The following is a 226,541-nucleotide window of genomic DNA, read 5'->3' as shown; positions in this document are numbered from 1 at the left end:
GCGCGGCCGTTGGCGGTCTCCGACTGCCTCAACTTCGGCTCGCCCGAGGACCCCGACGTGATGTGGCAGTTCGCCGAGGCGTGCCGCGGCCTGAAGGACGCCTGCCTCGAGCTCGGCATCCCGGTCACCGGCGGCAACGTCAGCCTCTACAACCAGACCGGCGAGACGGCGATCCTGCCGACCCCGGTGGTCGCGGTCCTCGGCGTGATCGACGACGTCACGCGCCGTACGCCGACCGGTTTCGGTGCCGCCGACGAGCGGGTCTTCCTGCTCGGCGAGACCCGCGAGGAGCTCTCCGGCTCCGAGTGGGCCCACGTCGTGCACGGCCACCTCGGTGGCCTGCCGCCGCGGCTCGACCTCGCGGCCGAGCAGGCGCTCGCCGCGATGCTGCACGACGCCGCCCGCGACGGCGTCGTCACCAGCGCCCACGACCTCTCCGACGGCGGCCTGGCCCAGGCGCTCGCCGAGTCGACCTTCGGCTCCGGTGTCGGGGCGTCCGTCTCGCTGGTCTCCGTCGCCGACGACGCGTTCGTGGCGCTCTTCTCGGAGTCCACCGCCCGCGCGCTGGTGACGGTGACCGACGAGCAGGCCGACGCCCTGGTCGCACTCGCCCAGCGCCACGGCGTACCGGTCACGCCCCTCGGGCGCACCGGGGGCGACACCCTCTCCGTCGAGGGCGTCTTCGACCTCCCCGTCGCCGAGGCCAAGGCCGCCTGGCAGGCGACCCTCCCCGCCGCCCTCGGCTCCTGAGCAACGAGATTTCTGCGAAAGCCGACATCTTCAGGAATCCCCGGCTGACCGGCGATTCCCGTACATGTCAGGCCGTGCACGGGCCGACAACCTCAGCGATCCGCGGCTGACCGGGGATCGCTGAAGATGTCAGGCGGTCCCTGAAGATGTCGGGGGACCGGGTCAGCGCGAGCGCTCGGCCCACCCGGGTAGTCCCGCGGGAGGTGGCTGGCCCGGAGGGGCTCCTTGGCAGCCATTCCTCACTGGACCACCCGTCGCAGGGTCAGGCTGCGAGTGCGGGTTCTGCGCTCTCGGCACTGACCCACTCCGAGGGGCGCGGCACGGACCGGATCGACCGGCTCGAGGTGAGCAGGGTGGCGACCAGGGCGCTCGCGATGACCAGTGCGGTGATCGCGGCGGTGCCGCCCTGGTGCTCGAGCAGGTAGCCGCCGAGCAGCGGCGCCAGCGGCATGACCGACATCGACACGAACTGGCTCGTCGACCCCACCCGGCCCTGGAGGTGGGAAGGAGTGACGGCCATCCGGTACGAGCTGATGCCGGCGTTGCCCACCGGGTTGAGCAGCAGCAGGAAGAACGTGCTCGCGCACGCGGTCCACACGCTCGACGAGACCGTCAGTGGCACGAGCGGCAGGCAGCACATCCAGCCGATGAGGACGGTCAGGCGCCCGGTCGGCATCCGGTGAATCAGGCTCGGTGCCACGGCTGCGCCGAGGATCCCGCCGAGGCCGGCCGCCATCGAGACGAGGCCGATCTGCGCGGCCGGCACCCCGTCGGCGACCATGCGCAGGAGGACGACGAAGAAGATCGCGTTGGTGACGAGGTTGGCCAGCGCGGCCCAACCAGCAGCGTGCGGAAGAACGGGCGCTGCCACATGAACCTGAAGCCCTCTGCCAGCTGCCGGCGCAGCGGCTCGCGCCGACGGTGCGGTGCTGACAGGTCGGTGCGCACCCGGCTGACCGTCACGCACGCGACCGCGAAGGTGATCGCGTCGACGGCGAACGGCAGCCACCGCGTGACGGCGTACAACGCGCCGCCGAGCGGGCCGCCCAGGAGCGAGGCGACGTGCTGGCGGGCCTGGTTCTGGCTGAGCGCGGTCGGCAGGTCGTCGGTGGTGACGACCGAGCGGATCGCCGACAGCTGCGCGGGGTTGAACGCCCCGGCGGCAACGCCCGCGACCAGCGCGACCCCGACGAGGTGGGGGAGCGTGAGGCTGCCGACGGCTCCCGAGACCGCGAGGGAGGCGTACGCCGCACAGCCGGTGGCGCTGGAGACCAGCATGATCCGCTTGCGGTCCACCCGGTCGGCGAGCACCCCGGCCGGGAGCAGCGTCGCGCACAGGCCGCCGAGGTAGGCGGCCTCCACGAGGGCGGCGGTGAGCGCCGAGCCGCTGAGGGCGTAGGCGATGAGGGGGAACGCGAACATCGACAGCGAGCTGCCGAGCTCGCTGACGGTGTCGCCGATCCAGAGCACCGTGAAGTCGCGGTTGCGGGAGAGCTGTCGGTATCCGGGCATATGCGCAACATATGTTGCGCAAGTAATGTTGCGCAATAGTTCGTGCGCAACTGGTCTAGGCTGGGGTGATGGCCGAGCCACAGCAGCTGAACGACCCGCGCGTGCTCCGCGCGCTGGCCCACCCCGTCCGGGGGCGGATCCTCGACGAGATCGAGGCCTCGGGACCCGTCCGGGCGGCCGACATCGCCCGCGAGCTCGGGATCCCGGCCAACCAGGCCAGCTTCCACCTGCGCCAGCTCGCGAAGTACGGGCTGGTCGAGGAGGCACCGGAGGAGGCTCACGACAAGCGTGACCGGGTGTGGCGCAGCGCGGCGCCCGCCGGCTACACGGTGCGCCTGGGCCAGCTCGAGAAGGCGCCCGGTGGACGGGCGGCCGTCGAGGTCTTCCGCCAGAACAAGAAGGCCTGGGGCCACCACGTCATCGAGCGCTCCTTCGACACCGCTCACCCGGAGGGGAGCGGTGTCTTCTCCTTCGCCGACCACGCCCTCAAGCTCACGGACGAGGAGGCGATCGAGCTCTTCCGCGAGGTCGAGGCGCTGGTCGAGTCGTGGGGTGAGCGCACGCGCGGCCGCGACCCCGAGCGCCGGACCTACCTCCTGATGAGCCTGGTCCAGCCCTACCCCGCCGCCACCGAGTGAGGCCGAGCCGCCGTGCGGTGCTGGCAGCCGCCGGGGTGGCCGGCGTGTCGGCCGCCCTCGCCGGGTGCGCCGAGGAGCCGTCCGGCAGGGTGGGCGGCGTGCCCAGCGAACCCGAGCGGATCACCTACGGCGACGACCCCAGCCAGTGGGTCGACCTCCACGTGCCCGACGGCGCCAGCCGGGGGCTGGTGGTCGTCATCCACGGCGGCTTCTGGCGGGCCCAGTACGGCGCGGAGTACGGCGCCCCGCTCGCCGAGGACCTGGTCGGACGCGGCTGGACGGCGGCCAACGTGGAGTACCGCCGGGTGGGCAACGGCGGCGGGTTCCCCGCCACGCTCGACGACGTCCACGCGGCGATCGGCGCCGTCGCGGCCGACGTCGAAGGGCCGGTCGTGACGCTCGGCCACTCCGCCGGTGGCCACCTCGCCGCCTGGGCCGGCGGCCGCACGCGTCTCGAGCGATGGGCCGACGGACCCCGCGTGACCCACGTCGTCAGCCAGGCCGGGGTGCTCGACCTCCGGGCGGCGGTGGCTGAGCGCCTCGGCGACGGGGCCGCGCTCGCGTTCCTGGGCGACGCCGGCGAGACGGCGTACGACCAGGCCGACCCGCTCGGTCAGGTGCCCCTCGACGTGCCGGTGTGGGCGGTGCATGCTCGCGACGACGACACCGTCCCGTTCCGGCAGGCCGAGGCCTACGTCGACGCCGCGTCCGCCGCCGGCGCGGAGGCCACGCTGGTCGAGGTCACCGGCGGCCACTTCGAGGTGGTCGAGCCCGGCAGCGACGCCTGGGCTGCCTGCGTCGAGGTCCTCGACTCGATCGGGTGAGGCACCAGGAAGGCAGTTCGCGCACCGGCGCCGATCCGTCACGCTCAGCGAGCGCCGACCTGGCACGAACTGCCTTCATGGTGTCGGTCTAGCCTCGGTCCGTGCCCGCCCGACTCAAGCTCCTCAGCCCCGACCAGCTCGCGACGGCCGAGGCCGAGGGCGACACCCGGGCCCTGGTCAAGCACTACCTCGCCGCCCTCGAGGTGCGCGCCCCCGGCCGCTCGGTCGAGGTGCGCGTGCCGCCCTTCGCCGCCGTCCAGGTCGTGCCCGGCGTGCGCCACACGCGGGGCACCCCGCCGGCGGTCGTCGAGACCGACGCCGAGACGTGGCTCGCCCTCGCCACGGGGCGTACGACGTGGGGTGAGGCGCTCCACTCCGGCAGCGTCCGCGCCAGCGGCGAGCGCACCGACCTCTCGCCCTACCTCCCGCTCGGGGGCTGAGCCGGCGGTCGGCTCACCCGACAGATCACCCGACAGTTCACCCGAACTGTCGGTGACAGGGGGTGTGCGCACCGCCCGGTTTCCGGTACGAAGGAGCATGGCGACCCTCACCGACGACCAGGTCCACGACCTCGACCTCTGGTTCCGTGCAGCCAACTACCTCTCCGTCGGGCAGATCTACCTGCTCGACAACCCGCTCCTCGAGCGACCGCTCGAGCGCGAGGACATCAAGCCGCGGCTGCTCGGTCACTGGGGCACCACCCCCGGCCTCAACCTCGTCTGGACCCACCTCAACCGCCTGATCCGCGAGCGCGACGTCGACGCGATCATCCTCTGCGGCCCCGGCCACGGTGGGCCGGCCGCGGTGGCCAACGCGTGGCTGGAGGGGACCTACTCCGAGGTGTTCCCCGCGATCGGCGACGACCGTGACGGGATGGCGCGGCTGTTCCGGCAGTTCTCCTTCCCCGGCGGCATCCCGAGCCACGTCGCCCCCGAGACGCCGGGCTCCATCCACGAGGGAGGCGAGCTCGGCTACGTCCTCTCCCACGCCTACGGCGCCGCGATGGACAACCCCGACCTCGTGGTGACCGCGGTCGTCGGCGACGGCGAGTTCGAGACCGGTCCGCTGGCGGCGAGCTGGCACGGCAACAAGTTCGTCGACCCGGTCCACGACGGCGCGGTGCTGCCGATCCTGAGCCTCAACGGCTGGAAGATCGCCAACCCGACCATCCCCGCCCGGATGCCGCGCGAGGAGCTGGAGAGCCTGCTGCGCGGCTACGGCCACCACGTGCTCACCGTCGAGGGCGACGACCCCACCGACGTCCACCGGCAGATGGCCGCGGCGCTCGACGAGGCCCACGACATGATCCGCGAGATCTGGCGCGCCGCCCGCGAGGACGGCGACGTCGAGCGCCGGCCGTGGCCGATGATCCTGCTCGTCACGCCGAAGGGCTGGACCGGCCCCGCGGAGGTCGACGGCAAGCCGGTCGAGGGGACGTGGCGCGCCCACCAGGTGCCGCTGGCCGGGACCCGGGAGAACGACGAGCACCGCGCGCAGCTCGAGGAGTGGCTGCGCTCCTACGCCCCCGACGAGCTCTTCGACGACGACGGCCGGCCCGTCGAGGCCGTACGCGCCAACGCACCGTCCGGCACCCGGCGGATGGGCGCCAACCCGCACGCCAACGGCGGCCTGCTCAAGCGCCCGCTGCGGCTGCCGGACTGGCGGGACAGCGCCGTGGAGGTGGAGCGTCCCGGTGCGTCCATCCACGAGCCGACCCGCGTGCTCGGGCAGTGGCTCGTCGGCGTGGTGCGCGACAACGACACCACCTTCCGCATCTTCGGGCCCGACGAGACCGCGTCCAACCGGCTCGACGCGGTCTACGAGGTGACCGACAAGGTCTGGGCGGGCGAGCTCGCCGACGTCGACGAGCACCTCGCGCGGTCTGGGCGGGTGGTCGAGATCCTCTCCGAGCACACCTGCCAGGGCTGGCTCGAGGGCTACCTGCTCACCGGCCGGCACGGGCTCTTCAGCTGCTACGAGGCGTTCATCCACCTCGTCGACTCGATGCTCAACCAACACGCCAAGTGGCTCAAGACGACCCGCGAGATCGAGTGGCGTCCGCGCATCGCGAGCCTGAACTACCTGCTCAGCTCGCACGTGTGGCGCCAGGACCACAACGGCTTCTCCCACCAGGACCCCGGCTTCATCGACCACGTGGTCAACAAGAAGGCCGAGGTCGTACGCGTCTACCTGCCGCCGGACGCCAACACCTTGCTGTCCACGATGTCCCACTGCCTGCAGAGCGAGCACTACGTGAACGTCGTGGTGTCGGGCAAGCAGCCGAGCTTCGACTGGCTCGACGCCGAGCAGGCCGACCTGCACTGCGCCCGTGGGCTCGGCATCTGGGAGTGGGCCTCGAACGACGACGGCGACCCCGACGTGGTCGTGGCGGCAGCGGGCGACGTACCCACGCTCGAGGCGCTGGCCGCGGTGTCCCTGCTGCGCGAGCACCTCCCCGAGCTGCGGGTGCGCTTCGTCAACGTGGTCAACCTGATGCGCCTGCAGGACCAGGGCGAGCACCCCCACGGGATGGGCGACCGGGCGTTCGACGCCGTCTTCACCACCGACAAGCCGGTGGTCTTCGCCTTCCACGGCTATCCGTGGCTGATCCACCGGCTGACCTACCGGCGCACCAACCACGACAACATCCACGTCCGCGGCTACAAGGAGGAGGGCACCACGACCACGCCGTTCGACATGGTGATGATGAACGACACCGACCGCTACCACCTCGTGATGGACGTCATCGACCGCGTGCCGGGGCTTGGCACGCGCGCCGCCGCCGTCCGTCAGCTGATGGTCGACACCCGCCGCCGGGCCCGCCAGTGGACGCGCGAGCACGGGGACGACCTGCCCGAGGTGCGCGACTGGCAGTGGGACGCGGGCGCCGATCCCGAGCGCGGAGAATCGCCGTCGACGACGGCCGATCCCGACACGGGGGCGGACAACCTCTAGCCTGCGCCCCATGGACGTGACCTCGCTCGGCTTCCGCACCGACCTGGCCCTGCTGACCGCCTCGGGCAGCACCGTGGAGGACCGCGGCACCCACCTCGTGGTCCGTACGCCGGCCAACCCGACGTACTACTGGGGCAACTTCCTCCTGCTCGCCGAGCCGCCCGTCCCCGGCGGTGAGCGGGAGGTGGTGGGCGCCTTCCGCACCGAGTTCCCCGAGGCCGGGCACGTGAGCATCGGCATCGACACCCCCGAGCTGGCCCCGGAGTCGCGGGCCGCCTTCGAGGCGGCCGGGCTGGTGGTCGACGTGGCCTCCGTGCTCACCGCGTCCGAGCTCCGGCCGCCCCGCGAGGTGGAGGGCGAGGTGCGCGCGCTGGGGTCCGAGGCCGACTGGGAGAGCCGCGCGCAGCTGAGCGTCGCGATCGAGGAGCACGACGACTCGGAGTCGCACCTGCGGTTCGCCCGCGGACGCAACGTCCAGGAGCAGTCCCTCGTCGCCGCCGGCCGCGGCGCCCGCTTCGGCGTCCTCATCGACGGCGAGGTCGTGAGCACCGCCGCCGTCTTCACCACCGAGGACGGCGTCGCGCGATTCCAGAGCGTCGAGACGCACCCCGACCACCGACGCAAGGGCCTCGCCGCCGCAGCCGTGCACGCGGCCGGTCGCCACGCCCTCGAGCACCTCGGCGCCCGCACCCTCGTCATCGTCGCCGACGACGACGGCGAGGCCATCGGTGTCTACCGCCGGCTCGGCTTCGCCGACACCGAGCGCCAGCTGATGCTGGAGATGCGCGGCTGACAGGCGCCCCGCGACCTACGCACGCCGACCGGGCACTTCCTGCCGGTTCACGGCGGTGACCGGGCACTTCCTGCCCGTCCGGGCCGCCGACCGGGCACTTCTCGGCAGGCGAGGAGGGCCGCGGCCACCGCCAGCGACGCGGTCGTCCCCGGCTAGGGTCGGGACATGACTGTCGACATCTCCGCTCGTCTCGCCGAGGTCATGCCCGGCATCCGCCGTGACCTCGAGGACCTCGTCCGCATCCAGTCCGTCAGCGCCGACCCGGCCCGCGCCGGCGAGGTCGAGCGCAGCGCCGAGGCCACCCGCGACCTGTTCGCCGCCGAGGGCTTCGAGACCGAGATCGTCCGCGCCCACGACGGCGCCCCGCCGGCCGTGATCGCGAAGAAGGCCGGCCCCGAAGGTGCGCCGACCGTGCTGCTCTACGCCCACCACGACGTGCAGCCCGAGAACGACCACGCCGACTGGGACTCCCCGCCGTGGGAGCCCACCGAGCGTGGCGACCGGCTCTACGGCCGCGGTGCGGCCGACGACAAGGCCGGCATCGCCGCCCACCTCGGCGCGGTCCGGATCTTCGGCGACGACCTGCCGGTCAACCTGGTGATGTTCATCGAGGGGGAGGAGGAGGTCGGCTCCGACACCCTCGTCGAGCTGCTCGAGACCTACAAGGACCGCCTCGAGGCCGACGTCATCGTCATCGCCGACTCCGGCAACTGGGACATCGGCGAGCCCGCCCTCACCACGTCGCTGCGCGGCCTGGTCCGGATGGACGTCGAGGTCCGCACCCTCACGCACGCCGTCCACAGCGGCATGTGGGGCGGCCTGGTGCCCGACTCGATCATGACGCTCAGCCGCGTCATCGCCTCGCTCAACGACGACGCCGGCGACGTCGCGGTCGAGGGCCTGCACTCCGGTCCGGCCGCCGACGTCGACTACCCCGAGGCCCGCCTCCGCACCGAGTCCGGCGCCGCCGAGGGCATAGAGTGGATCGGCTCCGGCTCGGTCGTCGAGCGCCTCTGGACCAAGCCGTCCATCAGCATCACCGGGCTCGACGCCCCCAAGGTCGAGGGCGCCTCCAACACCCTCGTCCCCGCGGCGCGCTGCCGCATCAGCATGCGCATCGCCCCGGGCGACACCACGGCCAACGCCGTCCAGTGCCTCCAGGCCCACCTCGAGAAGCACACGCCGTGGGGCGCGACACTCACCACGACCGTCGTCGACACCGGCGAGGCGACGCAGATCGACGCCAGCGGTCCGGCGTACGACGCTGCGCGCGCCGCGTTCGCCGAGGCCTGGGACGGCACCGCGCCGGTCGACATGGGCGTCGGCGGCTCGATCCCCTTCATCGCCGAGTTCCTCGAGGCGTTCCCGCAGGCCAGCGTGCTCGTCACCGGCGTCGAGGACCCCGACACCCGCGCCCACGGCGCCAACGAGGGCCTCCACCTCGCCGAGTTCGAGAAGGTCGTCAAGGCCGAGGCGCTCCTGCTCCGCAATCTCGGCGAGCTGCCGCGCTCCTGACCTGCGCCCCGCCGAGCGGTGGCCCACCCACCTTCCGCAGCGCGAGAACGTGGCTGGACCACCGCTCGGCCGCGCGACCCCGGCGTGTCGTCGTACGAGCGGTGCGCCACGCACGTCTCCGAGCCCCGAGACCTGCGTCACCCACCGCTGACCGGGTGAGCCGCGCGTGTGGAACTCGTCGGTAACGTGGCGCGCATGGCGACCTTCCGTGCTCGCGACCGCTCCTCGGCCGTGCTCCGCTCATCGCGCAGCGAGGTGTGGGCCGCCCTCACCGACGCCGACCTGATCGCGCAGATCACCCCCTACGTCACCAGCATCGCCGTCGACGGCGACCGCTGGACCTGGCGGATGGGCACCATCCCCGTGCTGGGCATCTCGGTGGCGCCGACGTTCACCGAGGTCATGGACCTGACCCCCGAGGACCGGATCGTGTTCACCCACGACCCCGAGCGCCCCGACGAGATGACCGCGGTCGACGGCACCTACGACCTGGCCGACCACGCCGACGGCGGCACCGAGGTCAGCATCGACCTGCAGATCTCGACCCACCTGCCGCTGCCGGGCCTGGCCCGGCCCGCGGTCGAGCGCGTCATGGCCGGCGTCGTGAAGCACATGGGCACCGTCTTCTCCCGCAACCTCCTCAAGCACCTCGGCGAGGCCTGAGGCATGCGGATCCTCGTCCTCGGCGCCACCGGCTACATCGGGTCGCGCCTGGTGCCCCACCTGCTCGAGCTCGGTCACGACGTCGTGGCCGCCTCCTCCTCGCCGCCCCGGCCCGACCGCTTCGGCTGGGACGACCGGGTCCGCGCGATCCGGTGCGACGTCACCGACCCCGCGGCCGTCGCCGAGGCGGTCGCGGACGTCGACGCCGTCGTCTACCTCGTGCACTCCCTCGACCGCAGCGACTTCAGCAACCGCGACCGGCTCGCCGCCGAGACCGTGGCCGCCGCGGTGGCCGAGAGCGACGTACGACGCCTCGTCTACCTCTCCGGCCTGGTGCCGCAGGTGCCGGAGGCCGAGCTGTCCGCCCACATCGCCTCGCGGCTGGAGGTCGAGCGCATCCTGCTCGGCGCCACCGACGGGGCGGTCGCGCTGCGCGCCGGCGTCGTGATCGGCGCCGGGTCGACGTCGTTCGAGATCATCCGGCAGATCGCGACGCTGTTCCTCGTCCAGCCGGTCCCGACGTGGATGCGCAGCTCCGTGCAGCCGGTCGCTGCCTCCGACGTGCTGCGCGCGGTCACCGACGCCCTCGGCGACGACGGTCCGCGCGGCGCGGTCGACCTCGGCAGCCCCGACGTCGTCGCCTACCCCGACCTCCTGCGCGTCGTCGGCGGCGGAGCCGGGCTGTCCCGAGCCCGCGTGCCGGTGCCGGTCGCCCCGACCAGCCTCGTCGGACTGGGGGCAGCGCTGGTCACCACCGCCCCGTTCCACACCGTCACCGCGCTCGTCGAGTCGCTGCGCCACGACATGGTCTGCCGTCCCGGCCACACCTGGACGCCGCGCACCGGCGGCCCGCCCCTCGACCTCGAGGAGGCCGTCCAGCGGGCGCTGACCCCGATGTACGCCGGCCCCGAGGGCGCGCTGCCCTCCGACCCGGCCTGGACCCGGCCGCTGCCGTTCCTGGACGTCGTACCCCTCCCGGCGGTCGGCCGGGCAGCTGCCCGGCTCGCCCTGCACCGGGTCCGGACCCTCCTGCCCGACGCCTGAGACCGATACCTGAGGACGTGACGGTCGTCGATCGGCCCGCCAGCCGTCCACGACGTCCTCAGACATCGGCCGGGGTATGGGCGGGCGGGCGTGGGTGCGACGATCGGGCCGGCCGCCCGTAGACTCGGGTCGTGCCCTACCAGAGCAGCAGGCGGACGGGCGGCGACGGCCGCCTCACCACGGCACTCGACCCCCAGGACCAGGGCCCGCAGGACGCCTGCGGCGTCTTCGGCGTCTGGGCCCCCGGCGAGGACGTCGCCAAGCTGACCTACTTCGGGCTCTACGCGCTGCAGCACCGCGGCCAGGAGTCCGCCGGCATCGCGGTCAGCAACGGGCGCCAGATCCTCGTCTACAAGGACATGGGCCTGGTCTCGCAGGTCTTCGACGAGTCGACGCTCGACTCGCTGAAGGGCCACCTCGCCATCGGCCACTCGCGCTACTCCACCACCGGCGCGTCGACCTGGCACAACGCCCAGCCGACCTTCCGGCCCACCGCCGACGGGTCGATCGCGCTCGGCCACAACGGCAACCTGATCAACACCCACGAGCTGCGCGAGATGGTCGGCGAGCTGCCCGGCCCCGCCGGCGAGCTCGAGATCAAGGGCGTCGAGGGCGCCACCAACGACACCAGCCTCGTCACCGCACTGCTCGCCCACCACCCCGACACGACGCTCGAGCAGCGGGCCCTCGAGGTGCTGCCGCAGCTGCGCGGGGCGTTCTGCTTCGTCTGGATGAACGAGCACACCCTCTACGCCGCCCGCGACCCGCAGGGCATCCGCCCGCTGGTCCTCGGCCGCCTCGACCGCGGCTGGGTCGTGGCCAGCGAGGACGCCGCGCTCGCCACCATCGGTGCGAGCGTCGTACGCGAGGTCGAGCCCGGCGAGATGATCGTCATCGACGAGAACGGCCTCCGGTCGCACATCTTCGCCGAGCCCGCGCGCAAGGGCTGCGTCTTCGAGTACGTCTACCTCGCCCGCCCCGACGCCACCATCAGCGGCCGCAACGTCCACGAGGCGCGCGTCGAGATGGGTCGCCGCCTGGCGCGCGAGTTCCCGGTCGACGCCGACCTGGTGATGCCCGTCCCGGAGTCCGGCACGCCTGCCGCATCGGGGTACGCCGCCGAGTCGGGCATCCCGTTCGGCCAGGGCTTCGTGAAGAACGCCTACGTCGGCCGCACGTTCATCCAGCCCAGCCAGACGCTGCGCCAGCTCGGCATCCGGCTCAAGCTCAACGCCCTCGAGCACATGATCCGCGGCAAGCGCGTCGTCGTGGTCGACGACTCGATCGTGCGCGGCAACACCCAGCGCGCCCAGGTGCGGATGCTCCGCGAGGCGGGTGCCCTCGAGGTGCACGTACGGATCTCCAGCCCGCCGGTGAAGTGGCCGTGCTTCTACGGCATCGACTTCGCCACCCGCGCCGAGCTGATCGCCAACGGCCTGACGCCCGAGGAGATCGCCGCGAGCGTGGGCGCCGACAGCCTCGGATACATCTCGCTCGAGGGCATGGTGGAGTCGACCGGGCAGCCGGCCGACCGGCTCTGCCAGGCCTGCTTCACGGGGGAGTACCCGATCGAGCTGCCCGACGAGAGCCTGCTCGGCAAGCACCTGCTCGAGGCGACGCTGCAGTCGCCCACCATGGGTCGGGCCCTGCCGGTCCTGAACAACCCCTGACCCCACCCCGTCCCGCACGCCGCCACCCGAGGAGCTCCGTGTGACCGACCAGCCCACTGCATCCACGTCCGGGGCGTATGCCGCCGCCGGGGTCTCGATCGAGGCGGCCGACCGGGCGATCGACCTGATGAAGGGCTGGGTCGAGAAGGCCCGCCGTCCGGAGATGATCGGGGGGCTCGGTGGCTTCGCGGGCCTCTTCGACGCCTCCGCGCTCACCCGCTACGAGCGGCCGCTGCTCGCGACCTCGACCGACGGCGTCGGCACCAAGGTCGCCATCGCGCAGATGATGGACGTCCACGACACCATCGGCTTCGACCTCGTCGGCATGGTGGTCGACGACCTCGTCGTGTGCGGCGCCGAGCCGCTCTTCATGACCGACTACATCGCCTGCGGCCGGGTCGTCCCCGAGCGCATCGCCGCCATCGTCAAGGGCATCGCGGAGGCGTGCGTCGTCGCCGGGTGTGCGCTCATCGGGGGCGAGACCGCCGAGCACCCCGGGCTGCTCGACCCCGACGACTACGACGTCGCCGGCGCCACCACCGGGGTGGTCGAGGCCAGCAAGCTCCTCGGCCCGGGCCGCGTCCGTCCCGGCGACGTCGTGATCGCCATGGAGGCCAGCGGCCTGCACTCCAACGGCTACTCGCTCGTGCGCCACGTCCTGCTCCAGCAGGCGGGCTGGACCGTCGACCGGCAGGTCGACGACTTCGGTCGCACGTTGGGCGAGGAGCTCCTCGAGCCCACCCGCATCTACGCCAAGGCCTGCCTCGACCTCGCCGCGCGCACCGAGACCCACGCCATGTCCCACGTGACCGGTGGCGGGCTCGCCGCCAACCTCGAGCGGGTGCTCCCCGAGGAGCTGTCGGTGCGCATCGACCGCTCGACGTGGACGCCGCAACCAGTCTTCGACGTCGTACGACGTGTCGGTGACGTGGCCCAGGCCGACCTCGAGGCCACCCTCAACTGCGGCGTCGGCATGGTGTCGCTCACGGCCCCCGAGTCGGTCGACACCGCCATCGCCGTGCTGGCCGGGCACGGCATCCGCGCCTGGGTCGCCGGCGAGGCGCACGCGGACGACGTCGACGGTGGCCGCGTCCTGCTGGAGGGCCAGCACCCCGGCTGGTGATGAGATTCGGCACTTCGAGCACGAAATGCGGGCTCTTGGTGTGCGGGAACAGCCACCGCTCAGGTAGCGTTGACCCCACGATATGTAACCGATCAGACCGGGCGCGTCGGGCAGCTCTCCGACAGCCCCGGCCAAGTGTGCGAGGGGGTCGACCCTATGGGGCGCGGCCGAGCGAAGGCGAAGCAGACGAAGGTTGCCCGCGACCTGAAGTACCGGACTCACGAGACGGACTTCGGCGCGCTGGCGAAGGAGCTTCACGGAGAAGACACTCACTCCACGAGTGAGGTCGATCCAGTTGACGACGAGTGGTCGGACTATGCCGACCCGCGTCGTCGCGCAGACTGACTGATCGCTCTGATCACCTCGCCCGGGCGACCGGGCGGTGCGGTCTACAAGCACGCCCGCAGGTGACCGGGCGCTTCCTGCCCGTCACACGCAACGACCGGGCGGTTCCTGCCCGTGATGGGGCAGGAACCGCCCGGTCGGCGGTCAGGACGGGCAGGAAGTGCCCGGTCAGCCGAGGTGGATGCCGCGCAGGCGGCCGACCTCGCGCATGCGACGCTCGGCGAGCCGGTCGGCGGCCTCGGCCGTGGTCACCCCGTCGGCCTTGGCGAGCTCGAACACGCGGCGCGTGGTCTCGAAGATGCCGGTCGCGCGCTGCTGGGCGCGCTCGAAGGAGAACCCCTCGAGCTCGTCGGCGACCTGGATCACGCCGCCTGAGTTCACGCAGTAGTCGGGGGCGTAGAGGATCCCGCGCTCCTCGACCTGCTTCTCGATGCCCGAGTGTGCGAGCTGGTTGTTGGCGGCGCCGCAGATGATCTTGGCGCGCAGCACGTCGAGCACCTCGTCGCTGATCGCGCCGCCCATGGCGCACGGGGCGTAGACGTCGATGTCGCTCGCGACGAGCTCCTCGGTGGTGGCGACTGCGGTGACCTGCGGGAACTGCTCGCGGATGGCCTCGACCGACGGCGCGTGCACGTCGGTGACGACCACGGTGGCGCCGTCCTCGATCAGGTGGCGCACGAGGTGGCGACCGACCTTGCCGACGCCCGCGACGCCGACGGTGCGGCCGGCCAGGGTGGGCTCGCCCCAGACCTGCTCGGCGGCCGCGCGCATGCCCTGGAACGTGCCGTACGCCGTCAGCACGGAGCTGTCGCCCGCGCCGCCGTGGGCGACCGTGCGGCCGGTGACGAAGTCGCACTCGCGGGCGATGTGGTCCATGTCCTCGCTGAACGTGCCGACGTCGCACGCGGTGAAGTAGCGGCCGTTGAGCGACTGGACGAAGCGGCCGTAGGCCCGCAGCAGCGCCTCGGTCTTCAGCTCGGCCGGGTCGCCGATGATCACGGCCTTGCCGCCACCGAGGTCGAGGCCGGCGAGCGCGTTCTTGTAGGACATGCCGCGGGAGAGGTTGAGGACGTCGACGATCGCGTCGTCGGTGCTGGCGTAGGGGTAGAACCGCGTCCCACCGAGGGCCGGGCCGAGCGCAGTGGAGTGGATGGCGACGATGGCCCGCAGGCCGGTCGCGCGGTCGTTGCAGAAGACGACCTGCTCGTGCTCGTTGCCGAGCTCGAAGACGTCGACGCCGGAGGCGGCCGATCCAGTCGGTGCGAGGGGTCCAGACATGCTCTTCGTCCTTTTCTGGTGGGTGCGGCCGCGGGGTGTGCGGACCTGGTCAGCGCGGTCGAGGGGTGGTGACCGCCGTCACCTCAAGGGTAGTCCGGCGAGCTCACCCGGACCGCATCACCACGAGGTCGCCGTGGGTCCCGTAGCCGAGCAGCTTCCCGCCCGCCGCGCGTCCGTCGAAGGTCACCATGAGCCACCTGCCGTCCACCTGCGCGAGCGTGGGCCAGGGCAGGTTGGTCGGGTAGGGCGCGTCCAGCGTCCCCATCTCGGTCATCGTCAGGTCGTACGCCGGGAAGCGGGCGCGCAGCCCTCGCCGGGAGTCGCGGCCGTCGCTGGCGAGGACCACCAGCCGACCGTCGACGTCGACCAGCGTCGTGCCCTCGGTCGACGTACGGTCCATCGCCGCGCCCAGCAGCCGCAGGTCGTCGAGGCTGCGTCCGGCCGCGAGCGCGGGGTGGAAGTCGAAGAACCGGCGGGCGCTGACGAAGCCGACCAGCCACTCGCCGTCGCGTCGCACGAGGTGCGGGTCCCAGGTGGCGATCGACGCCAGGCCGTCGACGGGCAGCGGGAGCTCGCGGGTGTCGAGCACGTGCGCGCCGTGCAGCAGGTCGCTGCCCGACTCGGCGAGGGTCACCCGCAACCCCGCCGGCGTACGACGCCCCGCGCGCGTCGTCGGCGCCTCGAAGTCGCCCCACGTGCTGGTCGCCACCAGCCAGCGGCCCTCCGAGCGGACCACGTGGGTGGCGTGGTCGCCGAAGACGCCCGGGCGGTCGGGCCTGCGGAAGAAGAGGTCGGCGGAGTGACTGACCTCGAGGGTGTCGGGGTCGAGCCGCCACACGCTGGTGTGCGCGGTGTCGAAGAACCCGGGGCCGGCCGACGTCGCGGTCAGCCACAGCGCGCCGTCGTCGCGCAGCGGGGAGCCGTCCTCGTCGGTGACGAACCGGGTGTCCCGGAGGCCGAGCTGGCCGAACGCCCCGGCGACCCCGCCGCCGTCCGGGAGCTCGACCCGGAGCCCGTGCAGCGCGGTCTCGTCGCGGGTGTCGACCTGCACGCCGGTGCCCTCCGCGGCGACCTCCCGCAGGTCGTGCCGGGCCCGGGCCACCCACCCGGCCGCCTCGCGGCTCCAGGCCGTCACGTGCGTCCCGGTCAGCGTCAGGCCCAGGCCGGTCGGTTCCTCGGCGCGGTGGAAGCGGCGGCTGCGGAGCGTCCCGGTGCCGGGGACCTCGAGCGACACCGAGCCGTCGTCGAGGGACGCGGCGAACCGGTGGTCGCCGAGGTGCATCGCCACCGGGCCGCCGGGACCGGACGTCGTCGCTGCGACGTACGGCGCGAGCGCCGGCACTGCGACCTCGCCGGCCGCGGCGGTGGTGACCTGCGCCGACCCGGGCGCGACCAGGTCCACCGGGCGCAGGCGACGGACGACCTCGAGGCGGGGGAGCACCCCACCATCCTCGCGGGCGCACCGGTCGGAGCGGCGGGAGGACATGCAGAAGGGCCCCGGTCGGGACGTGACCGGGGCCCTTCTGTGCTTGTGGGCAGGGGCGGGGTCGAACCGCCGACCTATCACTTTTCAGGCGATCGCTCGTACCAACTGAGCTACCTGCCCAAGCGGGACGAGGATACATGAGCCCGCTGGCGGGGCGGGAATCGGCTCAGTCCTGCCGGGGGCGGAACGCGGGGAGCTCGAGCCAGAACGACGACCCGGTGCCCGGAGTGGACTCGCCCCGGACCGCGCCGCCCTCGCGCTCCGCGATCGTGCGGGACAGCGACAGCCCGAGCCCGCTGCCCTGGGTGGTCGGCGCGGCGAAGCGCACGAACGGCTCGAAGACGTGCGCGAGCTGCTCGGGCGTGAGGCCCGGCCCGTCGTCGCGCACGATGATGCGCAGCATCGGCTTCGCGCTCTCGCCGACCAGCGCCTCGGCGGTGAGGTGCACGGTGCCGCCGGTGGGGCGGTGGTGGGCGATGGCGTTGCCCAGCAGGTTGGCGAGGACCTGCCGGATCGCGGACGGGTGTCCCCACGCGGCCAGGCGGGGGTCGACGTGGGCCTGCATGTCCACGCCGGCCGTCCGTGCGGGGGTGCGGTGCCAGTGCATGACGTCGGCGACCGCGTCGGCCACCGAGACCTCCTGGCGCTGGTCGTCGGCCGACATGGCGCGCCCTGCGCCCAGCAGGTTGTCGACGATGGAGAGCAGTCGCTCGCAGGAGCGGACGATGACCGGTCCGTCGCGCTTCATGCCGGTCGTGACGTCGTCGGCCGTTCCGTGCTCGGCGTCGTCGAGCAGGCCCTCGGTGTAGCCCAGGATCGCCGACAGGGGCGTACGCAGCTCGTGCCCCACCGCGCCGAACAGCTGCTGCGCGGCGAGCTGGGCCTCGGCGCCCGCCTCGAGCGCCTCGGCCAGGGAGCGACGGGACTGCTCGAGGGTGAGGCGGGCGGTGATCGCTGCGTTGAGGAGCTTGAAGTCCTGGAGGACCTGCTCGGGCCAGTGCCCGGAGTCGGCGCTGACCAGCGACAGGCTGCCGAACATCGCACCTGGTGAGGAGAGGGTCGAGGTGACCAGGCTTCGGACCTCGGTGCGGGCGAGCTCCTCGAGGTCCTGGGCGGCCTCGGGCGGCAGCAGGTCACGATCCGTGAGGGCAACGACCTGAGTCCTGGCGATCCCGGAGACCCAGGGCATGGTCAGCGCTGCCTCGGGACCCGCATCCGGTGCCGGCAGCAACGACCGGGTGGAGCCGTGTCGGGTCCACTCCCGCACCCAGGCCCGGCCGCCGAGCTGGGTCCAGCCAGCCTGGTCCGTAGGAACGAAGCTGGTGAAGACGACGGTCACGATCTCAACCCGAGGCTCCGCGAGGAAGTGCTCGGCCATGAGGGCGCTGGCAGCGTCGAGGGGCGTGTTGCCCGTGGCGATCGAGGCGGCCAGACGCGCCGCACCGGAGGACACTGGTCCGTCGACCATCGTGTCCTGCAGAGCGGGCTGGTCGATCACCGGACCGGCTCCGGTCCTTCGGAGATCATGAAACGGCACGGTAGCGGGGCGATGCCCCGGCTCTGGTCGATGGTCACACGTTGAGTCAGCGAAAGGGTGCGCGAGAGCCCCCACTCGGCCAGGTGGGTGAGGAGGGCCATGCCGAGGTGTCGGCCCGGGCAGGCGTGCGGGCCGGCTCCGAACGGAAGCCACGCGCCCGGGCGCTGCGTCCCGCTCCGCCACCGGTGCGGGTCGAACCCGGGCAGGCCGTCGGGGTCGCCCGGCACCAGCTCGGACAGGCGGCCGAGGAGGAGGGGGCTGACCAGCACGACAGCGCCCGACGGGACACGCTGACCCCCGAGGTCCACGTCGCGCGTGGTGATGCGTGCGGTGATCCAGGTGGGAGGGGTCAGGCGCAGCGTCTCCCAGACCGCCTCGACGGGGTCCACGTCCTGCAATGGATTGCTGGCGAGCCAGGCCAGCAGCCACGCTCCCGCGGCGATGGGGACCTGGATGCCGGCGGCGAGCATCGTGGCTGCCATCTGGGGTGGGCCGTTGAGGTCTGGGATGTCGGCCAGTGCGTCGTCGAGCGCCAAGCGCGCGTCGCGCTCGGTGCGACGTGTCCGGCTCCATCGACGGGGAGGACGTCGAGCCGCGATCACGGGCGCCAGTGCATCGATCCAGGCGAGCACGAGGTCGGCGACCAGGTCGCGGTGGGCGAGGTCGACGGAGGGCAGCACCGCCGACGTGGTGGCGCGCGCGACAGGACGACGCAACAGCAGCATGGCGTCGTACGGCTCATCCTGAGTCGCCCGATCGTGCGACGAGATCGCTGTTTCCCACTCCGAGGTGAAGACGGCCAGGCCGCGGGCGACGTGCTCGGGCTGAAGCGGGGGGAAGACGGCGTGCCCCGAGCGCGTGTCGCCCCGGCTGGCGGACAGGTCGCCGCTGCGGGTCACGTCGCCGGGGAAGTCGAAGTGGGACACCTCGGTCAGGACCTGGCGGGCCTGGTCGGGGGTGGTGGTCAGCCACGGGCCGTGGGGACCGAGGGCGACCACGCCCGAGCGCGGCGACGATAGAACAGCGCCGAGTCGGCCGCCAGCCGACTCGGCGCTGTCCATCTGCGTCACGACGCGTGGGTCATTGCGCGCGTCGACCCGAGGTCACTTGCGGCCGGGGCCCGGGCGCCAGGCGTAGTAGGACTGGGTCTGCTCGGCGGCGCGCTTGGCTTCGATGGCGGTGCGGATGCGGTTCATCATGGTGTTCTCCAGGGGTGGTGGGGTGGAACACGCCGGGTGGCGTGCAGGTGACGACGCGGAGTCCGTGCCCGAGGTGCAGACAGGGGGCCGGGGTCAGGACTCCAAGTCGCGCAGTGTCTCGGCTATCAGGTCGGTCAGCTGCTGGATGCGCAGCGGTTTCTGCATGACGGTCGTGATGCCGAGTTCTTGGAGGACCGCGCGGTTCTCACCGGCCCAGGCGGAGATGACCACGATGCGCAGGTCGGGCGCGACGTCGGGCCGGTCGCGCAGCCAGCGCACCACCTCGACACCGGTCATCCGGGGCATGGTCAGGTCGAGCAGCATGACGTCGAAGCGCTCGCGCTCCAGGACCTCCACCGCGTCCTGGCCGTCGTACGCCGTCGCGGCCTCGTGACCGGCCCGCTCGACCAGGCGGCAGAAGACGTCGCGGATGTCCTCGTTGTCGTCGACCACGAGGAATCGCAGCTGCCGGTCAGTGCTCACGAGTCAAGATTAGTCAAACCTGTGGCAAGTCGTGGCGTGTCTGCGAAAAGTCGTCCACGGGTCGGGCAGTGATCTGTCTCTCGGAGCACGCAGGTTGGGAGCGTCACGGCCGCTGCCCCTATGCTGGGCGCTGCTCGATCGGGTCCGTCCCGGACGAGCTGGCCCCCATCGTCTAGCGGCCCAGGACCCCGCCCTTTCACGGCGGTAGCGCCGGTTCGAATCCGGTTGGGGGTGCGATCCGGTCGGGGGTCGACGCCGATTGGGTGTCGCCGAAGAGCATGGGTTAGAGTTCCACCCGCTTCACCAGCACGACCGGAGGAGCACCAGCACCACACCTGGCCCCGTAGCGCAGTTGGTTAGCGCGCCGCCCTGTCACGGCGGAGGCCGCGGGTTCGAGTCCCGTCGGGGTCGCCAACGCATGACCGGAAGGGTGAGCCACCAGGCTCACCCTTCCGGTCATTTCAGGGCCCACGTGCAGGCGCCGCACCGTTTCGCCGCCGCTCTAGGCTGGCGCCATGCCGATCGACCTCGACCCTGCCGCGTTCGACGCCATGGTCGAGCGGGCCCTCGACGGCCTCCCCGACGACCTCGCCCGGCTCGTGGACAACGTCGTCGTCCTGGTGGAGCCGGAGGCGCCGGCGGACGACCCCGACCTGCTCGGGCTCTACGACGGGCTGGCGCTCACCGAGCGGCCGGCCAACCACGCCGGCATGCTGCCGGACCGGATCCTGCTCTTCCGCGGGCCGCTGCTCGACATGGCCGACACCGTCGAGGACCTCGAGGACGAGGTGCGCATCACGGTCGTCCACGAGGTCGCCCACCACTTCGGGCTCGACGACGGGCGCCTCCACGAGCTCGGCTGGGGCTGACGCCCTCGGCCCGCAGGGGGAGGTGGCTCAGCCGACCCGGCTCGTGGACGGCGACGCCGCGCCCGGACTGCCGCTCCACGGCTGGGCGGCCGCCCCGTCGAGCTGGTGGACCAGCTCGCTGAGCAACCAGTTGTGCAGGGCGCGCTGGCGTGGGGTGCGGGCCATCGACAGCAGCCGCTCGGCCCGGCAGAACGCGTCGGCGACGTCGAACATCTCGGTCATCGTCACGAAGATGGGGCCGGCCTCGCGGACCATCGGGAACGCGACGTCGACGTTGGGCAGCCCGCGCGTCTCCGCCTGCTGGATCTGCTGGCGGAAGGTCTCGGGGAACTGTCGCTCGAAGTTCGCGAACATCGACGTCAGGTCGCCGGCGAGGGGGTAGTCGGACTGGTGCGAGAGCGACAGCAGGCGCAGCTCGCGCCGCAGCTCGTGGTACTGCTGCTCGAGCGAGGTGTAGAGCGGGACGTCGAGGCGCAGGAGGCGTACGTAGACCGCGCCGTCGCTGGTGGGCTCGGGCTGGGAGCGGTCGTGGTGGTCGATGACCCACTCCGCGGACCCGGAGTCGGTCATCTCGTGCGCGGGCTCGAACCAGACGATCTTGCCGTCGGACTCGATCGTCGCGCCCCAGGCGACCGCGCACTGGGCGACCATCGCCAGACCGCGGCCGAAGGTGAGCAGCAGGTCAAGGTCATCGCCCTCGACCGGGGCGGGCGGCACCGGGGGGCGGGGCGAGCCGTCGACCACCTCGATGCGCGGGTGGGAGGCGGTGCCGCGCACGCGGACCTTGTAGGGGGCGGCGGCGTGCAGGATCGCGTTGGCCACCAGCTCCGACACCCCGAGCTCGGCGCACTCCACGAGGTCGGGCCGATCCAGGCGCTGGCACACCTCACCCACCCAGCGACGCGCGTCGGCCGCAGCGCGCGGCGAGGACGCCAGCGTCAACTCGGAGCTCAGCGGCACTGGGACTCTTTTCAAGGGGTGTGCGAGGGGGGCAGGCAGTCCAGTGGAGCGATGATTGCCCACCAGCGGGTGGTTCAAACCTCGACGGCCACCATAGTTTCTTTCCCGTCGGGGTAGTGGTGTGAGCAACCAGACGCGCCCGGCGTTTCGCCCGGTGCACGCCCGAGGAGGAGAATGGAGCTCCCAGTGGACGGCACGACGCACCTTCGACCCCAGGAGCATCCATGACCTCGACCACGACGCAGTCATCCCGTCACAAGGTCGTGGTGATCGGATCCGGCTTCGGCGGCCTCTTCGGCACGAAGGCGCTGCGGAGGTCCGACGTCGACGTCACCGTCATCGCCAAGACCACCCACCACCTCTTCCAGCCGCTGCTCTACCAGGTGGCGACCGGCATCCTGTCCGAGGGCGAGATCGCCCCGCCCACCCGCGAGGTGCTGAGCAGCCAGGACAACGCGACGGTCATCCTCGGCGAGGTCACCGGCATCGACCTCGCCGCCAAGACGGTCACCTCGCAGGTGCTGGGCCGCGACACCGTGACGTCGTACGACTCGCTGCTGGTCGCCGCGGGCGCCGGCCAGTCCTACTTCGGCAACGACCACTTCGCCGAGTTCGCCCCCGGCATGAAGAGCATCGACGACGCCCTCGAGCTGCGCGGCCGCATCTTCGGCGCCTTCGAGATGGCCGAGCTCGGCGCCACCCGCGGCGACGACGTCGACCACCTCCTCACCTTCGTCGTCGTCGGCGCCGGGCCCACCGGCGTGGAGATGGCCGGCCAGATCGCCGAGCTCGCGCACCGCACGCTCCGCAAGGACTTCCGCGCGATCAACACCCGCACCGCGCGCATCGTGCTCATCGACGCCGCCGGCCAGGTGCTGCCGCCCTTCGGCAGCAAGCTCGGCGAGAAGGCCAAGGGCGAGCTGGAGAAGCTCGGCGTCGAGGTCATGCTCGGCGCGATGGTCACCGACGTCGACGAGCGCGGCCTCGACGTGAAGTTCAAGGACGGCCACACCGAGCGGATCAACTCCGTCGCCAAGATCTGGGCCGCCGGCGTGCAGGCCAACCCGCTCGGCAAGACGCTGTCGGAGCAGACGGGCGCCCCGCTCGACCGCGCCGGCCGCATCGCGGTCAACCCCGACCTCACCCTCCCCGGGCACCCCGAGGTGTTCGTCGTCGGCGACATGATCGCCCTCGACAACCTCCCCGGCGTCGCGCAGGTCGCGATCCAGGGTGCGAAGTACGCCGCCAAGGAGATCGACAACCGGCTCGAGGGCAAGGCGCCGCAGCCGCCGTTCAAGTACTTCGACAAGGGCTCGATGGCGATCATCAGCCGCTTCCGCGCGGTCGCGATGGTCGGCAAGCTCCGGCTGACCGGCGTCGTGGCGTGGCTGATGTGGCTGGGCGTCCACCTCGTCTACCTCACCGGCTTCAAGAACCAGGTCTCCGCGCTGATGCGCTGGGCGATCACCTTCATCAGCAACAACCGCTCGGAGCGCACCACCACCGAGCAGCAGATCTTCGCCCGCGCGGCGCTCGCCCGGCTGCGCCGCGGCGCGGCCGACCTGGTCTCCGACCCGGGGATCTACGACGCCACCCGCGCGATGATGGAGGAGACCCGGCGCCAGGAGCTCGAGGCGGCCGCGGCCCACGAGGCCGAGCTCACCGACTCCGGCGTGCGCGGCGTGCCCGCCGACCGGGTCGGCGGCGCCTGAGCCCACGGGCGTACGCCGTCCGCGTGCGCCGTCCGGGTCAGCTCGGGACGGGCTCCTCTGGCGCCCTGCGTCGGAGGTCGTGCCCCGTCACGCGCGCCGCGACGCGGAAGGCGATGATCGCGATCGCGGCCCCGGCGAGGTCGTCGGCGAGGTAGTGCCACCCGAAGTAGAGGGTCGCCACGACCGTGAGGGCGAAGTTGACCCAGAAGACGGTGCGGATCGCCCGGCTGCGCACCGTGGCCTGGGCCATCAGTGCCCACAGCAGGGCGATGGCGGTGTGCAGGCTCGCGAAGCCGGCGACGCCCTGGTAGTCGCCCTCCCCCCACAGGAACCCGTGGCGTGAGTAGACCAGCGAGTCCATCAGGTCGGACGTGGCGTTGGGCGTCAGGTCGCTGGCCAGCCAGGGGTACATGATCCCCGGGCCGAGCGTCGGCAGCAGGTAGTAGGACACCGTGCCGAGCGTCCAGGCGATCCCCTGCGCGGTGACGAACCACCAGCCGTGACCGATGTTGCGTGACCACACCAGCCAGACCGTCACCAGGATCGCCACGAGCGGGATGTAGGCCAGGTAGACGGCGGAGAGCACGTGCGCCGACAGGCCGGTGCCGAGGACGTCCTGCGTCAGGGTCGCGGGGTCGTGGCCGAGCAGCAGGAGGCGGTCCAGCACCCGCAGCTCGCTGTCGTACTTCACCTCGCGCACCAGCGGCAGCAGCGACTTCAGGTTGCGGTAGGCGACGTAGACGACGTAGAAGCCCGAGATGCCGATGACCACCAGCTGCAGGCGGGCACGCGTCCAGTGCGTACGCAGCCGGTGTCGCGCCGCGGCGACGGTGCTGGCCGGGTCGAACCGTCCCTGCCACAGCGCGCGCGGGACCAGGTCCAGGACGATCGCCGTCGCGCACAGCACCGGGAGGCGCACCCACGACGGGCCGAGGAAGCTGCCCTCGGGGTCGGCGACCGGCCGGTCGAGCATCCAGCTGGCGACGAACGTGACCGCGCCGATGAGGGCGGCGTTGGCCACGAGGAACGTGTAGGGGCGCCGCTGCAGCTGCTCGCTCGGGGACGGTGCGTCGAGGACGGCGGCAGAGGGCGCGGACATGTGACTCCGGTCGTGCTGGGGCGGGCGTGAGCGACCATTGTCCCCGGGCCGGGCAAACCCGCCCAGCTCGCGCCGCTGTGATCTCGAACGACTGGTAGGCCTCCAGGGGCTCGAACCCTGAACCAACGGATTAAAAGTCCGCTGCTCTACCAATTGAGCTAGAGGCCCGCGCGGGACTGGCCGCGGCTCCGGCGATCATTCCAGACCCGTCAGCCGCCAGCCGCAGCAGAGTCAGCATCGAGCGCGAGCATGCTGGCGGCGAGGCTGTGATCGATGTGAGCTGACATCAGCGCAGCCGCGTTCGACGGTTGTTCAGCAGCACGTGGTGCACGACCAGTGACGCGGCGCGATTTGTTGGTAGTGTTTGTCATGCAACAGGTGCAAGTTCCAGCAGGTAGACGCCCGCGGAGTTTGTGATCCAACGGCGTTTGTTCTTCGGGCCCTGCCAGCTCGTGAGTCTCAAGCGGCGTGTCACCGCATCTGGTGCGGGTCGTCGAAGTGGCGACTCCCGCCCCTACAGAGGAGTAACGAGCATCATGGCTCAGGGCACCGTTAAGTGGTTCAACGCCGAGAAGGGTTTCGGCTTCATTGCGCAGGAGGACGGCGGCGACGACGTCTTCGTGCACTACTCGGCCATCCAGACCAACGGCTACAAGTCGCTGGACGAGAACCAGAAGGTCGAGTTCGACGTCACGCAGGGCCCCAAGGGCCCGCAGGCGGAGAACGTCCGTCCGGTCTGATCGGCTGACGCCGGATCTGTTCCAGATCTGATCAAGAGTCTGGCTCCTCCCCCTCAGTGGGGTGGGGCCAGACTCGATTTCGGGGCACACTTGACACGTTCGGGTCATGTCGCGGCGCACACGCATCCGTCAGACTTGGAGCGAAGACCTAGGGTCGAATGGCCCGCACGACCACCACAGACGTCAGGAGGGTGACGATGCACGACCAGTTCGACGTGACCCTCGAGGACGGCGACCTCCTCGGCGAGGTCGAGCTGACCACCACGCTGATCATCGCTGCGAGCGAGTCCGAGGAGCACCTCTCCCAGGAGGAGATCGACCGCATCCTCGGAGTCACGCCCCGCAAGCCGCAGGACTGACGGCCGCCGCTCAGCAGGTGGCGAACAGCACCGGGCCGCTCGTGAGGTCCGAGAGCACGTAGGTGCCCGGGCTCGGACGCAGGTCCAGCACCACCTCCCTGCCCTCCGAGCCGGCCCGCTCGACCGAGAACCGGTCGGCGAACTCCCCTCCCTGCCCGGGCGCGGGTCCCGCCGCGAGCCGGGCGCGGGCCTCCGCGTCGCCGGGCGCGTCGTCGGCGTCCTCGACCTGCATCACGGCGCGTACGGCGCCTCCCGGCAGCACGCCCATCGCGAAGCCGGTCAGCGGATGGACGTCGCCCGCCGCCTCCACGAGCTGGTCGGCCTCGGCCTGGGCGTCGTCGTCGGCCTGCGACATCGCGAGGTGCTCACAGGCGTACGCGCCGTCGTACACCGCCGCGGTCAGGGGCTCCTCCAGCGATCCCGCCAGCTCGGCCAGGTCCTCGGGTCCGTCGTCGCCCTCCAGCACCGCCTCGAGGTAGGGCGCCTGGTCGGAGGTCAGCACGAGGCCCTCGTCGGCGAGCAGCGCGACGTGCTGCAGCTCCGGGGTCAGCATCGCGCCCGTCCCGGCCAGCACGTCGGGGCCGCCGACCCACACGCCGTCGGCCTCCTCGGGCTCGGTCCAGCCCAGGTCGGCCAGGCGGTCGGCCACCGCGTCCAGGTCCACGCCGTCGTCGACACCCAGCACTTCGACCGCGCCCGAGCCGGACTGGGCGAACAGCTCCCACGAGACGGTGGCGGGGGAGAAGCCCAGCTGGTCCTGCATCGCCCCGGCCGACGTGCCGAGCGCCGACATCGAGGACAGGTCGGCGGCGAAGGCGTCGGACAGGAAGGCGTCGACCTGCCCGGCCGAGGAGCCGGCGTCGACGTCGGCGCCCAGCTCACGGCGTACGCCCTCCCAGTCCGTCCACGAGAAGCGCGTCGCGTCGTCGGGAGCCAGCTCCATCGCCCGCGCCAGGGGAGTCGCGGGCGCCAGCGCGCGCCAGGCGACGAGACCGGCGGCCGCCAGCGCGAGGACCACCACGACGGCCAGCGCCAGGCGCGGCACGACACGATGTGGCACAGGGCTCCTCGCGGGGTCGGGTGGGTGTGAGACTACTTCCATGGAGCCCCGCGACGTGCGCGCTGCCGGTGCCGTGGTGACCCGCAAGGGCGGCGAGGTGCTCCTGGTGCACCGCCCGAAGTACGACGACTGGTCCTTCCCCAAGGGCAAGCTCGACCCGGGGGAGCACGTCGTGACCGCGGCGGTGCGCGAGGTGGCCGAGGAGACCGGGCTCGACGTACGCCTCGGGCCGGCCCTGGCGCAGCAGCGCTACCGGATGTCCAACGGCCGCTGGAAGTCGGTCGACTACTGGACCGCCCGGGTCGTCGGCAGCGACGACGTCTCCCGCTACCGGCCCAACGCCGAGATCGACGCCGTCGAGTGGGTGCCGTGGAAGGACGCGGAGCAGCGCCTGACCTACCCCTACGACCGCGACACCCTGGCCGAGGCGCGCCCGCTGCGACGTCGTACCCGCACGCTCGTCGTGCTCCGCCACGCAAAGGCGCGCTCCCGCAGTGCGTGGCGCAAGGACGACCGGCTGCGCCCCCTCATCAGGCTCGGCGAGACGCAGGCGCAGCGGCTGGTGCCGCTCCTGGCCGCCTTCGACGTGATGGCCGTCCACACCTCCTCCAGCGCCCGCTGCGTGCAGACGGTGGTGCCGTACGCCGACGTGACCGGCTGGCCGCTGGAGCTCCACGACGAGCTGAGCGAGGAGGGCGCCACGCTGGAGGGCGTCGTGGACCTCGTCGACGACCTCCTCGGCGGCGGCCTCGGCAGCGGTGGCGCCGTCCTGTGCACCCACCGGCCCGTGCTGCCGACGGTGCTCGACGCCCTGCAGGTTCCGGACGTGGCGCTCGAGCCCGGGGCGATGCTGGTGGTGCACCACCGCAAGGGCAAGGTCGTGGCGACGGAGCTCCTCGCGCCCTGAGGTTCGCGTCCTGGCGCTTGTATTCCTGGCGGGGCCGCCCGTCAAGGCCGCCCGCACGAGTTCATGTGATCGTCGTCATACGCCCGAACGGGTGATGCCAACCGGTCCGGCCGAGTTCACCGCCCGTTCACCGACGGCGCCGTGGTCGTTCTCCTGAGGTGCCTACGTTCCTCATCGTCAGCACTCATCAGACTTCCATCAGGAGCACCCGAAGTGAATCGCACTTCCTTCCGCAAGCTGCTCGCCCCGAGCGTCACCGTGCTTGCCCTCTCCATCTCCCTCGCTGCGTGTGGCGGTGGCAACTCGGCGGACGACGCGTCCGCCGAGACCGGCGACTCCGAGGCCAGCGGTGACTTCGCGGACCTGTCCGGCGAGCTCGCCATCGGCGGTGCCTCCTCGCAGGAGTCCGCGCAGAACGCCTGGATGGTCGGCTTCGGCGAGGTCGCGCCCGGCGTGACCGTCTCCTACGACCCGGTGGGCTCCGGCGGCGGCCGCGAGAACTTCATCTCCGGTGGCTTCCCGACCGCGGGCACCGACTCCTACCTCGACGACGAGGAGGGCGAGCTCAGCGCCGCGACCGAGACCTGCGGCTCCGAGCCGATCACCATCCCCAACTACGTCTCGCCGATCGCGGTCATCTACAACCTCGAGGGCGTCGACGACCTCAACCTCTCCCCGGAGACCCTCGCGGGCATCTTCGCCGGCGACATCACCAGCTGGGACGACGAGGCGATCGCCGCGGACAACCCGAACGCCGACCTGCCGAGCGAGACCATCACCCCCGTCCACCGCTCCGACGAGTCCGGCACCACGGGCAACTTCACCAACTACCTCTCCACGGTCGCCGGCGACGCCTGGACCTTCGGCGAGATCGAGCAGTGGCCCAACGAGGCCGGCGGCGAGGGCGGCAAGGGCACCTCCGGTGTCGTGCAGGTCGTCACCGACGCCCCCAACACCATCGGCTACGCCGACGCCAGCCAGGCCGGCGGCCTGGGCCAGGCCAACATCGGTGTCGGCGAGGAGTTCGTCGCGCCGAGCGCCGAGGCGGCCGCCAAGATCTTCGAGGTCTCGCCCCGCGTCGACGAGGGCTCGTCGGTCAACATGGCCTACGACCTCGACTACACGACCGAGGAGGCCGGGGTCTACCCGATCGTCCTGACGTCCTACATGATCGCCTGCGAGACCTACGACGACGAGGCCACCGCGGCCAACGTCAAGGGCTACCTCTCCTACATCCTCAGCGAGGAGGGCCAGGAGATCGGCCAGAGCGAGGCCGGCTCGGCCCCGCTCACCGACACGGTGATCAGCGAGGCCCAGGCCATCGTCGAGACCATCTCGGCCGGCTGAGCATCCACAGCACCACGGCGGGGGTCGGGCCCACGAGGCCCGGCCCCTTCCGACACGTCGTCACCCAGGAGGAACGCCGATGACAACCGCGATCCGTGAGCCCGAGCAGCAGCAGGAGCAGCAGCCCCGGGCCAGGACCACCCGTGTGGGGGACGCGGTCTTCCGCCGCGCCACGCTCGGGGCGGCCCTGCTCGTCGTCGCCCTCCTGGCCGGCGTCGCGATCTTCCTGGTGATCCAGGGACTGCCCGCGCTCGAGGCCGCGGGCGACCAGGCCTACGGCAAGCCCAGCGTGTGGTCGTACGTCGGCCCGCTGCTGTTCGGCACGATCCTGTCGTCCGCCCTCGCGATGATCATCGTGACGCCGCTGGCCATCGGGCTCGCGCTGGTGATCTCGCACTACGCGCCCCGGAGGGTGGCGAAGCCCGTCGGCTACCTCGTCGACCTGCTGGCGGCCGTGCCGTCGGTGGTCTTCGGGCTGTGGGGCATCGCGGTGCTGGCCCCGCGCATGGTCCCGTTCTTCGACTGGCTCAACAGCTGGTTCGGTTGGATCCCGCTGTTCGGCGGACCCGTGTCCAGCTCCGGACGGACGCTGCTGACGGCCTCGGTGGTGCTCGCCCTGATGGCGCTGCCGATCGTGACCGCCATCCTGCGCGAGATCTTCGCCCAGACGCCGACGATGCAGCAGGAGGCCGCGCTCGCGCTGGGTGCGACCCGCTGGGAGATGATCCGCCTGGCCGTGCTGCCGTACGCCCGGTCGGGCATCGTGGCCGCGCTGCTGCTCGGCCTGGGCCGCGCGCTCGGCGAGACGATGGCCGTGGCGATGGTGCTCTCGGCCACCGGTGCGATCATCAGCTTCGACGTGATCTCGTCCTCCAACTCCAACACCATCGCGGCGAGCATCGCCAACAACTACGCCAACGCCGCGGGCCTCAAGATCAACGTGCTGATCTTCGCCGGCCTCGCGCTCTTCGTCCTGACGTTCGTCGTCAACTTCCTGGGCCGCTACGTCGCGACCCGCGGGCAGGTGAAGGCATGAACCCCCCGACCGACATCCAGACCCCCACGTCCGACCAGCTCGAGCCGCTGATGGGCGGCACGCTCCCGCGGATCGCTCCCGTGCTGGTGGGCGTGTGCTCCCTCGCGCTCGGCGTCCTCGCCTGGCTCCTCGGCGTCAGCCTCGCGGTCGGCGTCGTGATCGCGTGGCTCGCCTACGTCGTCGGCTACACGGTGTGGTCGCGCAGCGTCGAGGGCTCGCGCAAGGCCACCGACGCGCTGATGCGGACCCTCATGTGGACCGCCTTCGCGGCGGCGATGCTGCCGCTGGTCAGCCTCATCTGGACGGTGGTCGCCCGCGGCCTCCCGGTGCTGACGCCGCAGTTCCTCAACGACGACATGAGCGGGCGTGCCCTGCTCGGCGTCGGTGGTGGCATCTACCACGCCATCATGGGCACGGTCATGGTGACGGCGATCGCCGCGATCATCGCGATCCCGATCGGACTGTTCACCGCGATCTACCTCGTCGAGTACGGCAAGAACAACCGCCTCGCGAAGATCATCACCTTCCTCGTCGACGTGATGACCGGCATCCCGTCGATCGTCGCCGGGCTCTTCGCCATCGCCCTGTTCATCGTCGTGACCGGCGACCCGCTCCCGCGCCTGGGCATCGGCGGCGCGATCGCGCTCGCGCTCCTCATGCTGCCGACCGTCATCCGGTCGGTGGAGGAGATGCTGAAGCTCGTGCCCGACGACCTGCGCGAGGCGTCGTACGCCCTCGGGGTGCCGCGGTGGCGCACGATCGTCAAGGTCGTCCTGCCGACCGCCGTCGCCGGCATCGTCACTGGCATCACGCTGGCGATCGCGCGCGTCGCGGGTGAGACCGCTCCGCTCCTGCTGATCCTCGGCACGGCTCGGGTGGCCAACTGGAACCCGTTCAGCGGCCCGGTGCAGACCCTGCCGGTCTACATCTTCCAGTCGCTCGGCCAGACCACGCACTTCAAGTACGGCGAGATCTGGACCGACCGCGTCTGGGGCGCCGCCCTCTTCCTCATCATCATCGTCATGTCGCTCAACCTCATCGCGCGGGTCGTCGGCAAGGCGTTCGCCCCCAAGACCGGCCGCTGAGCCGCTCGCACACGTAGCAAACCAAGGAGTCACCCCCACCATGGCCAAGAGCATCGACGTCTCCGACCTCGACATCTACTACGGCGACTTCCTCGCCGTCGAGGGCGTCAACATGCACATCAAGGCGCGTTCGGTGACCGCCTTCATCGGCCCCTCGGGCTGCGGCAAGTCGACCATGCTGCGCTCGCTCAACCGGATGCACGAGGTGATCCCGGGCGCGCGCGTGGAGGGCAAGGTGACCGTCGACGGGCAGTCGCTCTACGACAGCGCCGTCGACCCGGTCGCCGTACGCCGCCAGATCGGCATGGTCTTCCAGCGGCCGAACCCGTTCCCGACGATGTCGATCTACGAGAACGTCCTGGCCGGCAACCGCCTCAACGCCAAGAAGATGAAGAAGGGCGAGGCCGACGAGATCGTCGAGCGCTCGCTCAAGGGCGCGAACCTCTGGAACGAGGTCAAGGACCGCCTCGACAAGCCCGGCATGGGTCTCTCCGGTGGCCAGCAGCAGCGTCTCTGCATCGCCCGCGCGATCGCCGTCGAGCCGCAGGTGCTGCTGATGGACGAGCCGTGCTCGGCGCTCGACCCGATCTCGACCTCCGCGATCGAGGACCTGATCCACGAGCTGAAGTCCGACTACACGATCGTCATCGTCACCCACAACATGCAGCAGGCCGCCCGCGTCTCCGACGAGACCGGCTTCTTCAACCTCAAGGCCGCCGGCGAGCCCGGCCACCTCGTGGAGTTCAACGCGACGCCCAAGATGTTCGCCAACCCCGACAACGAGTCCACCGAGGCCTACATCTCCGGCCGCTTCGGCTGAGCGCCCCTCCGGGCCGGGGTGGCCCGGCGCGTCCTGGTGGTCCGATCGGGGGTTCGTCCCACCAGGGCGTCCCGGGCCACCCCCGTCTCGCACGTCGGGCTCCGGGTCCGCCCGGTGGCCCGGGCTGCGTCATACGAATCCGGACCCATGGGTGCGGGTGGGTATGACGTCCCGACGCCGGCCAGCTCCCGTCATCCCGATCGGAACCCATGCGTGCGGCTTCGCATGACGCTCGGCGGCCCGGCTCGGGATGACTGGCCTCGATCCGTCCACAGGCCGCGCGGCGGGCGGGTGATCCACAGCCGAGGATGCAGTGCGTGGCGGGCGAACGTCGACATCGCGACCGTGGACGAGTGACCCCACGTACTGCACCCCGCACCGCATCGCTGAGAGCGGCCCGCCGCCTACGGGCGGAAAGGCTGGCCGGCGCGCAGGCTGGGGCAGTCGCGCGGCGCCAGCTGTACGCCGCCGGCATCACGCGGGCGGAGGTGCGGGCCAACATCAGGGCCCGGAGGTGGCAGGTGGTGGGGCGGCACGTCGTCGTGGTGCACACCGGTCCGCTCGCGCTCGACACCACGCTGTGGGCGGCCCAGCTGTCGGGTGGTCCACGCGCGCGTCTCGACGGTGCGTCGTCCCTGATCGCTGCTGGCCTCAAGGGGTTCGACATCGACCGCCATCGGGTGTCGGTCCCGCGCGGCGCCAGGGTGTTCCGCGACCGCGTCGTCGACGTCCGCCAGACGCGCCGGTGGAGGGCCGACGACCTCGTCACTGGTGGGGGACCGCCGCGCACGCGCGCCGAGGTCGCCGCTGTCCGCGGTGCCCTGTGGGCGCGCAGTGACCGGCAGGCTGCACTCCTGCTCACGATGGTGGTCCAACAGAGGATCGTGCCGGCAGACCGGATCGGACGCGCCCTCCTCCAGGTGAAGCGCGATCCTCGGCTGACGTTCGTGATGGACGTGGTGGCCGACCTGCTGGGCGGGGCGCAGAGCCTCGCCGAGCTCGACTTCGCCCGCGAGTGCCGCCGGCGTGGCTTCCCCGAGCCGACGCGCCAGGTCGTACGGCGAGGCAAGGACGGCCGCTACTACCTCGATGTGTTCTGGGAGGAGTGGGGGGTCGTCGTCGAGATCGATGGCATTCAGCACGTCCTCGCGCAGGAGGTCGTCGCAGACGCGCTGCGGCACAACGACGTGACCTTGGACAACCTCACGGTCCTCCGGCTTCCGGTCCTCGGTCTCCGCGTCGCAGCGGACGAGTTCTTCGACCAGATCGAGCGTGCGCTGGTCGGCGCCGGCTGGTCAGGTCTCGACCCCGCGGCCTGAGCGCTCGGCGTACGCCGGATCCGCGCTCCCCCCTTGGTTGGGCGGCGGCGTCGTCCAGATTCTCGAGCGTCATACGGATCGGCAGTCAAGGGTGCGGCTTCGTATGACGCTGGCGTTCAGGGGCCGGGAGCGTCATACGGAAAGGCACGTGTGGGTGCGGCTTCGTATGACGCTGGCGTTCGGGGGGCGAGGGCGGGTCGGAGGCGAGGGGAGGCGGAGGCGAGGAGGGAGCGAAGAAGCGCCCGTCAGGGGAGGAAGATGCGCGCGATCCAGTAGCAGATCGCGGCGACGGAGGCGGCGGCCGGGAAGGTCAGCACCCAGGCGGTGAGGATCGACTTGGCCACGCCCCAGCGGACGGCGGACAGGCGCTTGGTGGCGCCGACGCCCATGACCGCGGAGGTGATGGTGTGGGTGGTCGAGATCGGCGCCTCGAAGACGTACGCCGTCGAGTAGAGCACCGACGCCGCGACGGACTCGGCGGCGAAGCCGCGGGCCGGGTCGAGGTGGATGATGCGGCGGCCCAGGGTGCGCATGATGCGCCAGCCGCCGGACCAGGTGCCGAGGGAGATCGCGGTCGCCGCGGCGATGATCACCCAGAGCGGCAGGGGGTCGTCGGCGGCGACGTACCCGCCGGTGAGCAGGGCCAGGAAGATGACGCCCATCGTCTTCTGGGCGTCCTGGAGGCCGTGGCCGAGCGCCATGGCGGCGGCGGAGACGGTCTGGGCGAGCTTGAAGCCGCGGTTGGCGCGACCCGGATTGGCGCGACGGAAGGCCCACATGATGCCGATCATCAGCGCGAAGCCGAGGCTGAAGGCCACGAGGGGGGAGAGGAACATCGGGATGACGACCTTCTCCAGCACCACCAGCCAGTTGGCGGTCGCGCCGGCCGCGACCGCGGCGCCGACGAGGCCGCCGATGAGGGCGTGGGAGGAGGACGACGGCAGGCCGTAGTACCAGGTGATCATGTTCCAGGTGATCGCGCCGAGCAGGCCGCACATCACGATCACCAGCCCGTGGCTGCCGGTGCCCGGATCGATGACCTCTGACACGGTCTGGGCGACCTTCTGGCCCAGGAACGCGCCGACGAAGTTCATGACCGCCGCCATGGCCAGGGCCACGCGCGGCTTGAGGGCGCCCGTCGAGACGGACGTCGCGATCGCGTTGGCGGCGTCGTGGAAGCCGTTGGTGTAGTCGAAGACGAGGGCGACGACGACGACCGCGATGATGATCCCGATCTCCATCAGGCGGTGCTCCGGGCGCGCGAGGACGAAGTGGTGGAGGTGGCGTGCATCGGGGTCAGGACTCCTTGACCGCGATCTGCTCCACGATGTTGGCGACCTTCTCGAAGGCGTCGATCGCCCCCTCGAGGGACTCCACGATGTCCTTGAGCTTCATCACCTCGAGGGCCTTGAAGTCACCGCTGAACAGGTTGGCCAGGATCCGCCGGTAGGACTTGTCGCCGGTGTTCTCGAGGCGGTTGATCTCGATCCAGTACTCGTCGAGCGAGCCCATGGACTCGAGCTTCGGCATCGCGGCGGCGGTGAGCTCGGCGCAGCGCTGCAGCACCTCGACCTGCTGGGTGGTCTCCGGCGGCAGCGAGGTGACCTCGTAGAGGAGGACCAGGTCGACGGCCTCGTCCATCATGTCCATGACGTCGTCGAGCGCCGAGGCGAGGGAGTAGATGTCCTCGCGGTCGAACGGCGTGACGAACGTGCTGTTCACCCGCCGGATGATCGAGTGGGTGGTCTCGTCGGCGGCGTGCTCGGCCTCGCGCATGCGCTGGGCGATCTCTGCCTTCGAGTTGCCGGACGACAGCATCTCGCTGAGGAGCTGTGAGCCGACCACGAGGTGGTTGGCAGCCTCGCTGAAGAGGTCGTAGAAGGAGCTGTCGACGGGGCGGAACTTCAAACGCACGGTGAACTCCGAACGGGGGGCGGATGAACCGTGGTTCATGCTAGGGCCTGATCGGCCCATCGACGCAACCTCGGGGCCCCGTTCGAACGCCTGTGTGACGCGGCGCTCACGCGGGCGGTCGGCGGTCAGTCTGCGGTCAGCGGCGTCGTACGCGTTGGCGCACGATCAGCTCGTCCTGCAGGTGGCGCTCACCGCGCTCCAGCTGCCACTCGCCGTCGGAGCAGAGCTCCCACGCCGTCGTCCCCGGGTCGAACGCGAGGTCCAGCAGGGCCTCGATCTCCTGCACGACGTGCGGGTCGCGCAGGCGTACGAGCACCTCCACGCGGCGGTCGAGGTTGCGGTGCATCATGTCGGCCGAGCCGATCCACGCCGCGGGCTCGCCGCCGTTGTCGAACCAGAAGATCCGGCTGTGCTCGAGGAAGCGGCCCAGGATCGACCGCACGCGCACGGTCTCGGACAGGCCGGGTACGCCGGGTCGCAGGGCGCAGATGCCGCGGACGAGCAGCTCGACGCGGACGCCCTCCTGCGAGGCGAGGTAGAGCGCGTCGATCACCGCCTCGTCGACCACCGAGTTCGCCTTGATCCGGATCCCCGCGGGCCGGCCGGCCTGGTGGTGGGCGATCTCCTGGTGGATGTGGGCGACCAGGCCGTCGCGCACGCTGTGGGGCGCGACGAGCAGGTGGTCGTAGGTGCGGTTGCGGCTGATCCCGGAGAGGTTGTTGAACAGGAGCGCGACGTCCTCGCCGATCTCGGGGTTGGACGTCAGCAGCCCGAGGTCCTCGTAGACGCGGGCGGTCTTGGGGTTGTAGTTGCCGGTGCCGAGGTGGACGTAGCGCCGGATGCCCTCGGGCTCGTCGCGCACCACCATCGACAGCTTGCAGTGGGTCTTGAGCCCGACCAGGCCGTAGACGACGTGGCAGCCGGCCTGCTCGAGCTTGCGGGCCCAGCGGATGTTGTTCTGCTCGTCGAAGCGCGCCTTGATCTCCACGATCACCAGCACCTGCTTGCCGGCCTCGGCGGCGTCGATGAGCGCCTCGATGATCGGGCTGTCGCCGGAGGTGCGGTAGAGCGTCTGCTTGATCGCGAGCACGTGCGGGTCGGCCGCGGCCTGCTCGAGGAAGCGCTGCACGGACGTGGCGAAGGAGTCGTAGGGATGGTGCAGCAGCACGTCGTGGCGCGACACCGAGTCGAACACGTCGACCGGCGAGGCCGACTCGACCTCCGCCAGGCTGGGGTGCGTCGAGGGCAGGAAGGCGGCGTACTTGAGGTCGTCGCGCGGCAGGTCGGCGATCGAGTGGAGTCCGGTCAGGTCGAGGGGGCCGGGGAGGGAGACGACCTCGTCGCGTCCGACGCCGAGCTCGGAGACGAGCAGCTCGAGCACCTTGGGGTCCATCGACTCCTCGACCTCGAGGCGCACCGGCGGGCCGAAGCGCCGCCGCTGCAGCTCCTTCTCGAGCGCCTTGAGGAGGTTCTCCGCGTCGTCCTCCTCGACCTCGAGGTCCTCGTTGCGGGTCACCCGGAAGGTGTGCGACGCCACCACGTCCATGCCGGGGAACAGCTTCTTGAGGTGCTCGCCGATGACGTCCTCGATCGGCACGAAGCGCTGGTTGCCGACGCCGACGAAGCGCCCGAACGTCGGCGGCACCTTCACCCGCGCGAAGTGCTCGGTGCCCGTCGTCGGGTGGCGTACGACGACCGCGAGGTTGAGCGACAGCCCGGAGATGTAGGGGAAGGGGTGGGCGGGGTCGACGGCGAGGGGGGTGAGGACGGGGAAGATCCGGTCCTTGAAGAGCTTCTTGCAGACCTTCTGCTCCTCGCGGTCGAGCTCGGACCACCGGAGGATCTCGATGCCGTGGCCGCCCAGCTCGGGCAGGAGGTCGACGAGCGCGCGGGCGTGGCGCTCCATCAGCCCGCGGCTCTCGACCCAGAGCTTCTCGAGCTGCTCGCGCGGCATCATGCCGCTGGCGGCCCGTACGGCGACCCCGGCGGCGATGCGCCGCTTGAGGCCGGCGACGCGGACCATGAAGAACTCGTCGAGGTTGCTCGCGAAGATCGCGAGGAACCGCAGGCGCTCGAGCAGCGGCAGGTCGGGGTCCTCGGCCAGCTCGAGGACCCGCTGGTTGAAGCGGATCCAGGAGATCTCGCGGTCGATGAAGCGGTCGTCGAACTTCTCCACGCCCGCGATGGCCTCGGCGTCAGGCAGGTAGGGCGGCTCGACGTCGAAGGTGTCGGTGGGGTGACCGAGCGGGTCTGCGACCGGCCCCTCCTCCACCGACGGGCTGACAGCGCTGGTGAGGGTGGCCGGGTCGGACATGCCTCCCAGTGTGGCACCGGTTGGTGAACGCGGAGTGAAGCTCACGTCAGTAGACCAATGCTTGGACGCCCTCGCCGAGGACCTGCTCGGCGAACACGGCCGCGCCGGCGATGGTGACGCCCTCGCGGAGGTCGCCGGCGACGATGCCGCGACGCGCGGCGCACTGCGAGCAGACGGTGATCGTGCCGCTGATGAGGACCGCGGCCATCAGCTGGTCGAGCGGGGTGCCGAGCTCGAGCTCGAACTCCTCCGCGCGACCCGGCGTACCGAACCAGGCCGCGTCGCCGGTCAGCCACAGGGAGACGTCGGCGCCCGCAGCGGCCGCGGCGGCGGCGACGGTGAAGCCCTGGTTGAGGCGCTCGGCGTCGTCGGCGCCGCAGGTGACCTTGACGACCAGTGAGCGAGCCATGGCCCCACATTAGAGTGGCGCCCATGCCTTTCGAGCTGCCGGACAACCTGCACCCCAACTGCGGCCCCGTCGCGTGGCTGCTCGGCACGTGGCGCGGCAACGGCCACGGCGCCTACCCCACGATCGAGTCGTTCCAGTTCGGCCAGGAGCTGATCTTCACCCACGACGGTCGCCCGTTCTTCCACTACATGGCGCGCGCGTGGATCGTCGACGAGCAGGGCGAGTTCGTCCGTGACGCCGCGATGGAGTCCGGCTTCCTGCGCTGCCCCGAGCCCGGCAAGGTCGAGCTCCTCCTCGCCCACAACATCGGCTTCTCCGAGGTCTGGTACGGCGCGGCCGACGGCGGCAAGCTCGAGATGCACACCGCCGGCGTCTCCTTCACCGAGACCGCCAAGGAGGTCACCGGCGGCTCCCGGATCTACGGCAACGTCGACGGCGACCTGCTCTACGCCTACGACATGAAGGCCGTCGGCCAGGAGCTCCAGCCGCACCTCTGGGCGCGCCTCAAGCGCGCATGAGCTCGCGATGAGCGACGACCTGGCGGCGCGGCTGCGGGAGCAGGGCCTGCGGCTCACCCCGCAGCGCGAGCTGATCCTGCGCGCCGTCGAGGAGCTGCGCCACGCCACCCCCGACGAGGTGCTCGCGCACGTGCGCGGCCAGGCGAGCTCGGTCAACGCCTCCACCGTCTACCGCACGCTCGAGGTGCTCGAGGAGCTCGGGCTGGTGCGCCACACGCACCTCAGCGACCGCGCCCCGACCTACCACTCCACCCGCGAGCACGAGCACGTGCACGTCGTGTGCCGCGGCTGCCACTCCGTACGCTCCCACGACCCCGAGCTCGTGCGCTCGCTCGTCGCGGCCCTGGGGGAGGACGGCTTCTCCGTCGACGTGGGCCACCTCGCGATCTTCGGCACCTGCGCCGACTGCTCGGCCGCGGCCGGCTCACCCGAGCCGACCTAGACTCGGGGCATGGCCAGCCCCCTCCTCGCCCTGCCCGGGGCCGTCGCCGGCGACGGCATCGACGCCCCGGTGGCCGCCCACTACGGCTCCTTCAACACCGAGCAGCGCAGCCTGGCGCGCGGTGACGGGTTCGTCGACCTCTCGCACCGCGACGTCGTACGCATCTCCGGTCCCGAGCGGTTGTCGTGGCTGCACAACCTGACCACGCAGTACTTCGACGGCCTCGCTCCCGGCACCTGGACCCAGGCGCTGGTGCTGAGCCCGCAGGGCCACGTCGAGCACGCCTTCACCGGCGTCGACGACGGCGAGGCGTTCACCGCCCACACCGAGCCCGGCGCGGGCGCAGCGCTGGTCGAGTGGCTCGAGCGGATGAAGTTCATGACCCGCGTCGAGATCGCGCTCGTCGACGACGTCGCCGTGATGTGGCGCCCGGGCGACGACCCGTCGCGACAGCCCGGCCGCTACGACCTGGTGCCGCGCGACAAGCTGGAGGCGTACGCCGACGCGGCCGGGCCGGCCTGCGGGCTCTGGGCCTTCGAGGCCCTGCGCATCGAGCGCGGCGAGCCGCGGCTCGGCATCGACACCGACCACCGCACGATCCCCAACGAGGTCGGCTGGATCGGCGCCGCCGTCCACCTCGACAAGGGCTGCTACCGCGGCCAGGAGACCGTCGCCCGCGTGCACACGCTCGGCCGGCCGCCCCGCCGCCTGGCGCTGCTGCACCTCGACGGGTCGGAGAACCGGTTGCCGCCCGCCGGGTCCCCGGTGTCGTACGACGGTCGCGACGTCGGGTTCGTCGGCTCGAGCGCCCGCCACCACGAGCTCGGCCCGATCGCCCTCGCGCTGGTCAAGCGCAACGTTCCCGTCGACGCGACCCTCTCGGTCGACGAGATGCCCGCCGCCCAGGAGGTCGTCGTCGACCCCGAGGTCGGGCTGCACGTGCGCCCCCTCCGCTGACGCCGGATATCTGAGGACGCGACGTATGGCGGGATGGCCGTTTCACGTTCACGGCGTCCTCAGATATCTGTCAGGGGCGGCGGTACTGCACGTGGGTGTCGGCGTCCGCGTGCCCAAAGCCGAGGCGTGAGTAGACGGCGACCGCGGGGGCGTTGTCGGACTCGACGTAGAGCAGCACCTCGTCGACGCCGAGGCCCGCGAGGTGGTGGAGCCCGGCGAGGGTGAGCAGCTTGCCGAGCCCGCGGCCCTGGGCGGAGGGCGCGATGCCGACGACGTACACCTCGCCGAGGCGCGCGTCGTGCTGCTTGGTCCAGTGGAAGCCGAGCATCCCGGACCCGTCCTCCGCGACCAGCAGTCCGGTCGGGTCGAACCACGGCTCGGCCATCCGGCGGGCGAGGTTGTCGAGGTCCATCGCGCCCTGCTCGGGGTGGTCGGCGAAGGCGTCCGCGTTGATCGCGACCACGTCGGCGGCGTCGGAGTCGCGGTAGGACCGGACCGTCGTCCCCGCGGGCACCTCGAGGGCGGGCAGGGGCAGCGAGGTCGGCCGACGCATCACCCACAGGTCGCGCAGCCGGTCCCACCCGTGGCTGGCGGCGAGGCGCGCCGCGGCCGGGTGGTTGCCGTGCGACCACGCCGTCAGCCCGGTGCCGTACGACGACTCGGCGCGCGTGAGCAGCGCGGACCCGAGGCCGCGACCGCGGGCCGCCGGGCGTACGACGAGCGACAGGTCACCGTCGTGGAGGAGCGCGAAGGCGTCGTCCTCGACGATGACGGACGCCGTGCCGTCGGCGAGCGCGATGCGGGCCGCCTCGTCGAGCGGGTCGGCGCCGTCCGCGGCCGCGGCCTCGGCGGCGATCTGGTCCACGGCTGCCTGCATGCCGACGACCCTAGCGGCGCCCGTGACGACCTACCTGAGGACGGCGCGGTCGTGATTCCGCCCGATCGACGACCACTGCGTCCTCAGATATCGAGCGGGTGGGGGAGGAGCGGAGGTCAGGACGAGGACGAGGACGAGGACGACCGCGAGGGCGCGGGGGCGGAGGTCTCGGTGGCGGAGTCGCGCGTGGGTACGACGAAGCGGTAACCGACGTTGCGGACGGTGCCGATGTGGTGCTCGTGCTCGGTGCCGAGCTTGGCGCGGAGGCGGCGTACGTGGACGTCGACGGTGCGGGTGCCGCCGAAGTAGTCGTAGCCCCAGACCTCCTGGAGCAGCTGCTCGCGGCTGAAGACCCGGCCGGGGTGCTGGGCGAGGTACTTCAGGAGCTCGAACTCCTTGTAGGTGAGGTCGAGCGGACGGCCGCCGATGCGGGCGGTGTAGGTGGCGTCGTCGACGACGACCTCGCCGCGGTGGATCACGTGGGCGGTCGGGTCGTCGGGGGCTGCGGCGCTCGCGCGGCCGATCGCGAGGCGGATGCGGGCGTCGAGCTCGGCGGGGCCGCAGGTGTGGAGGACGACGTCGTCCATGCCCCAGTCGTGGGCGACGACGGCGAGCCCGCCCTCGGTGACGATGAGCAGGACCGGGGCGTCGGTGCCGGTGGTGCGGATCAGCCGGCAGAGGTCGCGCGCCGCGGCGAGGTCCTGGCGGCCGTCGACGAGGACGAGGTCGGACTCGGGGGCGTCGAGCAGCGCGCTGCCCTGGGCCGGGACGATCTTCACCGAGTGGGCCAGCAGGGCGAGCCCGGGGAGCACCTCGGCGGAGGGCTGCAGCGCGCCCGTGAGCAGCAGCAGTGCGCTCATCGCGGGGCCCTCCTCGTGGGCGGGGATCGGCCGGCGGTCAGCCGGGGATGAGGAAGGATATCCCGCATGAGCCACGCGTCGGACCCCGAACGGAGTCGTGAGACAGCGATCACCGTGCGCTACTGGGCGGGCGCCCGGGCCGCGGCCGGGACCCCCGAGGACGTCATCGAGGCGGACGCGACGACGGGCGAGCTGACCCTGGCCGACGTCGTTGCCCGCGTGCTGGAGCTCCACCCCGGGGACCAGATGGCCCGCACGGTCGGTGTCTGCTCGGTGCTCCTCGGCGACCGGCCGGTCGGTTCGCAGGACCCCGCCCAGGTCGTCGTACGAGCCGGTGAGGTCGTCGAGCTGCTGCCCCCATTTGCCGGAGGTTGAGCGCCCCGACGCGGTTATGCGATAGAACTGCGTTTCGACGGGCCTCCTACGGGGGATGGCCTGGGTGTCGGGCGCGAGCGCGCCGACACGAGTCCAAGGGGGACAACTAGATGAAGAGCACTCACGGGGGAGCTTTCGCGCGCCTCGTTGCAGGTGGCACCGCCGCCGCGACGGCGTTCGCAGGCCTCACGATCGGGCTGGCAGCGCCGGCCCACGCCGCACCGGTCGGCGTCACCACGACGCTGACCGACCCTGCCGGCAACGGCATCGACGGCTTCGTCACGGCCTACGCCCTGCAGGCCGACGGCTTCTACGACTACGTCAAGAGCACGCGCGTGGCCGACGGCCAGGTCCGCATCGACGTCGAGCCGGGCACCTACAAGTTCGAGTTCGGCGACGAGGACGGCCTGTTCCTCGACGAGTACTACAACGACAAGGCCACCTTCGAGGAGGCCGAGGCCGTCGCGATCGTCGGTCCCGGCGCGTTGGCGCCCGTCGCCCTCGCGGCGCGGCCCACCCTCGCCGGCCAGGTCGTGACCCCCTCGGGCAAGCCCGTCGAGGACGCGCAGATCCAGATCTTCGACGCTGCCGACGACACCACCGCGGGCTACGCCTACACGCGTGCCGACGGCACCTGGGCGGCCGGAGTCGACCAGGGCTCCTACAAGGTCCGCTTCTCGGCCCAGGGCTACGCGTTCGAGTTCTACAGCAACAAGCCCACCCTCGCGACGGCCGACGTCGTGGGCGCCGGCGCCAACCTCGGACAGGTGACCCTGTCGAAGGGCAGCATCGTCCAGGGCGGCATCGTGAACCCCGCCGGAGTGCCGCTCGAGCGGGCCGAGGCCACCATCTACAACCAGTCCGGCTCCGAGGTCGGCAGCGACCTCACCGACGCCACGGGCAACTACCGCATCGAGGGCGTCGCCCCGGGCACGTACACCGTCCAGTTCAGCGACCCGGTCGGCGAGTACCTCTCCGAGTGGAACGCCGACAAGGCCGACCGCGCGTCTGCCGACGCCGTCGAGGTCGGGGTCGACACGATCGTCTCGGTCAGCGCCTCCCTGGCCGCCGACCCGGCTGCCGCCATCGACCCGGCCGCCGTCGACATCTCCGGCGCCGTCACCGATTCCTCGGGCGCGCCCGTCGTCGGTGCCTTCGTGGAGGCGTACGACACCCCGGTGGACGCCGACAAGCCCGAGCTCAACGACGCGGTCCGCACCAACCGCGCGGGCCTGTACTACTTCACGGACCTGTCGGAGACCTCCGAGGACTCCTTCAAGATCAAGGCGAGCGACCCCCTCGAGCGTGAGGAGGGTCAGTACGACCGCCTCACCCGTTGGTTCGGCGGCGCCCAGGGCTACGACCACGCCTCGCCCGCCACCAAGCCGGCCGGCAACGTCAACATCGCGCTGCCCCTGACCGGTGGCATCGCCGGCACGGTGACGTCCGAGTCCGCCCTGCCCGTCGACGGCACCTACGTGCGCTTCTTCGACGAGAAGGGCAACCCGCTCGACGAGACCTCCGGCAACGTCGAGGACGACGGCAGCTACGTCACCACCAGCCTGGTGCCCGGCACCTACAAGGTGCAGTTCGTCGACACCGCTGCTGCCGACTACTACTACGGCAGCGGTGACACCCGCGCCCACGCGCCGGAGTGGTACGACAACACCTCGTTCGCCAAGGCGAAGACCGTCACCGTCAAGAGCGGCGAGACCGTCAGCGGCATCAACGCGGCCCTCTCCGAGGACCTGCGCGCCTTCCGCAAGCCGGAGATCAACGGCCAGCCCTACCTCGGCAAGAAGGTCCGCGCCTACATGGGCGTCTGGTCCATCGAGAGCGGCACCACCTACCGCTACGAGTGGCTGGTCGGCGACACCGTCGTCGGCGCCGGCGACACCTACCGCGTGACCAAGGCGGCGAAGAACAAGCGCCTCACGCTGCGCGTCACGGCCGAGAACGGCAAGCTCGACGGCACCGCCCTGGCCACCAGCCAGGTCATCAAGAAGAAGCCGAAGGCCAAGGTCACCGTCAAGGGCACCAAGGCGTCGGTCACGGTCAAGGCGAAGAAGGTCAAGGCCAAGAAGTTCAAGGGCAACGTCGTCGTCCGCAAGATCGTCCGCGAGGACGAGTACGGCGCGCCGGTCTACAAGAAGGTCGGCAAGGCCAAGCTGCGCAACGGCAAGGCCACCGTCACCCTCAAGAAGCTGACCAAGGGCAAGAACAAGCTGGTCTTCCAGATCAAGCTCAAGGGCGGCAAGTACGGCGACGCAGAGGTCACCAAGACCGTCAAGGTCAAGAAGAAGAAGCGCTGACCTCCTGCACCACAGCTCCACCACAGCTCGACCTGCGAGGCCCCGGGACCCGTCCCGGGGCCTCGCTCCGTCTCCCGTGGCTGCTGGAACAAATCGGGCGTACGGCGTCGTTGGGCGGGTGTGAGCACCGGAGCCTGGATCGTCGTCGCTGCTGCCGTGGTGGCGCTGGCCGTCGGGCTCTGGCGCGCCGCGACCGACGGCCGCTTCCGCGGCACCCACGTCGTACGCCGTCCCGCCGACCCGCTGGTCGAGGAGGGCGCCCCGGCGCCCGTCACGAGACCCCCCGGCGCCGACCTGGTCGCCGCGGTCGGTGAGGAGCTGGGGGAGCGGGCGACGCTGCTGCAGTTCTCCAGCGCGTTCTGCGCGCCGTGCCGCGCCACCCGGCGGGTGCTGGGCGAGGTGACCGGGCTCGTCGAGGGGGTCGCCCACGTCGAGATCGACGCCGAGCACCACCTCGAGGCGACCCGCACCCTCGGGATCCTCCGTACGCCCACGACGATCGTGCTCGACGCGTCCGGCGCCGAGGTGACCCGGGCGACCGGGGCGCCGACCCGCGAACAGGTCCTGACCACGCTCGCCCGCGTCTGATCTCAGGATGTGGATGGGTGGGTCACATGATGAGACAGGGCGAAGTGGTGGCGATGCGAGCGCCTAGGGTCGTCGTCATGTCCTCGACCATGCTCACCAAGCGCCGCGCAGTGGACCACTGCCGCGTGCGCTCGGCGCTGTGTCGAATGTCGTAGCGGTCCCGCCGCTCACCTGAGCCCTCCCGTCCGGCTCGTCGTTGCCGGACCTCGCTCGGTCGGTGGGACCCGTGCGCCGGGTCGTCCCGGCGCGCCCGGCCCCGCCGTGCCGACCGACCTCAGGAGAGACATGACCACCACCGCCACGCCCCGCGTCACCCCCGACGCGGACCGCCGCCCCGCCGGCGCGATCGACCCCCGCGGCCCGCAGCTCGCCGCCGCCCTGACCGCCGTCGTCCTGGTGGCCGTCCTGCTGCTCCCGACGCCGTACGCCGCCGCGCTGCTCGCCGTGCAGGCGGTGCTGTTCGCCGTGGGTGCGGTGCGCGGGGTGCAGGCCACGCCGCACGCCTGGCTGTTCCGCACGCTGGTACGGCCCCGCCTGGCGCCGACCACCGAGTGGGAGGCGCCCGAGCCGCCGCGCTTCGCCCAGGCCGTGGGCCTCGCCTTCGCGCTCGTCGGGCTGGTCGCCTTCGCGGCTGGCGCCACCGTCGTCGCCCAGGTCGCCGTCGGGTTCGCGCTCGTCGCAGCCCTGCTCAACGCCGTCTTCGCCTTCTGCCTGGGATGCGAGGTCTACCTGCTCGTCCGCCGCTTCATCGCCACCGTCTGACCCGGGTCTCGAGACAGGACTCCGTCCTTCCTCGACCAACGAGAAATTAGGAGTACACCAACCATGAGCCGCGAGAACTCGCTCGTCACCGCCCAGTGGGTCGAGGACAACCTCGACACCGACGGCGTCGTCCTCATCGAGGTCGACGAGGACACGACCGCCTACGACAAGGGCCACATCCGGGGAGCCATCAAGCTCGACTGGACCACCGACCTCCAGGACCAGGTCCGCCGCGACTTCGTCGACAAGGAGCAGTTCGAGGCGCTGCTGTCCGAGCGCGGGGTGTCCAACGACGACACCGTCGTGCTCTACGGCGGCAACAACAACTGGTTCGCCGCCTACGCCTACTGGTACTTCAAGCTCTACGGCCACTCCGACGTCAAGCTCCTCGACGGCGGCCGCAAGAAGTGGGAGCTCGACTCCCGCGAGCTGACCGACGAGCTGCCCACGCGCGCCGCGACGTCGTACACCGCGCAGGAGCAGGACTCCTCGATCCGCGCCTTCCGCGACGAGGTCGTCGCCGCGATCGGCACGCAGAACCTCGTCGACGTGCGCAGCCCCGACGAGTACGCCGGCCGGCTGCTCGCCCCGGCCCACCTCCCGCAGGAGCAGGCCCAGCGCGCCGGCCACATCCCGACCTCGGTCAACGTGCCGTGGAGCAAGAACGCCAACGACGACGGCACGTTCAAGTCCGACGAAGAGCTGACAAAGCTCTACGACGAGGTCGGCTTCGACACCGACAAGGACACCATCGCCCTGTGCCGCATCGGTGAGCGCTCGTCGCTGACGTGGTTCGTGCTGACCGAGCTCCTCGGCCGCAAGAACGTCAAGAACTACGACGGCTCGTGGACCGAGTACGGCTCGCTGGTCGGCGTCCCGGTCGCGCTCGGCGACGAGCCGGGCTCTGCCGACAAGGTGCGTGCCTGATGTGCGGCGCGACCGAGGGCGGCCTGTCGCTCGACGGCGTCAACGTCGCCAAGGAGGCGGTGATCCAGGGCCAGGTGCTGCGCAGCGGTGACGAGCCGGTCGCCAACGCGTACGTCCGGCTGCTCGACCGCAGCGGCGAGTTCACCGCGGAGGTGCCGACGTCCGCGACGGGACACTTCCGCTTCTTCGCCGGCGACGGCGAGTGGACCCTGCGGACCCTCGCGCCGAAGGCGCAGCCCGTCGACACCCGCGTCGTCGCCGCGACCGGCTCGGTCGCCGAGGTGCAGGTGCTCGTCAGCGCCTGACACCAGGAGCCACGAGCAGACACCCGAACGGCCCCGCCTGATCGTCAGGCGGGGCCGTTCGTGTCTCTCGCTAGCGCCGGACCCTGACCGGCTTGGTGGTGACGCGGATGGCCTTCAACCCGCGCTGCTTGATCTTCAGGACCACCTTGATCCTCTTGCCTCGGTCGGTGGTCGTGATCCGGTAGGTCTTGCCGGTCGCGCCCTTGACCCGCTTCCCGCCGACCTTCCAGATGACCTTCACCTTCGCCCTGCCGGGCGTGATGACCTCGGGGACCCGCACTCGGAGCCTCGCCCCGACCGTGGGCGTCCCGACCAGGCGCGGCGTCCCGTCGACCGCGACCGCGGACGGCTGGGCGGCGGGCGGCTGGACCACGGGCGGCTGCACCACCGGCGGCTGGGCCGGCGGCTGGACCACCGGCGGCGGCACGACCGGCGACTGGCCCGAGGCACCGAAGCTGACCGGCCCCATCAGCTCGGAGGCCGCGCCCGTCCCGGCCGTGTTCCGGGCGGCGACCCGGAACGTGTAGGCGATGGCCGGGTCGGTGTCGAGGTTGCCGACCTGGATGCGGGTCGCGTTCGCGCCGGCGCTCCGGGTGCCCCGGACGGCGCCGTCGGCGTACACGGTGACCGTGTATCCCGCGATCGCGGCGCCACCGTCGTCGACGGGCGGGGTCCACGTCACCTGGATCGATGCCGGGCCCGAGATCGTCGCGGCCCCGGCGAACGGTGCCGACGGCGCGGTCGGCCCCGGGTCGCTCGGCCCGGTGATTGGGTTCGTCGGCAGGGACGTGGCGTTCTCCTGCGTGCCGTGGTCGTCGGTGTAGCTGGCGACCACCCGGAGCCGCTTGCCCGAGTGAGCGGGAAGCGGGACGAAGCCCGTGATGTTGAACGGTGTCGTCGCGACATCGGTCCAGCTCGACGAGCCGGGGTCGGCGACCTGCCAGATCCACTGGAGGGTCTCACCCGCCTCGCTCAGACCGTCCTCGTCCTGCAGGCCCGAGGCGCGCACCGCCTGGCCGACGGCCGGGTCCTGCGTGCTCAGCACCGGCGGCACCGGCGGGTCCTGGACGTTGACCACCATCTCGGTCGTCGCCGGGGACTTGAGGCTCCGCAGCACACCTCCGTCGTCCATGAAGGTGACCTCGACCCGGAGCAGGTTGTCGACCTCGAGGTCACCGGGTGTGAAGGTCACGGTGCACTCGACGTCGCCGTCCGCGTTGCGCCCGCAGTCCTGCGGGTCCTGGACGGCGCCGGCCAGCCACTCCTCGCCGGTGTTGACGTCCTCCTCCTCGGCCATCAGCCAGCGGAACTGGATGTTGGTCGGGTCGTTCACCGTGATCTCCCCGTCGAACACCACCCGAGCGGTGATCGGCTGGTCCTCGGTCGTGGGCGCGTCGTACTCGAGCGAGGCGGTGCCGAAGTCGCCACACGACTCCATCGGCGCCGGCCCGAGGACGAAGCAGCCGTCGTCGAAGTGCAGGAGCTCGATGTTGCGGATGACGTCCGAGCCCTCGGACTCCTCGGCCTCGGCGTCGGCGCTGACGTACTGCACCTTCCAGTAGCCGTCACCGAGGTCCACGATGTCGTACGCCGAGCTCGGGGCGCCGTAGACGGCGACGTCGTTGTCGCCCACGTTCGATGTCTCGACGATCTCGCGCTGGAACTCGATGGCCTCGGGGTCGATCGTGCCGTTGAAGATGCCGGTCTGCAGCGCGAGCGCCGACGGGCTGTCGTAGCGCGTGCCGTCGACCGTGACGTAGACGTCGAGGTAGGCGTCGCCGTCCAGGAAGTCGTCACCCACTCGTCCCTGCATCATGTCGCTGCCGCCACCGCCGAGGAGCAGGTTGCTGACGCCGTCGGTGTCGAAGCCGACGGGCTGCTTCATGAAGCGCTCCAGGTAGTTCTCCGAGTGACCCGGGTCGAGCAGGTCGCGGAGACCGGCGATCTTGTCCACGGACGCGTTGGTCATCTTGTGGGCGTCCAGGTCGGGTACGTCGTCGACCTCGGTGCCCATGCCGCGCAGCACGTCGTTGCCGTCGCCGCCCGAGACGCCCTCGACCAGGTCGAAACGGTCGCGGATGGCCTGGATGTCGGGCCGCTGGAGGGTCGTGAACCGCAGGTCCACGTCCACGCCGGTGTTGTCGCCGCGGTAGGTGACCCAGTCGTAGCCGTGCATGCCCTCCATGCGGTCGGTGCCCTGCGGGCGACCGATCAGGATGTCGTGGCCACCTTCGCCTTCCACGTCGTCGTTGCCGGCTCCGCCGTCGACGATGTCGTCGCCGCCGTGCGGGTTGTCCTGGAACTGGTTGGCGTTGTCGCCCTGCATCAGGTCGGCGTGGGCGCCGCCCTCGATCCAGTCGTCCTGCTCGCCGGCGAAGACGGTGTCACGGCCGTTGCCGCCGATGACCACGTCACGTCCGGTCGAGCCGAACACCGTCTTGAAGTCGTTGCCCGCGACGACGTAGTCGTGACCGTGCCCGGCGAGCAGCAGGTCGTCGCCCGACCCGCCCTTGATGGCGTCGTTGCCCCATCCGCCCTTGATGTTGTCGTCACCGAAGGTGTCGGTCAGGATGTCGTTGCCCGGACCGCCGATGTGGCTGTCGTTGCCGGAGCCGCCCTCGATGCGGTCGTTGCCTCCATAGCCCCAGAGCGCGTCGTCCCCCTGGCCGGCCCGGATCTTGTCGTCCGCGTCGCGGAGGCCGTGGATCTCGACGTGCTCGTCGCCGTCCCAGCGGAACGTGCCGTCGGCCATCTGGACGAGTCCGACCGGCCACGGGTCGGGCAGGTTCTCCAGGTCGATGTAGGGGTCCTGGACGGCGAAGATGTCCGCCGGCAGCAGGGTGGCGTCGGTGTTGCGCTGGATGAGTCCGGCGAACGAGTTCCCCTCCAGGGCGGAGAAGAGCTGGTTGCCCTGGTTGCGGAACAGGTAGTAGAAGCGGTCGCCGAACTGCAGGTCCTCGATCTGCTTCTCGAAGACGTAGTTGAACGTCGAGCCGAGCATGCCGCCGAACGGCTCGAGGGCCTCGGCGAGGCCGCCGACCCAGAAGTCGACCTCCTCGAGACCGGTGATCGTGTCGCCCCCCTGATCAGCCCAGGCGCCGGTGCTGTTCATGAAGTCCAGCCGGTCGGCAGGGCCGCCGGTGCCGTCGACACCGCCGTTGACGATGAGGTCCGCCGCGGCGCGCTTCTCGACCACCGTCTGGGCGGCGGTGATCGTGTCGTGCGTGCCGTAGGCGGCGACGAAGTTCACCAGCGAGGCGTTCGGGAACTCCGACGCGCGCCCGAAGTTGTCGCCGTTCTTCATGCCGAGGCCGAAGTCGACCCAGCTGTCGTACGGCTCCAGCATCGGGTCGCCGCTCTCCTCGAAGAAGGTCTTGCGAGCCACCTGCAGCGGGGGGACGCCCGCGTCCCTGGCCCGGACCAGGTTGATGGCGGCCAGGTCGAGGGGCAGCCCGAGCAGGTCGTTGCGCAGCGTGTCGATCACGTGCTCGTCGATCTGGCCACCCACCTGGTTGGTGGTGCCGTTGATGACGGCGCCGGCCGCCTGGTCGGGCGTGAGCGCCCCGTCGTTGTCGTACGTGCGTGGGTTGAGGAAGCCGTCGAGCAGGCTCACGTCCTCCACGCCGGTCACGCCGGGCAGGTTGCGTTCGATGTCCTCGGTCAGCATGGAGTGGCCGAAGCGGTACACGACGTGGGCGTACTCCGCGGCGATCGCCGGGTTGATCGTGGCGTCGTAGCTGTTCTCGTTGAGCACGATCGCGTCGATGGCCGGCTGGATCTTGCGGGCGAACTCCTCGAAGACGAGGTGCTGGTACTGCATCTCGGTCGGGAAGCGGGCGGCCTGGAAGAGCCGTTGCTCGTAGGACCAGTCGTCGGCCTCCGGGCCGTCCGGGATCGTCTCCTCGCCCAGCAGCTCCTGGTAGGTGTTCGCCTTGCCCTCGAAGGCCAGCTTGAGCTGCGCGTTCTCCGGCTTGTCGAGGACGTCCTCGATGGCCTGGGCCATCCGGTTGTGCTCGGAGTGGAAGACGTGGTGGACCGAGGTCAGGCCGATGTTCTCGTTGCCACGGCCGTCACCGGTGACGAAGTGCTCACCCAGCGCGACGTTGTCGTAGCCGCTGAGGTCGTCGGGGTCCGGCGTGGCGCCGTGCGCGATGTCGTCGAGGAAGGCGTGGTTGGTGCCCGCCGCGTCCGCGGTGGGCGCGGGGGAGGCCGTGTCGCCCTCGACCTCCGTGCCGTCGGTCATCTGCAGCACCGGGAAGCCGTTGTCACCGGGGACGAAGTTGCCGTAGGGGTCGACGTCGACCTGCGGGACGTCGAGGACGTCGAGGTCCACCAGGTCGATGCCGAGGACCTCGCGGGCCTGGCGCTTGACGTCGGCCCACGTGGCGAGCCCGCCGGTGCCGCCGCCCGGCAGCGTGCCGTCGAGGAGTCGCCCGGTGTCGACGGGCGCGTCCGGGGTGGCCGGGTCGTCGTCGTGGTCACGGAGCTCGTACTCGCGCAGGAAGACCTGGTGCGAGGGGTGCGACGTGTAGGTCTGGTTCTGGTCGATGAACGGCGTCGTCTGGTTGTTGTGGACGTCGTCCTCGGTGCCGACCTCGCCGTCCGGTCCGGGATAGCGGGTGGCACGCGTGAGCATCAGGAAGTTGGTCTGGCTGCCCTCGACGTAGAGCGGGTCGTCCGGGCGAAGCGGTACGACCAGGGTGCCGTTGCCGCCCTTGTTGACCAGGTCGAGTCCGTGGTCGAAGAACTGGCCGAAGAAGGTGAACCACGCGTTGAAGGGGGCCGAGAGGCCCTCGTCCGGCGCGGTGTTGGGGATGAAGACGTTCCCGTCGGCGTCGACCGTCGAGCCGGGTGTGTTGGCGGCGGCGTTCGCAGCAGCCGGGTTGGCCAGGGTCTGGTCGACGATCAGGTTGCTGATGATGCGCGGCTCGGAGTCGTAGACGAACCCCTGGCTCTGGGCGTAGCAGGTCTCACCCGCCTCGCACATGGCGGTGTTGGCGGGGTTGTTGCCGGGCGCGCCGGGCGGCACTGCTTCAGCCCGGCGCCAGCGGACCGGCAACGTGCGGGGGAATGGCTGGTCCGCCGCGCCGTACTCGGGGTGCAGGAGGTTGTTGGAGGAGCCGTCGACGGTCCGGAGGCCCAGCGGCAGTGCCGGGTCCGGGACGCACTTCCCGGTGGTGTCCGTCCGCGACGCGCAGAGCAGCTGCCCGCCGGCGGCGTGCGCCTCGGCGATCTGGATCTGCTTGAGGATGTGCTCGAGGTCCTCCTCGATCAGCACGAAGTCCGGATTCGTGTCCTTTGCGCTCGCCCCGGGCGGAGCGACGATGCCGGTCGTGCCCGTGACCGCGAGCGCGGTCGCCAGCGCGCCTACCAGTGCGGCCCGGGCCCCGCTCAACCCGGTCGCCCTTCTCGTGTTCGTCGATCTCATGATCCCCACTCCCCTGTCCGTTCCGGCCCGTTCGCGGGCTGCACGAGGCCCCTCGGCCACGTCCGGGCAGTGTGGAAACCGTTGCGTGAACAGCGCGTGAAATCTGCGGGGCCGGTCTAGGCAACTACCCCCGGATGGGGTAAGAGCAGGCCGAAACGCCTCGCGGCCGGACGGAGCCCGGGCACCCTCGACACCGGGAAGTGAGTGCGACCGGGGGGAAGCATGGACCAACCGAATGACGGGCGGCCTGCCGTGAGGCTGCTGGGACGCACGTGTGTGCGTGATCGCGAAGGAGCAGGAGTCGAGGCGGAGGCCTGGCGGACGGCGAAGTCGTTCGACCTGCTCCGGGTGCTGGCGCTGTCGCGCGGCACCCCGGTGCCCAGCGAATTGCTGGTCGACCTCTTCTGGCCAGCCGCCGGACCCGTCCGAGGCGGCACCAGCCTCCGCACGGCCGTCTCCCACGTACGTCGGGTGCTGGGGACCGAGAGCATCGTCCGCGCCGACCACGGCCTGCTGCTGGACGCGTGGGTCGACGTCGACGCCTTCCGGGCGATGCGCGCCCGGGTCGACGCGGGCCGGGTGGACGGCGGCCCTGCGCGGATCGTCGAGGCGGTCCGGGAGGCCGAGGAGCTCTACGGGGGCGACCTCGACGTGACGGGCAGCGAGTGCGCCTGGCTCCACGAGGCGCGGGCCGAGCTGCGCGCGGAGCGGATGGACCTCCTCCTCGACGGCGCGGAGGCGGCCGGGCGGTGCGCGGACTGGCGCCAGTCCCTGGCCTTCGCGCAGCGGGCGGCGGAGATCGAGGTCACGGACCGCTCGACGCGGGCCCTCATGCGCGCCTGGTACGCGATGGGTGAGGCCGCGAAGCCGGTCGAGGAGTTCGAGCGGCTTCGGCTGCGACTCGCCGAGGACTACGGCGTCGACCCGGCGCCCCAGACGCGGGCGCTCTACCTCGAGGTCGTCGGCGGCTGCCACGAGTGGCCGCCGCGCGAGACGGTCATCGGCCGCGACACCCAGGTCGCGGAGGTCGTCTCGGGTGCGATGGCGTGGCTGATCGACCCCGAGGGCGAGGGCGGAGTGGTGTGGCTGGCGGGCGAGGCCGGCTCAGGCCGCGACACCGTCGCCCGCGAGGCGGGCCGGGCGCTCGGGATGACCGGCGCCGACCACGGCCTCGCGCTCGACGGTCGGACGACCATCGAGCTGCTGCCCGACCAGGGTCGCTGGAGCCGCGGGCTGGCCGAGCTGCTGCACGCCCGGGCCCGCGCATGCGATCAGCTGATGCTCGTGCCTGTCGCCGCTATCGACGAGTCCGAGGACACCCGGGGTGAGGCGATCGTCGCCATCCCGCCGCTCGAGCCCGACGACTTCGCCCGGCTCCTGGGCTTCGTGCTCCAGGGCCGCGCAGCGCCCGAGCTGCAGGAGGAGCTCTACGCCGAGACGCGGGGACTGCCGGGGCGGGCCTGTCGGGTCACCCGACAGCGCATCGAGTCAGGCAGCCTCACGTGGACCACAGCAGGGGTCGATGCGACAAAGCGGCAGCGGCTGCGTACGCGCATCCTGCCGTCGCTCGCCTCGATCCCCCTCGTCCTGCTGGGTTTCACCGGCGGCGAGGGAGCGGTCGAGGCAAGCGCCCGCACCACCGAGCTGGAGCGTGAGCGGAATCTCGTCGTGGTCGGCTGAGCACGACTGGTCCAGACCGCAGGAGGGACGTCCCGCACGCTCAGTGCGGGGCGTTCCTCTCATTTTCGCCACTGTTCCCCCACACCTCCGGCGGCGGGGCCGCGCGCGACCTACCGTGGCCGTTCGGGCTGTGCGCCGCGTTTCGGGCTGTGTCGTGGAGAGAGCAGGTGGGTGATGGTCGCTGAGATGGCGCCCGCGCCCGCGCTCGAGACCGACGAGCTCTGGCGCCTGACGATGGAGCACTCGCCGGTCGGGATGGCCATCGTGTCCCCGTCGGGCGGCTTCGTGACGGCCAACGTCGCGCTGTGCGAGATGCTCGGCCACGACGCCGACGTGCTCGCCACGTTGTCCTTCCAGGACATCACCCACCCCGACGACCTCGACACCGACCTGCGCCTGTTCGCGCAGACGCTCGCCGGGGAGATCAGCTCCTACCGGATCACCAAGCGCTACCTCCGCGCCGACGGGAGCATCCTGGTCGGCGACCTGTCCGTCGCACTGCTGCGCGACCCGATGGGCACCCCGATCCACTTCATCTCCCAGATCGTCGACCTCAGCGAGCGCCAGGCGTTCGTCGACCGGCTCGACGCCGCGGAGGCCGCGGCGGATGCGGATCGTCGTACGGCCCAGGCGGTCTTCGAGGGCGTCGCCGTCGGGCTGCTGCAGATCGACGCCCAGGGCCGCTACGTCGCCACCAACGGCCGGCACCGGGAGTTCCTCGACCTCGCCTTCCCCGACGGCCACCACGGCCGCGCGGGACAGGCCGGGTTCGCCTACGACGCCGACCAGCGGCTGCTGGCCCACGCCGACATGCCGTCGGTGCGGGCCACGCGCGGCGAGGAGTTCGACGACGTACGCCTGTGGGTGGGGGAGGACCCCCACTCGCGCCGGGCGCTGTCGGTCTCCGCGCGCCGGGTGCTCGACCGCTCGGGTGAGCTGACGGGCGCGGTGCTGGCCTACCACGACGTCACCGACCTGGTCCGTGCGATGGGCGTGAAGGACGAGTTCGTCTCCACGATCTCCCACGAGCTCCGTACGCCGCTCACGGCGGCGCTGGCCTACCTCGAGCTGCTCGACGAGTCGACCGACGTCACGCCCGAGGGCTCCCAGCAGGTGACCGCGGCCCGGCGCAACATGCTGCGGCTCTCGCACCTGGTCGCCGACCTGCTCTTCACCACGCGGGTCTCGGCGGGCTCGCCGCTGGTCGACCCCTACCGCGTCGACCTGGCCGTCCTGCTGTGCGAGGCGGTCGACGCGGCCTCCCTCGACGCCGACAGCCGGGGCGTGCGGATCTCGACCAGCGTGCCCAACGCGCTGCCGGCCGTCGCCGACGGGATGCGCCTGCGCCAGGTCTTCGACAACCTGTTGTGCAACGCGATCGCCTACAGCCACGAGGGCTGCGTCGTGACGGTCGACCTGGCCGTGCGCGCGGAGCACGTCGTGCTGACGGTCACCGACGAGGGCACGGGCATCGACGCGAGCGAGGTCGAGCAGGTCTTCGACCGGTTCTACCGCGGGGAGAACGCCCGCCGCCGCCAGGTCTCCGGCACCGGTCTCGGCCTCACGATCGTGCGCAGCATCGTCGAGGCCCACGGCGGGGTGGTGTCGCTCGAGAGCACCCTGGGCGAGGGCACCAGCGTCTGCGTGCTGCTGCCCCGCTGAGCCGTGCCCCTCAGGCCATGATGGTCCCCAGCCGCCAGAACCGCGCATCAGCGTCGCCCTCGACGGAGAAGTTGAACACCGCGTCGCTGTTGACCAGCGAGGGCGGCATGCCCTGCATGTCGGCCCAGAACTCGTAGTGACCTCCGCCGGAGACATCGGGGGCGGGGCCGCGGTCGGAGTTGCCGGCCTGCGGACCGGTCCTGGAGGTGTGGTGCGACTGCGTCGTCGTGAAGCGGTAGAGCCACCTGTCCGACCCCTCGACGACGTCGGTGCGCGTCCATGCGCTGTGGATGCCCGCGGTCTCGGGCTTGGTTGCGCCGGCGACCTTGGGGACCGAGATGACGAGGACGATCCTCCCGATGACCCCGGGGTATCCGTAGTCGGCAGCGATGCCGTAGGCGGAGAGGCGCCCGAGGGTGGCGGCCGCGGTCGCCTCGGTGCTGAGCGGAGCGGTGGGCATGTCGCAGGGCGGAACGGCCGCCGGCGTCGGGTCGGACTGCTGGGCGCCCGACAGGGCGATCGCGCTGAGGGTGAAGGCCGCACCGTGGAATCCTCGCCACGGCAGCTCGGTCTGCGACCCGAGGATGAGCTTCGCCCGGAAGTCGGACGTGGTGCCGGTGAAGAGCACGGTGTGGCTGGTGTCCAGGCCCGTGCTGGTCGGCCCGGAGGCCGTCGCCGAGCCGACGCTCTCGAAGAGCCCGGCGGGGATGGTGAGCGCCAGCTGATAGCTCGCGTCGAAGCCGGTGACGGTCGCCGACACGGTGAGCTCCTCCGGCTGGCCGGGCACGTAGGAGGCGACGAGCTCCGTGATCACGGGCCGTCCCGAGGTGTTGGCGAAGGCCGGTGCGGCCGTCGCGACGGTGACCGCGGGCAGGGCCCATACGGCTCCGCGGACGGCGGCCCGTCTGCTCAGCACGGTCGATCCCATGCGTGTCGGATCGGACACGGTGCACCCCCACATCGGCGAAAGCCGGCACCCCCACGGGCCGGTTCGGCGAGCGTAGGTCGACTTCCGGGCGTTGCAGCCGGGCTGTTGGGAACGTGCGGGAAACCTTGATCCGACCCGCGACCGGTCTGGTCCGCTGGACCAGACCTTCGCCCGGACTGGATGGGTCCTCGGGTCAGCCCTTGGTCTTGCGGCGGCTGCTGCTCTCGACGTAGTCGTCGGTGCCGTAGCCGTAGTGGCCGTAGTTGCCGGCGCCCACGGTGCGCTTCGACACCCGGTTGAGGATGATGCCGAGCGGGCGGGCGTTGACGGTGCGCAGGTGGCCCAGGGCGTTGTCGAGCTCGGTGTCGAGCGTGCGACCGGCCGAGACCACGACGAAGGCGCCGTCGGCCGCGTGGGCGACGACGGCGGCGTCGGTCACGGGGAGCAGCGGGGGAGCGTCGATGATGAGCATCCCCTTGGCCGTGAGGTCGGCGATGACGCCGCGCATGGCCTGCGAGCCGAGGATCTCGCTCGGGTTGGGCGGGCGCGAGCCGGAGGTGAGCACCTGGAGGCCCTCGATGGTCGGGTGCGACTGGAGGGCGTCGGCCAGCTCGAGGCGGCCGGTCAGCACGTCGGTGAGGCCGACGGTGTCGTCGACCCCGGCCGTGGCCGCGACGGTGGGCCGACGCAGGTCGGCGTCGACGAGGGTCACGACCTGCCCGGAGCCAGCGATGGCGGCGGCCAGGTTGGCCGCGACGGTCGACTTGCCGTCGCCCTGCTTGGGGCTCGTGACCACGATCGCGCGGGGCGGGTTGTCGACGTCCATGTAGGAGAGGTTGGTGCGGAGGCGGCGTACGCCCTCGGCTGCGAGCGCGGCGGTGCCGGTCGACGTACCGACGAAGATGCCGGGCGCCTTGCCGACGTCGGGCACCGAGCCCACGACGGGGACGCCGGTGTCGCGCTCGACGTCCTCGCTGGAGCGGATGCGGCGGTCGAGCAGCGAGCGGACGACGGCGTAGCCGAGGCCGAGGAGGGCGCCGAGCACGGCGCCGAGGAGCACGTTGCGCTCGACCTGCGGGGAGACCGGGCTCGTCGGGAGCTGGGCGGACTCGGAGACCTCGATGCGCATGCCCTGGCCCTGGCCGCCGTTGGACTTGCCGGCCTCGATGTCCTTGACCCGCTCCGCGAGGGCGCCGACCCAGGCGTCGGCGAGCTGCTGCGCCTCCTCGGGCGTGCCGGCGCGGGCGGTGATCGAGATGATGACCGTGTCAGGCGTCTGGGCGGCGTCGATGCTGCCGACGAGGCCCTCGGGGGAGGTGTCGAGGCCGAGGTCGTCGATGACGAGCGACGCGGTCTCGCGGTCCTTCGCCAGGACGACGTACGACGCCGCGCGCGACTTGGACAGCGAGTCGTTGAGGCTGTCGAGGCCGGGGTCGCCACCGCCGCCGGAGGTCACGAACCCCGACGAGCTGGCGGCGTAGACCTTGGGCTGGAGGCTGCTCCACCCGAAGGCGGCCAGCGCGGCCACCAGGACGAACGCCGTCACGGCGATCCAGTGGTTGCGCAGGATGCGCAGGTAGTCAGCGAGCTCCACGGCTCCCCCTCCGATAGCCGGGACGTCTCCAGAATCGTAGGTCCCCGTGCGAGGGGCGTCCCGCGATTGGGGGTGCCCGTGGAGAAGTACAACATTCAGCGACCAAACCCTCTTTCCAGTAAAACGCGGCGGGGTCGGAGGTTTCGATGTATAGCGTTCCGATCACCCGGACGGCAGATGCTGACCGGCAGTGGTCGGGGGCGACCACTCACAACTTCAGGTGGGGGCACCAGAATGAGCGATCAGCTCACCAGTCAGTCACGCCCGTCTTCGGGCATCAGCCGTCGGACCGCGCTGCGTGGGGCAGCGTGGTCCGCTTCGGCGGTCACCGTCGTCGTCGCGACGCCGAACATCGCTGCGGCCACGCCTGGTACGGCGATCCTGCCGACGGCCACGGTTTCGTCGATCACGCCTGTGAAGCACGGTGACGGCAGTACGAAGTACGTGTCCTGGGACCTGTCGGTGGTCTGCAACAACATGGCCCTCAAGGGCCTGCAGGTCCAGTTCACCTATGAGCAGACCGGTGGCGGCAAGACAGCTCAACTGTCAACTGTCGTGGTCTCGAGTTTCTCCCCCGCCGCATCGTGGTCGTCCTCGATCACGAAGGCATCCATGGTCGCCACCGCATCCGCCACGTATGCAGGCCCCGACATCGCCCAGGGAACGACGGCCAACATCCACGTCCAGTTCCAGGGAACGGACAACTCCCAGGGCAAGGTGGGCGCCACTCTGATGGCTCGCGACTCCAAGGGGAACCTTGTCGCGATCGGGACGATTGACCCTCGAGAGTGGACGAGCGGCAGCGCACACAGCCACTGATTCGTCAGGCGCGCGTCGCGTGCCGCCGTGCCAGCCCCTTGCGCAGGACTTCCCGAAGTCTGCGCTCGAGGACCTTTGGCACGGCCTCCCACGCTCGAGCCGACGGCTCCTGCGCGGTGAGCCACGGCGGAAGGGCGCTACGGCCGAACAATCGCGCGGCTTCTGTCGCCGTCCCGCTCGTGAGTCGAATTGTTTGCAGCCTCTGGAGGAACTCGACCCCCGGGGTGGCGGCCGACCGGTGCTCGGGCGCAGTTTGTTGCTGCTGCAAGAGGACGCGCTCCAAAGTCGTGTCGTCGACTCGTCCTGCTGCAAGGCTCACGATGAGAGGCACCTCGGCTGGCATTCCGAGCTGACGGGCTGCCAGCCCCACTGTTAGTAGCTGGTCGCTCCGCAGCGGTCGGTCCGCCTGAAGCCAGGTCTGGGGGTCGGCCATGAGGGTGTGAACGTCAACCAAGCTGCGCAACCATCGCCATCCGTCCTTCGCCGCGTGCCCGGCCGAGTGCGCCAGGGCGTCATAAGCGGCGAGTGTGGGTATGGGGTGGCCGGCCACCGATACGACCGCGTGCCGCGACCAAAGTGTCTCGAAGTCGGGAAAGGTGCCACGTGTCGGCGCGAGATCCCAGTGAAGGTCGATGTCGCTCCCCGGCCCCGACAAGGTGAGCTCGTTCCCCGTACGAACGAAGTGCCGCCACCCCCAGGAAACGTCCGGGACGGGGTAGCCCGCTGCCGGCCTCCAACCTGCCTGCCACAGCGCGAGGTGGGCGTCGGTCAGCTCCTCGGGCGACACCAGCAGGTCGAGGTCGCCCGCCCCTCGGATGAGGTAGTTGTCGTACGCCTGCGCAGCAAGGGACACACCCTTGAACGCGAGGGCCCGTACGCCGGCGCCCTCCAACGCTTCCATGGCCACGGCCAGGTCGGCCGCCAGGATGGTGGCCCCCGCGTGCTGGCGACTAGCCACCGCTTCCAGCTGCGACCTCGCTTGGTACGGGAGGTCGAGTCGATCGAGGTGGCCCGCGAGGTACGGGACGACGTGATGCAGTCGGGCCGCCCTCACCAGGGCGCTAGGGCTTATTGATGCCGGGGCGGGCCAGCGCCCCGGAGCATTGGAACGCAGATGGCGTAGTGCCTCACGTAGGGCATTGACGGCCAACGCTGAGTCCTCGGCGTCAACGGCGCCCGGCTGCCCGTCGGATAGGGGCTGGCTTGCCTCACGCAGCGAACCACCCTCGTCCACGACCTCCAGGACCCCGTGCGCCACCAGGTCCCAGACATGCTGGCGGGTGATGTCATCGGCAGACGGGCCCTCGTTGGGCGGGCCGAGAGTCGCCACCACGTGATCGGTGACGGCTCTCAGGGAGGCCGTCATACCTTCGGGAACCGCCTCCAGGATGGCGGTGGCCACGGGGGACAGGCCGAGGACACTTTCGGCCACCATGACCACGCTGCGGTCGTCCTCGACGTACAGGTCGGTCAGCACGCCGCGACGAATGATCACGACGACACCGCGAGGAGCCGGGCAAGTACGGGCTCCAGGTCGGCCGACTCGGAGTAGCGCACGTGGCGGGCGCCGCCGACGAGATGGATGAGCTCGGCCAGTCGGTGGAGGGGCTTCTCCATGCTGGGGAGGTAGGACGACTGCGGTGCGATCGCCGCAATGGCGTCGACCGTGTCGAGAAGCTCGACTACCGGTTCGCCTTCGTGGTCCGGGCTTCTCTCGATGACTAGCAGGGCTGCCAGTTGGCACTCTCGCTCGGTCAGCAGCAGACCCAGGTCGGACGGGGCGATCTGCTTTTTCAAGTGTCCGCCGTCGATGATCGACAGGGGCTTGCGATAGGGCAGCACGACGCCGGCTTGTGTGATAGCCGCCGTCTCGTCAGTCAGGTACGCGAACGTCTTGCCAAGGGTCATCGATGCCGTGGTCTTGCCGGTGCCCGAGGCAGCGACCAGCACCGCGGTCTGCCCACTGTTCGGATCGGCGAGGGCAGCCGCGTGCAGCATGACCAGCTCGCCGGCTCGCTGGTCGATTGCGGCAGTCGTCACGGCGGGGGACAGATGGTGCAGGGCGCTCTCGACGTCGGGCCCGATGGCGTCGACCGGGTCGGTCGTCGGGCCATCATCGGTCAGAGCGTCACGCCAAGCGTCCTTGATGGGCTGCCGTAATTCGTCGCTGGCCTGCACGGGCACCACGACGCCGAAGGCAGTGATGTGGGCGACCACGGCTGCCGCGCGGCGCGGAAGCTCGTCGGTGCTGGGCATGAGCGCCACCCTAATGGGGACGTACCCCGTGTCGTTCGGTCATGGTGGTGCTGAGTCCAGCCGGTGGGTGAGCACTTGGTCACCCAGATCCATTGAGATCCACGCCTAGATCGTGCCCCCACCGGTTTGACCGGGAAGGTAGGGACGGCTGGTGGGATGACGGGCCCCGCAGTGGCGGTGAGCACTGATCCATTAGGGCGCTGCAAACCTTCTCGTGGACGACGACAGGTCGAGGGGACAGGAGAAGAGCCGATGAGGTTGTACGTCGGGAACGACTGGGCCGAGGAGCATCACGACATCGCGCTCCTCGACGAGGAAGGACGGCTGTTGGCCACCGGCCGGCTGCCCGAGGGAGTCGCCGGAATCACGAGGCTGCATGAGCTGATCGGTAAGCACAGCAGCGGTGCTGAGCAGCCGCCACAGGTGGTGGTCGGGATCGAAACCGACCGCGGGCCGTGGGTCCAGGCGCTGCTGGCTGCCGGTTACCTGGTGTACGCGGTGAACCCGATGTCGGTGGCCCGCTACCGGGAACGGCACGTGACGTCGGGGGCGAAGAGCGACCCCGGTGATGCCCGGGTGTTGGCCGACCTGGTCCGCACCGACGCCCACCGGCACCGCCCCATCGCCGGCGACACCGAGCTGGCCGAAGCGATCAAGGTCCTGGCCCGCTCGCACCAGTCGCTGTGCTGGATGCGGGGCCAGCAGGCCAACCAGCTGCGCTCGACGTTGCGGGAGTTCTACCCCGCTGCGCTGGCGGCCTTCGACGACCTCACCCACCCCGATGCGCTCGCCGTGTTGGCGATCGCGCCCACCCCGGCTCGAGGCAGGCGGTTGACCCGGACCCAGATCACGGCCGCGCTGCGCCGTGGCGGACGACGCCGCTACCTGGTCCAGCGCACCGAGGACATCCATACATCGCTGCGCAGCGAGCAACTTGAACAGCCGCCCCTGGTCGCCGATGCATTCGGTGCCAGCGTCGCCGCACTCGTCGGGGTCCTCAGCGCCTCGATCCAGGCCACGACCACGCTGGAACAGGAGCTCGAGGCCTCTTTTGGCCGACACCCGGCCGCTGAGCTGATTCGATCCCAACCCGGGCTCGGAGCAGTGCTCGGCGCCCGGGTGCTCGCCGAGTTCGGGGACGACCCCACCCGCTACGCCGACGCCAAGGCCCGCAAGAACTACGCCGGCACGTCGCCGATCACCAAGGCCTCCGGCAAGAGCCACGTCGTGCTCGCCCGCTACAAGACCAACAAGAGACTGCGCGACGCCCTGAGACAACAAGCATTCTGTGCGCTCAGCACCTCACCCGGCGCCCGGGCGTTCTACGACGCACACCGCGCTGCCGGCGACGGCCACGACAAAGCCCTACGCGCCCTTGCCAACCGACTCGTCGGCGTCCTGCACGGCTGCCTCAAGCACCACACCCCCTACGACGAACACACCGCATGGGCCCACCGCACCACCACCGTGGACCCCGCCGCCGCTTGACGCGTTAGAGCCGTGGGATGTCTAGGCGTGGTCGTCCTGACAGACCGGGGTACGACAAAAATGGGCCCCCCGCGTGGGGTGCGGGGGGCTCCGGGCGCTCCGTGGGGTGAAGCGCATCTACTTGGCTCGGAGGTGGGGGCACTTCGCGAGCGAGACATCTCAGCGGGGGCGTTTGCCAATCTGTCTTGACTGAGTTTGCCAGACCCGACGCGGCTCCGCAGCATTTTTGACACAATCGCCGCGAGCGGACGGTTCGCTGCCACGCTCGGTCAGCCCAACCCCACCCCAAGGAGTCACCCCATGAAGAACATCGCTCGCATCGTCGTCGCCGCCGCCGCCCTCGCCAGCATCGCCGGCACGGCCTCTGCTCCCGCCGTCGCCGCGCCCCGCGAGGACGTCCAGATGCGCAACATCTGGTGCTGCTGAGCCCCGCTCCTACGACGTGAGCTCGTGCGCAACCGCCGGAGCGGTCGTGCGAGCACGCAGCCCGGTCGAGGCCGCGGCGCGACGGTAGGCGTCGCTAGCGGCCTCGACCAGGCCGACGCTCTCCAGGAGCGCGGCGAGGTCGAACCACAGTTGTGCGGCGCTCTTGTCCGCTCCGATGCTCGACAGCTTGAGAACCGCGGCCTGGTAGCAGCGCGCCGCCTCGCCGGTGTCGGCCCTCGCCGCACTGATCCGTCCCTCGAGGGCTAGTGCCTCGGCTTCTGCCAGCGGTGACTGCCCGTCTGAGGTGGCGTGCACGTCCGTCAGCAGGCGACGGCACTCGTCATGGTCACCGGTGAGGAACGCTGCTCGGGCCAGACCCAGCACGGTCCACGCACGGTCCATCGGAGTGGCGCTGCTCCACTCCATCTCCGCGACGGCCTGCTGCAGGTTGTTGCGGGCGTCGTCCACGGCCGGCGGCTCCAGCTCCAGTTGGAGTCGGCCCACCTCGGCTCGCAGGCGTGCCAGGTTGCGGGCGTCCTGACCCTCGCCGAGCAGGGCGAGCGCGCGCTCGGCCAGCGGCACCGCCGCCGTGATGTCGCCGCGGTTGGCCTGCATCACGCTGGCGTTCCAGTAGGCCGAGGCCCGGGCTCGCGGTGAATTGAGCGTCTCGGCCTGGGTGATGGCCTTGGCGCACAATCGGACGGCGTGGGCGGTGTCGCCCCGCTCGAAGTAGGCGGCCGCAACGGTGACGGAGAGCTGCACCGCCTCGTCGCTCGCCTTCAGCCCGGCGACGTCGAGCTGTGCCAGCACCTCCTCGCCGCACGTGATGGCGCGACCCAGGTCGCCGGTCTCGCGGTAGATGCGGCTGAGGGCGATGCCGGCCTTGATGAGGCCGAGTCCGCTGAGGGCATCGCTTTCGAGAAGTGTCTCGAGCTCGATGATGGCGTCGTCCTCGCGGCCGCTTGCTTCCAGCGAGCGGGCGTGCAGGAGCTTGGCGCGTTCCCGCAGACCCGCACCTGCGCTGTCGTTGAGACCGCTCAAGGCGGTGTCGATGTGGTGGGCTGCTTCGGCCGCCTCACCCGACTCGAGCGCCAGCTCGGCGTAGTCCAGTGCGAGCCGTACCTCGTCGGAGTCCTGCCCGGGCTCGGTGTCCGTCTCGAGCAATGAGTCGATGGTGACGTCGAGTCGCATGGCAAGGGCGGTGAGCGCCTTGACAGTCGGTCGGCGGGCACCTGTCTCCAGGCGCGAGAGGTAGGCGACGGACATGGTGTCGCCCACCACCTCGCCCTGGGTGAGCCCTAGAGCAACGCGGATCGAGCGCAGTCGGCGACCCAGATCGTGGGCATCGGCCTGCGCGAGCAGTTCGGCCTGACGAGCGTCCATCCGGCCATTGTGAGGGGTGGGCGAGCAGAGTTGTTGAATTCTGGCAAAAACAAAGTCCGACCGGTTGCCAGTAGTCCGTTCGGGTCACTCGCCCGCCGCATAAGGATGGCTCCGCCCACATCGATGGCTACGACCATCCATAGGGGTGAGGTCGAACGCAACGGGTGAGCAACGGCACACACCGCAGACGTTTCAACTTCGTCCAAGTTTCCACGAAACCCCTGACTGTCGCTTAGCGTATGGGTGTCAGTCAGGGGTTGGTTGACGTCGTTCCCGGGAACCCTCTCGGGGTCCAAGTCATCCGTGGGGGATGCAAATGTCCGTAGTGAGCCGTGTGCCTGAGGTCGTTCGGCCTCGGCCCGACGTAGCGCGCCGATCGATTCAGGTCGTCGACCGCCAGGCGAGTGACGCATCGGAGTGGCGCCGGCGGCATGCGCGAGCACTACTGGTGGGCGACCTCTTCGTCCTGGGCATCGCACTCGGGACCGCTCAGCTGGTGCGGTTCGGGTCGACTGCAGCCCCGCAGGTGGATGGCTTGGGCGTTTCGTACCCAGCGCTAGGACTCGTCCTGGCCGCGGTGTGGTGGATCTCCCTTCAGATCCACCAGTCGCGGAGCCCAATCGTTGTCGGGCATGGACCCGAGGAATATCGGCGAGTGATCGTCGCGACGTTCCGCGTCTTTGCCGTGCTCGCCATGATCTCGCTGGCCCTCCAGATCGATGCCTCACGGCTGTACCTCGCAACGGCCTTTCCGCTCGGGCTTGTCGGCCTCCTGGTGGAGCGCAAGCTCGCCAGGGTGGGGCTGCACCGAGCGCGTACCCACGGCGCGGCCACGACGAAGGTTCTTGTCGTCGGCGGCGCGCGGTCCGCCACCCAGTTGGCGCGTTGGTTCGACAAGCACCCCACGGCGGGATACGCCGTGGGAGGTGTGTGGATCCCGGACGCCCACGCACCCGTTGCCCGCCTCGACGGCTCAACTGGCGAAATTCCGGTCATGTCCGCCAGCCTGGACTTCGCCGAGGCCCTCACGGTGTCCGGGGCAGGCGCCGTGGTCGTGACCGACACTGAGCACCTCGGCCACGAATCCCTGCGCGATTTGACATGGCAGCTCGAAGGCACGGGCGTGGAGCTCATGATCTCCCCCAACGTCCTCGATGTCTCTGCCGCGCGGCTGCACCTCAATGACGTCTCGGGCATGCCCATGCTGCACCTGAGTGAACCGCAGCACGCCGGCGCCGACCGGATCTGGAAGCGAGCCTTTGACTTCGTTGGCGCGGCCGCTCTCCTGGTGCTGCTGTCGCCAGCTCTGTTGGTCACTGCGGTGGCGATCAAGCTCGACAGTGCCGGGCCTGTCTTCTACCGCCAGGAGCGAATCGGTCGGCATCGCGCGCCGTTCCGCATGACCAAGTTCCGGTCCATGACGGTCGACGCCGAGCAGCGACTGGATGGCCTCCGCACCCTCAACGAGTCCGATGCGGTCCTCTTCAAGATGCGGCACGACCCTCGTGTCACGCGGGTGGGGCGCTTCATCCGACGCTACTCCCTCGACGAGCTGCCCCAGTTGCTCGACGTGCTGCGCGGGGACATGAGCTTGGTCGGGCCTCGCCCCTCCCTCGCCGCCGAGGTTGAGCAATACTCCGTCCAGATGGGCCGCCGGATGTACGTGCGGCCCGGGATGACGGGGCTGTGGCAGGTGTCCGGACGCAGCGACCTGTCGTTCGACGAGGCCGAGCGTCTCGACCTCGCCTACGTGGACAACTGGTCCATCACGGGCGATCTCATGATCATGCTGCGCACCGTGCGCGCCGTCACTCGGGGACAAGGGGCCTACTAATGACCAAGATTGACATCGAGACCCTCGAGGCGCGTGCAGTGCCTGAGGCCAAGACGCTGCACGTTGCGATGATCGGCACTCGGGGGGTTCCCGCTGCTTATGGCGGCTTCGAGACGGCCGTCGAGGAGGTCGGGCGTCGCTTGGTCGAGCGTGGGCACCGCGTAACGGTCTACTGCCGCAACGCCGACACATCGATCAAGACCCACCTGGGCATGGAACTCGTCCACCTGCCGGCCGTGAAGAGGCGGTCGCTCGAGACCTTGAGCCACACCGGTCTCTCGGTCCTTCACGCGATGAAGCAGCGACCCGATGCAGCCATCCTTTTCAACGCGGGCAACGCCCCGTTCATCGGATGGCTCAAGGCCGCCGGCATCCCTTCCGCGGTCCACATGGACGGTCTGGAGTGGAAACGGGCGAAGTGGGCCGGCCTGGGTGCCAAGTACTACAAGCGGGCCGAGCGGGTTGCCGCACGATCGGGTCTCGCGCTCATCGCTGATGCGCAGGGGATCGCGGACTACCTCAAGGCCGAGTACGGCCGTGAGAGCCACCTCATCGCCTATGGCGCGCCGATCATTGACCCTGGGTCCGACCGCTTGGGCGAGCTCGACCTCACCCAGGGGCAATACCACCTGGTGGTTGCCCGGATGGAGCCCGAGAACCACGTCGACGTGATTGTCGAGGGCTACGCGGGGTCCGGTTCGGAGCTCCCCCTGGTGGTCGTAGGCACAGCTCCGTACGGCGACGAGTACATGGCACGGGTCCGCGAGGCGGCTGGAGACTCAGACACGCGCTTCTTGGGTGGGGTGTGGGACCAAGACCTGCTCAATCAGCTCTACGCCAATTGCCGCAGTTACTTGCATGGTCACTCGGTCGGTGGCACCAACCCGTCGCTGCTTCGGGCAATGGGATGTGCCGCGCCGGTCACCGCATTCGATGTCGACTTCAACACCGAAGTTACCGCCGGCCACGGCCGCTTCTTCAGTTCAGTAGAAGACGTCTCGATCGCAATTAAGTCCGATGACCTGGATGCCGACGCCTCGCGATCGCGGGGCCGGGACGCGCAATCGCACGCTGCGAATCGCTACCGGTGGGATGACGTTGCAGACGGTTACGAGAAGTTGCTCTACAGGACCGCAACCGAGCGCGCTTGGGGTGCCCCCGGATCCGCGTGACTGGGACTACGAAGGCTGACAACATCCGTCTGACGGGTGGCCAGAGCACTAGGTGCCCTGACCTCGGACCGGACTGCTGCACGAACGGGTGACAGTTTTTGGTTAGGCCGCTTGGGTGGCGGCTGGGGTCATGATCAGCTCGTATTCGATCGGGGTCAATCGTCCGAGAGTTGCCTGCCTCCGACGGCGGTGGTAGGTCTTCTCGATCCACCTGACGATCGCGATCCGCAGCTCCTCTCGCGTGGCCCAAGAGCCGCTGTTGAGGACGTTCTTGTGCAGCAGTGCGAAGAAGGACTCCATGGCTGCGTTGTCGCTGGCTGCGCCGACTCGGCCCATGGAGCCGGCCATCGAGTGACGGTTGATCGCGTGGACGAACTTCCTGCTCCGGAACTGGGACCCGCGGTCGGTGTGGACCACACAGCCGGCCACATCACCACCTTCGAAGCGGCGGCGGGCGACGGCGTTGTTCAGCGCAGCGACCGCCAGCGACGACTTCATCCGTGAGTCGATGGAGTAGCCGACGATCCGGTTGGACTAGACGTCCTTGATCGCGCAGACATAGAGCTTGCCTTCGCCGGTCCAGTGCTCGGTGATGTCGCTGAGCCAGAGCTCGTTCGAGCCCTCGGCCTTGAACTCGTGCCGGGTCACGCCCTACTTGTCAACGACGGCGCACAGGTCGTCGTGGACCGGCGGCCCTGGCTTCTTGCCGTGCGAGGACCACCAACCCAACTCGGAGCAGATCCTCCAAGCCGCCCGCTCGGCCATCGACTCGCGAGCCTCCTCAGCTTCGTCAACCAGGAATCGGTAGCCGAACTCGGGGGTCGTCGCGGTGGGCGTCGAACAACGCGTTGGACCGGTAGGCCGCGGTCAGTTCGGCGTCGGTGACCGGGCACTTCAGCCAGCGGTAGTAGGGCTGGCGGGCGATCCTGAGCACCCGGCACGTCACCGCCACGGGCACCCGCAGCGGGGTGTCCTTGGCGGACAGCTCGCGGACGAGCGGGTACATCATTTTCCCGGCATGTTGGCCTGCGAGAGGTAGGCGGCCGCGCGACGCAGGACCTCGTTCTCCTGCTCTAGGAGCTTGATCCGCTTGTTCGCCTCACGCAGCGCATCGGACTCACTCGCAGGGGCGGCACGATCTGGAGTCTCGTTCGTCGATCGACAGCCCCCGCTTCAGACACGACGGCGAGATGCCGAAGTCCTTCGCGACCTGGGCCATCGAGGCATCCGAGTCCTTGTAGACCCGGATCACGTCCTCGCGGAACTCCTTGGGGAACGCCTTTGGCATAGTGAACATCCTTCCAGCGCCGACACATCGACACAGATTCAGATCTCACCTACCGTGCAGCAGTCCCGCGTGCGGTCCTTTGGCGCGCCCATGAAACAACTATCGGCCTTCCTCAAGCGCGAGCCGCTCCCGGACCAAAGGCACGTTGAACGTGCCTCTTGGCTTCACTTGCGCTGTTGGCAAAGACCGATGCATCGGTCGCCATCGTCCGCCCGAAACAGTTCACGAAAAGTTCGCGCTCTGACCGGATGTCGATGCAGTGCTGCTCCAGGCCCCGATCGCGTGCCATCGCAAAGTGCTTATCCTCGTATGCGAGAAGCATTACGGGAAGTCCCGCGCACAACCCAGCAATTCCCGCGTGCATCCTAGCTGCGATGAGGGCCCGGCCGCCTGCTAGAACATCGATCAATTCGCCATAACTGTCAACGACGACCCGCGAAGAACCGATGTCGGCCGAGCGCAGTCTTGCTGCTAAGACATCGAGTGCCTCCCAATCTGCCCCGATTCCAGAGTTGCCGAGCGGTGCATGCATTGCAACGAGGCCCACGGAGGACGCCCCTGCGCGCTCAAGGGTCGCAACTACATTGTCTACCACGCGATCCAACTGGCGCGGGTCGAGGTAATCACGCCCGACTAGGGAGACGAAGTATCTATCGGGTTCGTGCCCTCCCGAGACGCTGCCGGCGCTCGGCCTCGCATTGAGAAAAGCAAGGTCGGGAATCAGGCGGGCTTCAAGACCGTGGGTGGCCATGCGTCGATGCGACGCGCTGTCACGCGCACTCATAGTGACGTTCTTCGCGAGCCGGGCGAAGACTCGGCCCAACCGGGGATTGTCGATCTCGTACGAGATCGGCATCGTCTCTACCTGGCCCACAACTCTGCACGACCACCACCAGGTCCAAGCAACCAACAGAGTCTCCGCCCGGTACTGATCGCCGATGTACCCGCCACCCACTGCAACGACTCGTCGGCTACGGGCGTAGGCGCGAACTGCCGCATTTGGGAAGAGCCCTGCGAGACGTCTTCTCGCCGACAGGCTCGGAACGATCGCGATGAACGAAAGAACGGCGAGCCTCAGGCCCCAGGACATGATCAGTGCGGCGCGGGCCGCGCCCGATCGTTTGCGGTACTCAAGCCGGTCGAAGATCCGCGGCAGTGCGAGGCGCTGTCCGAGGTCGGGGAACGAGTCCGGATGCACAGCAACCAAGTAGAAGTCGCTGTCGGTCGTAGCAGAGACGACGTTCACTGACTGGCGAACGAGCTCCAGATCCCCAAGGTTGCTCGCACTGTAGGCTTCGCTAACCACAATCTCGTTCATGTTAACCCTCTAGTGTTTTCTGCGTGGCAAAAGACCAAGCGGCCGCGGCTAGAATCGACGTGATCGTCGCGCCGAGGGCGGCTCCAATTACGCCTCCGACAAGCGCTCCGCCGACGCTGAGTACGAGTGATGTTCCCGCAACGCCAAGTCTTAGCCAAATTAGGTCGCGCTCGCGCCGCAGGATTTTCAGATGAGCGGACTGTACCTGAGTTACTAGGACGGCGCAGAAACCGGTCAGCACAATTGGGACGATAGGTCGGACGACGGGCCAAGCGGAGTCCAGTAGGAGCATTCCCAAACCTGGCAAGGTCATCAACACGACACCCCAAACGACGGTGACGGCCTGCAACGGCCCGACGATGGCGAAGTGCGCACGAAGTCCGGACGCCACGCGACCTGACCGAAGCACGCTCGCGTAGACAGCTGTTCCAAGTACCCGCAGGGGGCCGAGGAGCAAGTCTGCTCCACGAAGCGCTGCTACTCCGACCGGCCCGACGGTCGAAGCAATAGTCCAGAGCGGGATCTGTAAGGTCAGCGCGCCAATCGAGTAGTCGGCGCCAAGCTTTATGGATCGCGCATCAATGATCGGCCCCTTTGTAGCTGATGGCTTCATAGACGGTCTAAGTCCGTCGGCCAACGCAATGGTCACACCAGCGAATGCCGCGAGTGACCACAACGCTATCCAACCTGCCGGACTAGCAACGTGATCTTGAAGGGTTAGGCCACTTACGGTCAGGGCTGCCAAACACAGCACGTCGACGATGAGTGACAGGTGCGTTCGCCCCGTAGCGATATACGTGAACCGCGCAAAATCCTGCAAAAAGAGGGCAGGAATTCCTAGAAGTAGCCAGATATGCGTCCACTGAAACGCGACCACAGCTACTGCGGCGCAGGAGGCGGTCACGAATGCAGAGACGAGGAGGCATCGAAAAAGTGGGGCCAGCGCCAGTTCTTGAGGGCGGCGGTGCTCTAGGAGAACTATGTCACTCGAGACAGCACGGCTGAGGCCAACACCGAGCGACGCCATCGCTGCGACGAGCGCGTACTCACCAAAGTCCTCGACGCCGAGTGAGTGTGCTCCAAGAACCGTCGCTAGGAGCGTGGTGGCGGCGTAAATCGCTTGATCAGCTGGGAGGGCGGCGGCGCAGAGCCTTTTAGCGTTTAACACGCTCGGAGGTCTCGGGAGATAGAATAGCGAGAATCGCTACAGTTGCTAATGAGAGCCAAAGCACGTTGAAAAGAACGTTGCCGATTCCGCCTCGGATAGCCGAGACCATGAAATATAGCGTGAGGGCGGCGACAATGCGAGCCGCCATAGATGAAGATGACAACATACCGTGCACGCGTGAAGCCAAAATTCCGATAAGGAACATGCCGATTATTAAGCCCACTTGGCCAAAATTGAGCAATAGTTCGCCCATCATCGTTGGTGGCAGCCCGCCACCTTGAAATCCGAGACCAAGACGCTGCTTTAGGACGAGGTCGAATGGCTCGCGGTCCGACCCTGGCATGAGTGCAAGAATGTTCCAAACAAACGTTTCGCCCCATTCGGGAACTGACCTCTCCGCAAGTTGAACCACATCGACTAAGTTCCGACTAAATGTCGCCGTGTAATCTCGCAGGTACACCCAAATAGCGGCACCGTATTGCCCATTTAGGGCGAGTTTGGATGTTTCGTAGTGTGTAATCCCGGACGAGACGGCCCTATAGATACCGAAACCAACCGCTCCGACTACTGCCATGACTACGCCCAGAATCAGGGTGCGCAACGATACAACCCTGCGGTAGAAGAGCAGCAGGAGTGAAACTGCTAGGAGCGCGAACGGTACGTTGCGCCATCCCGTTGAAGCGAGCAATACCACTGCAACGAATGCCAGTGAAAGTTGAATCGGGCGAGGCAAGTCAGACCTTCCAGCCGCCATGATCCAAACTGAAACCATGAGCAGCATGGACAGGTAGAAGGGGATCCCGCTGCCGGTGAGCGCCGCAATCCGCGCGGTTTCTGAGTCGGGTCCGATAGCAGGGATCCCGCCCGCTCGCGCCCAGTACCAGGCCATAGCGCAGGCGCCGACGGCGAAAGGAATAAGGATCGCGCGTCGACTGACTGGGGGCACAGACGTCGGTCGCCTTCTTTGTCGAGCCCAATTGAGACTGGTGAAAACCCCCAAGAAATAGCTAAGAGCGCCAATCGACAGAGTGTCGACTAGCAACTCGGCCTCGGCTGGTTGGTTGGATGCAAGAAGAACGGTGGGTCCAGCGGCGAAGGTTAGCCACGTTGTGAGCGGCAGGAGAATCCATGGAGATAGGACGTCCACCTCGCGATGAGTCAATTGATGCGCAAACGCGACCAGCGGAGGTGCTAGGAGGAGGACGCCAAGGCGCAAGTTCGCATACCCAAGTTGGCTCTGTGTCGCAGGAAGTACCAGCCAAAGTAGAGCGAAGAGGATTGTCGCGGTTGTAGCTGCGATCCCAGCGCCGGTAATGTGAGTTCGCGCGATCGCTCGCCCGCCCGAAGTCCTAGATCTCGACATCGACTGCTTGGAACAGGGCGCGTAGAGACTCGACCCACTGTTCGGGCGACTGAGTCTCGCGCATATGGTTGCGGGCCCGTCCGCTAACTCGTTGCGCGGCAACTTGGTCACCGAAAACCTCGTTGAGCGCGGCTGCAATTGCGTCCGGGTCATTGGGAGGTACTAGGTACCCACGACCGTCCCGCAGTTGATCGACCATGCCACCCATTGCGGTAGCGATGACAGGGACATCGTTCGCGATGGCCTCGTACACAACCAACGGACTGACTTCGTGCCAGGTTGAGGGAACCACGAGGGCGACGGCTTGCGCATACTCGCGCGCCACACCCGCTGCATCGAGCGATCCAACAAACTCCACGTCAGCATGCATTTGCTCGGCAAGGTTGCTTAGCTCCTCGCCGGAACGTCCATCTCCAACGATACGGAGCGTATGCCCTGTCATAGCCACTGCGCGGATGAGGTCATCGATACCTTTTTCAGGAACGAGGCGACCTACGTATAAGAAGGTTTTACGATCTGTTTTCTCGCGGTCACCGAGTTGTGCAACGGGGTGCGGCAGGCGCATGATGGGCCGCTGAACCCCCGAAACTCGGACGCTGTGCTCTTGGAGATCATTCAGGACCGAGATGACGTCAGCTTTCCCATAGCTGCCCATCGCCTTAGTAAATAAGGCCTCGGCTGAGAGTGCGACGCCGGCGCCGACGCTGTTGTCCCAGCAACGCTCCTTGATTGGCGCGGTGAGGTAGGCGTACTTGGAGTCAAGGCAACGCGTGCATACTCGTTGCGTGCGCTCGGAGAATAGGCGGTAGTTGGGGCATGAGATCTTGTAGTCGTGCAGGCTCAAGATTGTTGGGATGCCTCGATCTGACAAGACGTTCAAGATCGGCATTCCCAATTGATGATACACGTGGAGCACGTAGGCAGCATCGGGCTCAACTTCATCCAGGAACGATTTGAAGTCCTTGCGGGCGCCGATACTTAGAGTCGCGCGTCCCAGTGCGGACAGTTTGTTCCCAAATCCTTCGTTTCGGAAGTCGACGCTAGAAGGGAACAGGTCGCCGTGTGGGGCAGGAAGCGTGTCCGGTTCGCTCATGGCGAATGGAAATACCTCGTGCCCCATAGACTCGAGTGCTTCTTTGACGGCGAAGGCGTGGTTTTCGACGCCACCGGCTGGCCGCCAGTACTTATTCGCAATGAGGATTCGTTTTGGTGCACTCTCAAGTCCACCGCTGCCTTCGGCCCCCATGCCGCCCCTAGCTCGCGCTGTTGATCATGCCGGCGCCGACGGTGACGCCCGTGGCCTCGTCGATCAGGATGAACGAGCCGGTGGTGCGGTTCTTGGAGTAGGGGTCGCACAGCAGGGGGACGGTGGTGCGGAGCTGGACGCGGCCGATCTCGTTGAGGGCGAGCTCTCCGGCTTCTTGGTCGCGGTGCAGGCTGTTGACGTCGAGGCGGTACTGGATGTCCTTGACCATCGCGCGGCCGGTGCGGGTGGTGTGCTTGATAGCGAGCTTCTGCCGCGGGCGGAGAGGTTCGTTGGTCATCCAGCAGATCATCGCGTCGATGTCCTGGCTGGGCTTGGGCGCGTTCTTCGGCCGGGCGATCATGTCGCCGCGGGAGACGTCGACGTCGTCCTCGAGGTGGATCGTCACACTCATGGGCGGGAACGCCTCAGCGATCTCTTGGTCGAACAGCTCGACCCTCGAGATGGTCGAGGTCATGCCGGAGGGGAGGACGACGACCTCGTCGCCCTTCTTCAGCACCCCGCCGGCGACCTGGCCGGCGTAGCCGCGGAAGTCGTGGTAGGCGTCCGACTTGGGGCGGATGACGTACTGAACCGGGAAGCGGGTGTCGACCAGGTCGCGGTCGGAGGCGACGTGGACGTGCTCGAGGTGGTGCATCAGCGTGGGCCCGGAGTACCACGGGGTGTTCTCGGAGCGGTTGACGACGTTGTCGCCCTGCAGCGCCGAGATCGGGATGACCTCGAGGTCGGGGATGTTGAGCTTGGTCGCGAAGGTGGTGAACTCGCGGTGGATCTTCTCGTAAACCTCCTGCGACCAGTCGACGAGGTCCATCTTGTTGATCGCCAGCACCAGGTGCGGGACGCGCAACAGCGACAGCAGCACCGCGTGACGACGCGACTGCTCGGTCAACCCCTGACGCGCATCCACGAGCACCAGGCCCAGGTCGGCGGTCGAGGCGCCGGTGACCATGTTGCGGGTGTACTGGATGTGCCCGGGGGTGTCGGCGATGATGAACTTGCGTGCCGGCGTCGCGAAGTAGCGATACGCCACGTCGATGGTGATGCCCTGCTCCCGCTCCGAACGCAGCCCGTCGGTGAGCAGCGCGAGGTCGGTGTAGTCGTAGCCCTTGGACTGCGACGTGGACTCGACTGCCTCGAGCTGGTCCTCGAAGATCGACTTCGAGTCCAGCAGCAGCCGCCCGATCAGGGTGGACTTGCCGTCGTCGACCGAACCGGCGGTCGCGAACCGGAGCAGGTCCATCTCACCCTGCGCAGCGGTGTGGGCGTCCGCCTGGGAATTGGTCTGGGGGGTGGTGCTGGCCATCAGAAGTAGCCTTCCTTCTTGCGGTCTTCCATGGCGGCCTCGGAGAAGCGGTCGTCGCCACGGGTGGCGCCCCGCTCGGTGACGCGGGCGATGGCGATCTCGTCGATGATCGAGGCAGTGTCGGTGGCCTCGGACTCCACGCAGCCGGTCTGGGTACGGTCACCCACGGTGCGGAACCGCACCATCTTCTTCTCGACCTGCTCGTTGCCCTTGGGCTGGATCTCCGGGCCGAGGGACAGGAGCATGCCGTCGCGCTCGATGACCTCACGCTCGTGGGCGAAGTAGATCGAGGGGATCTCGATCTGCTCGCGGTGGATGTAGTGCCAGATGTCGAGCTCAGTCCAGTTCGACAGCGGGAAGATCCGCATGTGCTCACCGGCGTGGATGCGGCCGTTGTACAGGCTCCACAGCTCGGGACGCTGCATCTTCGGGTCCCACTGACCGAAGTCGTCACGGTGGGAGTACACGCGCTCCTTCGCCCGCGCCTTCTCCTCATCACGGCGGCCGCCACCGAACGCGGCGGTGAACCCGTTCTCCTCGATCGCACCCAGCAGGGTGCCGATCTGCATCCGGTTGCGGCTGGTCTTGCCGTCATCGACCACATGCCCGGCGGCAATGGCCTCGTCGATGGTGGCCACGATCATCCGCGCACCGAGGCGCTCGACCCACGAGTCGCGCGTGGACAGCACCTCGTCGAAGTCCAGGCCGGTGTCGACCTGCAACAGCGGGAACGGGAGCTTGGCCGGGAAGAACGCCTTCTCCGCCAGGCGGAGCATGACGATGGAGTCCTTACCGCCGGAGAACATCAGGACCGGCTTCTCGAACTCGGCAGCGACCTCACGGAAGATGTGGATCGACTCGGCCTCGAGCTGGTCCAACTGACTCAGCTGGTAGTCGACGTGGGTGTTGGTCATGGCGTTAGCGACGGCCTCTCTCGGGGACAGCAGCCATCATCGTAGCGACGGGTCGCCCTACGGACGATTCGCACTGCCGGTGACTGGCAGAGACGAACTTCCGAGCTTCCTGTGACAGGGCTGTCACATTTCCGCGCTCAGAAGGATTAGTCCGCGTGTGAGGGGGGTAACAGGTGGTCATGGTCCTCTCGGTCGTCCTGGTCGTCGCAGCGTGGATCGTGCTGTCCGTGCCCGCCGCGCTGGTGGTCGGTCGGATGTTCGCGGCGGGTCACGTCGCCCCGGCGATCGTCGGCCGAGCGGCGGCCGCCGACGCGGGCCGCGTGGCGTACCTTTCACGCATCGAGTCCCGGCGCACCGCTGCGTCGCGTTGGCCGCACGAGGCCCGAGTGCTGTGCGCGTCCCGCCGTGGACACGCGGCCGTGTCCGTGGGCGCGGGTCGGTACGCCGGCTGACCGCTTCGCCCCCATACAGGGGGAGCCGGACGATTGGTCCGGTGCACTGTGCCTTCGACACAATGGCGCGCATGCGGAACACCCCCACGCTCATCTCCGCCGCACTCGCAGGCGCCCTGCTCGTGACCGGCTGCAGCTCCTCCGACGGCGAGGCCACGCCGCCGTCGTACGACAAGAACGACAGCGTCACCGCGCAGGTGCTGCCACAGCTGGCGGCCAACGGCGAGGACGTCGAGTCCGCCGACGACGCCGCCTGGGTGGTGGACGCCACGATCGCCGACGTCGACGAGGGAACCTCGGTCGTCCTGGTCGCGAAGGGCGACGATGGCTGGAGCGAGGTCGACGAGGAGGAGACCGATGGCAAGGGCCACGTCTCGCTCACCAGCCGCGAGTCCGGCGACCTCCACGTGCTGGTCGGCGACGGCGACGACGCCATCGGCGCGGAAGTCTCGACCGACGACGCGCCCGAAGCCACCTTCACCGACGACTTCGACAACCCCGACACCGTCGACGGGGAGGGCGCCACGTGGGTGACCCGCGACCAGGGCTACATCGGCGTCCGTACGTGCTCGCGGGCCAGCGCCGACGCCGCCGAGGTCACCGACGGCGTGCTCGAGCTCAGCGTGCTCGCCGACCCCGACCGCAAGGGTGACGAGTGCCAGCTGCCCGGCCGGCGTAAGAAGTTCCCCTACCGGCTCAACGGCCACGTCGGCACCGAAGGCAGCTATGCCTTCACCTACGGTTTCGCCGCCGCCCGCATCAGGACGCAGGCCTCCCGCGGGCAGCACGCGGCCTTCTGGATGCAGGCCGTCGGCGGCCAGCAGACCGGTGGCCCGAAGAAGGGTGGCGCCGAGATCGACGTCATCGAGTACTTCGGCGACGACCACCCCGAGGGCGGCCTGACCAGCTTCACCTACTTCCTCGACAAGAAGGGGAAGAAGCAGACCGTCGGCGACTGGCTGCCGAACGCCGACGAGCTGGGTGACGACTGGGCCGAGGAGTACCACGTGTTCTCCGTGGAGTGGACGCCCGAGGAGTACGTCTTCCGCATCGACGACAAGGTCACCCAGCGGCTGAAGGGCGTGAGCTCGGGCAAGCCAGAGTTCCTCATCCTCAGCCTGCTGTCGTCGGACTACGAGCTGCCGCGTTTCAACGGCAAGCTGCCCGAGACCATGGAGGTCGACTGGGCGCGGGTGTGGGAGACCGGCCCGCAATGAGTTCGGCGCGGGAGTCCACGGCGACTACCGGCGCCGCCCAGTGATGCGCATTAAGACAGACACTTCGGGCGCCTGCCGCTGTTCGGGTCATAAGGGGCTCCGTCTGCGCGGAACCGACTAACAGCATCCGGCTAGTTCATTTACCCTTCTCCGGGGGCGCGAGATAGGCGAAGCGTGGGGCGCGGAGCCGGGGACTCCAGCGCTTGCGCCGGCAGTAGCCGCGGCCTGGCCATAAGACGCTTACTTCTCGAGGAACGAATGACTGACCTTCGCACGCGCTGGCACGAAGAACTCCGCTGTCGGCGCAAATACGACCGCTGCCCGCACGCTAGTAGGCATCTGCTCGGCCGGCGACCACGCGCCTCCAGCGGCCGCTGGGACATCCAGGGTCTCCGGGCGTTCGCGGTAATCGCGGTGATCCTTGACCACCTCGTTCACTGGCCGGCGGGTGGCTTCGTCGGTGTCGACGTCTTCTTTGTGATCTCCGGCTTCCTCATCACGGGCCTGCTGCTCCGAGAGCACGAGAAGACTGGCCGCATCTCGTTCCTTGCCTTCTACCGCCGCCGAGCGAAGCGCATCCTGCCGGCAGCCCTAGTAGTTCTGGCCGTGACCGTGGCGGCCTCCGCAGTCATCTTTGGGCAGGGCCGGGCGAGATCCACCGCGACCGACGCCGTATGGGCCGCCCTGTTCGCGGGCAACTGGCGATTCGCCGCCCAGTCGACGGATTACTTCCAGGCCGACGGACCGGTGTCGCCAATTCAGCACTACTGGTCGCTTTCGGTCGAAGAGCAGTTTTACTTCGTATGGCCGTGGGTCATGCTGGGGATCCTAGCCTTGTTGGCGCGTCGTCATGTGCCGGTAAGGCAGGCACGCCGCTTCGTCGGCGCCGTGCTGCTTGTGGTCACGCTGGCGTCCTTCGTTTGGGCGCTGTACGAGAGCGCCGTCAACCCGAATCAGGCGTATTTCTCGACCTTCTCGCGCGTGTGGGAACTAGGAGTGGGGGCTCTGCTTGCGGTGGCCGCCCCCGTTGCTCACCGCATCCCCGACGCAGTACGACCCGCCCTGGCTTGGGCTGGCCTGGCCGCGATGACCGCCTCCCTATGGGTCGTCACGCCCGCCTCCACCTTCCCCGCCCCCTGGGCCGCGTTGCCCGTCTTGGCGACAGCACTGGTGATTGCGGCCGGGACGTTCGCCGAGCGGGACAGTCAAGCGCCGATCTTCCCGCTGACGAACCGGGTGAGCGGCTACGTCGGGGACATCTCCTACTCGCTGTACCTTTGGCACTTCCCCATCAGCATCTTGGGCGTAGCGGTCATCGGGGAATCGCCGCAGGCCCTCGCAGCCCTCGGGGTTCTTATCCTCGTCGTTTCTGTCTACTCGTACCACCTGCTCGAGGACCCCGTGCGGAAGTCGTCTTGGCTCGAGCCGCGGGGTACTGCTCGGGAGAACCCGTGGGAGGGCCTTGGCGCCCTGTGGTTGAGCGCATTAGCGCTGTGTGTTGTCGCGATGTGCATTTCTCTTCTAAGGCCCATCGCGCCGGTGGATGCGCTGGACGCATCCGAGCAGCGAGCGATCGAACAGGATGTCGCGGTGCAGCGGTTCAGTCCGGCGCTCGCTGGGCTCCAGATCGACATCCGTGAGGCGCTCCAGGCCGAGGCTTGGCCTCGCAGGGCCGAGCCGAGCATGGACGAGGCGATCAACCAGCCTGAGGCGCCGGCAGACGTGATGCCGTGTGGCCAGCGCGGCACCCTCGACGTCGCGGCGTGCACTTGGGGACCGGACTCTCCGAGCCGGAAGGCCGTAATTGTCGGCGACTCCGTCTCTATGACCTACGTCTCGGTGCTGCGCGATGCGCTCCCGAGCGACTGGTCGCTCACCTCGGCCGGCACGTTCGGCTGCGCCTACACGTCCACGCTGATCTCCAATCCGGACGCTGCCATTACGGCCGCCTGCGAAGACCGCAAGGCTCAAGCGACAGCAGCCATCAAGCAGCTCGAGGCAGACGTGGTGTTCGTGACGAACACCTACGAACCGCGGGTCCCCATCGGGTCTGAGGAACCCCTGACGCCTGAGGAATGGAAAGCCAGCTCGACGAAGTTGCTCAAGGAGCTCGAAGACAGCGTCGGGGCCATCGTGATGCTGTCGCCGCCGCCGTCAGACCTGAACCTGGCGGACTGCTACTCGCGCCTGGGTAGTCCGTCACGCTGCATCAGCGAGGTGACGGGACAGTGGCTTCAGCAGGCCGCCGCGGAGAAGGACATAGCGTCCAACGTCGGAGGCCAGTTCGTCGACAGCCGCCACTGGTTCTGTGCCGACGATCTGTGTCCCGCGTTCGTGGGGTCTACTCCGATGAAAAGCGACCAGGTCCACATCACACCGCAGTACCAGAAGCTCATCGTTCCGGCTGTAACGGAGCGGTTGAAGCGCGTCCTGCGCTCAGCCGGCGCGGCGAAGTCGCAAGCCGAGTAGGCCGATGTCGTTGGCCAGCGTGTCGGCGGCATCGGCTCCCGCGCGCACCACGCCTAGGACCAGGAGCTCGCCTGTCGTGTTCGGGGCGGAGGCTATCAGCGTGGTGGTCATGATGACGCCCGCGGCGCCCGCGGCGGCCGTGACTGGCACCGCGGAGCCGGGGGTGGCGATGGTCTCGCCGGTCCCCCTGGTCGCGTTGTCGCAGCGGAGCACGACATTCCCTGCCCAGGCGCCAACGTTGGTCCACACCGCGTCGATCGCGTAGTTGTTCCACGAGCGAGGCAGCTCGATAGTCGCGGCGACAATCTCGGAGGCTGCGGAGTCGAGCAACTGAACAGGCCACCGGAGCTGGTGCGACAGGACGGGGAGCCGATGCCGACCGCACCGAACGCGGTGGCCTGGACGAACACCGGGTCAGCCAGATCGGTGTTCGTCCCGTCGAAGAGCGTCGTGTACTCGGTCGAGGGGATCTGGTGTTGCCCAAGCGGACGCGGGCGCCGACGTTTCTTGAGCTTGAACGTGGTGCCCGCGAGCCCAGCCAAGGCGGTGGCGTAGATGTTGTCGATGGTGGTGTTGCGGAGAATGCCCGCCGAACCGTCAAGGTCGAACAGGGGTCTTGATGTTGTAGAAGTCGATCCCCTCGAACCGCACGACCGAGGCGAACAGTGAGGCGCCGGAGAACTTGAACCCGGTGGTGGTGTTCGACCCGACGACGGTCTCGGACTCGACGTGGGGGCCGGGGCCGAAGGTCAAGTTGGCGAACTTGCCGGTGCAGCGGACGGTGGTGGCAGCGGCGTTGGCCCGGATCGCGCCGTTGCGGAGGGACAGGCCACCACCTGTGATGCCGGTGGTGTTGTCGACGCCGAACGCGTTGAGCTGGATGTGGAAGTCGTGGGCGAGGACGTTGGTGGCCTGCTCGCACGAGCCGCCGATCTCGGTGCCGGTGCCGGTGCCGCTGCCGTTGAGGTTGAACAGGACCGCGGAGTGGGTGAACGCGAACGAGAAGTCGTTGTGCACGCGAATCGCGACGGCGCCGGCCTTGTGGAACCGGCGCACGTCGACCTTGTTAAGCGTGAGGTGGTGGCGCCTTCGAAGTTTGATCGCGCCGTCGGAGGTGGCGTTCTCCCCGCCGTCGATGCTGATGTTCTCCAGCCACACGTCGGTGATGGAGAGGCCGATGTTGGTTGGGTCGCGCGACTCGATGTTGAGCATGTGCCCGGGCCCGCTGTAGTGGATCTGCACGCGGCTCGACCGGCCGTAGCCGACGATCGCGACGGCGGTGCCGTTGTCGACGACCAGGGGCGCGCTGATCTCGTAGGCGCCACTGGCCGGTAGACCACGACTACGACCCCGGCGTTGGCGTCGAGCGCAGCCTGTAGTGCGGCGGTGTCGACTGCGGCATTGCCCTGCACGACTCCGGTCCCGAATCGCTCGATGTTGGCCGTGAACTGGCCCTCGAAGCGGACGTTGCCCTCTGCAGCAATCGTGGCCGCAAGTCTGACCATCGACACTGTTGCGGCTGGTTGTGTCGCCGCGAGCTCGAACGCGTTTGGAAGGCGCGCTCGCACCTCGATCACCGCGAGCAGGCGCCCGTAGGTAAAATATGGTCGTCTTGTAGCGGGGCGAGCATGCGGGCGTCGCAGACTCGTCGCGTGAAGCGAATGGGGGTCGGCGCGGTGCGCTGGGGGCGCTGCAGGATCAAGTACGGGCGGGAGTGCCCGCACAACAGCTACTACCACCGGTTCTCGGAGTAGGGGTTTCGAGACGGTCGCTGCGCGACCTCCTCAACCAGCGGTGGCGTCGCTGCGCGACCTCCTCGACCAGCGAGGCTGATCAACCAGCGGTGGCGGCGGTGTCGAGGACGAGGGTGATCGGGCCGTCGTTGACGGACTCGACGCGCATGTCGGCGCCGAAGCGGCCGCGCTCGACGTGGGCGCCGAGGCGCTCGAGCTCAGCGCAGACGGCGTCGTAGAGCGGCTCGCTGACCGGGCCGGGGGCGGCGGCCTGCCAGGTGGGCCGGCGGCCCTTGCGCGCGTCGCCGTACAGCGTGAACTGGCTGACGACCAGCACGGGCGCGCCGACGTCGCTGGCGCTCTGCTCCTCACGCAGCAGGCGCAGGTCCCAGATCTTGCGGGCCGTCCACGCGACCTCGGCCGGGCCGTCGTCGTGGGTGACGCCGACGTAGACCAGCAGCCCCGGCCGGTCGAGCTCGCCGACGACCTCACCGTCCACGCGGACGGCGGCGGACAGGACCCGCTGGATGACGGCGCGCACGGATCAGGCCCGGGTGAGGACGCCGACCTCGACGAGGTCGGCGACGTGGGTCTCCACGAGTGACCGGGCGTCGCCGGACTCGGGCTCGCCGAACTCGACCAGCAGCGCTTCGGCGAGCTCGTCGAGGGTGGCCGCTCCGTCGCCGAGCAGCGTGACGATGCGCGTGGCGAGGAACGACAGCGCGACGACGGTCTCGCCGAGCATCACGGTGCCGACGCCGTCGCTGACGTGGAGGTCCACGAAGTCCTCGCACCGCACGCTCGGCCCGTCGCCGAGGGTGGCACGCCCGAGTAGCTCAGTGAGGGTCGGCTCGTCCGGCTCCGGCTCGGTGTCGCGCGGGGTCGGGTGGTTGAGCAGCTGCTGGGTGACCGCGACCAGGTCGTCGGCCTCGCGGTAGTCGACCCTGTGCACGGCCCCGACCTCCTCGACGAGGGCGGCCAGGCGGTGCAGCGGCCTGTCGAGCGAGCGCAGGTAGGACGCGTTGCCCGACAGGTGGGCCACGGCCTCGGCGGTGGACAGCTCGGTCAGCTCGGGCGGCACGAAGCCCTCGCTGTGGCGCTCCAGCAGCAGCACGGCTGCCGGACGCAGGGCCTCGGGCGCCTCGCGCAGGCCGAGCTCGTCGGGGGACCGGAGGCCCTCGGCGGCCTCGCCCACGCCGAGCGGCTTGCGGTAGGGGAGGAGGTCGAGCGAGGGGGTGAAGGCGACGGTGTCGTCGGTGACGTAGCCGAAGTGGCGCGCGAGCGTGCGTGCCGCCGTCGAGCGTCCGCTGCCGGCCGGTCCGACCAGCACGACGCACCGACCTGTCTCAGCGTCCGCCACCGCCGCGGCGCGCAGCATGAGGAGGTCGCCCTCGTTGGCCTCCATCGCCTGGAGGGTCACCGCCAGGGCGACCTGGTCGCCCACGACCGACGCGCTGGGGCCGGCGATCGAGCCACGCGCGGCCGCGTCCTCGATCGCGGCGGGGTCGTCGTCGACCACCACCCGCACGCTGCGGTCCTGCGCGTCGTCGACCCGGCGGGCGTCGCAGCGCGACCACGCGCGCAGCAGCTCGGCGGCGACGGTGTCGGCGTGGCCACCGGCGACCTCGACGTGGACCTCGGTCCCGAGCGCGGTGACGGCGACGACGTGGCGAGGGCTGGCCGAGAGGGTCACGCGCGGGAGTCTAAGGTGCGCGCATGGACGATCTGCTGATAACGGTGGCACCGACCGGAGCCGAGACGGCGAAGGCCGACTGCCCGCAGCTCCCGACCACCCCTGAGGAGGTGGCTCGCACGGCCGCCGACTGCGAGGCGGCCGGCGCGGCGATGATCCACATCCACGTGCGCGACGCCGCCCACGAGCCCACGCTCGACCGGTCGCTGCTGCGCGAGTGGGTCGCCGCGGTGCGCGAGTCGTCCTCGCTCGTCGTCCAGCTCTCCACCGGCGGCTCCGTGCACGACCCCCTCGACGAGCGGCTCAAGGTGCTCGACGCCGAGCCCGACTCGTGCTCGCTCACCATGGGCACCACGAACTTCGGCGACGACGTCTTCCTCAACCCGTGGCCCTTCGTCAAGGACCTCTACCAGCTCGCCCTCGAGCGCGGGGTCGCCCCGGAGTTCGAGCTCTTCGACCTCGGCCAGGTGCACGCGCTCGGCCGGCTCATCCGGCAGTACGGCGTCCCGGCCGGCGGCAAGGTCCACGTCGACTTCGTGATGGGCGTTCCCGGCGGCATGCCCGGCACCGCCCCCGCGCTCGTCGCCGGCGTCGCCGCGCTCCCGCCGGAGGTCACCTCGTGGTCGGCCACCGGCATCGGCCGATCGACGCTCTCGGTCGCGATGGCCTCGCTGTCGATGGGCGGGCACCTGCGCGTCGGCATGGAGGACGTGCTCACCATCAGCCGCGGCGTACCCGTCGAGTCCAACGCCCAGCTCGTCGAGCGCGCCGTCGAGCTGGGACGGATCGCGCAGCGGGAGCCGATGAAGCCCGCGCAGTGCCGGGAGCTGCTCGGGCTGGGCTGAGCCCGATATGGGTGTACGGGTCGACTGGTAAGGTGACCCGTATGAAGACGACCATCGAGCTGCCGGACGACCTCGTACGTCAGGTGCGCGACGTCGCGCGCGAGAGCGGGGTGACCATGCGGGAGCTGGTCGTGGAGGGCCTGCGCAGCGAGCTGGCTCGTCGCGCGACGCCGACCCCGAAGGTCGACTTCGTCTTCACGGCGGTCGACGGGCGGGGCCTCGCCGACGACGTGGCGGCCGGAGAAGCCATCGCTGCGTCCTACGAGACGCCCCGATGATCGCTGTCGACACCAACATCCTGGTCTACGCGCACCGCGCCGACTCGCCGTTCCACCAGGAGGCCAGGGCGACCCTCGAGCACCTCGGGTCGGCGGGTCGGTCGTGGGGTGTGCCGTGGCCGTGCGTCCACGAGTTCCTCGCCGTCGTCACCCACCCGCGCATCTACGTCCCGCCCACCCGTCCCGGCGTCGCCCGCCAGGCGGTCGACGACCTCATGGCGTGGCCGAGGGTCACGTTGCTCGGTGAGACGCCCGACCACTGGGGCCGGCTGGGTGGCCTGCTGGACCGCGGCGGCGTCACGGGGCCGAAGGTCCACGACGCGCGGGTCGCAGCGATCTGCCTCGGGCACGGCGTCGACGAGCTCCTGACGGCCGACCGGGACTTCAGCTGGTTCCCCGAGCTGGTGACCCGCAACCCCCTCGTCGCGGGCGGCTGATCAGCGTCGGCGGCGCTTGCCGCCGTTGCCGGCCACGACGGGCTCCGCGTCGAGCGGGGCGTAGCCGTATCCGTAGCCGTAGCCGCTCGCGGACTTCTTGGCCGGCGTCTGGTTGACCACGACGCCCAGCGTCGTGGCGTCCACGGACTCGAGCCGCTCGATGGCCGTCGACAGCTGGTCGCGCGTCGTACGCCCGTGGCTGACCACGACGACCGCACCGTCGGCGCGGGTGGCGAGCAGGGCCGCGTCGGTGACCGGCAGGAGCGGCGGCGCGTCGAGGATGACGACGTCGTAGCGCTGGCGCAGGTCGAGCAGCAGCATCTCCATCGCCTGCGACTGCAGGAGCTCCGAGGGGTTGGGCGGGATCTGGCCACAGACCATGACGTCGAGGGACGTCTCGCCGTACTGCTGCATGACGTCCTCGGCGCTGACCTTGCCGATCAGCACGCTCGTGGTGCCGATCGCGCCGTCGAGCTCGAGGCGGTCGGCGATGAGCGGGCGGCGGAGGTCGCACTCGACCAGGGCGACCTTCTGGCCGGCCTGGGTGAGGGTGACCGCGAGGTTGACCGCGGTGGTGGTCTTGCCCTCGCCGGGCAGCGAGCTGGTGACGACGATGACCTTCTGGGCGTTGTCGATGTCGACGTACTGCATGTTGGTGCGCAGCACGCGGAACGCCTCGGCCCACGGGGTCGCGGTGAAGAGCACCTCGCTCGGGGCGCGCTTGGCGTCGGTGTCCTGGAAGATGTTGCCGAGGACCGGGGCCGTGGTGATCTCGGCGATGTCGTCGGCGCCCTTGACGCTGGTGTCGAGCAGCTCGCGCGCCACCGCCAGGCCGATGCCCAGCAGCAGGCCGAGCACGCCGGCGAGCGCGAGGTTGCGGAGCGGCTGCGGCGAGACGGGCGAGGTCGAGACCTGGGCGTCGTCGATGAGGGTGGCCTTGACGACGGCGGCGGTCTTCCCTCGCGGGGTCTCGAGCTCCTCGACGAGGATCTGCAGCTGCTCGGCGTAGGCCTGCGCGATGTCGCGGGCGCGCTCGGGGTCGGCGTCGGTGGCCTCGATCTCGAGCAGCACCGTCTCCGGCACCGCCGAGGCGGTCACCCGCTCACGCAGGTCGATCGCCTCGGTGTCGCCGAGCTCGCCGGCGACCCGCTCGGCGAGCTGGTTGCTGGTCACCAGGTCGGCGTACGACGCCACCCGCTGGGTCGCGAAGAGGTTGCCCGTGTAGGCGGAGCTCTCGTCGGTCTGGCTGGTCGAGACGAACAGCCGGGTGGTCGACGCGTAGGTCGGGGTCACCGACCACGTCCAGACGCCCGCCACGGCCAGCACGACCAGGACACTTCCGAGAACCAGCCGCCACCGTCGTCGGACGGTGCGCCAGTAGTCCTGCAGCTCCACGCTTGTTCCCTACTGCTTGTCAACACAACTTTGACAAGACTAAAGGACCACTGGTCTACCTCCTTCATCCCCGCGAGGGGCCGCCCGGAGGTCGCCCTAGGACCTGTCGACCTTCTTCATCCCCACGAGTCCGGGACGGTAGTTCGGGTCCTCCATCTCGGCGATGGTGGGCGAGCCGAACATCGGCAGCCCCTGCTGCTTGCGCAGGAAGCCCCAGACGATCGGCAGGACGACGAGCACGGCGAGGCCGATGCCGGCGATGAGCATCGGGTGGGTCTCCTCCTCGCCGAGGGGCGCCCAGCCCGACTTGTCGAGCAGCGCGACGCCGCTCATCGTCAGCACGACGACGATGCCGCGGCGGATGAAGGACTGCGGCACGCGCGGGGCGAGCAGCGAGCCGATGATGGTGCCGGGCACCGAGCCGAGCACGAGCGGGACGAGGATCTCCCAGTCGATGCCGTGGAGGGCGATGTTGGAGATCGCCGCGGCGAGGACCAGCGGCACGGCCTGCACCAGGTCGGTGCCGACGAGCTTCACCGCCGACAGGCCGGGGTAGAGCATCAGCAGGGCGATCATGATGACCGAGCCCGAGCCGACGCTGGTGACGCCGACGAGCAGGCCGCCGAGCATGCCCACGAGCAGCGTCGGGACCACCCGGATCTTCGGGTCGTCGTCGTGGACGTGGGTGCCCGAGCGCACGCGGCGCAGGTTGACGTAGAGCCGCAGGGCGTAGGTCGCGGCCGCCAGCAGCAGCGCGAAGCCGATGCTGATCACGAGGACGTGGTTGAGCTGGTCGGTGTCGTCGGTGAACCACGCGACGAGGTGTGGCCCGAGCAGCGCCATCGGGATCGAGCCGATCATCAGCCACATCGCCAGGCGCATGTTGGGCGAGCCCTCGCGCTTGTGCACGATCGCGCCGCCGGTCTTGTAGATCGCGGCCGCGGTGAGGTCGGCGGTGACGACGACGGCGGGCGACCCGACGCCGAGGAACAGCAGCGCCGGGGTCATCAGGGCGCCGCCGCCCATGCCGGTCAGGCCGACCACGATGCCGACGACGAAGCCCGCCACCAGGATCGAGAGAGCGGCGGTGGTGAGGAGGTCAGCCACCCGAGCCTCCTGTCGCGAGCCGCGGAACGATCACACCCAACATACTCGACATTGTGTGGGCCGCCGTGGTCGCTGCGGCCTCCCCGCGCCGGTAGGGGTCGGCGATGTCGTGCTCGGGGCGCGCGGCCGTACGCCGTGCTCCGACCGCCGCGACCAGCTCGCGGCCGCGCAGGTCGGGGTGCTCCTCGATCGCGGCGGCGAACTGGCCGACCGTGAAGACCTTGCGCAGGTGCTGGGGGTACTCCTCGAGGATGAAGCCGCGGTGCGTGGCCTCCGCGGTCAGCACCAGGTCGGCCTCGGCGAGGATCGCCCCGGTCAGGCGCCGGCTCGCGAAACCGGACGACGTGTCCTCGGCGAGCGTGGCGACCATGGCGTCGTCCATGGCGTGGCTGTCGAAGCCGTGCGTGCCCGCGCTGGAGAACTGCACCCCGTCGTCGGAGCCGGCAAGCGCCCGTGCGGTGAGCTCGAGGTAGGGCGAGCGGCAGATGTTGGCGGTGCAGACGAAGAGCACCTTCAGTGGCTCAGGCATCCGTGCCCCGCAGGTGGAGGTAGCCGGCCTCGTCGAGCGCGACCAGGACGTCGTCGAGCGCGTCCTCGATGGTGCGGCCGGTGGTGTCGACGCGGACGGCCGGGTCGACGGGCTCCTCGTAGGGAGAGGAGATGCCGGTGAACTCGGGGATCTCGCCGGCGCGGGCCTTGGCGTAGAGGCCCTTGCGGTCGCGGCGCTCGCACTCCTCGAGCGGCGTGGCGACGTGAACGAGGAAGAACGCGCCCCCGGCCGCCTCGACCATCTCCTGCACCTGCTCGCGCGTCTCGGCGAACGGCGCGATCGGCGAGCAGACCGCGACCCCGCCGTGGCGGGCGATCTCGGCGGCGACCCAGCCGATGCGGCGGATGTTGGTCTCGCGGTCGGCCTTGCTGAAGGTGAGCCCCGCGGACAGGTGACGGCGTACGACGTCGCCGTCGAGGCTGGTCACCGTGCGGCCGCCCTGCTCGAGCAGCAGGTCCATCAGCGCGCGGGCCAGCGTGGACTTGCCGCTCCCGGACAGGCCGGTGAAGAACAGCACCAGGCCCTGCTCCTCGGGCTCGGGCTGGTCCGCGTCGACGATCGCGGCGATGGGGGCGGGGAGAACAGCACCGCTGGTCGAGGAAGGCGCCCCGGCGCCTGTCGCGAGACCCGGGTCCGACAGCGCGTGGACGGGGTCGTCGCCGGCGTAGGTCTGCACCACCTGGGCGCCGAGGGCGTGGTCGGCGTCGGCGTCGGCGTGCGAGGGGAGCGGGACCGCCACGACCGACGCGTCCCCGAGCAGGTCGGCGGCAGCGAGCGTGGCGCGCACCAGCGCGACGGGGGAGAGCGAGGAGGTGCCGGTGCCCATCAGGGCGACGAGCACGACGCGCCCCAGGCCGCGCAGCTCCTCGAGGTCGGCCTCGGTGAGCGCGTCCACGACCGGGACGTACGTCGCGCCGGCGTGCTGCTCGCGCGTCTGGGCCGGGGTGAGGTGGAGCCGGCGGAAGGGGCCGTACTGCGCGTGGGTCAGCGCCTCCAGCGACCCGTCGGCGGCGACCCGGGCCAGCGGCAGGCCCTCGGGGTCGACCAGCTCGGCCTCCTCGGCGCCGTCGGGCAGGTCGAGGGTGACCACGCTCCCGGGCTCGTTGAATCGGGTGAGCGGGGTGTAGGCGCCGGAGAGGAGGAGCTCCAGGTCGTCGAGCTCGGTCGGCGTCGGGCAGTGCTGGATCACCCGCGCATCCTGTCAGAGGAGCGGGAAGTAGCCTGCGCGCATGTCTGTTGCTGGTCTGCCCGTCGTTGCCGAGATCGTCCGCTCCGGGTTCGTGGAGGGCCACCACTACGGCTCGATCGTGGCGCTGGCCGCCGACGGAACCGTCGACTGGTCGGTCGGTGAGGTCGCCGCGCAGGTGCTCCCGCGGTCGAGCAACAAGCCGCTCCAGGCGCTCGCGATGGTGGAGCTCGGCCTCGACCTGCCCGACGACCTGCTCGCGCTGGCGTGTGCGTCGCACTCGGGGGAGTCGTTCCACGTCGAGGGCGTACGCCGCACCCTGGCGTCGGCCGGTCTCGACGAGTCGGCGCTGCAGACACCGGCCGACTACCCGCTCGACGACGACGCCCGCGAGGCCGTCGTACGGGCCGGGGGAGCGAAGGCGCCGGTCCTGATGAACTGCTCGGGCAAGCACGCGGCGATGCTCGCGACCTGCGTCCTGCGCGGTTGGGACACCGCCACCTACCTCGACCCCGCGCACCCGCTCCAGGTCGCCATCGCCGACACCTTCGCCCGGCTCACCGGGGAGCCGATCGACACCGTCGCCGTCGACGGTTGCGGGGCGCCGCTGCTGTCGACGTCACTGACCGGGCTGGCGCGGGCGTTCTCGACGCTGGCCACCGCGACCGACGGTCCGCAGCGCCGCGTGGCCGACGCGATCCGACGCCACCCGGAGTACGTCAGCGGCACCACGCGTGACGAGCTCGCGCTGCACCGGGCCGTCCCCGGGCTGATCGGCAAGGCCGGCGCGGAGTCCTGCTACGCCATCGCCCTGCCCGACGGCCGCGCCTGGGCGCTCAAGACCGACGACGGCGCCGCGCGCGTGCGCCCGGTGCTGATGGCCGAGGCGCTGCGCCGCTCGGGTGTGCTCGACGAGGCGGGTGTCGACGCCGCGGCGGTCGCGTCAACGGGGCGGTTCGAGCTCCTCGGTGGGGGAGTGCCGGTCGGGGAGATCCGCGCCGCCTTCTGAGGCACTTGCCTTGCGGGCCCGCGACCCCAGGATCCTCCAGACCAGGTGCCCGAGCAGCGCACCGATGAGCGTGCCGAGGGTGTTGGCGACGACGTCGGCGTGGGTCGCCGACCGTGCGTCGAGCGCGACGGCCTGCACGACCTCGACGAGGAACGACACCACGAACCCGACCGCCGTCCAGTCGCGCCAGCTCGGCCGCGGCCACAGCAGGCTGCCCAGCAGGCTCAGCGGCACGAACGCCGCCACGTTGAGCATCGACTCGACCCGCCGCGGGTGGCTCAGCACCTCCGGCAGGCCGAGCCCCTGCAACGCCTGCGCGAGGTGGGCGATGGCCCAGTCAGGGCCGGCGGACGACGGCGCCAGGAGCACGAGCGCCAGGAGCACGACCCAGGCCGCCAACGCGGCGCGCAGCGTCGTACGCACGCGGGGGCTCAGGCGGTGGGCAGGCACGGGTGGATCCTAGGTCGACCACGCGTTCGATCCGTGGTGCGAACCATTCTGCTAGCGCTGAAATACGCGTGGAAAGAGGAGTTGTGAGGGGTGTCACCTGCCCTCAGTTTGAGTTTTGCTAACTCGTGTTAGCACAATGGGGGTATGGCCAAGGACAAGGACAGCCCGGCCAAGGTGAGCGCGAAGACCACCAGCAAGACCAGCAAGGCGGTCGTCGGCTCGCTCGGCACGCTGGGTGACTACCTGAGGGAGCAGCGTCTCGGCGCGCAGCTCTCGCTGCGGCAGCTCGCCGACCAGGTCGGGGTGAGCAACCCCTACCTCAGCCAGATCGAGCGCGGCCTGCGCAAGCCGTCGGCCGAGGTGCTCCAGCAGCTCGCCCGCGCCCTGCGCGTCAGCGCCGAGCAGCTCTACGTCCGCGCCGGGATCGTCCACCCCGACCCGGGCCAGCCCGGCTCCGTGGAGCTGGCGATCCTCGCCGACACCGCGTTGACCGAGCGGCAGAAGCACTCGCTGCTCGACGTCTACGCCTCGTTCCTCGCGCTCAACGAGCGCGACCAGTCCTGAACGTCAGCACCACCCCGGCACCACCCACCCGCCCCACCCGAAGGAGCTCCACCATGGCCACCACCAAGCGCGACCTCAAGACCGAAGCCCTCAAGCCCGTCCTCGCCTACGTCGGCGCGACCGACCTGGCCGTCGAGGCCGTCCGTGAGGCCGTCGCCGACGTGCAGAAGCGCGTCTCCGCCGTGCAGAAGGACGTCACCACCCGCGTGAACGACGTCCAGAAGACCGCGACCGACCCGAAGGCGCTGCGCAAGCAGGCCCAGGCCCGCCGCGCCGCCATCGAGGCCCGCGTCGCCGAGCTGCAGGCCGAGGCCCGGGCGTACCCCGCCAAGGTCACCACGCAGGTCTCCACCCTGGTCGACGACAACGTCTCCGCCGTCAACGCCACCTACGCCGACCTGGTCAAGCGCGGCGAGTCCCTCGTGGGCCGCATCCGCCGCCAGGAGTCCACCAAGGCCACTGTGTCGTCGGCGAAGACCACCGTCGCCAAGGCGAAGACCACCACCACCCAGGCCAAGAAGGCCGCCGAGGCCACCACCGCCGCCGCGGACAAGACCGCCGCGACCAAGGTCGCCCCCAAGCCGAAGCCGACGGCCAAGAAGGCCACCCAGAAGGCCGCGGGCAAGAAGGCCGCCGCGACCACCGCCCGCAAGACCGCGGCGAAGAAGACCGCCACCGCCCAGAGCAGCGCCAAGGCCACCGCCAGCGCCGCGACCGCCACCGCCACCAACGCGGCGAAGGCCGTCGCCGACGCCGCCGAGAAGGTCGGCGACTGAAGAGCACCAGCCGATGAGCAGCAGCTGACGCTGTTCTGATCCGTGGGAGGCCCCCGTCCGTCAGGGCGGGGGCCTCCTGCGCGCACGCACGAGGTCGCTCCACACCGGATCGAGCGCAGCGGCCGTTTCGTGGGCCTCGCGACCCATCCTCCGCCACAGCCGGTCGCCGGTCTCCAGCCGCAACGGGGACGGACTGCCCGCGCCTGGTTCGCGGCAGGTGCCGACGGCCAGGACGCTGTCCAGCACCCGCTGGGGTGCCAGGTGGTCGGAGCGCAGCTCCTCGACGAGCAGCGGACGGCCTGCGCGGGTGATCGTCGTGCGTGACTCGAGAGCGCCGGGTCGTTCGCCCGAGCGGCCCAGCACGAGGGTCTCGCGGGCCAGCAGCGTGGCCGACGCTCCCAGGTCGACCGTCGTCGAGCGCGTCACCTGCGAGCCCTCCGACGACACCCAGGGCAGCGAGTCGAGCACCAGCCGGGACCCGACCCCGACCCGCGCGGCGAACGACCAGGACGCCGACCCCCCGCGCATGTCGTACGCCACGGTGCCGCTCGTCTCCTGCACCTGCAGCGTGAGGCCGTCCCCGACCTCGCAGTCCACCTCCACCGCGTCCCCGGCCAGCAGCAGCGCGCGGGTCGGGACCAGCGCCACCCGGGCCACGCCTCCGCCGGTCGCCAGCGTGATGACACGGAAGGGGCCGCCGCGCGAGGTCACCCGCACCCGGGCGTCGGCCGTGCCGGTGACGGCGAGGACGCAGGTGTCAGTGCGCGTGGGCGTGGTCGCCATGGCCGTGACGGCTCCCCCCGGCGTGGGCGTGCGGCGCCATCGGGCCCGGGTCGGCCGGGACCAGGTCACCGGTGCGCTGCCGAGCCACCTGGGCGCGCACCCAGCCCAGGAGCTGCGCGACCGAGTCGGGGTAGTGGCGCGAGAGGGCGACCACGGGGCGGTCGCCGCGGGCCCGGAGGGCGTCCGTGCGCATCAGGTCGACGTCCACCCCGACGTGAGGGGCCAGGTCGGTCTTGTTGACCACGAGCAGGTCGGCGCGCTCGATGCCCGGTCCGCCCTTGCGGGCCACGTCACCGCCGCCGGCGACGTCGATCACGAAGACCTGCACGTCGACGAGGGCGGGTGAGAACGTCGCCGTCAGGTTGTCGCCGCCCGACTCCACGAGCACCAGGTCGAGCGGTCCGTGGTCGGCGACCAGGTCCTCGACGGCCAGCAGGTTGGCGGTGATGTCGTCGCGGATGGCGGTGTGCGGGCACGCTCCGGTCTCGACGGCGACGATCCGCGCCGGGTCCAGCACGCCTGCGGCCCGGATCATCCGGGCGTCCTCGTCGGTGTAGATGTCGTTGGTGACGACCCCGATCCGCAGCTCGTCAGCGAGGTGGGCGCAGAGCAGCATGATGAGCGAGGACTTGCCGGTGCCGACGGGGCCGCAGACGCCCAGCCGGAGCTCGCGGGGAGTGTCAGGCACGGAACAACCTCCTGGTGGTGACGGCGTGGTCCTCGGCGAGCTGCTCGATCCACGGTGATGCGGTGGCGGGGATGTCGGCGGGGGAGTCGAGGTGCGCGACCTCGTCGACCATGACCGCCAGCCGCGGCAGGGCGGCCACCACCCAGCTGGTGGCGACGGCGGGGTCGAGCGGCTGCAGCTTGAGCGCCGCCGACGCGACGGTCTGCAGGTCGTCGTACCCGACGACCTCAGCGACCTCGGCGGCGGCGAGCCCGGTGGCGTGGGCGATGGCGCCGAGCACCATCGGCCGCGGCAGCCCGGACAGCAGCGGCGGCAGGTCCCACAGCGTGCCGGCCAGGCGCAGCAGCCCGCGGCCCAGGCCTCGCGCGAGGTGTCGCGCATCGCGGCGCTGGCCGTGCGGGCGGCCCAGGCGTCGTACACCGCGTCGAGGCCCTCGCCGCGGCGCAGGTGGGCCAGGGTCACGACCGCGGTGGCCGCCTCGGTCCGCGTCACGGTGGCGAGGCGGAGGGCCAGGTAGGCCGGTACGTCGACCGGCCCGGCGGCCAGGGCGGGCTCGAGGCTGCCGGACTGGGTGTGGCCCGCGACGGGCAGTCGGGCGTCGGCGAGGAGCAGGGCGAGCGCGCTCATCAGAACATCGAGTAGAGCTGCGCCAGCGGCAGCGAGGTGGCGGGCGACGGCGTGACCAGCTCGCCCTCGACGGTGATGGCGAACGTCTCGGGGTCGATGTCGATCGTGGGCAGGGCGTCGTTGTTGACCATGTCGGCCTTGCCGACGTCGCGGGTCGGCGTGACCGCGGCCAACCGTCGGCGGAGCCCCAGCGACGACCCCAGGCCGGCGTCGAGCGCTGCGGGCGCCACGAAGGTCACGGCGTGGTCGGCGCCGTCCGCGCCCACCAGCGTGGGCCGCATCAGCACCGGTTGGGGTGTGGGGATCGACGCGTTGGGGTCGCCCAGCGCTCCCCACACCAGGGCTCCGGCCTTGATGACCACCTCGGGCCGGATCCCGAAGAACCGCGGGTCCCAGAGGACGAGGTCGGCCAGCTTGCCCGGCTCGACGGAGCCGACCTCGTGGGCGATGCCGTGCGCGACGGCCGGGTTGATCGTGTACTTCGCGACGTAGCGGCGGGCCCGGACGTTGTCGGCGGGACCGCCCAGCGAGCCGAGGCGGGCCTTCATCACGTGCGCGACCTGCCACGTGCGGCAGATGACCTCGCCGATGCGGCCCATCGCCTGCGCGTCGGACGACGTGATCGAGAGGGCACCGAGGTCGTGCAGCAGGTCCTCGGCGGCGATGGTGGTCGCCCGGATGCGCGACTCGGCGAACGCGAGGTCCTCGGGCACCCGGGGGCTGAGGTGGTGGCAGACCATGAGCATGTCGAGGTGCTCGGCGACGGTGTTCACGGTGTGCGGGAGGGTCGGGTTGGTGGAGCCGGGGATGACGTACGGGTGCGAGGCGACCTCGAGGATGTCGGGCGCGTGCCCGCCGCCCGCGCCCTCGGCGTGGAAGGCGTGGATGGAGCGCCCGCCGATCGCCGCCAGCGTCGACTCCAGGTAGCCGGCCTCGTTGAGGCTGTCGGAGTGCAGCGCCACCTGCAGGCCGAACTCGTCGGCCGCGCGCAGGGCGGCGTCAATCGCCGCCGGCGTCGCGCCCCAGTCCTCGTGCACCTTGTAGGCCGCCGCGCCGGCCAGCGCCTGCTCGGCCAGGCCCTCGGCCGACACGGTGTTGCCCTTCCCCATCAGCAGGACGTTGACCGGGAGGTCGTCCAGTGCCCGGTGGACGGCCGTGAGGTGCCAGGCCCCCGGGGTCACTGTCGTCGCCTTCGAGCCCTCGGAGGGGCCCGTGCCACCGCCGCCGATCGTGGTGGTCCCGGTCGCCAGGGCCTCCACGACCTGGGAGCGCGAGAGCAGGTGCACGTGGACGTCGATCGCGCCCGCGGTGAGAATCCTGCCCTCGCCGGAGATGACGTCGGTGCCCGGGCCGATCACCAGGTCCGGGTGCACGCCGTCGGCGATGTCGGGGTTGCCGGCACGCCCGAGCGCCACGATGCGACCGTCGCGCAGGCCCACGTCGGCGCGTACGACGCCCCAGTGGTCGAGCACGACCGCGTTGGTGATGACCGTGTCGAGCGCGCCACCCGAGCGCGGGACCGCCGACTGCGCCATCGACTCCCGGATCGACTTGCCGCCGCCGAAGACGGCCTCCTCGCCCCCGAACGTCAGGTCGTCCTCGACCTCGATCCAGAGGTCGGTGTCACCGAGGCGGACCTGGTCGCCGGTCGTCGGCCCGTAGATGGCGGCGTACGCCTCCCGGCTGATCTCAACCATCGGCGCGCACCTGGATGCCGGGCACCGTCCGCCGGCCCCGCAGCGCGACGATCGCCACCGACCGCGACGCTCCGGGCTCGAAGCGCTGCGAGGTGCCCGAGGGCACGTCGAGCCGGAACCCCTCGGCCGCAGCACGGTCGAGGTCGAGGGCGGCGTTGACCAGCGGGAGGTGGACGTGGGACCCGACCTGCACCGGCCGGTCGCCGGTGTTGGTGATGACGACCGTACGCCGCTCGTCGGGGGTGCGGTCCGCGTTCAGGACGTGGGTGCCGGGCGCGCACCGGATGGCGCCGGGACCCGCGCTGGTGGGCTCGCTCTGGGTGGCCATGTGGTCGCCTCTCAGCCGATCGGGTCGTGGAGGGTGACGAGCTTGCGGCCGTCGGGGAAGGTGGCCTCGACCTGCACCTCGGTCAGCATCGGCACCACGTCGGGCATCACCTGGCCCGAGGTGAGCACCTCGCGGCCGCTGGACATCAGCTCGGCGACCGACGCCCCCTCGCGGGCGCGCTCGATGACCCAGGTGCTCAGCAGCGCGACGGACTCCGGGTAGTTGAGGCGGACGCCGCGGGCGAGCCGGTCGCGGGCGACCATGCCGGCCACGGCGAGCAGCAGCTTCTCGGTGTCGGACGGCGTCAGGTGCACCTGACGAAACATAGGCAGCCGCTGTTACGTCCAGATGACGTGATCGTCACGTCTGGCTCCGTCCGGCTACCCTCGTACCGTGGACATCTATGCGTTCCAGAGCACGCTGATGCTGGTCGTGCTCGTCGCGCTGCTCGCGATCAAGGGATTCGCGTTCATCAACTCGCTGACCTACTCGGCCGAGGCCTACCAGGCGGCCGGCAAGCTCACCAAGCAGGCGTGGTGCGCGATCACCGGCCTCGGCTTCGCGGCCCAGCTGATCCTGATCGGCTCCTCGCCCCTCGGGATCATCCACCTGATCTTCACGATCGCGTCCCTCGTCTACATCGCCGACGTGCGCCCCGCGCTTGCCGAGGTCACGTCGCGCCGCTGAGTCCGCCGTCCAGGACGACGGCGGCGCGATCGGCGTCCATGCGGGCGTGAGACGCGGTGCGAGCCACTCGCAGCCCCCGCACGAGCGCGAGCACGAGGTCGACGTGCTGCTCGAACCGCTGCTCACCCATGCCCTCCGGGAAGGACGGGAAGTCGCACAGCTGCTCCTCGAGGAGCTCGGCGACCACATCTCGCTCGCGCTCCTGGACCGCAGCCACGACCAAGCCGGTCACCTCGTCCCACCGGCCGGCTTCAGCCACAGTGAGCCAGATGCCGTCGAAGACCTCCTCCGGCCAGGTTCCCGGCAGGAGCGCGAGTGCGACCTGGGACCGCGCGCTGTCGACGGATGCAGGTCTGGCGGTGCGGACCAGCCTTCGGCTCGCCACCGCACGACGCTCATCGACCCATCTGTTCCCGTAACGCTCGGCGATCGCCCTGCGCATCGCCGTGACGGACGGGAACCAGGCGGCGATGGCCTGCGGCGTCACGTTGGCGGCCGCTGCGACCGTGCGTAGCGTGACCGCCGACCAGCCACCGTCAGCCAGCAGCGGGATGGCGAGGTCGGTGGCCATCTCCGCCTTCGCCAAGCTCCTCGCGTTGAACATCGGGCCGGACCGGGGGATGTAGCGCTCGTCGGGGTCCATGGTCCCAGCAGAGCAGAAGGCCGGGCGCCCGCGCGGTGCTCATCCACAGGGGCAGTCCCGCGACCTGACTGACGCATGTTCACCTTCCGCCGGCACCGGGAAGCGGGCGTCCGGGAAGGTTGAATTGACGTCAATTCAACTCTCGCCATGAGGGCGGATTGGGCCGGGGCGGTCGCCCGGGACGTCAGGCGAGGTAGCGGTCGAGAGCGGTCATCGCGTCCTCGGGCTCGAAGCCGGTGGCGCGCAGCTTGTCGAGCGACATCGCGGAGTTGAGCGGGCGGGGGGCGAACGGGTTGCCCTGGGCCAGGACACCCTCGGCGTACGCCGCCGTGGTCGTGCCCGACACGTCGTCGGCGCTGCGGCCGGAGCGCTCGAAGACCGCCTGCGCGATCTCGCGCCACGACATCGCGGGGCCACCGTTGGAGATGTTGTAGGTGCCGAACTCCGCCCCGATGTCGAGCAGGTGGCGGATGGCCCGGACCAGCTCGTCGGTGAACGTCAGCCGGCCGACCTGGTCGTCGACCACGCTGGGGGAGACGCCCTTCTCGGCCAGCGTCCGCATGGTGCGGACGAAGTTCTTGCCCTCGCCGATCACCCAGCTGGTGCGGAGCAGGTAGTGGCGCGGCGCGAGGCCGACGGCGATGTCGCCCGCTGCCTTGCTCTGGGCGTAGACGCCGAGCGGGGAGAGCGGCTCGTCCTCGGTGTGGCCGGGGTCGAGCGGGGCCGTGCCGTCGAAGACGTACTCGGACGAGACGTGCACGAGGGTGAAGCCGTGCTCGCGGGCCAGCCGGGCCAGGGTCGCCGGGCCGGAGGCGTTGGCCCCCCAGGCGGCCACGCGGCCCTCGGGAGTCTCGGCCGCGTCGACGGCGGTGTAGGCGGCGGCGTTGAGCACGACGGCGTACTCGTGCCACGGCCAGGCGGCGACGGCCTCGGCGTCGGTCAGGTCGAGGGCGGTGACACCCTCGCCGGCGAACAGGTCCACGCGGTCGGCATCGGGGTACGCCGCGTGCAGCGCGCGACCGAGCTGGCCGAGGGCGCCGACGACGAGTGTCTTCTTGGGCGCCATCGGCACGACGTCGGCCAGGCGCGGGTTGTTGTGGTCCTTCTCGGAGATCTCGGCCTCGTCGAGCGGGATCGGCCACGGGATGGCGGCGGACTCGTCGCCGAGGTGGAGGGCGGGGTAGCTCACGCCCGGGCGCCAGTGGTCGTTGACGAGGTAGGTGTAGGCCGTGCCGTCCTCGAGCGCCTGGTAGGAGTTGCCGACGCCCCGCGGGACGAAGACCGCGACCGAGGGGTCGAGCTCGATCGAGAAGGTCGTCCCGAACGAGTCGCCCTCGCGCATGTCGACCCACGCACCGAAGATGCGGCCGGTCGCGAGGGAGACGAACTTGTCCCACGGCTCGGTGTGGATGCCGCGGGTGGCGCCGCGCGAGGCGTTGAAGGAGATGTTGTTCTGGACCGGGCCGAAGTCGGGCAGCCCGAGGGCGACCATCTTCTGCCGCTGCCAGTTCTCCTTGAACCACCCACGGGCGTCGCCGTGGACGGGCATGCGGACGACGAGGAGACCGGGGATCGGGGTGGTCTCGACTGAAAGCTGGGTCATGGGGTTCCTTGGTTTCGACACGCTCGCTGCGCTCGCTGCTCAACCAGCGGAGGCTACTGGCCCTTCTCGGCGTACTTCGCCTCGGTCGCGTCCTTGTGGGGGCGCCACCATTCCTCGTGCGCCTGGTACCACTCGATGGTGTTGGCCAGGCCGGCCTCGAAGTCCTGGAACTGCGGCTGCCAGCCGAGCTCCTGGCGCAGCTTGCCCGACTCGATGGCGTAGCGCATGTCGTGGCCGGCGCGGTCGTTGACGTGGTCGAAGTCGTCGGCGCTCTTGCCCATGAGCGTGAGGATCAGCCGGACGACCTCGAGGTTGTTCTTCTCGCCGTCGGCGCCGATCAGGTAGGTCTCGCCGATCTCGCCCTTCTCCAGGATCGTCAGCACGGCCGAGGAGTGGTCGTCGGCGTGGATCCAGTCGCGGACGTTCTCGCCGGAGCCGTAGAGCTTGGGGCGCACGCCGTCGATGACGTTGGTGATCTGGCGCGGGATGAACTTCTCGATGTGCTGCCAGGGCCCGTAGTTGTTGGAGCAGTTCGAGACCGTCGCGCGGACGCCGAAGCTGCGCACCCAGGCACGGACCAGGTGGTCGGAGCCGGCCTTGGATGCGGAGTAGGGGGAGGACGGGTTGTAGGGCGTGTCCTCGGTGAAGCGCTTGGGGTCGTCGAGCTCGAGGTCGCCGTAGACCTCGTCGGTCGAGACGTGGTGCAGGCGCTTGTCGTGCTTCCGCACCGCCTCGAGGATCGTGTAGGTCCCGAGGATGTTGGTCCTGATGAACGGGCTCGGGTCGTGGAGCGAGTTGTCGTTGTGCGACTCGGCCGCGTAGTGGACGACCGCGTCGTGCGCCGCCACCAGCGGGTCGACGGTCTCCTCGTCGGCGATGTCGCCGACCACCAGCTGCACCCGGTCCTCGGGCAGCCCCGCCAGCGACTCCTTCGAGGCGGCGTAGGTCAGCTTGTCGAGGACGGTGATCCTCAGGTCGGTGTGGTCGACGAGGTGGTGCACGAAGTTCGACCCGATGAACCCCGCGCCCCCGGTCACGAGAAGGCGTTCCATGCCGCGGAGTCTAGGGGTGGGCGAGGATCTCGAACGACTCGATGGTCTCGAGCGCGTCGGTCGTGTACGTCGCCACCCGGCCGCCGCGTGTCGACCACCCGTCGGGCAGTTCGTCGTCGACGGCGTAGCCGCGCGGGAAGCTGACCCGGACCCGGACGCCCTGCGGGTCGACCATGCCCTGCGGGTCGATCGCGAGCCGGTAGGCGAGCCCGTCGCCGTCGCGCACCGCGGCGGCAGGGACGTCGTATGTCACCGCGAGGGTGTGACGGGCCTGTGGGGCAAACTCGATCTCGGGGCGGATGAAGTAGCGGCCGAAGAAGTTGCGCGGCGATGTCTGCAGCGGCTCCCCGTCGACCGCGACCGAGTCGAAGGTCGCGCCGGTGGGCAGGAACGGCGCGATGCTGAGGGTGTTCCAGCGGGTGAAGTAGCCCTGGCCCGGGTCGGGGACCGGCTGGACGTAGGGCGGGGAGTCGTTGTGGACCTCCACCTCCATCCGGACGCGGGCGCTGCCGTCCTTGCGCACGACGACGTCGGTGCTGACGGTCCGGCGCTGCCAGTAGTCGGACTTGCTGGGCACCTTGTTCTGCGTGAACACGCCGATGTAGTCGTGCTCGGTGTCGGAGAGCCGGCCGGTGAGCCCGAGGTCGTCGAAGACGGCCTGCTCCTCGGGGCTGCGGAAGAAGAGGGCGAAGCGGCGCTCGTCGGCCGCCTGACCGAGCGAGCGGCCGGTGCCGACGGGGTCGTTGCCGGACAGGAGCCGGTCGACGAAGACGGGTGCGAGGGCCCGGTTCACGGCCTTGCGCTGCGCGGGCTCGGGGTAGTCGTCGTAGCTGCCGATGAGCTTCTCGACGAGGTTGTCACCGGTCAGCGTGCCGAGGGTCGGCACCTCGAGCGGGCCGGACACGTCCAGCAGCCGCGAGATGGCGACCACGTCGATGACGACCACGCCCGCGAGCCGGCGCCCGCGCAGGCTGCGCCAGGCGTTGGCCAGCTCGTTGCCCGAGACCCGCCAGTCGGGGGCCATCGTGGCCAGCGCCGGCTTCATCTTGCCGCGGTGGAGCGGGTTGCCGCTGACCTTGCGCCAGTAGCGCGGCTGCGCCGCACCCGGCGCGGTCGACAGGTCGACCGTCTCGCCCATCGACAGCCGGCCGCGGTCGAGGTCGACGGTGACGAAGGTCTGCGGGGTGCCGCCGGAGAAGAGCATCTCGGCGGGGTTGAGCAGCGCGACGAGGTACTGCCGGCTCGCGTCGCGGCCCAGGATCTTCGGCAGGTGGTCGAGCAGCGGGTCGATCGACTCCAGCCCGTCGGCCAGCGGGTCCACCTCGCCCTGCGCCTGGTCGCGCGCCTCGGCAAGCCGCCCGCCCACGACGGGGCGTGAGTCGGCGACGTCCGCGAGCTCGGCCTGGGCATCGGCGAGCCGCGTCGACACCTCGCGCAGGTCGTCGATCACCGACTCCAGCACCTCGATGTCGACGTTGCCGTCATTGACGAGCGTCGACTCCTCGCCGCGCACCTGCGGGAGGATGCGTACGCCGGTCTCCGCCACGGCGACCAGCTCGTCGAGCGCGTTGCCGAGGCGGCGTACGTCGCGCACCGGGCCGCCGGCGACCGGCACCCAGCTCCACACGTCGCCGCCGATGCCCTGGACGGACCCCTGCAGGTCGTCGGTCTCCTCGCGCGCCCGCTCGACGGCCGCCACCGCTTCGTCGGTGTCGCCGGCGTCGAGGGCGTCCTTCGCGGCGGTCAGCTCGGTGCGCGCGTCCTCGGCGTGCCCGGGGGCCGAGAGGAAGGGGATCGCCAGCAGGGCCAGGACCACCAGCAGCAGGAACAGGCCGCCGACCACCGTCGCCGGCCGGACCAGCCGTCGCGGTGTGGCGCGACGGGAGGACGACATGCGGCCATGGTGCCAAAGGGGCGGGAGGCCACGAGAATCGCGGCTGCACCCTAGGGTGCAGCCATGCGCGGAATCATCCTGGCCGGTGGCACCGGCTCGCGACTGCACCCGATCACCCAGGGGATCAGCAAGCAGCTGGTGCCGGTCTACGACAAGCCGATGATCTACTACCCGCTCTCCACGCTCATGCTGGCGGGGATCCGGGACGTCCTGATCATCACCACGCCCCACGAGGCCGACGGCTTCCACCGGCTGCTGGGCGACGGCTCGCAGTTCGGCATCAACCTGACCTTCGCGGTGCAGCCCTCGCCGGACGGGCTGGCGCAGGCCTTCATCATCGGCGCCGACCACATCGGCGACCAGCGGTCCGCGCTCGTCCTCGGCGACAACATCTTCTACGGCTCCGGCCTCGGCCACCAGCTGCTCCGCTTCTCCGAGCTCGACGGTGCGGCCGTCTTCGGCTACCACGTCGCGGACCCGCGGGCCTACGGCGTGGTGGAGTTCGACGACCAGGGCCGCGCGCTGTCGCTGGAGGAGAAGCCGGAGCACCCCAAAAGCGACTTCGCGGTTCCGGGGCTCTACTTCTACGACAACGACGTGGTGCAGTACGCCGCCGAGCTGAAGCCGTCGGCGCGCGGCGAGCTCGAGATCACCGACCTCAACCGCCGCTACCTCGAGGAGGGCCGCCTCCACGTCGAGGTGCTGCCCCGCGGCACCGCGTGGCTCGACACCGGCACCTTCGACTCGCTCAACGACGCGTCCAACTTCGTGCGCACCATCGAGGGCCGGCAGGGCTTCAAGGTCGGTGCTCCCGAGGAGGTCGCCTGGCGGATGGGCTGGCTCTCCGACGACGAGCTCGTCGCGCGCGCCGAGCCGCTGCGCAAGAGCGGCTACGGCGAGTACCTGCGGAGCCTCCTCCAGCACGGCTGACCGCGTTTGGGCGGGCCCCCGACGGGGGAGGACTGGGGTAGCGAAGCGCAGCCTGGAGGAGACCCCGTGCCCGACCCGAACTCGCTCGACCTCGTCACGGGTGCGCCCGCGGCGCGGCAGGTGCTGCAGGACCCGTTCTGGGCGACGGTGCTGCGTCGCCACGACGACGTCGACCTGGTGGTGCTGCCACCCGAGGCACCCGACCGCGTCGAGGTCCCGGGCGACGAGCCGACGGTCGAGCCCGACGTGGCCAGGGGGGAGCTGCGCGCGCGGATGGCTGCGCTCTGGGCGGCCCTCGGTCTCGAGGGGGAGCCGAGCCACCTCGACGACGTGTGGTTCGCCGGGTCCGCGCCCGGCACCCTGCGCTGGCAGGGCACGGCGACCTTCGACGACCTCGACCCGGTCGTCGCCTCCGACGCCCTCCAGCGCGCCCGCGACCTGCTTGCCGAGGCCGACGGCTGGCACGTGCTGGCCCCGCCCGACGGCGTACCCCGTGTCCTTGCCGGACGACCCGGCCGCGTGGGCCGTGAGGACGTGCAGGTGCTGGCGCCCACTGCCGGCCGCGTCGTGCTGCGGATCCGCTCTGCCCTCGTCGTCGTCGGCGAGGCCGCCGCGGCCGAGGCGATCGGGGGTCAGCGATGAGCGACCCGCTGGTCTGGCAGATGGAGACCCTGCGCCGCGGCACCCAGGGGTGGGAGTCGCAGGAGACGCTGATGGACACCTCGGCCCGCGAGCTGCGCGGTGCGTCCGCCTCGGCGCTGCCGCCGAGCGTGCAGGGCGCGGCGACGACGTTCCTGACCCGGTGGGCCGGATACGCCGCTGAGAGCGCCGCGATCGCGCAGGGCTTCGTCGGCGCGCTGCACGCGACGTCCGACGACTACTCGACCACCGACGACGCGACCGACCGGCAGTTCAGCGACCTCGACGGGCGACTGGGGCCGGCGCGGTGACCGTCACGATCGAGGTGCCGGCGTCGGTCCCGGCGCAGCTGCGAAAGCCCGAGGGCGACGCGGGCGGGGCCGACACGCTCGCGACGACGATCTACGCCGCGGCCGGACGCTACGAGGAGTTCGCCGACCGGTCCCGCGAGCTGCAGGAGCTCGGCAGCTGGACGGGCATCGCCTACGCCTCCTACAAGGAGGCCTCCGGCACGGCCTCGACCGAGCACTCGGCGATGGCGACGACCGTACGCCGGGTGGGCCGGGGCGTGACCGCCTTCGCCGACACCCTGCGCGACCTGCTGCGCGACCACGAGGACCTCGTCGAGCGCAAGCGCGGCCTCGACGACCGGCGCACCGCCCTGATCGCGGACATCAACGCCGCCACCGACGTCACCGACGCCGAGATCGCCGCCTTCCGCGAGCGGTCGGTCGACCTGCGCGCCGACTACTCCGAGCTGGCCACCGCCGACGACGACCTGCAGCGGCGGGTGCGCGACAACGAGACGCTGCTGCGCCAGGTCTTCCAGGCCGCCGACACCCTGCCGGAGTCGCTGTCCGGCGACGGCGGCATCCCGCCGATGGCGGAGTCCGCGATGAACCGCCCCGGCGCGCCCGGCAGCGGCGCGACGCCCGAGGAGGTGCAGCAGTGGTGGGAGGGCCTCACCGACGCCGAGCGCGAGGCGGTCATCGCCGCCTACCCCGAGCGCGTCGGCCAGGGCGACGGCCTGCCCGCCGGGGCCCGCGACCAGGCCAACCGGGTCCTGCTCGACGACGACCTCGCCCGGCTCGCGGCCAAGGAGGAGGACGGCACCATCTCCCCGCTCGAGCGGCGGGTGCTCGAGAACGCCGGGCAGGCGCGTGACGCGCTCGCCAACGCTGACGCCTACACCGACCCGCTCGACCCGACGCTGCGCCCCGGCGGCGCGCTGTGGCTCTACGACCCAGCTGCGTACGACGGCGACGGGCGGGTGGCTGTCGCGGTCGGCGACCTCGACCACGCCACCGACGTCGCGGTCTTCACGCCGGGCATCAACACCGACATGGGCGACACGACCTACTACACCGACCGGATGATGAACCTCTACGAGTCGACGCGCTACAACGGCGACGGCTCGAGCGTCGCCTCCATGTTCTGGCTCGGCTACGACGCGCCGCACGGCCCGACCGACCTCGCGACCCTCAGCGAGGGGCGTGCGGAGGAGGGCGGGCGCAACCTCGCCGACGCCATCGACGGGCTGCGCGCCTCCCGGCCCGACGACCCCGCGCACCTCACGGCCGTCGGCCACAGCTACGGCTCCACCACGACGTCGTACGCCACCCACGGGGACGCGTCCGACGTCGACGAGGTGGTCCTCATCGGCAGCCCCGGCGCGGGCCCGGCCGACCACGCGAGCGACCTCGGTCCCGGCGCCGACCACGTCTACGTCGGCCGCGACAGCCGCGACTTCGTGGCCGTGCTGGGCGACGAGGGGTGGGTCGGGAAGCTCGGCATCGGGCTGGGCACCGACCCGTCGTCGGAGGACTTCGACGCGAACCGCTTCGAGGCCGAGGACGTCGACCGCAGCTGGCACCGCAACACCGGCGACGCGCACAGCTCCTACCTCGACCAGGACACCGAGTCGCTCTACAACATCGGCCGCATCGTCGACGGTCACGGCGACGACATCAACACCGCGGAGCAGAGCTACGACCCCTGGTACGACGCGCCGCGCGACCCCGAGTGGGACCGCGACCCGACGGCGAACCAGCCCGGGCGCTCCGACACGAGCCCCGACCGGTGAGGATGGGTGGCATGAGACTGCTCCCGCTGCGGATGCTGCTGGCGATCGCGCTCGCCCTCGGGCTGGCCATGGGGCTCGGGTCGTGCGGCGACCCCGACCCCGAGCAGGCCGCCGACGACCTGGCGTCGATGAAGCAGGCGGTCAACGCCGAGCTCCGCGACATGGCCGCCGCCCTGACCGGCGGCGGGCTCGCCGTCGAGCGCGCGAAGGGGCGCGTCGAGAGCGAGGGCATGTCGACCTACCGCGCCGAGGACTACAAGGCCTCCGCGGTCGTGGTCGGCGAGGGTGCCGAGGGCGAGCAGGTCGACCAGGCCGCGGCGGCGCTCGAGGAGGCCGGCTGGACGCGGACGTCCGACGGCCTTGACGCCTCCGAGCCCTGGGCGCAGCTCGAGCGCGACGACTTCCGCACCACCATCGGCTGGACGAAGGTCGGCGAGCGTGAGCTGGTGCTCACCCTCGACCAGGAGGGCGAGGTCGAGGTGCCCACCGACACCGAGCCGGTCGACCGGGACAACTCCGAGGACATCCCGCTCGACTGAGCCATCCGCTGGTCGAGGAGGGCGCCCCGGCGCCCGTCACGAGACCCGGTCAGGCGAGGTCGGTGGCCACCATGCGTCGCACGATCTCGGCGAAGTCGACCGTGGGCGCCCAGCCCAGCTCCTCGCGTGCCCGGCTCGCGTCACCGACCAGCTCGGTCGGGTCGGCCGGGCGGAAGAAGGCCGCGTCCTGCCGCACCAGGTGCTCCCACTCGTCGATCCCGGCGGCCGCGAAGGCGGCGGCCACGAAGTCGCGCACGGAGTGGGCGGTGCCGGTGGCGACGACGTAGTCGCCCGGCTCGTCCGCGCGGGCGGCCCGCACCATCGCATCGACGTAGTCGGGGGCCCAGCCCCAGTCGCGGCGTACGTCGATGTTGCCCAGGACCAGCTCGTCGGCCTCGCCGCGCGCGATGGCGGCGACCGTCGAGGTGATCTTGCGGGTGACGAAGCGCGGGTGCCGGCGCGGCGACTCGTGGTTGTAGAGGATCGCGCTCGACACGTGCAGGTCGCGCTGGCGGAAGACGCGGGCGGACAGGTGCGCGAAGGCCTTCGCGGCGCCGTACGGGTTGACCGGCGCGATCGGGGTCTCCTCGTCCTGTGGCGACTCCGACGCCTCGCCGAAGATCTCGGCGCTCGAGGCCTGCACGAGGCGTACGCCGTCGACCGCGCGCGCGGACTCCATCAGCGCGACCGCGGCCAGGCCGTTGACGTGGGCGGTGCGGTCGGGCTCGTCCCACGACTGGGCGACCGAGCTGATCGCGGCGAGGTTGTAGACCTCGCGGGGCGCGATGTCGCGCACCAGTCGGCGGGTGGCCTCGACGTCGCCGAGGTCGCCGGCGTGGAGCACGACCTCCGCCGGGCAGTGGGCCGGGTGGCCGTCGGCCTCGAGGACCAGCGCGTGGACCTCCATGCCGTCGGCGACCAGCCGCTCGGCGAGGTAGGTGCCGTCCTGGCCGCCGATGCCGGTGATGAAGGCGGCTGCGGTCACCAGCCCGCCTTGGCGGCCGCGATGTCCGCGTCGACCATCATCGCGACGAGCTCGGCGAAGGAGACGGTGGGCGTCCAGCCGAGCTTGTCCTTGGCCTTGGACGCGTCGCCGATGAGCAGCTCCACCTCGGCCGGGCGCATGAAGCGCGGGTCCTGGGTGACGTGCTTGCTCCAGTCGTCGATTCCGACGTGGGCGAAGGCGAGGTCGAGGAAGTCGCGGATCGACCAGGTCTCGCCGGTGGCGATGACGTAGTCGTCGGCCTCGTCCTGCTGCAGCATCCGCCACATCGCCTCGACGTAGTCGCCGGCGTAGCCCCAGTCGCGGCGGGCGTCGAGGTTGCCGAGCGCCATCGAGTCCTGCTGGCCGAGGTGGATCTTCGCGACGGCCTGGCTGATCTTGCGGGTCACGAACTCCGGCCCGCGGCGCGGCGACTCGTGGTTGAACAGGATGCCCGAGGAGGCGTGCATGCCGTAGGACTCGCGGTAGTTGATCGTCATGTAGTGGCCGTAGACCTTGCTGACGCCGTAGGGCGAGCGGGGCCAGAGCAGGGTGCTCTCCGACTGCGGCACCTCCTGCACCTTCCCGAACATCTCCGAGCTCGAGGCCTGGTAGAAGCGGATCGACGACGGGTCGTCGCCGGCGTGGAGGCGTACGGCCTCGAGCATGTTGAGCACACCCATGCCGGTCACGTCGCTGGTGACGAAGGCGTTCTCCCAGGAGTAGGCCACGAACGAGATGGCGCCGAGGTTGTAGACCTCGTCGGGCTGCGAGTCGCGCATCGCCCGCATCAGGCTCGACAGGTCGGTCAGGTCGCCGTTGTGCAGCTGGACGTCCGGCACCACCTTGGAGACCAGCTCGCGGCGGGGGTTGTTCTGGCCGCGGATCAGGCCGTGGACGTCGTACCCCTTCTCGAGCAGCAGCTCGGCGAGGTAGAGGCCGTCCTGGCCGGTGATTCCGGTGATGAGAGCGCTGGGCATGCGACGCATTCTGTCAGGACGGCTCTCAGTAGGGTGGGCGGCATGAAGATCCTCGTCAGCGGCGGCGCCGGATACATCGGCTCGCACACCGTCATCCAGCTCGTCGCTGCCGGCCACGACGTGGTCATCGTCGACAACTTCAGCAACGCCCACCCGACGGTGCTCGGTCGGATGGAGTCGCTCACCGGCACTCCGCTGACGCTGCACTCCTTCGACCTGTGCGACTACGACAAGACCGAGCACCTCTTCGCCGCCGAGGACTTCGACGCCGTCATCCACTTCGCCGGCTACAAGGCGGTGGGGGAGAGCGTCGAGAAGCCGCTCGACTACTACGAGAACAACCTCGGCTCCACCTTCTCGCTCGTGCGCGCGATGCAGAAGCACGGTGTCGACAAGCTCGTCTTCTCCTCCAGCGCGACCGTCTACGGCACCGACCAGGCCGGCGCGACCGAGGACCGCCGCACCTTCGCCACCAACCCCTACGGCTGGACCAAGGTGATGCAGGAGCAGATCCTGCGCGACGTCGCCGTGGCCGCTCCGGAGATGCGCTTCGCGCTGCTGCGTTACTTCAACCCGGTCGGCGCCCACGAGTCCGGGACGATCGGCGAGGACCCGTCGGGCACCCCCAACAACCTCATGCCCTTCATCGCGCAGGTCGCGGTCGGCAAGCGCGACAAGCTGATGATCTTCGGCGACGACTACGACACGGTCGACGGCACCGGCGTGCGCGACTACATCCACGTCGAGGACCTCGCTGCCGGCCACGTCGCCGCGCTGGAGGCGCTGACCACCACTACCGACGGCGTCAGCATCTGGAACCTCGGCTCCGGCCACGGCACCAGCGTGCTCGAGCTGCTCCACGCCTTCGAGCGCGCCGTCGGCCGCGAGCTGCCCTACGAGGTGGTCGCCCGCCGCCCCGGTGACGTCGCGGTCTCCTACGCCGACGTGTCCAAGGCCAACCGCGAGCTCGGCTGGAGCACGACGAAGTCGGTCGACGAGATGGCCGCCGACACCTGGCGCTGGCAGTCGCAGAACCCCCACGGCTTCGCGGGCTGATGCCCCTCCGGGGCGCGGTCGTCGCGGTGGTCGCCGCCCTCGTCGCCGCCCTCGCCGCCGCCCTCCTCGGGGTATCTGAGGACGTCGCGGTCGCCCAGACGGTCGATCCACGTCCACTGCGTCCTCAGGTAGCGGCGTCGCCGCTGGCCGGGCGGGTGATCGTCATCGACCCCGGCCATCAGCTCGGCAACCGCCACTTCCCGCGCCGCATCAACCGTCCGGTGCCCGCCGGCGGCTTCACCAAGCCGTGCAACACCACCGGCACAACGACGAACGGCGGCTACCCGGAGGCCACCTTCGTCTGGCAGGTCTCCCGCGTGGTCGCGGCCCGGCTGCGCGAGCTGGGCGCGACGGTGCGCCTGACCCGGCACAGCAACCGCCAGGACCGCTGGGGTCCGTGCGTCGACGCGCGTGGGCGGGCGGGCAACGCCATTGGCGCCGATCTCAAGCTGTCGGTCCACGCCGACGGGTCGTACGCCGCCGGCGCGCGCGGCTTCCACGTCATCACCCCGCCCGACCGGGCACCGTGGACCGCCGACATCCACCGGCCCTCGCGCCGGCTGGCCACCTCGGTGAAGGCCGGCCTGCTGGCGCAGCGCTTCGGCGTCGCGACCTACACCGCCGGCGGGGACGGGATCGACGTACGCTCCGACCTCGCCACCCTCAACCTCTCCGACGTACCCACCGTGATGGTCGAGCTCGGCAACATGCGCAGCGCCGCCGAGGCGCGGGTGATGACCTCGCCTGCCGGGCGCGCCCGCTACGCCCGTGGGCTCGTCTCCGGGGTGCGCCGCTTCCTCGGCTGACACCATGCAGGCAGTTCGGCCGCGGCAGCGCCCGGCTGAGCGTGGCTGATGCCGCCTGAGCCGCGAACTGCCTTCATGGTGCCTGTGGATGACGCGAGCAGCCGACCGGTGATCGGTGTCAGGGTCGAGGGATGGACCCGGTCGTGGCGCTTCGCGAGCTCGGGGGTGTGGGCACCTTCCGGGAGCTGCTCGGGCTCACGAGCCGGTCGCAGCTCGCGGTTGCCCTCGCCGACGGACGGATCCACAAGCCCCGCCACAACAGGTACTGCCTCGCCGACCTCGACGGCACCCTGCGCGCCGTCGCCCGGACCGGCGGCGCTGCGTCCCACCTGAGCGCTGCCCAGGAGTTCGGCTGGAAGCTCAAGCACGACCCGTTGCGCCCCTGCGTCACGCTGCCCCGGAGCGCCCGCAAGCCCCGCGGTTCCTACGAGCTCCACTGGGCCGACCTGTCCGAGCGCGAGCTGAGGCGCAACGTCACCTCCCGCACGCGCACGGTCATCGACTGTGCGCGTGTGTACGACTTCGACGTGGCGCTGTGCGTGGCCGACTCCGCCCTGCGGGAGGGCATCATCGACCGCGACGATCTCCTGATCGCAGCCGCGCGGAGCCCGAGGACCGGACGGGCCAGGGCCCTCCGCGTCGCGTCGGAGGCGTCGCACCTGAGGGCCAATCCCTTCGAGACCTGCCTCTACGTGATCGCCTCTTCGGTGCCGGGCCTCGACGTCGTCCCGCAGGGGCACGTCCCGGGGGTGGGTTTCGTCGACCTGCTCGAGCGCCGGCTGGGGGTGGTGATGGAGGCCGAGTCGCTGGAGCACCACTGGACCAAGGCGGGCCTCCAACGTGACGTGGACCGCTACACGACGGCCGCTCGGCTCGGACTCGTGGTGCTGAGGTTCACCTGGGCCGACGTGATGTTCCGGCCCGACGAGGTCCGCGCGGCGATCGAGGACGTCGTCCGGTGGCGCACCATGCAGGCAGTTGGGTGCCACGGACTCGTCGCCTGAGCGTGACGAGACCGACCCGGGCCGCGAACTGCCTGCATGGTGTCGGCGTCAGCGGACCTCGAGCTCACCCATCGCCCGGAGCACGACGCGGAGGTGGGCGACCTCGTGGATCCGGAGGAGGTGGGAGCCGCCGAGGGCGGCGAGGACGCCGTAGAAGCCCTCCGCCTTGCGGAACTCGTCGCCGAAGAGGTCGTAGGTGTGCGGCAGGGCGTTGCACACCGGCGCGCCGAGCGGCCGGAGGCGGAAGGCCTGGGCCAGCACGCGGGACTGGTGGCGGGCGCGGGTCATCGGGTCGACGAGGTTGCCGTAGTAGAAGCCCATCCCCGGGTCGACGACCACCTTGTCGACGCCGAGGGAGCGGGCGTGCTCGAGCCGCGGCGCGAAGTGGTCGAGCAGCACCGGCATCGGGTCGGCGTCGGGAGGTACGTCGGCGATCTCGCGGACGTTGGCGGTGGTGCCGAAGCACATCACGACAGCGGCGTCGTACTCGGCGGCGAGCGCGAGCATCTCGTCCTCGTGCTGGCGGCCGGTCATGTTGAGCACGCGGGCGCCGGCGTCGAGGCAGGCGCGCACGACCTCCGGCTCGTAGGTCTCGACCGAGACGACGGCCTCGGCGGCGAGCTCCTTCACGGCGGGCACCAAGGTGGCGACCTGGTCGGCGACCGCCACGCGCGCCGCCCGGGCGTTGCTCGACTCGGCGCCGAGGTCGATGAGCGCGGCCCCCTGGGCGGCCTGGATGCGGCCCATCCGGACGGCGTCGGCGGGGCTGGTGGCGACGCTCTCGCGGTAGGTCGAGTCACGGGAGAGGTTGATGCAGCCCATCAGGGTCACCGAGCCGTCGCCGATCGACACCGGCCCGCGGGGTCCGTCGAGGACGACCGGGGCGACGGGGCGGTCCCACGACTCGCCGTGCTCGGCGTGCAGGGCCGCCAGATCCGCAAGGGTGATCACGCTCGAAAGCGTAGGCGGCAGGATGAAGGCCGTGAGCGAACCCCTCGTGCTGCAGCACCTCGCCGACCTCTCCGACGACGACCTGGCGGCGGCCTACACCCCGGAGCGCGAGCCGTGGCTGCGGGTCAACTTTGTCAGCACCGTGGACGGTGCGGCGACCGGGTCGGACGGACTGAGCGGCACCATCAACAACGACGCCGACAAGCGGGTGTTCGACGCGCTGAGGCGGCGCGCGCACTGCCTGGTGGTCGGCGCGGGCACGATCCGCGAGGAGGAGTACGACGTCCCGCGCGTGCCGATCGTCGTGGTCAGCCGCTCCGCCGACGTCCCGCCGACGCTGGCCGAGGCACCGCCCGGCCGGGTGCTGATGGCGACGGTCGGGAGCTCCGACGGGCTGGCGGTCGCCCGCGAGACGCTGGGCGAGGACAACGTCCTGGTGCTCGGCGAGGAGGAGATCGACCTCGTCGCGCTCAAGGCCGCGCTGGCCGAGCGGGGCTGGACGGAGATGTTGTGCGAGGGCGGCCCGTCGCTCTTCGCCGACATGCTGGCGGCGGGCGTCGTCGACGAGCTCTGCTGGACGATCGTGCCGACCCTGACGGGCGGTGACGCCGTACGCATCGCCACCGGCGCCGAGGTCGACGTCGCGCTGCGTCCCGCCCTGCTGCTCGAGCAGGACGGGACGCTGCTGGGGCGCTGGCTCGTGGAGTGAGCCGGTGGGCTCAGCCCAGCGCGTCGAGCAGGGCCTTGTTGAAGGCCGGGATGTCGTCGGGGTTGCGGCTGGTGATGAGGTTGCCGTCGACGACGACCTCCTCGTCGACCCACTCGCCCCCGCCGTTGCGGATGTCGGTCTGCAGGCTCGGCCAGCTCGCGAGGCGCTTGCCCTTCACGCGGTCGGCCTCGACGAGGGTCCAGGGGGCGTGGCAGATGGCGGCGACGGGCTTGCCGGTGTCGATGAAGTCGCGGATGAAGGCGACGGCCTCCTCGTCCATGCGGAGGGCGTCGGGGTTGGCGACGCCTCCGGGCAGGACCAGGGCGTCGTAGTCAGCCACGGACACGTCGGAGACGCGACGGTCGACGCGCTGGGTGGAGGACTTGTCGAGGTGCTGGAAGAGCTGCACCTCGCCCTCGTCGGCGGACAGGAGCTCGGCGGTGTGGCCGGCGTCGAGCGCTGCCTGCCACGGCTTGGTGAGCTCGACCTCCTCGACGCCTTCGGATGCGGTCAGGAATGCGATGCGCTTGGACATGCTTCCCACGGTTGCTCGCGCCCCACGGGCGGACAACACACGCAGGGGTGGGAGCGTTCCTCAGCCGATGACGCCCGAGTTGTCCTTCGCCAGCGAGCGGGAGATGACCATGCGCTGGATCTGGTTGGTGCCCTCGAAGATCTGCATGACCTTGGCCTCGCGCATGTAGCGCTCGACGGGGAAGTCGCGGGTGTAGCCGTAGCCGCCCAGGACCTGGACGGCGTCGGTGGTGACCTTCATGGCGTTGTCGGTGGCGACGAGCTTGGCGACCGACGCCTCACGGGAGAACGGCAGCCCGGCGTCGCGCAGGCGCGCGGCGTGCAGCATCGTCGCGCGGGCCGAGACGATCGCGGCCTCCATGTCGGCGAGCACGAAGGCCAGGCCCTGGTGGTCGATGATCTTCGAGCCGAAGGTCTCGCGCTCGCGGGCATAGGCCACGGCGGAGTCGAGGGCGCCCTGCGCCAGGCCGACCGCGACGGCGGCGATGCCGAGGCGGCCGGAGTCGAGCCCGGCGAGCGCGATCTTCAGGCCCTCGCCCTCAGCGCCCAGCCGGCGCGAGGCGTCGACGCGGACGTCGTCGAAGCGCATGGTCGCCGTCGCCGAGCCGGTGAGGCCCATCTTGCGCTCCGGCGGGTCGGCGGAGAGCCCCTCCGCAGAGGCCGGGACCAGGAAGCAGGAGATGCCATTGCGGTCGTCGGAGGTGCGGGCCATCACCTTGTAGAAGTCGGCGTGGCCGCCGTGGGTGGTCCACGCCTTGGCGCCGTTGAGGACGTAGGAGTCGCCGTCGCGGCGGGCCGTCGTACGCATTGCGGCGGGGTCGGAGCCGGCGTGCGGCTCGGAGAGGCAGTAGGCCCCGAGCAGCTCGCCGCTGAGCATGTCGGGCAGCCACTCGGCGCGCTGCTCGTCGGTGCCGAAGTAGGCCAGCCCGAAGCACGACAGCGCGTGCACGGAGACGCCCACGCCGACGGAGGACCAGACGGCGCCGATCTCCTCGAGCACCTGGAGGTAGACCTCGTAGGGCTGCTCGCCGCCGCCGTGCTCCTCCGGGTAGGGCAGCGACAGCAGGCCGGCCTGGCCGAGCATCCGGAACACGTCGCGCGGGAACGTCTCGGTCGCCTCCGCCTCCGCCGACCGCGGCGCGAGCTCCTTGGTGCAGATCTCGCGGGTGAGGGCGAGCAGGTCGCGGGCCTCGTCGGTGGGCAGCTGGCGGCGGGCTGTCATGGGTCGCAGGCTACCCGCGCAGCACGGAAACCGACCGATCGGTCAGGTGCGGGGATGGGACCAGCGGTAGAGGGCGATCAGCCCGGGCAGGAACAGCAGCACCAGGACCAGGCCGAAGATGGACTCGCCGGAGAGCACCAGCACGCTGCCGACGAGGATGAAGGGAGCGGTGAGGAGCCCGACCAGCCAGAAGACGAGCCGCGGAAGGACGCTCCGCTGGGGCAGCGGGTGGCCCGGCACCACGGGTCGGTACGACGTCGTGGCGGGCGGCTCCAGCCCGACCATCACGTCCTCCAGGTCGCCGTAGGTGCGAGCGGCGAGAGCGCGTGAGGTGCGTTCGTCGAGCTCGGGGGAGGTGATCCGCCCCTCGCTGAAGGCCGCGGACAGGCGGCGGCAGACCTGGTCGCGCTCGGCGTCGGAGACGAGCAGCGCGTCGTGCTGGGCGTCGGCCTGCTCCTGCAGGTGCCGCCACCGCAGGTAGGCCTCGCTCGGTCCCGAGGGCCCGTCGTACGGCGTGCTCATGGGCCCCAGCGTACGGCGGAGCCCGGGGCCGCGCGGGCGTCTTCGGCGCATCTGTGGGGGAATGCAGCACGGGCGCGCGCTGTTGTCGCACGTCGATGACCACACCGAGCCCGGCCACCGGCCGCACCGACGCCCCGGACGACTCGCGACGGGTCTCGATGCTGCTCGGCCTCCTCTTCGGCCTGGCCGGCATGGGCTCCTCGAGCGCCGCCGTCGCGCTGGCCCTGCTCGGCGAGGACCTCGGGGTGAGCGCCGGCCTGGCCGCGTGGGCGATCAGCCTCTACGTCCTGATGCTGGCCGTCACCACCGCGCTCTACGGCCGGATCTCCGACCTCGTCGGCGTCCGCGCCCCGCTGCTGGCCGGCCTCGTGCTGATGTCGGTCGGGGCGCTGGTCGCGGCCCTCGCGCCGACGTTCGAGGTGCTGCTCGGCGCCCGCATGCTGCAGGGCGCCGGCGCCGCCGCCGTACCGACGCTGGGCGTCACCATCCTGTCCGCCAAGTACTCCGGCGAGGTCCGCGGCCTCGCGTTCGGTCGCCTCGCCGGCGTCGCGGCGGCGGTGAGCTGCCTCGGCCCGCTGATCGGCGGACTGGTCGAGGCCGCGTGGGGCTGGCGCGCCGTCATGGCGCTGCCCATCCTCGGCGCCCTCGTCGTGCCCCTGCTGTGGCGCGCGCTGCCCACCGGTGGCCGCGGCGCGCGCCTCGACGTCGTCGGCGCGATCGTCGTCGCCCTCACCGCCGCGGGCATGGTGCTCCTCGTGCAGTCCCCGTCGGCCGGGCTGCTGGTGGCCGCGATCGGCGCGACCCTGCTCGTGCTCGGCGTGCCGGCGGTGCGCGCCAACGTACGTCGTCGCCCCGACGGCTTCCTGCCCGTCGAGGTCATCCGCAACGCCACCGTCGTGCGCAGCGCCGTCGCCGCCTCGGCCGTCCCGGCGGCGTGGTTCGCCATGCTGATCGCGCTGCCGGCGGTGCTGCTCGCCGAGGGCTGGGAGGCGTGGCAGGTCGGCCTGGCGATGGTGCCGAGCGCCGCGGTCGCCCTGCTGGTGCCGCAGGTGACCGGGCCGATGCTCACCCGCATCGGCCCCGGGCGGTCGCTGGCGGTAGCCGGACTCGTCGCGTCCGCCGCGCTGCTGGTCGCCACCGCGGGCGCCCTGTGGTCGAGCGCGACCGTGCTGGTGGTCGGCATCATCCTGGTCACCTTCGCCTTCGGCCTCGGTCAGCCGGCCCTCAGTGCGGTCGTGGGCGACGCGGTGCACGACGACGTACGCGGTGTGGCGATGGGGGTCTCCACGCTGCTCTTCCTCATCGGTGGCAGCATCGGCTCGGCCATCGTCGCCGGGATCAGCGGACCGCTCGGCATGCCCGTCGCGCTGCTCGTCCTCGCCGTGCTCCCGCTGCTGGGCCTCGTCGTGCTGGCCCCCACGCTGCGCACCGCGCCCGTCGCCGGGCCCGTCGTGGACCCCGTCGTGGACCCCGTCGCGGACTGACCTCCGTCAGGAGGTCGTCAGCCAGGAGATCGTCACGCCGAGGAAGTTGACGATCGGGTTGATGATCGCGAAGGCCAGCCCGATGAGGCCGAAGACGCGTGCGGCCCCGGCCACCGGCGTACGACCGCGGGTCAGGCCGGCGAGCGCGGCCGCCGCGGCGCCGAGCATGGCCGGCATGCCGCACCAGAAGAACGCGAGGGCCGGCACCGCGGCGACGCCGAGCACGATGGCGCCGACCTGCCGCTGGCGCTCCGAGCGGAGCAGCCGCACGGACAGCACGGACACGACGAGGGCGAGCGTGCCGAAGCCGAGCACGCCGGCCAGCTGCTCGCCGAGCGAGCGCGGCGCGTCGCCGCTGCCGGTGTAGCCGAAGGCCATCTCGGCGAGGATGCTGGTCGACATGCCCAGCACGCAGATCGCGTAGATCGCGCCGACGAGCACCGGGTAGGCAGGGACGCGGGTGCGGCGGTCGGCGGTCACGGCCGCGGTCTGGCTGGTGGTCATGGTGTCTCCTCGGTGCTGCGGGACGGGGCGGTCGACGCAACTGTGGAGCGGTGCGTGACCCGGGGGCGAGGCCCTGGCGTCCCGCGTCGTCCCGCGTCCGTCCCGGCCCGTTCCCGGAGCCTTCCGGGCCCGGTCGTCGGCGCGGATACTGACGTCATGACCACAGTGTCGGCCCCGGTCACGGACCTGTCTGCCCCGGCGCCAGCGCCGGGCGGGGTGTCCGGCCCCGTGCTCGCGGCCGTCGCGCTGCTGTCGCTCGGCGTGCTGCCGCCGATCCTGGTGCTGCCGCACGACCGGCTCGTCGCGGACGCCAGCCTGCCGCTGCTCGGCTGGCTGCCGCTCGGCATCGCCGGCGTCGTGCTGCTCGACCGCTCGCCGCGCTCGCCGGTCGGCTGGGCGGCCGTCCTGGTCGCCGCGCTGACGCCGCCGGCGATGGTGCTGGCGATCCTGCCGAGCGCCGCGCCCGGCGCCGCCGCCGGACCGCTCTGGATGCTGCCGGTCCTGGCCGTGGCGGCCGCGGCGCTGCCCGCCACCGGGCGTGCCGCCCGCCGCTGGCGCACGTGGATCGTGCTGTGGTGTGGCGGTCGTGGCCGTCACCGCGGGTGCCGTCGCGTGGACGTGGGCCTCGGCGACCGCCTTCGGGGTCGTCGCCACCATCGGGCTGCTCGCCGTCGCCGGATCGGTCGCCGGGTCGGCGCTGGTCCGGGAGCCGCGTCCGGTCGTCGAGCCGCTGGTCGACGTGGGGCTGCTGGTCGGGGTGCTCGCGGCCGGGGTGGCGGCGGGAGGGCTGATGTGGACCTTCGCCGAGCACGAGCGGATCTTCGGGGCCGAGGTCGTCGGCGCTCTCGCTGCGGCCGTCACCATCATGATGGCCACGCCGGCCGCGGTGAGCCTGCGCCGCGGGTGGATGGCGCGCCGCTACGGAACCGGCATCCTCTCGCCCGACGACCTCGTCACCCTCTCCGGCGACCTGCGCCGCGAGGGCGACCCGCGGCTGCTGCTGGCCACCGCGGGCGACCTCGTCGCGGTGGCGAGCGGCACGGACGCCGTCGAGATCGTGCTCGACGAGGTCGACGACCGGCCCGGCTGGACCACCGTCCCGCTGGTCGTGGGGGAGCAGCGCGTCGGGACGATGTCGGTCCGGGGGCGGCACCCCGAGGGTCTCGAGGCCCGCCAGCACGCGGTCGTCCGCCAGCTCGCCCCCACCGTCGCGCTGGCCGCCCGCGCCGTCGACCTCGCGGTCGAGGCGCAGCACGCCCGCAACGAGGTGGTCCAGCAGCGCCAGGTCGAGCGCGCCCGGATCCTGTCCGACCTCCACGACGACCTCGGGCCGGCCCTGGCCGGCATGGGGATGCGGGTCGAGGCGGCGCGGGCGACCGGCACCGGCCTCGACCTCGCAGCGCTCGCCGGTGACCTGGCCGCCTGCCGCGCCGACCTGCGGCGCATCGTCTCCGCGCTGACACCGGAGCCGCTGGTCGGCGCCGACCTCGCCGGGGCGCTCACCACCCTCGTCGGGTCCTTCGATGCCGCCGGCCCTGCGCTGACGCTCGACGCCCAGGGGGCCGGCGACGTGGACGGTCCGCGCGCGATCGTCGCCTACCGCTTCGTCGCCGAGGCCTTGACCAACGCGACGCGGCACGCCGGCGCCCGCCGGGTCGACGTACGCGTCACGCACCTCGACGGCGTGCTGGAGGCGACCGTCACCGACGACGGGCGCGGCGGACCCGTGGTGCCCGGCGTCGGGCTCACCTCTCTGGCCGCACGCGCCCGCGAGGCCGGCGGTCGGCTCGACGTCACCTCGGGCGAGGGCGGCGGGCTCGTCGTACGCCTCGTGGTGCCGGAGCCGACCGCGTGATCCGCGTGCTGCTGGTCGACGACCATCCCGTGGTGCTCGCCGGCCTGTCCGCGCTCGTCGGTGCCGACCCGGGCATGGAGGTGGCGGGCGCGGCCGGGACCGTCGCGGCAGCCCTCGACCTCGCGGACGGCCTGCCCGGCGACCAGCCGCCCGACGTGTGCGTGCTGGACCTGCACCTGCCCGACGGTGACGGCGTCGCCCTCGGCCTGCGGCTCCGCGAGCGCTGGCCCTCGACCCGGCTGGTCATCCTGACGATGGCGCGCGAGCCGGTCACGGTGCTGCGCAGCCTCGCCGACGGCGTGGACAGCTACCTGCTCAAGGACGCGCCACCGGAGGAGCTGCTCGGAGCCATCCGCGCGACCGCAGCGGGTTCGGTGGTGCTCAGCGCCGGCGCCAGCGCCTCGGTGCGGGTCGCCGCGTCGGCCGTCCCCGACACCGACGTCCTCGGTCGGCTCGACGCCCGCGACCGGGAGATCCTCGACCTGCTCGCCCGTGGCCTCACCACGCAGCAGGTCTCGGGTCGGCTGTTCCTCGCGCCGAAGACGATCCGCAACCGGGTCTCGGAGATGCTCACCAAGCTCGACGTCGGCTCGCGCGAGGACGCGATCTCGCTGGCCCGGTCGGCCGGGCTCGGCCGCTGACCGGGGCCAACCGGTACCAAAGAGGTATGGCGCGTGTCGGTGGGCCTACCTAGGCTGCGAGTTCCGTCTTCGAAGGAGCTCGTGTGTCGTTGTCTCGCCCCCGCAGTCTTGCCGCAGGTCTGGCCCTGGTCCTGGGAGCGGGGGTGATGAGCTCCATCGCACCGGTCGCGGCCGCGCCCGACGACCAGGCGTTCGCTCCCCTCCGCGGCTTCGAGCCGTCCGGCTCGCAGGTCCGCGTCGAGCCCAAGCAGTACGCCGCCTCGCGCGTCGACCTCGGCGCCCTGCGCGGCGACCTGCCGCAGGCCGGCGGCTCCTCGGTCGTCGAGGTCCTCGACCCCGACGGTCGCCTGCAGGCCTTCCGCGTCGAGCGGACCCAGGCCATGGAGTCCGACCTCGCCGCCGCCCACCCCGAGATCGCGACGTGGTCGGGCCGCAGCGTGGACGACCCGCGGGTCTCGATCGCGCTCGACATCACGCCGATGGGGTTCCACGCCTTCGTGCGTGAGCCCGGCGCCCAGGCCGACTGGTACGTCGACCCGGCCTACAACCGTCGCGGCACCACCGCCCACCTCAGCTACCGCTCCGCGGACCTCCCGGCTCCGGAGCGGCGCCGCGTCGAGGGTGAGGTCAGCGCCCTGCGCGAGACCGTCGCCGAGGCCAAGCAGGCCCCGCGCGTCGCCAACGCCGCGGTCAACCGGCGCTACTACCGCCTGGCGCTGACCTCTGACCCGTCCTACGCCGCGGCGTTCGGCACCGACAACGTCCTGGCCGAGAAGGTCACCCTGATCAACCGCGTCAACGAGGTCTACAACGACGACCTCGGCGTCGAGCTGCGCCTCGTCAACGAGACCGAGAAGCTCAACCTCGACACCTACGCCGAGGCCACCGGCCCCGACGGCCCGTGCGGCAGCGCGCCGTGCTTCGAGCCCTTCGACGACAACGGGACGCCCGACGACGACAGCGACGACTCCTACGGTGACATCAGCTACTGCGACGTCTCGACCCTCGGCAAGAACCGCACGGTCCTGGGTCAGCTGATCGGGGCCTCCAACTACGACGTCGGCCACATCGCCCTCGGCGTCAACGGCGGCGGCATCGCCTACCTCGGCGTCATCGGCGGGGACTACAAGGGCGGCGGCTGCACCGGCCTGCCCGAGCCCACCGGTGACTTCTTCGCCATCGACTACGTCGCCCACGAGATCGGCCACCAGTTCGGCGGCAACCACACCTTCAACGGCGCCCTCGGCGCCTGCGGTGGCAACATCTCCGATGCCTCGGTCGAGCCCGGCTCGGGCTCCTCGGTGATGGCGTACGCCGGCATCTGCGGCCAGGACAACCTGCAGCCGCACACCGACCCCTACTTCTCGTTCCTCACCGTGGACGAGGCCTACGCGACGATGGACCAGGAGCCCTACGGCAACGTCGAGGTGCAGACCGTGTCGCTGAGCGGCTTCGGCGACGCGGGTGACTCGTTCACCCTGGAGCTCGACGGCGAGACGACCGACCCGATCGTGGCCGGCACCAACTACACCGCGGCCGGCATCAAGGCGGCCATCGAGGAGATCGTCGACCAGCCGGTGTCCATCGCCCAGTGGGGCTACGACCAGTACAACTCCTACGAGGTCAACTACGTGCCGCCGGTCGAGCCCGACGAGACCGGCTTCCAGGTGATCTTCAACGCGCAGCCGAGCATCGAGGCCGACGGCTACGAGGTCGCCGACGTGCTGACCGTGACCAACGGGTCGGCCGGGGTCTCCGGCTTCGCCGGTGAGACCGCTCGAGGCGGGCCGTCGCAGACGGAGGGTTTCCCCCTGGACAGCGACAACACCAACCCGGCCGTCGAGGCTCCTGCCGCCAAGACGCTGCCGACCCGCACGCCGTTCGCCCTGACCGCCACGTCCTCCAGTGACGCCGACGGAGACCCGCTCGTCTTCCTCTGGGAGCAGACCAACTTCGGCGAAGGCACCCGCCTGTCCGACAACGTCAAGGCCTACGGCCCGCTCTTCCGGGTCTTCGGTGACGACGCCGCCGTCAGCGACGAGGACACGCTCACGAGCCCGTCGCCGGGCATCAACCTCGCCGACGGCAGCACCACCCGGGTCTTCCCGGACATGGCCCAGGTCCTGAAGGGCAACACCAACGCTGTCTCCGGCACCTGCCCGACGCCGACCACGCCCACCAACCAGCAGCTCCCCGACACCCTGCTCGACTGTTACTCGGAGTTCCTGCCGACGGCCGACTACCTCGGCAGCCTGGGAGCCGACGACCGCACGATGAACTTCCGCATCACGGCCCGCGACCTCGCCGTCCGCGGCGGCGGCCTCGCCTTCGACGACGTCGCCCTCACGGTCGACCCGGGCGCCGGACCGTTCCTCGTGACCTCGCAGACCACCGCGGGTGCCACCGTGGCCGGCGGCTCGTCCGTCCCGGTCACGTGGGACGTCAACGGCACGCGCCGCCTGGCCGAGAACGTCAAGATCTCGCTGTCCACCGACGGCGGCGCGACCTTCGGCACGGTGCTCGCGGCGAGCACGCCCAACGACGGCTCGGAGACCCTGGCGATGCCCAACGTCGACGCGAGCGACGTACGCATCAAGATCGAGGCGGTGGGCAACTACTTCTTCGACGTCAACGACGCCTCCTTCGTGCTGAAGGCGACGCCCGCGCCGGAGACCACGATCACCTCCGGTCCTGCCAACGGCTCGATCGTGCTCGAGCGCAAGCAGGTGCTGACCTACACCTCGTCGGTCTCCCCGGCGACCTTCGTGTGCACGGTCGACGCGGAGACCGTGCCGTGCGACGCCACCGGTTTGGAGGACCGTTTCCGCTCCGGCACGCACATCGTCACCGTCGCCGCGGTCAACGCCGCGGGTGTCGTCGACCCGACGCCGGCCACGGTGAGCTTCACGGTGCCGCGTGACGACAGCACCTTCTCCCGCAAGGGGAAGTGGAACCGCAAGAAGGACAAGCGGGCCATGTTCGGTGACTACATCACCTCGCGCCGCAAGGGCTCCGAACTCGTCACCCGCGTGCCGGCCACCGAGCGGATCGTGCTCGTCATCGGCACGGTGAAGAAGGGCGGCAAGGCGCGCGTCTTCCTCGGCAAGCGCAAGCTGGGCGTCGTGAAGTTCAAGGGCAAGCGGTCCTTCAGCAAGCTCCGCACGTTCAACCTGCCGAAGGCGCGCAAGGGCAAGCTGCGCGTCGTGGTGGCGAAGAACAAGCCGGTCCGGATCGAGGGCGTCGCGGTCGTCACCGAGACGCCGACCGACTGACCGCAGCGCCTCCGGGCAGCCGCCGGGTCAGCCCTGCGCCGAGCGAGACCGCTCGGCCAGGGCGACCGCGGCGCGCTGCACGACGGGGAGCTCCTCGGGGTCGCGCGCGGCCTCGTGGGGCACCGCGCCGCCGAGCAGCGCGGCCGGTGTGGTGAGCCAGATCCAGGCTCGCCACGGGTCGACCGAGACGAGCAGGGGCTCGAGGACGGTCAGCAGCTCGGTGCGCACCTCGCCCGTCTCGTCGAGCTGGAACGACGGCACCAGCACCGCTCCCTCGTGCCCGACGACCAGGAGGGTGCGGCGCTCGGCCGCCTTGTGGACGGCGAAGCGAGCCGCGTTGGTCGAGACGCCGCGCAGCTGCGCGACGCCGGCGTAGTCGAGCCACCCGCCGTCGAGGAGCTCCTGCCGCACCCGGCTCTCCCGGCGCAGGCGCACGAGCGCGAGCGGCACGGCGTACGCGGGGTCCTCGCCCTGGGAGCGCAGCAGCCGGTCGAGCTCGACGAGCCGCTCGTCGTCGAGCGGCTCGCCCGTCGCGGGCTCGGTCCAGCGCACCGCGTCACCGTCGCGGTCGTACGTCGGCAACCCGGCCGCGGCGAGCTGGTCGGCGAGCCCGAGGCCCTCCAACCAGTCCGCCAGCTCCTCGGCGAGGCCGGGCACGCCGCCGGTCACGCGCGACCTACTTGTTGGCCTTGCGCGCCCGCGAGGCGGTCTTGGCGCGCGCGTTGGCGTCGAGCACGACCTTGCGGATGCGCACCATCTCGGGCGTGACCTCGACGCACTCGTCCTCGCGGCAGAACTCCAGGCACTGCTCGAGCGAGAGCCGCTTCGGCGGGATCAGCTTCTCGAAGTTGTCGGAGGTGGCGGACCGGATGTTGGTCTGCTGCTTCTCCTTGGTGATGTTGACGTCCATGTCGTCGGCGCGGGAGTTCTCGCCGACGATCATGCCCTCGTAGACCTCGGTGGTGGGCTCGACGAAGAGCACGCCGCGCTCCTGCAGCGACGTCATGGCGTACGCCGTCGCCGCACCGGAGCGGTCGGCCACCAGCGAGCCGTTGTTGCGCGAGCGGATCTCGCCGGCCCACGGGTGGTAGCCCTCGGAGATGTGGTGGGCGATGCCCGTGCCGCGGGTCTCGGTGAGGAACTCGGTGCGGAAGCCGATCAGGCCGCGCGAGGGGACGACGAAGTCCATGCGGACCCAGCCGGTGCCGTGGTTGGTCATGCCCTCCATGCGGCCCTTGCGCGTCGCGAGGAGCTCGGTGATGGTGCCGAGGTACTCCTCCGGGGCGTCGATGGTGAGCCGCTCGAACGGCTCGTGCACCTTGCCGTCGACCTCCCGGGTGACGACCTGCGGCTTGCCGACGGTGAGCTCGAAGCCCTCGCGGCGCATCTGCTCGACGAGGATCGCCAGCGCGAGCTCGCCGCGGCCCTGGACCTCCCACGCGTCGGGGCGCTCGGTCGGGAGGACGCGCAGCGACACGTTGCCGATGAGCTCGGAGTCGAGGCGGTCCTTGACGAGGCGGGCGGTGACCTTGGCGCCCTTGACCTTGCCGACCATGGGCGAGGTGTTGGTGCCGATGGTCATCGAGATGGCCGGGTCGTCGACGTGGATGAGCGGCAGCGCGACCGGGTTGTCGGCGTCGGCGAGGGTCTCGCCGATGGTGATCTCCGGGATGCCGGCGATGGCGACGATGTCGCCGGGGCCGGCGGACTCGCCCGGCTTGCGCTCGAGGCCCTCGGTGACGAGGAGCTCGGTGATGCGGACGTTCTTGACCTCGCCGTCGCGGCGCATCCAGGCCACGGTCTGGCCCTTCTTGAGCGTGCCCTGGTGGATGCGCAGCAGCGCGAGCCGGCCGAGGAACGGCGACGAGTCGAGGTTGGTCACGTGGGCCTGGAGCGGCGCGCCCTCGTCGTACTGCGGGGCGGGGATCGTCTCGAGGATCGTCTTGAAGAGCGGCTCGAGGTCGGTGCCCTCGGGCATCGTGCCGTCCTCGGGCTTCTCCAGCGACGCGATGCCGGCCTTGCCGGAGGCGTAGACGACCGGGAAGTCGAGGGCGTCCTGGCTGTGGGTGTCGTCGAGGAGGTCCATGAAGAGCTCGTACGACTCGTCCACGACCTCGCTGATGCGGGCGTCGCTGCGGTCGGTCTTGTTGACGACCAGGATCACCGGCATGTCGGCGTTGAGCGCCTTGCGCAGCACGAAGCGCGTCTGGGGGAGCGGGCCCTCGGAGGCGTCGACCAGGAGCACGATGCCGTCGACCATGGACAGGCCGCGCTCGACCTCGCCACCGAAGTCGGCGTGACCCGGGGTGTCGATGATGTTGATGACCATCGGCTGGCCGCCGCCGGCCGGACCGGCGTAGTGGACGGCGGTGTTCTTCGCGAGGATCGTGATGCCCTTCTCGCGCTCGAGGTCGCCGGAGTCCATGACACGGTCGGCGACGCTCTCGGCCTGGTGCGCGGTGAACGCGCCTGCCTGGCGGAGCATCGCGTCGACCAGCGTGGTCTTGCCGTGGTCGACGTGGGCGACGATCGCGACGTTGCGCAGGTCGGAGCGGGACTGGGTGGGCATGCAAGGGCCTTCCGGGCGGAGATCGGGTGGCGACAGGCGGCCGCGGGCCGCACGCATGACGCGTTGATCGCCTGACTAGGTTACCGGCGCTGAGCATGTCGACCTCAATCGGTGACGCGCGGTGACCGGGTCGCGCACGGTTGCTCCACGGGGCGGTAAAAGCGGTCCGGTCTTCAACCACCCCTCCCTACTGTCGTTGCCACAGGCCGGGGGAAGCGCGTGGGGATGCGCTGCGCCCGGTGCGAGAACCGTCATCCGGGAGGGATGAGCTGCCATGTCGACCACCTCTGTCGAGCCCGCCACACCCACGTCGTACGTCCCGAGCCGGCGCACCGTGCTCCGCGCCGCCGCCTGGACCGCGCCCGCGGTCTCTGTCGCCGTCGCGGTTCCGGCCTACGCCGCTGCTTCCGGGCCGGTGGCGTGTGCTGACGCCAACTACAAGATCGAGTGGGCGTCGCACTACGACGCGCGCAACCGGTCGGCGGTCGCCCGCGTGGTGAGCGCTGCAGGTACGGGGACGTTGGGGAGCGAGCCGCTGACGATGACGGTGTCGAGCCTCTTCTACGGCAGCGTAGAGGCGGGGAGCACCGGGGGTTATTCGAACCTGGCGCTGTCACCCGGCAATGTGGGTGGCACGGGCAGGAAGGGCCTGACGATCATGCAGCGCGCGACCGTCGACGAGTTCTCGACTCCGCGAAGCAACCACCGCCAGGAGATCACGCTGATCTTCAGCCGCCCCGTCAGCAACCTCAAGTTCACGCTGAGTGACATCGACGCCAACGCCGAGCCCTCGCGCTGGGAGTGGTACCGCGACAGGGGACAGTGGAAGCAGCGCGAGATCAAGCGCGGTCAGTACCAGGACCGCGTATGGCTCAGCGGCAACCCTGCGGGCGCCAAGGCCGGCATGGTGACCGGCTCGGGCACCTCGGCTGATCCGTGGCGCAGCACCAGCACTGACGTCGAGCACGACCCCGTTACTGGTGGGAACGGCAACGTGACGGTGAGCTACGCAGGAAGGCCCGCGAGCATGGCCTACGTCCTGACCTACTGGAACGACCAACCGGGCGAGCTGACCGCGCAGGGTCTGCAGGGGATCTTCCTCACCGACCTGACCTTCACCGCGTCGTCCTGCGCCTGACTGCCGATCCCAGCCTTCTTTCTGTAGCCACCACCAACAGCCCCCGGCCCAAGGTGGCGGCACATTGCCCGCACGACGGGCTGGGGCCGGCAATTTGCCGCCACTTCTGACAGCTCGCGGTCGGAGGTGGCGGCACATCGCGCGGAACCGCGGGCTGGAGCGGCGATCTGCCGCCACTCCGGCAACTTCGGCTCAAGCGCGACCTGATGACGTCGTCGCACGGCGACCGGTGGTCGTTGTCGGCGGCAGGGAGTAGACAAGTGGCATGACGACATCTCGGGGACCCCGCTGCACCTTCATCCCACCGTGGCTCGTGGAGCGGGTGGACGGTCCGGAGCAGGCGTCGCAGGACGACGAGCTGCGCCGCGAGCGGGCGGCCAAGGCGCGGGAGCCGCGTCCGGCGGGCGACACGACCGCCGAGGGCGTGGTCGCGGGGCCGGCGTGGACGGTGCACGACGCAGGGTCGAGCACGTCGTTGCCCGGCACGCCCGTGCGGAGTGCGGGGGAGCCGGAGACCGGTGACGTCGCCGTGGACGAGGCCGCCACCGGCATCGAGGCGACCCTGCGGATGTTCCTCGAGGACCTCTCGCGCGACTCCCACGACGGCGCCGGGGCACCGGTCAGCCTTACCGTCCACTACGGCTCCCGCTACAACAACGCCTTCTGGGACGGCACCCAGCTGGTCTTCGGCGACGGCGACGGCCGGGTGTTCGAGCGGTTCACCAAGCCCGTCGACGTCCTGGCCCACGAGTTCTCCCACGCGGTCATCGAGCACACCGCCGACCTCACCTACCGCGGGCAGTCGGGCGCGCTCAACGAGTCGGTCGCCGACGCGTTCGCTTCGTGCCTCAAGCAGCGCCTCCTGGGGCAGGACGCGGGCGCGGGCGACTGGCTGATCGGGCAGGGCATCTTCATGCCGTCCGTCCAGGCCCGCGCCCTGCGCGACATGGCAGCGCCCGGCACCGCCTACGACGACCCCGACATCGGCGCGGACCCCCAGGTCGGCCACATGGACGACTACATCGACACCACCGCCGACAACGGCGGCGTCCACCTCAACTCCGGCATCCCCAACAAGGCGTTCCAGCTGGCGGCGGTCGCGATCGGCGGCACGTCGGTCGCTGGCGCCGGCCGGATCTGGTACGACGCCCTCGTCGGCGGCGACGTGCCCTCGGGCGCGACCTTCACCACCTTCGCCGCGGCGACCGTCGCGGCTGCCGGCGCGCACGCCGACGCCGTACGGCAGGCGTGGGCGCAGGTCGGCGTGGACGTCGAGGTCGGCGCCGGACCAGTGGTCGACCCCGGCCCCCAGCCGTCGCCACCCCAGCCGCCGGCGGGAGGCCGCCTGCGCGTCGAGCGCAGCGGCGGGTTTACCGGCCGCACCGAGACCGCCGAGGTCGAGATCGACCGGTCCGACGACCCCGACCTCGGGCAGCTGGTGTCGGAGGCCGTGCTCGCGTCCGGGACCACCGACGGGCCGCCCCGCCCGGACATGTTCGTCTACACGTTCACCGTCGACGACCACGACCCGGTGCGCGTGCCCGAGCACCTGTTGACGGCCAGCCAGGCCGAGCTGGCGCGGCGGATCCTGCGCCCGGGCACGGAGTCCTGAGCTCCCGCAGACCTCCCTCAGGGTGACGGCATGACGCTGGCCCGTTCGCTAGGTTCACCGCATGCCGCGACTGAGGCGCACCTTCCCCGACCAGCCCGGCTGGACCCGTCGCCGTTCCGGCAAGGGCTTCACCTACCTCGACGAGCACGGCAACCGCCTCGACCCCGACCAGGTCCAGCGCTGCAAGGACCTCGTCATCCCGCCGGCGTGGAAGGACGTGTGGATCACGCCCTACGCCAACGGGCACCTGCAGGCCGTCGGCACCGACGACGCCGGCCGCCGGCAGTACCTCTACCACCCGCACTGGCGCACCAGCCGCGACGCCGCCAAGTTCGACCGGATCCTCGGCTTCGGCAAGGCGCTGTCGAAGGCTCGCGAGCGGGTGCTGGCCGACATCGGTGCGGAGGGCATGTCGCAGGAGCGCGCGTGCGCCGTCGCCGTACGCCTGCTCGACCTCGGCTACTTCCGCATCGGCAACGACGTCTACACCGACACCAACGGCTCCTTCGGCCTCACCACGATGCTCCGGGAGCACGTGTCGAAGTACCAGGGTGGTCTGCGGTTCTGCTTCACCGGCAAGTCGGGCGTCGAGCACTGCATCGACATCGACGACCCGGCGGCCGTGGGTGCCCTCGACGGGATGCGTCGCCGTCGTGGCGGCGGCGACCGGCTGCTGGCCTGGAAGGACGGCCGCACCTGGCGCGACCTGTCCTCCTCCGACGTCAACGACTACATCCGCGGCTGCTTCGGCATCGAGGCGACGGCGAAGGACTTCCGCACCTGGCACGCCACCGTGATCGCCGCGTCCGCGCTCGCCGAGACCAACGAGCCGGGGAAGACGAAGGCTTCGCGCAAGCGGGCGGTCTCCTCGGCGATGAAGGAGGTCTCGGACTTCCTCGGCAACACGCCGACTCTCGCGCGCACGTCGTACGTCGACCCGCGCGTCGTCGAGGCCTACGAGCGGGGCCGGACGATCAAGGTCCGCGGCTCCTACGACACCGACGACGCCCGGCAGGCGGCTCTCGAGCGCGCCGTGCTCAAGCTGCTGTCTGCCTGACCCGGTCAGCTGTGGGCGACGACGTGGTCGATCGCGGCGGTGAGCTTCTCGACGTCGGACGGGTCGATCGCGGGGTACATCGCGATGCGGAGCTGGTTGCGGCCGAGCTTGCGGTAGGGCTCGGTGTCGACGATGCCGTTGGCCCGGAGGGTGGCGGCGATGGCGGCGGCGTCGATCGAGTCGTCGAAGTCGATGGTGCCGATGACGAGCGACCGGTCGCTCGGCTCGGCGACGTACGGCGTGGTGTAGGAGGTGCGCTCCGCCCAGCCGTAGAGCGCGTCCGAGGAGGCCGTCGTGCGCTCGACCATGCCGGAGAGCCCGCCCTGGCTGTTCATCCAGTCGAGCTGCTCGGCCATCAGGAAGAGCGTGGCCACCGACGGGGTGTTGTAGGTCTGGTTCTTCGAGGAGTTGTCGATCGCGGTCGGCAGGTCGAAGAAGGGCGGGACGTAGCGGTCGCTCGCCGCGATCTCCTCGGCGCGCGCCAGCGCCCGCGGCGACATGAGGGCGATCCAAAGGCCGCCGTCGGAGGCGAAGCACTTCTGCGGAGCGAAGTAGTAGGTGTCGACCTGGTCGAGGTCGACGGGCAGGCCGCCGGCGCCGGAGGTGGCGTCGACCAGCACGAGCGCGTCGTCGGCGATGCCGGCGGGGCGGAGTACGGGCGCCATCACGGCGGTGGAGGTCTCGTTGTGCGCCCAGGCGTAGACGTCGACGCCGTCCTCGGCGACCGCGTCGGGCCGCGATCCCGGCTCGCTGGTGATGACCGACGGGTCCGCGAGCCACGGCGCCTTCTTGGCCGAGGTGGCGAACTTCGACGAGAACTCACCGAAGGACAGGTGCTGGCTCTTCTCCCTGATGAGGCCGAAGCAGGCGATGTCCCAGAACGCCGTCGCGCCGCCGTTGCCCAGCACGACCTCGTAGCCCTCGGGCAGGTCGAACAGCGCGGCCAGCCCCTCGCGGACCCGGCCGACGGTCTTCTTGACCGGGGCCTGCCGGTGGGAGGTGCCCATCAACGACGAGCCCGTCGCGGCGAGCGCGTCGAGGTGGCTGGTCTGGATCTTGGACGGGCCCGCACCGAAGCGGCCGTCGGCCGGCAGGAGCTCAGCGGGGATCTTGAGGGCGTCGGTCATGGAGGAACCTCACGTGGAAGCGGAAGGGTGGTCCTGACGACGCTGTCAGCGCCGCCTAGTCTGTCATCCGCCCGGCCAGGGTCCGAGACGGGGGACGAACGATGAACGCCGACCTGCGCATCGAGCGCCTCCCCATCACGCATCCCGACGCCCGGTTGCTGGTCGAGGCCGTGCAGGAGGAGTACGTCGCCCGCTACGGCGGCCGCGACGAGTCGCCGGTCGACCCGCGCGACTTCGAGGACCCGCTCGGCCAGTTCTTCGTCGGCTACCTCGACGGCGCGCCGGTCGCGACGGGCGCGTGGCGGCGGTCGTCGGTCACGGCGCTCGGCGCGGAGGTCACCGCCGAGGTGAAGCGGATGTACGTCGTCCCCGCTGCGCAGCGTCGTGGCGTGGCCCGGCGGATGCTCGCCCACCTCGAGACCACCGCGGCGGACGCCGGGATCCACGCCCTCGTGCTCGAGACCGGGATGAAGCAGCCGGAGGCGATCGAGCTCTACCAGTCGTCGGGCTACGAGCCGATCCCCGGCTTCGGCTACTACTGCGGCTCCGACCTCAGCCGCTGCTTCGCCCGCCGGATCTGACACACGTGCTGTCGTCACCCGGGGCAGTGACCCGCGCGTCCTGACACGTCGTGTGTCACAACGGGCAGGACCCGGCGTCGGGAAGCGACAGCCGGTCGACCAGCTCCCGACGTAGCCTTCAGTCGTGGAACGCGGACTGATGCTCAACGACGCCGACTGCGGCTTCTGCATGCGCACGGCGCGCCTCGTGCCGAGGCTCGGCGTCGACGTCGACAGCTCGACCGTCCAGGCCGCCGACCTCGAGGCGCTCGGCGTCGACCCGGTGCGGGCGGTCGTCGAGATGCCCTACGTCCACCCCGACGGCCGGGTCGACTACGGCCACCGGGCCTTCGCCTCGATCCTGCGCACGGGGCCGCGGCCCTGGCGCCTGGTCGGGCGGGTGATCGAGTCCCGTCCGGTCGACCCGATCGCGCGCCGCACCTACGCCTGGGTGGCCGCCAACCGGCACCGCCTGCCGGGCGGGACGGCCGCCTGCGAACTACAGCGTTGATGTTCTGACGATCCCCGGACGCCTGCGCGTGGGGCCGCTTACGGTCCCTGTGCCAGGTGTGATCTCAGGGGAAGGTGGGACATCGATGCACGTGTCATCTCGCGCTGCCGGTGTGGTCGCGGCGACCTGCGTCCTGCTGCTCGGCATGCTCGCGACCGGCCCCACCGCGGCCTCGGCCGGCGAGCCCGACCGTCGCGGGACCGTGACGGCCTCGGCCCCGTTCCTCATGCCGATGGAGCCCTACGCCGGCTACCAGCCGCAGACGACCTGCAAGCGCACGCCCAAGCCGGGCGTGCTGATGCTCGCCGACTGGCTCGTCGCCCGCGGCGGCGGCTACGGCCCGATCAGTCGCTCGTGCGCCGGCTCGAGCCGCAGCGAGCACAAGGAGTCGCGTGCGTTCGACTGGCTCCTCGACGCGACCGACCCCGTGGACGCCGCCCTCGCCGCCGCCCTGCTCGACGAGCTCCTCGCCCCCGACGACACCGGTCAGCCGCACGCCCTCGCCCGTCGGATGGGGATCATGTACATCATCTGGGACGACACGATGTACGCCTCCTACGACGGCTTCGTGGCCAAGCGCTACCTCAGCTCGGGCTGCCGCACCCGGCGCACCTGCTCGCCGACGCTGCGCCACCGCGACCACCTGCACGTCTCGCTGACGCGCAAGGGTGCGAGGGGCAGGACGTCCTGGTACTACGCCCAGCCGGCGTCCCAGCCCTCGACCTCGTCGGCGGGACGCGTGGCCGGTCCCGCGTAGACCGCGGACGGCCGGATCAGCCGGCCGGTGGTCTTCTGCTCGAGGATGTGCGCCGACCACCCGCCCGTGCGGGCGCAGGTGAACATCGAGGTGAACATGTGGGCCGGCACCTCGGCGAAGTCGAGGACGATGGCCGCCCAGAACTCCACGTTGGTCTCCAGCACGCGGTCGGGTCGTCGCTCGCGCAGCTCGGCGAGCGCGGCCTTCTCGAGCGCCTCGGCGACCTCGTAGCGCGGGGCGTCGAGCTCGCGGGCCGTGCGCCGCAGCACCCGGGCCCGCGGGTCCTCGGCGCGGTAGACGCGGTGCCCGAAGCCCATCAGTCGCTCGCCGTCGTCGAGCAGCTCCTTGACGTACGACGTCGCGTCGCCGTCGCGCTTCTCGACCTCCTCGATCATCCCGAGCACGCGCGAGGGCGCACCACCGTGCAGTGGGCCCGACATCGCGCCGATGGCTCCGGAGAAGGCGGCGGCCACGTCGGCGCCGGTGGAGGTGATGACGCGGGCGGTGAAGGTCGAGGCGTTCATCCCGTGCTCGGCTGCCGACGACCAGTAGGCGTCGATCGCGTGCGCGTGCCGGGGGTCCGCCTCGCCGCGCCACCGGATGAGGAACCGCTCGGCGAGGGTCCGGCCCTGGTCGACGTCGGCCTGGGTGACGACCGGCTTGCCGAGGCCGCGCGCCGACTGGGCGGCGTACGACAGCACCATCACGGCGACGCGGGAGAGGTCGAGGCGGGCCTGCTCGTCGGAGATGTCGTAGGTCTGGCCCATGCCGAGCATCGGCGCGAGCATCGCCACCGCGGCCTGCACGTCGGCGCGGACGTCGCCGGTGTGGATCGAGATGTTGTAGGGCTCGGCCGGGGGCAGGCCGGGTGTGTAGGAGCCGTCGACGAGGAGGCCCCAGACGTTCTCGAACGGGACGCGGCCGACCAGCTCCTCGATGTCGACGCCGCGGTAGCGCAGCGCGGACCCTTCCTTGTCGGGCTCGGCGATCTGCGTCTCGAACGCGACGACACCTTCGAGGCCGTGCTGGATCTCGGTCATGCCACTCCTTCGTAGGGACGGCTCATTGTGCACCGCCGCCCGACTAGGGTCGGGACATGGACCTGTCCGGACTGCGCGAGGAGTACGGCCGGGGCGGGCTGGACCTGCCCGACCTGGCCGCCGACCCGATCGAGATGTTCGGGCGCTGGCTGCGCCAGGCCGCCGACGCCGGGGTGCACGAGCCCAACGCGATGGTGCTCTCCACGGCGACCGTGGAGGGTGGGCCGTCGAGCCGGATGGTGCTGCTCAAGGGCGTCGGGCCGGACGGCTTCGTCTTCTACACCAACCGCGCCTCGCGCAAGGGCGCCGACCTCGCCGTCGACGCGCGGTGCGCGCTGCTGTTCCCCTGGCACCCGCTCGAGCGGCAGGTGCGCGTCGAGGGCGTGGCGTCGGTGCTGCCCGACGACGAGGTCGAGGCCTACTTCAGGTCCCGCCCGCGCGGTGCCCAGCTCGGGGCGTGGGCCTCCGACCAGTCACGGCCGGTGGCGTCGCGCTCCGCGCTGGCGGCGTCGTACGCCCGGGTGCAGGAACGCTTCGGCGACGACGGCCCGCTCCCGGTGCCTCCGGAGTGGGGCGGCTACCGGGTGAGCCCGGAGGTCATCGAGTTCTGGCAGGGGCGCCCGAGCCGGATGCACGACCGGCTGGTCTACCGGCGCGGCGACGACGGGTGGACGACGGAGCGGCTCGCCCCCTGACCCCGGTGGAAAGCGTTTGTGAGTGAGCGCTCACTCACCTACCATCGCCGGGTGACCCCACGTGCCCGCCCGATGACCCCCGAGGACCGGCGCGAGGCGTTGGTCGACGCGACGATCCCCCTGCTGCACGAGCACGGGCGCAGCGTCACCACCAAGCTGATCGCCGACGCCGCCGGGGTCGCAGAGGGCACGATCTTCCGGGTCTTCGAGTCCAAGGACGAGCTCGTCGACGCGGCACTGGACCACGCGTTCGACGACACCCCCTTCCTCGCCGGCCTGCGCGACATCGACCCCGACCAGACGCTGCGCGACCTCGTCCGCGCGATCGTCGAGCTCTTCCAGGACCGCTATCGCGGGATCTTCGGGCTGATGACGGCCGTCGGCATGGCCGCGCCTCCCCGTGATCGCCAGAACCTGAGGCCCGGTCTCGAGGAGGCCGTCCGGATCATGACGGATCTCATCGCGCCGCATGCGGCCGAGCTCGCCGTACCCGTCGAGGAGTTCGTCCACATCACCCGGCTGCTGACGTTCTCCGGCAGCCATCCCCATGTCTGCGCCGGCCGCACCCTCACGGCCGAGGAGATCGTCACCACCGTCCTCGACGGTCTGCACCGGAAGGACTCCTGATGCTCCTCCGACTCGTCCGCACCTACCTCCGGCCGTACGCCGCCCCGCTGGCCGCCGTGGTCGCGCTGCAGTTCGTCGGCACGATGGCCGCGCTCTACCTGCCGAGCCTCAACGCCGACATCATCGACAACGGCGTGGTCACCGGTGACACCGGCTACATCGTGCGACACGGCGGGCTGATGCTCGCCGTGTCGCTGGTGCAGGTGGTCTGCGCGATCGCGGCCGTCTGGTTCTCCGCGCGCAACGCGATGGGCTTCGGTCGCGACCTGCGGGCCGCGATCTTCCGCCGGGTCGGGTCGTTCTCGGCACGCGAGGTGCAGCACTTCGGGGCGCCGTCGCTGATCACGCGCGAGACCAACGACGTGCAGCAGGTGCAGATGCTCGTGCTGATGGGCGGCACGCTGATGGTGGCGGCGCCGATCATGATGGTCGGCGGCATCATCATGGCCGCCCGCGAGGACGTCGGCCTGTCCTGGCTGGTCCTAGCGGTCGTGCCCGTCCTCGGTGTCTCGATCGGCCTGATCATCCGCCAGATGGTGCCGAGCTTCCGACTGATGCAGGAGCGCATCGACGAGGTCAACCGGCTGCTGCGCGAGCAGATCACCGGCGTACGCGTCGTGCGGGCGTTCGTGCGCGAGGAGCACGAGACCACCCGCTTCGCCGACGCCAACGTCCAGCTCACCGAGGTCGCGATCCGCGCCGGACGCTGGCAGGCCGCGATGTTCCCGACCGTGATGATCGTGGCCAACGTCGCGACCGTCGGCGTGCTGTGGTTCGGCGGGCACCGCGTCGAGGACGGCTACATGGAGGTCGGCGCCCTCACCGCCTACATCTCCTACCTGATGCAGATCGTGATGTCGGTGATGATGGCGATGTTCATGCTGATGATGGTGCCGCGCGCCGCGGTGTGCGCCGACCGGATCACCGAGGTCCTCGACACCGAGTCGTCGGTCGTCCCCCCGAGCGACCCCGTCACCGAGCTGCCCCCGTCGCTCACCCTCGAGCTCGACGCGGTGACCTTCGCCTACCCCGGCGCCGACGAGCCCGTGCTGCGCGAGGTCACGATGACCGCGCGTCCCGGCGAGACGGTGGCGATCGTCGGCTCGACCGGCGCCGGCAAGTCGACCCTGGTCAACCTCGTGCCGCGCCTGTTCGACGCGACCGGGGGAGCGGTGCGCGTCGGCGGGATCGACGTACGCCACCTCGACCCCGAGGCGCTGTGGTCCCGGCTCGGGCTGGTGCCGCAGAAGGCGTTCCTCTTCCGCGGGACGATCGCCGACAACCTGCGCTACGGCAAGCCCGACGCCACCGAGGACGAGATGTGGGCGGCGCTCGAGATCGCCCAGGCGAAGGAGTTCGTCGAGGCGATGCCCGACGGCCTGCAGTCCGAGGTGGCCCAGGGCGGCAGCAGCCTCAGCGGCGGCCAGCGCCAGCGGATGGCCATCGCCCGGGCGGTGATCCGCCGCCCGGAGATCTACCTGTTCGACGACTCGTTCTCCGCGCTCGACCTCACGACCGACGCCCGCCTGCGCGCGGCGCTCAGGCCGGTGACGCGGGAGGCGACGGTCGTGATCGTCGCGCAACGCGTCGCGACCATCCGTCACGCCGACCGGATCGTGGTGATGGAGGACGGCGCCGTCGTCGGCAGCGGCACCCACGACGAGCTGCTCGAGACCTGCACGACCTATCGCGAGATCGTCGAGTCCCAGCTGACCGCGGAAGAGGTGGCCTGATGAGCACCAGCAAGACCGAGCCGGCGGCACCCGCCAAGGACGGGCAGCTCAAGGAGACCGAGCGGGTCCAGACCGGACCGGGCGGACCCGGCCGCGGCCCGATGGGCGGCGGCATGATCGGCCAGAAGGCCGACACGTTCTGGCCCTCGCTCAAGCGGCTGCTCGCCCGGCTGCACCCCGAGCGCCACAAGGCGTACGCCGTCCTGGTGCTGACGGTCCTCAGCGTGATCGCCATGGCGATCGGGCCCTGGATCCTGGGTCGGGCGACCGACCTCGTCTTCGCCGGACTCATCGGCAAGGACGTGCTCGCCACCGGGGCCACGCAGGAGCAGGCGGTCGAGTCGCTGCGCGCGCAGGGCGAGGACGACCGGGCCGACATGCTCGCCTCGATGGACCTCACCGACGGGGTGGACTTCTCGGCGGTCGCCGACGTGCTGCTCGTCGTGCTGGCCGTCTACGTCGCCGCGTCGCTGCTGGCCTGGCTCGGTGGCTACCTCCTCAACGACGTCGTGCAGGGCACCGTGCTGCGGATGCGCTCCGAGGTGGAGGACAAGGTGCACCGGCTGCCGCTGGGCTACTTCGACAAGCAGCCGCGCGGCGAGCTGCTGAGCCGGGTCACCAACGACATCGACAACGTCAGCCAGACGCTCCAGCAGACGATGAGCCAGATGCTCAACTCGCTGCTCACCGTCTTCGCAGTGCTGGCGATGATGTTCTGGATCTCGCCGCTGCTGGCGCTCGTCGCGCTGGTGTCGGTGCCGATCGCGATGGGCATCACGGGCGCGGTGATGAAGCGCTCGCAGGGCATGTTCATCCAGCAGTGGCGCCGCACCGGGACGCTGAACTCCCACATCGAGGAGACCTTCTCCGGCCACGCGATCGTCAAGGTCTTCGGCCGCCAGCACGAGGCCGAGCGGGTGTTCGCCGAGCAGAACGAGGAGCTCTACGAGGCGTCGTACGGCGCCCAGTTCGTCAGCGGACTGATCATGCCGATCATGATGTTCGTCGGGAACCTCAACTACGTCGTCATCGCCGTGCTCGGCGGCCTGCGGGTCGCGAGCGGCACGATGTCGCTCGGTGACGTGCAGGCCTTCATCCAGTACTCGCGCCAGTTCACCCAGCCGCTCACCCAGGTCGCCTCGATGCTCAACCTGCTGCAGTCGGGCGTCGCGTCGGCGGAGCGGGTCTTCGAGCTGCTCGACGCGGAGGAGGAGTCGATCGACGCGACCGGGCGTCCGGCCGCTGCCGCCGATGCTCACGGCGAGGTGCGCTTCGAGGACGTGTCGTTCTCCTACGACCCCGAGCGGCCGCTCATCGAGCACCTCTCGCTCGTCGCCGAGCCCGGCCACACCGTCGCGATCGTCGGGCCCACGGGCGCCGGCAAGACGACGATGGTCAACCTGGTGATGCGCTTCTACGACCCGCAGTCCGGCCGGATCCTCATCGACGGGGTCGACATCACCTCGATCCCGCGCGGCGTGCTGCGTGGGCGGATCGGGATGGTGCTGCAGGACACCTGGCTCTTCGCCGGCACCATCCGCGACAACATCGCCTACGGCCGGCCCGACGCCACCGAGGAGCAGATCCTCGAGGCCGCCCGCGCGACGTTCGTCGACCGGTTCGTGCACTCGCTGCCCGACGGCTACGACACCGTCATCGACGAGGACGGCTCCAACCTGTCCGCCGGCGAGCGCCAGCTGGTGACCATCGCCCGTGCCTTCCTCTCCGACCCCGCGCTCCTGATTCTCGACGAGGCCACCTCGTCGGTCGACACCCGCACCGAGCTCCTGCTGCAGCAGGCGATGGCGGCGCTGCGCTCGGACCGTACGTCGTTCGTGATCGCGCACCGCCTCTCCACGATCCGCGACGCCGACCTGATCCTCGTCATGGAGGACGGCTCGATCGTCGAGCAGGGCTCGCACGAGCAGCTGCTCGCGGTGGACGGCGCCTACGCCCGGCTCTACCGCTCGCAGTTCGAGGCGGCGGTCGAGGACGTGGTGGGTTGACGTCGCTTAACCCGTTGAGCGGGTCCACCCCCCGACGTACGGTGGTCACACACAGAAGGGAGGTGATCCGGAGAATGAGTTCTTTTCGGATGAGTGAGGTGGCTGCCCGCTAAGGCAGCCCGGTCCGCCGACAGCTGCCGGCGAATCCACTGCAGCCACCCGACCCGCAGGCTCCCGGTGTCATCCGCCGGGGCCCCTCTCCGAGGGGCAGCAGGCCTGCGGGTCGCTGCATTTCCCGGGCCTGTGCTGGCCTGCGTCATCCGAACCGGCACCGATGCGTGCGGATCCGGATGACGCTGCGCGGGTCCGGGCGGTCTGCGTCATCCGAACCGGCACCCATGCGTGCGGGTTCGTATGACGCTGCGCGGGTCCGGGCGGCGGGGCGGGCGGACGCCCGATGAGGTGATCCAGGTCTCGTCGCGCTGAATGGCGGAACAACCCGAGCGGTCTTATGGTTGTGGAGAGCAACTATTGCGAAGAGCAACTGAACGAAGGACTGCAGTGACCCAGGCACCCACCATCCCCGCCGAGCAGAGCGGCGAGATGACCCACCGCGAGGTGCTGGAGGCCCTGAGCGGCCTCCTCCTCGCGATGTTCGTCGCGATGCTCTCCAGCACGATCGTCAGCAACGCGCTGCCGACCATCGTCGACGATCTCGAGGGCAGCCAGACCGGCTACACCTGGGTCGTCGTCGCGACCATGCTCGCGATGACGGCGACCACGCCGATCTGGGGCAAGTTCGCCGACCTCTTCGACAAGAAGCTGCTCGTGCAGACGGCCCTGGTGATCTTCTCGATCGGCTCCCTGATCGCGGGCTTCGCGCCGTCGATGGAGGTGCTGATCGGCGCCCGCGTCGTCCAGGGCCTCGGCGTCGGCGGCCTCACCGCACTGGTCCAGGTCGTCATCGCGACGATGGTCTCGCCGCGTGAGCGCGGCCGCTACAGCGGCTACATCGGCGCGGTCTTCGCCCTGGCGACCGTCAGTGGCCCCCTCGTGGGCGGCGTCCTCGTGGACACGGTCGGCTGGCGCTGGTGCTTCTTCGCCGGGCTCCCGGTGGCGGCGCTCGCCTTCGTCGTGCTGCAGAAGACGCTGCGCCTGCCCGTGGTCAAGCGCACCGACGTCTCGATCGACTACCTCGGCGCCTTCCTGCTGGTCGGCGGCGTCTCGATCCTCCTGATCTGGGTCTCGCTCGGCGGCATCAACTTCGACTGGGTCTCGTGGACCAGCGGTGCCCTCGTGGCCGCGGCCGTCGTCGTGACCGCCGCCGCCATCCACGTCGAGGCCAACGTCGCCAAGGACCCGGTCATCCCGCTGCGCCTGTTCAAGGACCGCACGCTGACCCTCGCCACCATCGCGTCGGTGCTCATCGGCCTCGCGATGTTCGGCTCGACGGTCTACCTCAGCCTCTACTTCCAGCGCGCCAAGGACATGAGCCCCACCGAGGCCGGCCTGATGTCGATCTGCATGGTCGGTGGCCTGCTCGTCTCGAGCATCGTCAGCGGCCGGATCATCTCCAACACGGGCGTGTGGAAGCGCTGGCTCGTCGGCGGCATGGTCGCGGTCATCCTCGGCATCGGACTGCTCTCCACGATCGACGCATCCACCCCGCTGTGGCGCACCGGCCTCTTCATGGCCGTGCTCGGTCTCGGCCTCGGCGCGACCATGCAGAACCTCGTCCTCGCCGTGCAGAACACCATCGCGCTCTCCGACATGGGCGCCGGGTCGTCGGTCGTCGCGTTCTTCCGCTCCCTCGGCGGATCCGTCGGGATCGCCGCCCTGGGCGCCGTCCTGGCCCACCAGGTCGCCGACGCCGTCGAGGCCGGGCTCAGCGCGCTCGTCGCCTCGCACCCCGAGCTGGCCGACCAGGTCGGCCACCAGACCGGAGGCGTACCGGACGTCTCGACCCTGCCCGCCCCGATCCGCGCCATCTTCGAGAGCGCGTACGGCGACGCGACCGGCCACATCTTCCTCGTGGCGCTCCCGTTCGCGATCGGCGCGCTGATCGCGGTGCTCCTCATCAAGGAGGTGCCCCTGCGCACGTCCGTGAAGCGCGAGGACGAGCTCGTCGCGGAAGCCTCGCAGGCATGATCACCTCTGTGACGACGAAGAGGTACGACGACCTGCGCGCCATCGAGGCCGAGGTCGGGACGCTGATCCGGCGCGTGAAGCGGGTGATGGGCGAGCGCGCCCGCGAGGTGCACCCCGACCTGCACCCGATGACGTACTTCATCCTCGCCCACCTGGCGCAGCACGGCCCGCTCCGTGCCGCCGACCTGTCCGACGCCTTCGGCATGGACAAGGGCGGCGTCAGCCGTCAGGTGCAGTCCCTCGTAGACCTCGGCCTGGTCGAGCGGCAGCCCGCCGCCGAGGACCGTCGCGCGATCCTCCTGGACGCCAGCGACGAGGGTCGCCGACGGCTCGCGACCATGACGCGCAGCCGCAGCGATCGCTTCGACCAGCGGCTGGCGGACTGGAGCGACGACGACCTCGCCGGGTTCAGCGCCCAGCTGGCGGCGTACAACCGGGCCCTCAGCGACGACTGACCGTCAGGCGACAGACACCACCGCCTCCGGCGCCAGCGTCATGCGAACCCGCACCCATGGGTGCCGATCCGTATGACGCAGCGCCGGAGGCGGCGTCGTTCGAGGGCCGTCAGCGCAGCCAGGCCGCGGTGTCGCCCGGCAGCTTGCCGCCGTCGACCGGTCCGCTGGCCAGCAGCAGCTGGCCCTGCGGGAGCTCGACGGCGGCCTCGCCGCAGTTGAGCACGACCGTGATCGGCCCGCGGCGGAAGGCCAGGACGTCCGCGCCGAGGTCGAGCATCTCGACCGTCTCACCCGCGGTCCAGGCGAAGTCGCAACGGGCTGCGAGCGCTGCGCGGTAGAACTCGAGCGTCGAGCCCTCGGCGCCGGTCTGCGCCTCCACGGTGAGCGACGCCCACTCCTCGGGCTGCGGGATCCACGGCTGCCCGTCGCCCGGCCCGAAGGCGTACGGCGCCTCGGTGCCGCCCCACGGGATCGGCACGCGGCAGCCGTCGCGGCCGACCTCGCCGGTGCGGAGGTAGGACGGGTCCTGCCGGTGCTCCGGGGCGACGTCGACCTGCTCGAGGCCGAGCTCCTCGCCCTGGTAGAGGTAGCTCGAGCCGGGCAGGGCGAGCATCGTCAGCGTCGCCGCACGGCCGCGGGCCAGGCCCTGCTCGCCGCCGCCGTAGCGGGTCACGTGGCGTACGACGTCGTGGTTGCTGAGCACCCACGTCGGCGAGGCGCCGACCGGCTCGACCGCGGCGAGGGTGTCGGTGATGACCGTCGCGAAGGCCTCGGCGGACCAGTCCGCGAGGAGCCAGGCGAAGTTGAAGGCCTGGTCGAGCTCGTCGGGGCGCACGAAGGCGGCCATCGACTCGGCCGTCTGGGTCCACGCCTCGGCGACGGCCATCTTGTCCGGGCCGGACTCGTCGAGGACCCGGTGCCACGCGCGGTAGACGTCGTGGACCTCGGGCTGGTCCCACATCGGCTCGTCCTTGAGGTCGAGCGAGACCATCGAGTGGTCGGTGTTGACCTGGCCGGAGGAGGCGCGCTTGCCCTCCTCGACGACCTGGTCGCGGAGACTGGCCTCCTTGAAGAGCCCGTGGGCCACGTCGACGCGGAACCCGTCGACGCCGCGGTCGAGCCAGAAGCGCAGGACGTCCTCGAACATCGCCGGCACCTCGGGGTTGCGCCAGTCGAGGTCGGGCTGGGTGGAGTCGAAGAGGTGGAGGTACCACTGGCCGTCCTCGACCTGGGTCCACGCCGGGCCGCCGAAGACGGACTCCCAGTTGTTGGGCGGGGTGCCGGCCGGCTTGTCCTCCGGGCTGTCACGGAAGAGGTAGCGGGCACGCTCGGGGCTGCCCGGACCGGCGGCGAGCGCGGCCTGGAACCACTCGTGCTGGTCGGAGGTGTGGTTGGGCACGAGGTCCACCACGACGCGCAGGTCGAGCTCGTGGGCGCGCGCGACCAGGGCGTCGGCGTCGGACAGCGAGCCGAAGAGCGGGTCGATGTCGCGGTAGTCGGCGACGTCGTAGCCGTGGTCGTGCTGCGGCGAGCGGTAGAACGGCGTGATCCACAGGGCGTCGACGCCGAGGTCGGCGAGGTGCGGCAGGCGCGAGGTGATGCCGGGCAGGTCGCCGATGCCGTCGCCGTCGCTGTCGGCGAAGCTGCGGACGTAGACCTGGTACACGACGGCGTTGCGCCACCAGAAGGTCTTTGGATCGTTCACATCAACCATGGCGCGATCCTCTCAAACGGGCGCCCGGGCCGGTCAATCCGCGGCGGGGGTGCGGCCGCCGAACTGCGCCGGGTCGACCGCGATCCAGATGTGCTCCGCGGTGGCCACCACGCGGCCGTCGGCGTCGTACAACGTCGCGGCGGTGAAGGTCTTGCGGCCGTCCTGCCCGCGGCCCTCACCGACGACCACGTGCGGCTCCCCGACGACCGGCAGCGCGTCGATGCGTGCCGTCATCCGGCCCAGCACCATGAGCCGCTCGGTCAGGTCGCCGGCCCAGCCGCCGATGCAGTCGAGCGCCGCCCAGGTCGCCGCGACCGAGGCGCGCGGGTGCTCGTCGACGTAGGTGTGCCAGTCCTCGTGGAGGCTCGCGTGCGGCGTCCACGGGGCCGCGACGCGGTGTCCGGCGGCGCCTTCGCCGACCGCGCCGGGGAAGATCCGCAGCCCGTCGCCCTCCTCGCGCTCGGTGCCGCAGGCGAAGCAGGTGGGGAACGGGTGGAAGGTGTGGCCCGGGTACGACGACGTGGCGGCCGCGGCGGCCGCCGGATCGACCGGGTCGACCTCGGCGAGCGTCCGGTCGACGCGGTGCGCGGTGGCGACCGGCGCGCCGTCCCACGACGCGGTGGTGACGCCGGCCTCGGTCGTCACCTCGAGCGGCGTCTCCAGGGGCGGCGGCCGGCGCAGCGACACCTCGATCGCCGGCCAGCTGCTGCCGTGGTCGTGAGGTGCGTCGGCGTCGTCGAGGGCGGCCAGGGCGCCGGCGGTCCAGCCGCCGTTGCCGGAGTCGGGAGGTCCGCAGAAGCGTCGGGGCACGATCAGCTCGGTCACCGGCTCACTGTGCCATGCCGCGCATGCGGGTCGTGGTTGCCGGATGGGACACAATGACGACCGTGAGTGACCTGATCGACACCACCGAGATGTACCTCCGCACGATCTACGAGCTCGTGGAGGAGGGCATCGTGCCGCTGCGAGCGCGCATCGCCGAGCGGCTGCACCAGTCCGGGCCGACCGTGTCGCAGACCGTGGCCCGGATGGAGCGCGACGGGCTCCTCACCGTGCAGGGCGACCGCCACCTCGAGCTCACCGAGGAGGGCCAGCGCCTCGCCACCCGAGTCATGCGCAAGCACCGGCTGGCCGAGCGGCTGCTGACCGACGTCATCGGGCTCGACTGGGAGCTCGTGCACGCCGAGGCGTGCCGCTGGGAGCACGTGATGTCGGAGACCGTCGAGCGCCGGCTGCTCGAGCTGCTCGACCACCCCACGGAGTCGCCCTACGGCAACCCCATCCCTGGCCTCGACGAGCTCGGCGACGTCGCCGGCGAGGAGTTCATGGACAACGTCGAGCCCCTCTCGGGCGCGGCGATGGCGGAGGACCAGATGGTCCACGTCAAGCGGATCTCCGAGGAGATGCAGAAGGACGAGGAGCTGATGGGCCTGCTCCGCCGCGTCGGCGCCCTCCCCGGCAAGACCGTCACCATCGCCCGCACCGACGAGGGCATCCTCATCGGGTCGGGCGGCGAGACCGCCGAGCTCGTGGTCGAGGCGGCCGAGCACATCTTCGTCCGCCGCTAGGCGACCCGGGCGGCGAGCTCGCCCAGGAACTCGCTGCACCCCACCTCGAGCTTGTACGACGCCAGCGCGTCGCCGCGGGTCGGTCCACGGTTCACGATGACGACCGGCGTCCCGCGCTGGGCCGCCCGCTTCACGAACCGCAGCCCGCTCATCACCGTCAGCGACGAGCCGGCCACCAGCAGCGCACCGTCGTGGCCGAGGGCCTCGACGGCGGCGTAGCAGCGGGCGACCCGGTCGGGCGGCACGTTCTCCCCGAAGAACACCACGTCGGGCTTGAGCGGACCGCCGCACGGGCAGCGCGGCACCACGAAGTCCCGGGTGTCGTCGAGGTCGACGTCACCGTCGGGGCGCGACTCGACCCAGCCGTGCCGCTCGAGCCACCCCGGGTTGAGGGCGTCGAGCTCGGTCTCGAGCGCCGCGCGGGAGGACGTCGTACGACACGTCAGGCAGACGACGTCGGCGACCCGGCCGTGCAGCGCGACGAGGCGCCGCGACCCGGCGGACTCGTGGAGGCCGTCGACGTTCTGCGTGATCAGCAGGCCCAGCGCCGGGTCGAGGCGGGCGAGCGCGTGGTGCCCGTCGTTGGGCTCGGCGCGGCCCATCCGCTGCCAGCCGAGGTGGCTGCGCGCCCAGTAGCGCTGCTGCGCCTCCGGGGTGGCGACGAACTCCTGGTAGGTCATCGGCGCCCGGGACGGCGAGCCGGGGCCGCGGTAGTCGGGGATCCCGGAGTCGGTCGACAGCCCGGCGCCAGTCAGCACGACCAGCGGCCGCGTGGCGAGCAGGTCGAGGGCCTCGTCGACGGCCGGGAGGGGAGCGGCGAGGCTCACGCGTAGCGCGCCTGTGCGCGGGCCCGGGCCTTCGCGGCCTCGACCTCACGGTTCTTCGGCGGGGCCGTGGTGACGAGGTCCTCGAGGAGGTGCTCGGTGATGTGCGCGATCTCCTTCACCGCTGCGTAGAACGCCTCCTCGTTGGCCTGCGACGGCTTCGTCGTGCCGGCCACCTTGCGGACGTACTGCAGGGCGGCCGCCGTGACCTCGTCCCGCGTCGCGGGCGGCTCGAAGTTGTTGAGCGGGCGGATGTTGCGGCACATGTCACGACACTAGCCCGCCGCGACGGAGTCGTGGAGGGCGTACAGCGACCGTCACGAGACCTCTGGCCGGGTCTCGTGACGGGACTTCGTCCCTCCTCGACCAGCGGAGCTCAGAGGGCGAAGAAGGACACGTCCTCGCTCGTCACCAGCGCGACCTTGCCCGACGCGAGCGGCACCAGGCGTACGTCGGCGACGTCGGTGCCGTGCTCCACCTCGACCATCCGGTTGCTCATCGACCCGTCGGCCAGCGAGAGCACCGAGACCCAGCCGGTGGTGCCGGTCCAGCCCTGGCTCACGACGGTCAGCACGGTGCGCTGCTCGGGGAGCCAGGTGAACTGGCGCGGGTCGGTGGCCGCGCCGGCCTGGGTGCCCTCGTCGTAGCGGACGACGTCGAGCTGGCGCGGGTCGGTGAGGTCGGTGACGTCGAAGAGCGCCGCCTGGGCGCCGCGGGTGACCCCCTGCAGGGAGGCGTCCTGGCCCATCCCGATGAGCCGCTGCTCGCCGAGCGGGTGGAGGTACTCGGAGAAGCCCGGGATCTTCAGCTCGCCGAGCAGCCGCGGGGCGGCGGGGTCGGTGAGGTCGATCGCGTAGAGCGGGTCGGTCTGGCGGAAGGTGACCACGATCGCGAGGTCGTCGAACCACCGCACCGACTTGATCTCCTCGCCGACGCCGAGCTGGTCGACGCGTCCGTCCTCGACGAGGTCGGAGCCCTCCTCGCGCAGGGTCAGCACCGAGTTGAAGTCGCCCGTCTCGCTGCTCGGTCCGACCGCGACGCGCAGCGAACCACCCACGGCGTCCATCGACCAGCGGTCGGCGATCGTGCCCTCCACCTGCCCCGAGGCGACGTACGTCGCACGCGTCCCGTCGAGGGCGAAGGCGAACAGCGGCGTGGAGCCGCCGCTGCCCGGGAAGCCGGTCGGGCGGCAGCCCATGCAGTCGACCCAGCCCCACTGCGGCGCGGACGCGGCGAGGTAGAACCGGTCGGTCGAGAAGTAGGAGATCGAGGAGTCGGTGGCGACCGCGGTCGTGGTGCGCGTCGTGGGCGCGGCCGGGTCGAAGGCCAGCAGGGTGGTCGTGCCCAGGGCGACGTCGTCCTGGGGGACCGCGACGTCCGCGCAGTCGACGACGGGGGTGCCGTCGACCGTGGGCAGCCAGTCGGCCAGCGTGGTGTCGCGCACGAGCGCCCGGTTGCGCAGTCGCGCCCGGAGCTGGCCGAGCGTCCCGTCGGGGACGCCGAAGTCGAGCTCGGGCAGGCCGTTCTGCAGCACGATGCGTACGACGTCGCCGTGCAGGCGCACCGCCGACGCGCGGCCGGTGACGGTGGTCGCGTCGACGACGGTGGGGGAGGTGGGGTCGGCGAGGTCGACGGTGGTGACGGTCGTCGACCGCCCGTCCGGCGAGGTGCCGAGGACCACCGCGCGGCCGTCGACGAGCACCATCTCGCCGCCGGGGTCGCCCACCCAGCCGCTGCTCCCACGGGCGTCGTCGAGGCGGGTGGCGGACAGCAGCCGCGGCTCGTCGCCGGCGACGTCGTACGCCAGCAGCTCGCCGTCGCGCAGCCGCAGCAGCAGGCTGCCCGCGACCTTGACGACGTCGGCCTCGTCGACGCCGACCTCCTGCACGTTGGTGCCCGACTCGTTGCTGGTGCTGCGCGAGGTCGCGACCCCCGATCGCGCGGCCTCGGAGGCGGGCGAGTCGGCGATGCCGGCGTCCGCGCCGCCCGCGGAGAACGCGACGGCGCCGCTCCCACCCCAGCCGTAGGGGCCGACCGCCTCGAGCGCGCGGTCGACGTAGGAGTCGAGGAGCTCGTCGCAGCTCGTGACGGCGGTGAGGTCGGCGTTGGCCAGCGCGATCGGCGGGGAGGCGGGCGGGCGCCCGCCGTCGTCGGGGTCGTGGCCCAGGGCGTACCCGACGCCGACGGCTGCGGCCAGGCTGGTGACGACCGTGGCACCGGTGACGAGGCTTCGCACGCTCTTGCGGGTGGGCATGGCGGTGGGACGGGCCCGCGGCGGGCGTGGTTCCGCGTGGTCCTGGGTGGCACGATGGCGCGATGAGCGACAGCCGCCCCGATCGCGACCTCGACCTCGTCCTCTTCGGCGCCACCGGGTTCACCGGCGGCCTCACCGCCGACTACCTCGCCAGTGCGGCGCCCGCCGGGCTGCGCTGGGCGATCGCCGGTCGCAACGCCGACAAGCTCGAGGCCGTGCGGCAGCGGCTCGCCGAGCGGGGCGCGAGCGACGTGGAGGTGCTGGTCGCCGACGCGACCGACGCCGCGGCCCTGTCCGACATCGCGCGTCGCGCCCGCGTCGTCGCCACCACCATCGGCCCCTACCTCGAGCACGGCGGCCCCCTCGTCGCCGCGTGCGCCGAGGCCGGCACCGACTACCTCGACCTCACCGGCGAGCCCGAGTTCGTGGACCGGATGTTCCTCGAGCACCACCAGACCGCGCTGCGCACCGGTGCCCGCCTCGTGCACGCGTGCGGCTTCGACTCGATCCCGCACGACCTCGGCGCCTACTACACCGTGCAGCAGCTGCCCTCCGACGAGCCGATCACGCTGCGCGGCGTCGTCCGCGCGGGTGGCACGTTCTCCGGCGGCACCTTCCACTCCGCGATGGAGCAGTTCGGCCGGGCGAGGCAGGTGCGCGCGACGTACGCCGCCCGCCGACGTGCCGAGGAGCGGCCCGAGGGACGGTCGTCGCGCGCCGTCGGCGGGAAGCCCCACCGCGACCCGGTGCTCGGCTACTGGCTGCTCCCGCTGCCGACCATCGACGGGACCATCGTGGCGCGCAGCGGCGCCGCGCTGGCGTCGTACGGCCCCGAGTTCCGCTACTCCCACTGGGCCGGCACCAAGACCCTGCTCTACGCCGCCGGCGGGGCGGTGGGGGTCGGCGCGCTGACGCTCGCCGCGCAGGTGAAGCCGCTGCGCGAGCTCATCACGTCGAAGGTGCCGCAGGGGTCGGGGCCCGACGAGGCGAAGCGGGAGAGGTCGTGGTTCACCGTCGACTTCGTGGGCGAGGCCGGCGGGCAGACCGTGCACACCCGCGTCTCCGGCGGCGACCCGGGCTACACCGAGACCGCCAAGATGCTCTCCGAGGCGGCCCTGTGCCTGGCCCTCGACGACAACCCCGCCACCGCAGGCCAGGTGACCCCGGCCCAGGCGATGGGTGACGCGCTGCTGGCCCGCTTGCAGAAGGCCGGGATGAGGTTCGAGACCCTCACGGCCTGACCGTCGCCGGGCTCAGCGCATGAAGGGCTCGAAGATGGCCGCGACGACCTCGGTGGCCCGCCCGGCGTCGCCCTGCGCGATGGCCTCGACCAGGTCGTGGTGGTGGCGGTGCGCGGCGTCGTCGTCCCCCGACTCGTCGTCGCGCATGTGGCGTGCGAAGACGTCGGTCATGCTGGAGTAGAGCTCGACGTAGAGCGGGTTGTGCGTCGCGGCCACGATCGCGCGGTGCAGGGCGAGGTCCGCGGCCGCCCGGGTGTCGGGGTCGGGGTCGTCCGTCGCCCAGGCCGCCTCCCGCTCGTCGCGCAGCCGGCGCAGCTGCTCGACGTCGGCGTCCGTACGACGGAGCGCCGCGAGCGAGGCGGCGGTGCTGTCGAGGGCGAGGCGCAGCTCGAGGTAGTGATGGCGGGTGCCGCCGGCCAGCTGGCGTGACAGCGACCCGCTCAGCTCGGAGCTGGAGATGACGAAGGTGCCGCGCCCCTGCTCGCGGCTGAGCAGCCCGGAGTGGACGAGCGACTGCAGCGCCTCCCGGACGGTGTTGCGCCCCACCCCGAACGCCGTCGCCAGCTCGGCCTCGACGGGGATCCGCTCACCGACCGGCCAGCGCCCGGAGGCGATCTCCTCCTGGAACCGCGCCGCGGCCTGGTCGATCAGCCCCACTCGACGCACCGGACCTGCTGTGCGAGACTGCCGATCATTCATCCCATGATCCCATCATTCGACGACCCCGTGGAGCAAGCGTGACCACCCTGCTGCCGTCCAGTGTCCCGGTGAACCATCGTCGCCTGCTCCCGTGGGCCGGACTCGCCGTCGCGCTGACCGCACTCAACCTGCGCACGGCCGTCACCGGCTTCACCCCGCTGCTCGAGATCATCGGCGACGACCTCGGCTTCGGGCTGGCCGTCGCGGGCCTGCTCGGCACGGTGCCGGCAGCGACGTTCGGCGTCTTCGGCTTTTTCGCCCCCGTCGTGACGAGGCGGTTCGGCCTCGAGCGCACCGCGACCGCCGCACTCGGCCTGTCCGCGCTGGCGATCGTGCTGCGCGCGTTCTCCCCGACGCCCGCCGTGCTCGTGGCGTCGACCGTGCTGGCGCTGGCCGGCATCGGCGCGGCCAACGTCGTGATCGTGCCCCTGGTCAAGGTGTGGTTCTCGGGTCGCATCGCCCTGTGGACGTCGGCGTACCTCCTGCTGATGCAGACGGGTCAGTTCGTCGCCCCGCTCCTGGCCGTCCCGGTCGCCGAGGCCTCGTCGTGGCGGTGGTCGGTGGGGATCTGGGCCGTGCCGGCGGCGGTGGCCGCCGCGGTCTGGCTCGTGCTCGCGGTCAAGCTGCCGGCCGACCACCACGCGCCCGTGCCGGCCGGGACGCCGACCGCCCGGCCGAGGATCGCCCGGTCGTCGACCGTCTGGGGCCTGCTGGGCCTGTTCGCGATGATGTCGCTGTCCAACTACAGCATCATCACGTGGGTGCCGGCTGTGCTCACCGACGCGGGCGCCAGTGCGTCGTTCGGTGGCTCCATGGTCGGTCTCTACTCCGTGTGGGGAGTCCTCGCGGCCCTCGTCGTCCCGCACGTCGCCACGCGCATGGCGAATCCCTTCGTGGTCGTCGTCGCGTGCTCGGTCGTCCTGGTCGCCGGCTACCTCGGGCTGGCCGTCGCGCCGCTCGACGGCACCGTGCTGTGGATCTGCGCCCTGGGCATCGGGGTCAGCACCTTCCCGCTCTGCATGACGCTCATCAACCACCGGACCCGGAGCCCGCAGGTCGCCTCGACGGTGTCGGGCTTCGTCCAGGGCATCGGCTACGGGCTCGCAGCCGTCGGCCCGGTCGGGCTGGGCCTGCTGCGCGAGGCGACCGGGTCGTGGACCACCCCGCTCGTCGTCCTCGCCGCCACCGCCGTCCCCGGCGTGGTCGCCGGGTGGTTCGCCTGCCGGCCGCGGTACGTCGAGGACTCGGTGGCCGGCTGACCCCGCACCCGCGCTCTCGCGCTTGAGCTCGACGGCGGCGGGCGGCGCCGCGGGCGGGCCACAACCGCCGCACGTGTCCGGGAAGTTGCCCCCAGGGCGCCCGATCGAGGGCCACAACCGCCACACGTGTACGCGATGTCGCCCCCAGGGCGGCCGATGGAGGGCCACAACCGCCGCACGTGCGCAGCGCCGGAAACGGCGGGCCACAACCGCCACACGTGTCTGCGATGTTGCCCTCAGGGCGCCCGATCGAGGGCCACAACCGCCGCACGTGTCCGGGAAGTCGCCCCCAGGGCGGCCGATGGAGGGCCACAACCGCCGCACGTGCGCAGCGCCCGAAAACGGCGGGCCACAACCGCCACACGTGTCACCAGAAGAGATCGAGCCACGGTGCCCCAGGCAAGAGTCGAACTTGCGACCTTTCGCTTAGGAGGCGACTGCACACATCGCGCTGACCTGCACCGGAGGTGGTCGTCGACCCCGGTTGACATAGGGCTCACATACCCGCCGTCGTCCGCCGGGGCACGTCTCGGCCCACGTCTGGCCCCGACGGGGATGCAGCGGCACGGTCCGGCACGGCCTGCGCACCTCCACCACATGACAGCCCCCACCGCCCCGCCGGACCTCCAGCGCGACCTGCCCACCCTCCTCACCATTCACGACATCGCGTCCCTGCTCCGCGTGCACCGCACCGCGGCCTACGCCCGGACCCGCGATCCGGAGTTCCCCGACCCCTTGGTCATCTCCGGGTCCTGCTACCGCTGGTACACCGCAGAGGTGCTCGCCTACGTGGAGACGCGGCGCACCCCCAAGCGAGTCCCGCGGCCTCGACGAGGGCCGGGAGACCGCTCTGTTCCCGACGACGTTCCCGACGACGTGTTGCAGGCCGTCCCGCGTCCGCGGGCGCCGCGGCGTGCGCCGGCGATGCGTCAGGCCCCTGGGGAAGTGGTGTCGCCCGTCGTGGGGCGGAGCGACTAGTCATGGCCCGCCCCCAGCCGTACGACCGCACCGCCGACCCGAGCCGCCCGGACGGCGAGCAGGCAGCGTGGGACACCCCGTCTGGGTTGGTGGCGATGTACGCCCCCACGGCGCTGGTCCCGTACTACCGGATCACCTGGGGCAACCCCCAGGAAGGCACCTCCGCCGGACGGTACTTCGACCGGGCTTGGGCGAAGGCGCTCGCGCGCGAGCAGCTCATCCTCTCCGGAGCCACGCCGCGCACCGAGCTCAGCGCGTCGGCCGGGATCGACTACTGGCTCTCGCCGGAGCGACCCAAGCCGAAGGGGACCTGGGGCGAGTCCCACACCAAGACGATGACCTACTACGCCACCCGCTACTTCCGACCCGTGTTCGGCAGCGTCCGCCATCTCGATCTGCGCCGCTCACACCTGCAGACTGCGGTGAACCTCGCCCCGACCGAGTCCGAAGGACGCAACGTCCGCAGGGCGGCCCGGTCCTTGGTCGGAGCACTCCGGCAGGGCGACTACCTGCTCGAGACGCAGGTCATCGACCTGGGCACCGTGTGGTGGCACGGCGTCCGCGCCACGACGGTCGTCGAGCAAGGCGACGGGCCGGTCGACTTCGTTCCGCGCCACCAGCGCCCCACCCACGACCAGGTCCGGGCGCTGCGCGAGGCGATGACAGCGCGGCGACGCCGCGGACGCAAGGCATGGCGAGCGCTGGCGGTCGAGCTCGCTGCCTACTCCGGAGTCCGTCGAGGCGAGCTCGCCGTCCTGGACGACGCGACCGTCCACACCGACGGCCGCATCCGCGTGCAGTGGCGGCTCGAGACGATCGGAGGCCCCCACCTCGCGCCGCCCAAGGGCAACAAGCGCAGGTGGACCACCTACCCCCAGGTCACCCCGACCGGCTTCCCGCTGGCCGAGGCGATCGAGCATCGACTGGCCGAGATCGCCCAGGAACGGAGCGCAGGCACGAACCCCAGCGGGCTGCTGTTCCCCTCCGAGCGCGGCACCTGGCTGCTCGGAGGCAACTTCCACCGCGACGTCTTCGAACCCGCCGCGCTGGCAGCCGAATGGCCGTTCCGCGATGAGGTGAAGCCGTGGGGCGCCGGCAAGACCCGGCGCCAACGCACGTGGTCGCTCACCTGGCACTCCCTGCGGCACACCTTCGTGACCTGGCAGCTCGAGGACCTCGGGCAGCCGGCCTCGCGCGTCGCCACCCTGGCCGGTCACGAATCGGCCGAGTTCACCCTCCGACGCTACGTCTCCGGCGCCAAGGACGACATCGCGGACTCCCTCGCGGCCCTCGGGTGGGAGGGTCACCCAGCCCTGCCCTCATATCCTCCGGCTAGGTCCTACGGCTAGAGGTGCAGCGTGCGGGGGGAGCCGGCGCCGCGACTGCGGTGCGCCAGGGCCGCGTGCAGCTCGACACGAGAGGCGTCCGGCCCTGATGGCGACACCGATCGGCGGTCGCTGAGCCGCTGACGGACGGTCTGCACGAGCGGGACCGCGTCCGCGTCCAGGACCGGCCGATATCGCGCTCGGACGGGGTGCACGAGGTTCCCAGACGTGGCATCGAGGCGGGGCAGCGTGACCCGCTCCACGTAGTCGCCGCGCTGGAACCCCTCCTCGATGACGGCGCCGATCCGGTCATCGATTCGCTCCGCGAGCATCCTGAATCCGGCCAGGGTCCGCGGCTCGACCACCGTGAGCGGATCGATGGGCTTGAGGCGCGCGACGACGTTCGCGGCCTCGGTCGCAGCTCGTTCGCCACCACCTCGGATGCCGCCGACGTCGCGCAGCTGCCGCTGGATCTCCGAGTAGGTGCCGGCTCGCTCGGTCCAGAACGGGACCTGGGCCGGATCGGTGCGATGGGCGAGCGGTGACAGACGAGCCGACAGCACGCGTTGGGAGTCGACGACGAGCCGGAGGCGTAGTGCGTGCGGGAAATGATTCAGCCCGGCGAGCACGTTGTGCTCTGCCTGCAGGACGCCGAGCAGCCCGGGCGGCACACGCCCGCGCATCGGTCGGACGCGAGGCTGCCAGCCAGCGGCGTCGAGGCTGTGGTCGGGCACCGTCAGATGCGCGTCGAGGGCGGTCGCCAAGGCAGTCCAGCCCAGACTTGCCCCCTGCTCGAGGGTCGTCCACCCGGGGACCCGGTGGTAGCGCCGGTCGAGAACGACGAGTGCTTGGGTGATGGCGGAGACGTCGCTCACGACGCCTGCCGCTTGTTCCGTCGTGATGCCTGGCCGGGCCATCTGGTCGAGGTCGCCTTCCGCCAGCGCCGCCGCGCGGGCGACCTGTCGCCAGTGCTCCACGAGCGTGTTCTGGTGACGGATGGTCAGCTGCTCCAGGATCGCCGGTGTGATGCTCGACGACTTTCGGACGCGGGCGAGCTCGCGGGCGAGGTCTCGGGCTGCACTGCGGTTGCCGCTCGGCTCGAACGGGTTGGGGTTCCGTGGCGGGAGGTTCGTAAAGGACATGGGGAGCGCCAGTTGCAGGGCGTTGCCGCACCACGCGAGCACGTTCTCCCGGTACTGCCGAACGAGAAGGACATGGCTGGCGACCTGGTCGGCGGCGCCGAACCGGCGCTGGACACGATGCATCTGCAGGAGGTCCGTCATCGCTCGGCGGAGCGCGGAGCCGGAGTGGCCGTACATCAGCCGAGGTCCCCCGCGAGGGCGTTGTCGAGCATGACCAACAGAATTTCGACCTGAAGCGACGTCAGCCGAACGACCTCGAGGGCGCGCAGCGAGCGTCGCGCCTCGGCGAGCGCGGTGCACGGATCGTCGACGACGGCCTTCGACGCACGCGGCGAGGCGTCCCCGATGTACGCATCGAGCGTCAGCAACACGCGCTCGTAGTCGGAGGCGGCGTGAACGTTCGAGGCGTGATCAGCAAGAGCGGCCAGCGCTGCCCGCGCACGAGCCATCGCTGGCGCGGCTTCTCCGTGCATCGGCACCTCCGCTGACTGGTTCGAGAGCAAGACTGCTGCGGCGATGTCGAGCGCGGTCGAGGCACCGGGGCGGCTTGGGGACGTCCCGGGTGCGTCGGTGCCTATCGCCGCGGTCCGGATCACGATCTGCCCGGCTCATTCCGGAACGACCGCACCCGTCGTCTGCGCAGCAGGTCGTGGCGGACGAACTCGTCGAAGTCGCGCTCGCGGTCGGTGATCTCGACTTCCCCGCCTGCATCGTCGTCCGACTCACCGGGCCAGGGCGTGCGTCGAGTCGGACGGTCACGGTCGAGGCGGGTGCCGCAGGTGGCGACCCAGTCGCGTAGCCGGGTGCGAGCGTCGGCGAAGTCGCGCAGCCAGGCGACGGGCGCGGATGGTGGTGCGGTCTCGTCGTGGCAGCTCATCCAATGGGTGTGAAGCGCCGACAGCTCCCACACCAGCTCGTCATGGCGGTGCCACAGGGGCGGGACGATGCCCGGAGGGAGACCGAACGAGGTCTTGAGCCAGGTCACCCAGGCGTCGAGCTCGCGCCAGGCCACCTCTGCTTCCTCGGCGTTGAGGGTCGCCCAGTTGACCGCAGCGGGTGGCTCTCCGAACGCATCGGGGTAGCCCGAGCCGAGTGCAGCGGGGGAGGGGGAGGCGATCCACGTCGCGAGCTCCACAGCGATCCTCAGAGCCCGACGGCGGGTGCCTGCGGAACGGGCGCCGGAGCGGGAGCGGGCTGGTGCCGCGAGCGTCGCTGGACGGAGTAATCCGTCCGAGTCGCGTTGTGCCCGATCTTGCGCGCCACGAACTCCTCCTTGATGACGCTGCCGCCATCGGCGTCAACCTCGTACTCGTGGACGTAGCCACTCGCCACGAACGAGTCGCCGCGCTGGAAGCGCGCGTAGATCTCCCGGGCGGCGCTCTCGAAGGCGACCATGTCGTGATACGTCGGGTCCAGCTTGGTGAACGAGCCGTCAGCCTCGTGTCGCCACTGCTCGACCCCGACCCGGACCCTGACGTGCTCCTTGCCCGCGGCCGTGAACCGCAGGTCCGGGTCGGTGACGATGAAGCCGTTGAGACTCAACTGAGTGGGGATGGACATGCTCCTGCTCCTGACATTGGGTGGCTCGTAGAGGCGATTCAGGAGTCAGGTGTGCTTCGCCCGACAGGTCGTGCCTCTGTTGAGCAACCCGCTTCGTCGCGGTGGGCGGGTCGTTGGATGGGCGAGGTGGAAATTACGAGGGCGCGGCATGTCGACGGGATTGAGGCCCGCAGAGGCCGCCAACCGTCGAGCAGGCGGGCACGGCGCCGGCGGTTATCCTTTTCGGGTGTCCGAGTCAGGGTGGGTGACGCACCGTCAGGCTGCGGAGCTGCTCGGCGTGCACGTCAGCCTGATTCCGAAGATGCTCCGCCGGGGCGACCTGACATCGCGGGGTGAGTCGCCGGCGCTGTCCCGGCGCCAGGTTGTCGAGCTCGCGGCCGCGCGGGCGGTGGAGGCCGACGAGCGTGAGCGCCGCCGCACCACTCCGCCCTCGAGCGGGCCACGGCCGCCGGACGACGAGCACGAATGGCTACCGACGCCCGCAGCAGCCGCGGTGCTGGGGTGCACGGAGATCGCGTTGAAGGGCCGCGCAGCGCGCGGCCAAGTGCCGTACACCGTGCATGGAGGCCAGCGGTGGTTCCGCCTGGACCTGCTGGAGCTGCTCTTGCGCGCCAGGGCGGCCCGGAGCACGCTGGAGCATGAGCCAGCCGCAGCCCGAGCGTGACGAGGTTGAAGTCGAGGCCTGGCGTGATCTGCAGTCAGTGCTCGAGGAGCGCGACCGGGAGTGGTGGGCCGATGCGGACGGTGAGCCTGACCACGTGGAGTGAGGCGACACCGACATCACGTTCGAGGGACGCCGGGCCATGTCCCCAGGAAGCTGCTTCGATGACGCTAGCAGCGAGTCGGAGGCCCACCCGCTCCGATGCGTCTATGCGTCTGACCCGGCCTCGCGCATCATCGCGAGCGTGTCGGGCGGCACGATGCCGTCCATGTCGGTGAGCTCCGGCCGACGCACCCACGCGGCGGGGAAGGTGCCGACGCGGTTCTCCGCGATGCCAGTGTTGAAGCGGAGCTCGAAGAACCAGTCGCCGTCTTCGTCGACGAGCCGGGCGCGGATCTCTCCATGCCACGTCCCGGCCCACCGGAAGGGCACGGGGACCTCGAGAATGGCGTCTTCGCGGCTGGAGGGCGGGTAGACATCGTTCATGCGCATCTGGTCAGTGTGCGCGTCTGGTCGGACACGACGACAGCCCGCCAGCCCTCGCTGTGGAAAAGCGGGCGGGGCTGCCAGCGCCGGTGCTTCTCGCACGCCACCCGGTGCGCTGTCGCGATCGAGGCGCCGTTGTGGTGCTCGGACACCAGAGAAAGGTTGGGTGCACCGCTCGAAGTCCGTGACCATGGTCTGCAACTTGCGCATCCTTGACTCGGACAAGACCAGTTTGGCCCGAAGTTAGACAAGAGCGCCCCCCACCCTCCACGATCAGACCGTGGCGAAGACAACGGTTACTCACATCACCGACGATCTCGATGGTTCGAAAGACGCAACAGAGGTCGCTTTTTCATTCGATGGCGTCGACTACACGATTGACCTCTCGAAGAAGAACGCCGCGGCGATGGCGAAAGCTCTCAAGCCGTACCTCGACGCTGCTACCAAGGTCAGCGGTCGCGGCAACCGTGCGCGACGCACCAAGCCCTCGCGTGCGACTGGGCCGCGCAAGGACCTCGCCGCCGTCCGTGAATGGGCGCGGGGTCAGGGCCTTGAAGTGTCCGACCGAGGACGGGTCCCCGCCGCAGTAGTCGAGCAGTACGACGCCGCTCACTAGTTCGATGGTCTTGCGACCGCTGCGGTGATTATCAGGTCTACGTGCGTCTGAAGCCGGGCATCACGCCGCCGTCATGGCGTGAGCCGATGCTTTCGACGACGACGCCGATTAGCGGCTACTAGACGATTCCCCTAGGACCGGCGTCTGGCCAGACTCGGTTCAGGTGATCGGCGGGCAGCTCTCCATGCGGCTGCCCACCAGCTCGATCGGTGTGGCTCACTATCGGTCTGCAGCCCGTCGGTCACCGTGACGAGGCGTGGCTCAAGAAGGGACTGCCCAGCTCGTAGTAGCAATGCCCACCTCGCCGACCTAACCGGACGAGCACAGGCGGGAGCAGCACATGGTTCAGCGAGCAGAGCAGGTCATCATCGGGGTCGATCCCCACAAGCTGTCGGCCACGATCGAGGTCGTCGACCAGCACGAGCAGATGCTTGGGTCTGGCAGGTTCACCACCGACCGTGCCGGCTACACCGCGATGCGCAGCTACGCGAAGACCTGGCCGGACCGGGTCTGGGCCGTCGAAGGGGCCAACGGCGCTGGACGCCCGCTCGCACAACGACTCCTCGAAGACGGCGAAAGCGTGGTGGATGTTCCGGCGAAGCTGTCTGCTCGGGTGCGTCTCTTCGACACCGGTCACAACCGCAAGACCGACGCCCACGACGCCCACGCGGTCGCGGCCGTCGCGGTGCGCACCAAGAACCTGCGAGTGCTGCAGCTCGACGGCGAGCTCGAAGCACTGCGAATGCTTACCGACCGCCGCGAAGCGCTCACCCGGCGGCGGGTCCAGACCGTCGACCCGACTCCAGGCCCTGCTCGCAGAACTCCTGCCAGGACAGGCGAAACGCGACCTCACCACCGGCCAGGCCAAGACCATGCTCGCCTCTGTACGGCCTCGCGACGTCGCCGGGAAGACCCGACGCCGCATCGCCGCCGAGGAACTTGCGGAGCTGATCGCGGTCGAGGCCAAGATCAAGACGTCGACCGCCGAGCTGAAGGCCATCGTCCTGGCCCGCGGCTCACGGCTGATGGACCTGCACCGCGTCGGCCCCGTCGTCGCCGCACGGACTCTGGCCGATGTCGGTGACGTGACCCGCTTCGCTGACCGCAACCGGTTCGCGTCCTGGACCGGCACCGCACCCCTGGACGCCTCGTCGGGCGAACAGAACCGCCACCGTCTCTCCCGCGCTGGGAACCGGCGGATGAACCACATGATCCACATCGCCGCGATGAGCCAGATCCGACTCGACACCGACGGCCGGGTCTACTACCGACGCAAGCGAGCCGAGGGCAAGAAGTCCCTCGAAGCGATCCGATGCCTCAAGCGCAGGATCTCCGATGCGATCTACCGCCAGCTGGTCGAGGACGCGCAACGCGCCGTCGAGGACGTTGGCACGGGTCCGGGAGGGCACTGCGGGGCGACTCTTCAATGCAGCGCGGTCGACCTGCACCCGCACATCGACACTTCGGATCAGCCACTTCCCGGACCCGCGAATCAGACGCTACGCCCGACACCGCCAACCCGGAAGAGGTCACTCGAGACCACCGGTTGACAACAGAAGGGAGCCGAAAAGACGCACGCGCTGGTCGACCCGAACGCGGTCATGAGGCGCCTCCGGCGCTGTTCAACCAGAAGCGCCGATACCGTCACCGAATGACCGAGACCCGCTCCTATGCACTGAGCTACCTCCGGAGGTTCGGCGGCGATGGCCCTGAGCTGTCGCTGATACCAGCACACCACCTCAGTCGGGACGAGCACGACGAAGTGAGCGCGGCTTACGGTCGTCTGCGCCAAGCGAACCATCAGCCCATGATTGAGATGCTCGAGCAGATCGCGGTCGGCTATCAGGCATCGATGAGCCACGCGTTGCAGATCCGACGAGCAGGTGGAGACTGGGAACCGGGGGAGCTCCTACGCTCGGCCAGAGTGACGGCGTTCGGAGCGGTGAACGCGGTTTACTCATTCCAAGAGCACACGAGGGCAGATCTGACCCGACTGGGCGGCGAACCGGCCTGGACGTTTGGCAACTCGATCTTCTCGAAGGTGTACCGGGAGAACCCGTACTATCTGCTCGCGTACAAGCTTCGGAGGCTCTTTACTCACGACACAATCTCGTCGCTGGATGTCCGCAGCGATTCAAGGATGATCGACCGCCGTATGCCATCCTTGATTAGCGTTGCTTGCACGTTTGATCGGGCGAAGTTGATCCCGACTTTAGGGGGCGAGGTGAAGGCGTGGCTTCTGGGGCTCAGTGAGGACCCCACCCTCGACATGCTTTTGGCGAAGTCCTGGGAAGGGATGAGCGAGGTCTACGGCACGCTGCGTTCACTCCAGTTTCCCGACGAGGAGGACGACCTTGAGTTGCTTCAGCGCTTCCGCGTGGACCTCATGAACCCGAACTACCCCCTTACGCTTGCTGAGTTGAGTTTCGCAGATGACGGTCGACCTGGTCCGATGCGCCTGGGTGAGTTGGACTCCACCGAACTGGCCAGGGCAGGCATGGAACCGCTGTCTGCGGACGAGCTCGATAAATCCACGGCCGCCGCGCTGTCGCGCATCCAGGATGCGCACAGCGAGGCGCGAGGCTCCACGGACAACCCAGGCGGCAAAGTCGAGTCGGCCTAGTTGCCGCCAATGCAGAGAGTACGAACTTGTTTAGTCAGCGATGCACTCACGGTGCGAGCAGCTCCTGGCAACTGGCTACGTCATGCTGTCGGTATGAGCACCGCAGCGACGTTGAAGCCGGGCTTGTGACCAGCGGCGCTTGGGAAAGCGCGTACCGAGGACTGCGTAACTTCACCTGCCAGCGCGCGAGAGGCTACTGCGCGTGAGTGGTGTCGATACCGTCCGCGGCATCAACTACCAGCATTGCCAGGCCATTCTCACAGCTCTAGACGTGGCCGCTGACGAATCGGTGCTCGGGATCCGCGTCGAGGGGACTGTAGACGCCCTCGACCTAGAGGTCATCGCAGAACGCCCTGGCGGGGCCGGGCCAACCGTGGTTCGCGGGTTGCAGATGAAGTCGCGCCAGCAGCCACACACGTGGGCGCGAGGCGAGGTGCTCGAGATTGTTCACCGATGGGCTGAACTGCCGGTGAGCGCGGATTCGGAGTTCTCATTCCTCACCGATGGCATCCTCGGGCCGTCCGGGCAGGCGGTCGCTGCAGCGCTAGATGAGGCAAGAGACGGCAAGTACGAAGCCGTCGCCGAGTTCCTTGGGGTGAGCGTCGGCCACCCGCTGTGCGCGGTCATGGCGCGGGCGCGCATCGTTTCTGAACCGGGTTCGGTTGAAGCTCTGCTCCTTTCAGCCGAGGTTGAGATTCAGGCCCTACTTCAAACCGGACCTACCCATCCGGACGCCGCGAATGACGCCACAGACCGTGTGAACCAGCTTTTCCGGATCATCTCTACACGTTCCGGCCTACCCAACTCGAATGACCGGTTTATTTCCCGGGAAGAGATCCTCGCCGTCCTTGGTGGCATCGCTCAACTTGCCGAAGCCGACCGTTGGACTGGCGCCCTTGCCGCGGAGTACGTTACGGCGGCGGCGTCTGAGGACCTGGACGACCTCGTCGTCCCATCGTTGAGCGCAAGCTGGCAAGAAGCACCGATTCGGCTGGAGGACCTCGCGTCCGGCAGCGGACCGCTCTTGATGGCTGGACGCACCGGTTCGGGCAAGTCCACGCTGGCCCGTTTGTGGCGTCGTAGTGCTGCAGGGGGAGGTGAAAAGGTCGTCGTTTGTCATGCCGAGGCGTACCTCGCGCGACGGTTGGACAGACTGGTGGCCGACGCCGTGGGCCACGCGGTGGGGCGGACGTTGCCGCGTGCGGTGGGCCGTCAAGTGCTGGCGGACCCGAGCGTCACCGTAATCCTTGATGGTGTGTCGGAGGTTCCGCAGCAGGTTAGGTCGGAACTAGCCGCAGAGCTTCGCCTACAGCTGGCCGGTGGCCACGGGGCCCGTGTGGTCGGGATGGGTCGCGACGAGGGCGTGTGCGCGACGGTCTTCCCGTCTTCGTTGACGGTGCAACGGTTGTATCCTCGCGCGTTCGACCGCACCAAGCGGCTCGCGTTGACAGCAAGAGTGCTAGGCGAGTCGCAGGGCAGCGCCACCGCCGAGGCCCTCGCTGTCGCCGTCAACGGTGGCGACCGGGCCGGCCAGGGGGAACCCGGTGGACATGATGTTGAGAAGGTCTCGCGACGCTGTCACGAGGCCGTAGCTCAGGTTGAGCATGCCTTGGGCGATGCTGCCGGCAACCCGATGCTGCTCGAGCTGGCGCTCCAACTTGTTGCCGGCGGAGTTCGGTTCACCGATCGCGCCTCGATTTACGAGCTGACCGTCTCGCGCATGGCTGACCGGGTGAACGCCGGCGACGTGCGCATCGCGGTCGCTGTCCTCGGCGTCGTATTCGCTGAACTCCTCGATTCGGGGCGGCGTTACGCCAATCCGTTGGAATGGGAACGCCTACTCGCTGAAGCGGCTGCGTTTCTCGAGAAGAAGGGCGTAGCAACAGACGTCTCCGCTGTTCGCGAGGCGGTCGCTCGTAGCGGCCTTATCAACGCCGTCATCACCGGCATAGGAAACACGACCCTGCGAGTGCCGGTTCATGATTCATTCGCCGACTACTTCGCGGCCCGCGCACACGCAGACGGTCTAGTCTCGCTGCCAGCGACCCTGACGGAGAACGACGAGAACCGTCTGTGGCTTTCCTCCCAGATGCAGATGCTGAGCGACGCAGAGGTACTTGCAATAGCCGAGCAGCTGCCGTTCTCGTTGGTTCGTGTCAGCGAGTCAGACCACCAGACCATCGGAAGCCAGACCCCTCGAATCGTCGCCGCCTTGTTGAACGCAGTCCTCCCGGCCAAAACGGACGTCGAGGTGACGATGTGGCGGACGGCGAGTGGGAAGACAGTGGCTCAGGCCGGATCGGCAGCTACCGCATGGGTCGATCCTGAGCGGGCCCCGTCTGTATACGTCGGCCCGACCGTGGTCGCCGAGGACGACGATGGGCCGACGGCGGTCGCAGTGCGACTGTGGCGCCTCATCCTCAAGCAGCGACTTCGTCGCGACGGTCAGTTGCGGCCACGTAGCCCTCGCTCGCGCCAAGAGGCCTGCGACCAGCTGAGCGACCACTGCCGCGAGGTGATCGCTGCAGCCACGAAAATCCTGGCCGAAGTCGCGCCACCCGGCGCGACCGACCGATTGAAGGAGACCGTGGGCTCACTCGGTATGACCGGCATGATCTACGAACGGCAGGGGCGTGATTTTGGCCCGGACGGGTGGCCCGTCAGGTATCGACCCACAGAGGCCATCGCTCTGGTCGCGGCACCTGATTCCTCTCCGCCCCCCGAGGAACAAAACGGTGACTACTCCGCTTGGAGCGACGTGGCTTCCGGGACCTCGACGTCACCTGAAGCGACCGCCGCCAAGGCTGTCAGCGAGGCCATCATCAAGCTTACTCGTAACCACTGGCTGTGATCGGATGACTCCCAGAAGAAGGCGCATTACGTGAACACTGGCGAAGAGATATCTCCTGACTTGTGGGCCGCCATCTGGAGGTTGGCCAATTCTTGGTCGCAAACTCCTGTGGTTCAGGAGATTGCGGCCACGCTGCCGCGGAACCAGCCGCTGGAGAAGCAAGGCAACGGGGCGGTCGGTATCCCTGCGCTGGTGCAGCACCTCGAAGTTCATGCGAGCATGATGATGAAGCCGCTGATGTACGCCAGCCGTATCCCGGCGCTGCTCAGCCAGCCTCTTCTCGCTGGGTTCGGGATGCCTACGGTTGACCAGGATGAGCTTCGCGAGTGGCTCCAGACGGCAACGAGGTTGGAGGGCGCGCACAGGGTCACCCTGGGTTGGCTGCGCGCTTCGCTAGCCGGATACCCCATCCTTCGTGCCCCGCAACTTGCGCCCAACACCCCTCTGACGACCGAGGAGATGACGACTCGGTACATCTGGTCCAAGGGGGAGTTCGCTTCCGGCCTGAACCGGCGGCCAGCGCCGCCCTCCGTGTCGGATCTGCTCGGATTGGACCCCATGGCGGCGGTGGAACTTGACCAGGCTGCCCGGGAAGTCAATCGGACGCTAAAGGAATCCCGGTCGTGGGTCGACTTTCACGGAGCGCATCACTCTCTAGATGACGACGCGAAGGCGGCTTTGCGCGCTGCCCGGGGCGAACTGAAAGAACGATTGTCCGCCAAAGCGCTCGACGACCACGAACCGAATCTCGCTCTTCCCCGCGCCGAGTACCGGTCACACACGATGATCAACGTCGTTGAGTCGCTGACCGGTCCAGCACGCGAATACGCCGACGCGTTCGGCGAAGTGGACCGGCTGTTGGATCTCATCATGGGCGACATCTTCGGCGAGCTGGTGCTGTTCGGCGAGCCACGACGCGTACCTGTTTTCAACGTCGAGACCCCGACGCCCGGAGAACCCATCGTCGCATTCGAGACAGAGCCTGGCGGGGCATTCCTGACCCCCGGTCAGATTCTCTGGCTCACGACCGAAGCAGTGGCCGATGCCGTCAGGATCGAACTGCACTCAATGAAGATGGACCACGTCGAAGGCATGCAGGACTACTTCGAGGCCCGGGTGCTCGTGAATACCGGCGAAGGCTGGCCAGCCTCGACCTCGAATATTGAGCAATGACGACGTGCATTGGGAACCTTGCTTGATCGACACGCTATGGCGAAGTCATCTCCGGGTCAGCACTAGCGCAGGCGCGTCATAGTGGGCGCTGGCATACGCGCATGCGTCGCCATTTCTGCATTCACTAGACACCAGCGACGTAGGCGGTGAGGAAGTGGACGCCATGTCGGTCGAGGTTGCCGCGGGCGCGGTCGTAGTGCTCGGTGGTGCGTGGGTCGGAGTGCCGGGCGAGGATCTGCGCGTCGCGTAGCGGCACGCCGGCGTCAAGGGCGTTGGTGATGGCGGCGTGGCGGAGCGAGTGTGGGCTGATGTGGCGTGGGATCGCGGCCGCCTTCGCGATGCGCGCGACCATCCGGTAGGCGTCTCGCCGATCGATCGGGTTGCCGGACACCGGGCGAAGGATGAGCCGGCCCTCGGTCCGCTCACCTCGGCAGGCTTCGAGCACTCGCAGCACGGGGACGGTGATGGGCATGGTGGCGGGCTTGTCACCCTTGCCGACGAGGTGGATCACTCGGTGTCCTCGGAGGGTCTCGGAGTAGTCCTCGATCCGGACCGCGGCCGCCTCGGATGCCCGGAGGGCGTTGATGCCGAGGAGGAACGCCAACGCTCCGTGGTGGACGGTCAGGGTCTGGGCGACTTGTAGGAACCGGATGAGCTCGAGTCGATCCAAACCTTGGGTGCGGGACTCGTCACGGTGCACCTTCGGCAATCGCGCGTAGACCGCTGGGTCGGAAACGATGAGTCCGTCGATGTGGGCGTAACGGAAGTACCCGCGGACGGCGTGCATCGAGGTCACGACCGAGGAGGCCATCAGCCCGGCCTGTCCGAGGTGTCGGATGTAGAGCTCGATGTGAGCGCGCTGGATCCCGATGAGCGGGTCGAGCGTGTTCGTCTCGCACCAGGCGAACCAGCGCCGCAGCTGGGACGAGTACAGCGTGTGGGTGTGCCCGGAGTAGCGGGCGAGGTACGACACTGCAGCGAGCTGGGCTGGCGTCATCGCACCGGGTTGGAAGGGCAGAAGGGAATTCATGGGGTGGCACCTGGCGGAGTCGGCCGAGCCTCGCCATGGTCCGCCGCGCGAGGGCGAGGCACTTGCCCGACGCTACGACCGGCATCCGTTCCCTAGGCTCGCTGCCGTCTTCAGCAATGCGAGTACCTGGTCGGCACTCGACGGTTACGGTCCAAGCGTGGACGACACGTCGGCGCCAGCCGAGAAGAGGATGCGCCTGCGCTATGCCGGCACGTGCAGGATCTGCGACGCCGCGCTGCCTGCGAAGGCGGAAGCCGTCTACGAGCCCGAGACCAAGACCGTCCGCTGCCTGGCTCATGATCGCGATGAACCTGAATTGGATCTCGAGGTTGATATCGGGGCGGCGGGGAGTTCCGCGCGACGCGAGTTCGAGCGCCGCAAGGCCGGCCGCGAGAAGCGCATCCGCGACAAGCATCCGAAGCTCGGCGGTCTCATCCTGGCCCTCAGCGACGATCCGCAGTCCACCACAGCGTGGAACACCGGAGCCATCGGCGAGGAACGCCTCGCTGGCCGCCTGAACTCGCTGCAGTCCAACACGTGTCGGATCCTCCACGACCGACGCATCCCCGGTGGTCGAGCGAACATCGACCACCTCGCCGTAACACCCACGGGCGTCCACGTCATCGACGCGAAGAGGTACAGCGGACGCCCACAGCTCCGGATCGAAGGCGGGCTCCTTCGCCCACGCGTGGAACGGCTCATCGTCGGCCGCCGGGACTGCACCAAGCTGGTCGACGGAGTCCTCAATCAGGTCGAGGTGGTCCGTGCAGTCGTCGGTGATCAGATCCCTGTGCATGGCGTTTTATGCTTCGTCGACGCCGACTGGCCGCTGATCGGCGGCGCATTCACCACGCGCAACATCCAGGTCCTCTGGCCCAAGCGACTGCAGTCGGCCCTTGGCTCCCTTGGAGCACTGGACGCGCACGCCATCGAACGAGCGCACCGAGAACTCGCGAGAGCCCTGCCGTCGGCCTGACGTCCAAGCGAGCGCGCGGCGGTATGACTCGCCGCTGTGGACCGTCGGTCGACGTTGTCACACTGTCCGAATGGCACTCGAGGACGACCTGCGCGTCATCATGCAACGCGAGTTGGCGCCTGGAGTGGACGACCTCGCGCATCTTGAAGCGATGGAGACCCACGACCTCCTCGCGACATACGCCAACTGGGCCAATCGCTTCCCGACGCCCATTCCCCGACAGGTCATCTACTCACGCGAGCTCATCCGTCGCCTCAAGCGCGATGGCGCGCTACGTCGGTGGATTCGGACCGTCGATCACGAGGTGACGAACGGCGTCGATCTGGAGCGACGATTGAGTCGAGACGTGGACATCTCGCACAACTCGCCGTCAGCCCCACGACGTCGGCGCTACCGCGATTTGGACCGGTTTCTGAGCGCGTGGGGGCTACACCATCTGCACTTGGGACCTCGTCCCCAAGATGGCAGCCGAGTCAGGTCCTCGACGCTGCTGTTTGTCGCATTCGTGCAGAACCGCGCCTACTTCGTCGGGGCCTTTGCTCATGGCACCTGGGACAGGGACATCCTGCTCGCGATCATGGCGGACAACTGGCCCGACGACGATCACGCTCCGCTCATACCGATACGCGGCGCTCTGGGACTGGAGAGGTCGATATCTGAGGAGGATCGCGTCGTGCTGCGCAAGGGGCACGTATCGACCTTTTACGAGCGTGGCAACCGCATCTATGCCGCGCGCTCAGGGATTACAACAGCCGGCACTGCGATGGACAGCACGCAATGGGCGAACAGGGTTATGCGTTCACTCGACGCTGTGCAGAACCTAGTCGAGCATGATCCGACCGAATTGCTGAAGCAGTTCCAACGGCTGGGAGGAAGCCCTACCTCCCAGCCAACTTGGAAGATCGTAGTCCGAGACAAGGTGCTGGTCGTTGCTGATGAGCGTTCTGAAACTCACGCGCCCTTGCTGCAGTTCTGACTCACTGTCCGCGACCGGTCTCACGACCAAGCGACCCGCAGACCAGTCCTCGCTACCGGACAACGAGTTCATTCGGCGCACGGGTTCAGCGATGGGACTGGGACATGGTCAGGGACACCGTGATGACGTCATCCTTCCGCGCCGCTTGCCTGCCCCAATTGCATCCCGACGTTGGTAGAGCCGGCTGACCCCAACAGGCGGCTACTAGACGATTCCCCTAGGACCGGCGTCTGGCCAGACTCGGTTCAGGTGATCGGCGGGCAGCTCTCCATGCGGCTGCCCACCAGCTCGATCGGTGTGGCTCACTATCGGTCTGCAGCCCGTCGGTCACCGTGACGAGGCGTGGCTCAAGAAGGGACTGCCCAGCTCGTAGTAGCAATGCCCACCTCGCCGACCTAACCGGACGAGCACAGGCGGGAGCAGCACATGGTTCAGCGAGCAGAGCAGGTCATCATCGGGGTCGATCCCCACAAGCTGTCGGCCACGATCGAGGTCGTCGACCAGCACGAGCAGATGCTTGGGTCTGGCAGGTTCACCACCGACCGTGCCGGCTACACCGCGATGCGCAGCTACGCGAAGACCTGGCCGGACCGGGTCTGGGCCGTCGAAGGGGCCAACGGCGCTGGACGCCCGCTCGCACAACGACTCCTCGAAGACGGCGAAAGCGTGGTGGATGTTCCGGCGAAGCTGTCTGCTCGGGTGCGTCTCTTCGACACCGGTCACAACCGCAAGACCGACGCCCACGACGCCCACGCGGTCGCGGCCGTCGCGGTGCGCACCAAGAACCTGCGAGTGCTGCAGCTCGACGGCGAGCTCGAAGCACTGCGAATGCTTACCGACCGCCGCGAAGCGCTCACCCGGCGGCGGGTCCAGACCGTCGACCCGACTCCAGGCCCTGCTCGCAGAACTCCTGCCAGGACAGGCGAAACGCGACCTCACCACCGGCCAGGCCAAGACCATGCTCGCCTCTGTACGGCCTCGCGACGTCGCCGGGAAGACCCGACGCCGCATCGCCGCCGAGGAACTTGCGGAGCTGATCGCGGTCGAGGCCAAGATCAAGACGTCGACCGCCGAGCTGAAGGCCATCGTCCTGGCCCGCGGCTCACGGCTGATGGACCTGCACCGCGTCGGCCCCGTCGTCGCCGCACGGACTCTGGCCGATGTCGGTGACGTGACCCGCTTCGCTGACCGCAACCGGTTCGCGTCCTGGACCGGCACCGCACCCCTGGACGCCTCGTCGGGCGAACAGAACCGCCACCGTCTCTCCCGCGCTGGGAACCGGCGGATGAACCACATGATCCACATCGCCGCGATGAGCCAGATCCGACTCGACACCGACGGCCGGGTCTACTACCGACGCAAGCGAGCCGAGGGCAAGAAGTCCCTCGAAGCGATCCGATGCCTCAAGCGCAGGATCTCCGATGCGATCTACCGCCAGCTGGTCGAGGACGCGCAACGCGCCGTCGAGGACGTTGGCACGGGTCCGGGAGGGCACTGCGGGGCGACTCTTCAATGCAGCGCGGTCGACCTGCACCCGCACATCGACACTTCGGATCAGCCACTTCCCGGACCCGCGAATCAGACGCTACGCCCGACACCGCCAACCCGGAAGAGGTCACTCGAGACCACCGGTTGACAACAGAAGGGAGCCGGCATGACGCACGTTGGGTCCGGCTGCAGCGCAGATGCAGGGGGAAACTAGGAACACGCGAGAGTCCCTATCGGTCAGGGGCGCGCGTGTCGATCAACTCAAGATCGACGTTCGCGCAGCTAGGTTGGCCTCATGCGGGTTTGCAAAGTTGAAGTCGACAGGTTCCTGGGATTCAAGCGCTTGAGTCTCGAATTGGATAGCGAATTGCAGTTGATCGCTGGCCCAAACAATGCAGGAAAGTCGTCGATCATCCGTCTTCTCGAAGCGTACTTCTCGGACCCGTCTGGACTTGCCTTAGCAGAGTTGCTGCCACTCCACGCATACTACACGTCGCTCGGTCCCAGAACGCTGTCAACGATCCAGGTCTGGTTCAACGAGTTGACGCCGGCTGAACTGGAGACCTTCGAGCCGATCGTCCGAGCGGACGGCCGTATGTGGATCACGATTCGTTGCAGCCGCACCGGGTCGGTCAGCTATCGTGCTTCGCGGAACGCGGGTGCCGAGGAGTCGCAGCAGCTGTACGCGGAACTGCTAAGCAGATTCCACTTCGTGAACATCCCCTCAGTTCGCGTCGGCGGGGGTGGGGACCAAAACGAACCTGAATCGCTCGAGCGACTGCTCGACACCCTTGAGGCCATTCTCGTCCGTACGGGCAACTCAAGAAGCACAGCCCTGCAACAGGAGTTCTCCAAGAAGATCACGCCCCTCGAGGACCTCGTACGTGAGGTTCTTGACGATTCGGCTTCCGCGATCATGGGCGACCTGCCCTTTCAGGAAAAGACGGTCAAGTTCCGTCTCCCGGACGCTCGGCATGCACTTCGGGGGATGCTCGAGTCGGCGGTGATCGAGAGTCAGGGCGACGTTGATGTACCGGTCGCCAAGCGAGGAACTGGGTTCCAATCTGCGCTGGTGCTCGGAATTCTTCGCTATGTGGCGAGCCGCGAGTCCCAAAGTGGCTCAAACTTGGTGTTCGCCATCGAAGAACCAGAAGCCTTTCTTCACCCGCAGACTCAGCGGGCGATGGCAAAGATCATCGGCGACATATCGAGTGACGCTCAGGTCATCATGACCACTCATAGCTCGGTCATGATCGACTCGTTCGCACTTAACCAGATCGCAAGACTCCCGCTCCAGTCCGGAGGAACGACTCACACGTGGGTACGCCCTGAGCTAGGGCCCACAGATGCCGGTCGCCTGAGTCGCTACTGCTCGGCTGCGAACAGTGAGCTCGTGTTTGCGAGTGCGGTCATCTTCGTCGAGGGGGAAGGCGACTACGCCGTGGTGGAGAAGCTGCTGGGCCGCGCGTGCCAGTCGCCAGGTGGCCACTACGCGTTGGGGATCACGGTTATTGAGGCATCTGGTCTAGGTAAGATTAAATACCTCGTGCAACTCGCCGAACTGTTCGGCGTTCGCTCTTACGTCCTGGCTGACCGCGACGGTCTGCATAAGCGCGATGGGCAGCGCGTTCTGCTGACCGTCTTGAACGAACGCGACATGTCCCCCGATGAAGCTGTCGTCGAGCAACTGAGGACCGAGGCTGACAAGCCTTGCAGCTCCCTCAAGCAAGCTTTGAAGCAGCAGCAGATGCTTAATGGTCTCCTAGATCCTCACGACGCCTTTGTGCTGGCTTCGGACCTTGAGGGCCTACTCCTGGACTCGTTTGGCCTTCCAAGACTCGTCGAGGCCTTGGGGCCGGACGGCGAAGGCATCGTTGACGCCCAGTTCGCCCAGCGGTTGCTTACCGATGCCGACGGTTATGAGACCTGCGCGGCCTGGCTTGGTTCTAAAGGCTGGAATTCGGATCGTAAGAAGAGCGGCAAGATGCAACCACATCTGGCGCCGCACCTCCTCGATGTTTGGTTCTCCGACAACGCCAAGCCACCGGCGGCGATGAAGCCGTTGGTGGACTGGCTTGACGGCATCGTGACCCGTGCGACCCTGACCCCCGTCTGAGCGGGAGGCCCGCGCTTCGCTGAGTGTGCAGTGGCGCAGCGTCATTGTGGGCGGTTCGCAGCGCCTCTGAGACACGCTCAATCTGGGCGGATCGACTACTTGCTGCGGTGCACTTTCGGCAACACTCAGCGCTTGGTCCAAGAGCGGAGAGCGGTGACGATCGGGGGAGCTGAGCGCAGGAGGATCAGGGCGGTTCCGAAGGGAAGGGTCCGGATGCGTTCGGGTGGCATGATCGACAGCCGGCGCGTGGCGCGCTGCCGGGATCGTTCGCCGTACGCCCCGATCGTGATGGACTCTGATGGTTCCTCTCGCTCGCCGATCAGGACGGACAAGTCCTGGAGGTCCTTGGAGGCCGAGGCTCCGCCCAGGATGACCTTGACGATCGCGGCGTCCCAGATGGTGCTGGCGGCGTGGTCTCCCCAGCGATGGCGAGCTTGAGCCAGCGATTGCAGCACCGGCATCGTCGTGAGCCCCGTGCCGCCGCCTTCCGCCATCAGTATCGGGAGTGAGGGGAGGGGGGCCAGGTTGCCAATCTCGTCGAGTGCGAGCAGCACGGGCGGGTCGAGGCGGGACCTTTCCGACGTGGCTGCCAGTCGTCGGGCGGTCTCGGCGATGTCTTCGACCAGAGCAGCGACGAGGGGCCAAGAGGCGCCCGAGCCGGCTCCGGTCGCGAGGAGGTACAGGGTGCCGTCGTGCGTCAGGAACGTGGCGGGGTCGAAATGCTCGCCTGGGTCCGGGCTCACCGCGTCGAGCACGCGCGGGTCTGCGAGGGAGGCGAGCGACTGCGACACTCCCATCCAGATCGAGTCCCGGGTTCTCGCGTCTGCCGTGACGATGGACTGGAGGGCGTCAGACCACCCGTTCGCGGCAGCCGGATCCCCGGAAAGGATCCCGACGGCGTCTCCCGCGGCGGACGGTGAGAGCGACCACTCGAAGAGTGTTCTGGTCGAGAGCTGCTCGAGCGCGGCCGCATGGAGGAGCGCTTGGAGTGCGGTCCGTGTCTTGCCTTCCCAGAAGCCGCCGGATTCCACGCCGCCGGATGACAGTCCGGTGGATGCAGCGAGGCCAGCCGCTCGGATCATCGCGGTCAGCGGTTCTTCGCAGCCTCTGACGGGTGACCATCGCACGCTGGCGGTTCGTGCATCGGGCAGGCCGGTCGTTGTCGGCGACGCCTGAAAACTGACCCCCTATCGCCGGTCGAAAACTGACCCCCCTCCGAGACCCTGACCTCACCAGCGGTGAGGCAGGAGGACGGGAGTGTTGTCAGTGGAGGACTGGGCAGAGATCCGCAGGTTGCACCGGGCCGAGGGGTTGCCGATCAAGATGATCGCCAGGACGTTGGGCGTCTCGCGCAACACGGTCCGTGCGGCGCTGGCGGTTGACGGGCCACCGAGGTACGTGCGGAAGCCAGTGGGGTCCGCGGTCGATGTGTTCGAGCCGCGGATCCGTGAGCAGCTTCAGGCGGTGCCGACGATGCCGGCCACGGTGATCGCGGAGCGGGTCGGCTGGGACCGTGGGATGACGGTGTTCAAGCAGCGGGTGGCCGAGCTGCGTCCGGCCTATCTGCCGCCCGATCCTGCGTCGCGGACCACCTATGAGGCCGGTGAGCTGGCGCAGTTCGACTTCTGGTTTCCCGACATCGAGCTCCCGGTCGGCTACGGGCAGACCCGGACCGCGAAGCGGCTGCCGGTGATGACGTGCGTGACCGGTTACTCGCGCTGGTCCGGTGGCATCTTGATCCCCTCGCGCGAAGCCGAGGATCTGTACGCGGGCTGGTGGCACCTGCTGTCGACCCAGCTGCAGGGTGTCCCGAAGACGCTGGTGTGGGACGGCGAAGGAGCCGTCGGCCGGTGGCGCGCACGACGACCCGAGCTGACCGGTCACTGCCAGGGTTTCCGCGGTGTCCTGGGGGCGAGTGTGTACATCTGCAAGCCCGCCGACCCTGAAGCCAAGGGGATGCTCGAGCGGCTGCATGACTACCTCGAGAGGTCCTTCCTGCCCGGACGGCGTTTCGCGTCGCCAGCGGACTTCAACGTCCAGCTGGCCGGGTTCTTCGCCAAGGCCAACGCCCGTCGGATGCGGGTCCTGGGCTGCACGCCCGGTGACCGGGTCGAAGCCGACCGGGCCGCGATGTTGCCCCTGCCACCGGTCCCGCCCGAGGTCGGCTGGCGCAAGACGCTGCGGCTTCCGCGTGACCACTACGTCCGCGTCGACTCGAACGACTACTCCGTCCACCCCGCCGTGGTCGGGCGCCGGATCGAGGTCCACGCCGACCTGGACCGGGTGTGGGTGACCTGCGAGGGCGCGGTCGTGGCCGACCACGCCCGGGTGTGGGCACGGCACCAGACCATCACCGAGTTCGAGCACACCGTCGCCGCCAAACACCTGCGCCACGGCCGAGCCGACCTCCTGCGGCCAGTCGCCGACGCTGCGACCGGCGAGGAGGTCGAGATCCGCTCACTCGGGTGCTACGACCTAGCACTCGGCCTCGTCGATGAGCTGGTCGACGAGGAGGTGTCGTAATGGCCACCCGGACGAAGTCGGCACCGAGGACCGGCCGCGATGTCACGAGCGAGCTGGAGTTCCTGACGCGGGCGTTGAAGGCACCCACGCTGCGCGAATCGGTCGCCCGGCTGGCCGAGCGGGCGCGCGAGGAGTCCTGGACCCATGAGGAGTTCCTGGCCGCGTGCCTGCAACGCGAGGTGTCAGCGCGGGAGTCCCATGGTGGGGAGGGACGGATCCGCGCAGCCCGGTTCCCGGCCCGCAAGAGTCTGGAAGACTTCGACTACGACCACGCCCGTGGCCTGAAGCGGGAGACGATCGCGCACCTGGGCACCTTGGACTTCGTTGCTGGCAAGGAGAACGTCGTGCTCCTCGGCCCGCCCGGCACCGGGAAGACCCACTTGGCCACCGGGCTGGCGATCCGGGCCTGCCAGGCAGGGCACCGCGTCCAGTTCGCCACCGCCAGCCAGTGGGTCGATCGGCTCGCCGAAGCCCACCACGCGGGCCGGCTGCAAGACGAGCTCCGCCGGCTGGTCCGCTACCCGGTGCTGGTCATCGACGAGGTCGGCTACATCCCGTTCGAACCCGAGGCCGCCAACCTGTTCTTCCAGCTCGTCTCATCGCGCTACGAACGCGCCAGCCTCATCGTCACGTCCAACAAGAACTTCGCCCGCTGGGGCGAGGTCTTCGGCGACGACACCGTCGCCGCCGCGATGATCGACCGGCTCGTCCACCACGCCGAGGTCATCGCCTTGAAGGGCGACTCCTACCGGCTGAAGAACCGAGAGCTCGGCCGCGTCCCCGCGGCCGTCAACGAAGAGAACTAGAAACTGAGGGGGTCAATTTTCAACCGTCGGAAAGGGGTCAGTTTTCGACCGTCGTTGACAGTCAGGGTGCTGGTCAAGATGTCAGCCGGGTTCCAGCCGTGGCGGTGCTGTGCTTCGTCGACGGCCGCGACCAGTGCAGGCCACGTGGGCGCGTGTTCTGCAGGTAGCTGGCCTTGGCCGCGCCGACGAGCTCGACGAGCTGGCTGCGCCAGGCGGGATCGAAGAGGTCGACGGACCGGGAGTCCGCTTGCAGCGCTGCAGGTCCGAGGTGCGGAACGAGGCGCCACCACAGTGCTGGCGCTCGAAGCGCTCCGCGCGCTCCACGGCAGACGCCTTGGGGATGTGAGACGTGCAGGGGTCGAGCGAGGGACAGCCAGCCATTATGTGCAACAGGCCGTCTATTTGGCCCGCAGTTAGCAGATTGCACATCGCGGCGGTCGGGTCTTGTGACCAAGATGGGTGCAATCACCTACTGGAGGCGTGTCCATGAAGCTCACTGTCGTCAGCCCGTTGCTCGGCGAGGAATTCGCCGCCGGTGTCAGGAAAGAGGTCGCCCAGTGGGCCGGCCCGGACACTGAGATCGACGTCGTCAAGGTCGAGCGGGGCGTGGCCTCGATCGAGTCCGAGTATGACGAAGCCCTCGCCGGGCCGGGTATCCTGGAGCAAGTCAGGCTGGCCGCTGAGCGTGGCGCCGAGGGTATCTTCGTCACCTGCTTCGGTGACCCGGGCGTGCACGCCGCCCGTGAGATCGTGGACATCCCGGTCGTGGGCGGCTTCGAGCCGGCCATGCTGAACGCACTGTCCCTCGGCGAGTCCGTCGGGGTCATCACCGTCCTGGACAACGTGGTCCCCATGATCCGCGGCTTGGTGCGCCGCTACGGCCTGGGCGACCGGTGCAGCTCGGTCCGCGTGGTCGACCTGCCCGTCCTCGCGCTGGACGCGCACGAGGTCCTGCTCGAACGTCTCTACACCGAGGCGCGCTCAGTCGTGGCAAGCCACGAGGCGGATGTGATCGTCCTCGGCTGCACCGGCATGATCGGTGTCGCCGCCGCGGTGCAGGAGCGTCTCGAGGCCGACGGTGTCTTCGTGCCCGTCGTTGACCCGACGGGCGCCGCGATCCTGTGGCTGGAGTCGCAGATCCGGCTGGGGGTCCGTCCCAGCCGGGCCACCTACATGCCCCCGCCGCCCAAGGAACGCCGCATGTGAGGTCCGCCCACAGCGGAACTCCCGACCCTCGACTCACATTCTCAGCTCGGAAAGGCAGTGGCACATGCGCATCGGGATCGATGTAGGAGGCACGAACACCGATGCCGTCCTGATGGATGGCCATCAGGTGATGGGCGCGGTGAAGTCGGCCACGCAGCCAGACGTCTCCGCGGGCATCAAGGCCACTCTTGAGAGCCTCCGGGAGCAGAGTCCGTTCGCGCCGAGTGACATCCGGGCCGTCATGATCGGCACCACCCACTTCATCAACGCGCTCATCGAGGCCCGGCAGCTGGCACCCACAGCCGTGCTGCGGCTGGGGCTGCCCGCGACGAGCTCGCTGCCGCCTCTCGTCGACTGGCCGGAGCGGCTCGTGCAGGCCATCAGCGGCCGGGCCTACCTGGCGCACGGTGGGCACGAGTTCGACGGCCGGCACATCGCGGAGATGGACGAGGGCGAACTGCGCCGCCACGCCCAGGACATGGCCGAGCACGGCATCCGATCATTGGCAATTTCGTCGGTGTTCTCTCCCATCAACTCCGAGTTCGAGCTGCGCGCAGCCGAGATCGTCGCCGAAGAGGTCGGGGCGGACTTGGCGATCTCCATGTCCCACGAGATCGGCCGCGTCGGGCTGCTCGAGCGCGAGAACGCCACGATCATCAACGCCGCCCTGCGCGAACTGGCCCTGGGCATCGTGGGCGGGCTTGCGGACACGCTGGCGGGCCTGGGTATCGAGTCGCCGCTCTACCTGAGCCAGAACGACGGCACCCTGATGGACATGGAGTTCGCCCGCCGCTACCCGGTGGCGACGTTCGCCTCCGGACCCACCAACTCCATGCGCGGCGCCGCCATTCTCTCAGGCCTCAAGGACTGCGCGGTGGTCGACGTCGGTGGTACGACGAGCGACGTCGGCGTCCTGACCAACGGCTTTCCTCGCGAGGCGACGACCGAGGTCACGGTGGCGGGCGTACGCACCAATTTCCGGATGCCCGACGTGTTGAGCATCGGCATCGGGGGCGGCAGCCTGGTCCGCGGCAACGAGGCCGGGGTGACCGTAGGCCCTGACTCGGTGGGCTACCGGTTGACGCAGGAAGCACTGGTCTTCGGCGGCAGTACCGTGACGGCCACCGACATTGCCGTCGCGTCCGGACGCGCCGACATCGGCGACCGCTTGCTCGTGGCGCACCTCGACAAGTCGATGATCGAGGCGGCCCTGGCCCGGATCGGCACGGACGTCGCCGACGCAGTGGAGCGCATGCGCACCTCGGCGGACTCCCTGCCCGTGGTCGCCGTCGGTGGCGGCTCGATCCTGCTGCCCGACCGGCTCGAGGGCTGTGGCGACGTCCACCGCCCCGAGCACTACTCCGTCGCCAATGCGATCGGAGCGGCCATCGCCCAGGTCGGTGGCATGGTCGACCGCATCTACTCCATCGCGCCCGGGCAGCGCGAGGCGATCTGCGACGAGGCCCGGCAGGAGGCGCAGGACCGCGCCGTTGCGGCCGGTGCCGACCCAGCGACGGTCTCGATCGCGGACTTCGACGAGGTGCCGATCCCGTACCTGCCCGGCAACGCCACCCGTATCCGCTGCAAGGCGGTCGGAGACCTCTGGATGGAGCGATGAGCATGCGTGTCACCCCCAAGGACCTGCTCCCCATGGCCCGCGGCGCAGCCGTGCTGGGCGGCGGCGGTGGCGGCGACCCCCACATCGGCCGCCTGCTCGCTGACAGCGCCATGCGCGAGTTCGGCGACGTCGAGATCGTGTCCCCCGACACAGTTCCCGCGGACGCGTTCGTTCTACCGATTGCGATGATGGGGGCCCCCACGGTCATGGTGGAGAAGATCCCCTCGGCCGGCCAGATCTCCCTGGCACTGGAGACCCTGGCCCGCTACCTGGGCCGGACGCCGACCCACGTCGCCTGCATGGAGGCGGGAGGCGTGAACTCCATGGTGCCGTTCGTCGCCGCCGCCCACCTCGGGCTGCCGCTGATCGACGGGGATGCCATGGGCCGCGCCTTCCCCGAGCTGCAGATGGTGCTGCCCACCATGTCCGGCGTCTCGGCGACCCCGATGTCGATCGTCGACGACAAGGGCAACCGGGGCGTCTTCGACACGATCGACAATAACTGGGCCGAGCGGCTGGCCCGGTCCGCGACGATCGACATGGGGTGCGCCCCGATCGTCTCGCTATACGCGATGTCGGGCGCCGAGGTGCGCGACTGTTTCGTGCCCGGCACCCTCAGCCTCTGCTTCTCCGTCGGGTCCGCCATCGAGAGCGCCCGGGCGAACAACCAGGACCCGGTCCACGCGCTGGTCGGGACCCTGGGCGGCAAGCTCATCCACACCGGGAAGGTCGTCGACGTCACCCGTCGTACAGTCACCGGATTCGCTCGCGGTGAGGCCGTCGTGACCGGGCTGGACGACGCGGCCGGGAGCAAGATGGTCCTGAGGTTCCAGAACGAGCACCTCATCGCCGAGCTCGACGGGAAGGTCTTGGTGACGACGCCGGACCTGATCGTCGTTGTCGACGCCGAGACCGGGGAGCCGATCACGACCGAGACCCTCCGCTTCGGGCATCGCGTTGCGGTCGTCTCCGCCCCGATGGACGAGCGCTGGCACACGCCGGCCGGCATCGAGCTGGTGGGACCTCGCTACTTCGGCTACGAGCTCGACCCGATCCGCTTCGACGCCACCCCATCGCAGAACGGGCGCCTATCCCACGTCTGAGGGTGGGATCCAGATCGTCCGGCAGGCCAGGTGGAGCGCCAGCCTCTCGGACGGGTCGGCGAGATCGACAGCGAGCAACGACCGGATGCGAGACAGTCGCTGGGACACCGTGTTGCGGTGGATCCCCAGGATCGCGGCGGTCTCCGACACCGACGACTCCTCGTCGAGGTATGTCGTGAGCGTGTGCAGCAGGTCACCGTGCTGGCCCTCCAGCGGAGCCAGGAGGGAGCGCGCGGCGGGTTGGAAGGTGTCGGTCCGGGTCCAGGCCAGCAGGGTCTGCCCGAGCCCCAGCCGGTCCACATGCAGGAACCGCCCGCTGGCTACCCGCCCGGCTGCAAGGCGCGCCGCCTCGCCGGCCTCGCCCAGGGTGCGGGCGACTCCGTGGGGGCCAGAGTGGCAGCGCCCGACCCCCACGGCGGTTGACGTGGTCGTCGAGAGTCGACGTTGGGCTCGACGGATCTGACCGGCTCGCGCCTCGACGTCGGCTCCACGGGGTTCGTCATCGGACGTGATCCAGGCCGACCACCCGTCGCCCTGCTCCACGACGACGGCTTCCAGCCCTTCCTCGCGAAGGGCGCTGACCACCTCCGGGCGCTGGGCCACGGGATCGACGTCGGGGCTGGTGTCGATGCGTACGCCGAGATGCCAGCCGTCGAGCCGCCACCCGGCCTCCAGTGCCCGGCGACGGGTGGTGGGTGCCAGGTCCTCGGGGGCGTTCAACAGCTCGCCCAGAAGTGACGCGCGTGCCCGCGCATCCCGCTCGACGGCCAGTCGCCGTAGGCTGGCGCGCTGTCCGATCACGGCCGCGGCGACCGAGAGGGCGGCGCTGGAGGCGGCGCACTCGGCGGGAAGGTCGTGGGGGAGCCGGGTGACCAGCCACATCGTGGCGTCACGCGCCGTCGTCGGCGGGACGGGGTGGGCGATCAGGAGCGCCGACCCGGACAGTTCGACTTGCTGCGTGGCGCGGGAGCGAGCGGCCACGGAGGTGAGCGTCCGGGCCACGGTCTCGCGGTCCGCCTCCAGCACGACATCCGTGCCCAGGAGCGTGTCGCCGCCGGCGGCCACCAGCGCCAGGGGACGACGCAGGACCGAGCCGACAGCCTTCATCACGTCCTCGACTCCCTCGCCGGACCGGACGGCCATGCACGTCACTCGAAGGACGGTGTCGGCCACGTGTTGCTCCGCTTCCGAGACGAACCTCCGCGCGGCCAGAGCGGCGGCCAGGGGGTCGTCGGCGCCGAGGACGGTCAGCCCGACGCGCGCGGCCAGGGCCGACGACGGCTGTGAGAGCGGGGACGAGTCGCCGATCAGGACGGCCGAGGCGCCACCGGCGGCGGCGGTCTGGATCAGCACGTCGATGTGCCAGTCGTTGCGGGACGGCGGTTGCAGCACGGTGAGCAGTTGCCCCCCGATGTCGCTCGCCCGACCTCGGATGTCCGGAACCAGTGAGACCCCGTCGACCAGCAGGGTCGGTGCGGGGGGCGAGGCCAGGACGCTCACCTGGTGCCAGTCGGCGTGATCGAGCAGGGCAACGAGCGGCACGGGTGTGTCGGCGCTCACGGGCGTCCCCCCAGCAGAATGGGCGGGCAGTCGATGGCGAACGCAGAGGGTGAGACCGGGTCCAGGTGGTCCGGAGCGAGCCACCACGCGGGAGCGGGCAGCACCAGCACGAAGACCTCGTCGCCTCGGCGGAGGGCGTCAACCGCCAGCGGCCTGTTCGTACGGCGATCAAGCACGCAGATGAGGTCGGGCACAGTGGCGCGGGGCTGGCCGTCGACGAGCACCATCAAGAACTCGTTCTCGGTCTCGATCCGGAGCACGGCGCCGCGGCGGTCGAGGACCGTCACCGACGACTCGGCGTGCAGTCCGCCGTCCGAGCCGTGCCGCAGCACGTCGAGAACGCGACCCTCGCCCAGGACCTCACCGCCCAGCCCCTCGGCGACCTCCGCGGCCCCCGCCATCATGCGAAGGGAGCCGTGGGCGCGCCCGAGCGCGAGCGCCCGGCCCAGCGTCCCCACGCAGGCGGTCTCCTCCAGCGACGCGGCGGGACCTGGGGCGAGCGCCAGGGCTGCCCAACCGCCGGTCCCCGCGAGGGCCGCGCGGATCGTCCGCTCCACGTCGGTGGGGGAGGCGCGGTCGATGAGCAGCGTGTGGCCGCCCGGGAACGCCAGCGCGCACGGGGTCAGGGGCAGCCGCGCCGCCGCCCACGTCATCTGGTCCAGCCTGGGCAGGCCGCGCCCGGCCAGGTCGGCGTCGACGTACGGCAGCTCGAGGTGCAGTGCGGCAACGAGCGCGGTGATGCCGTTCAGGCCGGCGGTCTCGATCGCCATGACCGCGTCGGGAGACGCGCCGGTCCACCGGCCGGTGGCGGCGACGGCAGTACCGAACTCGCCGCCGTGTGGGAGCTTCTCGGTGAACACGCTGGTGGCCCCCACCATCCCGACCGGGACGACGCTCGCGCCCGCCAGTTCGGCGGGCGAGTGCAGCACGAGCTCTGCGTCCCCGAGCTGCGAGCGCAGCACGGACGAGAAGGGGTGCGGGTCACCTGCCCCGCCTGAGCCCAGCAGGCACAGTCCGACGGCCAGCGCCTCGAGGTCCGCCGCGCGCAGGGTCTGGGGAACCGGGAGGCTCATACCCGGATCCTCTCACTCGCCGTGGTCGCTGTGCAGGTGGCATGCCGCGTGGAAGTCGACCAGGCGATGTGCACATATGTCCCGCGATCCGCCGTTGGGACCATGAGTTAGTCGAAGCGCCACAAGGGTGCCGGCCGTCGGCAGTCGCCGCGCGGATGACAGTGGAGGAACCGAACGATGAAGAAGCAGATGTCTGCACTGGGTGTGCGGTCGCGCCGCCAGCTCGCTGTCGTTGCACTGTTGCTGCCCCTGGCTCTGGCGGCCTGCTCCAGCCCCGGTGACTCGTCCTCGGCGTCGTCGAGCGGGTCCGAGAAGGGCGAGGTCTCGCAGGCAGCGGCCGATAGGGTTGAGCAGTTCAAGGCGGTCAATGACTTCGTCTCGCCCGGCCCGGCGGTGGACGTCGCCAGCCTGGCCGGCAGGAGCGTGTTCGTCATCCCGCTGCTCACAACCAACGACTACAACATCCAGATCAACGCAGCGATGGAGCGCGTCGCCGAGCTCGCGGACGTCAACTTCGAGGTCTACACCAACGAAGGTCAACCCAACCAGTGGGTCGCGGGCATGAACCAGGCCATCGCGAAGGGCGTCGACGTCATCATCCTCAGCGGTGGCACGGATCCCCGCGCGCTGGAGCCGCAGATCAAGCAGGCTCGCGAGGCGGGCATCAAGGTCGTCGTGAGCATGTTCTGGGACACGTCGGCCCAGTTCGCCCCAGACTGCTCCGGCCTCGGCGTGGACTGCGTCGACGGGGTGGACGCCATCGTCGCCGCGCCGTACCAGACCGCCACCCGGTTGAACGCCGACTGGATCGCCGTCGACTCCGGCGGTTCCGCAAAGATCCTCGTGGTGACCTCCAACGACGCCGGCCCCAGCCCGGGCCAGGAAGCCGCCTTCAAGGACGAGATCGCGAGCGCCTGCCCCGCCTGTGAGACGACGTTCGCCAACGTGCCGATCAGCAAGTGGACGACCTCGGTGCAGTCCACCGTGCAGTCCGAGCTGGTGCGCGACCCCGAGATCAAGTACGTCGTGCCGCTCTACGACAACATGGCGAGCTACGCCGTCGCCGGCATCACCGCGGCTGGCAAGCACGGCCAGGTCGAGGTGGTCACCTTCAACGGCACGCCGGCCGTGCTGAAGATGATCCAGGACGGCAACATCGTGACGATGGACGTGGGCGAGTCTCTCGAGGGCGCCGGCTTCGCGGCCATGGACAACGCGTTTCGGCTGATGTCCGGGATGGAGCCCTCGCGGGTCATGGACATCGTGCCGGTCCGCATCTTCGACACCTCCAACGTTGACGAGGCCGGGTCCCCGCCCGAGGTCAACAAGGGCTACGGGGACGACCTGGAGGCCCAGTACCTTGAGGTCTGGGGCCTCGGATGACCGATCCGGCCCAGCCTGTCCTCCGGATGACCGGCGTCGGGAAGACGTTCGGCCCCACCCGGGTGCTCAGGGACGTGGACCTCACCGTTCGCCGCGGTGAGGTCCACGGGCTGCTCGGTCAGAACGGGTCGGGCAAGTCGACCCTGATCAAGATCCTCGCCGGCTTCCACACCCCCGACGGGGGGACGGTAGAGCTCGACGGAACGTCCGTCGACCTGCCTCTCTCCACCGCCGACCGGCGCGACCACCGGCTCCGGTTCGTCCATCAGGACCTCGCGCTGCTCCCGTCGTTGACGGTGCTCGAGAACCTGCTGGCCGATGACGTGGCCACGGGCTCCGGCATCCGTCCTCGGCGCAAGCGCGCCGAGCTGGCCCGCGCCACGGCGCTGTTCGAGCGGTTCGGTATCTCGCTGCGACCAGACACGCTCGTGCGGGACATCTCACGCCTGGAACGGGCCAAGCTGGCCATCGCCCGCGCCGTGAGCCACCTCGACGCGGAGGACAGCAGCGTGCGGGGACTGCTCGTGCTGGACGAGCCGACGGCCTTCCTGCCCCAGGGCGAGGTCTCCGAACTCGTCGCGCTGATGCGCACGGTGGCCGCTCAGGGTGCGGGCGTGCTGTTCGTGTCGCACGACCTCGACGAGGTCCTGACGGTGACGGACCGGGTGAGCGTCCTGCGCGACGGCGAGCTGGTCGGCAGCGAGGACACCGCGTCGCTGGCCCGCGGGGACCTCGTCCGGATGATCGTGGGCCGGCCGGTCTCGACGCTGAGCGCCGGGTCCGCCCCCCTGCCCGCGGTGGGGGAGCGGCCGCGCCTCCAGGTGAGTGCCCTGCGCGGCAGGGCCGTGGCGCACCTCGACCTCAGTGTGCAGCCGGGCGAGATCGTCGGCCTCACCGGCGTGATCGGCTCCGGGTTCGACGAGGTGAACCAGCTGCTCTTCGGGGCGCTGCAGGCCACGAGCGGCTCTGTCGCGGTCGACGATCTCGAGCTCGAGGCGGGCCGTCTCTCGCCCTCGACGGCGATCCGGGCCGGAATCGCCTACCTCCCCAGCGACCGTGCGGTCGAGGGCAGTGCTCCCGCCCTGACCGTCGGCGAGAACGTCGCGCTGCTCTCGCTGCGGCAGGGTGGCGGTCCGTTCGCCCTGACGGGCAGGAGGCTCGAACGGCACGCCGGCAAGCTGCTGCGCGACCTCGACGTACGTCCTCCTCAGTCGGCGCTGGCCTACGCCTCCCTCAGCGGCGGGAACCAGCAGAAGGCGATGCTGGCCAAGTGGCTCGTGACCGGACCCAAGGTGCTGCTGCTCAGCGAGCCCACCCAGGGTGTCGACGTCGGGGCGCGCGAGCAGATCTTCAACCTCATCGCCGAGGCGGCCCGTCAGGGCTGCGCGGTCGTGTGTTCGAGCTCCGACCTCGACCAGCTGGCCCAGCTCTGCAACCGCGTGCTGCTGATGCGACGCGGTGTCGTGTCCGACGAGGTGCACGGCCAGGCCGTCACCAAGGCCGGCCTCACCGACATGCTGTTCACCGACGCCGACGTCGTCACCCGGCCGCTCCGCGCGGCTTCGGACGCCTGATCAATCCGCAATCCCTGCCCGTGAAGAGAGTCGACATGTCAGTAGGAACATCTACCGAAGAAGGCACGGAGGCGGTCGCGCCCACGCGGCCTCGCCATCGTCGCTGGACCTCGCGCATCGAGGCCGGGGCCTTGCCCGTGGCTTGGTTCCTCGTCTTTGTGGTGTTCGCCGTGCTGCTGCCGGACACCTTCCTCAGCACGGCCAGCATCTCCAACATCCTGGGATCACAGGCGGTCCCACTCGTGCTGACGCTGAGCCTGGTGCTGCCGCTGGTGTGCGGTGACTACGACATGTCGGTCGCCTCAGTTGCCACCCTCACGGCCATGGTGATCGGGATCCTGAACGTCAATCACGGATGGTCGATCGGTGCCGCCATCGTGGCCGGCCTGGTGGTGGCCCTGTTGGCGGGGCTGGTGAACGGCGCCGTGATCGTGTTCTTCGGGGTCGACTCGCTGATCGTCACGCTGGGCACGGGGACCGTGATCCAAGGCCTCGTCCTCTGGATCAGCAACTCCACCACGATCAGCGGCATCTCGAGCTCGCTCGTCGACCTCGTCATCGGCTACAAGCTCGTCAGCGTCCCGGCGGCGTTCTACTACGGGCTCGCGCTCTGTTTCGTGCTCTGGTACCTGCTCCAGCACACCGCCCTCGGCATGCGGATGCTCTTCGTCGGCAGGGGACGCGATGTCGCCCGGCTCAGCGGTATCAAGGTCGGGCGCGTCCGGATGGGCGCCCTGGTAAGCTCTGCCGGCCTGGCCGGAGTGGCGGGCACGCTGTACGCCGGCACCACCGGGTCGGCGGACCCGAGCTCGGGCACCTCGTTCCTGCTGCCCGCCTTCGCCGCGGTGTTCCTCGGGGCGACCACCGTGATCCCGGGCCGCTTCAACGCCTGGGGCGCGTTCATCGCCGTCTACTTCCTCGCCACCGGCATCACCGGGCTCCAACTCCTCGGTGCGGAGAGCTTCGTGCAGCAGCTGTTCTACGGCGGGGCGCTGGTCATCGCCGTTTCGCTGGCCCAGCTGGCCCGCCGGCGCGAGGCCCGCAGCGGGGGCACCGCCTCCTAATGATGGCTCCGTCGCTGCCGGTGGCGGACTGCCACAACGACCTCCTCCTCGGTGTCCTGCACCAGCGCGAGCGGGGCCTGTCCGACCCCTTCGGGGACTTCTGGCTGCCGCAGCTGCGGGCAGGCGGAGTGGTCCTCCAGGTGCTTCCGGTCTTCACCGAGGAGCAACACGTGGGGGAGGGGGCCCTGCGCCGGAGCCTGCAGGTGCTCGAGGAGGCTCGCCGGCTGGCCGACGTGCACGCCACCGACGTGGTGATCTGCCAGCGCGGCGACCAGATCCTGCCTGCGATCCAGAGCGGCCGCATCGCGCTCGTCCTCGCCCTCGAGGGATGCGAGCCGATCGGTCACTCCCTCGAGCTGCTGGACACCTTCCACCGCCTCGGGGTACGGATCGCGTCGATGACCTGGAACCGCCGCACGATGATGGCCGACGGGGTGGGCGAGCAGGATGCAGGCGGCCGCCTGACGAAGCTGGGGCTCGAGGCGGTCGCGGAGATGGAGCGCCTGGGCATGATCGTCGACGTCAGCCACCTCTCCGAAACGGGCTTCTGGCACCTGACGTCTGTCGCCACCAGGCCCTTCGTCGCCAGCCATTCCTCCTGCCGGGCCCTGCAGGCGCACCCGCGCAACCTGACCGATGAGCAGATCCGGGCGGTGGCCGACAGCGGCGGGTTCGTGGCCATCAACGGCTTCGGGCCGTTCCTGTCCGACGCGGCCACCGTCGACTCGTTCTTGGCCCATGTGAGCCACGCGGTGTCGCTGGTGGGTGCGGAGCGGGTCGCGCTCGGCTTGGACTTCATGCGCGACCTCGTCGACGCGGTCGACCCCGTGCTCGGCGGGGCGCTCGTCGACTCCGACGCGCTGCCCTGGGTCGAGGGCCTCGAGCGGCCCACAGACCTGGCCGCCCTCGCGGTGCGGCTGTCGGAGGTGCTGGGACCGCAGGTGAGCCGCCGAGTCTGCGCCGGCACCATCGTTGAGACGCTGGCGCGGCAACTGGACTCCGAGCCGCCGGGCGTCTCGATGTCTGACCGGGAATCGTAGGGACGGGTCAAACGACGTCGAGGGATTCAACCTCACGGCGTCGCTAACGGACTGAGCTGCGCGCCACCCTACTCGAGGTGGGAAATCAACAATCTCTTGGCGGCCGGTCGACTGATCGTCCCGCCTCTTCGTCGACATCCTGCTCGAGGACTCCTATCTCGACGTGCGGATTGACGAGGCGGACGATGACTTCGTCCTCGGCAGTCGCTCGGACTTTCGCCACTACCACGTGCCGCTCGGGCCGGTCCTCAACTTCGCCGGCACTGACCAAGATGCCGATCGGCGTCACCCGGCCGCGAGCAACTTCCCTTTCGCGTTTTCGGTTGTCGGCGGCGACACCGTCTCCGCGCTGGCCGCGGGGTGCCCCGCAGTCGTCAAGGCCCACCCGGGGCACCCGGAGCTCTCGAGGCAGACCGTCGACGTCGTCCGCGCCGCTCTCGCCGAGAGTGGTCCCGACGCGACGCTTCAGCTTCTCGTCGGGCAGGAGGAGGGGTGGTGGCGATGCTGCTGGACCCACGAATCCGGGTCGCCAGCTTTACCGGGTCGATCCGGGCCGGCTGCATGCTGTCCGACCTCGCGGTCGACCGGCCCACGCCGATTCCCATATTCGCGAGCTAGGCAGTGTCAACCCGTCTTCGTCACGACGAGGGCGGCGGGGCCCAGCACGGCACGTCCATCGCACGGGGCTTCGTGACGAGCATATGCGGGTCCGTCGGACAGCTCTGCACCAAGCCGGGCTTCCTCCTCGTTCCGCGTGGGAGCGATATCGCCGCCGCCGCGGCCGACGGTGCCGGCGCCGTGGATGAGCAGCGGCTCCTGAACCCCGGCATCACCTCCGGTTACACCGCGCGCATGGACGCCATCCTTGGCACGCCGGGGGTCGAACCCCTCGTCGTCGGGGCATGCGTGGACGTGGACGGACAGGGATGGGCGACGCCCACCGTGGTCGCCACCGATCTGACGACGCTTCGAGAGCATCGCGAGAATCTGCTCGACGAGGCATTCGGTCCGCACTCCTTCGTCGTCGAGTACGCGAGCGAGGAGGAGCTTGCTCCCGGGGCTGAAGACCTCTTCTCGGCGCAAGGCAGTAGAAGAGTAGGGACGCCACCGAGAGTGGCGCCCGGTCGCGGCTGGCGGCAACACCCCGTCGTCGCGCGTTGGATGCCGTCTGATGCCAGGCGGCATGAATCGGGTTGCGTCCAGCGAGTTCGAGGCGTGGCATCGCTTGCCCCCGGCGTACCCCCACTTTGCAACGGTCGCATCGCGACGTTTGCAAGGCCGTCCGGAGCAAGCGTGCATTGAGCCGGAGCAGGCGGCGGTGGCCGTTCGCAATGAGACGGCTCGGAGACCAAGACTCGGCGGCTATGACGGACGTTTGCGACCGCACGCGTACCCCGTGCGTACCCCGCCGCGGCTTCTAGAGCGGACGCATTTTCGGTCGTCGCGAGATGGCTACCCTGGACTAAGGCGGGGTGCGATCGCCGCTGCCGATTCGGTGCGGCGCTGGCTCGCACGTGGACCCCAGTCGGCCATTCGAAGGTGTCCAGAAGCAGGCTGCGGCCTCAAGCGGTCAACGCAACACCTCGGCCGGTGCCTGTGATGGTGTCTTGAAGCCGAGGGTCTGTCGAGGCCTGCCGTTGAGCTCGTCGGCGATGGCGTCGAGGTTGTCTTGGGTGAGGGTGCGGAAGTCGAGGGTGCGGGGCAGGTACTGGCGCAGCAGGCCGTTGGTGTTCTCGTTGCTGCCGCGCTGCCAGGGGGACTTGGGGTCGCAGAAGTAGACCTGGACCCCGGTCTGGTGGGTGAACCGTTTGTGCTCGGCCATCTCGTGGCCCTGGTCCCAGGTCAGGGTTCTGGTCAACGCCGCGGGCAGGGTGGTGATCTTCGCGGCCAATGCTTGAGCGACCAGGTCCGCTTTGTACCCCTCTGGCAGCGCCACCAGCATCACGAACCGGGTCGACCTCTCCACCAGCGTGGCTACCGGACTCATCCGTTTGCCGAAGACCAGGTCACCCTCCCAGTGTCCGGGCACCGCACGGTCGTCGGCTTCAGCGGGTCGCTCGCTGATGTGCAGGATCCCGGGCCGACCGCCGCGGCCATCGGGCAGACGGGTGCCGGCCGGGCGTCGAATCACCCGCCGGGTACGCAGGTACGTCGTGAGCTCGCGGCGCAGCGCGCCGCGAGACTGGATGAACAGGGTCCGGTAGATCGTCTCGTGCGACACCTGCATCTCCGGGACCTGTGGGTAGGTGGTCTTCAGCCAGCCGGCGATCTGCTGTGGCGACCACCGGTGGGTCAGCTTCTCGCCCACGATGGCACGCAGCTGCGGATGGGTCGCAAGCTTGCACGGCTGGGGACGTCGCGCTCTCGCCCAAGCCGAGTCTTCTGCCGGGGCGGCACGGTACCCAGTCGGCCCGCCGTGCGCGGCCACCTCACGGCTCATCGTCGACGGGGCGCGTCCCAGGCCCGCCGCGATCGCGCGCAGCGAGCTGCCCGCGGCCAGACCCCGCGAGATCTCCTCCCGCTCGGCGAAGCTCAACCGGCCAGGCGAGCGGCGCCGCGGAGCGGGCCGGATCCCGCCACAGCGCACCAGATAGGCCCGCACCGTGCCGGTCGGCAGCCCCAGCGCGCGAGCCGTGGGCTTGACCGCGTGGCCCGCCCGCAACCGCGCCCAAATCTCGTCCTGATCAGCCTCCGACAACCTCCGATAACCACGCGGCATCACAACCTCCTCGAATTCAAGAAGTGTTGCGCTGACCTATTGAGACCGCCCCGCGAGCTGCAGGGCGTTGCCGCACCACGCGAGCACGTTCTGCCGGTACTGCCGAACGAGAAGGACATGGCTCGCGAGCTGGTCGGCGGCGCCGAACCGGCGCTGGACACGATGCATCTGCAGGAGGTCCGTCATCGCTCGGCGGAGTGCGGAGCCGGACTCGCCGTACATCAGCCGAGGTCGCCCGCGAGGGCGTCGTCGAGCATGACCAGCAGAATTTCGACCTGAAGCGACGTCAGCCGAACGACCTCGACGGCGCGCAGCCAGCGCCGTGCTGTAGCGATCTCGGTGCACGGATCGTCGACGACGGCCTTCGACGCACCCGGCGAGGCGCCCCCGGTGTACGCATCGAGCGTCAGCAACACGCGCTCGTAGTCGGAGTCGGCGTGCACGCTCGAGGCGTGATCAGCAAGAGCGGCCAGCGCTGCCCATCGCTGGTCCGGCTGCTCCGTGCATCGGCACCTCCGCTGACTGGTTCGAGAGCAAGACTGCTGCGGCGATGTCGAGCGCCGTCGCGGCACCCGCACGGCTTGGGGACGTCCCGGGTGCGTCGGTGCCTATCGCCGCTGTCCGGATCACGATCTGCCCGGCCCATCCCGGAGCGACCGCACCCGTCGTCTGCGCAGCACGTCGTGGCGGACGAACTCGTCGAAGTCGCGCTCGCGGTCGGTCATCTCGACTTCCCCGCCTGCATCGTCGTCCGACTCACCGGGCCAGGGAGTACGTCGAGTCGGACGGTCACGGTCGAGGCGGGTGCCGCAGGTGGCGACCCAGTCGCGTAGCCGGGTGCGAGCGTCGGCGAAGTCGCGCAGCCAGGCGACGGGCGCGGATGGCGGTGCAGTCTCGTCGTGGCAGCTCATCCAGGTCGGTTCGGGGCGCGCATGCGAACGGACCCGAGGGTGGACATCCGATGGGATGACCAGGGGTCGTCCAACTGTCGCGTCGGAAGCACGATTCGCGCACAACGCCCCTCAGCCAGTCTGGGGAGACCGACCAGGACGCCGCCCATTCAGCGGACGGCGAGCGGCGGCGACTTAGGCGCGAGGTCAGATCCCGCAAGTGCGGGAAACGCGACCCCTGTTGTCTGAGCGACCGCTGCAGCAACAACACATGGAGGTATCCGTGAACAAGCCGACCGCAATCAGCCCCACCGCGATCAACCCATCCGAGTACAGACGAGCGCTCGGCCACTACCCCACCGGAGTGGCAGTCGTCGCCGCCCAAGAGGAGCGCGGCGAGTCCGTGGGAATGGTTATCGGCTCGTTCACCTCAGTGTCTCTCGACCCGCCGCTGGTCGGCTTTCTCGTTGGGCGCGACGGTTCGACGTGGCCGCGTCTGAAGGAAGTCGGCAAGTTCTGTGTCAGCGTCTTGGGCGCTCACCACGAGGACGTCTGCCGTGCCTTCGCATCGAAGGCGCCTGACCGCTTCACTCATGCAAGTGCACGGTCCGAGACCGGCAGTCCACGCATTCCCGACGCTGCCCTGTGGGTCGATTGCGACCTCGACGCGGTGATCCCGGCCGGCGATCATGACTTCGTGCTGGGACGAGTCAGAGACCTGGGTATCGGCGACGATGGGGGTCTTCCGCTCCTGTTCCTTCGTGGAGGCTACGGCGCCCCTCGGATCGCTTCGTTGGAAGCCCAGGCCCCAGGACTAACACCAGTGCTCCGATTGGCCGACCTCGTTCGTCCCGAGATCGAGGCAGTCGCGCGAGACCTCGGGCTCGAATGTGCGGTGAGTGCAGTGGTTGAAGGTGAGGTCGTGATCCTTGCTGCCGCCGGCGTCGGTACGGTGAGCGGCGCCGCAAGTACCCACGTCGGATCCACCTATCCGTTGGTCGCTCCACTGTCGCCCTGGTTTGTGGCGTGGGGGAGCGAAGCTGAGCAACGCCGTTGGATCAACGAGGGCATGCGTCTCGCCGGCGTTGACTTCCAAGCCTTGGCATGGGCTCAGCTGGAAGCGACCCGCAGGCGGGGCTATGTAGCCATCAAGCATCGGCCGTTCGCCAGCAGATTTCAGCAGCTGTTCCTCGATAGGAGGGGGATCGAAGGAGGGGAGGGTGAGGCACTCACAACTATCTTGCTGGAGGCAGCGGAGAATGCGTCCGACTCGCTGAAGGATGTCGACGACCTGTCCGTCGCTGCGACAATGCATGCCCCGATTCGAGACCAGTCAGGTCGGACGGTCTTGGGCATGGATCTGATCGGGTTCAAGGGCGACGAGGACTCCGATTTCCTTCGACGCTGCCGGGACACGCTGCTCCGGGCGACGGGGCGAGCAGCTCAACTGCTGAGCATTGATTGACCGGTCGCCTAGCTTCTGACACCGGGACCGTCTGCTTGCGCGGTCGAGTCGCTACCTCTCCGTAGGACAGACCCTTCCAACAGGTTGGCGTCTCGGTCTCAGGCGGCCGAGGCCTGCCGCCCCGCCTTCGCGCTTGCAACCGGCGGAAGTGCGATGAGCCGTGTGCCTTGCTTGCGGCTTCACCTGCGAGTCGCGGTGGGACTCCACGTTTGGGGCCGCACCGTAGGCTCATCGGCTCAGGCCAGCGGCCCGCTGCTGGAGCGCGTGCAGCTCAAGCGCCACGACCAAGTTCGCGTGACGTTCCGGGACGTCGAAGTCGCCAATGAGCCGCACGATTGTCTCCTTGCGGCGATACAGCGACTGGCGAGAACAGTGCAGGGCCGCAGCGGTGCCCTGGATGTTGGAACCGTTCACCAGGTACGTCTGGAGGGTCTCGACAAGTCTTGTGTCGTGGCGCCGGTCGTGTTCTATCAGTGCTCCGAGCTCCTCGCCGACGAGCTTGCTAGCCAGAGCGTCGGCTACCAGCCGGTTCAGGACCATCCGTGCCGAGATCAAAGGCGCCGCGAGTATCCGGTCCTTGATGCCAAGTGAGACAGCGAGCGACAGTGCGTGGCGGCAGTGGGTGAGATGGGCCGCCGCCGTCATGAGGGGACCTGGCTCTGAGACCGCAATCCGGCATGTCGTCGCTTCACCGCGAGACCTGGAAAAATCGTCGATGTATTCCAGCAATGACGGACCGGCCCCTTGGGACGGTTCCTCGGGCACCAGGGCGACCACGTCACTAGAGACCAGAGCGGTCAGCGCATCGTGGCTCCTGGGCCTCGAACCAAGCGCGTCCGCGAGCGCGCTGCCGAAGCCCTGCCGGAAGCCGCGTATCACGATCGCGTGATAGGAGTCGGCTCGGCGGCTGATCCCAACTTCAGTGAGTCTTCGGTAAAGTGACGATGCCCCAACCTGACCGTCTTCGAGTTCTCGAAGCAGGCGCGCGCGAACCGATGCCTGGTCGTTCGGTACTGGAGGCTTCGTCGCGAGCCGGCGAGTCAGTATCGCCTCCTGCCCAGCTTCGGCGAGCTCGACGAACGGGACGATCTCGTGAAGTGCTATCACCGGTACGTCGTACTCGCGCCCGGCCTCGAGCATCTCGTCGGGGACGGCTGCGAATGTCCATCCGAGTTCTAGGCCGAGAGAGGCGCGCCGCTCGCCCAGTGCGGCGACGTAAGCGCGAAGTCCCGGACCGCCTCTTCCCACGAGACCCAGCCCTGAAGTCAGGAGTAGTTCCTCTCCCTTCAACAGCGCCGCCGCTTCGGCAAGTTCGCTCGTGTGAACCCACCGCACCGGCCGATGCACGAGGTGCTGCCCGCACATCACTTCGGGCTTGCAGCGCCGAAACGGTTCCAGCTCCAGCAGGTCGGACAGTGCGAACGGGTGCGACATACTGTCCCAGCATAGTCCCGATCGCGTGACACTTCGTAAACCGGCCGGGTCGTGGAGTGACTCCATACTGGCACCACAGTCCGTCCAGCTGGGAGGCCGCAGTGACGTTGCCATCGTTCGACTACGTGCGACCAAAGACGCTTGAGGAAGCGGTGGAAGCACTGGCCGACGGAACTGGTCGACCGCTCGGAGGCGGCCAAAGCCTCGTAGCCGCCATGAATCTTGGGCGGGAGCGCCCGAGCCGAATCGTCGATCTGAACCGAGTGGCCGAACTCGCGACGATCAACGATGAGGGGGACAGGCTGAGAATCGGCGCCCTTGTCCGGCTCGCGGCGCTACGTGAGTCCACGTGGCTACGGTCTCAGCTTCCCCTGCTGTGGTCCGCCTTGCGGCATGTTGCCCACGTGCAGGTCCGCACACGGGCGACCATCGGCGGAAACCTGACTCAGGCCGATCCGTGCTCCGAGATTCCGGCCGTGGCGGCCGCGCTCGGGGCGACGTACACACTGGTGAGCCATCGCGGCGAGCGCGTCGTTCCGGCGATCGACTACCCCATCGGCCCGTTCATGACGGCGAGGACGTCAGACGAGGTTCTGGTCGAAGTCACCTTTCCGGTCCATGGCAATGTCGTCGCTGGCTTCTTCGAGGTCGCCCGCAAGAAGAAGGACTGGCCGATCATCGGTGCCGGTGCGCAGCTGGCACTAGACGATCGGGGCGTCATCACCGAGGCCTGGGTCGGTGTGTGCGGCGCCGCGGGGCGGCCGGTGAAGCAAACCGATGTCGAGAAGGCCCTTCGCGGGGGTCCAGCGGACCACGCGACTTTCCAAGAGGTAGCACGGCTCGCCACGGGCGTGGATGAGTACGTCGGTGCACGCAGTGGCACCGCCTACCGCCGACACGTACTGCCTGTGGTGGTCGAACGCGCACTACTCCAGGCCATTGAGAGCCGCAACGAGCAGGTGGTGGCATGAGCGTCCCCGTGTCGCCGTCGACTGTGTTGGTAGCGCTGCGCGGTGTGGTCGATGGAAGCGACTCGCGCTCGTGCCGCCCCACCGGTGAGCGTCATGTCCGTTCTCTCACCGTGTCCGCAGTTGTGTGCCGCCCGGTGGTACTGGCCCCCCGGTGCTGGCCGCTCCCTGATCGGTTGTCGCGGGCGCTAGACCACGCAGTCGGGCTGAGTGGCCTCGGCCGCCAGACGAGGCAGAACTCGCGCAGGTCCGCGTGTCGGATCGAGCGACCGTCCTGGCGGCCCTGCGGGGAGCAGAAGTGCCCAAGCAGGCCATCCGTGCCTGCTCACGCGAGGAAGGTAGTCCAGTGAGCGACAAGTTCCCCATCCGAACGTGCGTCAACGACGAGTGGATCGCAGCGGATATCTCGCCCTGCATGACTTTGGCCGACTACCTGCGCGATGAACTCGACCTGACCGGCACCCATGTCGGCTGCGAACACGGAACGTGCGGTGCCTGCACGGTGCTGGTGGACGGCGAGCCGGTGCGTTCCTGCCTGATGCTGGCGGTACAGACCGATGAATCCTCCGTCACGACGGTAGAGGGCGTCAGCACTCCCGGCGAGCTTTCGAGTGTGCAACAGGCGTTCAACGACAACCACGCCATGCAGTGCGGCTTCTGCACGCCAGGGTTCGTCGTATCCCTTACTGCACTCGCACGTCAACAGCCGCGTGCAACTGAGGAACAGCTCACGGCAACTCTCGACGGGCATCTCTGCCGCTGCACTGGATACCAGAACATCCTCAAGGCTGGCCGGCAGATCTTGAGCGACGAAGGGAGCGACTCATGACCTCCTCCGGCCCGATGCCGGTTAGGCCCAAGTACGTCGGCCAGGCAGTCAAGCGCCGCGAAGACGCCCGCCTTCTGCGAGGCCAAGGCAACTACGTCGCCGACATCAAGCGACGCGGGACGTTGCACATGGCTCTGTTGCGCGCACCGGTTGCTCACGCGGAGATAACGTCCATCGACGTGCAGGCGGCCCGCAACGCCGCTGGTGTTGTCGACATCATGACCGCCGCCGATCTCACCGGCGTCGGTCACCTACCATGCATCGACGTCTACCCGGACACGAAGCCCGCAAGCCACCCAGTGCTCGCTGAGGGCCGCGTCCGGTATGTCGGTCAACCCGTGGCGGCAGTCGTGGCTCGAAGCGCACAGGAGGCGGCGGCAGCTGCGGGGATGATCACGGTGGCCTACTCATCGCTCCCACCCCTTACCGACATCGACACCGCCATCGCCGACAATGCACCCCTGCTGTATCCGGAGTTTGGATCCAACGTCGTCAACACGGTGCCTCAGGACGTGGGAGACGTCGAGACGGCATTGGCCACAGCCGATCGCGTCTACCGCGAAAGCTTCCGCATCCACCGCTACGGACCGATGCCAATGGAAACTCGAGGGGTCCTTGCCTATGTCGACTCCGTCTCGCAGCGCCTGGTCCTCTACACCTCGACTCAGTTCCCGCACCTGGTGCGGCAGTTCCTCGCCGGCGTCATTGGCCATCCCGAGAGCAAGATTCGCGTCGTCGCCCCAGACGTGGGCGGCGGCTTCGGCGGGAAGTGCGAGTTCTACCCCGAGGAGGTCCTCGCGCCTCTCTTCGCGCTACGACTGAACAAGCCGATTCGATGGATCGAGAGCCGTGCGGAGCACATGGTGGCCTCGAGTCAGGCACGCGAGCAGCGGCACGACGTGGAGCTCGCCGTGACGCTGGATGGAGAGATCACCGCCATGACGGTGGAATCGTGGACCAACAATGGTGCCGCGTTCTGCACTCTGGCGACCACGCCGGCGAGCATCTCGTCGGCGATGACGCGTGGCCCCTACCGAATCCCCAACTACCGCGCTCGAGCTCACACAGTGGTGACCAACAAGACCCCGCTAGCTGTCTATCGAGGGGCCGGTCACCCCCAGGGTGCGCTGGTCATGGAACGAATGATCGACATCATCGCAGCGGACTTGGGTGTCGACCGTCTCGAGCTGCGCCTGCGGAACATGATCACAGCCGACGAACTTCCCTACGATCGCGGCACCGACATCGTCCTTGCTGGGCATGTCGAGTACGACAGCGGTGACTATCCCGCAGTTCTCGAACGTGCCGCCGTCATGATCGGCTATTCCGGCCGCGAGGAAGCACAGGGAGAAGCACTCACGAGAGGCAAGCGCCTCGGCATCGGGCTGTGCTGCTTCGTGGAGGAAACCTCCATCGGTCCCTACGAAGCGGCAACCGTCAAGGTCGACGCCAGCGGCAAGGTCACCTTGCTCACCGGGTCCTCACCCCACGGACAAGGCCACGTTACGACCTTCAGCCAGCTCGTCGCGGACGAGCTTGAAATCCCCATCGACGACATCACAGTCCTGTACGGAGACACTGACGTCATCACCGACGGCGTCGGCACCTTCGCATCGCGCAGCGCCGCCATTGGCGGCGCTGCGGCCCGTGGCGCCGCAGAAGTCGTGAAGGCCAAGGCGATGCGAATCGCGGCGCACATGCTCGAAGCCGACGTGAACGACCTCGAATGGCAAGCGGGTGGCGCTCAGATGAAGGGCATGCCACAGGCCCGCGTGGGACTGGGCGCCATCTCGCAGGCGTCCACGCCCTGGAATCCGCCACTACCCGATGGCATCGAGTTCAACCTCGCTGCGACCCACAACCATCAAGTCCCGGGAATCGCCTTCGCCAACGCGGCGCACGCCGCCACCGTTGAGGTCGACGCGGAAACCGGTGAAGTCGAGATTGTGGACTACGTCGTCGTGCATGACTGTGGCCGAGTGATCAACCCGCTCCTGGTCGAGGGACAGGTAATTGGCGGTGTCGCTCAAGGCGTGGGCGGGACCATGTTCGAAGAGCTGGTCTACAACTCTGACGGAGCTCCACAGTCGCTGACCTTCAACGACTACTTGCTGCCCACAGTGTCCGACATGCCCTGGGTCCGTACCGACCACATGGAATCTCCGAGTCCCATGAACCCCTACGGCTTCAAGGGGGCCGGCGAAGGCGGGGCCTCCGGAGCCCCTGGTGCACTTGTCAATGCGATCTCGGACGCCTTGGCGCCGTTGGGCGTATCCCTCCGATCCGACGGCCCCTGGACACCGGAGAACGTCATCGCCGAGATTCTCCACGCGAGGAGCTCGCGAGCGTGACCACCCATATCCTGACTCACGCCACGGTCCTGACGTTCGACAGCGAGGACGCAACATTTCCGGATGGCGCAATCGCCTTCAGTTCGTCGACGGGGAACATCCTTGGAGTCGGTGGCACCGCCGATCTGGTCGCGCAACATCCGGACGCAGTGCTGCATGACTGTCGGGATCAGATCGTCACGCCTGGCATGGTCAACACCCACACCCATCTATTCCAGACCCTGCTGAAAGGTCTCGGTGCCGACAAGCCCCTGTCGGAATGGATCAGCTCGATGACGGCGCCGGCGGCCACGCACCTCACGTGGGATGACTGCTACGTCGCCGCGCTGCACGGGTGCGTTGAAGCGCTCACCACGGGAACCACCACGCTGCTCGACTTCATGTATGTGCACCCGCAGCCGGAACTCATCGATGCCGTCGTGGCAGCCATGACCGATTGCGGGATCCGTGGAGTCGCCGCCCGCGGCTACGTCACCTCTGGCGGGGATGTCGGCATGCCGCACAGCTTGCTCGAACCGATCGACGCCGCAATGGAGGACGCCCGCCGGGCAATTGCGGCATACAACTACCCGGGTTCGTTGGTCAAGGTCGGCCTCGCCCCGTGCATGAGCTGGACAGTTGACGAGGACACGTTGCGGGCCACCCGACAGTTGGCGGACGACACAGAGGCTCTGATCACTACTCATCTTGCGGAGTCAGACTTCGATGTCGCCGAGTCGGAACGGCGATACGGCTGTCGCGATGCGGCTCTCATGGAACGAACGGGGATGCTCGGGCCTGACCTGGTCGCAGTGCACTGCGTCCAATGCAATGACGACGACATCCGTCGCCTCGTCGATAGTGGGACGGGGGTTTCCCACAACCCGTGCAGCAACCTGTATCTGGGATCCGGAGTAGCCCCGATCCCCGAAATGCTCGCTGCGGGGCTGCGAGTGGGTCTTGGGACAGATGGTCCGGCTAGCAGCAACAACCTGAGCATGCTGCACGCTCTCAAGTTTGCGGCTCTTGTGCCGAAAGGTGTGCGCCGGGACCCGCGCATCATGACTGCGACACAGGTCATGCACATGGCGACCCGCGAAGGCGCCCGTGTCATGGGCATGGACGGGCAGATCGGGACCCTCGAACCGGGTAAGGCAGCAGACATCGTGGTGTTCGCGTCGTCCACGCCCAGCATCTCGCCCGTGCACGATCCCGTCGCATCGCTTGTCTACTCCCACCGGGGTGACGAGGTCCGCGACGTGTGGGTCGGCGGACGCCAGGTAGTCGCCGACGGCGCACCGACGATGGTCGATGCGGCAGCGACGCGTGAACGCGCCACTCGAGCGGCGCATGCGTTGGCAGTCCGCGCTGGAATCACCGCGTAAGCCCGAGCGCGCGCAGTTGTGGTCAGTAGCAACTTGGCGGAGGTGGTCTCCCGCAGTGGGTGGGAAGATGGATCGGGCCAACGATGGAAGGCGAGCGAATGGCCGACGACTGCCAAGGCGACGCTCTCGCGGCCGCGTTCTTAGCGGCCCCCACGCCCCTTGCCGTACTCGAGCAGGATGGTCCCGGCCTCAGGATCGCAGCAGCAAACGCCTCCTGGAACGCGCTGTTCGGATCCGACGACGCGAAGCTCACTACAGAATTGGCCCGACCGGAATCCGACGTCCGTGCGGCGGTGGTCAAGTCGCTCGACCTCCGCACGCCATGCCAGACGACCTTCGACGGCCGGCGGTTCTCCCTGTGCGCAAGTCCGGCCGCCGGTGCGAGCGGCTCGCCCATCGTGGTGCAGCTGACGGACGTCAGCCTGTCTCAGGCCGAGTCCGACGATCGGGTGCACGTCCAGCATCTTCGCGACCTGGTCGACAACGCCACGGCTCTGATGTACATCAAGGACCTGTCGGGCCGGTATGTGATGGTCAACCACGAGTTCACGAGACGGTTCGGGATCGCCTCGGAGGAGATCGTCGGCCGGACCGACCGCGACCTCTACCCCGCCGCCAGTGCCGCTGCGTACGTGGAGAACGACGCGCGGGTACTCACCACGGGCGTGTCGATGCAGACCGAGGAGCCCTACGGGGAGCCGTCGGGAGCGGACGATCCGACGCGCCGTTGGGTATCAATCAAGTTCCCGCTCGTCGACCAGACGGGGTCGGCGTATGCGTTGGGGGCGATCTCCACCGATATCACCGACCGCAAGCGGGCGGAGGACGAGGTCAGCTGGGCCCGGCTGGAGGCAGAGCGCGCCAGCAGGAGGAAAGACGAGTTCCTCTCCAACATGAGTCACGAGCTCCGGACGCCCCTGAACGCCATCCTCGGGTTTGCGCAGATGCTGCGAATGCAACCCCTCGACGTGACCGCGAGTGAGCACGTCGACCACATCGCGGAGGCGGGCCTACACCTGCTGGCCCTAGTGAATGACGCGCTCGACATTTCAGGCTCTTCTGACTGATCCGTGGGTCATCGGCCGGGCAGCAGCGGTCGGTGTCCGCCTAGGTTGAGCATCGCGAGGCCGATGAGGGCGTCGGGTGAGCGGAATCCGAAGGCCACCCTGGTGATGAGCCGGATCTTGGTGTTGACCGATTCGATGAGGCCGTTGGATAGGCCGTGGTCGATGGCGGCGAGGATCTCGGCGCGGTGCTTGGTGATGCGCTGCTGGAGCTTGACGAACGATGCGATCCGGCAGCGCCGTGCCCACGCGACCCATCGGTCCAGCGCCTCGGCGGCCTCGTCTGCTGGGAGCTTGAAGACGGTACGCAGGCCTTCTTTGAGCAGATAGGCGCGGTAGAGCCGAGGATCAGTCTTGGCGATCCACGCAAGCTTCGTCTGCTGCTTGTCGGTGAGGTTCTCGGGGTTCTTCCACAGTGCGTAGCGGGCGTGCTTGAGAGCGCGAGCGTGTCCGGTTGCGACCGTAACCGCCCGGCCGTTCTGCCAACCGGCGGGGCGGGTGTGGCCCGCGCGTCTGGCCTGGTTCCAGGCGTCTCGTCGCACGGCGTCGAGGGCATCGGTGGCCCAGCCGACGACGTGGAAGGGGTCGGCGCACCGGACCGCGGCTGGGCAGCGTCGCCGCACAACGTCCGCGATCCAGTCCGCGCCGTCGGCTGTGACATGGGTGATCTGGGCGCACCTGCCTTCGCCGGAGGCTTCCAGTGCGTCGAAGAACTCCTCGAGGGTGGCGCGGTCGCGTCCGGCCTTGGCCCACACCAGCCGGCCGGTGTCGTGGTCGACCACGACGGTCAGGTACTTGTGGTTGCGTTTGTAGGAGATCTCATCGATGCCGATGCGGCGCAGTCCGGCGAAGGCGTCGATCCCTTCGGCGGTGTCGGCCCAGACCCGGGCGATGATCGATCCCACGGTCCGCCACGCGATCCGCATCAACTGGGTGATCGCGGACTTCGAGCACTGGGTGGCCAGCCAGGCGACCTGCTGGTCAAAGCTGAACGTGTGACCGGCCGCGTGACGCGCCCAGGGCACATGCCGCACCGTCGGCCCGTGGACCGGGCAGTTGACCCTTGGCGCGTCGGCCTCGAGGAAGACCTCGACTGTTCCGAGATCCAGGCTTCGCCACCGTCGGCGTCCTTCTCCGTGGTCGTACCAGGCGGCTCTGGTGCCGCATCGTCCGCAGCGGCCCCGAGCAGCTCGCCGTGGTCGCACGTGCGCGATCACGATGTCCTCGACCTCGCTGAACTCGATTGCCTCGATGACGGTGTTCTCGACGCCCAAGAGGGCGCGCCATAGGCTGGCGTTTCGCACGCCGTTCTCCGTTCCGTGGTTCCTGACTCTCGACAAGCCAGAAACCTAGAGCGGGAACGGCGTGCGGCCATTCAGACGCGATCAACCACCCACGGAAGCATCAGATGAGCCACATTTCATGGATCGAGGCCGGCTCCCCGGGCCTTGAACTTGCTCCGGTGTCGGCCATCGAACCCCTCCACCAGGCGCTCGCGATGATCCGACCGCTCGCCGTCACCCGGGACATCGAGGTCGCCAGCGACCTCCACGGCGCTGTAGACCGGTGGGTGTTCTCCGACGCGCAACGCATGCGCCAGGTGTTCCTGAACCTGCTCGGCAACGCCGTGAAGTTCAACCGACCACAAGGACTCGTACGTGTTTCGTGCCGCGTCCAGGCCGGGTTCCTGCGCTACCGGATCACCGACACGGGTCCAGGTCTGGATGCCGACGAGGTCGAGGCGGTGTTCGCGCCGTTCTCGAGGCTCCAGGGCGCGGACGACATCGAGGGCAGCGGACTCGGCCTCAACCTGTCGCGGCGCCTAGTTGAGCAGATGGGCGGCGCAGTCGGCCTCGAGCACTCGGCCCCCGGGGAGGGATCCACCTTCTACGTCGAACTGCCCCTTCTAGCCCGCGAGCGCAGCCCAAGCGCCGCCGAGGGGTTCATCTCCCCGGTCCAGGCACTACCGCAGGTCGGACCGGCCACAATCGTGCAGATCGAAGACACCGTGGCCAACCGAGAGCTGGTCGAGGCAGTCGTGGCCGCGATGGGAAAGGTGACGCTGCACTCGGCGTCCGACGGTCAGAGCGGACTCGCTTTGATCGAACAGGTGCGGCCCGACTTGGTGCTCCTGGACCTCAACCTTCCCGATATGTCGGGTGTCGAAGTGGTTCGACGACTGCACCAGACGATCGACCAGCACCACCTGCAGGTGATTGTCCTCTCGGCTGACGCCACACCCCGGCGGATCGAGCAGCTGCGCACGATGGGGATCGCGAAGTACCTCACGAAGCCAATCGACGTCCACAACCTCGCCAGTGCGATATCGGAGCTGCTGACGCCATGACCCCTATCCGCTTGTTCATCGCCGATGACCACCCTGTCTATCGGGAGGGCTTGAAGAGCCACTGGACATCGTCCGAAGTCATCACAGTGGTCGGTTCGACCGGCGATGGCTCTCAAGCCGTCGACGCCATCCTCGCCGCCACCCCCGACGTCGCGATCGTGGACCTCAGACTGCCCGGGGCGAGCGGGTTGGAAATCCTCGAGCAACTAAGTGAGTTGCATTGCGAGGCGCGGGTGCTGGTCTTGACGGCGTACGTCGACAGCGCCTCGGTGTACCGCGCGCTCGCCTTAGGAGCGGGCGGCTTCATCGAGAAAGCTGCCTCGTTCGATGAGATCACCGCGGCCGTCGAGTCGATAGTGGCCGGGGAGACCGTAATCGCCCCCGTGGTCAGCAAGGCCCTGGCTGCTGAGATCCGCAACCGTGCCCTCGAACCACAGAAGTCACCTCTCACCGACCGAGAGACCGCGATCCTCCGGCTCGCCGCCGACGGCCTTTCAGGGCCCCAAATCGCACGCGAGCTAGGGATCAGCGTGCCAACTGTGAAGACACACCTCGCTCACGTCTACACCAAGCTCGACGTCCCCGACCGCGCGTCTGCCGTCGCCCAGGCGTTCCGCCGGGGCCTTCTTGAGTGAGTCGAATCATTCGATCGGATGACGGAGCCTCATCCGAGGGTCGCTCCAGCAGCACGATGTGACGCACGTCGCGGACGTCGAGGATCTATGTGTGCCCGGGCAGACGCGCCAGGCGGCCAGCAAACCACTTTCACGGCTGGGCCTCGACTCCGACTCTCAAGGCAGGTAACGATGACCACCACCATCCTCGTTGGCAACCCCAAGCCGGCCTCACGAACGCGCCACATCGCCGAGGCCGTCGCCGAGGTCCTCGGGGTGGGGGAGGCGGACCGCATCGTCATCGACCTCGCCGACCACGTCGACGAGCTGTTCCGCTGGCCCTCGGAGACCATGTCGGCCCTCGCCGAGACCGTCACGGCCAGTGACTTACTGATCGTTGCCTCTCCGACGTACAAGGCGACCTACACCGGACTGCTCAAGTCGTTCCTGGACCGGTTCGGCGGCGACGCCTTGTCGGGGGTGACGGCGGTGCCGGTCATGACCGGCGCCAGCGCCGGCCACTCGATGGCGCCCGACGAGCACCTGCGGCCACTGCTGGTGGAGCTCGGCGCCATGGTGCCCAGCCGGTCCCTCTACTTCATCACTGAGGACATGGACCGCATGGATGCCCTCGTCGCCGATTGGGCTGGAAGCAGCCTGGCCCCGATCCGAGCCACCCTCTCACTCACGAACGCGGTTTCGCGATGAACGCGTCTGCCTCGCTCGCGGTGGGCGTCGAGTCCGTCACCAGCGGTGCGCCTGGGCAGGTCCCGGAGCACGGTCAGTTTGACGCCCGAAAATTTCGAGACGTCGTGGGCAACTTCGCCTCCGGCATCGTCATCGTCACCTCCGTGCACGACGGCGAACCGGCCGGATTGACCTGCCAGTCCTTCTACAGCGTCTCTCTGGAGCCGCCGCTGGTGTCCTTCTCGGTCAGCACATCGTCGCGGACTTACCCAACAATCCGGGAGAGCGGGCAATTCTGTGTGAACCTGCTGGCCGCGAGCCAGTTCGATATCTCGACCCAGTTCGCCATGAGCGGGACCGACAAGTGGGCGGGCATCACGTGGCGTCCGACCGAGAGCGGAAACCCCATCATCTCGGGTGCGATCGGGTGGATCGACTGCTCGATCGACAGCGAGTACGTCGCTGGTGACCACGTGATCGTCATCGGCCGAGTCCGCGGTATCAGCCTAGAGAACTTTGACGAGGATCCGCTGCTCTACTTCCGGGGCCAGTACCGGCACCTCCGCGGCAACTGAGCAGCGTGTCTCCCTCCCACCCGCGCAAGAAGAGAGGAACCGACCGTGTCCACCTCATCAGCCCAGAAGCCCATCCCTGGGTACAGCCCGGCCCGCGCCGCAGGAGAGCTCGTCTACGTCTCGGGCGCTCTAGGCCTGGATCCCGAGACCGGAGCAATTCCCGAAGGGTCCTTCGACAAGGAGGCCCACCAGGTGATGCAGAACCTGCTGTCAAACGCAGCCGCGGCAGGAGCCACGGCCGGCGACATCGTCAAGACCACCGTCTATGTCACCACTTTCGACATCTACGGCGAGTTCGACCGCGTCTACCGCACGTACTTCCCGGGCCAGCTTCCCGCACGAGCCACCGTCGAAGTCGCGGGCCTCCTGGCAGGCGCCCGAGTGGAGATCGAAGCAGTTGCCTGGCTCGACCCGGCAGCCCAAACCGTCTGAATCCGACCAGTACCTGGAGCATCACGTGACGAAAATTGATCTGGGCGTCTTCATGCCCATCGCCAACAACGGGTGGATCATCTCAAAGAACGCCCCGCAGTACAGGCCGACGTGGGAACTGAACCGCGACATCGCGCTCTACGCGGAGGAGATCGGCTTCGACAGCCTCTTCTCCATGGTGAAGTGGAAGGGATTTGGGGGTCAGACCCAGCACTGGGACCACAGCCTGGAGTCGCTGACGTTGATGACCGGTCTGGCAGCCGTAACTGACCGGGTCAGGATCATCGCGTCAGTGCAGCCACTGATTCTCAACCCAGTGGTGGCCGCAAAGATGACCGCCACGATCGACCAGATCTCAAACGGACGCTTCGGGATCAACTTCGTCACCGGACAGTACTTCGACGAGTACGCGCAGATGGGCGTCCTGCCCGAGGGCTACGCAAACACCCGGTACGACTACGCCCGCGAGTGGACTGAGGCGATCAAGCTCCTTTGGACTCAGGACAGGGTGAGCTACCAAGGAGAGCACTACCAGATCACCGACTGCACGAGCAGCCCCAAGCCGGTGCAGGAGGGTGGGGTGCCGATCGTGTGCGCCGGCATGTCCGAGCGCGGCATGGAGTTCACCGCCCGCCACGGCGACAGGTGCTTTATCACGGGCCGCGATCTCGAGGACCTCAAGGACGTCAGCAAGCGCGCCAAGCGAGTCGCCGAGTCGCTGGGTACCACGGTGAAGACCGACACCGTCCTGGTGCTGGTCATCGAGGACACCGACGAAAAGGCCCAGCGGGTGATGGAGGACTACCGCGCCGGAGTCGACGTGGAAGCGTGGCGCAACATCTTCTCAATCTACGCCAAGGACGTCGAGGGCGCATCCTCCCAGACCGTGCTCGAGCGGGCGAAGCGCGATGTGTTCTTCGCGTTCCTGCCCATCGCCGGCAGCCCGGCGACGGTGGCCGCCATCCTCGCCGACCTGGCGAAGGAGGGGGACCTTGACGGGCTCATGTTCACGTTCCCCGACTACCTCCGCGGACTCAAGAGGTTCGACAGCGAGGTCAAGCCCGAGATGCAGCGTCTCGGCATCCAGTTCTCCAGCACCACTCACGAGGAGGAGGTGGCATGAACCACATCGTGGACTTCAGCATCGATCCCGCGACGACCGCCATCGTGGCCATCGACATCCAGAACGGGTTCTGCGACCCGGGTGGATCGATGGGCTCCGCCGGCGGCAACATCGACATGATGCGGTCGACGATCCCGCACATCCGCGAGCTGGTGGAGGTCGGTCGGACGCGGGGCGTCACCGACATCTGGACCAAGCAGGAGCACTACGCCGACGACGTCACCAAGAAGCGGCACAAGATCATGCCCCACACGCTGCGGTGGGCCGCCGGTCCAACCGGGGTGAAGGGGACGTGGGACTCCGAGTTTTGCGCCGAGGTCTCCGACCTGGTCGAAAGCTCGGAAGAGGTCCTCGTCAAGCACCGCTTCAGCAGCTTCTTCGACACCCGGCTCGACACGATGCTCCGCATGCGGGGCATCACCACGCTCATCGTCACCGGTGTCGCCACAACGCACTGCGTGGAGACCACCGTGCGCGACGCGTACCAGAAGGACTACGACGTGATCGTGCCGGCAGAAGCCGTAGGCGCGCTCGACCGCAAGGCCCATGACGCAAGCCTGTGGATGATCGACCGGTTCTTCGGCAAGGTCCTGCCGATGCAGGACGTGGTCGAGCTTCTGAAAGGCGGATCCCTCGAGATCGACTTCAGGGATGGCTGGCTGGAGCACCAGCCCTGATCCGTCCTCGCGACACCGAACCGGCCGCCTCCAGGGGGCCTGCTCGATCGCCACCGCGCGACGAAACCTCGGGATCACTCACAACTGCCACCGCAGGTCAAACGTGCAGGGAGGGCGCCACGCCCGCCGGCCAACTCGAAGGAATGATGCCCAGTGTCGATGTTCTCGTGGAAAGTTGTCGAACCGCCACCGCCCGGGGTGGGAGTAATGCCGGACGAACGTCTGAGCTGGCCGAAGACCGCCGGCGTCGGTGCGCAGCACGTGGTCGCCATGTTCGGGGGGACGTTCGTCTTCCCGGTCATCATGGGGCTCGACCCGAACCTCGCGCTCATGTTCTCGGGGATCTGCACGATCGCGTTTCTGATGATCACCAAGAACCAGATTCCCAGCTACCTCGGCACGAGCGCGTCCTTCGTGGCGAGCGTCGCTGCCATCCGTGCGCAAGGCGGTGACTCGGCCGATGTGACCGGCTCCATTCTCATCGCGGGCGTCATCTTGGCGCTGGTGGGTGTGTTCATCCACTTCGCTGGCGCCGCACCGCTCAGGCGCGTACTGCCTCCCGCGGTGACCGGTGCCGTGGTGATGCTGATCGGCTTCAACCTCGCGCCGGTGGTCGCCGGCGTGTATTGGCCGCAGGACCCCACCATCGGCATCCTGACCGTCCTCTTCGTCGTTCTGGGAACCGTGCTCCTGCGCGGCTTCTGGGGCCGGATCACCATCTTCTTGGGCCTGCTGTTCGGCATGGGACTATCCGCGATATTCGACCAGGTCTTCGGGAAGATCACGTCGCCGGACGGCGCCGGGGCGGTCACGACGCGGTACCGCGTGAACCTTGACCAGGTCGGCACGGCCGACTGGTTCGGCCTTCCCTCCGGCAAGCTCGCCGACGGCGTCTCCATCGTCCACGCACCGAGCTTCTCCCTCACCTTCACGCTGTTGGTACTGCCCGCGGTTATCGCTCTAGTCGCCGAGAACACCGGCCATGTGCGAGCGATCGGTGAGATGACGGGCAAGGACCTCGACCCATACATGGGACGAGCCATCGGCGCCGACGGTGCCGTCACCGCCGTGGCCAGCCTGTTCGGCGGCTCCCCGACGACCACGTACGCCGACAACATGGGCGTGATGGCGGCGACTCGGGTCTTCTCGACTGCCGCGTACTACCTGGCCGGAACGTTCGCCATCATCCTCGGGCTGTGCCCCAAGGTCGGTGCGTTCGTCTACGCGATTCCCGGCGGGGTTCTCGGCGGCATCACCCTCGTGCTGTACGGGATGATCGGGTTGATCGGCGCCAAGATCTGGGTCGACAACCGGGTCGACTTTGCGAACCCGCTCAACATGGTGCCGCTGGCCGCCGGCCTGGTCGCCGGCATCGGCAACGTCACGCTCCCGCTGGGAGGCGACTTCGAGCTCACCGGCATCGCTTTGGGCACCATCCTGGTGATCGGTCTCTACCACCTGGTCGCCCGTGTGAGCGCTCCGCCCGACCCGACCGTCGGGGTGGAACACTCTCAACACGAGGGGCTGACGCCCTGACTAGACCCTGACGCAACAGGGCTGGGCACGCGGTGGGCAGGACACACAGTATTCGTTCTGCCCACCGCGACCTGGCTGGTTTCCCCTGACCTTAAGGATCTCAAGAATGGACAAGCTCTTCGACAACGCGGCCGAGGCGGTCGCCGACATCGAGCAGGGTGCGACGCTCGCGGTGGGCGGGTTCGGGCTGTGCGGGGTCCCGTCCGTGCTGATCGACGCGGTGCTGGAGTCAGGGGTCACGGACCTTGAGGCGGTGTCCAACAATTGCGGTGTGGACGAGTGGGGGCTGGGTCGGCTGCTGTTCGCCAAGCGGATCCGGCGGATGATCTCCTCCTACGTGGGGGAGAACAAGGAGTTCGCCCGGCAGTACCTGCACGGTGAGCTCGAGGTCGAGCTGACCCCCCAGGGCACGCTGGCCGAGCGGATGCGCGCGGGCGGCTCGGGGATCCCGGGCTTCTACACCGCGACCGGTGTCGGCACGCAGGTCGCCGAGGGTGGTCTGCCGTGGAAGTACGACGACGCCGGCAACGTGGTGGTCGCCTCGCCGCCGAAGGAGACCAAGGTCTTCAGCACGGCCGAGGGGGACAGGGAGTACGTCCTGGAGGAGGCGATCGTGGCCGACTTCGGGCTGGTGCGGGCCTGGAAGGGCGACCGGCACGGCAACCTGATCTACCGGCAGTCCGCGCGGAACTTCAACCCGCTGGCCGCGATGTGCGGGCGGGTGACGATCGCGGAGGTGGAGGAGCTGGTCGAGCCGGGCGAGCTCGACCCCAACGACGTCCACACCCCCGGCGTCTACGTGCAGCGGGTCGTGCAGCTGACCCGGGAGCAAGCCACAGACAAGCAGATCGAGAGGATCACTACGAGGCGGAAGGGGAATCGACTGTGACCTCAGTGGGAAAGTCCAGCGGCGCCGAAGACGCTGCACATCCGATGACGCCAGCGCAATGGCGTAAGGCGATGATCGCGACGGCTGAGGAGAACCCAGATGCCTTGGACCCGTGAGGAGATGGCGGCCCGGGCCGCCTCGGAGCTGCAGGACGGCTCCTACGTGAACCTCGGGATCGGGCTGCCGACGCTGGTGCCGAACTACGTCGGCGACGACGTGGAGCTGGTGCTGCAGAGCGAGAACGGCATCCTCGGCGTGGGGGCGTACCCCTTCGAGGGCGAGGAGGACCCCGACCTGATCAACGCGGGCAAGGAGACGGTGACACTGCGCAAGGGCGCGTCGTTCTTCGACTCCGCGCAGTCGTTCGGGATGATCCGCGGCGGCAAGATCGACGCCGCGATCCTGGGCGCCATGCAGGTGTCCGCGGTCGGCGACATCGCCAACTGGATGATCCCCGGCAAGATGGTCAAGGGCATGGGGGGCGCGATGGACCTGGTCCACGGCGCCAAGCGGGTGATCGTGCTGATGGAGCACACCGCCAAGGACGGGTCGTTGAAGATCCTCGACGACTGCGACCTGCCCTACACCGGCAAGCGCGTGGTGCAGCGGATCATCACCGACCTCGCGGTCATCGACGTCATCGACCCGGCGACCGGTGAGGTCGCCCCGTCCGGCACCCTCGGCGACCGGGCGCTCAAGCTCGTCGAGCTCGCCCCGGGTGTCACCGAGGGCGAGGTCCGGGACAAGACCCAGCCCAACTTGGAGTCGTAGTGGCGCGGCGGAGCCGGGGTCGTAACGAGGGTGTCTTCGTGACCGCATGCTTCCTTGCTGAGACCGTCGGTCCCGACGGGCGTGCAGCCCGTGTCCCCGCCTCCCTTGTTCATGCGAAGACCATGGGAACCATGCTCACGCTTTGTGGTCAGTCGTCGCTGAGCTGGTTCAAGTTTTGGGACATCGCGTTCGATGCGGTGGACCATCGCTGCACCGAGTGTGGAGCCGTCTTGGAGAGTCGCCGGTCGGCTCGGAAGCGATCGCGCGCCTAGTTTGGAAGCCGTTGGCTGTCCGAGCGTCGCCCATGTCGACAGCCTCAGCGGGGGAGGCGTCCTGTCGCCCTGAACGTGGAGCTGTCCGCCCTCAATTTGCCCTCACGAGGGCAGAAATCGTCCCGAAACGACGGCCAAGAGCCGACGGGCTGGGCCCTGATGGGGCGTCCGGGGCACCACGAACTCCACGATGGGACGGGTGCCCGAGAATGTCGCCACGGCAACCCTATGGGCCTGCCCCACGGTCTCTGCTCATGTAGCCCCAGAGCCCCAGGATTGACATAGAGTTCCCATAGATGGACGGCTTTGACACTGCTGACACGCGGTTCGCAAGGCATCCTTCACACCGGGCCGACACGACGCGACACAGCTCGACATAGGGGCGAGGATGACAAAACCGCAGGTCAGCGGCGGTGTCGCCTATCTGACCTGCGGTTCTGCGGTGGTGCCCCAGGCAAGAGTCGAACTTGCGACCTTTCGCTTAGGAGGCGTTGCATCGATTGCACTGACCTGCGGCGCAGAAAGTCATAGGCGTCCGTTCACATGACTTCGGACAGGTACCGCTCGCACTGGGGCGGCCGATCCTTCCGGGCCGTGGCGTGCCGGACTTCGTCTCGATGATCAACACGCCCGAGACCTCGGCGGCGCCGTGGCCCAAAGCTCAGCGCACATCGTGGTCCGCCGTGGCGCGGCCAGCGTCGCCGGGAGGAGCAGGGTCCTACGTCGGTGGCTGGTGTGCAGCGTGGAGACGGTCGCACGCCCAAGCGCCGGGCGCCCCGCTGACGTCCTCAGGGGCATGGGCAGCCGCTCCTTGACCGTCGTCCCTCTCACCCCGCGGATCTTGACCTCCAACGATCGCTCGCCGGTGCCGGTGTACGCACTGGTGCGGAGCTTCGAGCGCCGGCGGCGTCGTAGTGCCGCGGCCGTCCGGCTGTGGAGGTAGACGGTGTCGAGGTACGTGGACTCGTAGCGAGCGGTCCGGCGACGGTCGATCTCGAGGGCGCGAAGACCGGGTATGCCGGTGACGGCGGCGTCGAGCTCGGCGACGTGGGTAACGGACTTCCGGTCGACCGGGTGAGGAGCGGCGCCGTGCTGTTGGGCTCGGCGAGCGAGACGGAAGTGAGGCGGTCGATCACGCTCAGCGGGTCGCCGCCGGGACCTCGTCACGCTCCGGCCCCGGGGCATCGCGGGTCGCGGTGGCCGCGCTGCTGGCCAGGACGATCGTCACCCTGAGCACGCCGACTCGACGGCGACGAAGGCCATCGGACGCGACGGCAAGGATCACAGGGGCAGCGACGTCGAGCCTCTCCAGGGGCGGGCTACCGGTCGGGGTACGTGGACTCGCGTAGCACGCGAGGGCGACCTGGACCAAGGTGTACTGCGCGTCACAGCACTGGTGTAGGTAGGCATACATCAGGCTCGGGAGCGGGCGGACGCCTTGGGCAGAGCCGGGACGTCGCTCGGGTGCATGAGGCGCAACGCTGCGGGCAGGGCCGACGTTACGCGGAGGTTTCCAGAGCGAAAAGTTCTGGATGCAAGGTGAGAACCCTTGCATGTCGCGGCATTCGTCTGCATACACTCCTCCAAGTCGCCGAGGCAGGAGAGGGGTGGCTGTGACCATCACCACGGACGAGCTGGCCGCGCAACCGTCTGCCGCGTCCAGCGGGACGGGCCCGGCGAGACTCGCTACCGGGCGCCGCAGCGTGCTCCGGCGCCTGCTGTTCAGCCAGCTCTCCGGCATCATCCTCGCATTCGTGGTGTGGGAGGTCGTGCCCAGGATCGGCCTGGTTCCCCAGCGCTACATCCCGCCGTTCACCGAGGTGCTCCCGCAGTTCGTCACCGAGCTCGGGCGCGCTGAGTTCTGGGTCGCGGCCGGCAACACGCTGTGGGCCTGGGCAATAGGTCTGGGCATCGGCGCCGTCGTCGGCGTCCTCATCGGCGTCGTGATCGGTTCGAGCGCTGCCGCCTACCGGGCGACCCGGTTCGTGCTGGAGTTCCTCCGGCCGATCCCGTCCGTCGCGTTGATCCCGCTCGCCGTGCTGCTGTTCGGGATCAACGGGCAGATGAAGGTCTCGCTGGTCATCTTCGCGACGGTCTGGCCGATCCTGATCCAGACCGTCTACGGCGTACGCGAGCTCGACCCGGTCGCGCGCGACACCGCGCGCTCGTTCGGCTATTCCGGCTGGGACGTCTTCTGGCACGTGACGCTCCCGACCGCCGCCCCCTCCATCGCGACGGGCATCCGGATCGCATCGGCGCTGGCCGTCGTCATCGCCGTGACGGCAGAGCTGATCACCGGTGTGTCGGGCCTGGGTGCTGAGGTGCTGTTCGCCCAGAGCGCCGGCTCCAGCGTCCGGCTCTACGCGCTCATCCTCGCCATCGGCATCGTGAGCTACGCCCTCTCCCAGGTCATCGAAGCGGTCGAGCGGCGCCTGCTCCGCTGGCATGTGAGCTTCCGGAAGGAGCACGCCTGATGAGCGGGCGACTGCGGGCACTGGCCCTCGAGGTGGCCGGTCCGCTCGCCATCATCGCCGTGTGGTGGGTGGCGTCGGCCAACTCCACCTCGCTGTACTTCCCGCCCCTGGAGACCATCCTCGGCCGGTTCCGGGACGTCTGGTTGGGGACGGGCTTCACCGACCACGCCCTGCCGAGCCTGAGCCGGATGCTGACCGGCTACCTGATCGCCGTCGTCGTCGGCGTCGGGCTCGGCGTCATGGTGGGCCTCTCGCCGTGGGCGCGGCGGCTGATCGGGCCCAGCGTGGAGTTCCTGCGCGCCCTCCCCGCCGTGGTCCTCGTGCCGTTCGCCCTGGTGGTCTTCGGCGCGGGTGACGGCATGCAGATCTTCGTCGTCGCGCTCGGCTGCTCCTTCCCGATCCTGCTGAACACCGTCGCCGGGGTCCGGGGCACCGAGCCGGTCATGATCGACGTCGCTCGCACCTTCCAGTTCACCAGGTCCGAGACCGTGCGCCGTGTCGTCCTCCCGGCCGCGGCCCCGAGCATCTTCGCGGGACTGCGCGCCAGCCTCGCGCTCGCGCTGATCCTCATGGTGGTCGGCGAGATGGTGGGCAGCACTGATGGGATCGGCTACTCGATCCTGCAGTCACAGCGCCTGTTCGCGATCTCCGACATGTGGGCGGGCCTGATCATGCTCGGCTCGCTCGGCTACCTCATCAATCTCCTGCTGCTCGGGACGGAGCAGGTCGCACTCCGCTGGCACCGCGGACTGAAAGCAAGGACACGAGACGCATGAGCAACACCAGCAAGGTCCATGACGACGTGCTGTCGCGCGCCGTCCGCTCCGGCGGGGAGCGCGGCACCGCCATCGTCGAGGTCGACCACATCGCCAAGACGTACGGCAGCGGCGCGAAGATGCACGAGGCGGTTCGGGACGTCGCCTTCGACGCCCGGCCGGGGGAGTTCCTCTGCGTGGTGGGCCCCTCCGGGTGCGGCAAGACAACACTACTGCGGTGCCTCTCGGGCCTGATGCCCCCCACCTCCGGCGAAGTGCGTCTGCACGGCCGGGCGATCACCTCGCCGCCGCCGCAGATGGGGCTGGTCTTCCAGGAGTACAACCGGTCGCTGTTCCCCTGGATGTCGGTGCGCCGCAACGTCGAGCAGCCGCTGCGCAAGCGCCTGGGCAAGGCCGACCGGCGCACGGCCGTCGACGAGGCGCTCGCCGCCGTCGGGCTCACCGGTCACGAGGAGAAGTACCCGTGGCAGCTCTCCGGCGGGATGCAGCAGCGCGTCGCGATCGCGCGGGCCATCGCCTACCGGCCCGAGATCCTGCTCATGGACGAGCCGTTCGCCTCCGTCGACGCGCAGACGCGCATCGAGCTCGAGGACCTGGTCCTGGAGGTCTGCGCCACGTACGGCATCACCATCCTCTTCGTCACCCACGACATCGACGAGGCGGTGTACCTCGCCGACCGCATCGTGGTGCTGAGCCCCCCGCCGTGCGTGGTCAAGGAGATCGTCACCATCGACCTGCCGAGGCCGCGCGACCAGATCGCCACCAAGGCGCTCGCCGAGTACAGCGAGCTGCGCAAGCACGTCTTCGAGCAGATCGTCGGCCGGCACTGACCCCACCCAGGCCTGCGACGACGCGGCCGGCAACACCCACCCATCCCGAGAAGTTGTTTGGAGGAGCCCACCATGACCCGCACCCGTTCGATCCGATTCGGTGCCGTCGTTGTCGCAGGCCTGCTGGGCCTAACTGCCTGCGGCGGTGACGGCAACGCCTCGGAAACCGAGAAGGGCGGCCTGACCGAGATCACGGTCGGGACGATGCCGATCGTCACCAACTCCGTGCTCGCGCTCGGCGTCGAGAAGGGCTTCTTCGAGGAGGAGGGCCTCGACGTCACGCTCGAGACCGGCCAGGGCGGTGCCGCACTCCTGCCGGCGGTGATCAACGGCCAGTACGACTTCGCCTTCTCCAACAACGTCTCCATCCTGACCGCGCGCGCCCAGGGCATGCCGGTCAAGATCGTGGCCGCCGCCAGCAGCGCCGGCGAGGACCCGGCGCCCGCGGACGAGGCCATCGTCGCCTCGGCGAGCAGCGGCATCACCTCCCTCGACCAGGTCGAGGACACCACGGTCGCGGTCAACCAGCTGCTGAACATGGTCGAGGTGGCGGACCGGGTCGCCCTGGAGAAGGCGGGCGCCGACCTCGACTCGATCGAGTTCATCGAGATGGGCTTCCCCGACATGCCGGCCGCGCTGGCCAACGGGAAGGTCGACGTCGCCCACGTCGCCGAGCCGTTCCTCACCCAGGCGGTCGCCGACGGTGCCACCATCCTCTCGGCGCCGTACCGCGAGGTCGCCCCCGACGTCTTCATGTCGTCCTGGTTCACCAGCGAGAACACGCTCGCGAAGAGCCCCGAGGTCGTCGAGAAGTTCCAGGCGGCGCTGGAGAAGTCCCGCCAGTACGCCGTCGACCACACCGACGAGGTCCGCTCCTTCATCCCCACCTTCATCGGCATGGACGCCGACCTCGCCGACAAGATCGCCCTCGGCAACTGGCCTGCCGGCCTGCCTGAGGAGACGTCGCTGCAGGCCTGGTTCGACGCGGCGGTGACGTACGGGGTCTTCACCGAGGACCAGCTGTCCGACCCCACCGAGGTCCTGGCGGACTGACACCCGCCACGTCACGTCCATTCGTGGCGAGGCTGATCGTCGACGAGCGAGGAACGGCGGTGCGGTCGACCCGGGACACCGGGCGACCGCACCGCACCGCACCGCAGGCTCAGCCTGACGTTCGCCCTTGCGGGGTGGGCGGGCGGGCCAGCCGGTCGTGACCACGCCGGGCGCGCCGGTCGGTCCCGGCCTCTCGCGCCGGGTCCGGGGCGCTGGGACCACTGCGGGTCGCGCGGAGCGCTTGTCTCGCGAGCGCGTGCGCCCGGCAGGGCGGAGCACTCCCGGGTGTGCCCCGAGATCCGCCGCGTCATGTCAGACGGACGCTTCGGCCTCCGAGGCGGGGTGACCCGTCCACAGCTTGAGCCGGATGTTGCGGGACTCGGTGAAGTGCTCGGTCGCCAGCCTGGAGGCCTCGTCGCCGTCGCGGTTCTCGATGGCCTGGACAAGGGCGAGGTGCTGCTGGTTGCCGCGCTCCCAGCGCCCGGGGAAGGCGAGCGTCGTGGCGGGGTAACGGCCCAGGTGCAGGCCGAGGCGGTCGAGGAGGTCGATCATGGACCGGTTGTGGGTCGCTCGCCACACCGCGCGGTGGAACCGGTCGTTGGCGGCAGCCATGGCCGGCGGTGTGGGGGACTCCATGTCGATCATGGCCTGGGCGAGCTGGTGCATCTGCAGCAGGTCGTGCATGGTGCGACGCTCAGAGGCCATGCGCGCGGCCGTCGCCTCGAGCGCGATGCGCGTCTCGTAGAGGTCGAGGACGTCCTCGGGGCTGTCCTCGCGCACGATGAGACCGCGGTCGGTCCGTACGACGATGCCGTCCTGCTCCAGTCGGGTGAGCGCCTCACGGATGGGGGTGCGGCTCATCTGGCACCACTCGGCCAGAGCCGTCTCCACGAGAGGATCGCCCGGACGCAGCTCACCGCTGACGATGGCCTGGCGGATCCTGTCGTAGGCGCCGCGCTGTCGCGCCGTGGATGCTCGTCCACGCGACGGCCCCGAGGGTGGAGTTCGTGGACTGCTGCTCGTGGTCATGACATACCTTCCCCGTACCGGTCGTTGACGTGCATCTTGGCCTGTGATCTGCGGCAGACACCGTGGCGCCGTCCTGTGTACGTTAGTATGCATGCCGCGTGATGTGAAGCCTGTGCCGATTGCTGCCAGCGGTGACGAGGCGCCCGCCCCGCTGACGAGGCTGGGTACGCTGGTCCGCGACGCCGAGCCGACGGGCCTTGCGCTCGCAGAGGTCGTCGACCTGCCGCCCGGATCGGCCCTCGACCTGGCCCAGGTCCGTCTCACGCGAGCGACCACCTCGTCGGCCGAGACCCGCACGCCGGTCACTGTCGCACTGCTCAACCAGCGGGGGACCGTGCAGGGCGGGGTGTACTCGGTGATCGCCGACGCGACCGCCGGCTGGGCCACGGAGGCGTACCTCGGCAACGACTCCTACACCACCACCGCGGTCACCAGCCAGCTGGTCGGCGCGGCTGTCGAGGGTGATGTGCTGGTCACGCGCGCTCACGTCGAGCACGGGGGGCGCCGTACGGTCGTGGCCTCGGCGGAGGTCTACCGTCAGCGTGCGGGCTCGAGCGACCGCCTGGTAGCCCTGGTGACCTGCCAGCAGTTGGTTCTTGCGGCGATCTGAGCATCATCGAAGCGACAACTTTCGGAAGCGCTTGCATGTGACGGCATTCATCTGCATACACTGGCGACTCCGATCAACTGAGGAGGCCCCCCGTGGTGCGTGTTCTACGTCCGACGACCTTGGATGAGGCGCTCGCCGTGCTGCGCGACGCCGATGAGGACACGAAGGTGGTCGCCGGAGGCACGGCGCTGATGCTGATGATGCGTGCCGGGTTGCTCTTTCCCGACACGCTGGTGTCGCTCGAGGACATCCCCGGGCTGGACTACATCACCATCGACGAGCACCGGGTCCGACTGGGCGGGCTTACCACCCTGCGCACGATGGAGCGCTCGCGGGAGCTCGCCGCAGTGCTGCCGACCCTGACCCAGGCGCTCCCGCTGGTGGCCAACCACCGGGTCCGCAATCGGGCGACGATCGGCGGGAACCTGTGCGAGGCCGACTACGCCTCGGACCCTCCGTCGATCCTGGTCACGCTGGACTGCCAGGTGCGGTTGCGCAGCACCCGGGGTGATCGCCTGGTCCCGCTCCCCGACTTCCTCGTCGACTACTACGAGACCACCATCGAGCACGACGAGCTCGCGGTCGAGGTGATCATCCCGCGACCGGCCGCAGGCACGCGCACCCACTACGTGAAGTACGTCAGCCGGACCTCCGAGGACCGTCCCTGTGTCGGGGTCGCGGCTTCGCTGCAGGTCGTCGACGGCACCTGCCGCGCCGTGAACGTCCAGGTTGCGGGAGCCACCTCGACTCCCTTCAGCGTCCCCCAGGCCCTTGCCGACTGTGTCGGGCAGGCACCCACCGACGACCTGTGGGCACACGTGGCACACGCCTTCGAGACCGAGATCGACCCCATTGAGGACGTCCGGGGCTCCTCGGCCTACCGACGTCAGGTCACCGGCCGGCTCGTGAAGCGGACCCTGCGTGGCCTGACCCAGAACCACCCGAACGGAGCGACCCGGCTGTGAAGACCCCCGCTGAGATCAATCACGACGGCGCTGTCGCCGTCGAAGCCGGTTCGGCCATCGGCAAGCCGGTCGACATGTACGCCGGCCGGTCCCGCGTCGACGGCACCATCGAGTTCGCACTGAACGCCGAGGTCCCCGGCATGCTGCACGCCGCACTGGTGCGCAGCACCGTCCCGCACGCCGAGATCGTCTCCGTCGACGTCTCGGCGGCCCTCGAGCTCGAGGGCGTGGTGACCGTCATGACCGCCGCCGACTTCGAGAAGCCGGGTGCCCCCGCGCGCCACTACGGTCCCGTCATCAACGACCAGCCCGTCCTGTGCGGGCGCAAGGTTCGTTTCGTCGGCGACCCGATCGCCATCGTCGGCGCCGAGACCGCGGAGATCGCACGAGCCGCGGCGGACCTCGTGGAGGTGGAGTACAAGGAGCTTCCGGCCGTCACCTCGGTCGAGGAGGCGCTCGCCGCCGATGCCGAGCTGGTCCACGACCAGCCGCCCCGGGCGCGTCGGCGCAGCTACTCCGACATCCGCCTGCTCGGTCGTGAGGGCAACGTCTGCACCAAGTTCCAGGTCCGCAAGGGCGACGTGGACGCAGCCTTCGCCGAGGCCGACCACGTCATCGAGGACGTCTACTACAGCCCCGCGGTCTCGCACGTGACGATGGAGCCGCACGTCGTCCTCGCCTCCTTCAACGCCCAAGGCATCCACGTGGTGAGCAGCACCCAGGCGCCGTTCGCGGTCCGCGACACCCTGACGGAGATGTTCGACCTGCCGTCTTCGAAGGTCCGGGTCACGGTGCCGCCGATCGGTGGCGGGTACGGCGGCAAGACGTACGCGAAGGTGGAGCCCGTGACCGCCGCGCTGGCCTGGCACAGCGGCCGGCCGGTCAAGCTGGTGCTCTCGCGGGAGGAGGAGTTCCTCACCACCACCAAGCACGCTGCCGAGATCCACATGCGCTCCGCGGTCAAGGCCGACGGCACCATCACCGGGCGCGACGTCACGATCTACTTTAACGGCGGCGCGTACGCCGACATCAGCCCGCGCCTGATCAAGAACGGCAGCTACAGCTGCGTGGGCCCGTATCGCATCCCCAACGTGCGCATCGACTCCTACGCCCTGTACACCAACCAGGTCCCCGCCGGCGCCTACCGCGGCTACGGCGTCTCCCAGGCCGCGTGGGGCTACGAGAGCCAGATGGACCAGATCGCCGACGCCCTGGGCATGGACCCCGTCGAGCTGCGCCACCGCAACCTGCTCAAGCCCGGCGAGGAGTTCGCGACGGGCGAGATCATGAGCGAGGCCGTCTACGACGAGCTCCTCGACATGGCCGCCGAGGCAGTCGACTGGCCCCACGAAGCACGCGTCGACCTGGGCGAGGACATGGTGCGCGCCAAGGGCGTCGCAGTGATCCTGAAGTCCACCATCACTCCCTCCACCAGCCACGCCGCGGTGCGCCTCGACAACGACGGCTCGGTGCACGTACTGACCTCGTCGGTCGAGATGGGCCAGGGCGCACACACGGTGCTCGCACAGATCGCCGCGCAGGAGCTCGAGGTCGACATCGACCAGGTCAGCGTCAGTGCACCCGACACCGCCTACACGCCCTACGACCAGACCACCAGCTCCAGCCGTACGACCCGAGCCATGGGTGGCGCCGTGTCCAAGGCGGCCGCCGAGGTGCGCGAACGCCTTCTCGAGCGCGCCGCGGAGATGTTCGACGTGCCCGCGGAGAAGCTGGTCCTCAACGAGGGCAAGGTGGAGATCCGCGATGTCCTCGACAGCGGCATCGCCATCCCGGACGTCCTGGCGGAGTCGCGCACCGGCAGCATCGTGGGCCAGGGTGAGGTGATCACCGCGGGCGGCCTGGACGCCGAGACCGGCCAGGGCCTGGCCAGTGACCACTGGCACCAGGGCAGCGCGTCGGTCGTCCTCGACGTCGACCTCGCCACCGGCAAGATCTACCTGCGCTCGCTCTACTCCGCCGCGCTCGCCGGACGGGTCATCAACCCGAAGCTGGCCAAGCTGCAGATGCACGGCAGCATGATCTTTGGCATCGGGCACGCCTTGTACGAGGAGCTGATCTTCGAGGACGGCCAGCTGACCAACCCCAACCTGTCCGACTACGCCATCACCGCGATGGGCGACCTGCCGAAGCTGGAGATCGGGCTGCTCGAGGAGTCGGGGGCCGCCACGATCCACGGACTGGGGGAGACCACTCTTCCCCCCGTCATCGCCGCGATCGGCAACGCCGTCGCGCGAGCCACCGGAGCCCGGGTCCGTCGGCTCCCCATCACCCCTGAGCGGGTCATCGAAGCACTGGAGGCGCTGTGAGCGGGATTGAGGAAGTCAAGGACGTCACCTGCCGTATCAACGGCGAGGAGGTGACGTTGGCCGGCGAGGCGGCTGGCTCGACGGTCGCTGCCCTGCGTGCACGGGGCCTGTACGGCGTGCGTGAGACCTGCGGGCTCGGCGTGTGCGGTACGTGCACGGTGCTCGTGGACGGGGAGCCGGTCAGCACCTGCATCCTGCCCAAGTTCGCCCTCGAGGGTCGTGACGTCGTCACGGTCGAGGGCGCGGCCGTCGACGGTGAGCTGAGCGAGCTGCAGAAGCAGTTCATCGAGTCCCAGGCGTTCCAGTGCTCCTTCTGCACGCCGGGGTTCCTCGCGAGCGCGAAGGCGCTGCTCGACCGCACCACCGGTGAGCTCACCCGCGACGAGGTCGAGGAGGGGCTGCAGGGGCACCTGTGCCGGTGCGGGTCCTACGACGCGATCACCGACGCGATCATCGCGGTCAGCCGACGTCGGGGGGCCAGCGAGCCGGACGCGGGCGTCGCATGACCTGGGCGCACGAGCGGCCGTTCGACCTGGTCCACGACCGATTGCCGTTCCAGCCGATCACGGCTCGGCCGTCGCTGCCGTGGCCGGGCGGGGCGCGGCTCGCCGTGTGGATCGTGCCCAACGTCGAGCACTACGAGTACCTGCCGCCGGCCGGGGCGCAGAACCCCTACCCGCGTGGACCGCACCCCGACATCCGCAAGTTCAGCTACCACGACTACGGCAACCGGGCCGGGTTCTGGCGGATGCTGGAGGTGCTGGACCGGTGGGAGATCCCGTGCACGACCTCCCTCAACGTGGCCGTGCTGGACCACTACCCCGAGGTCGCTGAAGCCATGGTCTCGCGCGGGTGGGAGTTCATGAGCCACGGCCTCTACAACACGCGCTACCTCACCGGGCTCACCGAGGACCAGGAGCGCGAGTTCCTCACCGAGGTCGACGACCTCCTGTTCTCCCGCACGGGTCGGCACTTCGCGGGGATGCTGGGGCCCAACATCTCGGGCAACCCGTGGACCCCGGACCTCATGGCCGAGCAGGGCATGACCTACCACGCCGACTGGGTCCACGACGAGCGACCGGCTCCGCTGCTCACCCGTTCCGGTCGACGGCTCGTCGCGCTGCCCTACACCTACTCGCTCAACGACGCTCCGCTGCTGATGCGCTCGCATCGCGAGGGCGCGGCGTACACGAAGATGTGCACCGACCAGTTCGACGAGCTCTGCGAAGGCGAGGAGCACGTGGGCCGGATGATGTGCCTGTCCCTCCACCCCTTCGCGATCGGTCAACCGCACCGCGTCGAGGCGCTCGACGCGGTCCTGGCGCACCTGCGGTCGCGTGATGACGTGTGGATCGCCACTGGATCGCAGATCGCCAAGCACTACCTGAGCACGGCGTACGACGACGATCTGGTCCGTGCCACGGAGGAGGGAGCAGCATGATCGACGCGCACGTCGCCGGAGGGCGGCCGGCACTGAACCTGACCTCCGCGTCCCGGCCGGCCCGACCGGGCTACGACCACGGCTGGTTCAGCTACCGGGCCATGCCGAGCTCATCGGCGCCTGCGTGGCCCGGCGACCGACCGCTCGCGGTCGCGGTGATCCTCGACGTGCGTGCAGCCGAGTGGGAGAGCGTCGCACCTGCCGTACCGGTGCCCGGCGGGCGCGGCATCGCGCCCTATCCGGACTACCCGCGTCTGTCGCACCGAGAGTTCGGGCACCGCGTCGGGGTGTGGCGCCTGAGCAAGATGCTCGCCGACCTGCAGATCCCGTGGACCGGCGTGCTCGACGTCCTCACCGCTGAGCACTACGCCCCGGTCCGGGAGCTGGTCGTGGACCAGGCCTCGCAGATCGCAGCGGGTGGTCTCAGCGCCAGTCGTCCGATCACCTCCGCGATGGTCGAACCCGAGGAACGCGCCTACGTCGAGGCGACCCTCGAGCGGCTCGACGCGGCCCTCGGCGCAACGCCCAGGACGTGGATGGGGCCCGGCTGGTCGCAGTCGGCCGCAACTCCCGGCATCCTGGCCGATGCCGGCGTGAAGGTCATGCTCGACTGGGGCAACGACGATGCGCCCTACCGTGTCGATGCCGCCGACCCGCTGTGGTCGGTGCCGGTGTCGTGGGAGCTCACCGATGTCGCCGCCATGTTCGAGCGTGACGTGGAGCCGGCCGTGTACGCCGACTCGGTCGAGGGTGCGGTCGAGGTGTTGGCCCGAGACGGCGCCCGGAACCCGCGCATGCTGTGCCTGCACCTGCACCCGTGGCTCAGCGGAGAGGCATTCCGTGCTCGGGTGCTGCGACCGGTGCTCACCCGCCTTGCGCAGCGAGACGACGTGTGGCTGGCGACGCCCGAGCAGATGGTCGTGCACCTGGCTGGTGGCCTCTGATGCCGCGGCGGCCCAGCATCGCGCTCATCAGCACCGGTGGAACCATCGACTCGCTGGGCCACGACCGCACTGATCTGGCGTTCTACACCGAGGCTCGCTCACGCCTGCCCGAGGGCGAGCTGCTGTCCGCGGTGCCCGAGATCGCCGAGGTCGCCGACATCGAGTCGGTCCCGTTCGACCGGGTCCCCAGCTACCAGCTCTCGGTCCAGTCCTGGGCCACGTTGGCCGAGACCGTCCAGCAGCTGGTCCGTGGGTCGTCCTGCGACGGGGTCGTCATCACCCATGGCACCAACAGCCTCGAGGAGACCGCCTTCCTCCTTAGCCTGACCGTCGACTGCCTCAAGCCCGTCGTGGTCGTCGGCGCGATGCGACCGTTCAACGGCCTCGCCGCAGACGGGCCGCTCAACCTGCTGCAGGCGGTGCGGCTGGCCGCCTCCCCGCACGCGCGGGGTCACGGCGTCCTGGTGGTCAACAACGACACGGTCTTCGCCGGTCGGGACGTCGCGAAGGCGACGACGTTCCGAGCCAACGCGTTCTCCGGAGGAGACCTGGGCCCGGTGGGCCACGTCGAGGCCGACGGCAGCGTCGACCTGCGGATGCGTCACGACTCCAACGGCACGCCTGTGTTCGACGTGACCGACGTGGCACACATGCCGCGCGTGGACGTGGTGACCTCTTACGTCGGCGCCGACGGGGCTCTGATCGACGCAGCCGTCGCGGCGGGGGCGCAGGGGATCGTCTCGGCCGGCACCGGTGGTGGCCGGCCCACCCAGGCCGAGGACGAAGCCCTCGAACGCGCCGCCCGGTCCGGGGTGGTGGTGTGCCAGTCCAGCCGCGTCCCGACCGGGAAGGTCCTGCGCTCCCCGCAGATGGAGCGCGCCGGACGCGTCGTCGCCGGCGCGCGACCGGCGTGGCAGGCCCGCATCGCGCTGGCACTCGCCCTGAGCCGGACCCACCATCCGGACGAAGTGCAGGTCAGTCTGGACCGCCTCTGAATACAACTGTATGCTGCGATGTACATTGATTTCACGGAGGTGGCTGGACCATGCAGATCGACAACGAGTTCCAGGTGCAGGCGCCGCCCGGGGAGGTGTGGGACTACCTCCAGCGCACCGAGGACGTCGTGGAGTGCATCCCGGGTGCTGCGATCCTGGAGAAGGTCAGCGAGGACGAGTACCGCGGGCAGGTGACCGTCAAGCTCGGCCCGCTCGCAGTCGTCCTGCAAGGCATGGTCACCATCGACGAGCGTGACCACGCCGGGCGCACGATGAAGCTCACCGGCCGGGCCAAGGACACCAAGGGTCGCGGCGCGACCGACGCTGGCGTCGTCGTCGACGTCGTCGCCGCGGGGGAGGGCACGCGGGTGACCCTGGTGTCCGACATCAAGATCACCGGGAAGATCGCGCAGTTCGGGCGTGGGGTGATGAAGGATGTCAGTCAGCGCATCGCCGACGAGTTCGCGCGGAACCTCGAAGCGCGCCTGACCGGCCCGGTGGCCCCCACGGCGGGCCCCGCCACGGCCCCCGACGCTGGTCCGGACGCCGTCGCCGGGGCCGAGCCGGGAACGCCCGCGCCCGCGCCGCGCGCGGTGCAGGCGCCGGCGGACTCCGGTCCACGGCACGCAGCCACCCCGGGCCAGGCAGCGCCGTCGGTGGGTGGCATCCGCCTCGTCGCAGGCGCGCTGGTGCGCGCCCTCGGTGCGGCGATCGGCAGCCTGTTCCGCAAGCTGGTCAAGCCGTTCGCCGGCGACAAGGGTGGACGCCGCTGATGGTCAACCGGATCCTGACGCGGCTGGACCCCGTCCAGGCCGAGACCTACTACCGCGACGGGCGTTGGCGTACGGACTCGCTGTGGGACGTGTTCCAGGTGGGTGCCTACGCGCACCCCGACCGGGCCGCGATCATCGAGCGCACCCGCACGCACACCTACCGCGACGTGCTCGACGCGGCCGGCCGCCTGGCCGGGTGGCTGCACGACCAGGGCCTGCGTCAGGGTGACCGGGTCGCCGTGTGGCTGCCGAGCCGTGCCGAGGTCGCGGTCGCAGTGCTGGCGTGCGCCCGGCTGGGTCTGGTCTGCTGCCCCTCGCTCCACAGGGACCACACGGTCGGTCAGGTCGTCGAGCTCGTCGAACGCATGCGGGCTGCGGCGTTCATCGGGCAGCCCGGCTACGGGGCCGACGCCAATCGGCACGACATCTTCACCGAGCTGGGCCGGCTCGATGCGGCACCGGTCGCGCTGCGGCTGCCTGCCCTCACCGACGCGGTCGAGCAGCCGGGACAGTCGCGGCTCCTGGCCGACCTGACCGGCACCGCGGTGCTGTCAGAACATCGCACGCACCCCGACGCCGTGGTGTACCTCGCCTTCACCTCCGGCTCGACAGGTCAACCCAAGGGCGTGATGCACTCGAGCAACACCCTGCTGTCCCCGGTGCGCGCCATGGTGCGGGACTGGGCCCTGGGTGGGGACACGGTCATCTACTCGCTCTCACCCCTCAGTCACAACCTCGGCTTCGGGGCCATGCTGACGGCCCTCACCAACGGCGGGACACTGGTCGCGCACGACCTTCCGCGTGGAGCCAGCGTCGCCGAGCGGATGGCAGAGACCGGCACCGCCTTCGCGTTCGGTGTCCCCACTCACGTCATCGACCTGCTGGGAGAGCTCGAGCGTGGTCACGCTCGAGGACTGCGGCTGCGTGGGTTCCGCATCTCCGGTGCCGCAGTCTCCCAGGACGTCGTGCTGCGACTGCGGGCACGCGGGATCACACCCCAGACGGGGTACGGGATGACGGAGGCCGGGTCCCACCACTACACCCGCCCCGACGACGCCGCCGAGCTGATCGCGGGGTCCTCCGGTCGCCCCTTCGAGGGACACGAGGTCAAGATCGTCGATCGCGAGGACTCCTCGCGCGAGCTGCCGCCCGGCGAGGTCGGCCAGATCCTGGGCCGCGGCCCGAGCGTCACCGTGGGCTACTTCGACGACCAGCGCGCCACGGAGGCCAGCCTCACCGACGATGGGTGGTTGCTGACCGGTGACCTGGGATGGCAGGACGAGAACGGCTACATCCGCATCACCGGCCGCAAGAAGGACGTCATCATTCGCGGCGGGCACAACATCTTCCCCGCCCGGATCGAGGGGCTCGCCAGCGGCTGCCCCGGGCTCGACGCCGTCGCGGCCGTCTCGGTCCCCGATCCGCGCCTGGGCGAGCGGGTCTGCCTCGTGGTCGCCGCCGCGGGCCGACCGCCGGCTGAGGTGGTTCTGCAGCACCTGGACGGGGCCGGGTTGTCGAAGTACGACATGCCTGAGTTCTACGCCGTCATGGACGCGCTGCCGCTGCTGCCTTCCGGGAAGGTCGACAAGCGCAGGATCGAGGCGCTCATCGCCGACGGAGCCCTGACGGTCGAACCGGTCCGAGCCACGACAGGAGCCACGACATGAGCGAGCAGATGCAGGCAGTCCTCATCTCCGAGTTCGACGACCTCGACGCGATCGAGGTGACCGAGGTCGACCGGCCGGAGCCGGCCGCCGATGAGGTGCTCGTCGGCGTCGCCGCGGCGCCCGTGAACTTCGTCGACCTGGTCACGATGCGTGGGGAGTACCAGTTCAAGCCGACCCTGCCCTACATCCCGGGCAAGGGGCCGGCCGGAACGGTCCTGGCAGTGGGCTCTGAGGTCACCGGCCTGAAGGTGGGAGACCGGGTGCTCGCCATGGTCGAGTACGGCGGCTATGCGCAGGCGTGTGCCGTGCGAGCCGACCAGGTCTATCTCCTCCCCGACGAGCTGAGCTTCGAGGACGCCGCGGCCATGTCGCTGGCCTTCGACACCGCGTGGATGGCGCTGGTCGACCGCGCCCGTGTCGCGACCGGCGACCGGGTCCTGGTCCTGGGTGCCAGCGGCGCCGTCGGCTCCGCCGCAGTTCAGCTCGCCCGCGCGCTCGGAGCGCGACAGGTCATCGCAGGCGTGTCGAGCCCGGGCCGCTTCGATGAGTTGAAGCCCCTGGGCGCGGACGACTACGTCGACCTCTCGCAGGAGCCGCTGCGCGAGACCGTGCGCTCGCGCGTCGCGGAGCTCACCGACGGGCACGGGGCGGACGTCGTCATCGACATGCTCGGAGGCGACCCGTTCGACGGTGCCGTGCGCGCCGTGGCGTGGCGGGGCAGGCTGGTCGTGGTCGGGTTCGCCGCGGGTCGCATCCCGACGCTGAAGATGAACTATGTGCTGCTGAAGAACATCGAGATCTCGGGCCTCCAGATCAGCGACTACCGCAAGCGCACCCCGGAGCTGATGCGGCGCTGCTACGAGCAGATCTTCGACTTCACCGTCGCGGGGGCGATCACCCCGCCCGCCTACGACGCGCGTCCGCTGAGGCAGTGGCGCAGCGCCGTGGAGGACCTCACGAATCGCGCCACCACGGCGCGACTGCTGCTCCAGCCGCCCGCTCCGTCCGCCAGATGACGCCGTGACACAACGGTGACGCTCAGGACTATTGACGTGTCGTGTACCACTGCATACAGTGGCACAACGTTGCATTCCGGGGCACCGTGCCGCTGTCGCGAAGGTCGCAGTGGTTTCACCCAGAACGAGGAGCTTGGTCATATGAACCGGTTTCGCAAGAGCGCCGCACTCTCCGCAACACTGACGCTCGCAGCCGCCCTGACGGCCTGCGCCGGAGCCAGCACCGGTAGCACCGGAGGCGACGACGGCGTCTTCAAGGTCGGGCTGCTACTGCCCTCGGTCGGTCCGTTCGCCGGCATCGCCGAGGACCAGGCCGACGGCTTCCGGCACTACGTCGAGGACGTCGCTGGCGGGGAGTTCGGCGACACCGAGGTCGAGATCGTCACCGGCGACGAGGGCAACGACCCCACGATCGCCCAGGAGAATGTTCAGCGCCTGGTGGAGAAGGAGAACGTCGACGCTCTCGTCGGCGTCATCAGCAGTGCGGTGGCGTACGCCGTCGCCCCCTACATCGCTGAGTCCGGCGTGCCCACGATCTTCACGGCCACGACCGCCGACGACCTCACCCAGCGTCAGCACGCGCCCAACATGTTCCGCGTCAGCAACGCGGCCTCGCAGATCATGCTGCCCCTGGGCGAGTACGCGTGCAAGGACGCCGGTTACAAGACCGCCGCCATGGTGAGCCTGGACTACTCCTTCGGCTGGGAGGCCATGGGCGGGTTCGCCAAGGCCTACGAGGACGCCGGCTGCACCATCAAGCAGGAGCTCTACACGCCCCTGGGCACCGCCGACTGGGGCTCGGTCGCGCAGAGCATCGACAAGTCCGTCGACGTCATCATCCAGACGTCCTCCGGCTCGGACGCCGCCAAGTTCCTCCAGGCCTACCGCGACTTCGGCCTCAGCGACATCCCGATGATCGCCAACGGCTTCGGCACCGACCCCTCCACCCTCCCCGAGGAGGCGCAGCGCAAGCTCGCGACGCCGGTCGAGTCGGTCATGTACTACGCCGAGGCGCTCGACACCCCCGCGAACAACGAGTTCCAGGAGTCGTTCCAGGCCAAGTACTCCTACACCCCGGGCATCTACGCGGAGGCCGCCTACGTTGCGGGCATGGTGCTCGACTCCGCCGTCGCGGACCTCGACGACATCACCTACGAAACCCTCACCGAGGCCATCAGCGGCGTCCAGATCGACGACGCACCGCGCGGCGCCCTGCAGTTCGACGAGTACGGGCAGGCCAACCTGCCGGTCTACCTGCGCAAGATGAAGAACGTCGACGGTGAGTTCAAGAACACCG

209 protein-coding genes, 5 tRNA genes and 3 pseudogenes (2 of these 217 only partly in view) are annotated in these 226,541 nt (G+C 69.7%); 134 read left to right on the top strand and 83 right to left on the bottom strand.

Translation table 11 applies throughout. From position 1 onward, the window contains the following. On the top strand, positions 1-750 hold the end of the coding sequence (gene purL / locus ACNKF0_RS20050) for a phosphoribosylformylglycinamidine synthase subunit PurL (RefSeq protein WP_416958590.1). Its footprint begins 1,533 nt before the window's first position; the window shows 750 of its 2,283 coding nt (coding positions 1,534-2,283); its start codon lies beyond the left edge, outside the window; it ends in the stop codon at positions 748-750. A gap of 262 nt (positions 751-1,012) precedes the next feature. Here the strand turns inward: purL and ACNKF0_RS20045 are convergent, their stop codons facing one another. Both ACNKF0_RS20045 and ACNKF0_RS20040 read right to left on the bottom strand, forming a co-directional pair. Beyond that, positions 1,013-1,426 (bottom strand): hypothetical protein, encoded by a 414-nt coding sequence (locus ACNKF0_RS20045; RefSeq protein ID WP_416954561.1) that lies wholly within the window; start codon positions 1,424-1,426, stop codon positions 1,013-1,015. A gap of 8 nt (positions 1,427-1,434) precedes the next feature. Then, positions 1,435-2,262, bottom strand: coding sequence for an MFS transporter (locus ACNKF0_RS20040; RefSeq protein WP_416954560.1), 828 nt, complete (start codon positions 2,260-2,262; stop codon positions 1,435-1,437). A gap of 68 nt (positions 2,263-2,330) precedes the next feature. On the opposite strand from ACNKF0_RS20040, the gene ACNKF0_RS20035 reads away from it, so the two are divergent. From ACNKF0_RS20035 to ACNKF0_RS19985, 11 genes are all read left to right on the top strand, one after another. Next, positions 2,331-2,900, top strand: a complete 570-nt coding sequence (locus tag ACNKF0_RS20035; RefSeq protein WP_416954559.1) for a helix-turn-helix domain-containing protein — start codon at positions 2,331-2,333, stop codon at positions 2,898-2,900. 17 nt (positions 2,901-2,917) lie between these two features. Continuing rightward, positions 2,918-3,724 (top strand): alpha/beta hydrolase, encoded by an 807-nt coding sequence (locus ACNKF0_RS20030; RefSeq protein ID WP_416954558.1) that lies wholly within the window; start codon positions 2,918-2,920, stop codon positions 3,722-3,724. A gap of 101 nt (positions 3,725-3,825) precedes the next feature. After that, positions 3,826-4,164 (top strand): sterol carrier family protein, encoded by a 339-nt coding sequence (locus ACNKF0_RS20025; RefSeq protein ID WP_416954557.1) that lies wholly within the window; start codon positions 3,826-3,828, stop codon positions 4,162-4,164. 97 nt (positions 4,165-4,261) lie between these two features. Next, positions 4,262-6,679, top strand: a complete 2,418-nt coding sequence (locus tag ACNKF0_RS20020) for a phosphoketolase (RefSeq protein ID WP_416954556.1) — start codon at positions 4,262-4,264, stop codon at positions 6,677-6,679. A 10-nt stretch (positions 6,680-6,689) separates the two neighbouring features. Then, complete coding sequence (locus ACNKF0_RS20015; protein ID WP_416954555.1) at positions 6,690-7,472, top strand: GNAT family N-acetyltransferase; 783 nt, start codon at positions 6,690-6,692, stop codon at positions 7,470-7,472. A gap of 165 nt (positions 7,473-7,637) precedes the next feature. Continuing rightward, positions 7,638-8,987 (top strand): dipeptidase, encoded by a 1,350-nt coding sequence (locus ACNKF0_RS20010; RefSeq protein ID WP_416954554.1) that lies wholly within the window; start codon positions 7,638-7,640, stop codon positions 8,985-8,987. Between the two features lie 195 nt (positions 8,988-9,182). Further along, the gene (locus ACNKF0_RS20005; RefSeq protein WP_416954553.1) at positions 9,183-9,650 is read left to right on the top strand and encodes an SRPBCC family protein; all 468 of its coding nucleotides are present in this window, start codon (positions 9,183-9,185) and stop codon (positions 9,648-9,650) included. 3 nt (positions 9,651-9,653) lie between these two features. Beyond that, positions 9,654-10,694, top strand: a complete 1,041-nt coding sequence (locus tag ACNKF0_RS20000; RefSeq protein WP_416954552.1) for an NAD(P)H-binding protein — start codon at positions 9,654-9,656, stop codon at positions 10,692-10,694. Between the two features lie 131 nt (positions 10,695-10,825). Next, complete coding sequence (gene purF / locus ACNKF0_RS19995) at positions 10,826-12,364, top strand: amidophosphoribosyltransferase (RefSeq protein ID WP_416954551.1); 1,539 nt, start codon at positions 10,826-10,828, stop codon at positions 12,362-12,364. 40 nt (positions 12,365-12,404) lie between these two features. After that, positions 12,405-13,487 (top strand): phosphoribosylformylglycinamidine cyclo-ligase, encoded by a 1,083-nt coding sequence (gene purM / locus ACNKF0_RS19990; RefSeq protein WP_299931094.1) that lies wholly within the window; start codon positions 12,405-12,407, stop codon positions 13,485-13,487. A gap of 156 nt (positions 13,488-13,643) precedes the next feature. Further along, the gene (locus ACNKF0_RS19985) at positions 13,644-13,832 is read left to right on the top strand and encodes a DUF3073 domain-containing protein (protein WP_172256510.1); all 189 of its coding nucleotides are present in this window, start codon (positions 13,644-13,646) and stop codon (positions 13,830-13,832) included. A 168-nt stretch (positions 13,833-14,000) separates the two neighbouring features. Here the strand turns inward: ACNKF0_RS19985 and ACNKF0_RS19980 are convergent, their stop codons facing one another. The 6 genes from ACNKF0_RS19980 to ACNKF0_RS19955 all read right to left on the bottom strand — a co-directional run bounded on the left by ACNKF0_RS19980 (position 14,001) and on the right by ACNKF0_RS19955 (position 19,815). Then, on the bottom strand, positions 14,001-15,110 hold the full coding sequence (locus ACNKF0_RS19980; RefSeq protein WP_416954550.1) for a Glu/Leu/Phe/Val family dehydrogenase: 1,110 nt from the start codon (positions 15,108-15,110) through the stop codon (positions 14,001-14,003). 103 nt (positions 15,111-15,213) lie between these two features. Continuing rightward, entirely contained in the window at positions 15,214-16,551 is a 1,338-nt protein-coding gene (locus ACNKF0_RS19975) for a hypothetical protein (protein ID WP_416954549.1), read from the bottom strand. Between the two features lie 91 nt (positions 16,552-16,642). Further along, positions 16,643-16,716, bottom strand: a tRNA-Phe gene (locus tag ACNKF0_RS19970). 46 nt (positions 16,717-16,762) lie between these two features. Then, entirely contained in the window at positions 16,763-18,094 is a 1,332-nt protein-coding gene (locus tag ACNKF0_RS19965; RefSeq protein ID WP_416954548.1) for a sensor histidine kinase, read from the bottom strand. Then, entirely contained in the window at positions 18,091-19,194 is a 1,104-nt protein-coding gene (locus ACNKF0_RS19960) for a cytochrome P450 (RefSeq protein WP_416958588.1), read from the bottom strand. Before ACNKF0_RS19960 ends, ACNKF0_RS19965 begins: the two co-directional genes overlap by 4 nt. Positions 19,195-19,425: 231 nt before the next feature. After that, complete coding sequence (locus tag ACNKF0_RS19955) at positions 19,426-19,815, bottom strand: response regulator (RefSeq protein ID WP_299931080.1); 390 nt, start codon at positions 19,813-19,815, stop codon at positions 19,426-19,428. Positions 19,816-19,976: 161 nt separating this feature from the next. Here ACNKF0_RS19955 and ACNKF0_RS19950 point away from each other — a divergent pair. The 3 genes from ACNKF0_RS19950 to ACNKF0_RS19940 all read left to right on the top strand — a co-directional run bounded on the left by ACNKF0_RS19950 (position 19,977) and on the right by ACNKF0_RS19940 (position 20,684). Then, positions 19,977-20,049: transfer RNA gene (locus tag ACNKF0_RS19950), tRNA-Glu, on the top strand. Between the two features lie 103 nt (positions 20,050-20,152). Then, positions 20,153-20,229 (top strand) — tRNA-Asp (locus ACNKF0_RS19945). A gap of 101 nt (positions 20,230-20,330) precedes the next feature. After that, on the top strand, positions 20,331-20,684 hold the full coding sequence (locus ACNKF0_RS19940; protein WP_416954547.1) for a metallopeptidase family protein: 354 nt from the start codon (positions 20,331-20,333) through the stop codon (positions 20,682-20,684). 27 nt (positions 20,685-20,711) lie between these two features. On the opposite strand, the gene ACNKF0_RS19935 is transcribed toward ACNKF0_RS19940, so the two are convergent. Continuing rightward, complete coding sequence (locus tag ACNKF0_RS19935; RefSeq protein ID WP_416954546.1) at positions 20,712-21,644, bottom strand: ATP-binding protein; 933 nt, start codon at positions 21,642-21,644, stop codon at positions 20,712-20,714. Between the two features lie 224 nt (positions 21,645-21,868). Here ACNKF0_RS19935 and ACNKF0_RS19930 point away from each other — a divergent pair, with 224 nt between their 5' ends. Continuing rightward, a complete protein-coding gene (locus ACNKF0_RS19930) occupies positions 21,869-23,356 on the top strand; it encodes an NAD(P)/FAD-dependent oxidoreductase (RefSeq protein WP_416954545.1) in 1,488 nt (495 codons plus the stop codon). Positions 23,357-23,393: 37 nt separating this feature from the next. Here the strand turns inward: ACNKF0_RS19930 and ACNKF0_RS19925 are convergent, their stop codons facing one another. Then, positions 23,394-24,455, bottom strand: coding sequence for a phosphatase PAP2 family protein (locus tag ACNKF0_RS19925; RefSeq protein WP_416954544.1), 1,062 nt, complete (start codon positions 24,453-24,455; stop codon positions 23,394-23,396). Between the two features lie 92 nt (positions 24,456-24,547). Beyond that, positions 24,548-24,623, bottom strand: a tRNA-Lys gene (locus ACNKF0_RS19920). Between the two features lie 368 nt (positions 24,624-24,991). Here ACNKF0_RS19920 and ACNKF0_RS19915 point away from each other — a divergent pair. Both ACNKF0_RS19915 and ACNKF0_RS19910 read left to right on the top strand, forming a co-directional pair. Next, a complete protein-coding gene (locus ACNKF0_RS19915; RefSeq protein WP_107698594.1) occupies positions 24,992-25,195 on the top strand; it encodes a cold-shock protein in 204 nt (67 codons plus the stop codon). A 197-nt stretch (positions 25,196-25,392) separates the two neighbouring features. Further along, positions 25,393-25,554, top strand: coding sequence for a hypothetical protein (locus ACNKF0_RS19910; RefSeq protein WP_299931065.1), 162 nt, complete (start codon positions 25,393-25,395; stop codon positions 25,552-25,554). Positions 25,555-25,564: 10 nt separating this feature from the next. Here ACNKF0_RS19910 and ACNKF0_RS19905 read toward each other — a convergent pair whose 3' ends face one another. Beyond that, positions 25,565-26,614: a hypothetical protein gene (locus ACNKF0_RS19905; protein ID WP_416954543.1), complete on the bottom strand. Its 1,050-nt coding sequence runs from the start codon at positions 26,612-26,614 to the stop codon at positions 25,565-25,567. Positions 26,615-26,654: 40 nt separating this feature from the next. On the opposite strand from ACNKF0_RS19905, the gene ACNKF0_RS19900 reads away from it, so the two are divergent. The 6 genes from ACNKF0_RS19900 to ACNKF0_RS19875 all read left to right on the top strand — a co-directional run bounded on the left by ACNKF0_RS19900 (position 26,655) and on the right by ACNKF0_RS19875 (position 33,128). Next, entirely contained in the window at positions 26,655-27,521 is an 867-nt protein-coding gene (locus ACNKF0_RS19900) for an NUDIX hydrolase (RefSeq protein WP_416954542.1), read from the top strand. A 213-nt stretch (positions 27,522-27,734) separates the two neighbouring features. After that, entirely contained in the window at positions 27,735-28,868 is a 1,134-nt protein-coding gene (gene pstS / locus ACNKF0_RS19895; RefSeq protein WP_416954541.1) for a phosphate ABC transporter substrate-binding protein PstS, read from the top strand. A 79-nt stretch (positions 28,869-28,947) separates the two neighbouring features. Continuing rightward, complete coding sequence (gene pstC / locus ACNKF0_RS19890; RefSeq protein ID WP_416954540.1) at positions 28,948-29,904, top strand: phosphate ABC transporter permease subunit PstC; 957 nt, start codon at positions 28,948-28,950, stop codon at positions 29,902-29,904. Beyond that, positions 29,901-30,989 (top strand): phosphate ABC transporter permease PstA, encoded by a 1,089-nt coding sequence (gene pstA, locus ACNKF0_RS19885; RefSeq protein WP_416954539.1) that lies wholly within the window; start codon positions 29,901-29,903, stop codon positions 30,987-30,989. The genes pstC and pstA overlap by 4 nt, the downstream gene beginning before the upstream one ends. Before the next feature lie 40 nt (positions 30,990-31,029). Beyond that, positions 31,030-31,809 (top strand): phosphate ABC transporter ATP-binding protein PstB, encoded by a 780-nt coding sequence (gene pstB / locus ACNKF0_RS19880; protein WP_416954538.1) that lies wholly within the window; start codon positions 31,030-31,032, stop codon positions 31,807-31,809. A gap of 524 nt (positions 31,810-32,333) precedes the next feature. Continuing rightward, complete coding sequence (locus ACNKF0_RS19875; protein ID WP_416954537.1) at positions 32,334-33,128, top strand: hypothetical protein; 795 nt, start codon at positions 32,334-32,336, stop codon at positions 33,126-33,128. 245 nt (positions 33,129-33,373) lie between these two features. Here ACNKF0_RS19875 and ACNKF0_RS19870 read toward each other — a convergent pair whose 3' ends face one another. The 4 genes from ACNKF0_RS19870 to ACNKF0_RS19855 form a co-directional block, all read right to left on the bottom strand. Next, a complete protein-coding gene (locus ACNKF0_RS19870; RefSeq protein ID WP_299931053.1) occupies positions 33,374-34,369 on the bottom strand; it encodes an inorganic phosphate transporter in 996 nt (331 codons plus the stop codon). Positions 34,370-34,424: 55 nt separating this feature from the next. Further along, the gene (locus ACNKF0_RS19865) at positions 34,425-35,042 is read right to left on the bottom strand and encodes a DUF47 domain-containing protein (protein WP_299931051.1); all 618 of its coding nucleotides are present in this window, start codon (positions 35,040-35,042) and stop codon (positions 34,425-34,427) included. A gap of 136 nt (positions 35,043-35,178) precedes the next feature. Continuing rightward, the gene (locus tag ACNKF0_RS19860) at positions 35,179-37,356 is read right to left on the bottom strand and encodes an RNA degradosome polyphosphate kinase (protein WP_416954536.1); all 2,178 of its coding nucleotides are present in this window, start codon (positions 37,354-37,356) and stop codon (positions 35,179-35,181) included. Positions 37,357-37,402: 46 nt separating this feature from the next. Continuing rightward, positions 37,403-37,765: a DsrE family protein gene (locus ACNKF0_RS19855; RefSeq protein WP_416954535.1), complete on the bottom strand. Its 363-nt coding sequence runs from the start codon at positions 37,763-37,765 to the stop codon at positions 37,403-37,405. Positions 37,766-37,788: 23 nt separating this feature from the next. On the opposite strand from ACNKF0_RS19855, the gene ACNKF0_RS19850 reads away from it, so the two are divergent. From ACNKF0_RS19850 to ACNKF0_RS19840, 3 genes are read left to right on the top strand one after another with little or no spacing between them, the layout of a single operon-like run. After that, on the top strand, positions 37,789-38,283 hold the full coding sequence (locus tag ACNKF0_RS19850) for an FABP family protein (RefSeq protein ID WP_299931046.1): 495 nt from the start codon (positions 37,789-37,791) through the stop codon (positions 38,281-38,283). Positions 38,284-38,290: 7 nt separating this feature from the next. After that, a complete protein-coding gene (locus tag ACNKF0_RS19845) occupies positions 38,291-38,725 on the top strand; it encodes a Fur family transcriptional regulator (RefSeq protein WP_416954534.1) in 435 nt (144 codons plus the stop codon). 9 nt (positions 38,726-38,734) lie between these two features. Continuing rightward, on the top strand, positions 38,735-39,682 hold the full coding sequence (locus ACNKF0_RS19840) for a YgfZ/GcvT domain-containing protein (RefSeq protein ID WP_416954533.1): 948 nt from the start codon (positions 38,735-38,737) through the stop codon (positions 39,680-39,682). Positions 39,683-39,752: 70 nt separating this feature from the next. On the opposite strand, the gene mshD is transcribed toward ACNKF0_RS19840, so the two are convergent. Beyond that, entirely contained in the window at positions 39,753-40,559 is an 807-nt protein-coding gene (gene mshD / locus ACNKF0_RS19835; protein WP_416954532.1) for a mycothiol synthase, read from the bottom strand. A gap of 116 nt (positions 40,560-40,675) precedes the next feature. Next, on the bottom strand, positions 40,676-41,419 hold the full coding sequence (locus ACNKF0_RS19830; RefSeq protein WP_416954531.1) for a winged helix-turn-helix transcriptional regulator: 744 nt from the start codon (positions 41,417-41,419) through the stop codon (positions 40,676-40,678). A 66-nt stretch (positions 41,420-41,485) separates the two neighbouring features. Here ACNKF0_RS19830 and ACNKF0_RS19825 point away from each other — a divergent pair, with 66 nt between their 5' ends. The 6 genes from ACNKF0_RS19825 (at position 41,486) to ACNKF0_RS19800 (ending at position 46,688) form a co-directional block, all read left to right on the top strand. Then, positions 41,486-41,794 (top strand): MoaD/ThiS family protein, encoded by a 309-nt coding sequence (locus ACNKF0_RS19825; RefSeq protein ID WP_416954530.1) that lies wholly within the window; start codon positions 41,486-41,488, stop codon positions 41,792-41,794. Positions 41,795-41,904: 110 nt separating this feature from the next. Then, complete coding sequence (locus ACNKF0_RS19820; protein WP_416954529.1) at positions 41,905-44,106, top strand: carboxypeptidase regulatory-like domain-containing protein; 2,202 nt, start codon at positions 41,905-41,907, stop codon at positions 44,104-44,106. 120 nt (positions 44,107-44,226) lie between these two features. Further along, a complete protein-coding gene (locus ACNKF0_RS19815; protein WP_416954528.1) occupies positions 44,227-44,694 on the top strand; it encodes a TlpA family protein disulfide reductase in 468 nt (155 codons plus the stop codon). 285 nt (positions 44,695-44,979) lie between these two features. Then, positions 44,980-45,456, top strand: coding sequence for a DUF4395 domain-containing protein (locus ACNKF0_RS19810; RefSeq protein ID WP_416954527.1), 477 nt, complete (start codon positions 44,980-44,982; stop codon positions 45,454-45,456). A gap of 63 nt (positions 45,457-45,519) precedes the next feature. Further along, complete coding sequence (locus ACNKF0_RS19805; protein ID WP_299931025.1) at positions 45,520-46,383, top strand: sulfurtransferase; 864 nt, start codon at positions 45,520-45,522, stop codon at positions 46,381-46,383. Beyond that, on the top strand, positions 46,383-46,688 hold the full coding sequence (locus ACNKF0_RS19800; RefSeq protein ID WP_299931023.1) for a DUF1416 domain-containing protein: 306 nt from the start codon (positions 46,383-46,385) through the stop codon (positions 46,686-46,688). Before ACNKF0_RS19805 ends, ACNKF0_RS19800 begins: the two co-directional genes overlap by 1 nt. 70 nt (positions 46,689-46,758) lie before the next feature. Here ACNKF0_RS19800 and ACNKF0_RS19795 read toward each other — a convergent pair whose 3' ends face one another. Next, complete coding sequence (locus ACNKF0_RS19795; RefSeq protein WP_416954526.1) at positions 46,759-52,083, bottom strand: peroxidase family protein; 5,325 nt, start codon at positions 52,081-52,083, stop codon at positions 46,759-46,761. A gap of 309 nt (positions 52,084-52,392) precedes the next feature. Between ACNKF0_RS19795 and ACNKF0_RS19790 the strand changes: the two genes are divergently transcribed. Together ACNKF0_RS19790 and ACNKF0_RS19785 are read left to right on the top strand one after the other, a co-directional pair. Further along, positions 52,393-53,796, top strand: coding sequence for a BTAD domain-containing putative transcriptional regulator (locus tag ACNKF0_RS19790; RefSeq protein WP_416954525.1), 1,404 nt, complete (start codon positions 52,393-52,395; stop codon positions 53,794-53,796). A gap of 174 nt (positions 53,797-53,970) precedes the next feature. Next, positions 53,971-55,458: an ATP-binding protein gene (locus ACNKF0_RS19785; RefSeq protein WP_416954524.1), complete on the top strand. Its 1,488-nt coding sequence runs from the start codon at positions 53,971-53,973 to the stop codon at positions 55,456-55,458. A gap of 10 nt (positions 55,459-55,468) precedes the next feature. Here ACNKF0_RS19785 and ACNKF0_RS19780 read toward each other — a convergent pair whose 3' ends face one another. Together ACNKF0_RS19780 and ACNKF0_RS19775 are read right to left on the bottom strand one after the other, a co-directional pair. Further along, positions 55,469-56,374 (bottom strand): hypothetical protein, encoded by a 906-nt coding sequence (locus tag ACNKF0_RS19780; RefSeq protein WP_416954523.1) that lies wholly within the window; start codon positions 56,372-56,374, stop codon positions 55,469-55,471. A gap of 205 nt (positions 56,375-56,579) precedes the next feature. Further along, positions 56,580-57,980 (bottom strand): polysaccharide biosynthesis tyrosine autokinase, encoded by a 1,401-nt coding sequence (locus ACNKF0_RS19775; RefSeq protein WP_416954522.1) that lies wholly within the window; start codon positions 57,978-57,980, stop codon positions 56,580-56,582. 234 nt (positions 57,981-58,214) lie between these two features. Here ACNKF0_RS19775 and ACNKF0_RS19770 point away from each other — a divergent pair, with 234 nt between their 5' ends. Beyond that, on the top strand, positions 58,215-58,799 hold the full coding sequence (locus tag ACNKF0_RS19770) for a hypothetical protein (protein WP_416954521.1): 585 nt from the start codon (positions 58,215-58,217) through the stop codon (positions 58,797-58,799). A gap of 4 nt (positions 58,800-58,803) precedes the next feature. On the opposite strand, the gene ACNKF0_RS19765 is transcribed toward ACNKF0_RS19770, so the two are convergent. Next, positions 58,804-60,276, bottom strand: a complete 1,473-nt coding sequence (locus ACNKF0_RS19765; RefSeq protein ID WP_416954520.1) for a nucleotidyltransferase family protein — start codon at positions 60,274-60,276, stop codon at positions 58,804-58,806. Positions 60,277-60,290: 14 nt separating this feature from the next. Further along, positions 60,291-61,055: a hypothetical protein gene (locus ACNKF0_RS19760; protein WP_416954519.1), complete on the bottom strand. Its 765-nt coding sequence runs from the start codon at positions 61,053-61,055 to the stop codon at positions 60,291-60,293. A 252-nt stretch (positions 61,056-61,307) separates the two neighbouring features. Between ACNKF0_RS19760 and ACNKF0_RS19755 the strand changes: the two genes are divergently transcribed. Both ACNKF0_RS19755 and ACNKF0_RS19750 read left to right on the top strand, forming a co-directional pair. Then, positions 61,308-62,543, top strand: coding sequence for an IS110 family transposase (locus tag ACNKF0_RS19755; protein ID WP_416954518.1), 1,236 nt, complete (start codon positions 61,308-61,310; stop codon positions 62,541-62,543). Positions 62,544-62,843: 300 nt separating this feature from the next. After that, positions 62,844-62,969, top strand: a complete 126-nt coding sequence (locus ACNKF0_RS19750; protein ID WP_416954517.1) for a hypothetical protein — start codon at positions 62,844-62,846, stop codon at positions 62,967-62,969. Positions 62,970-62,978: 9 nt separating this feature from the next. On the opposite strand, the gene ACNKF0_RS19745 is transcribed toward ACNKF0_RS19750, so the two are convergent. Next, complete coding sequence (locus ACNKF0_RS19745; protein WP_416954516.1) at positions 62,979-64,352, bottom strand: helix-turn-helix domain-containing protein; 1,374 nt, start codon at positions 64,350-64,352, stop codon at positions 62,979-62,981. A 310-nt stretch (positions 64,353-64,662) separates the two neighbouring features. Between ACNKF0_RS19745 and ACNKF0_RS19740 the strand changes: the two genes are divergently transcribed. Together ACNKF0_RS19740 and ACNKF0_RS19735 are read left to right on the top strand one after the other, a co-directional pair. Then, positions 64,663-66,186, top strand: a complete 1,524-nt coding sequence (locus ACNKF0_RS19740) for a sugar transferase (protein ID WP_416954515.1) — start codon at positions 64,663-64,665, stop codon at positions 66,184-66,186. Next, complete coding sequence (locus ACNKF0_RS19735; protein WP_416954514.1) at positions 66,186-67,358, top strand: DUF1972 domain-containing protein; 1,173 nt, start codon at positions 66,186-66,188, stop codon at positions 67,356-67,358. The genes ACNKF0_RS19740 and ACNKF0_RS19735 overlap by 1 nt, the downstream gene beginning before the upstream one ends. A 102-nt stretch (positions 67,359-67,460) precedes the next feature. Here the strand turns inward: ACNKF0_RS19735 and ACNKF0_RS19730 are convergent. From ACNKF0_RS19730 to cysD, 6 genes and pseudogenes are all read right to left on the bottom strand, one after another. Then, positions 67,461-68,646, bottom strand: a pseudogene (locus ACNKF0_RS19730) (IS3 family transposase). A gap of 112 nt (positions 68,647-68,758) precedes the next feature. Next, a complete protein-coding gene (locus ACNKF0_RS19725) occupies positions 68,759-69,964 on the bottom strand; it encodes a polysaccharide pyruvyl transferase family protein (protein ID WP_416954513.1) in 1,206 nt (401 codons plus the stop codon). Positions 69,965-71,118: 1,154 nt separating this feature from the next. Further along, the gene (locus ACNKF0_RS19720; protein ID WP_416958587.1) at positions 71,119-72,495 is read right to left on the bottom strand and encodes an oligosaccharide repeat unit polymerase; all 1,377 of its coding nucleotides are present in this window, start codon (positions 72,493-72,495) and stop codon (positions 71,119-71,121) included. Next, a complete protein-coding gene (locus tag ACNKF0_RS19715; protein ID WP_416954512.1) occupies positions 72,482-73,741 on the bottom strand; it encodes a glycosyltransferase in 1,260 nt (419 codons plus the stop codon). The genes ACNKF0_RS19720 and ACNKF0_RS19715 overlap by 14 nt, the downstream gene beginning before the upstream one ends. Positions 73,742-73,748: 7 nt before the next feature. Continuing rightward, positions 73,749-74,999 (bottom strand): sulfate adenylyltransferase subunit CysN, encoded by a 1,251-nt coding sequence (cysN, locus tag ACNKF0_RS19710; protein ID WP_416958586.1) that lies wholly within the window; start codon positions 74,997-74,999, stop codon positions 73,749-73,751. A gap of 62 nt (positions 75,000-75,061) precedes the next feature. Further along, complete coding sequence (cysD, locus tag ACNKF0_RS19705; protein ID WP_416954511.1) at positions 75,062-75,976, bottom strand: sulfate adenylyltransferase subunit CysD; 915 nt, start codon at positions 75,974-75,976, stop codon at positions 75,062-75,064. Between the two features lie 179 nt (positions 75,977-76,155). Here cysD and ACNKF0_RS19700 point away from each other — a divergent pair, with 179 nt between their 5' ends. The 3 genes from ACNKF0_RS19700 to ACNKF0_RS19690 all read left to right on the top strand — a co-directional run bounded on the left by ACNKF0_RS19700 (position 76,156) and on the right by ACNKF0_RS19690 (position 80,114). Further along, the gene (locus ACNKF0_RS19700) at positions 76,156-76,428 is read left to right on the top strand and encodes a hypothetical protein (protein WP_416954510.1); all 273 of its coding nucleotides are present in this window, start codon (positions 76,156-76,158) and stop codon (positions 76,426-76,428) included. 71 nt (positions 76,429-76,499) lie between these two features. Further along, on the top strand, positions 76,500-77,645 hold the full coding sequence (locus tag ACNKF0_RS19695) for a family 16 glycosylhydrolase (protein ID WP_416954509.1): 1,146 nt from the start codon (positions 76,500-76,502) through the stop codon (positions 77,643-77,645). Between the two features lie 258 nt (positions 77,646-77,903). Further along, a complete protein-coding gene (locus tag ACNKF0_RS19690) occupies positions 77,904-80,114 on the top strand; it encodes an acyltransferase family protein (RefSeq protein ID WP_416954508.1) in 2,211 nt (736 codons plus the stop codon). Here the strand turns inward: ACNKF0_RS19690 and ACNKF0_RS19685 are convergent. The 4 genes from ACNKF0_RS19685 to ACNKF0_RS19670 all read right to left on the bottom strand — a co-directional run bounded on the left by ACNKF0_RS19685 (position 80,082) and on the right by ACNKF0_RS19670 (position 83,540). Then, positions 80,082-80,444 (bottom strand): hypothetical protein, encoded by a 363-nt coding sequence (locus ACNKF0_RS19685; protein WP_416954507.1) that lies wholly within the window; start codon positions 80,442-80,444, stop codon positions 80,082-80,084. The two genes, ACNKF0_RS19690 and ACNKF0_RS19685, sit on opposite strands and share 33 nt — an antisense overlap. Positions 80,445-80,711: 267 nt before the next feature. After that, positions 80,712-81,356, bottom strand: coding sequence for a hypothetical protein (locus ACNKF0_RS19680; RefSeq protein ID WP_416954506.1), 645 nt, complete (start codon positions 81,354-81,356; stop codon positions 80,712-80,714). Positions 81,357-81,947: 591 nt separating this feature from the next. Further along, a complete protein-coding gene (gene dtd, locus ACNKF0_RS19675) occupies positions 81,948-82,388 on the bottom strand; it encodes a D-aminoacyl-tRNA deacylase (RefSeq protein WP_416954505.1) in 441 nt (146 codons plus the stop codon). A gap of 3 nt (positions 82,389-82,391) precedes the next feature. After that, positions 82,392-83,540 (bottom strand): hypothetical protein, encoded by a 1,149-nt coding sequence (locus tag ACNKF0_RS19670; protein WP_416954504.1) that lies wholly within the window; start codon positions 83,538-83,540, stop codon positions 82,392-82,394. A 23-nt stretch (positions 83,541-83,563) separates the two neighbouring features. Here ACNKF0_RS19670 and ACNKF0_RS19665 point away from each other — a divergent pair, with 23 nt between their 5' ends. From ACNKF0_RS19665 to ACNKF0_RS19655, 3 genes are read left to right on the top strand one after another with little or no spacing between them, the layout of a single operon-like run. Then, on the top strand, positions 83,564-84,385 hold the full coding sequence (locus ACNKF0_RS19665) for a 3-keto-5-aminohexanoate cleavage protein (RefSeq protein WP_416954503.1): 822 nt from the start codon (positions 83,564-83,566) through the stop codon (positions 84,383-84,385). A 41-nt stretch (positions 84,386-84,426) separates the two neighbouring features. Then, positions 84,427-84,663: a hypothetical protein gene (locus ACNKF0_RS19660; protein WP_299930968.1), complete on the top strand. Its 237-nt coding sequence runs from the start codon at positions 84,427-84,429 to the stop codon at positions 84,661-84,663. Next, a complete protein-coding gene (locus ACNKF0_RS19655; protein ID WP_299930966.1) occupies positions 84,660-85,100 on the top strand; it encodes a type II toxin-antitoxin system VapC family toxin in 441 nt (146 codons plus the stop codon). The genes ACNKF0_RS19660 and ACNKF0_RS19655 overlap by 4 nt, the downstream gene beginning before the upstream one ends. On the opposite strand, the gene ACNKF0_RS19650 is transcribed toward ACNKF0_RS19655, so the two are convergent. The 4 genes from ACNKF0_RS19650 to cysC form a co-directional block, all read right to left on the bottom strand. Beyond that, complete coding sequence (locus ACNKF0_RS19650) at positions 85,101-86,495, bottom strand: polysaccharide biosynthesis tyrosine autokinase (RefSeq protein WP_416954502.1); 1,395 nt, start codon at positions 86,493-86,495, stop codon at positions 85,101-85,103. Between the two features lie 96 nt (positions 86,496-86,591). Continuing rightward, complete coding sequence (locus ACNKF0_RS19645; RefSeq protein ID WP_416954501.1) at positions 86,592-87,602, bottom strand: sulfite exporter TauE/SafE family protein; 1,011 nt, start codon at positions 87,600-87,602, stop codon at positions 86,592-86,594. Beyond that, positions 87,595-88,131: a hypothetical protein gene (locus tag ACNKF0_RS19640; protein ID WP_416954500.1), complete on the bottom strand. Its 537-nt coding sequence runs from the start codon at positions 88,129-88,131 to the stop codon at positions 87,595-87,597. The genes ACNKF0_RS19645 and ACNKF0_RS19640 overlap by 8 nt, the downstream gene beginning before the upstream one ends. Then, positions 88,124-89,341 carry an adenylyl-sulfate kinase gene (gene cysC / locus ACNKF0_RS19635; RefSeq protein WP_416954499.1) on the bottom strand — a complete coding sequence of 406 codons (1,218 nt, stop codon included), beginning with the start codon at positions 89,339-89,341 and terminating at the stop codon, positions 88,124-88,126. The genes ACNKF0_RS19640 and cysC overlap by 8 nt, the downstream gene beginning before the upstream one ends. Positions 89,342-89,381: 40 nt before the next feature. Between cysC and ACNKF0_RS19630 the strand changes: the two genes are divergently transcribed. Continuing rightward, the gene (locus ACNKF0_RS19630) at positions 89,382-90,347 is read left to right on the top strand and encodes an asparaginase (protein WP_416954498.1); all 966 of its coding nucleotides are present in this window, start codon (positions 89,382-89,384) and stop codon (positions 90,345-90,347) included. Here the strand turns inward: ACNKF0_RS19630 and ACNKF0_RS19625 are convergent. Then, the gene (locus ACNKF0_RS19625; RefSeq protein ID WP_416954497.1) at positions 90,282-90,797 is read right to left on the bottom strand and encodes a VanZ family protein; all 516 of its coding nucleotides are present in this window, start codon (positions 90,795-90,797) and stop codon (positions 90,282-90,284) included. The two genes, ACNKF0_RS19630 and ACNKF0_RS19625, sit on opposite strands and share 66 nt — an antisense overlap. A gap of 144 nt (positions 90,798-90,941) precedes the next feature. On the opposite strand from ACNKF0_RS19625, the gene ACNKF0_RS19620 reads away from it, so the two are divergent. Both ACNKF0_RS19620 and ACNKF0_RS19615 read left to right on the top strand, forming a co-directional pair. Then, positions 90,942-91,361 carry a helix-turn-helix domain-containing protein gene (locus tag ACNKF0_RS19620; RefSeq protein WP_416954496.1) on the top strand — a complete coding sequence of 140 codons (420 nt, stop codon included), beginning with the start codon at positions 90,942-90,944 and terminating at the stop codon, positions 91,359-91,361. A 53-nt stretch (positions 91,362-91,414) separates the two neighbouring features. Further along, on the top strand, positions 91,415-92,137 hold the full coding sequence (locus ACNKF0_RS19615) for a hypothetical protein (RefSeq protein ID WP_416954495.1): 723 nt from the start codon (positions 91,415-91,417) through the stop codon (positions 92,135-92,137). 60 nt (positions 92,138-92,197) lie between these two features. On the opposite strand, the gene ACNKF0_RS19610 is transcribed toward ACNKF0_RS19615, so the two are convergent. The 6 genes from ACNKF0_RS19610 to ACNKF0_RS19585 all read right to left on the bottom strand — a co-directional run bounded on the left by ACNKF0_RS19610 (position 92,198) and on the right by ACNKF0_RS19585 (position 96,574). Beyond that, a complete protein-coding gene (locus ACNKF0_RS19610; RefSeq protein WP_416954494.1) occupies positions 92,198-92,920 on the bottom strand; it encodes an urease accessory protein UreD in 723 nt (240 codons plus the stop codon). Then, positions 92,895-93,608, bottom strand: a complete 714-nt coding sequence (gene ureG / locus ACNKF0_RS19605; RefSeq protein WP_416954493.1) for an urease accessory protein UreG — start codon at positions 93,606-93,608, stop codon at positions 92,895-92,897. Before ureG ends, ACNKF0_RS19610 begins: the two co-directional genes overlap by 26 nt. Beyond that, entirely contained in the window at positions 93,601-93,933 is a 333-nt protein-coding gene (locus ACNKF0_RS19600; RefSeq protein WP_416958584.1) for an urease accessory UreF family protein, read from the bottom strand. Before ACNKF0_RS19600 ends, ureG begins: the two co-directional genes overlap by 8 nt. A gap of 301 nt (positions 93,934-94,234) precedes the next feature. Further along, complete coding sequence (locus ACNKF0_RS19595; protein ID WP_416954492.1) at positions 94,235-95,932, bottom strand: urease subunit alpha; 1,698 nt, start codon at positions 95,930-95,932, stop codon at positions 94,235-94,237. Next, entirely contained in the window at positions 95,925-96,260 is a 336-nt protein-coding gene (ureB, locus tag ACNKF0_RS19590) for an urease subunit beta (protein ID WP_416954491.1), read from the bottom strand. Before ureB ends, ACNKF0_RS19595 begins: the two co-directional genes overlap by 8 nt. 11 nt (positions 96,261-96,271) lie before the next feature. Continuing rightward, positions 96,272-96,574: an urease subunit gamma gene (locus tag ACNKF0_RS19585; RefSeq protein ID WP_299930936.1), complete on the bottom strand. Its 303-nt coding sequence runs from the start codon at positions 96,572-96,574 to the stop codon at positions 96,272-96,274. Positions 96,575-96,653: 79 nt separating this feature from the next. On the opposite strand from ACNKF0_RS19585, the gene ACNKF0_RS19580 reads away from it, so the two are divergent. Beyond that, complete coding sequence (locus tag ACNKF0_RS19580; RefSeq protein WP_299930934.1) at positions 96,654-96,947, top strand: DUF2516 family protein; 294 nt, start codon at positions 96,654-96,656, stop codon at positions 96,945-96,947. Here ACNKF0_RS19580 and ACNKF0_RS19575 read toward each other — a convergent pair. The 4 genes from ACNKF0_RS19575 to ACNKF0_RS19560 form a co-directional block, all read right to left on the bottom strand. Then, positions 96,931-97,590: a hypothetical protein gene (locus ACNKF0_RS19575; protein WP_416954490.1), complete on the bottom strand. Its 660-nt coding sequence runs from the start codon at positions 97,588-97,590 to the stop codon at positions 96,931-96,933. The two genes, ACNKF0_RS19580 and ACNKF0_RS19575, sit on opposite strands and share 17 nt — an antisense overlap. 184 nt (positions 97,591-97,774) lie before the next feature. Beyond that, positions 97,775-99,193, bottom strand: coding sequence for a sugar nucleotide-binding protein (locus ACNKF0_RS19570; RefSeq protein ID WP_416954489.1), 1,419 nt, complete (start codon positions 99,191-99,193; stop codon positions 97,775-97,777). Between the two features lie 53 nt (positions 99,194-99,246). Continuing rightward, complete coding sequence (rfbB, locus tag ACNKF0_RS19565; protein ID WP_416954488.1) at positions 99,247-100,245, bottom strand: dTDP-glucose 4,6-dehydratase; 999 nt, start codon at positions 100,243-100,245, stop codon at positions 99,247-99,249. A 10-nt stretch (positions 100,246-100,255) separates the two neighbouring features. Next, positions 100,256-102,139, bottom strand: a complete 1,884-nt coding sequence (locus ACNKF0_RS19560; protein WP_416954487.1) for a DUF4012 domain-containing protein — start codon at positions 102,137-102,139, stop codon at positions 100,256-100,258. A 63-nt stretch (positions 102,140-102,202) separates the two neighbouring features. Between ACNKF0_RS19560 and rfbA the strand changes: the two genes are divergently transcribed. The 5 genes from rfbA to ACNKF0_RS19535 all read left to right on the top strand — a co-directional run bounded on the left by rfbA (position 102,203) and on the right by ACNKF0_RS19535 (position 106,330). Beyond that, entirely contained in the window at positions 102,203-103,069 is an 867-nt protein-coding gene (rfbA, locus tag ACNKF0_RS19555; RefSeq protein WP_416954486.1) for a glucose-1-phosphate thymidylyltransferase RfbA, read from the top strand. Between the two features lie 66 nt (positions 103,070-103,135). Further along, on the top strand, positions 103,136-103,711 hold the full coding sequence (locus ACNKF0_RS19550) for a hypothetical protein (protein WP_416954485.1): 576 nt from the start codon (positions 103,136-103,138) through the stop codon (positions 103,709-103,711). Then, positions 103,708-104,019 (top strand): hypothetical protein, encoded by a 312-nt coding sequence (locus tag ACNKF0_RS19545; RefSeq protein ID WP_416954484.1) that lies wholly within the window; start codon positions 103,708-103,710, stop codon positions 104,017-104,019. Before ACNKF0_RS19550 ends, ACNKF0_RS19545 begins: the two co-directional genes overlap by 4 nt. Next, on the top strand, positions 104,016-105,791 hold the full coding sequence (locus tag ACNKF0_RS19540) for an alpha/beta hydrolase (protein ID WP_416954483.1): 1,776 nt from the start codon (positions 104,016-104,018) through the stop codon (positions 105,789-105,791). The genes ACNKF0_RS19545 and ACNKF0_RS19540 overlap by 4 nt, the downstream gene beginning before the upstream one ends. 11 nt (positions 105,792-105,802) lie before the next feature. After that, positions 105,803-106,330: a hypothetical protein gene (locus ACNKF0_RS19535; RefSeq protein ID WP_416954482.1), complete on the top strand. Its 528-nt coding sequence runs from the start codon at positions 105,803-105,805 to the stop codon at positions 106,328-106,330. Between the two features lie 49 nt (positions 106,331-106,379). Here ACNKF0_RS19535 and ACNKF0_RS19530 read toward each other — a convergent pair whose 3' ends face one another. Together ACNKF0_RS19530 and gmd are read right to left on the bottom strand one after the other, a co-directional pair. Further along, positions 106,380-107,315, bottom strand: a complete 936-nt coding sequence (locus ACNKF0_RS19530; RefSeq protein WP_416954481.1) for a GDP-mannose 4,6-dehydratase — start codon at positions 107,313-107,315, stop codon at positions 106,380-106,382. Next, positions 107,312-108,292: a GDP-mannose 4,6-dehydratase gene (gene gmd / locus ACNKF0_RS19525; protein WP_416954480.1), complete on the bottom strand. Its 981-nt coding sequence runs from the start codon at positions 108,290-108,292 to the stop codon at positions 107,312-107,314. The genes ACNKF0_RS19530 and gmd overlap by 4 nt, the downstream gene beginning before the upstream one ends. Before the next feature lie 42 nt (positions 108,293-108,334). On the opposite strand from gmd, the gene galE reads away from it, so the two are divergent. The 3 genes from galE (at position 108,335) to ACNKF0_RS19510 (ending at position 111,158) form a co-directional block, all read left to right on the top strand. Next, positions 108,335-109,348, top strand: a complete 1,014-nt coding sequence (gene galE, locus ACNKF0_RS19520; protein ID WP_416954479.1) for a UDP-glucose 4-epimerase GalE — start codon at positions 108,335-108,337, stop codon at positions 109,346-109,348. Then, on the top strand, positions 109,348-110,154 hold the full coding sequence (locus tag ACNKF0_RS19515) for an N-acetylmuramoyl-L-alanine amidase (RefSeq protein ID WP_416954478.1): 807 nt from the start codon (positions 109,348-109,350) through the stop codon (positions 110,152-110,154). Before galE ends, ACNKF0_RS19515 begins: the two co-directional genes overlap by 1 nt. Positions 110,155-110,285: 131 nt before the next feature. Continuing rightward, on the top strand, positions 110,286-111,158 hold the full coding sequence (locus ACNKF0_RS19510) for a hypothetical protein (protein WP_416954477.1): 873 nt from the start codon (positions 110,286-110,288) through the stop codon (positions 111,156-111,158). Positions 111,159-111,206: 48 nt separating this feature from the next. Here ACNKF0_RS19510 and ACNKF0_RS19505 read toward each other — a convergent pair whose 3' ends face one another. After that, positions 111,207-112,109, bottom strand: coding sequence for a dihydropteroate synthase (locus tag ACNKF0_RS19505; RefSeq protein ID WP_416954476.1), 903 nt, complete (start codon positions 112,107-112,109; stop codon positions 111,207-111,209). Positions 112,110-112,140: 31 nt separating this feature from the next. Between ACNKF0_RS19505 and ACNKF0_RS19500 the strand changes: the two genes are divergently transcribed. Further along, a complete protein-coding gene (locus tag ACNKF0_RS19500; RefSeq protein ID WP_416954475.1) occupies positions 112,141-112,818 on the top strand; it encodes a dihydrofolate reductase family protein in 678 nt (225 codons plus the stop codon). Between the two features lie 10 nt (positions 112,819-112,828). Here the strand turns inward: ACNKF0_RS19500 and ACNKF0_RS19495 are convergent, their stop codons facing one another. Genes ACNKF0_RS19495 through ACNKF0_RS19485 form a run of 3 tightly spaced genes read right to left on the bottom strand, consistent with a single transcriptional unit; the run spans position 112,829 to position 115,096 of the window. Then, a complete protein-coding gene (locus tag ACNKF0_RS19495) occupies positions 112,829-113,353 on the bottom strand; it encodes a type 1 glutamine amidotransferase domain-containing protein (protein ID WP_299930897.1) in 525 nt (174 codons plus the stop codon). Between the two features lie 60 nt (positions 113,354-113,413). Further along, positions 113,414-114,574, bottom strand: a complete 1,161-nt coding sequence (locus ACNKF0_RS19490) for an acyl-CoA dehydrogenase family protein (protein ID WP_416954474.1) — start codon at positions 114,572-114,574, stop codon at positions 113,414-113,416. A 42-nt stretch (positions 114,575-114,616) separates the two neighbouring features. Next, the gene (locus ACNKF0_RS19485; protein ID WP_416954473.1) at positions 114,617-115,096 is read right to left on the bottom strand and encodes a DUF1707 SHOCT-like domain-containing protein; all 480 of its coding nucleotides are present in this window, start codon (positions 115,094-115,096) and stop codon (positions 114,617-114,619) included. Between the two features lie 95 nt (positions 115,097-115,191). On the opposite strand from ACNKF0_RS19485, the gene ACNKF0_RS19480 reads away from it, so the two are divergent. Further along, positions 115,192-116,580: an MFS transporter gene (locus ACNKF0_RS19480; protein ID WP_416954472.1), complete on the top strand. Its 1,389-nt coding sequence runs from the start codon at positions 115,192-115,194 to the stop codon at positions 116,578-116,580. A gap of 6 nt (positions 116,581-116,586) precedes the next feature. Here ACNKF0_RS19480 and ACNKF0_RS19475 read toward each other — a convergent pair whose 3' ends face one another. Beyond that, positions 116,587-117,084 (bottom strand): hypothetical protein, encoded by a 498-nt coding sequence (locus ACNKF0_RS19475; protein ID WP_416954471.1) that lies wholly within the window; start codon positions 117,082-117,084, stop codon positions 116,587-116,589. Positions 117,085-117,670: 586 nt separating this feature from the next. Here ACNKF0_RS19475 and ACNKF0_RS19470 point away from each other — a divergent pair. The 3 genes from ACNKF0_RS19470 (at position 117,671) to ACNKF0_RS19460 (ending at position 122,852) form a co-directional block, all read left to right on the top strand. After that, positions 117,671-118,939 carry a sensor histidine kinase gene (locus ACNKF0_RS19470; RefSeq protein ID WP_416954470.1) on the top strand — a complete coding sequence of 423 codons (1,269 nt, stop codon included), beginning with the start codon at positions 117,671-117,673 and terminating at the stop codon, positions 118,937-118,939. After that, the gene (locus ACNKF0_RS19465; RefSeq protein WP_416954469.1) at positions 118,936-119,580 is read left to right on the top strand and encodes a response regulator transcription factor; all 645 of its coding nucleotides are present in this window, start codon (positions 118,936-118,938) and stop codon (positions 119,578-119,580) included. The genes ACNKF0_RS19470 and ACNKF0_RS19465 overlap by 4 nt, the downstream gene beginning before the upstream one ends. 146 nt (positions 119,581-119,726) lie before the next feature. Beyond that, the gene (locus ACNKF0_RS19460; protein WP_416954468.1) at positions 119,727-122,852 is read left to right on the top strand and encodes a reprolysin-like metallopeptidase; all 3,126 of its coding nucleotides are present in this window, start codon (positions 119,727-119,729) and stop codon (positions 122,850-122,852) included. Positions 122,853-122,879: 27 nt separating this feature from the next. Here ACNKF0_RS19460 and ACNKF0_RS19455 read toward each other — a convergent pair whose 3' ends face one another. Both ACNKF0_RS19455 and typA read right to left on the bottom strand, forming a co-directional pair. Next, entirely contained in the window at positions 122,880-123,521 is a 642-nt protein-coding gene (locus tag ACNKF0_RS19455) for a hypothetical protein (RefSeq protein WP_416954467.1), read from the bottom strand. A gap of 7 nt (positions 123,522-123,528) precedes the next feature. Continuing rightward, the gene (gene typA / locus ACNKF0_RS19450) at positions 123,529-125,421 is read right to left on the bottom strand and encodes a translational GTPase TypA (RefSeq protein WP_299930879.1); all 1,893 of its coding nucleotides are present in this window, start codon (positions 125,419-125,421) and stop codon (positions 123,529-123,531) included. A 334-nt stretch (positions 125,422-125,755) separates the two neighbouring features. Between typA and ACNKF0_RS19445 the strand changes: the two genes are divergently transcribed. The 3 genes from ACNKF0_RS19445 to ACNKF0_RS19435 all read left to right on the top strand — a co-directional run bounded on the left by ACNKF0_RS19445 (position 125,756) and on the right by ACNKF0_RS19435 (position 129,228). Next, positions 125,756-126,559, top strand: coding sequence for a hypothetical protein (locus tag ACNKF0_RS19445; RefSeq protein WP_416954466.1), 804 nt, complete (start codon positions 125,756-125,758; stop codon positions 126,557-126,559). A 265-nt stretch (positions 126,560-126,824) separates the two neighbouring features. Then, positions 126,825-128,171: a protealysin inhibitor emfourin gene (locus ACNKF0_RS19440; RefSeq protein ID WP_416954465.1), complete on the top strand. Its 1,347-nt coding sequence runs from the start codon at positions 126,825-126,827 to the stop codon at positions 128,169-128,171. Between the two features lie 61 nt (positions 128,172-128,232). Next, positions 128,233-129,228, top strand: coding sequence for a DNA topoisomerase IB (locus tag ACNKF0_RS19435; protein WP_416954464.1), 996 nt, complete (start codon positions 128,233-128,235; stop codon positions 129,226-129,228). A gap of 5 nt (positions 129,229-129,233) precedes the next feature. Here ACNKF0_RS19435 and serC read toward each other — a convergent pair whose 3' ends face one another. Continuing rightward, positions 129,234-130,355: a phosphoserine transaminase gene (serC, locus tag ACNKF0_RS19430; protein ID WP_416954463.1), complete on the bottom strand. Its 1,122-nt coding sequence runs from the start codon at positions 130,353-130,355 to the stop codon at positions 129,234-129,236. 101 nt (positions 130,356-130,456) lie between these two features. Between serC and ACNKF0_RS19425 the strand changes: the two genes are divergently transcribed. From ACNKF0_RS19425 to ACNKF0_RS19415, 3 genes are all read left to right on the top strand, one after another. Continuing rightward, positions 130,457-130,936 carry a GNAT family N-acetyltransferase gene (locus tag ACNKF0_RS19425; RefSeq protein ID WP_416954462.1) on the top strand — a complete coding sequence of 160 codons (480 nt, stop codon included), beginning with the start codon at positions 130,457-130,459 and terminating at the stop codon, positions 130,934-130,936. Positions 130,937-131,060: 124 nt separating this feature from the next. Beyond that, a complete protein-coding gene (locus ACNKF0_RS19420; protein WP_416954461.1) occupies positions 131,061-131,426 on the top strand; it encodes a thiol-disulfide oxidoreductase DCC family protein in 366 nt (121 codons plus the stop codon). An 85-nt stretch (positions 131,427-131,511) separates the two neighbouring features. Further along, positions 131,512-132,183, top strand: a complete 672-nt coding sequence (locus ACNKF0_RS19415) for a hypothetical protein (protein ID WP_416954460.1) — start codon at positions 131,512-131,514, stop codon at positions 132,181-132,183. Here the strand turns inward: ACNKF0_RS19415 and ACNKF0_RS19410 are convergent. Beyond that, a complete protein-coding gene (locus ACNKF0_RS19410; RefSeq protein WP_299930863.1) occupies positions 132,120-133,223 on the bottom strand; it encodes a citrate synthase 2 in 1,104 nt (367 codons plus the stop codon). The two genes, ACNKF0_RS19415 and ACNKF0_RS19410, sit on opposite strands and share 64 nt — an antisense overlap. Positions 133,224-133,279: 56 nt before the next feature. On the opposite strand from ACNKF0_RS19410, the gene pdxH reads away from it, so the two are divergent. From pdxH to ACNKF0_RS19380, 6 genes are all read left to right on the top strand, one after another. Then, complete coding sequence (gene pdxH, locus ACNKF0_RS19405; protein WP_416954459.1) at positions 133,280-133,918, top strand: pyridoxamine 5'-phosphate oxidase; 639 nt, start codon at positions 133,280-133,282, stop codon at positions 133,916-133,918. 51 nt (positions 133,919-133,969) lie between these two features. After that, a complete protein-coding gene (locus ACNKF0_RS19400; RefSeq protein WP_416954458.1) occupies positions 133,970-134,545 on the top strand; it encodes a TetR/AcrR family transcriptional regulator in 576 nt (191 codons plus the stop codon). After that, positions 134,545-136,278: an ABC transporter ATP-binding protein gene (locus ACNKF0_RS19395; protein WP_416954457.1), complete on the top strand. Its 1,734-nt coding sequence runs from the start codon at positions 134,545-134,547 to the stop codon at positions 136,276-136,278. Before ACNKF0_RS19400 ends, ACNKF0_RS19395 begins: the two co-directional genes overlap by 1 nt. Continuing rightward, the gene (locus tag ACNKF0_RS19390) at positions 136,278-138,284 is read left to right on the top strand and encodes an ABC transporter ATP-binding protein (protein ID WP_416954456.1); all 2,007 of its coding nucleotides are present in this window, start codon (positions 136,278-136,280) and stop codon (positions 138,282-138,284) included. The genes ACNKF0_RS19395 and ACNKF0_RS19390 overlap by 1 nt, the downstream gene beginning before the upstream one ends. A gap of 501 nt (positions 138,285-138,785) precedes the next feature. Then, entirely contained in the window at positions 138,786-140,372 is a 1,587-nt protein-coding gene (locus tag ACNKF0_RS19385; protein ID WP_416954455.1) for an MDR family MFS transporter, read from the top strand. After that, on the top strand, positions 140,369-140,827 hold the full coding sequence (locus ACNKF0_RS19380) for a MarR family winged helix-turn-helix transcriptional regulator (protein WP_416954454.1): 459 nt from the start codon (positions 140,369-140,371) through the stop codon (positions 140,825-140,827). Before ACNKF0_RS19385 ends, ACNKF0_RS19380 begins: the two co-directional genes overlap by 4 nt. 109 nt (positions 140,828-140,936) lie before the next feature. On the opposite strand, the gene ACNKF0_RS19375 is transcribed toward ACNKF0_RS19380, so the two are convergent. Further along, entirely contained in the window at positions 140,937-142,541 is a 1,605-nt protein-coding gene (locus ACNKF0_RS19375; protein WP_416954453.1) for a glycoside hydrolase family 13 protein, read from the bottom strand. A gap of 33 nt (positions 142,542-142,574) precedes the next feature. Further along, on the bottom strand, positions 142,575-143,366 hold the full coding sequence (locus tag ACNKF0_RS19370; RefSeq protein WP_416954452.1) for a hypothetical protein: 792 nt from the start codon (positions 143,364-143,366) through the stop codon (positions 142,575-142,577). Positions 143,367-143,428: 62 nt separating this feature from the next. Here ACNKF0_RS19370 and ACNKF0_RS19365 point away from each other — a divergent pair, with 62 nt between their 5' ends. Further along, positions 143,429-144,109, top strand: coding sequence for a metal-dependent transcriptional regulator (locus tag ACNKF0_RS19365; RefSeq protein WP_416954451.1), 681 nt, complete (start codon positions 143,429-143,431; stop codon positions 144,107-144,109). Here the strand turns inward: ACNKF0_RS19365 and ACNKF0_RS19360 are convergent. The 3 genes from ACNKF0_RS19360 to ACNKF0_RS19350 all read right to left on the bottom strand — a co-directional run bounded on the left by ACNKF0_RS19360 (position 144,106) and on the right by ACNKF0_RS19350 (position 147,169). Continuing rightward, entirely contained in the window at positions 144,106-144,936 is an 831-nt protein-coding gene (locus ACNKF0_RS19360; protein WP_416954450.1) for a Sir2 family NAD-dependent protein deacetylase, read from the bottom strand. The genes ACNKF0_RS19365 and ACNKF0_RS19360 overlap by 4 nt on opposite strands. Further along, positions 144,933-145,199, bottom strand: a complete 267-nt coding sequence (locus ACNKF0_RS19355) for a DUF2277 domain-containing protein (RefSeq protein ID WP_416954449.1) — start codon at positions 145,197-145,199, stop codon at positions 144,933-144,935. The genes ACNKF0_RS19360 and ACNKF0_RS19355 overlap by 4 nt, the downstream gene beginning before the upstream one ends. Positions 145,200-145,309: 110 nt before the next feature. Then, a complete protein-coding gene (locus ACNKF0_RS19350) occupies positions 145,310-147,169 on the bottom strand; it encodes a beta-propeller domain-containing protein (protein ID WP_416954448.1) in 1,860 nt (619 codons plus the stop codon). 80 nt (positions 147,170-147,249) lie between these two features. On the opposite strand from ACNKF0_RS19350, the gene ACNKF0_RS19345 reads away from it, so the two are divergent. After that, the gene (locus tag ACNKF0_RS19345; protein WP_416954447.1) at positions 147,250-148,428 is read left to right on the top strand and encodes a saccharopine dehydrogenase family protein; all 1,179 of its coding nucleotides are present in this window, start codon (positions 147,250-147,252) and stop codon (positions 148,426-148,428) included. Between the two features lie 12 nt (positions 148,429-148,440). Here the strand turns inward: ACNKF0_RS19345 and ACNKF0_RS19340 are convergent, their stop codons facing one another. After that, positions 148,441-149,085 carry a FadR/GntR family transcriptional regulator gene (locus ACNKF0_RS19340; protein WP_416954446.1) on the bottom strand — a complete coding sequence of 215 codons (645 nt, stop codon included), beginning with the start codon at positions 149,083-149,085 and terminating at the stop codon, positions 148,441-148,443. Positions 149,086-149,195: 110 nt separating this feature from the next. Between ACNKF0_RS19340 and ACNKF0_RS19335 the strand changes: the two genes are divergently transcribed. Then, positions 149,196-150,386 (top strand): MFS transporter, encoded by a 1,191-nt coding sequence (locus ACNKF0_RS19335; RefSeq protein WP_416954445.1) that lies wholly within the window; start codon positions 149,196-149,198, stop codon positions 150,384-150,386. Positions 150,387-150,777: 391 nt separating this feature from the next. Here the strand turns inward: ACNKF0_RS19335 and ACNKF0_RS19330 are convergent. Then, positions 150,778-150,882, bottom strand: a tRNA-OTHER gene (locus ACNKF0_RS19330). Between the two features lie 101 nt (positions 150,883-150,983). Here ACNKF0_RS19330 and ACNKF0_RS19325 point away from each other — a divergent pair. Continuing rightward, positions 150,984-151,364, top strand: coding sequence for a helix-turn-helix transcriptional regulator (locus tag ACNKF0_RS19325; RefSeq protein WP_416954444.1), 381 nt, complete (start codon positions 150,984-150,986; stop codon positions 151,362-151,364). Positions 151,365-151,366: 2 nt separating this feature from the next. After that, positions 151,367-152,713 (top strand): tyrosine-type recombinase/integrase, encoded by a 1,347-nt coding sequence (locus ACNKF0_RS19320; RefSeq protein WP_416954443.1) that lies wholly within the window; start codon positions 151,367-151,369, stop codon positions 152,711-152,713. Here ACNKF0_RS19320 and ACNKF0_RS19315 read toward each other — a convergent pair. From ACNKF0_RS19315 to ACNKF0_RS19300, 4 genes are read right to left on the bottom strand one after another with little or no spacing between them, the layout of a single operon-like run. Continuing rightward, the gene (locus ACNKF0_RS19315; RefSeq protein WP_416954442.1) at positions 152,710-153,972 is read right to left on the bottom strand and encodes a hypothetical protein; all 1,263 of its coding nucleotides are present in this window, start codon (positions 153,970-153,972) and stop codon (positions 152,710-152,712) included. The two genes, ACNKF0_RS19320 and ACNKF0_RS19315, sit on opposite strands and share 4 nt — an antisense overlap. A 35-nt stretch (positions 153,973-154,007) precedes the next feature. Beyond that, positions 154,008-154,427, bottom strand: coding sequence for a hypothetical protein (locus ACNKF0_RS19310; RefSeq protein ID WP_416954441.1), 420 nt, complete (start codon positions 154,425-154,427; stop codon positions 154,008-154,010). Continuing rightward, the gene (locus ACNKF0_RS19305) at positions 154,424-154,966 is read right to left on the bottom strand and encodes a hypothetical protein (RefSeq protein ID WP_416954440.1); all 543 of its coding nucleotides are present in this window, start codon (positions 154,964-154,966) and stop codon (positions 154,424-154,426) included. Before ACNKF0_RS19305 ends, ACNKF0_RS19310 begins: the two co-directional genes overlap by 4 nt. Positions 154,967-154,974: 8 nt before the next feature. Next, positions 154,975-155,391, bottom strand: coding sequence for a single-stranded DNA-binding protein (locus ACNKF0_RS19300; RefSeq protein WP_416954439.1), 417 nt, complete (start codon positions 155,389-155,391; stop codon positions 154,975-154,977). 226 nt (positions 155,392-155,617) lie between these two features. Between ACNKF0_RS19300 and ACNKF0_RS19295 the strand changes: the two genes are divergently transcribed. Then, positions 155,618-156,055, top strand: coding sequence for a hypothetical protein (locus ACNKF0_RS19295; protein WP_416954438.1), 438 nt, complete (start codon positions 155,618-155,620; stop codon positions 156,053-156,055). Next, positions 156,030-156,158 carry a hypothetical protein gene (locus ACNKF0_RS19290; protein ID WP_416954437.1) on the top strand — a complete coding sequence of 43 codons (129 nt, stop codon included), beginning with the start codon at positions 156,030-156,032 and terminating at the stop codon, positions 156,156-156,158. The genes ACNKF0_RS19295 and ACNKF0_RS19290 overlap by 26 nt, the downstream gene beginning before the upstream one ends. Before the next feature lie 101 nt (positions 156,159-156,259). On the opposite strand, the gene ACNKF0_RS19285 is transcribed toward ACNKF0_RS19290, so the two are convergent. Further along, positions 156,260-156,544, bottom strand: coding sequence for a hypothetical protein (locus tag ACNKF0_RS19285; protein WP_416954436.1), 285 nt, complete (start codon positions 156,542-156,544; stop codon positions 156,260-156,262). A 274-nt stretch (positions 156,545-156,818) separates the two neighbouring features. On the opposite strand from ACNKF0_RS19285, the gene ACNKF0_RS19280 reads away from it, so the two are divergent. The 6 genes and pseudogenes from ACNKF0_RS19280 to ACNKF0_RS19255 all read left to right on the top strand — a co-directional run bounded on the left by ACNKF0_RS19280 (position 156,819) and on the right by ACNKF0_RS19255 (position 163,801). Beyond that, the gene (locus tag ACNKF0_RS19280; protein ID WP_416954435.1) at positions 156,819-157,154 is read left to right on the top strand and encodes a histone-like nucleoid-structuring protein Lsr2; all 336 of its coding nucleotides are present in this window, start codon (positions 156,819-156,821) and stop codon (positions 157,152-157,154) included. 340 nt (positions 157,155-157,494) lie between these two features. Further along, positions 157,495-157,884, top strand: a pseudogene (locus ACNKF0_RS19275) (IS110 family transposase); the annotation flags it as partial. A gap of 142 nt (positions 157,885-158,026) precedes the next feature. Then, entirely contained in the window at positions 158,027-158,704 is a 678-nt protein-coding gene (locus ACNKF0_RS19270; RefSeq protein WP_416954428.1) for a transposase, read from the top strand. 101 nt (positions 158,705-158,805) lie between these two features. Then, positions 158,806-159,777, top strand: a complete 972-nt coding sequence (locus tag ACNKF0_RS19265) for a hypothetical protein (RefSeq protein WP_416954434.1) — start codon at positions 158,806-158,808, stop codon at positions 159,775-159,777. 202 nt (positions 159,778-159,979) lie between these two features. Further along, positions 159,980-162,628: a hypothetical protein gene (locus ACNKF0_RS19260; RefSeq protein WP_416954433.1), complete on the top strand. Its 2,649-nt coding sequence runs from the start codon at positions 159,980-159,982 to the stop codon at positions 162,626-162,628. A gap of 30 nt (positions 162,629-162,658) precedes the next feature. Beyond that, a complete protein-coding gene (locus ACNKF0_RS19255) occupies positions 162,659-163,801 on the top strand; it encodes a hypothetical protein (protein WP_416954432.1) in 1,143 nt (380 codons plus the stop codon). A 124-nt stretch (positions 163,802-163,925) separates the two neighbouring features. Here ACNKF0_RS19255 and ACNKF0_RS19250 read toward each other — a convergent pair whose 3' ends face one another. Next, positions 163,926-164,831: a tyrosine-type recombinase/integrase gene (locus tag ACNKF0_RS19250; protein WP_416954431.1), complete on the bottom strand. Its 906-nt coding sequence runs from the start codon at positions 164,829-164,831 to the stop codon at positions 163,926-163,928. Between the two features lie 157 nt (positions 164,832-164,988). Between ACNKF0_RS19250 and ACNKF0_RS19245 the strand changes: the two genes are divergently transcribed. From ACNKF0_RS19245 to ACNKF0_RS19225, 5 genes and pseudogenes are all read left to right on the top strand, one after another. Then, complete coding sequence (locus ACNKF0_RS19245; RefSeq protein ID WP_416954430.1) at positions 164,989-165,807, top strand: nuclease-related domain-containing protein; 819 nt, start codon at positions 164,989-164,991, stop codon at positions 165,805-165,807. Positions 165,808-165,877: 70 nt separating this feature from the next. Next, on the top strand, positions 165,878-166,783 hold the full coding sequence (locus ACNKF0_RS19240; RefSeq protein ID WP_416954429.1) for a hypothetical protein: 906 nt from the start codon (positions 165,878-165,880) through the stop codon (positions 166,781-166,783). A 426-nt stretch (positions 166,784-167,209) separates the two neighbouring features. After that, positions 167,210-167,599: pseudogene (locus tag ACNKF0_RS19235) on the top strand (IS110 family transposase); the annotation flags it as partial. A 142-nt stretch (positions 167,600-167,741) separates the two neighbouring features. Further along, complete coding sequence (locus ACNKF0_RS19230; RefSeq protein WP_416954428.1) at positions 167,742-168,419, top strand: transposase; 678 nt, start codon at positions 167,742-167,744, stop codon at positions 168,417-168,419. A gap of 195 nt (positions 168,420-168,614) precedes the next feature. Beyond that, a complete protein-coding gene (locus ACNKF0_RS19225; RefSeq protein ID WP_416954427.1) occupies positions 168,615-170,387 on the top strand; it encodes an ATP-dependent nuclease in 1,773 nt (590 codons plus the stop codon). A gap of 125 nt (positions 170,388-170,512) precedes the next feature. Here the strand turns inward: ACNKF0_RS19225 and ACNKF0_RS19220 are convergent, their stop codons facing one another. Beyond that, positions 170,513-171,469: a type IV secretory system conjugative DNA transfer family protein gene (locus ACNKF0_RS19220; RefSeq protein WP_416954426.1), complete on the bottom strand. Its 957-nt coding sequence runs from the start codon at positions 171,467-171,469 to the stop codon at positions 170,513-170,515. A gap of 175 nt (positions 171,470-171,644) precedes the next feature. On the opposite strand from ACNKF0_RS19220, the gene istA reads away from it, so the two are divergent. The 5 genes from istA (at position 171,645) to ACNKF0_RS19195 (ending at position 177,643) form a co-directional block, all read left to right on the top strand. Then, positions 171,645-172,910 (top strand): IS21 family transposase, encoded by a 1,266-nt coding sequence (gene istA, locus ACNKF0_RS19215; protein ID WP_416954368.1) that lies wholly within the window; start codon positions 171,645-171,647, stop codon positions 172,908-172,910. After that, positions 172,910-173,716 carry an IS21-like element helper ATPase IstB gene (gene istB, locus ACNKF0_RS19210; protein WP_416954367.1) on the top strand — a complete coding sequence of 269 codons (807 nt, stop codon included), beginning with the start codon at positions 172,910-172,912 and terminating at the stop codon, positions 173,714-173,716. The genes istA and istB overlap by 1 nt, the downstream gene beginning before the upstream one ends. 486 nt (positions 173,717-174,202) lie before the next feature. After that, positions 174,203-174,922: an aspartate/glutamate racemase family protein gene (locus ACNKF0_RS19205; protein ID WP_416958583.1), complete on the top strand. Its 720-nt coding sequence runs from the start codon at positions 174,203-174,205 to the stop codon at positions 174,920-174,922. Positions 174,923-174,986: 64 nt separating this feature from the next. Further along, a complete protein-coding gene (locus ACNKF0_RS19200) occupies positions 174,987-176,540 on the top strand; it encodes a hydantoinase/oxoprolinase N-terminal domain-containing protein (protein WP_416954425.1) in 1,554 nt (517 codons plus the stop codon). After that, positions 176,537-177,643 (top strand): DUF917 domain-containing protein, encoded by a 1,107-nt coding sequence (locus ACNKF0_RS19195; protein WP_416954424.1) that lies wholly within the window; start codon positions 176,537-176,539, stop codon positions 177,641-177,643. Before ACNKF0_RS19200 ends, ACNKF0_RS19195 begins: the two co-directional genes overlap by 4 nt. On the opposite strand, the gene ACNKF0_RS19190 is transcribed toward ACNKF0_RS19195, so the two are convergent. Together ACNKF0_RS19190 and ACNKF0_RS19185 are read right to left on the bottom strand one after the other, a co-directional pair. Further along, complete coding sequence (locus ACNKF0_RS19190; protein ID WP_416954423.1) at positions 177,629-179,203, bottom strand: PucR family transcriptional regulator; 1,575 nt, start codon at positions 179,201-179,203, stop codon at positions 177,629-177,631. The genes ACNKF0_RS19195 and ACNKF0_RS19190 overlap by 15 nt on opposite strands. After that, a complete protein-coding gene (locus ACNKF0_RS19185; protein WP_416954422.1) occupies positions 179,200-180,276 on the bottom strand; it encodes a DUF917 domain-containing protein in 1,077 nt (358 codons plus the stop codon). The genes ACNKF0_RS19190 and ACNKF0_RS19185 overlap by 4 nt, the downstream gene beginning before the upstream one ends. 177 nt (positions 180,277-180,453) lie before the next feature. Between ACNKF0_RS19185 and ACNKF0_RS19180 the strand changes: the two genes are divergently transcribed. The 4 genes from ACNKF0_RS19180 to ACNKF0_RS19165 all read left to right on the top strand — a co-directional run bounded on the left by ACNKF0_RS19180 (position 180,454) and on the right by ACNKF0_RS19165 (position 185,337). Next, positions 180,454-181,659: a sugar ABC transporter substrate-binding protein gene (locus tag ACNKF0_RS19180; protein ID WP_416954421.1), complete on the top strand. Its 1,206-nt coding sequence runs from the start codon at positions 180,454-180,456 to the stop codon at positions 181,657-181,659. After that, positions 181,656-183,233 carry a sugar ABC transporter ATP-binding protein gene (locus ACNKF0_RS19175; RefSeq protein ID WP_416954420.1) on the top strand — a complete coding sequence of 526 codons (1,578 nt, stop codon included), beginning with the start codon at positions 181,656-181,658 and terminating at the stop codon, positions 183,231-183,233. Before ACNKF0_RS19180 ends, ACNKF0_RS19175 begins: the two co-directional genes overlap by 4 nt. 137 nt (positions 183,234-183,370) lie before the next feature. Next, positions 183,371-184,297: an ABC transporter permease gene (locus tag ACNKF0_RS19170; protein ID WP_416954419.1), complete on the top strand. Its 927-nt coding sequence runs from the start codon at positions 183,371-183,373 to the stop codon at positions 184,295-184,297. A 2-nt stretch (positions 184,298-184,299) separates the two neighbouring features. Beyond that, on the top strand, positions 184,300-185,337 hold the full coding sequence (locus ACNKF0_RS19165) for a dipeptidase (RefSeq protein WP_416954418.1): 1,038 nt from the start codon (positions 184,300-184,302) through the stop codon (positions 185,335-185,337). Positions 185,338-185,422: 85 nt separating this feature from the next. On the opposite strand, the gene ACNKF0_RS19160 is transcribed toward ACNKF0_RS19165, so the two are convergent. After that, positions 185,423-185,854: a hypothetical protein gene (locus ACNKF0_RS19160; RefSeq protein ID WP_416954417.1), complete on the bottom strand. Its 432-nt coding sequence runs from the start codon at positions 185,852-185,854 to the stop codon at positions 185,423-185,425. Between the two features lie 281 nt (positions 185,855-186,135). Here ACNKF0_RS19160 and ACNKF0_RS19155 point away from each other — a divergent pair, with 281 nt between their 5' ends. Then, positions 186,136-186,639, top strand: a complete 504-nt coding sequence (locus ACNKF0_RS19155; protein WP_416954416.1) for a hypothetical protein — start codon at positions 186,136-186,138, stop codon at positions 186,637-186,639. Positions 186,640-186,907: 268 nt separating this feature from the next. Here ACNKF0_RS19155 and ACNKF0_RS19150 read toward each other — a convergent pair whose 3' ends face one another. The 3 genes from ACNKF0_RS19150 to ACNKF0_RS19140 all read right to left on the bottom strand — a co-directional run bounded on the left by ACNKF0_RS19150 (position 186,908) and on the right by ACNKF0_RS19140 (position 188,967). Beyond that, positions 186,908-188,056 (bottom strand): IS30 family transposase, encoded by a 1,149-nt coding sequence (locus tag ACNKF0_RS19150; RefSeq protein WP_416958582.1) that lies wholly within the window; start codon positions 188,054-188,056, stop codon positions 186,908-186,910. 221 nt (positions 188,057-188,277) lie between these two features. Next, positions 188,278-188,499, bottom strand: a complete 222-nt coding sequence (locus ACNKF0_RS19145) for a hypothetical protein (RefSeq protein WP_416954415.1) — start codon at positions 188,497-188,499, stop codon at positions 188,278-188,280. A gap of 183 nt (positions 188,500-188,682) precedes the next feature. Then, positions 188,683-188,967 (bottom strand): hypothetical protein, encoded by a 285-nt coding sequence (locus tag ACNKF0_RS19140; protein ID WP_416954414.1) that lies wholly within the window; start codon positions 188,965-188,967, stop codon positions 188,683-188,685. A gap of 262 nt (positions 188,968-189,229) precedes the next feature. Between ACNKF0_RS19140 and ACNKF0_RS19135 the strand changes: the two genes are divergently transcribed. After that, positions 189,230-190,411, top strand: coding sequence for a flavin reductase (locus tag ACNKF0_RS19135; protein WP_416954413.1), 1,182 nt, complete (start codon positions 189,230-189,232; stop codon positions 190,409-190,411). Between the two features lie 228 nt (positions 190,412-190,639). On the opposite strand, the gene ACNKF0_RS19130 is transcribed toward ACNKF0_RS19135, so the two are convergent. Further along, positions 190,640-191,845 (bottom strand): PucR family transcriptional regulator, encoded by a 1,206-nt coding sequence (locus ACNKF0_RS19130; RefSeq protein WP_416954412.1) that lies wholly within the window; start codon positions 191,843-191,845, stop codon positions 190,640-190,642. A 101-nt stretch (positions 191,846-191,946) separates the two neighbouring features. On the opposite strand from ACNKF0_RS19130, the gene ACNKF0_RS19125 reads away from it, so the two are divergent. The 5 genes from ACNKF0_RS19125 (at position 191,947) to ACNKF0_RS19105 (ending at position 198,424) form a co-directional block, all read left to right on the top strand. After that, positions 191,947-192,816, top strand: a complete 870-nt coding sequence (locus ACNKF0_RS19125) for an FAD binding domain-containing protein (RefSeq protein ID WP_416954411.1) — start codon at positions 191,947-191,949, stop codon at positions 192,814-192,816. 343 nt (positions 192,817-193,159) lie between these two features. Then, the gene (locus tag ACNKF0_RS19120; protein WP_416954410.1) at positions 193,160-193,642 is read left to right on the top strand and encodes a (2Fe-2S)-binding protein; all 483 of its coding nucleotides are present in this window, start codon (positions 193,160-193,162) and stop codon (positions 193,640-193,642) included. Continuing rightward, complete coding sequence (locus ACNKF0_RS19115) at positions 193,639-195,993, top strand: xanthine dehydrogenase family protein molybdopterin-binding subunit (RefSeq protein WP_416954409.1); 2,355 nt, start codon at positions 193,639-193,641, stop codon at positions 195,991-195,993. Before ACNKF0_RS19120 ends, ACNKF0_RS19115 begins: the two co-directional genes overlap by 4 nt. Next, positions 195,990-197,357: an amidohydrolase family protein gene (locus ACNKF0_RS19110; protein ID WP_416954408.1), complete on the top strand. Its 1,368-nt coding sequence runs from the start codon at positions 195,990-195,992 to the stop codon at positions 197,355-197,357. Before ACNKF0_RS19115 ends, ACNKF0_RS19110 begins: the two co-directional genes overlap by 4 nt. A gap of 98 nt (positions 197,358-197,455) precedes the next feature. Continuing rightward, on the top strand, positions 197,456-198,424 hold the full coding sequence (locus ACNKF0_RS19105) for a PAS domain-containing protein (RefSeq protein WP_416954407.1): 969 nt from the start codon (positions 197,456-197,458) through the stop codon (positions 198,422-198,424). Between the two features lie 8 nt (positions 198,425-198,432). Here ACNKF0_RS19105 and ACNKF0_RS19100 read toward each other — a convergent pair whose 3' ends face one another. Continuing rightward, positions 198,433-199,725 carry an ISL3 family transposase gene (locus ACNKF0_RS19100; protein WP_300639430.1) on the bottom strand — a complete coding sequence of 431 codons (1,293 nt, stop codon included), beginning with the start codon at positions 199,723-199,725 and terminating at the stop codon, positions 198,433-198,435. A 104-nt stretch (positions 199,726-199,829) separates the two neighbouring features. On the opposite strand from ACNKF0_RS19100, the gene ACNKF0_RS19095 reads away from it, so the two are divergent. From ACNKF0_RS19095 to ACNKF0_RS19030, 14 genes are all read left to right on the top strand, one after another. Further along, a complete protein-coding gene (locus ACNKF0_RS19095) occupies positions 199,830-200,768 on the top strand; it encodes an ATP-binding protein (protein ID WP_416954406.1) in 939 nt (312 codons plus the stop codon). Beyond that, positions 200,765-201,403: a response regulator gene (locus ACNKF0_RS19090; protein WP_416954405.1), complete on the top strand. Its 639-nt coding sequence runs from the start codon at positions 200,765-200,767 to the stop codon at positions 201,401-201,403. Before ACNKF0_RS19095 ends, ACNKF0_RS19090 begins: the two co-directional genes overlap by 4 nt. 171 nt (positions 201,404-201,574) lie before the next feature. Beyond that, positions 201,575-202,090 (top strand): NADPH-dependent FMN reductase, encoded by a 516-nt coding sequence (locus tag ACNKF0_RS19085; RefSeq protein ID WP_416954404.1) that lies wholly within the window; start codon positions 201,575-201,577, stop codon positions 202,088-202,090. Beyond that, a complete protein-coding gene (locus ACNKF0_RS19080) occupies positions 202,087-202,644 on the top strand; it encodes a flavin reductase family protein (RefSeq protein ID WP_416954403.1) in 558 nt (185 codons plus the stop codon). The genes ACNKF0_RS19085 and ACNKF0_RS19080 overlap by 4 nt, the downstream gene beginning before the upstream one ends. Before the next feature lie 45 nt (positions 202,645-202,689). After that, positions 202,690-203,076: a Rid family detoxifying hydrolase gene (locus tag ACNKF0_RS19075; RefSeq protein ID WP_416954402.1), complete on the top strand. Its 387-nt coding sequence runs from the start codon at positions 202,690-202,692 to the stop codon at positions 203,074-203,076. 25 nt (positions 203,077-203,101) lie between these two features. Further along, positions 203,102-204,199, top strand: coding sequence for an LLM class flavin-dependent oxidoreductase (locus ACNKF0_RS19070; protein WP_416954401.1), 1,098 nt, complete (start codon positions 203,102-203,104; stop codon positions 204,197-204,199). Beyond that, on the top strand, positions 204,196-204,876 hold the full coding sequence (locus ACNKF0_RS19065) for a cysteine hydrolase family protein (RefSeq protein WP_416954400.1): 681 nt from the start codon (positions 204,196-204,198) through the stop codon (positions 204,874-204,876). Before ACNKF0_RS19070 ends, ACNKF0_RS19065 begins: the two co-directional genes overlap by 4 nt. Positions 204,877-205,083: 207 nt before the next feature. Next, positions 205,084-206,412, top strand: coding sequence for a uracil-xanthine permease family protein (locus tag ACNKF0_RS19060; protein ID WP_416954399.1), 1,329 nt, complete (start codon positions 205,084-205,086; stop codon positions 206,410-206,412). A 106-nt stretch (positions 206,413-206,518) separates the two neighbouring features. Beyond that, the gene (locus ACNKF0_RS19055; protein ID WP_416954398.1) at positions 206,519-207,301 is read left to right on the top strand and encodes a CoA transferase subunit A; all 783 of its coding nucleotides are present in this window, start codon (positions 206,519-206,521) and stop codon (positions 207,299-207,301) included. 99 nt (positions 207,302-207,400) lie between these two features. Further along, positions 207,401-208,072 (top strand): 3-oxoacid CoA-transferase subunit B, encoded by a 672-nt coding sequence (locus ACNKF0_RS19050; RefSeq protein ID WP_416954397.1) that lies wholly within the window; start codon positions 207,401-207,403, stop codon positions 208,070-208,072. 1,885 nt (positions 208,073-209,957) lie between these two features. Further along, positions 209,958-210,818 carry an ABC transporter permease gene (locus tag ACNKF0_RS19045; protein WP_416954396.1) on the top strand — a complete coding sequence of 287 codons (861 nt, stop codon included), beginning with the start codon at positions 209,958-209,960 and terminating at the stop codon, positions 210,816-210,818. Next, positions 210,818-211,594, top strand: coding sequence for an ABC transporter permease (locus ACNKF0_RS19040; protein WP_416954395.1), 777 nt, complete (start codon positions 210,818-210,820; stop codon positions 211,592-211,594). The genes ACNKF0_RS19045 and ACNKF0_RS19040 overlap by 1 nt, the downstream gene beginning before the upstream one ends. After that, positions 211,591-212,424, top strand: coding sequence for an ABC transporter ATP-binding protein (locus ACNKF0_RS19035; RefSeq protein ID WP_416954394.1), 834 nt, complete (start codon positions 211,591-211,593; stop codon positions 212,422-212,424). Before ACNKF0_RS19040 ends, ACNKF0_RS19035 begins: the two co-directional genes overlap by 4 nt. Positions 212,425-212,496: 72 nt before the next feature. Further along, positions 212,497-213,477 (top strand): ABC transporter substrate-binding protein, encoded by a 981-nt coding sequence (locus ACNKF0_RS19030; protein ID WP_416954393.1) that lies wholly within the window; start codon positions 212,497-212,499, stop codon positions 213,475-213,477. Positions 213,478-213,789: 312 nt separating this feature from the next. Here ACNKF0_RS19030 and ACNKF0_RS19025 read toward each other — a convergent pair whose 3' ends face one another. Beyond that, positions 213,790-214,506 (bottom strand): GntR family transcriptional regulator, encoded by a 717-nt coding sequence (locus ACNKF0_RS19025; protein ID WP_416954392.1) that lies wholly within the window; start codon positions 214,504-214,506, stop codon positions 213,790-213,792. Positions 214,507-214,597: 91 nt separating this feature from the next. On the opposite strand from ACNKF0_RS19025, the gene ACNKF0_RS19020 reads away from it, so the two are divergent. The 11 genes from ACNKF0_RS19020 to ACNKF0_RS18970 all read left to right on the top strand — a co-directional run. Further along, complete coding sequence (locus ACNKF0_RS19020) at positions 214,598-215,116, top strand: PaaI family thioesterase (protein WP_416954391.1); 519 nt, start codon at positions 214,598-214,600, stop codon at positions 215,114-215,116. 92 nt (positions 215,117-215,208) lie between these two features. Next, complete coding sequence (locus ACNKF0_RS19015; protein ID WP_416954390.1) at positions 215,209-216,081, top strand: FAD binding domain-containing protein; 873 nt, start codon at positions 215,209-215,211, stop codon at positions 216,079-216,081. Further along, positions 216,078-218,408, top strand: coding sequence for a xanthine dehydrogenase family protein molybdopterin-binding subunit (locus ACNKF0_RS19010; protein ID WP_416954389.1), 2,331 nt, complete (start codon positions 216,078-216,080; stop codon positions 218,406-218,408). The genes ACNKF0_RS19015 and ACNKF0_RS19010 overlap by 4 nt, the downstream gene beginning before the upstream one ends. After that, entirely contained in the window at positions 218,405-218,914 is a 510-nt protein-coding gene (locus tag ACNKF0_RS19005; RefSeq protein ID WP_416954388.1) for a (2Fe-2S)-binding protein, read from the top strand. The genes ACNKF0_RS19010 and ACNKF0_RS19005 overlap by 4 nt, the downstream gene beginning before the upstream one ends. Then, positions 218,911-219,849, top strand: coding sequence for a polysaccharide deacetylase family protein (locus ACNKF0_RS19000; RefSeq protein WP_416954387.1), 939 nt, complete (start codon positions 218,911-218,913; stop codon positions 219,847-219,849). The genes ACNKF0_RS19005 and ACNKF0_RS19000 overlap by 4 nt, the downstream gene beginning before the upstream one ends. Next, positions 219,846-220,793, top strand: coding sequence for a hypothetical protein (locus tag ACNKF0_RS18995; protein WP_416954386.1), 948 nt, complete (start codon positions 219,846-219,848; stop codon positions 220,791-220,793). The genes ACNKF0_RS19000 and ACNKF0_RS18995 overlap by 4 nt, the downstream gene beginning before the upstream one ends. Next, positions 220,793-221,788: an asparaginase gene (locus tag ACNKF0_RS18990; RefSeq protein ID WP_416954385.1), complete on the top strand. Its 996-nt coding sequence runs from the start codon at positions 220,793-220,795 to the stop codon at positions 221,786-221,788. The genes ACNKF0_RS18995 and ACNKF0_RS18990 overlap by 1 nt, the downstream gene beginning before the upstream one ends. Before the next feature lie 50 nt (positions 221,789-221,838). Next, a complete protein-coding gene (locus tag ACNKF0_RS18985; protein WP_416954384.1) occupies positions 221,839-222,561 on the top strand; it encodes an SRPBCC domain-containing protein in 723 nt (240 codons plus the stop codon). Then, on the top strand, positions 222,561-224,228 hold the full coding sequence (locus tag ACNKF0_RS18980; protein ID WP_416954383.1) for a class I adenylate-forming enzyme family protein: 1,668 nt from the start codon (positions 222,561-222,563) through the stop codon (positions 224,226-224,228). The genes ACNKF0_RS18985 and ACNKF0_RS18980 overlap by 1 nt, the downstream gene beginning before the upstream one ends. Beyond that, on the top strand, positions 224,225-225,244 hold the full coding sequence (locus tag ACNKF0_RS18975) for an NADPH:quinone oxidoreductase family protein (protein ID WP_416954382.1): 1,020 nt from the start codon (positions 224,225-224,227) through the stop codon (positions 225,242-225,244). The genes ACNKF0_RS18980 and ACNKF0_RS18975 overlap by 4 nt, the downstream gene beginning before the upstream one ends. Before the next feature lie 141 nt (positions 225,245-225,385). Then, positions 225,386-226,541 carry the 5' portion of an ABC transporter substrate-binding protein gene (locus ACNKF0_RS18970; RefSeq protein ID WP_416954381.1) on the top strand. The gene runs 107 nt beyond the window's last position, so the window shows 1,156 of its 1,263 coding nt (coding positions 1-1,156); it begins with the start codon at positions 225,386-225,388; the stop codon falls past the right edge of the window.

This window comes from Nocardioides sp. T5, from assembly GCF_048161455.1.
Taxonomy (GTDB): domain Bacteria; phylum Actinomycetota; class Actinomycetes; order Propionibacteriales; family Nocardioidaceae; genus Nocardioides.
This window is presented reverse-complemented; position numbering and strand designations above follow the sequence as displayed.

Coding starts and splice junctions, on each gene's coding strand:
- ACNKF0_RS20045 (WP_416954561.1), bottom strand. CDS start 1,426: ATGCCGACCGGGCGCCTGACCGTCCTCATCGGCTGGATGTGCTGCCTG.
- ACNKF0_RS20040 (WP_416954560.1), bottom strand. CDS start 2,262: ATGCCCGGATACCGACAGCTCTCCCGCAACCGCGACTTCACGGTGCTC.
- ACNKF0_RS20035 (WP_416954559.1), top strand. CDS start 2,331: ATGGCCGAGCCACAGCAGCTGAACGACCCGCGCGTGCTCCGCGCGCTG.
- ACNKF0_RS20020 (WP_416954556.1), top strand. CDS start 4,262: ATGGCGACCCTCACCGACGACCAGGTCCACGACCTCGACCTCTGGTTC.
- ACNKF0_RS20015 (WP_416954555.1), top strand. CDS start 6,690: ATGGACGTGACCTCGCTCGGCTTCCGCACCGACCTGGCCCTGCTGACC.
- ACNKF0_RS20010 (WP_416954554.1), top strand. CDS start 7,638: ATGACTGTCGACATCTCCGCTCGTCTCGCCGAGGTCATGCCCGGCATC.
- ACNKF0_RS20005 (WP_416954553.1), top strand. CDS start 9,183: ATGGCGACCTTCCGTGCTCGCGACCGCTCCTCGGCCGTGCTCCGCTCA.
- ACNKF0_RS20000 (WP_416954552.1), top strand. CDS start 9,654: ATGCGGATCCTCGTCCTCGGCGCCACCGGCTACATCGGGTCGCGCCTG.
- ACNKF0_RS19985 (WP_172256510.1), top strand. CDS start 13,644: ATGGGGCGCGGCCGAGCGAAGGCGAAGCAGACGAAGGTTGCCCGCGAC.
- ACNKF0_RS19980 (WP_416954550.1), bottom strand. CDS start 15,110: ATGTCTGGACCCCTCGCACCGACTGGATCGGCCGCCTCCGGCGTCGAC.
- ACNKF0_RS19960 (WP_416958588.1), bottom strand. CDS start 19,194: ATGGACAGCGCCGAGTCGGCTGGCGGCCGACTCGGCGCTGTTCTATCG.
- ACNKF0_RS19940 (WP_416954547.1), top strand. CDS start 20,331: ATGCCGATCGACCTCGACCCTGCCGCGTTCGACGCCATGGTCGAGCGG.
- ACNKF0_RS19930 (WP_416954545.1), top strand. CDS start 21,869: ATGACCTCGACCACGACGCAGTCATCCCGTCACAAGGTCGTGGTGATC.
- ACNKF0_RS19925 (WP_416954544.1), bottom strand. CDS start 24,455: ATGTCCGCGCCCTCTGCCGCCGTCCTCGACGCACCGTCCCCGAGCGAG.
- ACNKF0_RS19915 (WP_107698594.1), top strand. CDS start 24,992: ATGGCTCAGGGCACCGTTAAGTGGTTCAACGCCGAGAAGGGTTTCGGC.
- ACNKF0_RS19910 (WP_299931065.1), top strand. CDS start 25,393: ATGCACGACCAGTTCGACGTGACCCTCGAGGACGGCGACCTCCTCGGC.
- ACNKF0_RS19900 (WP_416954542.1), top strand. CDS start 26,655: ATGGAGCCCCGCGACGTGCGCGCTGCCGGTGCCGTGGTGACCCGCAAG.
- pstC (WP_416954540.1), top strand. CDS start 28,948: ATGACAACCGCGATCCGTGAGCCCGAGCAGCAGCAGGAGCAGCAGCCC.
- pstA (WP_416954539.1), top strand. CDS start 29,901: ATGAACCCCCCGACCGACATCCAGACCCCCACGTCCGACCAGCTCGAG.
- pstB (WP_416954538.1), top strand. CDS start 31,030: ATGGCCAAGAGCATCGACGTCTCCGACCTCGACATCTACTACGGCGAC.
- ACNKF0_RS19870 (WP_299931053.1), bottom strand. CDS start 34,369: ATGGAGATCGGGATCATCATCGCGGTCGTCGTCGTCGCCCTCGTCTTC.
- ACNKF0_RS19860 (WP_416954536.1), bottom strand. CDS start 37,356: ATGTCCGACCCGGCCACCCTCACCAGCGCTGTCAGCCCGTCGGTGGAG.
- ACNKF0_RS19855 (WP_416954535.1), bottom strand. CDS start 37,765: ATGGCTCGCTCACTGGTCGTCAAGGTCACCTGCGGCGCCGACGACGCC.
- ACNKF0_RS19850 (WP_299931046.1), top strand. CDS start 37,789: ATGCCTTTCGAGCTGCCGGACAACCTGCACCCCAACTGCGGCCCCGTC.
- ACNKF0_RS19845 (WP_416954534.1), top strand. CDS start 38,291: ATGAGCGACGACCTGGCGGCGCGGCTGCGGGAGCAGGGCCTGCGGCTC.
- ACNKF0_RS19840 (WP_416954533.1), top strand. CDS start 38,735: ATGGCCAGCCCCCTCCTCGCCCTGCCCGGGGCCGTCGCCGGCGACGGC.
- mshD (WP_416954532.1), bottom strand. CDS start 40,559: ATGCAGGCAGCCGTGGACCAGATCGCCGCCGAGGCCGCGGCCGCGGAC.
- ACNKF0_RS19830 (WP_416954531.1), bottom strand. CDS start 41,419: ATGAGCGCACTGCTGCTGCTCACGGGCGCGCTGCAGCCCTCCGCCGAG.
- ACNKF0_RS19825 (WP_416954530.1), top strand. CDS start 41,486: ATGAGCCACGCGTCGGACCCCGAACGGAGTCGTGAGACAGCGATCACC.
- ACNKF0_RS19820 (WP_416954529.1), top strand. CDS start 41,905: ATGAAGAGCACTCACGGGGGAGCTTTCGCGCGCCTCGTTGCAGGTGGC.
- ACNKF0_RS19810 (WP_416954527.1), top strand. CDS start 44,980: ATGACCACCACCGCCACGCCCCGCGTCACCCCCGACGCGGACCGCCGC.
- ACNKF0_RS19805 (WP_299931025.1), top strand. CDS start 45,520: ATGAGCCGCGAGAACTCGCTCGTCACCGCCCAGTGGGTCGAGGACAAC.
- ACNKF0_RS19800 (WP_299931023.1), top strand. CDS start 46,383: ATGTGCGGCGCGACCGAGGGCGGCCTGTCGCTCGACGGCGTCAACGTC.
- ACNKF0_RS19785 (WP_416954524.1), top strand. CDS start 53,971: ATGGTCGCTGAGATGGCGCCCGCGCCCGCGCTCGAGACCGACGAGCTC.
- ACNKF0_RS19770 (WP_416954521.1), top strand. CDS start 58,215: ATGAGCGATCAGCTCACCAGTCAGTCACGCCCGTCTTCGGGCATCAGC.
- ACNKF0_RS19760 (WP_416954519.1), bottom strand. CDS start 61,055: ATGCCCAGCACCGACGAGCTTCCGCGCCGCGCGGCAGCCGTGGTCGCC.
- ACNKF0_RS19755 (WP_416954518.1), top strand. CDS start 61,308: ATGAGGTTGTACGTCGGGAACGACTGGGCCGAGGAGCATCACGACATC.
- ACNKF0_RS19750 (WP_416954517.1), top strand. CDS start 62,844: ATGAAGAACATCGCTCGCATCGTCGTCGCCGCCGCCGCCCTCGCCAGC.
- ACNKF0_RS19745 (WP_416954516.1), bottom strand. CDS start 64,352: ATGGACGCTCGTCAGGCCGAACTGCTCGCGCAGGCCGATGCCCACGAT.
- ACNKF0_RS19740 (WP_416954515.1), top strand. CDS start 64,663: ATGCAAATGTCCGTAGTGAGCCGTGTGCCTGAGGTCGTTCGGCCTCGG.
- ACNKF0_RS19735 (WP_416954514.1), top strand. CDS start 66,186: ATGACCAAGATTGACATCGAGACCCTCGAGGCGCGTGCAGTGCCTGAG.
- ACNKF0_RS19725 (WP_416954513.1), bottom strand. CDS start 69,964: ATGAACGAGATTGTGGTTAGCGAAGCCTACAGTGCGAGCAACCTTGGG.
- ACNKF0_RS19720 (WP_416958587.1), bottom strand. CDS start 72,495: ATGTCGAGATCTAGGACTTCGGGCGGGCGAGCGATCGCGCGAACTCAC.
- ACNKF0_RS19715 (WP_416954512.1), bottom strand. CDS start 73,741: ATGGGGGCCGAAGGCAGCGGTGGACTTGAGAGTGCACCAAAACGAATC.
- cysN (WP_416958586.1), bottom strand. CDS start 74,999: ATGGACCTGCTCCGGTTCGCGACCGCCGGTTCGGTCGACGACGGCAAG.
- cysD (WP_416954511.1), bottom strand. CDS start 75,976: ATGACCAACACCCACGTCGACTACCAGCTGAGTCAGTTGGACCAGCTC.
- ACNKF0_RS19700 (WP_416954510.1), top strand. CDS start 76,156: ATGGTCCTCTCGGTCGTCCTGGTCGTCGCAGCGTGGATCGTGCTGTCC.
- ACNKF0_RS19695 (WP_416954509.1), top strand. CDS start 76,500: ATGCGGAACACCCCCACGCTCATCTCCGCCGCACTCGCAGGCGCCCTG.
- ACNKF0_RS19690 (WP_416954508.1), top strand. CDS start 77,904: ATGACTGACCTTCGCACGCGCTGGCACGAAGAACTCCGCTGTCGGCGC.
- ACNKF0_RS19665 (WP_416954503.1), top strand. CDS start 83,564: ATGGACGATCTGCTGATAACGGTGGCACCGACCGGAGCCGAGACGGCG.
- ACNKF0_RS19660 (WP_299930968.1), top strand. CDS start 84,427: ATGAAGACGACCATCGAGCTGCCGGACGACCTCGTACGTCAGGTGCGC.
- ACNKF0_RS19655 (WP_299930966.1), top strand. CDS start 84,660: ATGATCGCTGTCGACACCAACATCCTGGTCTACGCGCACCGCGCCGAC.
- ACNKF0_RS19640 (WP_416954500.1), bottom strand. CDS start 88,131: ATGCCTGAGCCACTGAAGGTGCTCTTCGTCTGCACCGCCAACATCTGC.
- ACNKF0_RS19630 (WP_416954498.1), top strand. CDS start 89,382: ATGTCTGTTGCTGGTCTGCCCGTCGTTGCCGAGATCGTCCGCTCCGGG.
- ACNKF0_RS19620 (WP_416954496.1), top strand. CDS start 90,942: ATGGCCAAGGACAAGGACAGCCCGGCCAAGGTGAGCGCGAAGACCACC.
- ACNKF0_RS19615 (WP_416954495.1), top strand. CDS start 91,415: ATGGCCACCACCAAGCGCGACCTCAAGACCGAAGCCCTCAAGCCCGTC.
- ACNKF0_RS19610 (WP_416954494.1), bottom strand. CDS start 92,920: ATGGCGACCACGCCCACGCGCACTGACACCTGCGTCCTCGCCGTCACC.
- ACNKF0_RS19595 (WP_416954492.1), bottom strand. CDS start 95,932: ATGGTTGAGATCAGCCGGGAGGCGTACGCCGCCATCTACGGGCCGACG.
- ureB (WP_416954491.1), bottom strand. CDS start 96,260: ATGGCCACCCAGAGCGAGCCCACCAGCGCGGGTCCCGGCGCCATCCGG.
- ACNKF0_RS19575 (WP_416954490.1), bottom strand. CDS start 97,590: ATGGACCCCGACGAGCGCTACATCCCCCGGTCCGGCCCGATGTTCAAC.
- ACNKF0_RS19570 (WP_416954489.1), bottom strand. CDS start 99,193: ATGACCCAGCTTTCAGTCGAGACCACCCCGATCCCCGGTCTCCTCGTC.
- rfbB (WP_416954488.1), bottom strand. CDS start 100,245: ATGGAACGCCTTCTCGTGACCGGGGGCGCGGGGTTCATCGGGTCGAAC.
- ACNKF0_RS19560 (WP_416954487.1), bottom strand. CDS start 102,139: ATGTCGTCCTCCCGTCGCGCCACACCGCGACGGCTGGTCCGGCCGGCG.
- rfbA (WP_416954486.1), top strand. CDS start 102,203: ATGCGCGGAATCATCCTGGCCGGTGGCACCGGCTCGCGACTGCACCCG.
- ACNKF0_RS19545 (WP_416954484.1), top strand. CDS start 103,708: ATGAGCGACCCGCTGGTCTGGCAGATGGAGACCCTGCGCCGCGGCACC.
- ACNKF0_RS19535 (WP_416954482.1), top strand. CDS start 105,803: ATGAGACTGCTCCCGCTGCGGATGCTGCTGGCGATCGCGCTCGCCCTC.
- gmd (WP_416954480.1), bottom strand. CDS start 108,292: ATGCCCAGCGCTCTCATCACCGGAATCACCGGCCAGGACGGCCTCTAC.
- galE (WP_416954479.1), top strand. CDS start 108,335: ATGAAGATCCTCGTCAGCGGCGGCGCCGGATACATCGGCTCGCACACC.
- ACNKF0_RS19515 (WP_416954478.1), top strand. CDS start 109,348: ATGCCCCTCCGGGGCGCGGTCGTCGCGGTGGTCGCCGCCCTCGTCGCC.
- ACNKF0_RS19510 (WP_416954477.1), top strand. CDS start 110,286: ATGGACCCGGTCGTGGCGCTTCGCGAGCTCGGGGGTGTGGGCACCTTC.
- ACNKF0_RS19495 (WP_299930897.1), bottom strand. CDS start 113,353: ATGTCCAAGCGCATCGCATTCCTGACCGCATCCGAAGGCGTCGAGGAG.
- ACNKF0_RS19490 (WP_416954474.1), bottom strand. CDS start 114,574: ATGACAGCCCGCCGCCAGCTGCCCACCGACGAGGCCCGCGACCTGCTC.
- ACNKF0_RS19485 (WP_416954473.1), bottom strand. CDS start 115,096: ATGAGCACGCCGTACGACGGGCCCTCGGGACCGAGCGAGGCCTACCTG.
- ACNKF0_RS19480 (WP_416954472.1), top strand. CDS start 115,192: ATGACCACACCGAGCCCGGCCACCGGCCGCACCGACGCCCCGGACGAC.
- ACNKF0_RS19475 (WP_416954471.1), bottom strand. CDS start 117,084: ATGACCACCAGCCAGACCGCGGCCGTGACCGCCGACCGCCGCACCCGC.
- ACNKF0_RS19460 (WP_416954468.1), top strand. CDS start 119,727: ATGAGCTCCATCGCACCGGTCGCGGCCGCGCCCGACGACCAGGCGTTC.
- typA (WP_299930879.1), bottom strand. CDS start 125,421: ATGCCCACCCAGTCCCGCTCCGACCTGCGCAACGTCGCGATCGTCGCC.
- ACNKF0_RS19440 (WP_416954465.1), top strand. CDS start 126,825: ATGACGACATCTCGGGGACCCCGCTGCACCTTCATCCCACCGTGGCTC.
- ACNKF0_RS19435 (WP_416954464.1), top strand. CDS start 128,233: ATGCCGCGACTGAGGCGCACCTTCCCCGACCAGCCCGGCTGGACCCGT.
- serC (WP_416954463.1), bottom strand. CDS start 130,355: ATGACCGACGCCCTCAAGATCCCCGCTGAGCTCCTGCCGGCCGACGGC.
- ACNKF0_RS19425 (WP_416954462.1), top strand. CDS start 130,457: ATGAACGCCGACCTGCGCATCGAGCGCCTCCCCATCACGCATCCCGAC.
- ACNKF0_RS19415 (WP_416954460.1), top strand. CDS start 131,512: ATGCACGTGTCATCTCGCGCTGCCGGTGTGGTCGCGGCGACCTGCGTC.
- ACNKF0_RS19410 (WP_299930863.1), bottom strand. CDS start 133,223: ATGACCGAGATCCAGCACGGCCTCGAAGGTGTCGTCGCGTTCGAGACG.
- pdxH (WP_416954459.1), top strand. CDS start 133,280: ATGGACCTGTCCGGACTGCGCGAGGAGTACGGCCGGGGCGGGCTGGAC.
- ACNKF0_RS19395 (WP_416954457.1), top strand. CDS start 134,545: ATGCTCCTCCGACTCGTCCGCACCTACCTCCGGCCGTACGCCGCCCCG.
- ACNKF0_RS19390 (WP_416954456.1), top strand. CDS start 136,278: ATGAGCACCAGCAAGACCGAGCCGGCGGCACCCGCCAAGGACGGGCAG.
- ACNKF0_RS19380 (WP_416954454.1), top strand. CDS start 140,369: ATGATCACCTCTGTGACGACGAAGAGGTACGACGACCTGCGCGCCATC.
- ACNKF0_RS19375 (WP_416954453.1), bottom strand. CDS start 142,541: ATGGTTGATGTGAACGATCCAAAGACCTTCTGGTGGCGCAACGCCGTC.
- ACNKF0_RS19355 (WP_416954449.1), bottom strand. CDS start 145,199: ATGTGCCGCAACATCCGCCCGCTCAACAACTTCGAGCCGCCCGCGACG.
- ACNKF0_RS19345 (WP_416954447.1), top strand. CDS start 147,250: ATGAGCGACAGCCGCCCCGATCGCGACCTCGACCTCGTCCTCTTCGGC.
- ACNKF0_RS19325 (WP_416954444.1), top strand. CDS start 150,984: ATGACAGCCCCCACCGCCCCGCCGGACCTCCAGCGCGACCTGCCCACC.
- ACNKF0_RS19320 (WP_416954443.1), top strand. CDS start 151,367: ATGGCCCGCCCCCAGCCGTACGACCGCACCGCCGACCCGAGCCGCCCG.
- ACNKF0_RS19315 (WP_416954442.1), bottom strand. CDS start 153,972: ATGACGGACCTCCTGCAGATGCATCGTGTCCAGCGCCGGTTCGGCGCC.
- ACNKF0_RS19300 (WP_416954439.1), bottom strand. CDS start 155,391: ATGTCCATCCCCACTCAGTTGAGTCTCAACGGCTTCATCGTCACCGAC.
- ACNKF0_RS19290 (WP_416954437.1), top strand. CDS start 156,030: ATGAGCCAGCCGCAGCCCGAGCGTGACGAGGTTGAAGTCGAGGCCTGG.
- ACNKF0_RS19285 (WP_416954436.1), bottom strand. CDS start 156,544: ATGCGCATGAACGATGTCTACCCGCCCTCCAGCCGCGAAGACGCCATT.
- ACNKF0_RS19270 (WP_416954428.1), top strand. CDS start 158,027: ATGCTCGCCTCTGTACGGCCTCGCGACGTCGCCGGGAAGACCCGACGC.
- ACNKF0_RS19265 (WP_416954434.1), top strand. CDS start 158,806: ATGACCGAGACCCGCTCCTATGCACTGAGCTACCTCCGGAGGTTCGGC.
- ACNKF0_RS19250 (WP_416954431.1), bottom strand. CDS start 164,831: ATGAATTCCCTTCTGCCCTTCCAACCCGGTGCGATGACGCCAGCCCAG.
- ACNKF0_RS19240 (WP_416954429.1), top strand. CDS start 165,878: ATGGCACTCGAGGACGACCTGCGCGTCATCATGCAACGCGAGTTGGCG.
- ACNKF0_RS19230 (WP_416954428.1), top strand. CDS start 167,742: ATGCTCGCCTCTGTACGGCCTCGCGACGTCGCCGGGAAGACCCGACGC.
- ACNKF0_RS19220 (WP_416954426.1), bottom strand. CDS start 171,469: ATGATCCGAGCGGCTGGCCTCGCTGCATCCACCGGACTGTCATCCGGC.
- istB (WP_416954367.1), top strand. CDS start 172,910: ATGGCCACCCGGACGAAGTCGGCACCGAGGACCGGCCGCGATGTCACG.
- ACNKF0_RS19205 (WP_416958583.1), top strand. CDS start 174,203: ATGAAGCTCACTGTCGTCAGCCCGTTGCTCGGCGAGGAATTCGCCGCC.
- ACNKF0_RS19200 (WP_416954425.1), top strand. CDS start 174,987: ATGCGCATCGGGATCGATGTAGGAGGCACGAACACCGATGCCGTCCTG.
- ACNKF0_RS19195 (WP_416954424.1), top strand. CDS start 176,537: ATGAGCATGCGTGTCACCCCCAAGGACCTGCTCCCCATGGCCCGCGGC.
- ACNKF0_RS19185 (WP_416954422.1), bottom strand. CDS start 180,276: ATGAGCCTCCCGGTTCCCCAGACCCTGCGCGCGGCGGACCTCGAGGCG.
- ACNKF0_RS19180 (WP_416954421.1), top strand. CDS start 180,454: ATGAAGAAGCAGATGTCTGCACTGGGTGTGCGGTCGCGCCGCCAGCTC.
- ACNKF0_RS19175 (WP_416954420.1), top strand. CDS start 181,656: ATGACCGATCCGGCCCAGCCTGTCCTCCGGATGACCGGCGTCGGGAAG.
- ACNKF0_RS19165 (WP_416954418.1), top strand. CDS start 184,300: ATGGCTCCGTCGCTGCCGGTGGCGGACTGCCACAACGACCTCCTCCTC.
- ACNKF0_RS19150 (WP_416958582.1), bottom strand. CDS start 188,056: ATGCCGCGTGGTTATCGGAGGTTGTCGGAGGCTGATCAGGACGAGATT.
- ACNKF0_RS19140 (WP_416954414.1), bottom strand. CDS start 188,967: ATGAGCTGCCACGACGAGACTGCACCGCCATCCGCGCCCGTCGCCTGG.
- ACNKF0_RS19130 (WP_416954412.1), bottom strand. CDS start 191,845: ATGTCGCACCCGTTCGCACTGTCCGACCTGCTGGAGCTGGAACCGTTT.
- ACNKF0_RS19115 (WP_416954409.1), top strand. CDS start 193,639: ATGACCTCCTCCGGCCCGATGCCGGTTAGGCCCAAGTACGTCGGCCAG.
- ACNKF0_RS19105 (WP_416954407.1), top strand. CDS start 197,456: ATGGCCGACGACTGCCAAGGCGACGCTCTCGCGGCCGCGTTCTTAGCG.
- ACNKF0_RS19095 (WP_416954406.1), top strand. CDS start 199,830: ATGAGCCACATTTCATGGATCGAGGCCGGCTCCCCGGGCCTTGAACTT.
- ACNKF0_RS19090 (WP_416954405.1), top strand. CDS start 200,765: ATGACCCCTATCCGCTTGTTCATCGCCGATGACCACCCTGTCTATCGG.
- ACNKF0_RS19085 (WP_416954404.1), top strand. CDS start 201,575: ATGACCACCACCATCCTCGTTGGCAACCCCAAGCCGGCCTCACGAACG.
- ACNKF0_RS19080 (WP_416954403.1), top strand. CDS start 202,087: ATGAACGCGTCTGCCTCGCTCGCGGTGGGCGTCGAGTCCGTCACCAGC.
- ACNKF0_RS19065 (WP_416954400.1), top strand. CDS start 204,196: ATGAACCACATCGTGGACTTCAGCATCGATCCCGCGACGACCGCCATC.
- ACNKF0_RS19060 (WP_416954399.1), top strand. CDS start 205,084: ATGCCGGACGAACGTCTGAGCTGGCCGAAGACCGCCGGCGTCGGTGCG.
- ACNKF0_RS19055 (WP_416954398.1), top strand. CDS start 206,519: ATGGACAAGCTCTTCGACAACGCGGCCGAGGCGGTCGCCGACATCGAG.
- ACNKF0_RS19050 (WP_416954397.1), top strand. CDS start 207,401: ATGCCTTGGACCCGTGAGGAGATGGCGGCCCGGGCCGCCTCGGAGCTG.
- ACNKF0_RS19040 (WP_416954395.1), top strand. CDS start 210,818: ATGAGCGGGCGACTGCGGGCACTGGCCCTCGAGGTGGCCGGTCCGCTC.
- ACNKF0_RS19035 (WP_416954394.1), top strand. CDS start 211,591: ATGAGCAACACCAGCAAGGTCCATGACGACGTGCTGTCGCGCGCCGTC.
- ACNKF0_RS19030 (WP_416954393.1), top strand. CDS start 212,497: ATGACCCGCACCCGTTCGATCCGATTCGGTGCCGTCGTTGTCGCAGGC.
- ACNKF0_RS19025 (WP_416954392.1), bottom strand. CDS start 214,506: ATGACCACGAGCAGCAGTCCACGAACTCCACCCTCGGGGCCGTCGCGT.
- ACNKF0_RS19020 (WP_416954391.1), top strand. CDS start 214,598: ATGCCGCGTGATGTGAAGCCTGTGCCGATTGCTGCCAGCGGTGACGAG.
- ACNKF0_RS19000 (WP_416954387.1), top strand. CDS start 218,911: ATGACCTGGGCGCACGAGCGGCCGTTCGACCTGGTCCACGACCGATTG.
- ACNKF0_RS18995 (WP_416954386.1), top strand. CDS start 219,846: ATGATCGACGCGCACGTCGCCGGAGGGCGGCCGGCACTGAACCTGACC.
- ACNKF0_RS18990 (WP_416954385.1), top strand. CDS start 220,793: ATGCCGCGGCGGCCCAGCATCGCGCTCATCAGCACCGGTGGAACCATC.
- ACNKF0_RS18985 (WP_416954384.1), top strand. CDS start 221,839: ATGCAGATCGACAACGAGTTCCAGGTGCAGGCGCCGCCCGGGGAGGTG.
- ACNKF0_RS18980 (WP_416954383.1), top strand. CDS start 222,561: ATGGTCAACCGGATCCTGACGCGGCTGGACCCCGTCCAGGCCGAGACC.
- ACNKF0_RS18975 (WP_416954382.1), top strand. CDS start 224,225: ATGAGCGAGCAGATGCAGGCAGTCCTCATCTCCGAGTTCGACGACCTC.